General features: G+C 32.6%; 205 protein-coding genes, 4 pseudogenes and 3 riboswitches (2 of these 212 cut by a window edge). Of the genes and pseudogenes, 78 read left to right on the top strand and 131 right to left on the bottom strand.

Going from position 1 to position 230,686, the window contains the following annotated elements:
- Positions 1-69, bottom strand: the beginning of a protein-coding gene (locus KA873_RS01615; protein WP_107504761.1) for an MMPL family transporter. Its footprint begins 2,469 nt before the window's first position; 69 of the gene's 2,538 nt are visible here — the first part of the coding sequence; it begins with the start codon at positions 67-69; its stop codon lies off the left edge, out of view.
- A 148-nt stretch (positions 70-217) separates the two neighbouring features.
- Here KA873_RS01615 and KA873_RS01610 point away from each other — a divergent pair, with 148 nt between their 5' ends.
- Positions 218-772: a TetR/AcrR family transcriptional regulator gene (locus KA873_RS01610; protein ID WP_107384328.1), complete on the top strand. Its 555-nt coding sequence runs from the start codon at positions 218-220 to the stop codon at positions 770-772.
- A gap of 248 nt (positions 773-1,020) precedes the next feature.
- Here KA873_RS01610 and pruA read toward each other — a convergent pair whose 3' ends face one another.
- Positions 1,021-2,565, bottom strand: a complete 1,545-nt coding sequence (gene pruA / locus KA873_RS01605; RefSeq protein WP_019470000.1) for an L-glutamate gamma-semialdehyde dehydrogenase — start codon at positions 2,563-2,565, stop codon at positions 1,021-1,023.
- Between the two features lie 335 nt (positions 2,566-2,900).
- Positions 2,901-3,338 (bottom strand): DUF4064 domain-containing protein, encoded by a 438-nt coding sequence (locus KA873_RS01600; protein WP_107504760.1) that lies wholly within the window; start codon positions 3,336-3,338, stop codon positions 2,901-2,903.
- 172 nt (positions 3,339-3,510) lie between these two features.
- Between KA873_RS01600 and KA873_RS01595 the strand changes: the two genes are divergently transcribed.
- Both KA873_RS01595 and KA873_RS01590 read left to right on the top strand, forming a co-directional pair.
- Positions 3,511-5,202: a BCCT family transporter gene (locus KA873_RS01595; protein WP_107384330.1), complete on the top strand. Its 1,692-nt coding sequence runs from the start codon at positions 3,511-3,513 to the stop codon at positions 5,200-5,202.
- Positions 5,203-5,427: 225 nt separating this feature from the next.
- Entirely contained in the window at positions 5,428-6,213 is a 786-nt protein-coding gene (locus tag KA873_RS01590; RefSeq protein WP_107384331.1) for a putative hydro-lyase, read from the top strand.
- Positions 6,214-6,405: 192 nt separating this feature from the next.
- On the opposite strand, the gene KA873_RS01585 is transcribed toward KA873_RS01590, so the two are convergent.
- From KA873_RS01585 to KA873_RS01575, 3 genes are all read right to left on the bottom strand, one after another.
- Positions 6,406-7,422: a PTS sugar transporter subunit IIC gene (locus KA873_RS01585; protein WP_019469996.1), complete on the bottom strand. Its 1,017-nt coding sequence runs from the start codon at positions 7,420-7,422 to the stop codon at positions 6,406-6,408.
- A gap of 390 nt (positions 7,423-7,812) precedes the next feature.
- A complete protein-coding gene (locus tag KA873_RS01580; RefSeq protein ID WP_107504759.1) occupies positions 7,813-8,376 on the bottom strand; it encodes a sugar O-acetyltransferase in 564 nt (187 codons plus the stop codon).
- An 83-nt stretch (positions 8,377-8,459) separates the two neighbouring features.
- Positions 8,460-9,656: a DUF819 family protein gene (locus tag KA873_RS01575; protein WP_107521304.1), complete on the bottom strand. Its 1,197-nt coding sequence runs from the start codon at positions 9,654-9,656 to the stop codon at positions 8,460-8,462.
- A gap of 153 nt (positions 9,657-9,809) precedes the next feature.
- On the opposite strand from KA873_RS01575, the gene KA873_RS01570 reads away from it, so the two are divergent.
- Together KA873_RS01570 and KA873_RS01565 are read left to right on the top strand one after the other, a co-directional pair.
- Positions 9,810-11,231: an SLC13 family permease gene (locus tag KA873_RS01570; protein WP_107386269.1), complete on the top strand. Its 1,422-nt coding sequence runs from the start codon at positions 9,810-9,812 to the stop codon at positions 11,229-11,231.
- A gap of 139 nt (positions 11,232-11,370) precedes the next feature.
- On the top strand, positions 11,371-11,577 hold the full coding sequence (locus tag KA873_RS01565) for a hypothetical protein (protein ID WP_019469992.1): 207 nt from the start codon (positions 11,371-11,373) through the stop codon (positions 11,575-11,577).
- Between the two features lie 479 nt (positions 11,578-12,056).
- On the opposite strand, the gene KA873_RS01560 is transcribed toward KA873_RS01565, so the two are convergent.
- From KA873_RS01560 to KA873_RS01550, 3 genes are all read right to left on the bottom strand, one after another.
- Entirely contained in the window at positions 12,057-12,926 is an 870-nt protein-coding gene (locus tag KA873_RS01560) for an SDR family oxidoreductase (RefSeq protein WP_107384334.1), read from the bottom strand.
- A gap of 153 nt (positions 12,927-13,079) precedes the next feature.
- Positions 13,080-14,966, bottom strand: a complete 1,887-nt coding sequence (locus KA873_RS01555) for an FtsX-like permease family protein (RefSeq protein WP_107504757.1) — start codon at positions 14,964-14,966, stop codon at positions 13,080-13,082.
- Entirely contained in the window at positions 14,956-15,717 is a 762-nt protein-coding gene (locus tag KA873_RS01550; RefSeq protein ID WP_107384336.1) for an ABC transporter ATP-binding protein, read from the bottom strand. The genes KA873_RS01555 and KA873_RS01550 overlap by 11 nt, the downstream gene beginning before the upstream one ends.
- Positions 15,718-15,951: 234 nt before the next feature.
- On the opposite strand from KA873_RS01550, the gene KA873_RS01545 reads away from it, so the two are divergent.
- The 3 genes from KA873_RS01545 to copZ all read left to right on the top strand — a co-directional run bounded on the left by KA873_RS01545 (position 15,952) and on the right by copZ (position 20,224).
- Positions 15,952-17,403, top strand: coding sequence for a SulP family inorganic anion transporter (locus tag KA873_RS01545; protein WP_107504756.1), 1,452 nt, complete (start codon positions 15,952-15,954; stop codon positions 17,401-17,403).
- 176 nt (positions 17,404-17,579) lie between these two features.
- Positions 17,580-19,964, top strand: coding sequence for a heavy metal translocating P-type ATPase (locus tag KA873_RS01540; protein ID WP_107504755.1), 2,385 nt, complete (start codon positions 17,580-17,582; stop codon positions 19,962-19,964).
- 53 nt (positions 19,965-20,017) lie between these two features.
- Entirely contained in the window at positions 20,018-20,224 is a 207-nt protein-coding gene (gene copZ, locus KA873_RS01535; RefSeq protein WP_107384339.1) for a copper chaperone CopZ, read from the top strand.
- Positions 20,225-20,292: 68 nt separating this feature from the next.
- On the opposite strand, the gene KA873_RS01530 is transcribed toward copZ, so the two are convergent.
- From KA873_RS01530 to KA873_RS01510, 5 genes are all read right to left on the bottom strand, one after another.
- Positions 20,293-21,291 carry a D-lactate dehydrogenase gene (locus KA873_RS01530; RefSeq protein WP_107504754.1) on the bottom strand — a complete coding sequence of 333 codons (999 nt, stop codon included), beginning with the start codon at positions 21,289-21,291 and terminating at the stop codon, positions 20,293-20,295.
- Positions 21,292-21,305: 14 nt separating this feature from the next.
- Positions 21,306-22,469, bottom strand: coding sequence for an aminotransferase class I/II-fold pyridoxal phosphate-dependent enzyme (locus tag KA873_RS01525; RefSeq protein WP_107386264.1), 1,164 nt, complete (start codon positions 22,467-22,469; stop codon positions 21,306-21,308).
- Positions 22,470-22,531: 62 nt separating this feature from the next.
- Positions 22,532-22,644, bottom strand: a riboswitch (SAM riboswitch).
- A gap of 126 nt (positions 22,645-22,770) precedes the next feature.
- The gene (locus KA873_RS01520) at positions 22,771-23,511 is read right to left on the bottom strand and encodes an aggregation-promoting factor C-terminal-like domain-containing protein (protein WP_107386263.1); all 741 of its coding nucleotides are present in this window, start codon (positions 23,509-23,511) and stop codon (positions 22,771-22,773) included.
- Between the two features lie 512 nt (positions 23,512-24,023).
- A complete protein-coding gene (locus KA873_RS01515) occupies positions 24,024-25,067 on the bottom strand; it encodes a PTS sugar transporter subunit IIC (protein ID WP_107504753.1) in 1,044 nt (347 codons plus the stop codon).
- Between the two features lie 307 nt (positions 25,068-25,374).
- Complete coding sequence (locus tag KA873_RS01510; RefSeq protein ID WP_107385313.1) at positions 25,375-25,806, bottom strand: 6-carboxytetrahydropterin synthase; 432 nt, start codon at positions 25,804-25,806, stop codon at positions 25,375-25,377.
- A gap of 131 nt (positions 25,807-25,937) precedes the next feature.
- Between KA873_RS01510 and KA873_RS01505 the strand changes: the two genes are divergently transcribed.
- The gene (locus tag KA873_RS01505; protein ID WP_107385312.1) at positions 25,938-26,291 is read left to right on the top strand and encodes a DUF488 domain-containing protein; all 354 of its coding nucleotides are present in this window, start codon (positions 25,938-25,940) and stop codon (positions 26,289-26,291) included.
- 12 nt (positions 26,292-26,303) lie between these two features.
- Positions 26,304-26,969 carry a DNA-3-methyladenine glycosylase family protein gene (locus KA873_RS01500; protein ID WP_107504752.1) on the top strand — a complete coding sequence of 222 codons (666 nt, stop codon included), beginning with the start codon at positions 26,304-26,306 and terminating at the stop codon, positions 26,967-26,969.
- Positions 26,970-27,089: 120 nt separating this feature from the next.
- Here KA873_RS01500 and KA873_RS01495 read toward each other — a convergent pair whose 3' ends face one another.
- The gene (locus tag KA873_RS01495; protein WP_107504751.1) at positions 27,090-27,665 is read right to left on the bottom strand and encodes a M23 family metallopeptidase; all 576 of its coding nucleotides are present in this window, start codon (positions 27,663-27,665) and stop codon (positions 27,090-27,092) included.
- A 373-nt stretch (positions 27,666-28,038) separates the two neighbouring features.
- Positions 28,039-28,977 (bottom strand): nucleoside hydrolase, encoded by a 939-nt coding sequence (locus tag KA873_RS01490; protein ID WP_107504477.1) that lies wholly within the window; start codon positions 28,975-28,977, stop codon positions 28,039-28,041.
- A 309-nt stretch (positions 28,978-29,286) separates the two neighbouring features.
- On the opposite strand from KA873_RS01490, the gene KA873_RS01485 reads away from it, so the two are divergent.
- Both KA873_RS01485 and KA873_RS01480 read left to right on the top strand, forming a co-directional pair.
- Entirely contained in the window at positions 29,287-30,255 is a 969-nt protein-coding gene (locus KA873_RS01485; protein WP_107504478.1) for a DMT family transporter, read from the top strand.
- A gap of 88 nt (positions 30,256-30,343) precedes the next feature.
- Entirely contained in the window at positions 30,344-30,913 is a 570-nt protein-coding gene (locus KA873_RS01480; protein WP_107385748.1) for a TetR/AcrR family transcriptional regulator, read from the top strand.
- 122 nt (positions 30,914-31,035) lie between these two features.
- On the opposite strand, the gene KA873_RS01475 is transcribed toward KA873_RS01480, so the two are convergent.
- Positions 31,036-31,803: a trypsin-like serine peptidase gene (locus tag KA873_RS01475; protein WP_107385747.1), complete on the bottom strand. Its 768-nt coding sequence runs from the start codon at positions 31,801-31,803 to the stop codon at positions 31,036-31,038.
- A 246-nt stretch (positions 31,804-32,049) separates the two neighbouring features.
- On the opposite strand from KA873_RS01475, the gene KA873_RS01470 reads away from it, so the two are divergent.
- A complete protein-coding gene (locus KA873_RS01470) occupies positions 32,050-33,021 on the top strand; it encodes an LLM class oxidoreductase (RefSeq protein ID WP_107504479.1) in 972 nt (323 codons plus the stop codon).
- Positions 33,005-33,238, top strand: a complete 234-nt coding sequence (locus KA873_RS01465; RefSeq protein ID WP_107385029.1) for a DUF896 domain-containing protein — start codon at positions 33,005-33,007, stop codon at positions 33,236-33,238. Before KA873_RS01470 ends, KA873_RS01465 begins: the two co-directional genes overlap by 17 nt.
- Before the next feature lie 208 nt (positions 33,239-33,446).
- Here KA873_RS01465 and KA873_RS01460 read toward each other — a convergent pair whose 3' ends face one another.
- Positions 33,447-34,304 carry a fructosamine kinase family protein gene (locus KA873_RS01460; RefSeq protein WP_107504480.1) on the bottom strand — a complete coding sequence of 286 codons (858 nt, stop codon included), beginning with the start codon at positions 34,302-34,304 and terminating at the stop codon, positions 33,447-33,449.
- Positions 34,305-34,508: 204 nt separating this feature from the next.
- On the opposite strand from KA873_RS01460, the gene KA873_RS01455 reads away from it, so the two are divergent.
- Both KA873_RS01455 and KA873_RS01450 read left to right on the top strand, forming a co-directional pair.
- Positions 34,509-35,573, top strand: coding sequence for a quinone-dependent dihydroorotate dehydrogenase (locus KA873_RS01455; RefSeq protein ID WP_107504481.1), 1,065 nt, complete (start codon positions 34,509-34,511; stop codon positions 35,571-35,573).
- Positions 35,574-35,679: 106 nt separating this feature from the next.
- Positions 35,680-36,102, top strand: a complete 423-nt coding sequence (locus KA873_RS01450) for a universal stress protein (protein WP_107385026.1) — start codon at positions 35,680-35,682, stop codon at positions 36,100-36,102.
- A gap of 60 nt (positions 36,103-36,162) precedes the next feature.
- Here KA873_RS01450 and KA873_RS01445 read toward each other — a convergent pair whose 3' ends face one another.
- The 10 genes from KA873_RS01445 to yut all read right to left on the bottom strand — a co-directional run bounded on the left by KA873_RS01445 (position 36,163) and on the right by yut (position 45,185).
- Positions 36,163-36,984: a Cof-type HAD-IIB family hydrolase gene (locus tag KA873_RS01445; protein WP_107504482.1), complete on the bottom strand. Its 822-nt coding sequence runs from the start codon at positions 36,982-36,984 to the stop codon at positions 36,163-36,165.
- A gap of 57 nt (positions 36,985-37,041) precedes the next feature.
- Positions 37,042-37,422: a VOC family protein gene (locus KA873_RS01440; RefSeq protein WP_107504483.1), complete on the bottom strand. Its 381-nt coding sequence runs from the start codon at positions 37,420-37,422 to the stop codon at positions 37,042-37,044.
- 148 nt (positions 37,423-37,570) lie between these two features.
- Positions 37,571-37,984, bottom strand: a complete 414-nt coding sequence (locus KA873_RS01435; RefSeq protein ID WP_107504484.1) for a MarR family winged helix-turn-helix transcriptional regulator — start codon at positions 37,982-37,984, stop codon at positions 37,571-37,573.
- Between the two features lie 417 nt (positions 37,985-38,401).
- On the bottom strand, positions 38,402-39,316 hold the full coding sequence (locus KA873_RS01430; RefSeq protein WP_107385739.1) for an ABC transporter substrate-binding protein: 915 nt from the start codon (positions 39,314-39,316) through the stop codon (positions 38,402-38,404).
- A gap of 119 nt (positions 39,317-39,435) precedes the next feature.
- The gene (locus KA873_RS01425; RefSeq protein ID WP_107504485.1) at positions 39,436-40,128 is read right to left on the bottom strand and encodes an ABC transporter ATP-binding protein; all 693 of its coding nucleotides are present in this window, start codon (positions 40,126-40,128) and stop codon (positions 39,436-39,438) included.
- A complete protein-coding gene (locus KA873_RS01420) occupies positions 40,121-40,906 on the bottom strand; it encodes an ATP-binding cassette domain-containing protein (protein ID WP_107504486.1) in 786 nt (261 codons plus the stop codon). The genes KA873_RS01425 and KA873_RS01420 overlap by 8 nt, the downstream gene beginning before the upstream one ends.
- Entirely contained in the window at positions 40,899-41,720 is an 822-nt protein-coding gene (gene nikC / locus KA873_RS01415) for a nickel transporter permease (RefSeq protein ID WP_107504487.1), read from the bottom strand. The genes KA873_RS01420 and nikC overlap by 8 nt, the downstream gene beginning before the upstream one ends.
- Positions 41,717-42,697 carry a nickel ABC transporter permease gene (gene nikB, locus KA873_RS01410; protein WP_107504488.1) on the bottom strand — a complete coding sequence of 327 codons (981 nt, stop codon included), beginning with the start codon at positions 42,695-42,697 and terminating at the stop codon, positions 41,717-41,719. The genes nikC and nikB overlap by 4 nt, the downstream gene beginning before the upstream one ends.
- Positions 42,694-44,178: a nickel ABC transporter substrate-binding protein gene (gene nikA, locus KA873_RS01405; protein WP_438829990.1), complete on the bottom strand. Its 1,485-nt coding sequence runs from the start codon at positions 44,176-44,178 to the stop codon at positions 42,694-42,696. The genes nikB and nikA overlap by 4 nt, the downstream gene beginning before the upstream one ends.
- A gap of 107 nt (positions 44,179-44,285) precedes the next feature.
- Complete coding sequence (gene yut, locus KA873_RS01400; RefSeq protein ID WP_107383563.1) at positions 44,286-45,185, bottom strand: urea transporter; 900 nt, start codon at positions 45,183-45,185, stop codon at positions 44,286-44,288.
- Positions 45,186-45,396: 211 nt separating this feature from the next.
- Here yut and KA873_RS01395 point away from each other — a divergent pair, with 211 nt between their 5' ends.
- The 7 genes from KA873_RS01395 to KA873_RS01365 are packed head-to-tail and all read left to right on the top strand — an operon-like array spanning position 45,397 to position 50,454.
- The gene (locus KA873_RS01395; protein WP_019469957.1) at positions 45,397-45,699 is read left to right on the top strand and encodes an urease subunit gamma; all 303 of its coding nucleotides are present in this window, start codon (positions 45,397-45,399) and stop codon (positions 45,697-45,699) included.
- A gap of 13 nt (positions 45,700-45,712) precedes the next feature.
- A complete protein-coding gene (locus tag KA873_RS01390) occupies positions 45,713-46,126 on the top strand; it encodes an urease subunit beta (RefSeq protein WP_107383562.1) in 414 nt (137 codons plus the stop codon).
- Complete coding sequence (gene ureC / locus KA873_RS01385) at positions 46,123-47,838, top strand: urease subunit alpha (RefSeq protein WP_119535418.1); 1,716 nt, start codon at positions 46,123-46,125, stop codon at positions 47,836-47,838. The genes KA873_RS01390 and ureC overlap by 4 nt, the downstream gene beginning before the upstream one ends.
- Before the next feature lie 11 nt (positions 47,839-47,849).
- Positions 47,850-48,302 carry an urease accessory protein UreE gene (ureE, locus tag KA873_RS01380; protein WP_107385732.1) on the top strand — a complete coding sequence of 151 codons (453 nt, stop codon included), beginning with the start codon at positions 47,850-47,852 and terminating at the stop codon, positions 48,300-48,302.
- Positions 48,295-48,984: an urease accessory protein UreF gene (locus tag KA873_RS01375; protein WP_107383559.1), complete on the top strand. Its 690-nt coding sequence runs from the start codon at positions 48,295-48,297 to the stop codon at positions 48,982-48,984. The genes ureE and KA873_RS01375 overlap by 8 nt, the downstream gene beginning before the upstream one ends.
- Before the next feature lie 13 nt (positions 48,985-48,997).
- Positions 48,998-49,612, top strand: a complete 615-nt coding sequence (gene ureG / locus KA873_RS01370; RefSeq protein ID WP_107385730.1) for an urease accessory protein UreG — start codon at positions 48,998-49,000, stop codon at positions 49,610-49,612.
- A complete protein-coding gene (locus tag KA873_RS01365) occupies positions 49,612-50,454 on the top strand; it encodes an urease accessory protein UreD (protein ID WP_107383557.1) in 843 nt (280 codons plus the stop codon). The genes ureG and KA873_RS01365 overlap by 1 nt, the downstream gene beginning before the upstream one ends.
- A gap of 383 nt (positions 50,455-50,837) precedes the next feature.
- Here KA873_RS01365 and KA873_RS01360 read toward each other — a convergent pair whose 3' ends face one another.
- The gene (locus KA873_RS01360) at positions 50,838-51,044 is read right to left on the bottom strand and encodes a hypothetical protein (protein ID WP_019469950.1); all 207 of its coding nucleotides are present in this window, start codon (positions 51,042-51,044) and stop codon (positions 50,838-50,840) included.
- A gap of 103 nt (positions 51,045-51,147) precedes the next feature.
- Entirely contained in the window at positions 51,148-52,239 is a 1,092-nt protein-coding gene (locus KA873_RS01355) for a YkvI family membrane protein (RefSeq protein ID WP_107504491.1), read from the bottom strand.
- A gap of 453 nt (positions 52,240-52,692) precedes the next feature.
- On the opposite strand from KA873_RS01355, the gene KA873_RS01350 reads away from it, so the two are divergent.
- Entirely contained in the window at positions 52,693-53,163 is a 471-nt protein-coding gene (locus KA873_RS01350; RefSeq protein ID WP_107383555.1) for a thioesterase family protein, read from the top strand.
- Positions 53,164-53,238: 75 nt separating this feature from the next.
- Here the strand turns inward: KA873_RS01350 and KA873_RS01345 are convergent, their stop codons facing one another.
- From KA873_RS01345 to KA873_RS01335, 3 genes are read right to left on the bottom strand one after another with little or no spacing between them, the layout of a single operon-like run.
- Positions 53,239-53,889 (bottom strand): TetR/AcrR family transcriptional regulator, encoded by a 651-nt coding sequence (locus KA873_RS01345; RefSeq protein WP_107504492.1) that lies wholly within the window; start codon positions 53,887-53,889, stop codon positions 53,239-53,241.
- An 18-nt stretch (positions 53,890-53,907) separates the two neighbouring features.
- Positions 53,908-55,041 (bottom strand): ABC transporter permease, encoded by a 1,134-nt coding sequence (locus tag KA873_RS01340; RefSeq protein ID WP_107504493.1) that lies wholly within the window; start codon positions 55,039-55,041, stop codon positions 53,908-53,910.
- 2 nt (positions 55,042-55,043) lie between these two features.
- A complete protein-coding gene (locus KA873_RS01335; protein WP_107385725.1) occupies positions 55,044-55,748 on the bottom strand; it encodes an ABC transporter ATP-binding protein in 705 nt (234 codons plus the stop codon).
- 167 nt (positions 55,749-55,915) lie between these two features.
- On the opposite strand from KA873_RS01335, the gene KA873_RS01325 reads away from it, so the two are divergent.
- The 4 genes from KA873_RS01325 to KA873_RS01310 all read left to right on the top strand — a co-directional run bounded on the left by KA873_RS01325 (position 55,916) and on the right by KA873_RS01310 (position 59,685).
- Positions 55,916-56,344: a hypothetical protein gene (locus KA873_RS01325; protein ID WP_233422645.1), complete on the top strand. Its 429-nt coding sequence runs from the start codon at positions 55,916-55,918 to the stop codon at positions 56,342-56,344.
- 357 nt (positions 56,345-56,701) lie between these two features.
- Positions 56,702-57,982: a homocysteine synthase gene (locus tag KA873_RS01320; protein WP_107504494.1), complete on the top strand. Its 1,281-nt coding sequence runs from the start codon at positions 56,702-56,704 to the stop codon at positions 57,980-57,982.
- A gap of 480 nt (positions 57,983-58,462) precedes the next feature.
- A complete protein-coding gene (locus KA873_RS01315) occupies positions 58,463-59,215 on the top strand; it encodes a threonine/serine exporter family protein (protein WP_107383552.1) in 753 nt (250 codons plus the stop codon).
- Positions 59,216-59,226: 11 nt separating this feature from the next.
- The gene (locus KA873_RS01310) at positions 59,227-59,685 is read left to right on the top strand and encodes a threonine/serine exporter family protein (RefSeq protein WP_046206676.1); all 459 of its coding nucleotides are present in this window, start codon (positions 59,227-59,229) and stop codon (positions 59,683-59,685) included.
- A gap of 99 nt (positions 59,686-59,784) precedes the next feature.
- Here the strand turns inward: KA873_RS01310 and KA873_RS01305 are convergent, their stop codons facing one another.
- The 7 genes and pseudogenes from KA873_RS01305 to KA873_RS01275 form a co-directional block, all read right to left on the bottom strand.
- Positions 59,785-60,681, bottom strand: coding sequence for an ROK family protein (locus tag KA873_RS01305; RefSeq protein WP_107504495.1), 897 nt, complete (start codon positions 60,679-60,681; stop codon positions 59,785-59,787).
- Between the two features lie 106 nt (positions 60,682-60,787).
- Positions 60,788-61,723, bottom strand: a complete 936-nt coding sequence (manA, locus tag KA873_RS01300; protein ID WP_210140146.1) for a mannose-6-phosphate isomerase, class I — start codon at positions 61,721-61,723, stop codon at positions 60,788-60,790.
- Positions 61,724-61,739: 16 nt separating this feature from the next.
- Positions 61,740-63,689 carry a PTS fructose transporter subunit IIABC gene (locus KA873_RS01295; protein WP_107504497.1) on the bottom strand — a complete coding sequence of 650 codons (1,950 nt, stop codon included), beginning with the start codon at positions 63,687-63,689 and terminating at the stop codon, positions 61,740-61,742.
- 69 nt (positions 63,690-63,758) lie between these two features.
- Complete coding sequence (locus KA873_RS01290) at positions 63,759-65,621, bottom strand: BglG family transcription antiterminator (RefSeq protein WP_107504498.1); 1,863 nt, start codon at positions 65,619-65,621, stop codon at positions 63,759-63,761.
- Between the two features lie 443 nt (positions 65,622-66,064).
- Positions 66,065-66,997, bottom strand: a complete 933-nt coding sequence (locus KA873_RS01285) for a lactate/malate family dehydrogenase (protein WP_210140145.1) — start codon at positions 66,995-66,997, stop codon at positions 66,065-66,067.
- A gap of 53 nt (positions 66,998-67,050) precedes the next feature.
- Positions 67,051-67,866 carry a MetQ/NlpA family ABC transporter substrate-binding protein gene (locus KA873_RS01280; protein ID WP_107385717.1) on the bottom strand — a complete coding sequence of 272 codons (816 nt, stop codon included), beginning with the start codon at positions 67,864-67,866 and terminating at the stop codon, positions 67,051-67,053.
- Between the two features lie 93 nt (positions 67,867-67,959).
- Positions 67,960-68,069: riboswitch (SAM riboswitch) on the bottom strand.
- Between the two features lie 308 nt (positions 68,070-68,377).
- Positions 68,378-69,522 (bottom strand): annotated as a pseudogene (locus KA873_RS01275) (globin domain-containing protein).
- 175 nt (positions 69,523-69,697) lie between these two features.
- Here KA873_RS01275 and KA873_RS01270 point away from each other — a divergent pair.
- Entirely contained in the window at positions 69,698-69,862 is a 165-nt protein-coding gene (locus KA873_RS01270; RefSeq protein ID WP_157948086.1) for a DUF488 family protein, read from the top strand.
- Positions 69,863-69,973: 111 nt separating this feature from the next.
- Here the strand turns inward: KA873_RS01270 and KA873_RS01265 are convergent, their stop codons facing one another.
- From KA873_RS01265 to folE, 6 genes are all read right to left on the bottom strand, one after another.
- Positions 69,974-70,333: a 4-fold beta flower protein gene (locus tag KA873_RS01265; protein ID WP_107383545.1), complete on the bottom strand. Its 360-nt coding sequence runs from the start codon at positions 70,331-70,333 to the stop codon at positions 69,974-69,976.
- Between the two features lie 121 nt (positions 70,334-70,454).
- Positions 70,455-71,102 carry an SDR family NAD(P)-dependent oxidoreductase gene (locus tag KA873_RS01260; protein ID WP_157948087.1) on the bottom strand — a complete coding sequence of 216 codons (648 nt, stop codon included), beginning with the start codon at positions 71,100-71,102 and terminating at the stop codon, positions 70,455-70,457.
- Positions 71,103-71,218: 116 nt separating this feature from the next.
- Entirely contained in the window at positions 71,219-71,659 is a 441-nt protein-coding gene (locus KA873_RS01255) for a carboxymuconolactone decarboxylase family protein (protein ID WP_107504502.1), read from the bottom strand.
- 12 nt (positions 71,660-71,671) lie between these two features.
- Positions 71,672-72,184, bottom strand: coding sequence for a GAF domain-containing protein (locus KA873_RS01250; protein ID WP_107504503.1), 513 nt, complete (start codon positions 72,182-72,184; stop codon positions 71,672-71,674).
- Positions 72,185-72,566: 382 nt separating this feature from the next.
- Positions 72,567-73,337, bottom strand: a complete 771-nt coding sequence (locus KA873_RS01245; RefSeq protein WP_107504504.1) for an SDR family oxidoreductase — start codon at positions 73,335-73,337, stop codon at positions 72,567-72,569.
- Positions 73,338-73,357: 20 nt separating this feature from the next.
- On the bottom strand, positions 73,358-73,990 hold the full coding sequence (folE, locus tag KA873_RS01240; protein WP_107383540.1) for a GTP cyclohydrolase I FolE: 633 nt from the start codon (positions 73,988-73,990) through the stop codon (positions 73,358-73,360).
- Positions 73,991-74,216: 226 nt separating this feature from the next.
- Here folE and KA873_RS01235 point away from each other — a divergent pair, with 226 nt between their 5' ends.
- Positions 74,217-74,912: an aspartate/glutamate racemase family protein gene (locus KA873_RS01235; protein WP_107504505.1), complete on the top strand. Its 696-nt coding sequence runs from the start codon at positions 74,217-74,219 to the stop codon at positions 74,910-74,912.
- Entirely contained in the window at positions 74,909-75,034 is a 126-nt protein-coding gene (locus KA873_RS13685) for a hypothetical protein (RefSeq protein ID WP_258230511.1), read from the top strand. Before KA873_RS01235 ends, KA873_RS13685 begins: the two co-directional genes overlap by 4 nt.
- A 544-nt stretch (positions 75,035-75,578) precedes the next feature.
- On the opposite strand, the gene msr(A) is transcribed toward KA873_RS13685, so the two are convergent.
- The 4 genes from msr(A) to KA873_RS01215 all read right to left on the bottom strand — a co-directional run bounded on the left by msr(A) (position 75,579) and on the right by KA873_RS01215 (position 79,979).
- Complete coding sequence (msr(A), locus tag KA873_RS01230) at positions 75,579-77,045, bottom strand: ABC-F type ribosomal protection protein Msr(A) (RefSeq protein WP_107504506.1); 1,467 nt, start codon at positions 77,043-77,045, stop codon at positions 75,579-75,581.
- A gap of 459 nt (positions 77,046-77,504) precedes the next feature.
- Positions 77,505-78,056, bottom strand: coding sequence for a hypothetical protein (locus KA873_RS01225; protein ID WP_107383537.1), 552 nt, complete (start codon positions 78,054-78,056; stop codon positions 77,505-77,507).
- A 13-nt stretch (positions 78,057-78,069) separates the two neighbouring features.
- Complete coding sequence (locus tag KA873_RS01220) at positions 78,070-78,651, bottom strand: TetR/AcrR family transcriptional regulator (protein ID WP_107504507.1); 582 nt, start codon at positions 78,649-78,651, stop codon at positions 78,070-78,072.
- Positions 78,652-79,127: 476 nt separating this feature from the next.
- On the bottom strand, positions 79,128-79,979 hold the full coding sequence (locus KA873_RS01215) for an NAD-dependent epimerase/dehydratase family protein (RefSeq protein ID WP_107504508.1): 852 nt from the start codon (positions 79,977-79,979) through the stop codon (positions 79,128-79,130).
- Positions 79,980-80,403: 424 nt separating this feature from the next.
- Here KA873_RS01215 and panE point away from each other — a divergent pair, with 424 nt between their 5' ends.
- Complete coding sequence (gene panE, locus KA873_RS01210; protein WP_107504509.1) at positions 80,404-81,321, top strand: 2-dehydropantoate 2-reductase; 918 nt, start codon at positions 80,404-80,406, stop codon at positions 81,319-81,321.
- Between the two features lie 40 nt (positions 81,322-81,361).
- Positions 81,362-82,180, top strand: coding sequence for an acyl-CoA thioesterase (locus tag KA873_RS01205; RefSeq protein ID WP_107383533.1), 819 nt, complete (start codon positions 81,362-81,364; stop codon positions 82,178-82,180).
- 54 nt (positions 82,181-82,234) lie between these two features.
- Here KA873_RS01205 and KA873_RS01200 read toward each other — a convergent pair whose 3' ends face one another.
- The 5 genes from KA873_RS01200 to KA873_RS01180 all read right to left on the bottom strand — a co-directional run bounded on the left by KA873_RS01200 (position 82,235) and on the right by KA873_RS01180 (position 87,571).
- Complete coding sequence (locus KA873_RS01200) at positions 82,235-83,593, bottom strand: PTS ascorbate transporter subunit IIC (protein WP_210140144.1); 1,359 nt, start codon at positions 83,591-83,593, stop codon at positions 82,235-82,237.
- A gap of 22 nt (positions 83,594-83,615) precedes the next feature.
- Positions 83,616-83,900, bottom strand: a complete 285-nt coding sequence (locus tag KA873_RS01195) for a PTS sugar transporter subunit IIB (protein ID WP_019469010.1) — start codon at positions 83,898-83,900, stop codon at positions 83,616-83,618.
- A 5-nt stretch (positions 83,901-83,905) separates the two neighbouring features.
- A complete protein-coding gene (locus KA873_RS01190) occupies positions 83,906-84,346 on the bottom strand; it encodes a PTS sugar transporter subunit IIA (protein ID WP_107504511.1) in 441 nt (146 codons plus the stop codon).
- Positions 84,347-84,357: 11 nt separating this feature from the next.
- Entirely contained in the window at positions 84,358-86,298 is a 1,941-nt protein-coding gene (locus KA873_RS01185; protein ID WP_107504512.1) for a BglG family transcription antiterminator, read from the bottom strand.
- Between the two features lie 376 nt (positions 86,299-86,674).
- Positions 86,675-87,571: a DUF7916 family protein gene (locus KA873_RS01180; RefSeq protein ID WP_107504513.1), complete on the bottom strand. Its 897-nt coding sequence runs from the start codon at positions 87,569-87,571 to the stop codon at positions 86,675-86,677.
- 283 nt (positions 87,572-87,854) lie between these two features.
- Between KA873_RS01180 and KA873_RS01175 the strand changes: the two genes are divergently transcribed.
- The 6 genes from KA873_RS01175 to KA873_RS01150 all read left to right on the top strand — a co-directional run bounded on the left by KA873_RS01175 (position 87,855) and on the right by KA873_RS01150 (position 94,895).
- Complete coding sequence (locus KA873_RS01175) at positions 87,855-88,679, top strand: zinc ribbon domain-containing protein (RefSeq protein WP_107504514.1); 825 nt, start codon at positions 87,855-87,857, stop codon at positions 88,677-88,679.
- A 14-nt stretch (positions 88,680-88,693) separates the two neighbouring features.
- Positions 88,694-89,989, top strand: a complete 1,296-nt coding sequence (locus tag KA873_RS01170; protein WP_145372890.1) for a TcaA second domain-containing protein — start codon at positions 88,694-88,696, stop codon at positions 89,987-89,989.
- A gap of 320 nt (positions 89,990-90,309) precedes the next feature.
- Positions 90,310-91,128, top strand: coding sequence for a hypothetical protein (locus KA873_RS01165; RefSeq protein WP_107504516.1), 819 nt, complete (start codon positions 90,310-90,312; stop codon positions 91,126-91,128).
- Between the two features lie 538 nt (positions 91,129-91,666).
- Entirely contained in the window at positions 91,667-92,776 is a 1,110-nt protein-coding gene (locus KA873_RS01160) for a carbohydrate kinase (protein ID WP_107505238.1), read from the top strand.
- Entirely contained in the window at positions 92,760-93,671 is a 912-nt protein-coding gene (locus KA873_RS01155) for a pseudouridine-5'-phosphate glycosidase (RefSeq protein WP_107505239.1), read from the top strand. Before KA873_RS01160 ends, KA873_RS01155 begins: the two co-directional genes overlap by 17 nt.
- 9 nt (positions 93,672-93,680) lie before the next feature.
- Positions 93,681-94,895, top strand: coding sequence for a NupC/NupG family nucleoside CNT transporter (locus tag KA873_RS01150; RefSeq protein WP_107505240.1), 1,215 nt, complete (start codon positions 93,681-93,683; stop codon positions 94,893-94,895).
- Between the two features lie 122 nt (positions 94,896-95,017).
- Here the strand turns inward: KA873_RS01150 and KA873_RS01145 are convergent, their stop codons facing one another.
- The 5 genes from KA873_RS01145 to KA873_RS01125 form a co-directional block, all read right to left on the bottom strand.
- The gene (locus KA873_RS01145; protein ID WP_019469020.1) at positions 95,018-95,149 is read right to left on the bottom strand and encodes a beta-class phenol-soluble modulin; all 132 of its coding nucleotides are present in this window, start codon (positions 95,147-95,149) and stop codon (positions 95,018-95,020) included.
- 401 nt (positions 95,150-95,550) lie between these two features.
- On the bottom strand, positions 95,551-96,318 hold the full coding sequence (gene nagB, locus KA873_RS01140) for a glucosamine-6-phosphate deaminase (protein WP_107505241.1): 768 nt from the start codon (positions 96,316-96,318) through the stop codon (positions 95,551-95,553).
- Positions 96,319-96,380: 62 nt separating this feature from the next.
- On the bottom strand, positions 96,381-97,919 hold the full coding sequence (locus KA873_RS01135) for a PTS transporter subunit EIIC (RefSeq protein ID WP_107505242.1): 1,539 nt from the start codon (positions 97,917-97,919) through the stop codon (positions 96,381-96,383).
- A gap of 178 nt (positions 97,920-98,097) precedes the next feature.
- The gene (gene argF, locus KA873_RS01130; protein ID WP_181187390.1) at positions 98,098-99,129 is read right to left on the bottom strand and encodes an ornithine carbamoyltransferase; all 1,032 of its coding nucleotides are present in this window, start codon (positions 99,127-99,129) and stop codon (positions 98,098-98,100) included.
- Between the two features lie 583 nt (positions 99,130-99,712).
- The gene (locus tag KA873_RS01125) at positions 99,713-100,969 is read right to left on the bottom strand and encodes an MFS transporter (RefSeq protein ID WP_210140143.1); all 1,257 of its coding nucleotides are present in this window, start codon (positions 100,967-100,969) and stop codon (positions 99,713-99,715) included.
- A gap of 360 nt (positions 100,970-101,329) precedes the next feature.
- Between KA873_RS01125 and KA873_RS01120 the strand changes: the two genes are divergently transcribed.
- Entirely contained in the window at positions 101,330-102,919 is a 1,590-nt protein-coding gene (locus tag KA873_RS01120) for an L-lactate permease (protein ID WP_107505419.1), read from the top strand.
- A gap of 494 nt (positions 102,920-103,413) precedes the next feature.
- Entirely contained in the window at positions 103,414-104,073 is a 660-nt protein-coding gene (locus KA873_RS01115; RefSeq protein ID WP_107504476.1) for a hypothetical protein, read from the top strand.
- A gap of 127 nt (positions 104,074-104,200) precedes the next feature.
- Here the strand turns inward: KA873_RS01115 and ssuE are convergent, their stop codons facing one another.
- Entirely contained in the window at positions 104,201-104,740 is a 540-nt protein-coding gene (gene ssuE / locus KA873_RS01110) for an NADPH-dependent FMN reductase (RefSeq protein WP_019469028.1), read from the bottom strand.
- A 593-nt stretch (positions 104,741-105,333) separates the two neighbouring features.
- Between ssuE and KA873_RS01105 the strand changes: the two genes are divergently transcribed.
- Positions 105,334-106,566, top strand: coding sequence for an ArgE/DapE family deacylase (locus KA873_RS01105; RefSeq protein ID WP_107504475.1), 1,233 nt, complete (start codon positions 105,334-105,336; stop codon positions 106,564-106,566).
- Positions 106,567-106,752: 186 nt separating this feature from the next.
- Here KA873_RS01105 and argB read toward each other — a convergent pair whose 3' ends face one another.
- The 10 genes from argB to KA873_RS01055 form a co-directional block, all read right to left on the bottom strand.
- Positions 106,753-107,514 (bottom strand): acetylglutamate kinase, encoded by a 762-nt coding sequence (gene argB / locus KA873_RS01100; RefSeq protein ID WP_107504474.1) that lies wholly within the window; start codon positions 107,512-107,514, stop codon positions 106,753-106,755.
- A gap of 12 nt (positions 107,515-107,526) precedes the next feature.
- A complete protein-coding gene (gene argJ / locus KA873_RS01095) occupies positions 107,527-108,765 on the bottom strand; it encodes a bifunctional glutamate N-acetyltransferase/amino-acid acetyltransferase ArgJ (protein WP_107504473.1) in 1,239 nt (412 codons plus the stop codon).
- 23 nt (positions 108,766-108,788) lie between these two features.
- Entirely contained in the window at positions 108,789-109,820 is a 1,032-nt protein-coding gene (gene argC, locus KA873_RS01090; protein WP_107504472.1) for an N-acetyl-gamma-glutamyl-phosphate reductase, read from the bottom strand.
- A 45-nt stretch (positions 109,821-109,865) separates the two neighbouring features.
- Positions 109,866-111,053 (bottom strand): ornithine--oxo-acid transaminase, encoded by a 1,188-nt coding sequence (rocD, locus tag KA873_RS01085; protein ID WP_107504471.1) that lies wholly within the window; start codon positions 111,051-111,053, stop codon positions 109,866-109,868.
- Positions 111,054-111,427: 374 nt separating this feature from the next.
- Positions 111,428-112,765 carry a gluconate:H+ symporter gene (locus tag KA873_RS01080; RefSeq protein WP_107504470.1) on the bottom strand — a complete coding sequence of 446 codons (1,338 nt, stop codon included), beginning with the start codon at positions 112,763-112,765 and terminating at the stop codon, positions 111,428-111,430.
- Positions 112,766-112,967: 202 nt separating this feature from the next.
- Positions 112,968-113,633 carry an ABC transporter ATP-binding protein gene (locus tag KA873_RS01075; protein ID WP_107504469.1) on the bottom strand — a complete coding sequence of 222 codons (666 nt, stop codon included), beginning with the start codon at positions 113,631-113,633 and terminating at the stop codon, positions 112,968-112,970.
- A gap of 10 nt (positions 113,634-113,643) precedes the next feature.
- Positions 113,644-114,567: an ABC transporter permease gene (locus KA873_RS01070; protein WP_107504468.1), complete on the bottom strand. Its 924-nt coding sequence runs from the start codon at positions 114,565-114,567 to the stop codon at positions 113,644-113,646.
- Positions 114,564-115,730 carry an ABC transporter permease gene (locus KA873_RS01065; RefSeq protein WP_107504467.1) on the bottom strand — a complete coding sequence of 389 codons (1,167 nt, stop codon included), beginning with the start codon at positions 115,728-115,730 and terminating at the stop codon, positions 114,564-114,566. Before KA873_RS01065 ends, KA873_RS01070 begins: the two co-directional genes overlap by 4 nt.
- A gap of 19 nt (positions 115,731-115,749) precedes the next feature.
- Positions 115,750-117,246, bottom strand: coding sequence for a flagellar basal body-associated FliL family protein (locus KA873_RS01060; RefSeq protein ID WP_107504466.1), 1,497 nt, complete (start codon positions 117,244-117,246; stop codon positions 115,750-115,752).
- A 346-nt stretch (positions 117,247-117,592) separates the two neighbouring features.
- Positions 117,593-119,005, bottom strand: a complete 1,413-nt coding sequence (locus KA873_RS01055; RefSeq protein ID WP_103211395.1) for an MFS transporter — start codon at positions 119,003-119,005, stop codon at positions 117,593-117,595.
- A gap of 212 nt (positions 119,006-119,217) precedes the next feature.
- Between KA873_RS01055 and KA873_RS01050 the strand changes: the two genes are divergently transcribed.
- Positions 119,218-120,156, top strand: a complete 939-nt coding sequence (locus KA873_RS01050; protein WP_107504465.1) for a nucleoside hydrolase — start codon at positions 119,218-119,220, stop codon at positions 120,154-120,156.
- 32 nt (positions 120,157-120,188) lie between these two features.
- On the opposite strand, the gene KA873_RS01045 is transcribed toward KA873_RS01050, so the two are convergent.
- Positions 120,189-121,328, bottom strand: coding sequence for a CapA family protein (locus KA873_RS01045; RefSeq protein ID WP_210140142.1), 1,140 nt, complete (start codon positions 121,326-121,328; stop codon positions 120,189-120,191).
- A gap of 380 nt (positions 121,329-121,708) precedes the next feature.
- Positions 121,709-122,335 carry a nitroreductase family protein gene (locus tag KA873_RS01040; RefSeq protein WP_107385389.1) on the bottom strand — a complete coding sequence of 209 codons (627 nt, stop codon included), beginning with the start codon at positions 122,333-122,335 and terminating at the stop codon, positions 121,709-121,711.
- A 391-nt stretch (positions 122,336-122,726) separates the two neighbouring features.
- Here KA873_RS01040 and KA873_RS01035 point away from each other — a divergent pair, with 391 nt between their 5' ends.
- Both KA873_RS01035 and KA873_RS01030 read left to right on the top strand, forming a co-directional pair.
- Positions 122,727-124,883 (top strand): bifunctional glycosyltransferase family 2 protein/CDP-glycerol:glycerophosphate glycerophosphotransferase, encoded by a 2,157-nt coding sequence (locus KA873_RS01035; protein ID WP_107504463.1) that lies wholly within the window; start codon positions 122,727-122,729, stop codon positions 124,881-124,883.
- A 25-nt stretch (positions 124,884-124,908) separates the two neighbouring features.
- A complete protein-coding gene (locus tag KA873_RS01030; protein ID WP_154409510.1) occupies positions 124,909-125,055 on the top strand; it encodes a hypothetical protein in 147 nt (48 codons plus the stop codon).
- 164 nt (positions 125,056-125,219) lie between these two features.
- Here KA873_RS01030 and betA read toward each other — a convergent pair whose 3' ends face one another.
- Together betA and betB are read right to left on the bottom strand one after the other, a co-directional pair.
- The gene (betA, locus tag KA873_RS01025; RefSeq protein ID WP_107383834.1) at positions 125,220-126,902 is read right to left on the bottom strand and encodes a choline dehydrogenase; all 1,683 of its coding nucleotides are present in this window, start codon (positions 126,900-126,902) and stop codon (positions 125,220-125,222) included.
- Positions 126,903-126,959: 57 nt separating this feature from the next.
- A complete protein-coding gene (gene betB / locus KA873_RS01020) occupies positions 126,960-128,453 on the bottom strand; it encodes a betaine-aldehyde dehydrogenase (protein WP_107385780.1) in 1,494 nt (497 codons plus the stop codon).
- Positions 128,454-128,657: 204 nt separating this feature from the next.
- Here betB and cudC point away from each other — a divergent pair, with 204 nt between their 5' ends.
- A complete protein-coding gene (gene cudC, locus KA873_RS01015) occupies positions 128,658-129,209 on the top strand; it encodes a choline uptake/conversion transcriptional regulator CudC (RefSeq protein ID WP_107383832.1) in 552 nt (183 codons plus the stop codon).
- 201 nt (positions 129,210-129,410) lie between these two features.
- Here cudC and KA873_RS01010 read toward each other — a convergent pair whose 3' ends face one another.
- Positions 129,411-131,033 (bottom strand): BCCT family transporter, encoded by a 1,623-nt coding sequence (locus tag KA873_RS01010; protein WP_107383831.1) that lies wholly within the window; start codon positions 131,031-131,033, stop codon positions 129,411-129,413.
- A gap of 424 nt (positions 131,034-131,457) precedes the next feature.
- On the opposite strand from KA873_RS01010, the gene KA873_RS01005 reads away from it, so the two are divergent.
- From KA873_RS01005 to KA873_RS00990, 4 genes are all read left to right on the top strand, one after another.
- Positions 131,458-131,913, top strand: coding sequence for a DUF805 domain-containing protein (locus KA873_RS01005; protein WP_107504462.1), 456 nt, complete (start codon positions 131,458-131,460; stop codon positions 131,911-131,913).
- A gap of 157 nt (positions 131,914-132,070) precedes the next feature.
- Positions 132,071-132,787 carry a class I SAM-dependent methyltransferase gene (locus tag KA873_RS01000; RefSeq protein WP_210140141.1) on the top strand — a complete coding sequence of 239 codons (717 nt, stop codon included), beginning with the start codon at positions 132,071-132,073 and terminating at the stop codon, positions 132,785-132,787.
- Positions 132,788-132,923: 136 nt separating this feature from the next.
- Positions 132,924-133,814, top strand: coding sequence for a fructose bisphosphate aldolase (locus KA873_RS00995; RefSeq protein WP_107383828.1), 891 nt, complete (start codon positions 132,924-132,926; stop codon positions 133,812-133,814).
- 385 nt (positions 133,815-134,199) lie between these two features.
- Positions 134,200-135,207 (top strand): PTS sugar transporter subunit IIC, encoded by a 1,008-nt coding sequence (locus KA873_RS00990; RefSeq protein WP_107383827.1) that lies wholly within the window; start codon positions 134,200-134,202, stop codon positions 135,205-135,207.
- Between the two features lie 173 nt (positions 135,208-135,380).
- On the opposite strand, the pseudogene KA873_RS00985 reads toward KA873_RS00990, so the two are convergent.
- From KA873_RS00985 to KA873_RS00960, 6 genes and pseudogenes are all read right to left on the bottom strand, one after another.
- A pseudogene (locus KA873_RS00985) lies at positions 135,381-136,765 on the bottom strand (APC family permease).
- Positions 136,766-136,907: 142 nt separating this feature from the next.
- Positions 136,908-138,287, bottom strand: a complete 1,380-nt coding sequence (locus tag KA873_RS00980; RefSeq protein WP_150821863.1) for an NAD-dependent succinate-semialdehyde dehydrogenase — start codon at positions 138,285-138,287, stop codon at positions 136,908-136,910.
- 74 nt (positions 138,288-138,361) lie between these two features.
- Positions 138,362-139,684, bottom strand: a complete 1,323-nt coding sequence (gabT, locus tag KA873_RS00975; RefSeq protein ID WP_210140140.1) for a 4-aminobutyrate--2-oxoglutarate transaminase — start codon at positions 139,682-139,684, stop codon at positions 138,362-138,364.
- Positions 139,685-139,791: 107 nt separating this feature from the next.
- A complete protein-coding gene (gene gabR, locus KA873_RS00970) occupies positions 139,792-141,177 on the bottom strand; it encodes a MocR-like transcriptional regulator GabR (protein ID WP_107383824.1) in 1,386 nt (461 codons plus the stop codon).
- A gap of 239 nt (positions 141,178-141,416) precedes the next feature.
- Positions 141,417-142,901 carry a cardiolipin synthase gene (cls, locus tag KA873_RS00965; protein ID WP_210140139.1) on the bottom strand — a complete coding sequence of 495 codons (1,485 nt, stop codon included), beginning with the start codon at positions 142,899-142,901 and terminating at the stop codon, positions 141,417-141,419.
- A gap of 157 nt (positions 142,902-143,058) precedes the next feature.
- Positions 143,059-144,243: a CynX/NimT family MFS transporter gene (locus tag KA873_RS00960; protein WP_107383822.1), complete on the bottom strand. Its 1,185-nt coding sequence runs from the start codon at positions 144,241-144,243 to the stop codon at positions 143,059-143,061.
- 86 nt (positions 144,244-144,329) lie between these two features.
- Here KA873_RS00960 and KA873_RS00955 point away from each other — a divergent pair, with 86 nt between their 5' ends.
- Positions 144,330-144,881, top strand: a complete 552-nt coding sequence (locus KA873_RS00955) for a helix-turn-helix domain-containing protein (RefSeq protein ID WP_107383821.1) — start codon at positions 144,330-144,332, stop codon at positions 144,879-144,881.
- Between the two features lie 571 nt (positions 144,882-145,452).
- On the opposite strand, the gene KA873_RS00950 is transcribed toward KA873_RS00955, so the two are convergent.
- The 4 genes from KA873_RS00950 to KA873_RS00935 form a co-directional block, all read right to left on the bottom strand.
- Positions 145,453-145,866, bottom strand: coding sequence for a VOC family protein (locus KA873_RS00950; protein ID WP_210140138.1), 414 nt, complete (start codon positions 145,864-145,866; stop codon positions 145,453-145,455).
- A 119-nt stretch (positions 145,867-145,985) separates the two neighbouring features.
- Positions 145,986-146,801, bottom strand: a complete 816-nt coding sequence (locus tag KA873_RS00945; protein WP_107383819.1) for a pyruvate, water dikinase regulatory protein — start codon at positions 146,799-146,801, stop codon at positions 145,986-145,988.
- Positions 146,791-149,427, bottom strand: a complete 2,637-nt coding sequence (ppdK, locus tag KA873_RS00940) for a pyruvate, phosphate dikinase (RefSeq protein WP_107383818.1) — start codon at positions 149,425-149,427, stop codon at positions 146,791-146,793. Before ppdK ends, KA873_RS00945 begins: the two co-directional genes overlap by 11 nt.
- A gap of 311 nt (positions 149,428-149,738) precedes the next feature.
- Positions 149,739-150,818: a CdaR family transcriptional regulator gene (locus KA873_RS00935; protein ID WP_210140137.1), complete on the bottom strand. Its 1,080-nt coding sequence runs from the start codon at positions 150,816-150,818 to the stop codon at positions 149,739-149,741.
- Positions 150,819-150,956: 138 nt separating this feature from the next.
- Between KA873_RS00935 and KA873_RS00930 the strand changes: the two genes are divergently transcribed.
- The 6 genes and pseudogenes from KA873_RS00930 (at position 150,957) to larC (ending at position 157,367) form a co-directional block, all read left to right on the top strand.
- The gene (locus KA873_RS00930; RefSeq protein ID WP_071560220.1) at positions 150,957-152,087 is read left to right on the top strand and encodes a glycerate kinase; all 1,131 of its coding nucleotides are present in this window, start codon (positions 150,957-150,959) and stop codon (positions 152,085-152,087) included.
- A 21-nt stretch (positions 152,088-152,108) separates the two neighbouring features.
- Positions 152,109-153,272 (top strand): annotated as a pseudogene (locus KA873_RS00925) (2-keto-3-deoxygluconate permease).
- Positions 153,269-154,531 (top strand): nickel-dependent lactate racemase, encoded by a 1,263-nt coding sequence (gene larA / locus KA873_RS00920; RefSeq protein WP_107385766.1) that lies wholly within the window; start codon positions 153,269-153,271, stop codon positions 154,529-154,531. The pseudogene KA873_RS00925 and the gene larA overlap by 4 nt, the downstream one beginning before the upstream one ends.
- A gap of 42 nt (positions 154,532-154,573) precedes the next feature.
- The gene (gene larE, locus KA873_RS00915; protein ID WP_154409512.1) at positions 154,574-155,383 is read left to right on the top strand and encodes an ATP-dependent sacrificial sulfur transferase LarE; all 810 of its coding nucleotides are present in this window, start codon (positions 154,574-154,576) and stop codon (positions 155,381-155,383) included.
- Positions 155,384-155,415: 32 nt separating this feature from the next.
- A complete protein-coding gene (gene larB, locus KA873_RS00910) occupies positions 155,416-156,186 on the top strand; it encodes a nickel pincer cofactor biosynthesis protein LarB (RefSeq protein WP_107385765.1) in 771 nt (256 codons plus the stop codon).
- A 5-nt stretch (positions 156,187-156,191) separates the two neighbouring features.
- Complete coding sequence (larC, locus tag KA873_RS00905; RefSeq protein ID WP_107383813.1) at positions 156,192-157,367, top strand: nickel pincer cofactor biosynthesis protein LarC; 1,176 nt, start codon at positions 156,192-156,194, stop codon at positions 157,365-157,367.
- A 104-nt stretch (positions 157,368-157,471) separates the two neighbouring features.
- On the opposite strand, the gene KA873_RS00900 is transcribed toward larC, so the two are convergent.
- From KA873_RS00900 to KA873_RS00870, 7 genes are all read right to left on the bottom strand, one after another.
- A complete protein-coding gene (locus KA873_RS00900) occupies positions 157,472-158,692 on the bottom strand; it encodes a putative glycoside hydrolase (protein ID WP_210140136.1) in 1,221 nt (406 codons plus the stop codon).
- A 223-nt stretch (positions 158,693-158,915) separates the two neighbouring features.
- Entirely contained in the window at positions 158,916-159,905 is a 990-nt protein-coding gene (locus tag KA873_RS00895) for a Gfo/Idh/MocA family protein (RefSeq protein ID WP_150821847.1), read from the bottom strand.
- Between the two features lie 319 nt (positions 159,906-160,224).
- Complete coding sequence (lplA, locus tag KA873_RS00890) at positions 160,225-161,247, bottom strand: lipoate--protein ligase (protein ID WP_103211410.1); 1,023 nt, start codon at positions 161,245-161,247, stop codon at positions 160,225-160,227.
- Between the two features lie 9 nt (positions 161,248-161,256).
- Complete coding sequence (locus KA873_RS00885; protein WP_107385762.1) at positions 161,257-162,141, bottom strand: SIR2 family NAD-dependent protein deacylase; 885 nt, start codon at positions 162,139-162,141, stop codon at positions 161,257-161,259.
- Positions 162,134-162,922, bottom strand: a complete 789-nt coding sequence (locus KA873_RS00880) for a protein-ADP-ribose hydrolase (protein WP_071560224.1) — start codon at positions 162,920-162,922, stop codon at positions 162,134-162,136. Before KA873_RS00880 ends, KA873_RS00885 begins: the two co-directional genes overlap by 8 nt.
- Before the next feature lie 3 nt (positions 162,923-162,925).
- Positions 162,926-163,258 (bottom strand): glycine cleavage system H family protein, encoded by a 333-nt coding sequence (locus tag KA873_RS00875; protein ID WP_019469141.1) that lies wholly within the window; start codon positions 163,256-163,258, stop codon positions 162,926-162,928.
- A 26-nt stretch (positions 163,259-163,284) separates the two neighbouring features.
- Positions 163,285-164,289: an LLM class flavin-dependent oxidoreductase gene (locus tag KA873_RS00870; protein ID WP_103211412.1), complete on the bottom strand. Its 1,005-nt coding sequence runs from the start codon at positions 164,287-164,289 to the stop codon at positions 163,285-163,287.
- Positions 164,290-164,593: 304 nt separating this feature from the next.
- Between KA873_RS00870 and KA873_RS00865 the strand changes: the two genes are divergently transcribed.
- A complete protein-coding gene (locus KA873_RS00865) occupies positions 164,594-165,823 on the top strand; it encodes an NADH-dependent flavin oxidoreductase (RefSeq protein WP_103211413.1) in 1,230 nt (409 codons plus the stop codon).
- Positions 165,824-166,059: 236 nt separating this feature from the next.
- Here KA873_RS00865 and KA873_RS00860 read toward each other — a convergent pair whose 3' ends face one another.
- The 8 genes from KA873_RS00860 to KA873_RS00825 form a co-directional block, all read right to left on the bottom strand.
- The gene (locus KA873_RS00860) at positions 166,060-167,547 is read right to left on the bottom strand and encodes an aldehyde dehydrogenase family protein (RefSeq protein WP_210140135.1); all 1,488 of its coding nucleotides are present in this window, start codon (positions 167,545-167,547) and stop codon (positions 166,060-166,062) included.
- A gap of 118 nt (positions 167,548-167,665) precedes the next feature.
- Entirely contained in the window at positions 167,666-169,309 is a 1,644-nt protein-coding gene (locus KA873_RS00855) for an alpha-keto acid decarboxylase family protein (RefSeq protein ID WP_019469145.1), read from the bottom strand.
- Positions 169,310-169,517: 208 nt separating this feature from the next.
- A complete protein-coding gene (locus KA873_RS00850) occupies positions 169,518-169,970 on the bottom strand; it encodes a MarR family winged helix-turn-helix transcriptional regulator (RefSeq protein WP_019469146.1) in 453 nt (150 codons plus the stop codon).
- A gap of 47 nt (positions 169,971-170,017) precedes the next feature.
- Complete coding sequence (locus KA873_RS00845; protein ID WP_150821844.1) at positions 170,018-171,202, bottom strand: MalY/PatB family protein; 1,185 nt, start codon at positions 171,200-171,202, stop codon at positions 170,018-170,020.
- An 18-nt stretch (positions 171,203-171,220) separates the two neighbouring features.
- On the bottom strand, positions 171,221-172,168 hold the full coding sequence (locus KA873_RS00840) for an SLAC1 family transporter (RefSeq protein ID WP_150821843.1): 948 nt from the start codon (positions 172,166-172,168) through the stop codon (positions 171,221-171,223).
- A 181-nt stretch (positions 172,169-172,349) separates the two neighbouring features.
- The gene (gene arr, locus KA873_RS00835; RefSeq protein WP_019469149.1) at positions 172,350-172,778 is read right to left on the bottom strand and encodes an NAD(+)--rifampin ADP-ribosyltransferase; all 429 of its coding nucleotides are present in this window, start codon (positions 172,776-172,778) and stop codon (positions 172,350-172,352) included.
- A gap of 289 nt (positions 172,779-173,067) precedes the next feature.
- Complete coding sequence (locus KA873_RS00830; protein WP_019469150.1) at positions 173,068-173,823, bottom strand: glycerophosphoryl diester phosphodiesterase; 756 nt, start codon at positions 173,821-173,823, stop codon at positions 173,068-173,070.
- Between the two features lie 173 nt (positions 173,824-173,996).
- On the bottom strand, positions 173,997-175,097 hold the full coding sequence (locus tag KA873_RS00825; protein WP_210140134.1) for a M23 family metallopeptidase: 1,101 nt from the start codon (positions 175,095-175,097) through the stop codon (positions 173,997-173,999).
- 365 nt (positions 175,098-175,462) lie between these two features.
- On the opposite strand from KA873_RS00825, the gene KA873_RS00820 reads away from it, so the two are divergent.
- Entirely contained in the window at positions 175,463-176,653 is a 1,191-nt protein-coding gene (locus KA873_RS00820; protein WP_019469153.1) for an MFS transporter, read from the top strand.
- A gap of 55 nt (positions 176,654-176,708) precedes the next feature.
- On the opposite strand, the gene KA873_RS00815 is transcribed toward KA873_RS00820, so the two are convergent.
- The gene (locus KA873_RS00815; RefSeq protein WP_019469154.1) at positions 176,709-177,686 is read right to left on the bottom strand and encodes a tRNA dihydrouridine synthase; all 978 of its coding nucleotides are present in this window, start codon (positions 177,684-177,686) and stop codon (positions 176,709-176,711) included.
- Between the two features lie 281 nt (positions 177,687-177,967).
- A complete protein-coding gene (locus KA873_RS00810; RefSeq protein WP_107385014.1) occupies positions 177,968-179,137 on the bottom strand; it encodes a YbfB/YjiJ family MFS transporter in 1,170 nt (389 codons plus the stop codon).
- A 177-nt stretch (positions 179,138-179,314) separates the two neighbouring features.
- Between KA873_RS00810 and KA873_RS00805 the strand changes: the two genes are divergently transcribed.
- Both KA873_RS00805 and KA873_RS00800 read left to right on the top strand, forming a co-directional pair.
- Positions 179,315-180,121: a DUF3100 domain-containing protein gene (locus tag KA873_RS00805; RefSeq protein ID WP_210140133.1), complete on the top strand. Its 807-nt coding sequence runs from the start codon at positions 179,315-179,317 to the stop codon at positions 180,119-180,121.
- 2 nt (positions 180,122-180,123) lie between these two features.
- A complete protein-coding gene (locus KA873_RS00800; RefSeq protein WP_107385012.1) occupies positions 180,124-180,576 on the top strand; it encodes a hypothetical protein in 453 nt (150 codons plus the stop codon).
- Positions 180,577-180,652: 76 nt separating this feature from the next.
- Here the strand turns inward: KA873_RS00800 and KA873_RS00795 are convergent, their stop codons facing one another.
- Together KA873_RS00795 and KA873_RS00790 are read right to left on the bottom strand one after the other, a co-directional pair.
- Positions 180,653-180,994, bottom strand: coding sequence for a DoxX family protein (locus KA873_RS00795; protein ID WP_210140132.1), 342 nt, complete (start codon positions 180,992-180,994; stop codon positions 180,653-180,655).
- Positions 180,995-181,020: 26 nt separating this feature from the next.
- On the bottom strand, positions 181,021-181,581 hold the full coding sequence (locus tag KA873_RS00790) for a TetR family transcriptional regulator (protein ID WP_107385010.1): 561 nt from the start codon (positions 181,579-181,581) through the stop codon (positions 181,021-181,023).
- 150 nt (positions 181,582-181,731) lie between these two features.
- On the opposite strand from KA873_RS00790, the gene KA873_RS00785 reads away from it, so the two are divergent.
- The gene (locus KA873_RS00785) at positions 181,732-182,661 is read left to right on the top strand and encodes a DsbA family protein (protein WP_210140131.1); all 930 of its coding nucleotides are present in this window, start codon (positions 181,732-181,734) and stop codon (positions 182,659-182,661) included.
- A 137-nt stretch (positions 182,662-182,798) separates the two neighbouring features.
- Here KA873_RS00785 and KA873_RS00780 read toward each other — a convergent pair whose 3' ends face one another.
- Positions 182,799-183,125 (bottom strand): hypothetical protein, encoded by a 327-nt coding sequence (locus tag KA873_RS00780; protein ID WP_070704587.1) that lies wholly within the window; start codon positions 183,123-183,125, stop codon positions 182,799-182,801.
- Between the two features lie 223 nt (positions 183,126-183,348).
- On the opposite strand from KA873_RS00780, the gene KA873_RS00775 reads away from it, so the two are divergent.
- Positions 183,349-183,762, top strand: coding sequence for a DUF2871 domain-containing protein (locus KA873_RS00775; protein WP_107383459.1), 414 nt, complete (start codon positions 183,349-183,351; stop codon positions 183,760-183,762).
- 64 nt (positions 183,763-183,826) lie between these two features.
- Here the strand turns inward: KA873_RS00775 and KA873_RS00770 are convergent, their stop codons facing one another.
- The gene (locus tag KA873_RS00770) at positions 183,827-184,567 is read right to left on the bottom strand and encodes a sulfite exporter TauE/SafE family protein (protein ID WP_107386620.1); all 741 of its coding nucleotides are present in this window, start codon (positions 184,565-184,567) and stop codon (positions 183,827-183,829) included.
- 355 nt (positions 184,568-184,922) lie between these two features.
- On the opposite strand from KA873_RS00770, the gene KA873_RS00765 reads away from it, so the two are divergent.
- From KA873_RS00765 to KA873_RS00755, 3 genes and pseudogenes are all read left to right on the top strand, one after another.
- Positions 184,923-185,849: a VOC family protein gene (locus KA873_RS00765; protein WP_210140130.1), complete on the top strand. Its 927-nt coding sequence runs from the start codon at positions 184,923-184,925 to the stop codon at positions 185,847-185,849.
- Positions 185,850-185,861: 12 nt separating this feature from the next.
- Complete coding sequence (locus KA873_RS00760; protein WP_210140129.1) at positions 185,862-186,914, top strand: LLM class flavin-dependent oxidoreductase; 1,053 nt, start codon at positions 185,862-185,864, stop codon at positions 186,912-186,914.
- Positions 186,915-186,934: 20 nt separating this feature from the next.
- A pseudogene (locus KA873_RS00755) lies at positions 186,935-187,348 on the top strand (NADPH-dependent FMN reductase); the annotation flags it as partial.
- On the opposite strand, the gene KA873_RS00750 reads toward KA873_RS00755, so the two are convergent.
- From KA873_RS00750 to KA873_RS00695, 12 genes are all read right to left on the bottom strand, one after another.
- A complete protein-coding gene (locus tag KA873_RS00750; protein ID WP_481906408.1) occupies positions 187,348-190,230 on the bottom strand; it encodes a GA-like domain-containing protein in 2,883 nt (960 codons plus the stop codon). The pseudogene KA873_RS00755 and the gene KA873_RS00750 overlap by 1 nt on opposite strands.
- A 17-nt stretch (positions 190,231-190,247) precedes the next feature.
- Entirely contained in the window at positions 190,248-193,988 is a 3,741-nt protein-coding gene (locus KA873_RS00745) for a GA-like domain-containing protein (RefSeq protein ID WP_210140126.1), read from the bottom strand.
- A 291-nt stretch (positions 193,989-194,279) separates the two neighbouring features.
- Positions 194,280-195,266, bottom strand: a complete 987-nt coding sequence (locus tag KA873_RS00740) for a choloylglycine hydrolase family protein (protein ID WP_019469156.1) — start codon at positions 195,264-195,266, stop codon at positions 194,280-194,282.
- A 127-nt stretch (positions 195,267-195,393) separates the two neighbouring features.
- The gene (nrdG, locus tag KA873_RS00735) at positions 195,394-195,927 is read right to left on the bottom strand and encodes an anaerobic ribonucleoside-triphosphate reductase activating protein (protein ID WP_019469157.1); all 534 of its coding nucleotides are present in this window, start codon (positions 195,925-195,927) and stop codon (positions 195,394-195,396) included.
- Complete coding sequence (gene nrdD / locus KA873_RS00730; RefSeq protein WP_107386324.1) at positions 195,924-197,774, bottom strand: anaerobic ribonucleoside-triphosphate reductase; 1,851 nt, start codon at positions 197,772-197,774, stop codon at positions 195,924-195,926. The genes nrdG and nrdD overlap by 4 nt, the downstream gene beginning before the upstream one ends.
- A gap of 165 nt (positions 197,775-197,939) precedes the next feature.
- Positions 197,940-198,938 (bottom strand): HesA/MoeB/ThiF family protein, encoded by a 999-nt coding sequence (locus KA873_RS00725; protein WP_026034789.1) that lies wholly within the window; start codon positions 198,936-198,938, stop codon positions 197,940-197,942.
- Entirely contained in the window at positions 198,938-199,705 is a 768-nt protein-coding gene (locus KA873_RS00720; RefSeq protein WP_107383468.1) for a thiazole synthase, read from the bottom strand. The genes KA873_RS00725 and KA873_RS00720 overlap by 1 nt, the downstream gene beginning before the upstream one ends.
- 1 nt (position 199,706) lies before the next feature.
- Entirely contained in the window at positions 199,707-199,907 is a 201-nt protein-coding gene (gene thiS, locus KA873_RS00715; RefSeq protein ID WP_019469161.1) for a sulfur carrier protein ThiS, read from the bottom strand.
- Positions 199,908-199,952: 45 nt separating this feature from the next.
- Entirely contained in the window at positions 199,953-200,540 is a 588-nt protein-coding gene (locus tag KA873_RS00710; protein ID WP_107383469.1) for a thiamine phosphate synthase, read from the bottom strand.
- A gap of 75 nt (positions 200,541-200,615) precedes the next feature.
- Positions 200,616-200,729: riboswitch (TPP riboswitch) on the bottom strand.
- A 151-nt stretch (positions 200,730-200,880) separates the two neighbouring features.
- Positions 200,881-202,368 (bottom strand): xylulokinase, encoded by a 1,488-nt coding sequence (xylB, locus tag KA873_RS00705; protein WP_107505252.1) that lies wholly within the window; start codon positions 202,366-202,368, stop codon positions 200,881-200,883.
- A gap of 333 nt (positions 202,369-202,701) precedes the next feature.
- Positions 202,702-203,625, bottom strand: coding sequence for an AEC family transporter (locus KA873_RS00700; protein WP_107383471.1), 924 nt, complete (start codon positions 203,623-203,625; stop codon positions 202,702-202,704).
- 287 nt (positions 203,626-203,912) lie between these two features.
- A complete protein-coding gene (locus KA873_RS00695) occupies positions 203,913-204,083 on the bottom strand; it encodes a hypothetical protein (protein WP_157947983.1) in 171 nt (56 codons plus the stop codon).
- A gap of 642 nt (positions 204,084-204,725) precedes the next feature.
- On the opposite strand from KA873_RS00695, the gene KA873_RS13540 reads away from it, so the two are divergent.
- A complete protein-coding gene (locus KA873_RS13540; protein WP_245337673.1) occupies positions 204,726-205,139 on the top strand; it encodes a hypothetical protein in 414 nt (137 codons plus the stop codon).
- Positions 205,140-205,547 carry a helix-turn-helix domain-containing protein gene (locus KA873_RS13535; RefSeq protein ID WP_245337672.1) on the top strand — a complete coding sequence of 136 codons (408 nt, stop codon included), beginning with the start codon at positions 205,140-205,142 and terminating at the stop codon, positions 205,545-205,547.
- A 49-nt stretch (positions 205,548-205,596) separates the two neighbouring features.
- On the opposite strand, the gene KA873_RS00685 is transcribed toward KA873_RS13535, so the two are convergent.
- From KA873_RS00685 to KA873_RS00675, 3 genes are all read right to left on the bottom strand, one after another.
- Positions 205,597-206,163 carry a DUF4064 domain-containing protein gene (locus tag KA873_RS00685; protein WP_019469167.1) on the bottom strand — a complete coding sequence of 189 codons (567 nt, stop codon included), beginning with the start codon at positions 206,161-206,163 and terminating at the stop codon, positions 205,597-205,599.
- 122 nt (positions 206,164-206,285) lie between these two features.
- Positions 206,286-206,738 carry a MarR family winged helix-turn-helix transcriptional regulator gene (locus tag KA873_RS00680; protein WP_107383473.1) on the bottom strand — a complete coding sequence of 151 codons (453 nt, stop codon included), beginning with the start codon at positions 206,736-206,738 and terminating at the stop codon, positions 206,286-206,288.
- Between the two features lie 21 nt (positions 206,739-206,759).
- A complete protein-coding gene (locus tag KA873_RS00675; RefSeq protein ID WP_107505263.1) occupies positions 206,760-208,193 on the bottom strand; it encodes a YhgE/Pip domain-containing protein in 1,434 nt (477 codons plus the stop codon).
- A 308-nt stretch (positions 208,194-208,501) separates the two neighbouring features.
- Here KA873_RS00675 and KA873_RS00670 point away from each other — a divergent pair, with 308 nt between their 5' ends.
- A complete protein-coding gene (locus KA873_RS00670) occupies positions 208,502-209,680 on the top strand; it encodes a hypothetical protein (RefSeq protein ID WP_107383475.1) in 1,179 nt (392 codons plus the stop codon).
- Between the two features lie 12 nt (positions 209,681-209,692).
- Positions 209,693-210,910, top strand: a complete 1,218-nt coding sequence (locus KA873_RS00665; RefSeq protein ID WP_019469171.1) for a metal-dependent hydrolase family protein — start codon at positions 209,693-209,695, stop codon at positions 210,908-210,910.
- A 100-nt stretch (positions 210,911-211,010) separates the two neighbouring features.
- On the opposite strand, the gene KA873_RS00660 is transcribed toward KA873_RS00665, so the two are convergent.
- Complete coding sequence (locus tag KA873_RS00660; RefSeq protein WP_019469172.1) at positions 211,011-211,481, bottom strand: peptide-methionine (S)-S-oxide reductase; 471 nt, start codon at positions 211,479-211,481, stop codon at positions 211,011-211,013.
- A 135-nt stretch (positions 211,482-211,616) separates the two neighbouring features.
- Here KA873_RS00660 and KA873_RS00655 point away from each other — a divergent pair, with 135 nt between their 5' ends.
- Positions 211,617-211,835, top strand: coding sequence for a hypothetical protein (locus KA873_RS00655; RefSeq protein WP_040030347.1), 219 nt, complete (start codon positions 211,617-211,619; stop codon positions 211,833-211,835).
- Between the two features lie 297 nt (positions 211,836-212,132).
- On the top strand, positions 212,133-213,080 hold the full coding sequence (gene trhO / locus KA873_RS00650) for an oxygen-dependent tRNA uridine(34) hydroxylase TrhO (protein WP_107383478.1): 948 nt from the start codon (positions 212,133-212,135) through the stop codon (positions 213,078-213,080).
- 350 nt (positions 213,081-213,430) lie between these two features.
- On the opposite strand, the gene KA873_RS00645 is transcribed toward trhO, so the two are convergent.
- Together KA873_RS00645 and KA873_RS00640 are read right to left on the bottom strand one after the other, a co-directional pair.
- Positions 213,431-214,270: a YitT family protein gene (locus tag KA873_RS00645; protein ID WP_019469175.1), complete on the bottom strand. Its 840-nt coding sequence runs from the start codon at positions 214,268-214,270 to the stop codon at positions 213,431-213,433.
- A 366-nt stretch (positions 214,271-214,636) separates the two neighbouring features.
- Positions 214,637-215,353, bottom strand: coding sequence for a transglycosylase family protein (locus KA873_RS00640; protein ID WP_210140125.1), 717 nt, complete (start codon positions 215,351-215,353; stop codon positions 214,637-214,639).
- Between the two features lie 438 nt (positions 215,354-215,791).
- Between KA873_RS00640 and KA873_RS00635 the strand changes: the two genes are divergently transcribed.
- The gene (locus tag KA873_RS00635; protein WP_107383481.1) at positions 215,792-216,460 is read left to right on the top strand and encodes an RluA family pseudouridine synthase; all 669 of its coding nucleotides are present in this window, start codon (positions 215,792-215,794) and stop codon (positions 216,458-216,460) included.
- Between the two features lie 136 nt (positions 216,461-216,596).
- Here KA873_RS00635 and KA873_RS00630 read toward each other — a convergent pair whose 3' ends face one another.
- Together KA873_RS00630 and KA873_RS00625 are read right to left on the bottom strand one after the other, a co-directional pair.
- Positions 216,597-217,265: a transglycosylase family protein gene (locus KA873_RS00630; protein ID WP_107383482.1), complete on the bottom strand. Its 669-nt coding sequence runs from the start codon at positions 217,263-217,265 to the stop codon at positions 216,597-216,599.
- A 389-nt stretch (positions 217,266-217,654) separates the two neighbouring features.
- Positions 217,655-218,161, bottom strand: a complete 507-nt coding sequence (locus tag KA873_RS00625) for a YfiT family bacillithiol transferase (protein ID WP_107383483.1) — start codon at positions 218,159-218,161, stop codon at positions 217,655-217,657.
- 300 nt (positions 218,162-218,461) lie between these two features.
- Here KA873_RS00625 and KA873_RS00620 point away from each other — a divergent pair, with 300 nt between their 5' ends.
- Positions 218,462-219,988, top strand: coding sequence for an SLC13 family permease (locus KA873_RS00620; protein WP_107383484.1), 1,527 nt, complete (start codon positions 218,462-218,464; stop codon positions 219,986-219,988).
- Positions 219,989-220,140: 152 nt separating this feature from the next.
- Here the strand turns inward: KA873_RS00620 and fadH are convergent, their stop codons facing one another.
- A complete protein-coding gene (fadH, locus tag KA873_RS00615; RefSeq protein WP_107383485.1) occupies positions 220,141-220,905 on the bottom strand; it encodes a 2,4-dienoyl-CoA reductase in 765 nt (254 codons plus the stop codon).
- 504 nt (positions 220,906-221,409) lie between these two features.
- Between fadH and lqo the strand changes: the two genes are divergently transcribed.
- The 4 genes from lqo (at position 221,410) to KA873_RS00595 (ending at position 224,384) form a co-directional block, all read left to right on the top strand.
- Entirely contained in the window at positions 221,410-222,900 is a 1,491-nt protein-coding gene (lqo, locus tag KA873_RS00610) for an L-lactate dehydrogenase (quinone) (protein ID WP_107383486.1), read from the top strand.
- Between the two features lie 226 nt (positions 222,901-223,126).
- Positions 223,127-223,228, top strand: a complete 102-nt coding sequence (locus KA873_RS00605) for an SE2200 family small protein (protein WP_019469251.1) — start codon at positions 223,127-223,129, stop codon at positions 223,226-223,228.
- Positions 223,229-223,517: 289 nt separating this feature from the next.
- Complete coding sequence (locus KA873_RS00600) at positions 223,518-224,162, top strand: DUF2975 domain-containing protein (RefSeq protein WP_107383487.1); 645 nt, start codon at positions 223,518-223,520, stop codon at positions 224,160-224,162.
- A gap of 12 nt (positions 224,163-224,174) precedes the next feature.
- Positions 224,175-224,384, top strand: a complete 210-nt coding sequence (locus KA873_RS00595; protein WP_019469249.1) for a helix-turn-helix domain-containing protein — start codon at positions 224,175-224,177, stop codon at positions 224,382-224,384.
- Between the two features lie 178 nt (positions 224,385-224,562).
- Here the strand turns inward: KA873_RS00595 and KA873_RS00590 are convergent, their stop codons facing one another.
- From KA873_RS00590 to melB, 3 genes are all read right to left on the bottom strand, one after another.
- Complete coding sequence (locus tag KA873_RS00590; protein WP_210140124.1) at positions 224,563-226,272, bottom strand: ABC-ATPase domain-containing protein; 1,710 nt, start codon at positions 226,270-226,272, stop codon at positions 224,563-224,565.
- A gap of 255 nt (positions 226,273-226,527) precedes the next feature.
- Positions 226,528-229,521, bottom strand: a complete 2,994-nt coding sequence (locus KA873_RS00585; protein ID WP_210140123.1) for a glycoside hydrolase family 2 TIM barrel-domain containing protein — start codon at positions 229,519-229,521, stop codon at positions 226,528-226,530.
- 13 nt (positions 229,522-229,534) lie between these two features.
- Positions 229,535-230,686, bottom strand: partial view of a melibiose:sodium transporter MelB gene (gene melB, locus KA873_RS00580; protein ID WP_107383490.1) — the 3' portion only. 240 nt of this gene lie beyond the right edge of the window; 1,152 of the gene's 1,392 nt are visible here — the last part of the coding sequence; the start codon falls outside the window, past its right edge; the stop codon is at positions 229,535-229,537.

Here is a 230,686-nt window from a genome sequence, read left to right as displayed (position 1 = left end):
CCAAGCAACTACACTCCACCATTTGTGCTTTGCAACAAATGAACCTAATTTGTATAAAAATTTTGCCAAACTATTGCCTCCTTAATTAAACAACGTTATAGTTTATACATATACTGTAGATTATTTCTATTGACATCTTATAATGATTTACCCTATTTAAAAAAGAACTAAATATGCAATTCCGTATACTTAAACTACAGATTAGGAGAATTGTAGAATGAATGAAAAAGATTTGCGTGTAATCAAAACAAAGCGGGCACTATCTCAAAGCTTATATGCATTATTAGAAAAATATGCATTTTCAACTATTTCAGTAAATCAAATTTGCAATGAAGCGTTGGTTCATCGCACAACTTTTTATAAGCATTTTTATGATAAATATGATTTACTTATTTATTTAATGACCTACTTAACCAAAGATTACTTTTCAACAGATATTAAAGAACGTATCAACAACCCTTTTACTAGCTTGGATCAATCCGTCACACACATTGACGATTTTAGTAAAATAAAGCATAAACAAGAAGATGATAAAGAATTTGAACGTACGGTTCAGAATCATTTTATTCGTATACTACAAAATGATATTAAAGCAAACGAACATCGGATAACGGTTGACCAAAGCGTTCCAATAGATTTAGTATTTTATGTTTACGGTGCTACTTTATATGGTTTTATGGAATGGATGCGTGAACATAGTAACAATATGTCACCTCAAGCCATTGATGCACTTTTTCATAAAATGATTAATATTCAAGTTAATGATGAATAAAAAATTAGCACATCAATAATTTTGACGAATTGCATCAACGTTAATTTAATTTTTAGTAAGTATTTAATACAATAGTATGAAAAGTGAGTATTACAAAGTAATTCTAAGCAAACTAAACTTGCTTACCGTGCAGTTCCTTAAATATGGTAAGTAGGCAATATGATATATAAAAAGCCCGTAAATGAATTTCAGAAAATTCATTTACGGGCTTTTTGATACTAGGATGATTTCCTAGTCATTTTTTATAATTAAAACATTTCTGAAACAACTTTTTGTTCTAAGAAGTGCAATAGATAGTCTGGGCTACCTGTTTTTGCATCTGTACCAGACATTTTAAAGCCACCGAAAGGATGGTAGCCAACGACTGCTGCAGTACAACCACGATTTAGATATAAGTTACCAACGTCATATTCTTTAACAGCTTCAATCCAGTTTTCACGGTTATTCGTAATAACTGCGCCTGTTAATCCATAATCTGTGTCATTAGCAATTTCTAATAACTCATTAAAATCTTTTCCTTTTACAAAACCAACAACAGGTCCAAATATTTCTTCTTGCATGATTTGATCGCTTGATTTAAGACCAGAGAAAATTGTAGGTTCAACAAAGTAACCTGTAGCACCATCAGTACCACCACCTTGTTCTAACTTACCTTCTTTTTTACCAATTTCGATATAATTTTTAATTTTATCAAATTGTTTTTGATTTATAACTGGTCCCATGTATGTGTTGTTTTCTGTATTTCCTAAAGTTAAATCTTGTGTAAGTTTAACAGCTTTTTCTAAAACTTCATCATATACATCTTTATGGACGATTGCGCGTGAACAAGCAGAACATTTTTGACCTGAGAAGCCAAACGCTGATGAAACAATCGATTCAGCTGCCAAGTCTGTATCTATATCTTTATCAACTACAATCGCATCTTTACCGCCCATCTCAGCGATAACACGTTTTAAAAATTGTTGTCCTTCTTGAACTTTTGCAGCTCTTTCAAAGATGCGTGTACCTGTCGCACGTGAACCTGTAAACGTCACAAAGTGCGTGTGCACACTATCAACAAGATAGTCGCCAATTTCTTTTGGATCACCAGGAACAAAGTTCACAACACCTTTTGGTAAACCTGCTTCTTCTAATACTTCCATTAATTTATACGCTGTTAACGGCGTATCTTCTGCAGGTTTTAAAAGAACTGTATTACCAGCAACAACTGGTGCTAAAGTAGTACCCGCCATAATTGCAAATGGGAAGTTCCATGGTGGGATTGTTACCCCAGTACCAATTGGTTTATAAAAATATTGATTGTGTTCTCCTTCTCTATCTAATACTGGTTTACCATCTGCGAGTTCCATCATTGATCTAGCATAATATTCGATGAAATCAATACCTTCAGCTGCGTCACCAACTGCTTCGTCCCATGGTTTACCAGCTTCATACACCATCACTGCCGATATTTCTTCTTTGCGTCGTCTAATAATTGCTGCAACTCTAATTAAAAATTCAGCACGATCTCTGTGTGTCCATCGTTTCCAAGATTTATAAGCTTCATTAGCCGCATCAAAAGCTTTATCTACTTCTTTTGTTGTAGCTTTTGATACTTCAGCAATAACTTCAGAAGTGTTTGCAGGATTGATAGATTGAAATGTATCCTTAGTAAAAATTTTCTCCCCATTAATCACTAACGGAAGTTTTTGATTTAATTCACCTTTAACTTTCTTTAATGCTTCTTTGAATGATTCGACATTGCTATTATCAGTAAAGTCAATGCCTGGTTCATTTGTATAGTTGACAACCATTTTTTCTACCCCCATGTAAGTTTGTAAATAGAAAACTAAAATGGAAAACTTCCATTCTTATTTTTATTGTATAGGTATCACACAACAAATGCAATCGCTTACAAAAACTTTTGTAAAAATAAATCGCATTTTATATCTATCTTTTTAACGATTTTACTTCTCTTTTTTCAATATTGCTCAAATTACTTTAAAAGAACACTTTCTTTAACTTCTTTATACATATAATTATGAACTTAAAGAAAGTGTATGATTCATATGATGACGATTTAAAATTGTTTCTAAGTTCATCTAATTCATTGTTAAATGACCATTTTTATCATGACAACGAACAATATTTAATTTTTATGTACTTTTTTTCTTTTATTATGTTTATGTGGTTTTTTAACTAACAGTATAATACCTGCAATTAACCATAACAAAGCCGTAATAATATTTAATGTAAACACACTGACAATAGCAAGTAATATAAATATCACACCTACTGTTTTTGGTATTTTATTAATTAATAATACAAAAATTAATGCTAAGATTGTCGTAACAATAACTAAACCTAAAGCAACAATAAATAATTGGCTTATATGATCTAACAATTGTGAAGTTTCTGTTTGAGTTAAATTATTGCTAATAGCTTCTTGATTTTCAAAAGAGTCCATTAATGAACGCTTAAAACTTCGATCATTTAAAAATGGTGCAGCAATAGCCATTAAAAAAATTAGTACAAATTGTATGAAAATTCCTAGCCAAACTAGTACTTTTTCTAAAGTACGTTTCATATGCAACCTCCTTAGCAATTTATAAATTTTTATATTTTCTATACCCATAAAAATATGAATCATGCAACTTAATCAATATAATAATTTTTATCAGAATTTTCAATGAATAGTGTCATTGCATTAGGGTAATTTCTTAATATAAATTAAAACAAAGGGATGATTTAATACTATTATGAATGACAAGAATGCACACGCCAGAAAGAAAAAACATAGAAATCTTGTTTATATGATATCTGTTGCAATTATTGTACTTATCACATTAATAGCAGGTATTTTCCCTAAAAATTTTGGGAGTCATGCACAACAAGTCTACGATTATATAGCAAATAGTTTTGGGTGGCTATTTTTAGTAATTATTTTTATTTTAGATATATTTTTAATTGCTTTAGCCATTTCACGTTACGGTCGTTTTAAATTGGGTGACGATAATGAAGAGCCTGAATTTTCTATGATGTCTTGGATTGGAATGCTCTTTTCTGCAGGTTTGGGTGTCGGCATTGTATTTTGGGGTGTAGCAGAACCATTAACCCATTATTTACATTCGCCATTTCCTGGTAAAACGCCTGACGCCTCTGCAGAATCCGCTCGTGTTGCTATGGGCTATACTTTTTTCCATTGGGGTATTTCTCAATGGTCTATTTTCGCAATTGCCGGTTTAACAGTGGCGTACTTCCAATTTAGAAAAAAACGTGATGGTCTTATTTCAACCGCAATGGAACCTGTATTTGGTGAATCTTATAAACGACCATATAGAAATATAATAGATGTATTAGCAATCATAGCTACAGTAATGGGGATAGCCACATCTATTGGCTTAGGTATTATGCAAATTAGTGGAGGTCTTCAACATGTCTTTAATGTCCCTAACAATAATGTCACTAAAATATCAATCACTATTTTAATGGTAGGTATCTTTTTAACGTCAGCAATTACTGGCTTAAATAGAGGGGTAAAATGGTTAAGTAATATCAATATTGGCTTAGGTGCAATATTACTTATCTTCATGTTTATTTTTGGTGATTTTAAATTTATTTTAGAATCTTATACATTAGCAATAGGTGATTATTTACGTCATTTTATTGAATATAGTTTACGTATCAGCCCTTATACTGGCGATAATAGCTGGATACAACAATGGACTGTTTTCTATTGGGCATGGGTTATTTCATGGTCGCCATTTATAGGAGGTTTCGTAGCTCGGGTATCTCGTGGAAGAACGATTAGAGAATTCGTCGTTGGTGTATTAATTATACCACCTTTAATTTCGTTTACTTGGATAGCTGGATTTGGTGGTACAGCAGTGAAAATAGCATTAAATGGTAACGACAACATTGCAAACATTGTCGACAAGGATTATACTGTTGCACTTTTTGAATTATTATCCAAGTTTCCTATCGCTGACATCACAAGTGCATTAGCAATTGCACTCATCTTTATATTTATCATCACGAGCGCTGATTCTACCACACATATTGTTGCAGGTATGGCAACTGGTGGGATCGCCAACCCTAAAATCAAACATAAAATTATTTGGGGGATATTAATTGGTGCTATATCTGTTTCTATGACAATTGCAGGCGGTTTGACAAGTTTACAAACTGCATCTGTTGTTACAGGTCTACCATTCTCAATTATTTTATTACTCATGATTTTTTCTTTAATGCGCGCATTAAGAAGAGAACCAACTGAACACTTTAAAATGACTTACATCAATGATGATAAAGATTATTCTATACCGTTAGAAGAACGTGAAACAAATGATTTAGAAACTGATGCTGATGCTTCAGTAGAAGAAAATGAATCAAATCACAATGCTGCGAAAAATAAAAATCATGATGCAGATACCAAAGACAAAGATGATTAATTGACCATGTTGTTCGAAATTATCAAACTAGCTCAATCATTAATGTTTATACGTGTTTAAAAAATCTCAACTGGATAGCGGCGTAGTATTGAAATTAACGATATTTCGATTTCAATACTACGTCTGTTTTTATTTTTTCTAAATATTCCGAACAATTTGTACTACTTATATGTTGATTTTTGCTAAAATATATCTAAGAAGCTAATTTAAGGGGATGAACACATAATGAATTTACAAAACCAACACCCGAGTACTTTAAGAAAAATGATAAGTAAAGGTGAACTCACTGGTCATACAAGTGGAATGGCTAAAGGTTATGTCCAAGCCAATGTAGTCATATTACCCTCTGCCTATGCATATGATTTTTTAAAATTCTGTTTTAGAAATCCTAAGACATGTCCGCTTTTAGATGTATCAGAAATAGGATCAACTTCTTTTCCTACTTATGGTAAAGATGCTAACATCACAAATGAAGTAGCACAATATAAAGTATACCGTTATGGAGAATTAGTGGAGTCTCCTACTGACATAGCTCATTTATTTAATGATGACATGGTGAGTTTTTTGATTGGCTGCAGTTTTACTTTTGAGCATGCTTTGTTGGATGCTGGTTTACCAATTCGTCACATTGAAGAAGAGCACAATGTTCCAATGTATATAACAAATATTCCAGCCGCATCAAGTGGTCATTTCTCAGGAAATATCACTGTAAGTATGAGGCCGATGACCATGCAACAAGCTATAAAAGCAACAGAAATTACAACCCATTTTAAAAATGTTCACGGTACGCCAATTCATATAGGTAATCCATCAGAAATTGGCATCGAAAACATAACAAACCCTGATTTTGGCGAGCCTGTCACGATTAAAGAAAATGAAGTCCCTGTATTTTGGGGCTGTGGAGTTACTCCACAATCTGTTGCGTTAGATGCTAAGCCAGAATTGATGATTACACATGCACCTGGACATATGTTTATCACTGATGTCCCAGATAGTCAGCTAAGTAATTAATATAAACTTGAACTTGTTTAAACACATATTTTTAATGTTATAAAAATAAAAACACAGCAAAATGGCATCCATTTAATATTGATGGATGCCATTTTGCTACTTTTTCATTTATATAATTGACTTTATGTTAAGTGTAAAATACATACGATGGTTTTAAATTGATCTTTCATATCGTTTATCTATTACTCAGTATTATCGTGCTTCTATCTCTTCTTTCGAAACGACTGGATAATTTTTAAACCAAACAGAACAAACATAACCTACGATTAAACCTATAATACCTACAATAGCACCATATATAATGATTTTTATCGGGTTATTGAAACCGAACATAACAAGGAAACCTGCGAGCGGTGTAGCTGTACCAGTAGCATCATTAATCATACCAGATGTTGCTATAACCGCACCTGCTAAAGCTCCCCCAATAAAGTTGGCAGTATAAACGGGCACTGGATTTGCAGATACAACATCTGCTTGTGATAATGGTTCAATACAAACCGCAATTCTAGATTTGCGATCTCCAAGTTTTAGTTTATTAAACATCGTACCATTAATGAAAGATGACGCAAATGAAACCATTGCCGCAATTGCCATTGGCATTCCGGTTAAACCTAATAATGCAGTCAACGCCATGGAACTTAATGGTGCTGTCCCAACTACTGTAATGACGCCACCAAGTATAAGCCCCATAATAATCGGGTTAATTTCTGTGGAACTTTGGATAATGTCTCCAATTTTCAATAATGAATTATTTACTAATGGCGTGATTACAGTAGCTACTAACCTTGCTAGTGGCGCTATAATCAAAATGCCTACTATTAAATCTATGCCGTCTGGCACTTTATGTTCTGCAAACTTCATTAAATAACCAATTGCATAACCAGCAACAAACCCTGGTATTAAATCTAAACCACCACAAGCCGCTGCAATAACCAAAGCATAAACAGGTGAAACACCTATTGCTAAAGCAACTAAACCAGCAGCTGCCACGCCGCCTAGTCCACCAGCAGCATCACCAAGATCTCCTAAAAATTTAATGCCAAATAGATCTCCGCCAACATATTTATGAAAAGCTTCTACTAAAAATGTTGCTATCGCTGCATTGGCTAATGCTCCCATCGCACGCATGCCATTAGGAGCACGATATGTAAATAATGTAAATAACACTAAAACAACGATTAAAAACAAGGTTCCTATTAAAATGTCCATGAATAATTCTCCTCTTTCTTTGAACTACTCACTCTTTAAACTTGTGAAATAAATAGTTCAATCCTTTCTATATATGGATGCTAAAGCTACTTGCAACAAATAAATATTAAATTATTTGTAATTAACAAAATATAAACTTTTCAATTTCCATATTTATACATTCTAACACAAATTTTTATTATATTCCGAACAATTTTATTATTTTCTATTTAAGCTCCGCGGAACATTTTTTAAAACAAATTTAATTTGTTTTAAAATTTCACACAATAGTATTTTATTTATCTTGTAGCAAATAAAAAGGAGCAGTAACATCATCCGTTGCAAACGTTGATTCATGTTACTAACTCCTATTAAAAAAGTTCAATATATAATTTAAGCTCATAAAGTCGCTTAGTTGTTATCAATCGTTTTTATTGGTTTTGCCGGTGAACCTATTGCAACTACATTCTCTGGAATATCTTTAGATACAATACTTCCAGCGCCAATAACTGTGCCATTACCAATTGTAACTCCAGGTAAAACTATAACATTTGCGCCAATCCAAACATTATCTCCTATATGTATTGGTAGCGCTTGTTCCAATCCTTGGTTTCTAACGTGATAGTCTAAGGGATGTATCGCAGTGTAAAAACCACATTTCGGTCCAATAAATACATGATTGCCCACGAAGATTTTACCACCATCCATGAAATAACAGTCATGATTAATAAACACCTGCTCACCTAAAAAAAGGTTATAACCATAATCAACATAAAATGGACTTAATAATTCTAAGTGATGTGGTTCAGCATGTAACAATGCTTTCAAAATTGTTTGGCGTCTCTCTTTATTACTGGGTTTAGTTTGGTTTAATTCAAAGCATAAATCTTTTGCTATATTTCTTTCTTTGTCCAAATTTGCATCATAGTTTGCATCATACCATTGTCCAGCTAACATTTTTTCTTTTTCACTCAAATTTCATCCCTCACTCGTCTTCACTAATTTATCAGATTAACTATATCATCTCGTCGTGATATTTCTAAATAAATGCCTTTTCACTAAGCGATATAAGAAAGCCATTGGTACATTAACGTTCCAGCATAATTACCAATCACATAACCTAATGTGCCTACAATTAATATAGGTCCGACTAAATCAGTCCAACCTTTACCTATCGCTAATGCTGCTGCAGTAGTGGGCCCTCCAGCGGTTGCATTACTTGCTAATAATATCTCTTCTATATTGAATTTTAACAACTTGCCTAACAACAAGCTTATCCCTAAGTTAAATATTAAAATAATCATTACAAAGATAAATAACAGCGGTGCCGTTTTAACAATCGTAACAAATGAAGCCGGTGTACCTATGACAACAAAGAAAATATAAATTAAAAATGTTCCAATTTCAGAAGCACCTGCTAATTTTTCAAAGAAATCTCCCCAAATGGCAACAATGACAAGCGTTAAAGTTGTAAGCAAAAGATAGAAATCTCCAAAAAATGACACAAGTATAGTTAAGACCAAATTACTTTGAGGTACGACTTGTTGTATGAATTCAGAAAGTTTAAAACTGATTGCAACAATTGCGATCGCTGCAGCGCTTGAAAATGCAATATCTAATAATTGAATTTTTTTAGGTTGCCAAAATGATGCTTGCGATGCTGGTGAATGATCACTTTTATAATGTGTATTAAAGTGTTTTTTAATAAACGGTATCGATGGAATCGCAATTAATAGCAGAAAATATAATGCCATTACACTATTATCTGCGACAACTGTGGATGAAACCATTTCTCCAGGTGTTTTTAATTTGGAACTCAAAGCAGCAAAATTTACGCCACCACCAATGTAGCTTCCAGTCATCATTGCACCTATTTTAGATAAATAAGGTACTGAATGATTTAATATGATAAAAGCTACAGTTGTTCCAATCATGGTCCCTACTGATGCAATTAAAAAAATAAACAACAATCGTCGACTTTCTTTCCAAATTTTTAATATATTCGCACTAAAAAGTAGTAATGGTATAGATAAAGGAACAATATAATCCCACACCGTATCATAAACTGGCGCACTCGTCGGTATAACTTTAAAGTTAGAAAGTATCATAGCGCCTACCAGTGCAATAATCGCCCCTGATATCGTACTTGCCCATTGATAGCGTTGTTCTAAAAAGATACTTACTGTTGCCCACACTATAATAATTGCCCACAATACCCATGTATCATCTTTACCTACCAGTGTACCCAATATCATAAAATCACTCCCTTTATATCTCAAATGCACAAGTTTAAACTTATTCTAACAATAAACCACTCTTTTTTTACAATTTTCTGAAAAATAAATTGTCATTACTTTTCCAAATTGATATTCTAACTAATGCAAGGGTACAAACAAGGGGGATTTTTTATGAAACAAAAAATTGGTTTGATCCTAGGACCGTTGCTTTTCTTGATATTTTATTTTATTCCTGGACTTACTGGTCTAGATGACGCTCCTAGGGCTGTACTTGCTGTAACACTATTTGTTGCCACATGGTGGATTACAGAAGCGATTCCTATTCCAGCAACGTCGCTCATTCCACTCATTCTATTACCTTTAAGTGGTGGAACAGATGAGCAAGTGGCTGCAAGCGCTTATGCTGATCCGATAGTCTTTATGTATATGGGTGGTTTCATCATTGCTTTGGCAATTGAAAAATGGGACTTACATAAACGTATTGCAATGACAATTATCGCTATGATGGGATCTAATAGCAATCGTATTATTTTAGGTACCATGATTGCAACAGCATTTATATCGATGTGGATTTCTAATGCTGCAACAGCTTTAATGATGCTACCTATTGCATTAGCTTTAATACATGAAATTCAAAGCGCACAATTTTTAAAACCAGAGTCAGCACATAAATTCAGTAAAGCATTATTACTTACAGTCGCTTATTCCGCTTCTATTGGTGGTCTCGCAACTTTAATTGGTTCAGTACCAAATGCAGTGTTTGCAGCAATCGCTGCTTCAAGCTTAAATAGAACAGTTTCTTTTGCACAATGGATGATTTTTGCTTTACCTTTAACAATTATATTGCTTATCATATTATACTTGTTAATGACAAAATGGCTCTTTAAAATTGAAGATGCAGATAAAATTTCTTCTGACTTTGCCAAAAAAGCATTACGTGATTTAGGACCCATGAGTTTAGAAGAAAAATTAACCGGTGTTGTATTTCTATTTGTCAGTGTCTTATGGATCAGTGGTAGTCTTCTTCCAGCTAGTCTCCACTTATCTGATACCATTATTTCAATGACAGGCGCAGTGCTCTTATTTTTAATTCCTGCTAAGTCTCACAAAGGTGGATTACTTATTTGGGATGATATGAGCAAGCTCCCTTGGGGGATTTTACTATTGTTTGGTGGAGGGCTTTCATTAGCTGCTGCTTTTGAAGACTCTGGTCTAACAAAATGGTTTGGAGGTATGCTGGGTGTTGTAAAACCTTTACCCCTCATTTTAATTGTTATCGTGCTTACAACTGGGATCTTATTCCTTACTGAAGTGATGTCTAATACGGCTGTATCAAATATGTTAATGCCAATCAGTATTGGTTTTGCTGCAGCTATCAGCCAAGACCCTTTCATAATTATGGGTATCGTTGCAGTATCTTCGACTTGCGCTTTCATGTTGCCCATTTCAACACCACCAAATGCAGCTGTATTCAGTTCTGATGAATTAGAAATGAAAGATATGGTAAAAGCTGGATTTATATTAAATTTATTCACTATTATTGTCATATCATTATTTGTTTATTTCTGGTTACCGATTGCTTTTGGTCTCTAATTACAGTCGATGATTATATATTTTCATAAGTACGTCGTATACAACTAAGGTACGATGATATATAAATACTATGGACGCATGTCACATTCTGAATTTTCATATATAATATATGTATCATCATTAAAAGGAGTCATTACTTATGAAAACAATCATCAAAGGTGCAATAGCTGTCCTCTTGATATTAGGTGTTGTAAAAACATTTCAAGATCACGATATCGTAGCAGAAACTACAAATTATTATCAACAATTTAAAGAAGGAGAAATACTACAAAATATTGAAAATGTTAACTTTGACTCTTTGAAAAATATAAATGTCGATGACTTCATTCCTTCAGATTTCTTTTAGCAGTTTAGAACGTATGCATCAAACTTGATACCTTAGTTATAAATAATAGGAATGCCTTTTAGATTTATCTGCTCATGTAGTCTATCATTTTTCAAAACATGGCTAGATCAAAACATTCTATGTTAAATATAATATGAACAATACACGCTCAACTAAAAGACTTTACACACATTGCAAAACTACTTTCATTTTTCATATAGTTTTACAATTACTATAAAATATAACGAAACACTTTCATTAAATTCATGTTATTAAATGAATTTATATGAAAGTGTTTTTTTAAAATAACTAGAAGGCACTATCAAGGTGTATATCTTTATGGAATATCAAATGATAATGCCTAATTACATATTTTCAAGATTGTTAAAAGAGAAAACGTCAGACATGCATCACTAATTTAATGGTGTAAGCTTTGCAATCAATGTTATAGAAAAATATATTATTACGTTAAACCATCATAGCTAAGATGCCAACTATGCTTAAGAAGTAATATAATCACCACCATTTACATGAATGACTTGTCCTGTAATGTAAGAACTATCTGCATAAGATGCTAAAAATACATATGACGGTGCAAGTTCTGCAGGTTGTCCACGACGACCCATAGGTGTTTCTCCACCTTGATGTGCTACTTTTTCATCTGAAAATGTAGCAGGTATTAAAGGTGTATATATAGGGCCAGGTGCAACAGCATTTACGCGTACGCCTTGTTCTATCAGACTCGTCGCTAATGATCTCGTAAACGCAACGATTGCCCCTTTAGTTGCTGAATAATCTATGAGATGCGCTGATCCTCTATAAGCGGTAACACTAGTAGTATTGATAATGGCATCACCGTTTTTTAAATGAGGCGCTGCTGCTTGAGATAAAAACATCATGCCAAAAATATTAGTTTCAAACGTTTCTTTCACTTGCTCTGGCGTAATTTCTTGAAAACTATCTTGCGGAAATTGAACACCACCATTATTCACTAAAATATTTAAGCCATCAAAATCTTTAACCACTTGATCAATTAATTTTTGAGATTCTGATACTACCTTTAAATCATGTGCATAAGCTTTAGCTTTCACGCCTATCTTTCTCAAATCATCCACTACTTTTTGAGCATCCTCATGTTCATCATAGTAACCAATGGCAACGTTCGCCCCTTCTTTTGCAAATAACATCGCTACAGAACGTCCAATACCAGAATCACCACCAGTAATTAGAGCAACTTTACCTGTTAATTTGCCACCACTTTTATATCCTTCCATTTCCGTTATAGGTTGTGGATCCATATCTTTTTGGATACCTGGTTGTTTATTTTGTGTATATCCTTTAATTTGCTTATGAAATTCTAATAAATTCATCATTATACCCCCATGTGTAATAATTCTATCGTGTACTACATACCACAAATAGACAACAACAAACATATTTAAAAAATGCTGTGAATAACGTCATATGTTCATAACTTAATCCACAGCATTTTATTTAAGATGATTTATTAAATTTTATATTGTTTAAATTGAGTGTTTTACTATTCGACTTGAATGTATAAAAGACATAATTGCAAATATACAATACACAATTGAATATACAATCATGACAATATAAACAGGTGTCATACTCGTTGCATTATAGAGTCCCATAAAAGCTTTTGCTGCAAAATATGCATGCATCAGTGATACAACTAAAGGTAAGCCAAAGTTGAAAATAACTTTTAAGCCTAGTCCTTTCAACATATCTTGATGCGTATAACCAATTTTTCTTAAAATACGAAAACTCGGTATTTCATCTTCAGTTTCGTCCATTTGTTTAATATAGATGATACATCCTGCTGCCACTAAAAATGCTAAACCTAAAAATGAAGTTACAAATAATAAAATACCGACACTCTCGTTCATTTCTTGTTTTATCATACCTTGTGATTGGATGCTTGGTTCAATCGATTGTGCAATTTTCGTTGCTTTAGTCAAATCCGTATGATGTTTCAAATCATAACCATATTGCTTATTTGTCTCATTACTGCCCTGTTTAATTTCCTCATATTTGTCAGAGCTCACGAGTAATACGGGACCGCCATAACTTATTTCACTCATAAATGTCGCTTTGCTACTATCACCAATTACCTTAAATGTTTCTTTATCGCTATTCTTCAACTGAATCTCTTTATTTAAGTCATATTTTACTATTCCATTACCGGCTGCTAAATTAATCAATTTCGCTTTATTTCCAGTCACTGCTTTATCGTTAAAGTATTGGTTACTCGTTACAAATAAGCTATCCATGCGCCCCATATTGGATTTTTGAAATACTTGATCTTTTAATATGTCACCACGCACTACTTCTTTATAATCTTTTGTCACATCTATATCTGCTTGTTTTAATTTACTTTCAAATTGTTTTGCTTGTTTACTATCTGTAAAATTTAAATCATGGGGTGCCATTAACTCTGTATTTTCATCCATCGTTGATTTACTAATCGCACCAAAGCATAATACTGTTACGGTTACTGCTGAAATAGTTGCAATAATAGTTAATGATAAGGCATTTTTCTTCATTCTATGCATGATAGATGATGTAAACACTACATCAGTGATTGACACGTTACCTCTTTTTGAACGTTTTAACGTTTTAAATATAAGTGAAACAGAACTGCGGAAAAATAAATATGCACCTAATACCGTTAACAATAAAATGATAAATGGCGAATAGACGATCATATTGATGAACTTCCCAAACATTTCTGTAGAGATATAATAGCCAACACCAATCATCACAATACCTAATACACCAAAAATAATTTCCATCACAGTAATTTGAGACTTGGTTGCTTCCGTGCGTGCATTGTCATTCATCATCATTAAAATACTGCGTTTACGTAAAAATATAAAACTTTGTATTAGTATGAGTATAAATGACACAACAATAAGCATCAATGTTTGCATTACAGCTGGCAATTGAAACGCTAATGATACGCTCATATTAATGTCTAATACTTTGAGCACAATCATCAACAGTAATTTCGAACCAAATATACCTATAAGCATGCCAATCACACTCGTTAATAACAGCATCATCGCTTGCTCAATGACTAACATTCTCATGATGTTATTTCTTGTTAAACCAATCAATTGATACAGTGCAAATTCACTTGTTCTACGTTTAATAAAAAGTTGATTCGCATACATTAAAAATATAACAATAATAAAGAATAAAAATACTGCCCCAATTTCTGAACCTTTTTGAATTGTCTTTAATGATTGTTCATTATTAATACTGTCAGTGTATTTTAAAGTTACAAAACTAAAGTATAAAACGATACTGACAATTAAGGAAAATAAATACATGGCATAATGTCTAATATTTTTCCTTAAATTCTTGATGACGATTTGATTAAAATTCATTTGTCACACCACCTAAGGCAGTTTGCATGTGAATGATATTTTTATAAAATGCTTGATTGCTATCCTCACCTTGGTATATTTCAGAATGTATATCCCCATCTTTCAGCATGATGACACGATTTGAATAACTTGCTGCAACGGGATCGTGTGTGACCATAACGATAGTAGCATTTGTTTTTTGGTTTAACTCTTCCAAACGGTTCAATAGATCTTGTGCACTTTTTGAATCTAACGCACCTGTTGGTTCATCCGCAAAAATAATAGCTGGTTTATGTACTGAAGCTCTTGCTGCAGCAGTACGTTGTTGTTGTCCTCCAGATATTTCATTTGGATATTTATGACCCAATTCACTAATACCTAATGCTTGAGTAACTTCGTCATAATTTTGTTCTTTTTCTTGTTTAGATAATTTTTGAATAGATAGTGGTAACATAATATTTTCTTTAACAGTTAATGTATTAAGTACACTATAATTTTGGAAAATAAAACCTATTTCTTTTTTACGGAAGTCTGCTAATGCTTTATTACTCATTTTATTAATTTGATGACCATTAATTTCCACTGTACCACTCGTTATATAATCAATGGAACTGATCACATTAAGTAATGTCGTTTTACCAGAACCTGATGGTCCCATGATTGTTACAAATTCACCTTTTTCAATTGTAAAATCTATACCTTTTAGTACTTCTTGCTTTCTATGTTTATTGCCATAATTTTTCGTTAATCCTTCAACTTTTAGAATAGACATGTATTACACTCCTTCAATCACTTTACTTTTATTTATATTTTTATCATAGCGAATTTATTTAATTTCCTCGTTTGATTTTACTAACAAATACATAATTTCAAATAACAAAACTGTCACATTTTTATTTCGTAATAAATTATAATTTTTGAATTTTTTTGTCATAAAGTACTATAAACTTTTTTTATGCTATGTGCTATACTATTAAAATTGACTTTTAATAAAGGAGCACAAATTATGCTAAATAAATTAAAGAGAGAATGGCTCACCGCACCAGGAACAAATATATTAGCAGGCATTGTTGTGGCACTTGCATTAATTCCTGAAGCAATTTCATTCTCTATTATTGCAGGGGTAGATCCAATGGTCGGTTTATATGCATCATTTATCATCGCTGTCGTCATTTCATTTGTTGGAGGTAGACCCGCAATGATATCCGCCGCTACAGGTGCTGTCGCTTTAGTCATTGTGCCATTAGTACGCGATCATGGTATACAATATTTACTTGCTGCAACCATTTTAATGGGCATCATTCAAATCATCTTTGGTCTATTAAAAATAGGTAGACTGATGAAATTCATTCCAAACTCTGTGATGATTGGGTTTGTGAATGCACTAGCTATAATGATATTTATGACACAACTTAAACATATCTTTGGTATTTCATTACCTACATATTTATTTGTAATCATCACATTATTAATTATTTATTTATTACCTCGTGTGTTCAATCGTATACCTGCACCATTAATTGCTATCGTCGTATTAACGATCGTCTATTTAGTTACTGGTGTAGATGTTAAAACAGTTGGAGATTTAGGCGAAATCAAAAAAAGTTTACCGCATTTATTAATCTCCGATGTACCATTTAACATGGAAACTTTTAAAATTATATTTCCATATTCCATATCAATGGCAATTGTAGGTCTTGTAGAAAGTTTATTAACGTCACGCATCGTCGATCAAGCGACTGATAGTTATAGTAACAAAAACCAAGAAGCTCGTGGACAAGGTATCGCAAACTTTATCACAGGCTTTTTCGGTGCAATGGGTGGTTGTGCTATGATTGGGCAATCGGTTATTAATGTGCGTTCAGGTGCAACCACACGTCTTTCCACATTTACAGCGGGTGTGTTTTTAATCATCTTGATTATGGTCTTTGGTGACTGGGTTGTTGAAATTCCAATGCCAATTTTGGCCGGCATTATGGTGATGGTTTCTGTAGGTACATTTAATTGGCAATCGTTTAAATTTATACAAAAAGCCCCACGTTCTGATGCATTTGTGATGATGCTAACGGTAGTTATCGTATTGTTCACAAGTAACCTAGCGCTCGGCGTCATCGTTGGCGTTATTGTCAGTGCATTATGTTTTGCTACAAAGATATCCAACGTCTCTGTTCAATATGAGGAACGCGATCATCACATCTATTATAAAATTGAAGGTCAAATTTTCTTTGTATCTATCGATTCCTTAATGAACCAATTAGATTTAGAAATAAGCGATAAAACAATTTATCTCGATTTTAGCCAAGCACATTTATGGGATGATTCAGCTGTTAATGCAGTAGATACCTTGATAGAAAATTATAAAAAGAAAAACAATATGATTTATGTACAACATCTTAATAAAGACAGCCGTAAAATTGTTTCTGAACTCAGCAAAGTTAATCAGCAGCATCTAATATAACTTTGATTTAAATCATAAGCTAACATCACTTGTTACATACATACTGATGTTAGCTTATTTTATTCCAAACAAACACATTGACTTTTATACCTACAGGGGGTATATTAAATTTAACAGATGACATACAAATAACGATTCATTATAAATCTATGAAGCAAAAGGAGGCATTCACTGAGATGGATAACAACAAAAAAACGACATTAGGTATTACAGGTATGACTTGTGCTGCATGTGCGAACCGCATCGAAAAGAATTTAAATAAAATGGAAGATGTCAAAGCAAATGTCAATGTTACAACTGAGAAAGCAACGATTGAATATAATTCAGATAATACTTCACTAGATGCTTTAACTCAAAAAATTAAAGATACAGGTTATGATGTTGTCACTGAAAAAGCTGATTTAGATGTCATGGGTATGACTTGCGCCGCATGTTCAAATCGTATTGAAAAAGTACTTAACCGCACTGACGGTGTTGAACAAGCAAACGTCAACCTCACAACCGAAAATGCAACGATTAATTATAATCCAGAAGTTACATCTATAGATGAATTGATAAAAAAAATACAAAACATCGGCTATGATGCAAAAACCAAAGCAGCTCCTTCAGAAAAAAATTCACGAAAAGCACAAGAGTTAAAAGGAAAGCGAAACAAATTAATTGTTTCAGCCATACTTTCTTTACCTTTACTATTGACGATGTTTATCCATTTATTCGGACTACCATTACCTAGTTTCTTAATGAATCCCTGGTTTCAATTCATATTAGCTACACCTGTTCAATTTATTATTGGTTGGCAGTTCTATGTAGGTGCTTATAAAAATCTGCGAAATGGTTCAGCCAATATGGATGTATTAGTCGCGTTAGGTACGAGTGCCGCATTCTTTTATAGTATTTATGAAATGATAAAATGGTTGAACCATACAAATGATACACCTCATCTGTATTTTGAAACGAGTGCTGTATTAATAACACTTATCTTGTTCGGTAAATATTTAGAAAGCCGTGCCAAAACACAAACTACAAATGCTTTAAGCGAATTGTTAAGTTTACAAGCAAAAGAAGCACGTATAATCAGAAATGGCAAAGAACAAATGGTGCCACTAAGTGAAGTTGTTGTCGGAGATTATATCCAAGTAAAACCAGGAGAAAAAATACCAGTAGACGGACAAGTAATCAAAGGTATGACTTCGATAGACGAATCTATGTTAACTGGTGAATCTATCCCTGTCGAAAAAACATTAAACGATAATGTGATAGGATCAACAATGAATAAAAATGGTACCATTACAATAGAAGCAACGAAAGTAGGAAAAGACACTGCTTTATCTTCTATTATTAAAGTTGTTGAAAATGCTCAAGGTTCAAAAGCACCTATACAGCGTTTAGCTGATACGATTTCTGGCTACTTTGTCCCTATTGTCGTAGGTATTGCTATACTCACATTTATCATTTGGATTGCTTTTGTCCAAACTGGTCAATTCGAACCTGCACTTGTAGCAGCAATCGCTGTATTAGTGATAGCTTGTCCATGTGCATTGGGTCTCGCAACACCTACTTCAATTATGGTGGGTACTGGCAAGGCTGCTGAAAATGGTATTTTATTTAAAGGTGGCGAGCACATAGAACGTACACACCAAATTAATACAGTCGTTCTTGATAAAACAGGAACTATCACAAACGGTAAACCAATTGTGACGGACTTTGATGGTAATGATGAAACACTACAACTTTTAGCTAGTGCAGAAAAAGATTCTGAACATCCACTAGCTGAAGCAATCGTCAGTTATGCAAAGGATAAAGGCATCGATTTATTAGAAACAGCATCTTTCGAAGCAGTGCCAGGACACGGTATTCAAGCAATGATTCATAACCAAGACGTATTAGTCGGCACACGTAAATTCATGAAAGATGCTCATATTGATGTTTCAAAGTATGAAGATAATTTAGTCAAATATGAATACGAAGGTAAAACAGCAATGCTCATTGCTATTAATCAAACACTACAAGGTGTGATTGCCGTCGCCGATACAGTCAAAGATTCTGCCAATGAAGCGATTCAACAATTGCACGAATTAGGTATTTCCGTAACAATGCTTACAGGAGATAACGCGCGAACAGCACAAGCAATTGCTAAACAAGTAGGTATAGACGCTGTAATTGCAGAAGTATTACCAGAAGAAAAAGCTTCAAAAATCAAAGAACTTCAAGATAATGATAAAATTGTTGCTATGGTTGGAGATGGCGTTAATGACGCACCAGCACTAGTTCAAGCAGATATCGGTATTGCTATTGGAACAGGTACAGAAGTAGCAATAGAGGCAGCTGATGTTACAATTTTAGGCGGAGAATTATTATTAATTCCTAAAGCAATCAAAGCCAGTAATTCAACGATAAGTAATATCAGACAAAACTTATTTTGGGCATTTGGCTATAACGTTGCTGGTATTCCTATCGCAGCTTTAGGTTTACTTGCACCTTGGGTAGCTGGCGCAGCAATGGCATTAAGCTCAGTAAGTGTGGTAACAAATTCACTCAGATTAAAACGAATGAAATTATAACGCAACTTTGTAATAATAATAATAAACATCCTTGATTTAAGGAGGTGATTCCTATGGCAACAGAAACAATTAAAGTTGATGGCATGAGCTGTGATCATTGTAAACAGGCAGTAGAATCTGCACTTACAAATCTAGATGGCGTATCAACGGCTGATGTGAACCTTGATGCTGGTAATGTTGAAGTTGATTTTGACGATAATAAAGTTACAATGACAAGCATGAAAGATGCTATCGAAGATCAAGGCTATGATGCTAAATAACCTGCACATTCAAAAAATGAGGGCTGAGACGAAATCAAACGTCTTAGCCCTATTTTTATATTACATATTTAATTAACACGAAGCTTACTATCACCAGTATATATTACCTCTAATGTTGCATCTAGCGCATCTACAATAAGATTTTTTACAGCTGCATCTGTATAAAAAGCAATATGTGGAGATAGAATGACATCTTGTCGTTCTATCAATTCAATTAATATTGCATCATCTAATTGTGTATTGCGTTGATCACTTGGGAATAGCCCTTTCTCACCTTCATAAGTATCTAATGCTGCACCTATTATTTTCCCACTATTTAATGCATCTATAAGGGCTTTTGTATCAACAATCGTACCGCGCGCACAATTAATAAACACGGCACCTGTTTTCATTTCTGTAAATACTGCCTCATTAAACAAATATGTATTTTCCTTTGTCGCTGGAATATGTACAGTTACAATATCTGCATCTTTAATCGCCTCACGCATACTTTCTTTATATGTTAAATACGCTTCACATGAGACTTGAGGTTCAATATCATATGCTACTACTTCTGAACCAAAACCTTCTGCAAAAATCTTACCTACAATAGAACCAATACGACCTGTACCAATAACTGCAACTTTTAAATCTTTTATAGAACGTGACAAAATACTCGGTTGCCATCTAAAATCATATGCTGCAGTTTTATTTTGTATATCATTAAAATTTCTAATTAAATTTAATGCTTGAGACACAGTATATTCAGCGATAGAATGCGGAGAATAAGAAGGTACATTGGTTATAACTAGTTCATATTGCTTAGCTAACTCAAGATTATAACTATCAAAGCCAGCACTTCTCTGAGCAATTTGCTTAATACCATAATCATGTAATTTCTGATACACTACTTCATCTAATTCAATTTGTTGTGACAACGATACCCCATCAAAACCTTTAACACGATCTACTGTTTCCAAAGATAATATGTCACTATCTAAATCTACTTTCACCTGATGTTTTTCTGACCATTCATTAATAAAAGGGATATCTTCTTCTCTGACACCAAAAAGTTTAATGCTTTTCATTGATCATTTCACTCCTATTCTGCTTCATATAAATGTTTTAATGATTGAATGCGTTCTGCCGCTTCCATTAAGCTATCATCATCCACTGCTAATGAAATACGTACATAGTTCTGCCCATGTTCACCAAATGGAATACCTGGCGCAACTAAAATGGACTTTTCTTTTAATAAATATGTTTCAAACGTTTCACCATCATAATGTTTAGGTGTTTTTAACCATAAAAATATGCCACCATTCATCGGTTCAAAAGGGATACCTGCTTCATTCAATTTAGCTGTAAACTTATCTCTTCGGACTTTAAATATTTCATTTTGGCTCACAAGGAAATCATCATAATAATTTAAAGCAAATGTAGCCGCATCTTGCAGTGCACCAAACATACCAGCATGCGTATGTGTTTGATATTTTTTCAATGCTTGTATCATATCTTTATTCCCTACAGCAAAACCAACTCTAAAACCTGACATATTATATCCTTTTGATAAAGAAAACACTTCTATTGCTAAGTCTTTAGCACCCTTTGATTGTAAAATACTTGGATTTTTATAATCAAAGCCAAATGCACTGTAGGCAAAATCATGAACAATTTTAGTTTTTGTGCCTTGAAATTGTGCAATTGCTTTATCAAATACATCTTTTGTAGCAACTGAACCTGTAGGGTTATTTGGATAAGTTAGATAAACTAAGCGTGTATTCAATAAGACGTCTTTATCTATCATATGCCATTGTGGTAAATAATAAGGTGGCTTTAACACAAGTGGTTGTGGTTTAGCATCTGCCAACAATACACCTGCTAAATAATCTGTATAACCTGGATCGGGAAGCAGCACATTTTCACCCGGATTAACGATACATGTAGGCAAAGCGACTAAGCCGTTTTTCGTACCATATAGAATACAGACTTCTTCATCCTTATCTAATTCAACATCATATTGTCTTTTATAAAAATCGACGATTGCTTGTTTGAATGTTTCTTTCCCATGAAAAGCGACATATTTTTGATTTTCAGGTTTATAAATGGCTTCTGCGTAGCAATCAAGGATACCTTTAGGCGTTGCGCCATCAGGTATACCTACGGCCATATTAATCAACGGTAATGGCCCGGGCTCTATTTTACGTCCCATCGTTTTACCAAAGTAACTATCCGGAATTTGTGATAACCGATCTGATATTACCATTAAAAGTCCTCCTTAAAATAAAAAACTATATGCCTCATAAGTGACATATAGCTCTCACATGACACTTATCTATCAAGTATTCCACTTGTTGAATGTAGCACAGTACTTATGATAATAGATAAGTCTGTTGCTGAAGTTTCAACGGGTCAAGTCCCTCCACTTCTCTGGATAAGTCACTTTATAATTAAATTAATATTAATTTTATCAGAATATTCTAACATGTCAATATAAAAAAAAGAGTGACTCAAGCGAGTCACTCTTATCTATATCACCAAACACAACACGTTCAGTGCTATAGATTTTACCACCAACCGTGGTTTTTACGGAATTCTAACGCTGCTGCTTCAGAACCGTAACGTTGTTTAGCGTAGTTTAACATACCTTTAGTTTGATCAGCTACTGAACCAGTACCCCATGATTCCTTAGTTTGACCTAAGCCTCTATATCCTGCTGGGTTAACCGCATTTGGATTACCACTTGATTCAGGCATTACAATTGAATTCCACATAGCTTCTGATCCACCAGCAGCTAAGAATTGTGCTTTAACTGATCCACCAGTTGAAGCCGCAGATGCTTGAGCTGTTTTATATGTTTGCGTAGCTGCACTTGTTTGTGCTGTTTTAACATTTGTAGTTGCTGAAGCTTTTGGTGCTTCTACTGCTGCTGGAGCAGTATATGATTGTTGTGAACGTACTTCACTTGCTGATTTTTCATTTGTGTTGACACTTACTTCTGAACTTACATCTTGTGTAGTATTAGGTGTTGAAGCTTGCGCACCAACTGCATGGTATTCCCATGACCATGTGTTACCGTCAGATGTAAAAGTAAACTCGTTACCACCTAGTACAAAATTGTAGTTATATGCACCAGCGTGTAATGGTTTTTGATCTAATTCAGCTGAACCATTTAATGCTAATTCTGCTAAATGTGCTTTGTCGATGTTTTGTTCTGAAGCGTGAGCTTGATTGTTGTCAGATGCTGCTGCATATCCTGTTACGCCTAATGCTACTGCTAATGATGAAGCTAAAATTGATTTTTTCATAATAAAATAAATCCTCCAAATTTAATTTTTAATAAAATATATTTTCGATAATTTTTTTGTCGTATTTGCTAAAATTCTTTAAATTTTATGTTTTGTTTTTTGACCATAGTTAATATACCATATATTTTTATCAATCATATTACACTTACATAACAAAACTTTACAAAAATTGTTCTTATTTGTAACATTGCAATCTTTTGTAATTGCTTTATACAACATTCTCAAATAATCAATTTTGCTTTTATTATTTATAATTATTGATATAAAAGAATGCTATCTCTTGATTTGCTTCATTTTTTATATAGTCTGAAAAATTACAAACAACCTTATTGTTACATAACTGTAACAATATATTTCGATACATTTTTTATATATTGGGATCATACTTGCAAATTATTTTGTGCAAAATTAAAAAGGCCTTTGATTTGAGGCCTTTTTAATCTTTTTACTTATATATTGATAATGCGCATTTTTAATATATTACAATAAGCAAATCTATATCTTCACTTATTTTATGCTAGGAACTTAAATACTTCTTTATCATATAATTTCAAAACTTTCATATAGAATATATGAATTAAGAAACCTATCATAAACGGAACGACAAAAAATGCGATAAATACATATAATAGATTAAGTAGTAATGGGTCTTCCATATGTTTAAATGCGCTGATGGGACCTACCAACCCAATAATACCAAAACCAGCAGATTCTTTGGTACCAGCAATACCTAACAACGCGCCAAAAAATCCAGTGATAATCGCATTGGTGAAGATGGGTAATAAAATAATAGGGTGTCGAACCATATTGGGAATCATCATTTTAACACCACCCAAAAATATTGTAATAGGTACGCCTGATCTGTTTATTTTCATCGTACCTGCGACGAGAACACCTTCACATGCTACAATGCCTAATGAGGCTGAACCTGCTGCTAAACCACTAATACCAATGGCTAGTGCTGTCGCCACGGTAGAAATTGGTGAAATAATTATAAAACTAAAGACAAGTGCAATAAGCATTGACATAATTATGGGTTGTAATTCTGTAAATGTATTAACTAAGTTACCAATACCAGTCGTAATTAATTGTATGTATGGCAATAACGTCAAACCAATCAAACCTGAAATAACACCAACGATTGTCGGTAAAATAATCAATGTCAGACTACCAAAGCGTTCACCGATTACCAATATTAAAAATACCGCAACTGCTGCTGTTATCATTGTATTAATCAAATCTCCCACGCCGACAAGTACCCACACGCCATCTTTAAATTGTGCAACACCACTTCCGACAAAAGCCGAACTAGCAACTACAGCTGTCGCTAAAGGCGTTAAACTAAAGCGCATTGCAATCAAAGCTCCTACCAATAGCGGAACTGTAAATTGAATACCTAAAACAACCTGTAGTAAAGATTCAAAAACGGCATATTTCGGCGCTAAAAGTTTAAATACCTCACCTAAAATAGCATTAGGTATGAGCCCAGCAACAATTGCAATTGCTACGCCAGATAATACATTATTAATAAATTGTTTCGGACTTACTTTGATCATTGTGTGCCTCCTATGTTGTGATAAATAAAATATACCATATTATCGCAATTTTCAGAATATTTATTTTTGTACATTCTATATAAAAATACAGTTAATCATATCATTACAATTTCCAATTCATTCCTTATGTTCACTAAACACAAAAATTGCACAAAAAAAACGGATAGACGTCCATTGCTTTTTAATGAACTTGTCTATCCGTAGAATGTCATTGCTTTTTAAAATAATATTTAGCGCTAATGTCGAAAGTAATTGTTATGTTCCAATACACACGTCGTGTTTGCTAAATCATATTGTTAAAAACATTTTATTTTGCTTCCATTAATTCACGCGTCAATACGAGACCTTGCGTTGCATTCTCAAAAAATTCTAGTTTTTGAAGTGTGTTTTCTTCTGGCAAGTGTTGCTCAAATTGCTCCCATATCCAAAAGGCAATATTTTCGGCTGTTGTATTCATAGATGGTAATGTTTCATTAACGAGTTGACCATCCAAATAAGTTGCGATTTGTTTATTATATATTTTATCGACTTCATTAAAATCTAATGCCAATCCAGTATCGTTTATTTTAGATAAAATTTCAATATTGAACTTATAGTGTTGATTGGCTAAATCTTTGTGCGCTGTTTGACTAAAATATATTCGATTATCACAAGTAAATTCATAATAATTTTTAATAAGTACTGCATTACTGCGATATTTAAATTGTTCAGGTGGTTGAACTTGATCAAAATTTGTCATATTAAAATCTCCTTTTCAACATTATATTTATCTATACCCTTTCAGTTAAAATATATGAGTTCCAATGTTTTTAATATTACGTTTTAGGCTATAGAAAAATAATTGAATTATTAAGAGTAAAGGAGCTTTTTATGACTATTCAAATACAACGTATTTATGAAAAACCACTTAAAGAAGGCGTACGCATACTTGTAGACCGCGTTTGGCCACGAGGAATCTCAAAAGATCAAGCTAATTTAGATCATTGGCTAAAAAACATTGCACCAACATCCGAATTAAGAAAATGGTTTAATCACGATCCTCAACTTTACGCTGCATTTAAAGAAAAATACGAGAAAGAATTGCGTGAAAATAACGATCAAAAAGAAGCTTTTAATGAATTACAAGATATTGTTGCTAACAGTAAACAAGATGTCATTTTGCTTTATGGTGCAAAAGATGAAAAACATAATCAAGCGGTTGTGCTACAACAATTATTACAATAAGGTGTGAATATGATGGCTCAATGGCATATCGACATAAATGATTCACCTGTCCAGACACTCATGCTCCAAGACGAGACCCTTGCAAAACTTATAAGACAAATTGGCAATGTAGAAATAACACTGCGCCCTAATCCGCTAAAATCGTTAATTCGTTCTATCATTGGACAGCAAATTACAAATACTGCCGCTTCAGCAATTTTCCAAAGATTTTCGGAAGCAATCCACAATCAATGGACTGTTGCATCAGTGTTAAATTTATCTGAAGTACAAATGAAACACATAGGTCTTTCTAAAACTAAAATAAACTACATTCAAAATTTGCTAGTGCATATAGAACAAAATAAACTCGATTTTACTAATTTACATGAATTAGATGATGAAACTGTAAAACAAGTTTTAACACAGGTCAAAGGTATTGGTCGTTGGACATCAGAAATATTTTTAATATTTACATTAAAGCGTGACAATATACTGCCTATTTTTGATGTGGGGTTACAGAGAGCTGCTCAATGGCTTTATCAAACTTCAAACGCTGAAAGAAAAAAACAACTCTCTCTATGTGCAAAACGATGGCATCCATATGCTTCATATGGGGCGTTTTATTTATGGGAAGCAATTCATCAAAATTTATTAAATTACGACTCTATTGACTCACTTTTAGACGAATCATCTTCGTAATACGTTGAGCTTAATATTTTAATTATAACTAAAATCATTCTATATTACGTTACGCTATCACTACGGTAACATCGCATTATTAGGATAAAGCGTGGATGGTATAATACATTTTCTCAACAATTATTTCTTATACAGACTCTCTTCACCATTAGGTAACGATTCTATAAATTTTCTAGGGTTTTCCGCATACTCATTTCCAACACCACCTTCCATTCTTTGAAAATGTAGATGCGGCCCTGAAGTTTGAGAACCAGTATTACCAGAAAGTGCAATGATTTTTCCAGCTTTAACTTTTTCACCAGGTTCCACTTTAAATTCATTTAAATGCATATACCATTGATGATGTACACCATCTTCTTCCATAATCTGCACTACTTTGCCACCTAAATCATTTTCAAAAGTTCTGGTTACTTTACCATCTGTCGCTGCAGTTACTGGCGTGTTTTTAGCTATGCCATAATCAATGCCATAGTGTTTACCGTCGAAGTCATTATATTTATAATCACCAAAAGATTCAGTCTCTCTACTTATATTAAAAATGCTTCTATCTGTCTTTCCACTATCTTTATTTCCATCATTTTGTTGTACTAAATTTTCTCTTACATATCGTTGTACAGTATCTATATTTGTTAATAATAGTATTAACGGCACTAATACAATAACTAATAATAATATCGTTTTAAATGTATTTTTCACTATCCGATTCACCTTTTAAATTATGATATTAATATCATAATAAATGCTTTTATCTGTATTTTGCTAATTATTCAACTTAAAATCATCTCATACTTTCGTATTAAATAACTGTAATGAAAATATTAAAACAACTTTTGCAATATAGATTTACTCAAGTCAAACACGAAAATTTTATATCATTAACATAAAGAAAACGTCAATTTCTATATTGCTGCGCTAGAAATTGACGTTTATTTTTAGTGACAAATACTTATATCCCATACTTTTCTTTATCGTATTAACAGAATTCAAAAAAACTTATCCCTAAGCTCTTACAAATGTTACAAATCAATATTTTCAAAATTTAGAGAATAATGGCTATCCATAATTCAGCTTACACGTTATAACTTTTTAACATATGTTCCATCAAAGTCCAAACACGTTCAACATCTACAGCCGTAGCAAAATATGCATTTTTTTCTTTGTTTGTGACATTATTTAAGTCGACTGACATTGTACCGTATGTGAGCGAACTTTGATGTTCTATGTCGATGTGTGTCTGCTGCATAGTAAATAAGTCAGGTTGCAATAAGTATAAAATTGTACACGCATCATGAATAGGACCCCCATCCATATTAAAATGTGTTTTATAAGTAGATTTGAAAAATTCTAGTAGTTCAACAACAAATTTAGATATTTTATTATCAATGCTACTAAATCTTTGAATTACTTCATCTGTTGCTAAGACCTGATGAGTCACATCTAACCCAAAAACATTTATGTTAATACCACTTTCAAATACTCGTTTAGCAGCTTCTGCATCCACCCAAATATTAAATTCAGCGGTAGGCGTCCAATTTCCGAAAGTGCCACCTCCCATAATTGTAATAGAATCAATTGATTGAGCAATACTAGGGTCTTTGATTAATGCAGTCGCAACATTTGTAAGTGGACCTGTTGCAACAATTGTTACAGGATCAGCGCTTTGTTTTAATGTCTTAATAATTACATCTGCAGCGTGATATTGAGTTGGTTTCAACGATGGCACTTCAGGTAATTTAGGTCCATCTAATCCCGAATCGCCGTGAATTTCCGAAGCGAAGGAAGCAGGTTTTATGAGTGGACGCGAAGCACCTACAGATACTTCAATATCTCGTCTTCCCATAACTTCTAATACATTAAGTGCATTTTTGGTGTTTTTTTCAACTGCTTGGTTTCCTGCTACAGTGGTCACGGCCAATATATCAAGTGTACTATATTTCGCACCTGCTAGAATTAAAGCTATCGCATCATCATGACCTGGATCACAATCCATGATTATCTTTTTAGTCATTTAACACACTCCAATCGTCTTATGTATATTAAATATGAATAAAATCAATTTTATCTAAGTATTATTTTGTAATAAATATTTTATCATTTAGCATCACTACTCTAATTACAACGGCATTGTTTCATTTATTAAGCTTTCTTTTTTTACTACTGTTAAACCTATCATACTACTTTTCTAGTGGTTTCGCTTTTTATTTTCCGAAAATTCACATAATTTTATAGAAATATCACATTTTTTGTATGAATTATGTTTGCTGCATTTAAAAAAACTGGTAAGTTAGTATCATTACACAACTTGAGGTGGTCTTTAATGCGAGCAATTTTAATTGGTATATTAGCTGCTTTCTTTTTTTCTATTACATTCATACTAAATCATGCAATGTCTAGCAAAGGTGGCAGTTGGCTTTTTAGTGCGTCACTACGCTTTATTTTTATGTTCCCTTTTTTGTTAATGATGGTTATTTGGAACCGTAAAGGGCGTCATCATATTATTTTATTGCATATTAAGCAAAATTTTTTCAGGTGGTTATTGTGGAGTTCACTTGGTTTTGTCTTTTTTTATGTACCCATAACTTTTGTATCAAATTATAGCCCAGGTTGGCTTATTTCTGCGACATGGCAATTAACCATTATTTCCGGTCTTTTTACAGCTCCATTTTTCTACACATATATACAACAAGGACAATCCACAATCAAAATGAGAGAACGTATCCCGTGGCGTTCACTTGCTACATCTAGCATTATGATATTAGGTGTTATCATTGTACAAATTCCGCACATTTCGAATATAGAATTACATATTTTCCTATTATCTGTCATACCGTTGATGATTGCAGCATTTTGTTACCCTTTAGGCAATCGTAAAATGATGGTGGTTGTTGGCAACGATTTAAATACGATCGAACGGATATATGGCATGACCTTAGTCACCTTACCATTATGGTTGATTATTTTTCTGATTGGAGTAGCTACTCAAGGGCTACCCTCTTCAAATCAAATCACGCAAACTTTTTTAGTTGCGATTTTCTCTGGTATCATAGCAACAACATTATTCTTCTATGCAACGAATATAGTGAAACATAACCAAACTAAGTTAGCTGCTGTTGAAGCGACACAAGCGATGGAAATCGTTTTTACATTAATTGGCGAAATGTTACTTTTAGGCTTAGCGTTACCAAATATGTTAAGTATTGTCGGTATTATTATCATCACATTAGGTATCATTATTTATTGTTTTTTAAATAGTAAAATAAATGATCGTAAAATAGGATTGAAATAAAATCAAAGCTAGTTATGTTAATTGACAACTTGTTCGTAAAGCAAGATAATTTGTCTAATGATAATAACAAATATAGAGGTGTAATTAATTGACTCATACTCATATAGATCCCCGTATTATAAGAACTAAAAAATTATTAATGGACGCTTTTCGTGAAATTGCAAAAGAAAAAAAGTTAGTATCAATTACGGTTAAAGATATTACCGAACGTGCCACTGTCAATCGCGCTACCTTTTATGCTCATTTTTACGATAAATATGACATCATGGAATATACACTGTCTGAAACAATCTTAAAAAATTTAAATCAATCGCTCAATATGGTTACAGAATTAAATGAAAAAGCACTGTGCCAATGTTTTATTACAATTACTAGTTATATCCAAGATACTCATGAAGAGTGCCGTCTAAATAGTGAAGCATATGGGGAAATTGTCGAGAAAAGAATTAAAGAAGAATTAGAAGATATTTTTTTAAAATTAATGTCTGATGAACACAAAGATATAGATAGAGAGACACTTGCTACAAGTGCACGTTTTCTATCATGGGGATTATACGGCATCGCTAAACATTGGTTCCATTCGAGTAATTTACCTGCTGAATCATACATCAACAAGTCATTACCCTTCATTACATCCCAACTTTCAAATCAAAAATAATTCGCACAATGCGTTTGGACAATGAAAATAGTTATGCTTTAATCATTCATATAGCCCCTCGTTAAATAAGTTATCGTAACTTATTTAACGAGGGGCTTAATTTATTTAAGTAAAATAAATGTTTAAACATTGTGATCATTGATAAATTCCAATACTTCACCTGTAATCGCTACTGCATTATTGCTTTCTCCTTCTATACCACCGTAATGTAGACCAATTAATTCATTATTTGCATTAAAGACAGGCGAGCCTGAGTTTCCCCCAAATGTGCTGGCACTATATGTTAATATACTGTCATTATTACTTATGACTTTACCCGAACTTTCCCACATCGTTGCTAAAGGTTTGTCACCTGGATAACCTGTAACTGTTATTGGATCATTACTAGACACAGTACTAGTTTCACCAATTGTGGCAGGTGTCACAACATCTCCAACTGACTGCCCTTCACCATTTTTATTAAAATGAACTAGTACTAAGTCAGCATCTCCAGGATAGGCTACCACTTCTTTTTCTGTAAATGTACCATACGGAAAACTATTTTCATTTTCAGCAGCAGGTGCAAATGATAGCTTTCCATTACCGTTATTTACTACATGCTTATTCGTCAATACTGTATTTTTACCAACAACCACACCAGTAGCGATTGTTTCTCCTTTTTCTATGTAGCCAATGGATTGGTAATGACCAGATTGAGTATTTTCAATTTGATGTCTATTTTCACCTGGTAGCATGACTCTTGGTGTGGCAGTACCTATTTGATTCCTCTCATTAGTCTGTTGCGAACTTTTCATAGTATCATTTTGATTTTGTGCTTGTGCCTCAGCATTGATAGTGCTTGATAAAAATAATAATGTGCCTATAATGATGCCGACTAATATGTTTTTCAACAAGACCTACCTCCTATTAAAAAATATTACTTTTTAAATTTACAGAATTTTAAGATTTTAATCAATTATTACTTAGTACATTAATTATGTGATTTAAACAACATATTGCTCACTTTGTCGCTTATACAATGAATTTATAAACATGTTGTTTGCATTATAATAAATCATGCCATATAATCTATCTAAACAACAAGTGTTACTTAGTTTACAGTCGTTGTTTAATTTAATTGAAGAGGAGGGATAGACGTGACAACAATTCAAACACACAATGGTTTTCAAAGAACTTTTCAACAGGAACATTTAACCTTAGGATTAATGTTACCCTTTGATGATCCTGAAAATATCGCATTGCCAATTGATCAACAAATAGCATTAGTTCAATATGCTGAAAAACTTGGATTCACAAGCTTATTTGTGCGAGATAATCCTTTATATAGTCCGCACCTTGGTAATGTAACGACAAACTACGATCCGTTTGTGTTTTTAACTTTCATCGCTGCCAACACATCCAAAATCGCTCTCGGAACATCTAGTATTGTTGCAACATTACGTCATCCTGTGCATATTGCTAAAGCATCTGCCTCTCTTGATTTAATATCAAACGAGCGATTGTTATTAGGGATTGCTACTGGAGATCGTCAATTTGAATTTCCAACTTTTAAAATCAATCCAAACGATCTAAGTCAACATTTTCAATCAGCTGTGTCATCTTTAAAAGAATTATGGCAATCATCATCACCACAAACGTCAAATACTTTATTTGAACTGTACGAAGATTCTGGCTTACAAGTATTACCAAAGCATAAGCATATTCCTATGTTCGCAACAGGATACGCCAAACAACATATTGATTGGTTAAAAACACATGTGGATGGTTGGTTATTTTATCCTCAACCTTTCCAACAACAAAAAGCTTTATTACAGCAATGGCATCAAAACGATACATTCAAACCCTTTATGCATCCTTTGGTAATTGATTTATCAGTTAATCCGAATGAACTTGTAAAGCCGATTAAAGGTGGTTATCGCCTAGGAAGAAACACTTTGTTAAACATCCTAAAAGCGTATGAACGTATCGGAACCAATCATATAATGTTGCAGTTTATAGCCAACGACAGAACTTATAAAGAAATATTAACAGAGGTCGGTAATGAAATTATTCCACACTTTCCACCTCGACATTTACAGGAGGACAAAATTTATGAAACTACTAGATAGAATTAACCAATTAGCAAACAAAGAAAAAGTGCAAACTTTGAGTGTAGAAGAAAAACAAGAGCAACACGTGTTAAGACAAGAATATCTTCAAATGATTCGCGGCCAAGTCGTTAACACATTTTCTACTTTAAAAGTTGTAGATCCTTTAGGTGAAGATGTTACACCTGATAAAGTTTATAAATTGCGTGAAGAAATGGGCACACTAAATTTAGATTAATAAAAAACCCGTCAAGTAAATGATACTTGACGGGTTTTCTATATAACCATTAAATTGAAACGTTTTAATGAGTTTGTTTATCATATTTTATACTTATCTTTTCATTTTAAAGGGTTGATGCTTTCTAACACATTTTAAGCTGAAATATTTGTAATGAAAGCAATGTGTAACATAGCTATATAACAACAATGAAGCATTTTTTCTACGTTTAATTATTTAATATGTTTTCCATGGATCGATCTACACTGCCCGCATACATACTTCCAAATTTCAGTAAATGTACCATTAATAAATACAAACGATAAAATTCTAGTCGTTCATTGGCACCTTTACTTAAAGGATAATGCTTATTATAGGAATCATAAAAAGTTTGAGTAAAGCCACCAAACACAGTAGTTATACCTAAATCAAATTCTCTATCACCATATAGTGGTGCCGGATCAAACAATGCAGGTTGACCATTTTCTAAGAACATATAATTACCACCCCACAAATCACCGTGCAATAATGAGGGTTTACTTGTATGGTCACTTAACGCAGTTACAATTACTTCCCGCACTTTATGATAAGTTTGTACATCTTCCTCTATCCATAAACCTTGATCTACCAATCTATCTTTTAAATGATCTAAACGACGTTCAACAAATATGGTCGTCCAACTATCAGACCAATCATTGTCGAATGATACATCACCGCCTTCATAAGGTAAATCAAAACCAAACTTGCCATCTGGCTGCTGTTGTTGATGTATTTTAGCTACCAATTCTCCAAGTTCAGCTTGGCTACCTTGGTTTCCTTCATTTAAAAAACTTAGCAAAAGATAGGCATCTCCATCGATTTCACCACTATCAATGACTATTGGCGCAGTAATTCCAGCTTTTTCAAACAAATTGAGACCAGCAACTTCTGCATCAAAAAAGGCTTTACTTCTCTGACGTTGTACTAATAAAAAATATGGCTTTTGAGATGTTTCTACGCGATAGGCTTCGTTAACGTCTCCACCGCTTACTGGTGCAATAGACTGTATATTATCTAATGGTAATTGTGATTGCCATTGTTTTTTCATAAAAATATCCCTCCATTATTCCATCACATCATTGTACTATTACCGTTTTATTTAAAATTTAATCAAAATCAGGGTCTTCTCTAATAATTTGAAGTTATATTAATATTTCTTATTTATACTAGGCATATGAATACTAAAATGCTAGTCTATTAAAGACATATATTTTCATCTACTACTAATTTAAACAAATGGAGCGATTACAACATGTATAAGTTAATTAAACCTATTTTATTTCAATTAGACCCTGAAAAAGCACACGGTATGACGATTAATGCCCTTAAAATCCCTCAAAAGTACACTAAATTGCTGCCAATACTCGAAAAATTATTTCATTATAGGAACCCTATATTATCTCAAAGCATCAAAGGTATACATTTTGAAAATCCAATCGGATTAGCTGCGGGATTTGATAAATCTTGTGAAGTTCCAAAAGCACTAGATAAAGTAGGATTTGGATCGTTAGAATTAGGCGGCGTAACACCTAAACCACAGCCTGGCAATCCTAAACCACGCATGTATCGATTAATAGAAGACCACGCGCTAATCAATCGTATGGGATTTAATAATTTAGGTATGAACAAGGCGTTGAGTAATCTAAGAAAATATAGTTACCATACGCCTATTGGCTTAAATGTTGGGGTAAATAAAGCAACGCCATATGAAGCACGTTACCAAGATTATATAAAAGTCATAGACACATTTAAAAATGACGTCACATTCTTCACCGTTAATATCAGTTCTCCTAACACGGAAAACCTACAAAGTTTTCATGATAAAAATGAATTTTCTCAATTATGTGCTGCTATACAAAATTATAAAACACAACATGATCTTAACGTACCTATTTTTATAAAATTAACATCTGACCTTAGTACAGAAAGTTTGTCTCGAATGCTCAAACCTATAACACAAACGTTTGATGGCATCATTTTAGCGAATACTACGCAAAAACGTGAACAATTACATTCCGTTAATCAAAAAGAAACTGGCGGGTTAAGTGGAAAACCTTTATTTAAGCGGAATTTAAAACTGATTGCACATGCCTATAAAGAAACGCAAGGTCAGTTTTTAATCATTGGTACTGGTGGCATTTTCGAAGTGAATGACGTCATCAAAATGTTACGTCATGGTGCATCGCTGGTTCAAATTTATAGTTCACTCGTATTTGAAGGGCCTGGATTAACTAAAACTATGAACAAACAGCTTGCACAATATTTACTAAGAAATGGATACAAACATATCGATGATATCATAGGATTAGATGCGTAAAATATTTTAGTTTTTCTTATCGAATTATTTATTATAAAATATTAATTGTGAAATTATGATGATTTTTTATTATATAGGGTAAACAATTACCGAAGGGGGCGCTACAATGTATAAAAATATATTATTAGCATATGATTTTGATAATTCTTTTAATAACGTTCCTAAAGAATTACAAAATTTAACTACCGGCGTTGACAATGCAAAAATCACTATTTTCAACGTTATACCTGAAGGTGATTTACAAACTTCGGTTCGCTATGGTGGCAAACATTTTGAAGAATTAGCTGAAGAAAAAGGCAATGAAATATCACCTTTTGTTGAAAAATTAGAATCACTCGGCTTAAAAATTCAAGTGAAGTTTCGTTCTGGCTACATTAAACAAGAAATATTAAGTGAAATCGAAGAAAATAGCTATGATATCATCGTTATGAGTAATAAACGGGCCAAACCAGACATAAAAAATGTACTGGGAAATGTTACTCATAAAATCGCTAATAGCGCAAATATTCCTGTACTTATTATAAAATAATTTAACATCATTAATAAAACTCATTATTCTATTAAGGAATAATGAGTTTTTGTCGTTATTTTAGTTTGTAATATCGTTATCTTGTTTTAAATATCGCTCGATGACTTGTAACACACCTGATTCATCATTGGAAGGCGCTTTGTAATTTGCGACATCAGCCACTTCAGGACTACATTCAGCCATTGCATAACTATTTGGAGTCAAAGCTAACATTTCTATATCATTATTTGCATCTCCAAAAGCTAGCAATTCTTGTGGTTGTATATCCCATTTATCTAAAAGTGTTTTAATCGCTACACCTTTATTCACTTTAGGTAATATTAAATCCAAACTATCATTTCCACTTGTAACTGGCTTTATTTCTTCACCATATTGTGCTTTCAAACCTTTCATTACTTCATCTAAAAGTAATGGATCTTTAATTCTAAGCGCAATCTTAACAAATTCATCTTGCTCAATAGTTTTAAAGTCAGAAACTTTCGTTATATTAAAATAATATTTATATAAAAATGATAAAAAGTCATTACCCACATCTTCTAATACATAAGCACTTTTAACTCCGCTTAACACAATATCTTCAATATGATAATGATTAATAATCAAATTTAAAACGTCAAATACCAATTGTTGATCAAAATATTCAGCTGCTTCTAATTTGTTATTTTGATACGTAACTGCACCATTTTCAGCTATATACGTTATCTGATGATCCTTACCTGAAAAAAATGAACGTAATTGTGCATATTGGTTACCACTTGCAATGATAAATTTTATATCTCTTTCCATCATGCTTTCAAAAATTTTATTGAAATAAGCTTCATCATAGGTATTATCCGATTTAAAAAAGGTACCGTCTTTATCTACTGCTATTGCTTTTATCAAATGTTACACCTTCCATTCCTGTACAAATCATTAAAAGATGGGTTATATAATAAGTCATTACATCACAATGACATTGAACAAATGACCATCTATATCACTAAATAAGGCCCCGTAATACCCCTCATGTTCCGTGCCTGTTTCTAGTACTTTTCCGCCTGCTTGTTCAACCAAGGAAACTAACGTATCAACTTCTGGTTTTGTTGAAACTGAAAGTGATACTAATGCTTCATTGTTACCTATAGATGAAAGTCTAGAAACTTTTTCAAATTGCTTTTTTTCTATCAGCATAATGATTTGGCCATCTTTCGTTTGAATACCTCGCATTTTATTCATCATGTCTTTATGTTTTTTGATTGTAAATCCTATCGTATCATAAAATTTTTCACTTGCTTCCAAATCTTGTACTGGTAAATTGAGCCATGCAGCATTAATTTCCATTAGCCATCCTCTCCCTTTTCAAATTTTTCAATGTATTACACACTTATAGTAAAACATAAATCACTTTTAAAAACATGACATTATCATTTTCTATTTCAATAGCACAAAGCTTCAAAATATTTATTTTAGCTTTCAATTACGGTAGACTCTAACCATTCTCATCCATGTTTGTCAAAGCGCTGATACACTTTAAATTAACTTGTTTTAATAATTGATCGTAAGTATTTAGTGCTGTCTGAGTTACTTTTTCTCCACAACCAGTTAGATAAATGTACATGGCGCGTTGGTCTTCTACACATTCTTGTCTATATACAAGTGGCGTCTCTGTATTTTCCATTCTTACAATAAGTCTAGACATCGCACTTTGACTTAAGTCAACCACTTTAATCAAATCATTGATTTTGTATTTTTTATTCTCTGACTTATAAATTTCATATAATACATAAAATTCTTTAATACTTAGATGATATTGTTCTTTCAATTTTCTTTCAATCATCGCTTCAATATAATGTATATATTTAGTCATTTTAATCCAATTATCCACTTTTTGTTCTTTTTTCATTGTATATCTCCCCACTAATCATACGTTTGAAAGTTTCTTTAGGTCATTTATTAATTAATTCTGAAATGATGTTGTACAAAAAACATTATTTCCAAGTGTTGCACTTTTTTCATATGACTACCTATATAAATACGTTGCTTTTATAAACTATATTATTCAATATTCTATAAGTTTCGGTATCTACTTTTTAGTTTAAAGGATAAAAATGTCGAACTAAAGACGTGATACTCCCAATTTCCACTTTTTTTATACATCAACAACATATAATTATAATATTGTTTATCTTGAGCATAATACAAAAAACCATTTTAGTGTACTAACAATTAATACTAATAAAATAAGTTCAATTCTATTAGTGTTTCAACTGTTAATAGTGACTAAAATGGTTTTAATTTGTTAAATTAACACGATTTATGCTTATTGCTTTTTCAATAATTGCTCTTTCAAATCTTTACGTTCATATTCTAAAGAGTAAGGATCATTTAACCAATAAATGCCCTCATCCACTTTAATTGTATGTCCATTTTTGACAGCCTCAGTACTTTTCCATAAATCTTTATTTTCAAAAGATAATTGAGTTCCTTTAGCGACTGGTGTAACGACATAATCACCTGCCATATCTGGAATTTCTTCTTCAGATATATCAGCTAAATCATTTTTCTCAGTAGCTTTTTCAACATTTTCTGGCATTTTCAAGCCAAATGCATCATACAATACTTCACTACCATGACCGTATGTCTTACCGAGTGCATATACTTTTTTATCAAAATCTTTGATAATTGAAACAGTTGTGTCTTCACCAATAGCCTCTTTTATTGTTTCACCGTCATTTTTTGTCTTTTTCTCCCATTCATCAATCCAGGCATTTGCTTGTTTTTCTTTACCTATTATTTTTCCTAGCTCTTGATGTTGCTCTTTGTAATCATGTTTCAAATAATCAAAAGCAATTGTGGGAGCAATTTTATTTAATTTTTTTAAATTTTTATCAGTATTATAAGTAATAATTAAATCTGGTTTTAACTTTGCGACACTTTCCACATTCTCTGCGTCTACTTTTTTAACGTCTTTAAATTTATCCTTTAATACTTTGCTATCATCCACGATGTTAGCTACACCTACTATATTCCCATCAAGTTGTTTTAAACCACCTGCATAAGTTGCACCAAGTACGACAATACGTTTTGGCTTTTTAGGTATTTTTACTTTATCTCCTGAATCTTGAACATACGTCTTTGTTTCTTTCTTGCTTTTTGATGACTCATTATCAGATTGATTACCACATGCTGCTAATACCAAAATAAGTGCAAGTAATGGTAATAATAATTTTTTCATTCCTAAATATCCCCTTTTCATATGTTTACAATTTAAACTGAGCTTAATTATATATTATACTTCATTTATATTGAACGAACCACAAATAATTGTTGATTGTGCATGAATGATGACTCAACTTAATATATAGAAAGTAGCGCTTTGGTATAATGGTGGCGTTCTTCAGAAAATAAATACGCAATCGGAAAATCATCGACAATTTCTCCATCTTTCATAACAACAATTCGCTCAACAAATTGATTTAAAAAAGCAATATCATGAGAAATCATAATGATTCCTTTGTTTGTTTGATCATGGTAGTCTTTCAAAACTTTTATCATTCTTTGTTCAGCTATCACATCTAAACTAGCAGTTATTTCATCGCAGATTAACATATCCGGTGCTAGCATTAATGTACGTATTGTGTTAAATCGTTGTAACTGTCCACCACTTAACTCGTCTGGAAACTTTTGTAATAATGATTCTTCTAAATGCATATATGACATTAAATATTTAAGACTTGCGCGAATATCTGCTGTTGATTGTGAACCTTTATAATATCGTATTGGTTCTTCTAGTGCGGTTTGTATTTTGAATTTGGGATTAAAACTATCGTATGCATGTTGAAATATCGGAAGCATACTTAGTCCTTGTGTTGAATATTGACCTTGATAATTGGTTAATAATCCTAACATTACATGAGCCAACGTCGTTTTACCAGAACCACTTTCACCAACAATGCCAACTTTTTCATTTGAAGCTATCGTTAAATTAATATTTTTTAAAATAGGAGCATTTTTATAAGCAAAGTTTATATGTTGCAACTTAATCATTTATGTCATCCTTCCTTAACTGACTACGCGCATCAAACAATTTAAGACTGTATGGTTTTACATTTCCATCCTTAAATGCTTGAACATGATTAAAGTCTATGACTTTGCCATGTTGAATGACGCTAATCCAATCACTAAAATCAAGCACGTGAGATAAATTATGCGTAATCATCAATAAGGTCACTTTATGAACTTCTGCTAAGTGCTTGATTAAATTCATCACATTATAACCTGTGATTGCATCTAATGATGCTGTAGGTTCATCGGCAATAATAACGCTTGGATTTAACATTAAAACACTGGCGATTTGCACCCTTGCAAGCTGACCACCTGATAAATTAAATCTATAACGTGTCATCACTGCTTCTGAATCTAAATCTACCCATTTAAGTGCTTGCTTTACAAATTTATTAGCTGCAGTTTTATCTACCTTATAATGCATTTTATAAATACCTATCAATTGCTTACCTAATTTTGTGTGATCATTAAAACTATGTGTATAATCCTGAGATATAAAACCAATTTCTTTTCCTAGTAAATTGCTTACACCAGTGATTGATTGTCCTTTGTAAACTAATGAATCAAAATGTGTCGTCAACATACTAGAAACTTGTTGTACGAGTGCTTTTGCAGTTAAACTTTTGCCAGAACCACTTTCACCTACCAAAACATTCACTTTACTTTTTCGTAATGTTAAATCAAGATGGTCTACGAGTCTTTGACCATTGATATCTGTGATGGTTAAGTTTGTAATTTCTAAAAGGTTATTATTAGCCATCAGCATCACGCTTTCTTTTTAAAAGTCTATCTCTCAATGCATCACCAGTTAAATTAAATAATAAAATAGTTAATGTGATTAAAAATGCGGGTACAATTAATAACAATGGGTATGAACTGATATAATCTCTACCTGCATTTAACATTGCTCCCCACTCTGGAGAAGGTGGCTGTGCACCTAAACCTAAGAATGATAACGAAGAAATATAAAGTATAATTTTCCCAAAATCTACGGTCATTAAAACAATCACAGAAGGCATCACTTGTGGGAAAAAATGTTTTAAAATAATGCGATGTGTTGGTACATTAAATAGCTTAGCCATTTGAATATATGGTTTACTTATTTCACTACTTACAATTGAACGTGTGAGTCGTGTGTAAGTCATCCATTTGATAATAGTAATTGCTATCACTAAATTCCATATACTCGGTTTAAAGAAGCTTGCCATAGCAATCATTAACACAAATTCTGGAATACTTAATCCTATGTCGATAACACGCATAATAATCGTATCAACAAGACCTTTTTTATAACCTGCTAAAAGTCCCAGTGGCACACCAATTATTACGGTAATCAACAAAGTGATTAAACTGATGATCAATGTATATCTTGCACCGACAATCACTCTTGCTAGTAAATCTCGGCCATAATCATCCGTACCTAGCCAATGTGTGCTACTAGGAAGCTCTAGTGTATGATTCAAATGTACCTCTAATGCACTATCTGTTGAAATAAAAAATTGGGCTACGATGAGTAACAATACATAAATACCAAACATATAAAAAATAAAATTCCCTTTATTCTTATGTCTCATTCAATATCACCATCCTGGCCCTGACGTTTTAATGTATCATTTATTTTGTTAAAACGACGTTTAGGATCAATACATAAAAGTAACAAATCACTAATCGTATTGGCCAACACCACAAAGAATCCAATCATGATAACAGCACCTTGTACTACTGGATAGTCCCTCGCTCTAATACTATCTACAAGAAAGTGACCAAGACCTGGTATCCCAAATAAATTTTCAATCACTACCGTACCACCAATCAAACTACCAACAGACATACCTAATACAGTAATCACGGGGACAATAGCTGGCTTAAACAAGTCTTTCCATAAGATGTAGTGCTCTGACATTCCTCTCAGTCTAGCCGCTTCTACTTCTTTAGATTGATATAGTTCAACTAAAGTCGAACGCATTAACCTTACATAATATGCACTCATGCCAATACTTAATGCGATTACAGGCAATATATAACCGGCGATAGAGTCTAAACCTGATGAAGGCAGTATATTTAGTTGTTGTGCAAATATATAAATTAATATCGTTCCTAAAAAGAAGGAAGGCACACTCACCGTAAATGAAGTCAATATTCTTATCCAAGTATCTATCCATGTATGATATCGTTTTGCTGCTAATATCCCCAAAGGAATAGCAACTAGAAATACGATAACAATCGTTAATACTGCAATAATTAACGTTGGAGGTGTGTAAAAAATCAATTCTTTAATCACAGGCTCTCCAGTTTGATAACTTGTACCGAAGTTTAACTGTATTATCTGACCTAACCATTGAAAATATTGCACTACCGGGGATTGATTGAGTCCTAATCGTTCTTTGGTAGCTTCAATTTGTTCACTTGAAACATTCGCTACATCTAAGTGCAAAACTTTATCAACAGGGTCTCCAGGCGTGAGTTTCATTAATATAAAAGTGATAGTAGAAAGGACAAACAATACAATGATCATTTGTCCAATTCTAGAAAGTATATGTTTTAATATCATTCTTTTTTATCAACCTTATAGTCAATAAGATAAATACCTTCTGGTGTTGAAGTTAAATTCTCTACATCCTTATTCATTCCAACGATATTATCGTTATAAGAAATATAACTGTTTGCGATGTCATCACTTGTAATATCAATGATTTGATTAGTAATGTTATTACGTTCTTCTTTGTTCACTGTTTTATTTAACTCATCTATTAATGCTGTGACCTTATGATTATCATAGCCACCTGCATTAATTGCGCCTTTTGGTTTGTAAGCTTGGTTAAAGAAATAACCCGTATCCCCTCTAGGAATTGTACCAAAACTGTAAAGTGAGGCATCCCACTGATCTTTATCTTTTAAATAACCCTGTATGTCATCCACATTACGTAATTGGATATCAATATTAGCTTTTTTAGCATCTGACTGAATTACTTGTGCAATTTTAGGTAATTCTGGACGTCCATTATACGTAGATATCGTCAGTTTTAATGGATGTGCTTCACTGTAACCTGCATCTTCCATTATTTTTTTAGCTTGAGCAATATCTTGTTTTTGCACATCTTTATTTTTTATAAAGTCCAGTTTTTTATTAAATGGTCCAGTTGCAGGTGTTGCATAGCCTTTTGAAACGTTATCTGCAATACGCTTACGATCAATGACTTTATCTAATGCTTCACGAACCTGCTTTGTCATTTTATCACTTGTATGATTGTATAATAATAATCCAGTTCTGAAACCAGAGACAGATGAAATTTTCGTCTTATCACTCTCTTTTAATGATTTAACTTTTTCAACAGGTACATCCGTAATAACATCTGCTTTTCCAGAATCTAAATCACTCGTGCGGGCATTGCCGTCTTCTTGATATGTAACATTGATGTGGTCTAGTTTTGGTTTGCCTTGCCAATAATCTTTATTTCGGTCCAATTGAATTTTCTGTGATTGCTTATAATCTTTAATTTGATATGGACCAGTGCCTACAGGGGTTTTATTTATATCTCCTTTAGCTTCAGTATCATAAATAGCTGAGAATGGACTAGCTAATTCTGAAATGAGTTCAGGATATGCAGTTTTAGTTGTGATTTGCAATTTTTGTCCATCCACTTTGATATCTTTGATTGGCAATGAACCTTTGACTAAATCACTTTTTTGAATGCTTTTCTCCAAGCTGGCTTTAACTGCTTCACCTGTCACTTTTTTTCCGTTTTGGAATTTAATATTATCTTTTAATGTTAAATCTAATTGAGTCGGTGATGTTTGTTCGTAAGATTTAACTAGCAACTTTTGAACTTTACCATCTGCTGTCGCTTTAAATAATGATTCTGCAGCACCTACCTTCACAGGTACATCTGTTTCATATGGTGCGATAGATGTCGTTTTCAAAGGTAATTCTATATCTAAAGTTTTTCCTTTAGACTGGCTGCTAGAGCCACTACAACCAGCCAAAATTACTGCTGTAGAAGCTAATACTGTGATGATTTTTTTCATAAACATACCTCTTTCCAACAATTTTTATTGAATAATAATCTATCCACAAAGCACACCCTCTTTTATTATACTTAGTTTGTACATTTAATTAAACTTCATGCTTCAGAGGTTACTTATTTTTGTACACGCATACTATTTCCTGCGAATAACATAATCCATGTAGCAATAATAAACGGTAAGGTAAAGACAGGTAAGCCAAATGGTGTTAGCAATGTAATCATTCCTGCGTGTATAACTACCGTGAGTAAGACACCAAGCACAATACTCATATATCGCGGAATTCTAGTTTTAAATGCCACTCCTAACGCTAAAACTGTAAGAATGACATTATAACCAAATAAACCATCATTAATCTGATCATGATTTGCACCGAGCACTGTAACAGCTGCAAAGCCAATGACGTTAGCAATCATTGCGTAGAGTCCTGCTTTTCTTGAAGCAATAAATATCCCAGTCAAAATGAAAATACCTGCTAAAACACTTTTTAATAAAAATACTTCACTAAAACCTGATAAAAAGGCACTAATAAAATCGATATGATGTCCGGAATATGTAATTTCTTTGACTGTATTAGGCAATATTTTTACATCTGCATTTACAAACTTGAATTGAAAAGACATTAATAAAACAACCCAGCTTACAAATACATATGGCATCGTTAACATAGGTACACCAAAAGGTTTGAAAAACTCTCTAAATGCAGATCCTAACGGCATCGTTATAATTATTGCAACGATGACTATCAATAAGCTATACCATTCAGGTACTAAAAATAACGTTAATGCAATTGCTGTCAATACTGGATTAAAACCTGCTAAACCACTATTAATCTCTTCGTCCGAGTAATTTGTATATTTAGCTAATAATAGTGATGTTAAACTAGCGATGAGGGCCATTAAACCGACTTTCCAACTACCTATAAATAGACCTATTAAGATAAATAAACCTGTCCATGCATTGTTCAACAATAAAACCTGTGCGATATTTTTTAATAATATTTGAATCGCATTCACAATGTCACCTGATTTCTATAAAATTTACGTTATTCATCTTATATCATACAACCTATAATTAAAAGCCTTTCAAATTTTACTAAATTCGCTATTTCCACACCTTTCCTTAATGTGTAATTCTTGTAGTTAGCCTAGCAACCCTTTATTATTAAAATGTAGACACATACACATTGGTATTGGTTTTAACAGTTTTGGAAAAGGAGTGAACAACGTGCATTTTACACAACGTGAGCAAGATAAGTTAATGTTAGTCATTGCATCCGATTTAGCACGTAGACGTCAACAAAGAGGATTAAAATTAAACTATCCTGAAGCAGCCGCTATCATCAGTTTTGAATTGTTAGAAGGGGCGCGCGATGGGAAATCAGTAGCAGAACTTATGAGTTATGGAAAACAAATATTAAGCGCAGATGATGTCATGGAAGGTGTTGCAGATATGTTAACTGATTTAGAAATTGAAGCAACATTCCCTGATGGTACAAAATTAATTACTGTCCATCATCCGATAGTCTAAAGGAGGATACATGATGAAACCAGGTGAAATTATTGTTAAACGTACAGAAATCGATGTTAACAAAGGGCTTCATGCCACAGTCATCACTGTAAAAAACACAGGCGATCGGCCTATACAAGTTGGTTCTCACTTTCACTTTTTCGAAGTGAATCCTGCATTAGATTTTAATCGTGAACACGCTTATGGCAAACGTTTAGATATACCCGCAGGTGCTGCAGTTCGTTTTGAACCAGGTGATGAAAAAGAAATTCAATTAGTAGAATATAAAGGAAATCGTAATATTTTTGGTTTCCACGGAAAAATAAATGGTCCTATAGACGACACACGTGTATTTAAACCAGATGATTACACTAAAGAATCAGAAATTATCGATGAGTCCAATTTATCAGAAGATAATGCTAATAAAGAAAGTGGGTATAAAAGATGAGTTTCAAAATGACGCAATCTCAATACACGAGTCTTTATGGACCAACAATTGGTGATTCAGTAAGACTCGGTGATACAAACCTATTCGCTAAAGTCGAAAAAGATTTCGCTACATATGGTGACGAAGCTACTTTCGGTGGCGGTAAATCCATCCGAGACGGTATGGCTCAAAACCCTAACGTAACAAGAGACGACAAAAAAGTTGCAGATTTAGTTATTACTAATGCGCTAATCCTTGATTATGACAAAGTAATCAAAGCAGATATTGGTGTGAAAAATGGCTATATTATGAAAATTGGTAAAGCGGGTAACCCAGACATTATGGATAATGTTGATATCGTTATTGGTGCAACGACTGATGTCATTGCTGCAGAAGGTAAAATTATAACTGCTGGTGCCATTGATACACATGTCCACTTTATCAACCCAGAGCAATCACTCGTTGCATTAGAAAGTGGCACAACTACATTAATCGGTGGTGGTACTGGAGCTTCTGAAGGCTCAAAAGCAACAACTGTTACGCCTGGACCTTGGTATATTCATCGCATGTTGGAAGCAGCAGAACAAATTCCATTAAACATTGGTTTTACTGGGAAAGGACAAGCTGTTAACCACACTGCCCTCGTCGAACAAATTCATGCAGGCGTCATTGGTCTTAAAGTCCATGAAGACTGGGGTGCAACACCATCTGCTTTAGATCACGCTTTACAAGTCGCAGATGACTACGATATTCAAGTTGCCTTACACGCAGATACTTTAAACGAAGCTGGATTTATGGAAGAAACAATGGCAGCAGTTAAAGACCGTGTATTACACATGTACCATACTGAAGGTGCTGGTGGCGGGCACGCACCCGACTTAATTAAGTCAGCCTCTTACTCAAACATTTTGCCATCATCCACTAACCCTACTTTGCCATACACACACAATACAATAGATGAACATTTAGATATGGTTATGATCACACATCACCTTAACGCTTCTATCCCTGAAGATGTTGCTTTTGCTGACTCTCGTATTCGTAAAGAAACAATTGCTGCAGAAGACGTATTACAAGATTTAGGGGTATTTAGTATGGTAAGTTCCGACTCTCAAGCTATGGGTCGTGTTGGTGAGGTAATCACACGTACATGGCAAGTGGCTCATCGTATGAAAGAACAACGTGGTGCACTTGAAGGAGACGGTGAATATAACGATAATAACCGTATCAAACGTTATATTGCGAAGTACACAATCAATCCTGCAATCACACATGGTATTTCAGAATATGTTGGATCTATTGATGAAGGTAAACTTGCAGACATTGTAATGTGGGACCCAGCGTTCTTTGGCGTTAAGCCTGAGATAGTGCTTAAAGGTGGCATGATCAGTACAGCAATCAACGGCGATGCTAACGGCTCTATTCCAATTTCTGAACCACTCAAGTATCGTAATATGTATGGACAATTAGGTGGTAATATGCAAAGTACTGCTATCACTTTTGTTTCATCCACTGCTTATGAAAATGATATTGGCAGAAGTTTAGGCTTAAAACGTAAATTAAGACCAGTTAAAAATATTCGTAATTTAACTAAAGCAGATATGAAAAATAATAGCGCTACACCTAAACTAGATGTAGACCCGCAAACTTATGAAGTATTTGTCGATGGTGAGAAAATAACAAGTGAACCAGCTACTGAGTTACCACTAACGCAACGTTATTTCTTATTCTAGGAGGATAAAGTATGATCATCGAAGAAATTAAAGGTAATATTGCAAATCTTGCGCAAAATGAAAAAAACAAACATGTTGAAAAAGTTTACCTTGAAAATTCTGACTTAGTGAAACGTATTCAACGTGTTACAACAGATCATGGTAATGAAATTGGCATTCGTTTAAAACAGCCAATCGATTTACAATATGGTGATATTCTATATCAAGACGATACAAATATGATTATTGTAGACGTCAATTCAGAAGATTTATTAGTTATCAAGCCACGTACATTACAAGAAATGGGTGACATTGCTCATCAGTTGGGCAATCGACACTTGCCAGCACAATTCACAGAAACAGAGATGCTTGTACAATATGACTATCTCGTAGAAGATTTATTGAAAGACTTAGGCATACCCTACAGCCACGAAGATAGAAAAGTAAACCAAGCATTTAGACATATAGGTCATTCACATGATTGATCACGCACATTTACGCTTATTCCAATTCTGTGATTCTCAATTTCCGACTGGCGCTTTCAGTCACTCATTCGGTCTTGAAACATATATCCAAAGAGATATTGTCCATGATGAAGCATCTTTTAAACAATGGCTTGAATTATTCTTAAATGAACAACTTTCATTTGCTGACGGCTTAACGATGCGCTTAGTCTACGATGCACTAAATCATCATAACACTGAAAAAATATTGTATTTAGATCGCATACTTTTTGTACAAAACCTGCCTAAAGAAACCAGACAAGGTTCAAAACAAATGGGTAATCGCATGGTCAAACTAGCAGCAGAACTTTACGATAGTGAATGGATAAAGTGGTATCAAACGCAAAACAAAAATAAAAAAGCAAAATTGCATCCGGCGATTTGTTTTACAATGCTTGGTCATTATTTAGGTGTCGATATTGAAATGATTATCGATTACTATTTATATCAAAATGTATCGAGTTTAACACAAAACGCAGTTCGTGCGATTCCTTTAGGACAAACTGCTGGTCAAAGAATCGTCCATGAAATGATTCCCTTTATGAAAGAAACAAGAAATCATATTATGACATTAGAGGAGTCACAATTAGGTATCACTGCACCCGGATTAGAAATCAACCAGATGGAACATGAGAACGTAAATGTAAGAATATTCATATCTTAGGAGGGCATTTTCAATGACAGAGACAGTTAAAATAGGTGTCGGTGGCCCTGTAGGTGCAGGGAAAACACAACTTATTGAAAAATTAGTGAAACAATTATCTAAAGAATTTAGCATAGGTGTCATCACCAACGATATTTATACAAAAGAAGATGAAAAGATTTTAGTTAATTCAGGCGTGTTACCTGCAGATCGCATTATCGGTGTTGAAACAGGTGGCTGCCCACATACAGCAATTCGTGAAGATGCTTCAATGAACTTTGCTGCTATCGATGAATTAAAAGAACGCAATGAAGATATCGATTTAATCTTTATCGAATCTGGTGGCGACAACCTTGCTGCGACTTTCAGTCCAGAGTTAGTCGATTTTTCTATATATATTATCGACGTTGCTCAAGGGGAAAAAATCCCTCGCAAAGGCGGACAAGGCATGATTAAATCTGATTTCTTTGTAATTAACAAGACTGATTTGGCTCCGTATGTCGGCGCTTCATTAGAACGTATGGCTGAAGATACTGAAACATTCCGAGGCAAAAGACCATTTGCATTTACTAATCTTAAAACAGATGAAGGCTTAGATAAGGTTATCGAATGGATAGATCAGGATGTCTTTCTTAAAGGTTTAGCTTAATGGCAAATGCACAGCAAAAATGGACTGGCGTATTAGATTTAACTGTTTTTAATAATGGTAGAAAATCTGTTGCGCGTGATATCTTTTTTGAGAAGGCATTAAAAGTCATACGCCCAGTCTACTTAAACGGCTCAGATATACCTACATTTTATATTGTAAATGTAGGTGGTGGTTATTTAGATGGTGACCGTTACAAAATGGATTTCACAGCAGAAGAAAATGCAAATGTGACTTTAACTTCACAAGGTGCGACAAAAATCTATAAAACATTAAATGATCATGTCGAACAATATCAAAGTTTTAAAATTAAAGACAATGCTTATATTGAATATGTCGGCGATCCTATTATTGCCTTTGAAAACGCTAAGTTTTTCCAACATAATACGTTTAATTTGAGTGCTAGCGGTTCACTATTCTATACAGATATACTGACACCCGGTTATTCAAAAGAAGATAAAGCCTTCACATATACGTATATGCATCTACTTAATGAAATTTATGTTGAAAATGAACTCGTAACATTTGATAATTTGTTACTTGATCCAACTAAAAATAAAGTTGATGGCCTAGGATATATGGAAGACTATACACATTTAGGTTCATGCTATTTCATACATCCTGAAGTCAATCAAACTTTTATAGATGACGTTTATGATTACATCAAGCATTATCATAAACTATATAATTGTCGTTTTGGTATTACGCAATTACCAACGCATGGTTTCAGCATTCGAATCTTATCAAATAAAACACAAATTATCGAGCGCATTTTAAATGCTGTTCAAACGTACGTTGCACAGCATATCTTTGACAGAGAAGTCAATTTCTTAAGAAAATATTAACCTTAATCATGTCGTATATTATGAAATAGTAATTCCAACCTCAAAGAGCATGAAACATACAATTTATACTCAATAAAAAGAACTTAGACAAACCCTGTGCAAATTAATGCGTAGGGTTTGTTTATTTTTATTTATATAGTTGTTTTTCAAATAGCAGTGGTCTTTCAGACCATTACCAACACTATTTAATTTATATATAATGTTCTTCGTATAATATTGGCAATTATTTAGGCCGAGTCCTGCGGTAAGCGCACTAGCCGAAGACTACAGGCTAAGGCAGTGCCCGTGGAAAGCGTGCACAAAAAAACTGCCAACAAAGTCGGAGACTTTGTCGACAGTCTGAAAAAACTTATAATGTTATAACAACTTTCATACCATTTACTTTAAATAATATTTAGCAACCATACGATACTAATGACTAACAATAAAATTGTCGCGATATAAATCGCTAACTTTTGCCCTTTTTTTAATGATTTTTCTTCATGCGTAAATAAGCTAAATAATGATCCATCTTTTCCCATTAGTAATGCAATAGAATAAATCAGTAATATAATCGCTATAATTAATACGATTAATGCAACATAAACCATGCGATTGGCTCCTTTCGGATTTCAATAGTTATTATTTCTTATCCGTACATTTTATCTTAATATTTACGCTACAAAAAATATATAGTTATTTCTAAATGATGTTTTACAAATCTTGTAATGATTTACCTTGTTTTTTTATTCTTCTCACCTTAAATGGTGCATAAATTAATACGATTATAATAATGATACCCATATAACCTATTACCGGATAGAAAAATGTCATTAAATCTGTAAAACCTGCAAAACTAATTGCAAAACCGATTAAAGTAAATATCGTATAAAATATTTTGAATTGTTTCGTCTCTATTTCAGTGAAACGTGTAGCTAATGAATAAAACATACCTAAACATGTATTAAAAATCATTAAATAAATAACAATTGACATAAACACGCCTAAAATAGGTGAAATATCATTGACTAGTCCTAACATTGGTAACGGTAAGTGGCCAACTGTTTCAATCTTAGAAAAAATTGCCAAATGGCTAATCATAATCATTAACCCTAAGACAATACCACCGGCTAAACCACCCCATGCAGCAACTTTACTATTTTTCTCATTACCTCCCATAACAATTGACATTGATGCACCTAATCCTACATTAAGCGAAACATAATTTACACCTGCGATAAACCAATGCGGAACAGCAGATGTATGACTTTTAGCCAATGCATCTAATTCGCTAAACGAACCTGACATCGTAAACAAACAATATATAGCAACAATAACAATACAGATAATCAATAAAGGTGTAATATTACCGATTACTTTAACAACGTTATCCACACGTAACATACCAAATACGAGTACTAATATAACCATAAGTGCAGTACCGTACACAGCAGGTATGCCAAATTGTTGTTCAAAATTTGAACCTCCACCTGCAAGCATAACAACACCAAATCCAAATAATGCAATAATGAGCACAATGTCTACTAACCAAGCAATGACTTTGCCAAACATTGTACCACCAGTCAATTTATGTATCACGTCGTTATGCCCTTCAGCTTTAAATATACTGCCTAACCATACTAGCATCATACCTACATAAGCAAATAACACGGTAGAAACAATACCCGCGAGTATGCCCACCGTTCCAAAGCTAGTAAAATACTGTAGTATTTCTTGCCCTGAAGCAAAACCTGCACCCACGATAATACCGATGAATGCACTACCTATTAAAAATATCCTTTTCATATAAATCCCCTTCGCTAAAGTTACATTGAATTTCATTTATAAGCATTCGCAAACGCCTATAATATCACTTCACTCGCATGCATCTTTGATATTGGCAAAGGATGCGCAAGTTTCAAATATGTTTGTGAATTTAACATACTATTTTCACAGGACCCTAATCCTGTACCCTTTTATCCTTACCATCCAAACCTTAGTACGATACTGAAATTTGTTTGAATTCAAAATTTCTGTACCTTTTATTTTAAATTTATAAATAAAGATATAAACTCAAAACATTCGAAATGCAAGCGTTTACATTTTTATGATAACTTACTTGAATTTGTTTATCAATTCCACATTTTCAATAAGTAATATTGAATTATGTACAGATTCAATCAAATTACTAACTTAAAATGTTTAATGTTGTTACAATAATATAGGCTACTATTAAATTTATACTTTAGGAGTGATTTTGTGGCAGAGGAATACATTTATAAAAACACCGTGCAACCATCTTGGATAGATAACAATAACCATATGCATGATGCACAATATTATTCAATTTTCAGTGATGTCGTCGTTGGATTTTTCGAATCAGTCGACTTATATGTTTCTTATCGACAAACACATGAAATTACTATTTTTAGTTTGGAAGCGCATATTTCCTTTTTAAAAGAACTCGTATTAGAAGATGACTTTTATGTTAAAGTACATATTTATGATTATGATGCGAAAAGAGTACATTTATTCCTGACAATGTACAACAATAATGATGAGCGTATTGCTACATATGAAGTGATCATGATAGGCGTTAGTAAAGTTACACGTCGTAGCATGGCATTCCCACAGCCTATTCTAGAGAAAATACAAGCAGCTTTTAATATGCAAAAGCCATTTAACGCGCCATCACAACTAGGTCATGTTATTGGCATACCTAGAAAATAGAAAAAAAATAAAAGTAGAACGGAAATCCAACTTTCATTTCTGTTCTACTTTCATTATTTTAACTAACCCTTTTTGCTATTTTGCTGTAAACATGTAGTAAAGACTTTCCTTTGTAAATAATAAATGGTTTTCATACACATCGTCATGTTTATAATTCAAATCAATTAAATAACCAATATTTAAATTGATCGTTTGAGCAATTAAACTACGTACAAAAAACTCCGATTCAACATGCCGCATTTCATTGCAACTTATCATCTTATTGATCATTGGTTTCAAATGAGAGACTAAACGCTTATTAAATACTTCTAATAACACCGACTGAAATGTTTTACTTGTCATCGCTTCATTAAAGAATACTTTTAACAGCATTCTATTTTCATAAATAAATTTAGAACGATTGTCTACAAATGTATTTATAAATGATTCCAAGTTGCTTGCGCGATTCAATTCACTTAAGAACTCCTCTGCTACAATAGGCGCTATGTTATCTTTTATAATTGGCACCAGACCTGCATAGAGTAATGATTCTTTATTTTTAAACTGTTTATATACTGTACCTTCAGCAACACCTGCCCGCTTAGCAATATCACTTGTACTTGTTTGTTTATAACCTTTTTCACTAAAAAGTATAAGGGCACTTTCAATCACTAAACGTTGCTTTTCAGTTAAATGCTCTAATTTAGGTACAATTTCTTCCACGATATCTTTAATATTCCGATTCATGTATGATACCACCTATATTTAAACTTTTCTATAACGCTTCATTCCTAAAATATTCAATATTAGTAATACTACAAAAATACCAAATAATACACCCAAGTTGATATAAATATCCTGCACACCAAATCCTTTTATCATTACATCTTGCATAGCTTGTCCGGTATAAAATAATGGCATCAAATGTGCAAAGTATTGTAAGCCTATATTCATCGATGATATTGGTATTAAACCTGCAAATAATACTTGCGGTACGATTACAAGTGGTATAAATTGAATCATTTGAAATTCTGAAGATGCAAAAGTAGACAACAGTATGCCAAACGTTAAAGCTACGAGTGCTGTTAATACTGTTGTAGCTAGAACTAACCAAATCGACCCCTCAACAGCTATATTTAATACATATATGGCATAAATAACTACTACAAACGTTTGAATAACACTAAAAATACCATATCCCATAATATAGCCATAAATAATATGGCTTCGCTTAATAGGAGAAGATAATAATCGTTCTAGCGTTCCTGAGGTTCTCTCTTTTAATAAACCGATGCCAGAAATTAAAAATGTGAAGAAGAAGACGAAAAATCCTATTAAAATTGGATTAATCGTATCAAAATATGTAGCATCTTTATCCCCATATAAATAATGTGTATTAATTTTTATCGGTTCACGATTCTCGGTCATACTTTGACCTGTATTAGCATTGTCAGGTATTTGCGATTGAACTTGCTCTAATGCTTTTTTTAATGATTTCGTATTTTCTTTCATTTGACTCATATTATGATTGGTTAACCACTTTTGGTTTGTAGAAGCCATAACTCCCTTATCTGTTGGATTATCATTAGCAAAAGTGACTTCTAACTCATGATTTTGCATGTGTATAAACCCAGTCAATTTATCTTCTTTTATCTTGTCATCTATATTGTTATGATTTTTAAAATTTTCAATCGTGATGTCTTGTGATTGTAATTCTTGTTTCAGTGATTCAGGAATATCATGAACACCTACCTTCACCCCATTTGAGTTGTCTGAAACTGTAAATATATAATACAGTAGCGTTAATATTAACAACGGTGCTACTAGCAATAACATCAACGTACGTATGTCTCTGATTGTTTGTTTGAAAATTCGTTTAGTAATATAAAATGCATTCATATTTAGTCCTCCATTTTCAAAAACACTTCTTCAATTGATTCAGCTTGATACTGGGTTTTAATATCTTGCGGTGAGCCCATTGCAATAATTTCACCATGGTTCATAAGTAATAGTCTGTCACAGCGTGTAGCTTCATCTAACACATGTGTTGTGACAAGAATACTTTTTCCTTCTGATTTTGCCGCATCCAAATCTTTCCATACCGCTTGTCTAAGTTTAGGATCAATACCAACCGTAGGTTCATCTAGTATTAATATTTTAGGATCTTGTAAAAAACTAATAGCCAATGACAACCTGCGTTTCATGCCTCCAGAATATGTCGATACCTTTTTATCTAATGCCTCTTGAAGTTTCACCATATTACTACATATTTCCACACGTTTCTTGATGTCTTTTCTTTTTTTTATGTATATACTGCCAAAAAATTCTAAGTTTTCTCTCCCCGTCAAGTCAGTATAAAGTGCATCACTTTGAGCCATATATCCAATATCACCTAAAATTTTTCTATTGGGCATTTCAACGTCATCTATCGTTACCCAACCTACATCAATACGCTCCATACCTAACATACATTGAATTAATGTTGTTTTACCAGTTCCAGATGGGCCAATTAAACCGACGATTTCACCTTTTTCAAAAGCAACATTTATATCTTTTAATACTTGTTTATCACCAAAAGATTTACTTAAATTATTCACTTCAATCATCTTTACACCTCACCTCACTAATAGTGAGTGAATACTCACTTTATTGTTATATTACACTTTGATATACTAAATGTAAAATCATATTATTTTTATAGCTTTTTGACATTTTGCTATTTAACTGTTAATTCCAAGTAGAACGGTCATTCTATTTAGAAAGTGTGAGACGATTGTCACAAAAGCGACAAGATATATTATCAACTGCTGAACGATTATTTTATGAATATGGGTTTCGTGGTATATCTGGTGCAATTATTGACAAACGGGGGCTTCGTTATGCATTTAATTTAGGTGTTATTGCACTTGCCCTCGCAACAATTGCCCTTGCTTTCACGCCAAAAATTTGGATCATACCATTTATATCAGCTTCATTATTTGGCTTAAGTTATATATTCTTAACTGGTGTGCTTTTAGTTTGGGGAATTAAAATATTTGTTAAAAATGCCTCTTTAGGCATCGGCATTCCCTTTTTAATGTTAGCTATTGGACAAGTTATTGGCTCTTCATTAGCAGGTTTATTCATTGATATGTTCAATTTTATGTATACATTCATTATTTACGGTTTAATTGGTTTCACCCCCCCTATTCATTTATCCTAAAGTCGAAGTTCTAGAAAGCAAACTACCGGATGGAGATTACAGTCAACTTCAACAACAAAACGCTGAAATTTTAACTCATGAAAGTATGAATGACACACACGATCAATATACACATCATCAATATTACTAATATATGGATGAAATTGCCTAGGAAATAATGATCGTAAACAAGAAAAAAAGACTTGGTTTATAAACTTCCCCACTAATTTTGTTATTTGTTAACACTAGTAGGAATACATTATTGCTATACTGTAAACTTAATTCTTACTTTTTTAGTAAGAATACTTGAAAATAAAAAATTGCTCTTGTATAGTGTTAATTATCAGAAAATTCAAATATATATAGGAGGGACAATGTATGTCTCAAAATAATTGGCATTTAGATACTTTATCTATCCATGCCGGTCAAGTAGTAGATGAATTCTCAAAATCACGAGCAGTACCAATTTATCAGACCTCAAGTTACGTATTCGATGATACTGAACATGCAAGAAAACTTTTTTCTTTAGAGGAACCTGGAAACATATATACCAGAATTATGAATCCTACACAAAATGTTTTTGAAGAACGCCTTGCTGCGCTTGAAGGTGGTGTGGGTGCCTTAGCCACATCTTCTGGACAAGCTGCGATTCACTTAGCTTTGTTAAATATTGTTGAAAGTGGCGATGAGATAGTAGCATCTTCAAACCTTTATGGTGGTACCTATAACTTATTTAATGTCACTTTCAAAAAACTAGGTATTAAAGTACACTTTGTTGATCCAAGTGATCCCGAAAATTTCAAAGCAGCCTTAACAGATAAAACCAAAGCAGTTTATGCCGAAACGATTGGTAACCCAAAAATAGATGTCTTGGATATTGAAAAGGTTGCTCATATTGCGCATGAACATGAGATACCTTTAATTGTTGATAATACTTTCCCAACTCCTTATTTATTGCGTCCATTTGAATATGGTGCTGATATTGTAATACACTCAGCTACAAAATTTATAGGCGGACATGGTACTTCCATCGGTGGTATCATTGTCGATAGTGGTAAATTTAATTGGAATAATGGAAAGTTCCCTGGTTTAGTCGAACCAGATCCAAGTTATCATGGCGTTTCATACGCAAATGATGTAGGTGAAGCTGCTTATATTACAAAAGCACGCGTGCAATTATTACGCGATCTTGGTTCTGCTGTGTCACCATTTAATGTACATGAATTTTTAATTGGTTTAGAAACATTACATCTTCGTTTAGAACGTCATTCAGAAAATGCACTTAAAGTTGCCCAATATCTAGAGAAACATCCTAAAATTTCCTGGGTGAATTATCCCGGCTTAGAAAGTAATGCATATCATGATCTAGCCGAAAAATATTTACCTAATGGCCAAGGTGCAATTTTAACTTTTGGTGTAGATGGTTCAGTTGAAGATATTGCAAAATTTGTTGAATCTTTAAATTTATTCTCACATTTAGCAAACGTAGGCGATTCAAAATCGTTAGTTATTCATCCTGCTAGTACGACTCATTTACAACTGTCACCTGAAGAACAAAAAGCATCTGGAGTTTTACCAGAATTAGTAAGATTATCGATTGGTACTGAAAACATTGAAGATATCATTACAGATCTTGATCAGGGATTACAAGTATTATAAAAATAAATACATTGCTTTTAGTGCAGAAAACAGAAATCTAAATCATTTAAAACGATTATGTCGACTCCGTTAATAAGGTAGATTAGTGAATATTCATTTGAACTAAAGCTTATGCAAAGTCCCATTAACTCAAATAACATGAGCAGTGGGGCTTTAATTGCCAATTAAATGTTTAAAGAAGTTGAGACAGTTGGTTTTCTTCAACAGCATAATGTCTATTTGTATGAGCATACAAATTCAATATGTTTTTATGTACTTACTTCACTTACTTCACTTACTTAACTCCTATAAATCTTTGTACTTCAATTTGCTAAACATCCATCTTTCAGACACCTCGCAAGGGTAACCTCAGACAACCCGAAGACTAACTTTAGCTATACACATTGTTTTAACTTCTGTAAATTTAATAAATTCTCTTTGAAATTACATATTAATATTGGGATAATAATGATAATTATTTATCAAGTCGGAGGTACGCTTTTGGATAACTACAAAGATAAAGTAACGATGAATGTGATACTGCTTGCTGGTAAAATTTTATTATCATCTGGCGCAGAAGTTTCTCGTGTTGAAGATACAATGAGACGAATAGCCATTTGTATGGGCTATTATAATAGTCAGGGGTATGTCATTAATGTATTTATCAATTTTTCATTAAGTGAAGAGCATGATACTCGAATTTTGCGCATTGATAAAAACAGTACAAATTTACTTAAAATATTTCAAGTAAACAACATTTCACGTAAACTCACAGGAAATCAGCTTTCTATAGAAGAAGCTTTTGAAGCGTTGAAAAATATTGATAGATCCAATTTAAGTATTCCATTATGGAAAAAAGTAATTGCTGCAGGTATTATTTCGTTAAGTTTTTTATACTTACAAGGCGGCACTTGGTCTGATGCAATTACTACGATTATTGCTGGTGCCATAGGGTTTTTAATCGTTGAGTATATGCAAAGTAAATCACTAACTATGTTTATACCTGAGTTTGTAGGTTCATTTATTTTAGGTGCTATCGTTATATTTGGATCAGAATTGTTTCAAGTCAATAAATCTTTTGGGCCAGCTATGATTGCATCCGTTATGCCAATTGTACCTGGTGTACTGATAACGACTGCGATACAAGACTTGTTTAGTAGGCATATGTTAATGTTCACAGCAAAATTTTTAGAAGCACTCGTTATTGCCTTTGCAATTGGTTCAGGTATTGCGATTGCTTACTTAATTTTTTAGGAGGTCACATGATGACAATTTTATTTACTTTTTTATGTAGCTTTAGCGCATCATACTTTTTTAATGTGATATACGATGCCCCTAAAAAATTATTTTTTCCAGCTGGATTTGCAGGTTCAATGGGCTATTTTGTCAGCTACATTTTAGAACAATCCTTTGAAATGGATAGTATATATTCCAGTTTGCTTGGCAGCTTAACTTTAGGTTTACTTGCACATATCATGAGTCGTATTTTCAAAGCGCCCGTTGTACTTTTTATGATTCCTGGCATCATTCCACTTGTCCCAGGGAGTATCGCTTTTAGAGCGACACAGCAATTGGTTACTTTAAATTTCACAGATGCTACCAATACCTTTATACGAGCGATTTTAATTGCTGGTTCTATTGCTTTAGGGCTATTGCTTTCTGATCAATTATCTAAAACATTAAACATACGAAAATATATTTTAATTAAACGCAACAGACTATAAATCCACTTCATCATTTTAGTCATCAAAAAATAGCGAGCATCTGAAACTTCCATTAAATCACTTCAGGTACTCGCTATTTTTATAAATCAGCAAACTTTTTTATTGTTCATTTACATAATAAAGACCAGTTAGCACATTTGATGCCAAATCACTTACTTTAATATGAAATGGTTTATTTTGGATTAAATGATGCCTTTGTGCATATGCTTCAATGTTTTCTTTATACGGTAATGCACTTTGTGTAACACCACCACCAAGAATAATATGATATACATTAAATATATTAAATAAATTCGTACACAGTTGTTGTGTTAGTAACACTACTTCATCCATCATATTATTGATATTTTCATTTTCTTTACTCATATAGATGTCGATTGCTTCTCTAGTACTTACTGTTCTTTGTAAAATATCGCTCGCTTTACGACTGATTGCTAATCCTGACAGTTCATTTTCAACACATCCAAACTGATGGCACACTGGACATTGATAATCGCTATTATTTTTAATAATAGTATGACCAATTTCTCCAAAATTACCATCGACGCCTGTAACGAGTTGACCATTTCTTATATATGCCATGCCTATACCTGTGCTAATTGTTAAGTATATGACATCTTCTGCATCTGTTTTTAAATATTGATATTCCGCTAATATTGCTGCATCAGTATCATTTACGAAACGTGGTTGAAATGCACTATGCTGCTTTATGTAATCACCAGCGTTAAAACCAATATATTTTTGTAGATTAGGCGGATTCAAAAACAATCCTTCTGTATAATCACAAGGTCCTGGCATCGCAATGTTTAACGTGCTTTGTGCTATATCATTATATTTTTTGCTAAATTCATTCGCTATATTAATAATTCTTGTAAATTCTACCTCTGGATGATTGACATCTGTCTCGAATTTTTGACTATCTATCACTGATAAATCTTGGTCTATAAGCCCTACAATGGTTTTCGTACCACCTATATCTGCACATATTTTCAACATATCCATACACTCCATCACTCATATTATTGCTTCGATTATAGATAAAAGAGGTGTAGATTAAATTAATTTGCTTTGGCACAAATCAATTCATCTCACCTCTTAAACATTATACATAACTTATGATTATTGTCATATTACCATTAAATGCTATGTCATGATCTTCTGTCGTTAATATAAAATGTGTTCCTTTTTGTAGTTTATACACTTCATCATTCGTTTCTACATTACCATTACCTTCAACAATGGATACAAGACAATACGTGCTTGATTTTTCATAATTTAACACACCATCGATCATCCAACGTTCAACCGTGAAGAAATCATTTGAAACAAATTGCGTATATGTTTGCTCTTGTACTATTTCTTGTTTGGGTGTTGTATTAGGTGAAGTAGCAGCAAGGTTGATCACTGCTTTACTTTGTTCTAAGTGTAACTCACGTTGGTTCCCATTGTTGTCTGTACGCTCATAATCATAAATTCTGTATGTTGTATCAGAAGATTGTTGTGTTTCTAGTATTAAAATACCTTCACCGATAGCATGTACTGTACCTGCAGGCACATAAAAAAAATCTCTGGCTTTCACTTTAACTTTATGAAATAACTCATCAAATTGTTGTTGGTCTATCATATCATTTAGTTCAGTTTGATTTTTAGCGTTAACACCGTAAATAATTTCAGCATCTTCTTGTGCGTCTAATATATACCAACACTCTGTTTTACCGTATTCACCTTCATATTTTTGGGCATAGGTATTATCTGGATGAACTTGTACTGATAATTTATCATTTGCATCTAAAATTTTAGTTAACAATGGAAATTTAGCATTCCCTGTGACACCAAAAAGTGCTTTATCCTCATTCCACACTTCTTCTAATGTCTTACCTTGATGCCTTCCATTTTCTATTATATTTGTACCATTTGGATGCGCCGAAATTGCCCAACATTCTCCTGTATACGCACTTGGAATATGATAATTAAATCTTTTTAGAGCTGTCCCACCCCATATACGTTCTTGAAACACAGGTTTTAAAAATAATGGCATTGTATGATACCTCCACTTAAATATCTTTTAATATATTATAAATCTGTTTACTATTTGTTGCATTTATTAAATTTTGTCTGGTCTCATCATCCATCAAAGTTCTTGATAATCTTTGTAATAATTTAAGATGTGTGTCACTGCTATCACTTGGTACAGTAATTAAAAATATCAATTGAGGTAATGTTCCATCTAAACTATCCCATTTCACGCCTTGCTTATTATTCATAACTGCAACAATTGGTGTTTTAACCGCATCTGATTTTGCATGAGGGATGGCTACGTTCATTCCAATAGCTGTTGTTGATTCCATCTCCCTCTTTAAGACATCAGATTTTAATTGTGATTGGTCTGTAATATAACCTTGTTCATTTAAATTTTCTATTAATTGATCTATCGCTTCATCCCTGGATAAAGTTTGTTCTGAAATATGAATGACTTTTTCACTAAATACACTTTGTTCTTCTAATGCTTGATTATCCGTCTTAGATGCACTATTTTTTGCTGTTTCATCTTTATTTTCTGATTGATCCATGCCAATTTCAATATTGTTCGTATCAACTGCAAGTGATGGTGTTTGTCTTCTTAAGATTAAAACAACACTCATTGTAACGATACTACCAATGATTACTGCTATAAAGAACCACAATATTTGATCAATACCGCCCAGCACTGCAACAATTGGACCACCGTGCGCAACTCTGTCACCTACACCGCCAATTGCAGCAATTACAGCAGCTACCATCGCACCAATCATATTAGATGGTATAATTCTTAACGGATCTTGTGCGGCAAATGGTATAGCACCTTCCGTAATACCGAACAATCCCATGGTAAATGATGCTTTACCCATTTCAATTTCACCTTTATTAAACTTACGCTTATTAATAAATGTAGCCAATCCTAAACCAATAGGGGGTGTACATACCGCAACTGCAACCATCCCCATAACAGCATAGTTACCTTCTGCGATTAATGCTGAACCAAATAAAAATGCTACTTTATTTACTGGGCCACCCATATCAAAAGCAATCATTGCACCAACAATTAATGCTAAAATAACAATATTTGTCCCTTGCATACTCTTTAACCAAGTTGTTAAACCTTCGAAAATGCTCGCAATTGGTGCGCCAATCAAGAATATAAAAATTAATCCTACAATCAATGAAGAGATGATTGGAATAATAATAATTGGCATAATAGGTGCCATCGCTTTAGGTACCTTAACATTCTTTATCCATTTTGCAATATAGCCTGCAATAAATCCTGCAACAATACCACCTAAAAAGCCAGCGCCTGCATCACTGCCATAAAAGCTACCGTCTGCTGCAATTGCACCACCGATCATACCAGGTACTAAACCAGGTTTGTCTGCAATGCTAACTGCGATATAGCCAGCTAATATTGGAACCATAAAACTAAATGCTAGAGAACCAATATTTTCAATAGATTTCCAAAAAGAATCATCTGGTATAACTAAACCTTTTGATGAAGCTTCACCACCTAAAGTTAAGGCAATGGCCATCAATAAACCACCAACTACAATGAAAGGTACCATAAATGATACACCATTCATTAAATGTTGATAGACCATTTGCATCCCGCTTTTTTGCTCTTGTTCATCATCTTTTTGATTCGTATCCCCGTTACGATCATGATGAATATGTCCATCTTTATCAATAATACGTTGAATTAATTCTTTCGGTTTATGAATACCTTCACGAACGCTTTCATTTATGATTAATTTCCCATCAAAACGTGACAAATCTACTTGTCTATCTGCTGCAATGATAATGCCATCCGCTTCCCTAATTTCTTTTGATGTTAAAACATTTTCTGCTCCAACACCACCTTGAGTTTCTACTTTTATATCTACGCCCATTTCTTGAGCTGCTTGTTCTAACTTTTCTTGTGCCATATAAGTATGCGCTATACCATTTGGGCACGATGTAATCGCTAATATTTTCATCCTCCTCATATTCAATTGTAAACGCTTTCTAAAATAGATAAAAAGAATAATTGCCGTTGCTAGTGGCAATTATTCTTTGATTAAATTTATAATGTATTGTTTTAGATGCTGCGTTTCCATAGTCATAAGATAATCGACATCATACTCATTTAAATCAGCGATCACATGTATTATTTTCTTCATTGCTGAAATTTCAGAATTAGCAATTGCTAAAAAGAATACTAATTTAACTTTATTTTGTTTCCATAGTAACCCATGAGGGCATTTAAATATAATGACCTGTGAACGCAACACCTTTTCAGGGTCACCATGTGGCATACTAATGCCATTCCCTATATATGTTGAAGCATATTTTTCACGTTCCAATGCACTCTTCATATAACTTTCCGTAATGGCATGTTGTTTCATTAAAAGCGATTGTGCTTTTTCAAAAATATGGGTTACAGTGACGTCATCTGTCATCTTTTGAACATCAAATTGAATTGCAGATATTTCATCCTGTTTTAGCACAGGATTTCTTTTACTATTAATAAATGATTTAATTTGTTTTATGTCATTATCTGAAAGCAAAGGGGATACCTCTATCACGTGTAATGTATCTGGTAAATCCTTGGTATTAATGGGATGCGTAGTAATCAGCATATCAATATTTGAAAAGTTGTAATGAGACATCCGCTCTAATTTTAAAGTATCAACAATATTTATATGATCATCTAAATTCGCAATTTTAACTTCCAACAAATTAGATATTCCTAAACCATAATAACAAGTTATCACAATATTAATTTCATCTTTTTTATTACGGTCAATGGACGATTGAAAATGTAATGCTAAAAAGGCAATCTCATCTTCTACTAGGTTTAGATTTGAATCTTTCTCCAGGTATTTTACAGTTTCATACAATGCATTAAAAACAAAAGGATAATATTTTTTAATCTCATCAGTTAATGGATTATTGATATATACATTTTTAGCAATACGCAAATACGCTCTACTAAAGTGTGCTTGAATATTTTCGCGTAAAATATTGTCTTGGGTAAAATTGATACCAACTATTTTTTCCATGTGCTTTATCATGCGTGCTACATAGCTTTCGACAAAGAGTGTTTCTATTCCCAAATCATATTTATTAAAATAATAGCTAATAAAAAAAGAAAATAACTTAGCAGTATCTTTAAATAAACCATAAGCTAATTTATGATTGATATCCTCTATACATTGCATTGCTATTTCTTCTGCCTCTTTATTTACCACCCATGAATCTTCGCTTGTTTTTTTCCTTTTTATAATAATAATCAAATGAATAAGTAATTGTTGAATACGCATATCAGAAGTAAACAGATGATGTTGTTCTAATCTGTTTTTAATAATATAACAGATAGATTTAATGTGCGCTTGAGGTATTTCATTAAGTATAAAAGCTTCTACTGTCTTTTCTTTATTAGATAATTGATTTAAATGTAATATCGCATTTCTGATATTCATTTCATTACCTATTATGGTAATACCTTTTTTCTTAATGACATCAACATCAATATCAAAAGACGCACACCAAGCTTTTATTCTATTTATATAATCATAAGCTTCCGTTTTTGTTATCACATATTCTGATTCTATTTGATCAATTGTATTTGGTTTTTGATACATTAATAATTCGTAACCGAGTTTCATTAATTTTTCATTTTCTTTCGTTAAAAACGAATGTACCAATGTCTCTAATTCAGCCTCATCATAATGGTCACCATTGAGTTTATACCCTTTACCTTTAACACTTGTAATCAAATGATTTATAATTTCGTTATTAATGTATTTAATATCATTTCTCACTGTTCTATTTGAAACATTTAAATAACTTGCTATTTCATCTGCGCTTAGATAATGATTACTGTTATTTAGCAATAACCTAATGAGTTTAGCATGTCTTACCAACATGATTGCACTGCGCTTTCTAATCGTTTGAATTTTTATTAAATTCAATATTAATATTTAAATACATTGTAGCCATACCCTCACATTAAAGCAAGAAGTCACACTAAGATACCTTTGATAAAATGATGTATAAATCATTTCGATTACATTTAATTATCATGTTTCACAAAAAGCAATATTTAATATGTTTTGTATATGAACACCTAAAATCTGTGTTTGATATATTTAAAGCTTGTTTGCACAATTACTAATTATTGGTTTTGAACGCTCATAAGTTTGAAAATTGGATAGCGTCTGAATGTTATTAAATATTAAAATAATACTAACCCAATAAAACAAAAATATGAATACCAAATAAAAAATGGCAATTTCTAGATAAAATCTAGAAATTGCCATCTTTTATTTGCTACGAGATACTTATGTTTCTATCTCTATACTAAAGGAAATTATTTTTGTGCTATATTAATTGTTTGTCTGATATATTGATATGCTTCAATTAGCTGTTGTTCTTCCTGCTCATCCAATGCTATAGGATACCTTTGGACAATGCCATATTGGTCAACTAATGTCGGTAAACTATACGCCCCATCATCTAGCCCATATTCCTGACTGATTGATGTTAATGGCATAATTGTACGCTGATTTAAAGCAATCGCTTGTATCAAAGCAGTCGTCACCTTGGAAATAGCTGCATTGGTCCACCCTTTTTGATAAAAAACATCCATTGAAACTTCATTTATAATAGACGTTATATGTGCCTTATCAATCGCTGGCGCTTGAATTAAAGCTTCATACTCTGATAATTCCATACCGTGAATACGTACTTTGCTCCATACAGGCACTGCATACTGACCATGTTCACCAATAACAAAAGCTTCAACATTTTTAGGATCAATTTGGTAATGCTGAGCGACAATAGTTTTGAATCTTGAACTTTCTAATGCTGTACCCGTCCCAATTATTTTATGCGATGGATAATTGACTTGATTGGCAAAATATACCATCGAATCTACTGGATTAGAAATTAAAATAATAATTGCTTCTTGCGTAACTTCAGCAATTTGCTTCATCACATTTTTTATAATGTCATGGTTATCTTGTGACAATAATGTTCGGTCGCCATCGTTTTTATCTGTTTGTATACTTGCGGCAATAACTATAAAATCTGCGTCAGCTAAATCTTGGTACGCGCCTGCTTTAATTCTCACATGACTGGTATTAAACAGTCCTTGTGAATGATTATGATCAAGCGCTTCACCACTAGCAATTTCTTCTTTGCTATCAATCAATACAATTTCTGAAAATAAATTCAAATACTGAACGTCTGTCAATACTTGACTGCCTACTCTACCAAGTCCAACAATTCCTAACTTAGACATGTCTAACCATACCTCCTCTGTTTGTTAAAATTTATATTAATAAATCAATGTTTTTATTTTTCATACGGTATAACATCTTCATTATATTCTTTTTTAATAAACTTTTTCATATCTTCAGATTGTAAAACTTTTAGTAATGTTTGATACTTTTTATCATCTTTATGACCTTTTTGAACTGCAACAATATTGGCAAATGGTGATGATTTACCTTCTATTGCAATAGCGTCTTTGTGTGGCGTTAAACCATTATCAATCGCGTAATTAGAATTCATGATGACAGCTGCGCCTTCTTTACTTTTATAAGTTTTAGGTAAAAATTCTGCCCCTTGTTTATTGTTAAACTTGAGATTCTTTTTGTTTTCTACAATATCTTCAAATTTGGCATCTTCAATTTTGACACCTTTTTTAATTTTTATTAACCCTTTATCTACGAAAAATGATAAGAAACGTCCTTCTTCAGCTGGATTATTAGAAACATAAATTGTAGAACCATTCGGGATGTCTTTGATATCTTTATATTTTTTACTGTATACACCCATTGGTGTCGTAAATACTTTCCCTACTTCTTCAATATTATAATTATGGTCTTCTCTTTCAGCCTTTAAATAAGGTACATGTTGAAAGAAGTTTGCATCCACGTCACCTTTATCTAAAAGTTTATTGGGTACTTTATAATCATTAACAACTTTAATTTCTAAATCATACCCTTTTTTCTTCATTTCCTCTTTCGCATGTTTCAGAACTTCACCATGAGGTGCTGGTGATGTAGCAATTGTGATCTTCTTATTCTCTTTATCTTTGGACGAACCACAAGCTACAAGTATTACAGCAAAACATACTAAAACAGTTAAACTAATGACCTTTTTCATAACATCTCTCCTTAACTTTATCTAAAAATAAAATTCACTCATTATGTAAAAAAATACTTTCTCTTAATAAAATAAAGAGAAAGTATGCACCTTCTCTTATCTTCGAAAGTAATCATTGTTACTTTCTGTGAATTAGCACCATTTCGTTAAACGATGGTTGCTGGGCTTCATCGGGCACGTCCCTCCGCCTCTCTAAATAAGAGTCAATCATATGTATTTGAGTTGTATTAATCCTAGCATTCCACTCATGTTTAGTCAATGAAATTTTAGAAAATTCTAATTTATTAATGATTAATCTAATATTAATAAAATTGTTCCATGTGAAACGAATACATTTACACTAAAAGTAGTGAACATTTAGTAACTCAGCTACTTAAACTAAGTAGATTTTTAAAATTACTAAACATAATAAAAAAACGTCAATCCCATTAGAAATTGACGTTTTTTGCATACATTTTTTATAATCTTTTCTAATCATTATCAAATATGATTTTCAAAAAATATTATATTTTTATACAGAAAAACTTAATCTTGGAACAAATGTTTCAAAATGAATACGTTCTTCTGGAATTTCAAGCGCTTGTAGATTTAACATCATTGAATTTAAGAATGAACTTCCACCACAAATATAAATTTCTGTTTCATCATCAAGATATGCCTCTAAATCTTTTTTTTCTATATAACCATCCTCATCACGTAAATGAGCATGAAATATACTTTTCTCTGATTTTGCGTTAATTGATTTAATTGTATCTTCAAAAGCAATATTATCGCTATCTGAAGTTACCTGAATAAATGTAGCAGATAAATTAGCTTCAACAGCTTCTCTATACATTGAAACAAGTGGTGTTACACCTACGCCAGAACCTAAGAATAATTGTTTTTTATCTTTATTTACTAAACCAAAACCACCTACTGGTGCAGATAACTCTAATGTATCTCCAATTTTAACTTCGTCATGTAAAATCGTTGAAACTTCACCTTCATGTTCTTCTGTAAAATCTTTTCTTACACCAAATGTTAAATAATCACGATTTCCATCTACAATGGAATAATGTCTTTTAGCCTGATAAGGTAATTTCTTATTTGAAATATTTACAGTAATATACTGACCTGGTGTGAATTGACTTAAATCAATATCCTCTGATTGAATCGTAAATGATTTAATGATTTCTGTTTCTTTTTGAATATCAGTGACTTCAAACGGTTTAAATCCTTCCCAAGCCATTTGGCTATAAACTTCTTTTTCTAAGCCAATAAATGCGTCTGCGATTGCTTGATAAGCTTTAATCCATGTTTGAATAATTTCACTATCATCAGTCAATCCAGTTACTTCTTGAATCGCCCAAATTAAATTTTCACCTACAATCGGATAATGCTCAGGTTGACTTGTAATGCACAATGTTTGTAGACCACTGGCATGATAACCGGAACAATTGGAGATAAATCATCAATATTATCAGCTGCAGCTAAGACAGCCATAGCAAGTGCTGAAGATTGTAAACCTTTTTTCTGGTTCGTTTGGTTAAATACGTTTTTTAATTCTGGATGCTCTTCAAATAACCTTTTATAAAAAATAGAGGTAATATTTTGTCCTTCGTCTTTTAGAAGTGGCACTGTTTCTTTAATTATCTTGATTTCTTCATTCGTTAACATATAATCTCTCCTTAATAGTAATTTAAGATAGATTAAGACAAAATAATTATATTAAATCACCTTATTCAAATAAATTACTAACATTTTTATTATCGTTTTAAGATATTAATGAAAACCTATCTTTAGCATACTATTTAAAATTTTTTTGTAAAATCAAGTGTTTGGAAAAAATGTTATGACTATAAAATTAGAGCGTATTTGCGGTTCTAGTATTTGTATATTAACAGATAGCATTGGGCCTAATGGTATTTCTAAAGAAGAAACTAATTTAGATTGTTGGATATATGATATTGCCCTTCAAAAAAATTATGATAAAAAAAGGTCTAAAAAGATACTTTAAAAATTAAAAAATAGCACAAAATAACAGTACTATGACCTAGTTATTTTGTGCTAAAAATGAATAACATATGCAAGCAGTTGTTTTAAAAGGATGGCTTAAAACAGTCATTTTTCAAACACCTTGTAATAAAAAATCTATGCCACTTAAGTGTGACCAAGCTAAGTGATAGATATTTTTAATTTTAACTTGTTTTCTATTCTTTTTAATTGGCATATCTTCTTTTATATTTTTTCTAGGAGCCTTGTTTTTTATAGGTTTTATTGGGCCACCAGATGCTTTCGAGCTAAACATTACACATTTACCCTTTAAATCTCTTATCCATCCATTTTCAAACCAACCTAAATGACTCCCATTAAAACCATATACTTTATTACATTGAAAATAAACGACTGCTCTACCATTAAAAAGATAAATATGGATATTATCTTCGGTATAGGCTGTAGCATCACCATTTTTGTCGTAAAAGTTCATTTTAAACCTTCTTTAATGCTTATTTTTATAGTTAAAAATATATTTTACAATTGAAAAATTCATTACAGTTAAAGCTATAATAATACTGTGAGTATTTGAAAGTTAAATTTAAAAACATTTTTTATTTTAAGTGTAATCCACCACTCACGGGGAAGTAATGTCCTGTGTAAAAACCATCATCGTCATTCACAAAAAAGTTAACTGCACGAACAACATCTTCTGGTTTAGCTATTCTTTTAGCGGGTGTTATTTCGGCAATACTTTTAATAATCTTAGTTTGTGATTTAGTTCGGTCTGTTTCTATCATACCTGGACCAACAACATTCGAAGTGATACCATATTCACTCATTTCAAGTGCTACATATTTTGAAAAAGTACTTATTGCAGCTCTAGAACTACCATGATGAGCTACATTATTTGACGGTTTTTCACTAGATAATGATCCTATATAAATAATACGACCATAATGATTTTGTTTCATAGTGCCTAAAACAGCTTTTGTCATATTAAAGGCTGCGCCCATATCTTCATTTAAATTTTTAGACATGTCTTCCCAAGTCATGTCTTCAATTGACATTGGTCTAAATAATGGACCAGCATTGTTTACCAAAATATCAACAGTACCGAATGATTTTAATGCTTCATTAACTACTCTCTGCGAGCCATCAATGGTTGTGACGTCAGCTTGCACAATAATGGCGTTGGAACCTAAATCTTTAATTTTTTCTTGGACACCTTCAACACTTTTTTCATCATTTAAGTAATTCAATACAATATTGACACCTTTTCTGCTAAATTTATAGCAATAGCAGCACCTAGACCTCTACCGGATCCTGTAACAATCGCAACTTGATTATTTATAGACATATTTTGTACTCCTTTGATTTAAATATTGTATTCATTTCCCATAGATATAGATATTCTATTCCATGTATTAATTTGTGCAATTGTAAATATTAAATCGGCATATTCCTCTTCGTTATAATTTTCACGAACGCGATTATAGAGCGCATCCGGAACTTTATGATTAGAAATTAACGTAACATGTTCAGCTAATTCTAGTGCCAATTTTTCAGCGTCGCTGTATATATTAGTATCTTCCCAAGCATTTAATAAATAAATTTTCTTTTCGTCTATACCTCGTTTTCTAGCATCTGTAGTGTGCATGTTTAAACAAAATGCACAACCATTCAATTGAGAAACTCTTATTTTTATTAATTCTTGCAATTTGTTGTCGATTGTATTTTTTTTCAATAATTTTTCCATTTCATACATTAATTCAATATTATCTGAGGCAATTTCTTCATAATTCATTCGTAAACTCATCTTATACACTCCTTATTTTTTAATGTAATTGATAGATACGTCTGTCATGATACTTAAATCTATTTCTGTTAATTTTTGCTCTATAAGCTCTACTATATTTTGTAAATTTGCTTCATCATTTTTATTAAAACGATGAATCGTTGGTGCATCTATATCTAACACGCCAATTATCATATTATCTACAAATATAGGTAATACAATTTCTGATTTACTGTTTGAATCACAAAATATATGATTTGGATATTCGTAAACGTCTTCTACATTTATTAAATTACGCTGTGTTACAGCATCTCCGCATACACCAGATTCCAATTTTAAATGTGAACAAGCTGGTTGTCCTTGAAAAGGACCTAATAATAATTCTTCATTTTTTATAAAATAAAAGCCTAGCCAATTTACATTTGGTAAATTTGAATAAAGTAAAGATGAGATATTAGAAAAAATGGTAATAGGTTCTACTTCATCTTCTATTAAAGCTACTAATTGCTTAGCTAAACTGCCATAGTTTGTGGAATTATTAGTCATTATGACTACTCCTAATTTTATTCTTTATTTTTTATAAGATAATCTTGTACTTCTTTTTTTATTCTTATAATCATTAGTGAAAAACACAGCCTGTGGTTTATCTAATTGATCATAATATGTGATTGAAAATGTTGGTATTTAAGACAATTTCTATATGATTATCAGCAAAAAATTCTCTTTTTCTAATAAAGGTATAGAAGTATTTTCATTATCTTGCATCCACACTTTCGTCAAAGGGGGATTATCATATGGCAATCGTTCCTCACTTTGAACAATTTTAATGCCACCTTGATACCCTTTTTATTTAATTTCTTTACTGCAAATATACTTACTATAGACCCACCTACAATTACAACATTATCATCCATATTAAAGTACTTCTTTATAAATTATATTTGTTGATAACGTCATGATTACCTGTCACAGAGATTGTTGCACCAGTTATATAACTTGATTTTTCTTCACAAAGAAAATTAATGACACGAGAAATATCTTCACCATATTCTTTTCTTTGAATCTCAAAATGAGATAATTCATTTCCTTTATGCTCAGCTATATTTTTTTCTTTATCATCACCTAAAATATCACCTGGACAAATTGTATTAAATGTTATTCCAAAACGCGCTTCTTCTTTTGATAAAGTTTGTGTTAATGATATGACACCTGTTTTTGCAGCGGCATATGCGCCTCGATATATCCAACCTGGTATATTTTGGCTTTGATCAAAACCAAATGTTATAACTCTCCCCCACTTATTCTTCCTCATAATAGGAATAACTTCTTTAACTAAAATGAAAAAACTTTTTAAATTACCGTCAACCATAGCATTCCATTCTTCATAAGTAGTATCGACAATGGTTTTCTTCCCCTTAATAAATGGTCCTGCATTATGAATTAAAATATCTAAGCGCCCCATAGTAGACATAATTGTTTGAATCATATTTTTTACATCATTTATTTTGGATACGTCTGCTTGGATTGCTATAACATTCACACCAAATTTATGCTTGATTTCATCAACTAATTTTTGTGCTTCTTCCTTACTTTTTCGATAATTAATAACTATATCAATTTCATTAGCAGCTAAATCAAGCGCTGTTTTCTTACCTAAACCTTTTGCACTACCAGTAATTAAGGCTACTCTTCTACACATAATTACACACCTTATTCTAATTATTTATTGATTAAAGTTAAAAATTCATTTCTTGTATTATAATTTTTATGAAATAACCCATGTACAGCTGAAGTGATTGTAGAAGATTGTTCTTTCTTGATACCTCGGCTACACATACACATATGTTTAGCTTCAATCACTACCATGACACCTCTAGGTTCTAACACCTCATTGATTGCTTGTGCAATTTGAGTTGTTAATCTTTCTTGTACTTGAAATCTTCTCGCATATCCTTCGACTACTCTAGCAATTTTTGATAATCCAGTTACCTTTTCATTAGGTATATAACCAACATGAACAACACCATAAAATGGAGCAAAGTGATGTTCACACATTGAATAGAATTCTATATCCTTGACCAAAACCATGTCGTCTTGTTTAACATCAAACGTTTTTGCTAAATGCGTTTTAGGATCTTCATTATACCCTTCTGTATATTCTAAAAAAGCTTTAATAAAACGATAAGGGGTATCGATGAGACCATCTCTATCAGGATCATCTCCACATAATTCTATGATGTTTCTCACACTTTCCATTGCAAGATTCATCTGTCTTTTTTTCTCTTCAACATTATTGACAAAATTACTTGAGATAAGATCATTTACTTTTTCTTCCAAATCTATATCTTCCATATCTACACCACTTTTTAATTATTATTTATGATCACAAATTGCTTGCTTAAGCTTGCCTTTATTATTTATCTAAATAATAGCAAAAACAAACGTTCTGCTTAATAAAATATAGATTTTCAAATAATTGATTAACATTGAAATTAAATTATTCGGGTAATAATTTAATAACTGATTAATATATAACATCGTTTAAATTTATTTTTTGACGGTTATTGGAGGAATTAAGATGAAAAATGTAGGCATTATTGGGGGCCTCGGACCTGAATCAACAGTGGACTATTACCAATCTTTCATTCATAAGTACCAAGACAGAAAAAACAGTAAAAAAACACTTCCTGAGTTATTTATTAATAGCATTAATATGTATAATATTTTTGAATATATTAATAACAATCAATTTGAAGAATTAGCAAACTATGTAGGAAATGCAGCAAAAAAATTAGAAGATATTGGTGCAGATTTTATAATTATAGCTGCAAACACGCCACATATAGCATTTAATGAAATTGAAAAAATGGTAAATGTACCAATGATCAGTATCGTAGATGCAACATATGAATGCGCAGATGAAGAAAACTTACAATCATTAGGTCTTTTAGGAACTAAATTTACAATGGAACATGATTTTTTCAAAAAACAATTCACCAAAAATAATAAGCATGTTGTCGTACCTAATGAGAATGAACAACAACTAATACACCAAAAAATTGTTGATGAATTGGAAAATGGTATTGTAAATCAAGAAACTAAAGAAGACTTTCTAAAAATCATCAGTCGAATGACAAAAGAAGACAATATTGATGGTTTAATTTTAGGATGTACAGAATTACAAATGCTTTTTGATAAAAATGATTTTAATATTCCAATTTTAGAAACAATGGATATTCATGTAAATAAAATGGTTGAGGAGGTTTTTAAATGAGAGAATTAATTGGTCAATGTGAAAATTGCCATAAAGATGTTTTTTGTTTAAATGGTTTTTTAAATGGCGTGCATAAAAATAATCATTTGTATTGTTTTGAATGTATTGATACTGTCAAATAATTATTTAATTAAACACTTTTTCAAATACTTGTGATGTCAATAAAACATGATTAAATATGATTAATAACAAAGTATATTCATCGCATCAATTTGATAAATTAAAACGTGAAATGGCTAACTTCTCCAGAATTCTTAAAAGTATTGCACCTAACGATTCATAGCGTTAATAATTTAGACTACTATCAATAATAAGTTGAAATCTCGATAATTAAGAATAGTATTAAATCTTTTCAATTAGCATAATATTAGACTTTAAAATTAATAAGCGACTTCTGAATAATAAGAAGTCGCTTTTAACATGTCGCATGATAACCTTATGAATTTTTATAGAACCGTAATTTCTATTGTAATAATAACGTTTACTTTACTGTTATGCATTTTTCAGTTAGTTGAGTTACTGATTTTATATTCATTGCTGTTAAGACAAAATCAACTTCTTGTTCAACTTGACTTATTACTCAAACATGACCTCTAGGTGGTGCTCAAATAATTTTCATAAAATCCCAGAAACTAAATCTATATTATTTTTCTTTGACTTTAGTTTTTATGTTATATCATAAATAAATTGTTCTGTTAGCTCCCATTTTTTATCTGCCACATGTTCAACAAATCTTGTATCATGTGAGGTAAATAAGATAATTCCTGGGTATTTATTCATAAACACTTCTAATGCTTCTAAAGTTTTAATGTCTAAAAAATTAGTTGGTTCATCTAAAATTAACATATTCGCTTTCGTTGAAAATAATACTGCTAACGATAATTTTGTTCTTTCCCCACCACTCAAAACAATACAAGAACGCTCAAGTGCTTCATTTAAACCCAAGTTATTTAAAATAGCTCTACTGAATGATTCTGATGAATCCGTTTCATCCATTAAATATTGCAACAATGAAACGTCACGCATGTCTTCATAAGCAAGTTGACGATAGTATGCCATTTGCACTTTAGGAGAACAATCGATCCCCTCTTTTTGGTGGTAAATAGCTTCAAGCAAAGTTGTCTTACCTACACCATTTGCACCTACGAGTGCTATATTTTTGCCATATGGTATTTGGAAACGTACTTGTGTTAGCAGTTTTTGACTTCCTTTAATCAATGTTAGATTTTGTGCAATGATTGGATAATTATTATAGATATCATAAATTTTTTTTTGTGGAAAATTGAATTCATGATAACTTTGTGGTTTTTCAACTTCTTCCAAATGTTCCATTCTTTTTTCAATATGCTTAGCTTGTTTTTGAGCAGCCTTCTCAACCGTGCCTTTTTGTTTTGATGCACTTAAACGATCTGGTGCTATACTTTTATTTTTTTGTTTTGATGATGCTTGTCCCATTTGTTGCGCTTGATTTCGTTTAGCTTTACTGGCTTGGGACAATCTTTGTTTTTCACTTATATACTGTTCATATTGACGTTGGTGTTCTAACTGTTCTTGTTCATATTGATTTTGATACTGTGTGTAATTACCTTTAAACACTCTTATTGTGCCATCTTCTTGTATATCCCAAATTGTGTCAGCAATTTGGTCTATAAGTGCTCTATCATGACTTACTATAATTAAAGTACCATAATAATATTTTAAAATATTATTCAGATAATCTTTACCAATTTTATCCAAGTGATTTGTAGGTTCATCTAAAAGTAATATCGGACTATAATTTGATATGACATTAGCCAATTTATATTTTGCTTTTTCACCACCACTCATACTGTCGGTTGTATGCATAGGGATATGGAGTTCACTCATTAAACTACCGTCTAATGTGTTAAAATCATTTTCCACATCCATGTTAAGCTGTTCAAAATATTGAATTTCGCCATCCGTTTCAACCGTTCCAGATTCTGGTTTTGTTTTTTGAGCAATCATATTTAGTAATGTGGTTTTGCCAGTACCATTACCTCCAATAAGTGCTATTTTTTCAAATTGATAAGCATAAAGATTTTCAATATTAAGGGATCGAAAATCTGTCAGCTTATGTTTAATTTGGTTAAATTTAATTGTGTATTTTTCCATTTTTATACACTCCTTGTATATTTAAAGGACGTGTACGCAAAAAAATGAGACAGGCTACTCCCGTCTCATTCACATCACACTTTCAAATATCTAAAGTTTATTACTGAAGTTTTAGTATTTAAAAGTGCTTATTATTCCTATCAAAGGATAAAAAATGACATACGTCACCCTATGAGTGTGTATTGCGGACAAGCCTTTTTGAATTAATTTAATTTTGTATTCAAAAAGGGTTATCTCAGTCTCATAGAAGCAGTCATTTTAATCCTCCTCGCTTAATAAAGTACTATCAAGATAACATTTCATTACTCTTTTTACAATATCTAACTAAGAATAAGGCTCATGAACAATCATCAATACGATTAAACATACTGTCCAGTCGATTACAGAAACTGGCATGCTATTAAGGTGATAAATATTATATATTATAAGGACATTGCTGTGATGCCGTTTTCTCTTTTCTTATTCATTATGATTTTTTTCTTTTCTAGGCGGCCACACAAAATATGAAATACTAATAATTAAGTCTATAATAATGACAATTGTCCAAATATGAATAACACCATCCATGGCTTCTGTACGACTTTTATCATTAATTAAATAAACAAGTAAATGTAAAATTCCTGTACCTATAATATAAGAAAGTAAATGTTTCAACCAACTTTTAAAATATTTTTTAGAATATGCTAAACCATCGAGTTTATAAGGTTTGGGACCTTGTTTCATTACATAATATCTAAATCTATCATCAGCCCAATTTATCATACTCTTCCCAAATACAAGAGATACTGAAATATAAACTGCAGCTATAGCATGCGGCATTTCAGCTGTTGCACCATTCATGAGATCTACTACTGTTGTTATAAGCAATATTAAATCTATAACAGGTGTAAGTGCTAGGAAGAAAAAACCTAGTTTTTGTTGTTTTAAGATATATCTTGTTACCAAACCAAGTAATATTACAACCCAAAAGGCAATTTCACAAAAAATTATAAGCCACACGATAAAATTCATGGGCTGTCCTCCTTCATTGCGTTAATCTAACTATTTCTTCATCTACAATTGTTTGAATATCATCGTTTGAAATTCCGTTTGGGTTAAGTAATTTATGCAACGCCAAACCGTCAATTAATGCGTGTAATTTCATAGAGTTAAGATGAATATTCAAATTATCCTTCAACAAATGTTCGTTTTTTAATAATGTCAGAACACTATTACATAATTGATCTATCCCATCATCAAGTGTACTTTGGCCATATTCATGTATGTCATATCGAAATGCCATCCATACTTCCATATCAGCTAATCTCTCTTGATCTAATGGTAATACCGATAATAAACTTGCTTTTGCTTTGTCTATTGTATTAAGGTTTTCGGACGTAAATATTATTTCAATTCTCCTCCTCACTTTTAATTCCACTGTAGACATTACAGCATTTAATAACTCTGAATGATTTGGAAAATAATATCTAATCTGTCCAGGTGTCATTTCAGCTAATTTCGCAATTTGTCTTACAGTAGATCCCTTAACCCCATTTTCTACAATTGAGTCGAAAGCGTATTGAATAATTTGTACTTTCTTCTTTTCGTGATTTATTATTTTTGGCATGTTCTCAGTCTAACATATTTTAATACAAGTGTGTTAAATAAAATCAACACCATCAAAACAGACAAATGTCACTTTATTTCCTTATTGAGAAGTCCATCACTATAAAGAAATAGGGCTTATTGTATAATTTTATCTACAACTTGTGATACCTAAAGTTCTTTACCATACATATCAAAATAATTGGTATCTTCCATAATAATTAAATCTTTTGAATCTAATGCGCATTTATTGGCGTTTTCGTTTTATTATTCAGATTTATAAATAATAAACAACATTATTGTTTTGATTTTAATGAAACCTTTTAGCTCTCCCTAATAGACACCTTAACGCTATGTTTTATTCAATGTTGTGTAATTAATTAAGAAATAGAAAAAGCCTTAACCATATCAGTGTTAAGACTTTTACAATAAAAATATACATTAATAGTATCTCATACCAATGTTTAGTTTATGCCACATTCTAAAAAATATCTAAATCTAGTTTATTGGATTCATTCCAACTTTCCATGTTTTATATATTAATTTCCCACCTTGCATTTTAAACTTTTCATTGCTCACACCGCGTTCAAAAGGTGCTGCAGTTTCTATATTAATATTAGGTGTTACGTTTAATAAGTTAGCATACCAGTCAGCCCAAACATTGCCTTTTACAGGATCATCATCTGCTACATTATAAATACCCGAATCAAAGTTTAAGGCCTGTATCGCGGTTTCAATCGCATCATCTATATGAATAAATGATTGAACCCCATCTGTGATTGAAATTTCATTATTCATAAATTGCTTATAAATCATGCCATCTTTGCCATACCAAGTACCTGGACCATATAATAATCCATAACGTAAAATGACGTAATTTTTTATTCGAGCGGTTTCTTTTTCTAATCCATCAACACCGTCTACTGTAATTTTACGATCACCTTTAGACTCGTAATCTAAAGGTGTATCCTCAGTTGCTAACCCATGACCACTTTCATATGCGAAGGCAATGCTTTGTGATTGGATATGTTCAACACCATGCAGAATTGCTGCATCAACAAGATTTTTTGTACCTTCTATTCTAACTTTTGTGTTGGCTGACATATCAACTTGTTTTAAATCAGTAATTTCATTCATAATAATGTCTGGTTTGAAATCACCAATACTATTTTCTATCGTTTCATATTCTAAAACATTACCAATATATGCTTTAATACCTGCATTAACTAGTTTTTCTTCACCCTTTTTAGACGTTGTTAATCCAGCTACTTCATAACCTTCTTCTAATAATCGTTTGGTCAATTTCGTACCAATAAGCCCTGTAGCACCAGTTACAAATACTTTTGTCATCATAATCCACCTTTGTTAATCACAATTTATAGTTATTTTTATGTTTCTTGACTGCATTTTATATACCTTTCAAGGTGACGATACACGTGACCTTGAAAAAATTATGAAACATCTAAAAGTCATGTTCATTATAAATATCAAATTGATGATATGTGCATTGTTCTATATTTCAAAAATTTGGTATATAACAATCATCACTTTCACTCAATGATTCATTTATTAAATATACCCACAGAGCGTTTAACAATAAACAATGAACTACGTTGAATATCGCTTATTTTGCAACTAACCAGACAATCCATTAAATGATCATCAAAAATTTAATGCCCTTAATTTTTCCATTCATTTCCGATGCGTAACTTTGAACTTTTAGTGGTATATAAATAACAATATGAATCATTACATAGATTAAGGAGTGTTTAAGATGCGTATTTTAGTCTTAGGAGCAGGTGGAATTGGTGGCTACTTTGGTGGTCGTTTAGCAGAGAACCATAAAAATGTTACTTTTTTAGTAAGGCCGAAAAGAAAATCTTATTTGGAAAGGAATGGCTTAGTCATCCATAGCCACAATGGTGATTATAGTTTCACCCCACAATTGATTACTAGAGAAAATCATGCTGAACCATTTGATGTGATTTTACTATCTTCAAAATCATATCATCTTGAGCAAGCAATCGATGACTTAAAACCATTTGTTGGGGATCATACAGTGATTATTCCGCTGTTAAACGGCGTTGCACATATTCCAAAATTACAAGCTGTTTTTGGTAAAAATAAAATTATGGGTGGTTATTGCATCATTGAAACTTCATTAAATGCCACTGGTGAAGTCATACAAACAAGTGATTTTGATAAACTTTTCTTTGGAGAATTAGATGGCACAAATAGTGAAAGAGCTAAATTGATAGAGGATACTTTCGCTAATACAAAATCTGAATTTATTTTAACTTCAGATATCGAGCGTGGTATGTGGCAAAAATATCTAATGATTACAGTATTATCAAGTGTAACTACAATGATGCATGCGCCAATCGGACCAATACGTGATAGTGAAGGTGGCACTGATTTTATCAAATCATTATATGAAGAAGTTTCGTCCATTATGAGAAGCCACCAAGTCCCGATTGATAAAACAATCGTCGATAAATATATGAAAGGACTTTCTAAGCTATCTTACCATTTCAAAACATCCATGCAGCGTGATATGGAAAAAGGCTTAAATATTGAAGCCGATCACTTACAAGGCTATTTGCTGAATTTAGCCGAAGAACATCAATTAGATGCACCACTGCTTTATGCTTCATATCAAAATCATAAAGTTTATAAAGAAATGCTTCAATAAAATCTTAAACGTAAGCTAAAAATTATATGGAGGCATACAAATGACATTAAATACGTACGCACATCCTTTTGATATCGCAACAAACTTAAAACCACAAGAAACTGGCGTTTATCATGGACATACTTCTTCTGATTATGCCAATATGGTTGGCCCTTTTGGTGGTGTGATTGCATCAACATTATTACGAGCAGTTATAGAACATTCCGATTGTCTTGGTAACCCAGTTTCATTTACTGTTAATTACGCAGCACCTGTCAAAGATGGATCATTTACCATAAATGCAAATCCAGTAAGAACCAATCGCTCTACACAACATTGGTATGTCGAACTGCGCCAACATCATAATATAGTCATTACAGCGACTGCAGTTACCGCAAAGAAAAGAGATACATGGTCTTCAACCGAATTAAACATGCCAGAAGTACCAAATGCAGAAAATGTAGACAGTTTATCATTAACAGAAGTTCCACCCTGGGTGAATCATTATGATATTAAAATAATAAAAGGTGTACCTAGAGCTTACACTAAGTCAAATCATGCAGATTCAGTTACATTACAATGGATGAAAGACAAACCAAATAGACCGTTAGATTATTTATCTCTTGCCTCAATGTGTGATGCTTTTTTTCCAAGAATATATGTCCGTCGTGAAAAAGTTGTACCAATAGGTACAGTCTCTCTTACTGTGTACTTTCATTCGGACACGGTAGCATTAGCACAGCACAGCAATAATCACGTATTAGGACATACGCGAGCACATAATTTTAATGATGGTTTTTATGACCAAACTGGCGAAATTTGGAGTTCTGATGGAGAATTATTAGCTACGACAACTCAACTTGTTTATTATAAAGAATAAGACAATACAAAAAACCTAGGCCTATGATTTTGCATAGCCTAGGTTTTTTTATGATTACTGTTCTTTCATCGCTTTTTGATTCGAACGTTTTTGTAGTAAAATTGACACCACACCGACAACAACAATTAAACCAACAATACCAATGATGCCCATATATTTCGCTACATTACCAAGCACGACACCCACTACTAAGAAATCTGTGTCTGAGAATGTAGTAGCAGCACCGCCTAATTCACCTAAGAATGGCAAGAATAATAATGGTAAGAACGTGATTAATAATCCATTTAATGCAGATCCAGCAATCGCACCTCTAATACCTCCGCGTGCGTTACCAAAGACGCCTGCTGTAGCACCTAAGAAGAAGTGTGCCACCACACCTGGAAGTATCACGACACCACCAAATAAGAATAAGATGAACATCCCAATCACACCTACAATAAAGCTGACAAAGAAGCCAATTAACACAGCGTTTTGTGCATAAGGGAAGACTATCGGACAGTCTAACGCAGGTTTCGTATTTGGAACTAACTTTTCAGATATACCTTTAAATGCAGGTACGTTTTCTGCAAGAATTAAGCGAACACCCGTTAAGATAATGAACACACCAGCTGCAAACGTAACACCTTGAATAAGTGAAAACACAATGAAGTTTTGTCCATCGCTGATTTCTGAGTGCACGAAAGTAGGTGTAGCAAACAATGATGCTACAAAGTAAAGCAATGTCATTGTTAAAGAAATACTAATCGTACTTTCTCTTAAAAAGCTTAACCCCTTAGGAAAATTGATATCTTCAGTCGATTTTGATTTACTTTTAAATAATTTACCTATTTCTCCAGCAGCCCAATAACTCAATGTACCAAAATGACCCAAAGCAACTTGGTCATTTCCAGTTATTTTTTTCATTGTAGGCTGTGCTAGTGCAGGTAGTATTGCCATAATTAAACCTAAAATAACCGCTCCAATAATCACCGTTAATGTACCTGTCACATGACCAACTGACAATAATATTGCTAAAAATGCGGCCATATAAAATGTATGATGACCAGTTAAGAAAATATATTTCAAGTTAGTAATGCGCGCAATAATGATATTCACAATCATCCCAAACACCATGATTAATGCTGCAGTCGTACCATATTGTTCCAAAGCGATTGATATAATCGCTTCATTATTAGGCACAACACCCTGCACACCAAATGCATGTTGGAAAATCTTGCCAAATGGTTCTAATGATTGTGTTACTACATTAGCACCCGCACTTAAAACTAAAAATCCTAGAATCGTCTTTATCGTACCTGATGTGATATCAGTTGCCGACTTTTTCTGGACAATTAATCCAATAAATGCAATTAAGGCAACTAATATCGCAGGTTGACTTAAAATATCGACGATAAAATCAAGAATTGGCTTCATAATCTTACCTCCTTATTAATGATTAAAGTATATTTAAATCTTTTAATTTTTCATCTAGTTTTTGCTGTAATTCTTCTTTATCTAATATATTATCTAATACAATGACATCACCTAATTTTTTTGTGTTTTCTTCTAAATCTCTCCCACAAATAAATAAGTCTGCCATATCAGGACTCGCACTCATAACATCACTATGTTCAACTTTTATATCTGATGGTGCATTTAAATTTTTCAGTGCTTCTTGTGCATTCATTTCAACCATAAAACTGCTTCCTAATCCGTGCCCACATACTACTAAAATTTTCATTGTCATCATTCTCCTTTAAATATATTTATAATTTCACTTGATGTTTGTGCATTCAATAAATTATTCACTGTCTGTTGATTGCCTAATGTCGTAGCTAAACTTCTCAATACTTCTAAGTGTCCTTCATTGTCAATAGCACTTAATACAAAAACCAATGAAGCATAGTGCCCCTCTTCTGAAAAGTTAATATGTTGATTTAGCTTTAACAAACTCAAACCTATCTTTTTCACATTATTATTCGGTCGAGCATGTGCAATTGCTATTTCTGGAGCAATCACTATATAAGGACCTAATTTTTCTACACTATGAATCATGTCATCAATATACGCTTGTTGAAAATAACCTTGTTCTTGTAAAGGACTTGCAGCTATATTAATTGCCTCACGCCAACTTTCAACTTGTTCAAGTACTTGCACTTTATCTGATGATAAAATTTCTAAAGTCATTTTTTCCCTCCTTATCGTTGACTCACTTCATTTATACAGTGCATAATTGCTTCAATATTTCCTGAAAGTAATATCTTTCTAGTTTTGTTATCCATAATCAGCTCACTAAGTTGTCTCAGGGCATTTAAATGAATTTGTGGTTGAGCGGTTGCTAATGTAACAATGATATAAACAGGATCATATTGTTCATGCCCAAAATAAATACCATTTTGATAGTGTGTGATACTAAAACCCACTGTCCCTTTAACGTGCGTTGGTTGCGCATGAATTAAAGCAATATGTGGACTTATAACCATATAAGGTCCAAATGCATCTAATTGTTCAATAATTTCATCGGCATAAATACAATCAACAATTTGAGCATCAACCAAAGTTTCAATACTTTGCCTAATGGCATCATTTCTATAAAGTGAAGGTTGTTGTGTTAAAATTCTATTTTCTGGTAAGACTTCTTTCAAAGTAGGCCCCAAACCTTTGATATCATGCACATATTGTTCTCTTGAATTATTGATGATTGTGTTAATTTGTTGTCGATCATCTTTATCTAAAAATGGAGAAACATTAAGAATAGGTATCGACGCATGTTCAAATGGTACTGTTGATATGATATAGTCAACGCCTTCATGTTTTAATAATGTTTCATCAATTTCGTAGATTGAATAAGCATCTACAATTTCAAGTTCAGGATAAATATGGCGCATTCTACTTCTCAATAATTGTGAAGTACCAATACCAGAACCGCAAAGTAGCACTACTTTTATAGCATTTGTAGTAATTGCAGAAATACGTTCAATCGCTGAAGCAAAGTGTAACGTAATGTATGCAAGCTCATCTTTGTTAAAGCAAATATGATAATTCTCTTCAACGCCCCAAATATGATTGCGTAATCTTTCTACGATGTGATGATATTGTTGTAAGATTTCTTCTGCTAGAGGATTGTTATGCGTCATATCAAATTTTAATCGGTGAATAGCTGGTCTCAGATGAACAATTAAACCATTTAATAATTTAGTATCGTTAATTAAATCTATACCTAAGTCACCACTCATACGTTCTATCAATTGTTCGGTTAGAATTTCTAAGTCATCGATTGTTTCGTGCTTTTGATTCATCTCTGAAGTTTTAGCACCTAACAAATGTAAGGTAATAAAACCTGCTTCACTTTTAGGGAATTGTATATCTAGCTTTTCTTCCAAAGATGCTTTTATGAGTAATGCCACACGAAAATGGTCCGTTTCTGCCAATTTGTTATATTCCATTTCAGGTATTTCAAAAACAAATTTTTCTTTAGTTCGATGTATTGCAATTAAAATATGATAAATTAATCCATCAATTGCACTTTGTACTAACTGATAATCCGCTTCAAATAATACCGACACTACCGTCAATCGAATCGTTTCTAAAGCTTTGTTCGAAAATAGCTTGTGCCCTATTTGATGTGTATGATTTTGAAAATATTCATGTACACGTGTCGCATATGCTTTGCGGTAATTTGTTTCCTCACCTTGTATGATAAATCCTTTATTTTTAATATATTCTAACTTTAAATCATAAGAAGATAACCAAGTTTGTACATTTTTTAGATCTTCAACGATTGTTCTACGTGTAACGGATACCATATCGGCCAACGTTTTAGAAGATGTTGGCGTATTAGATTCAAACAACTTTAATATGATATAACGTATTCTTTCTTCTTTAGAATAATGTATTGAAGTCGCCATATATTTTGGAACAATATCATTCAAGGGCATTTTAGATTTAATCATTATACCTGCATTTTTATTTCTAGAAATAGTTAAATCCAAGCGTTGTGCCATACTTTCTATATATTCTAAATCGTACTGTATCGTCCTTTCTGAAACATTGAATTGGATAGCTAAATGATGAATGGTTATGAACGTTTCACGTTCAAGTAAGAATGTTAATATATGATGCTGTCTCTTGCTTAACACATGAGCAACCTCCTTACATATTTATTGTAACCGCTTACTCGTACTTTTAGATGTGTAATCTCTTTCGTCTCATAATCCGAAAAGTTGCACATCTAACATAAACGATCACTTTTTCAAATTATAATTTATTGAATAATCATTTTATATAAAAAATATCGATTAAATATAAAAAAAGAGAATCCAACGTTAATGTGTTGCATTCTCTCCTCTATATCTTCACTTTTTTGATGTCCAATAATTTATAAGTATTTACTTCAAATGAGTTATTATTGCTAAACCGTTCTAAACCACAAGAAAAATACTTTTTGATATATTTAATTAATCTAAAATAAACCAATTAATATTTGAAAACTGAAATTTATATATTGTAGTTTTATTAGCGATTAATAGAACGTGCAATCATTGACAACGTGTGTCTTTCTCCACGCAATGCCTTACTTAATTCAAATATATTTTCCACAGGTGCTAAACCACAGAAACTACCATCACCAATATGTTGAATATCCACACCACATATTTTATTTCGAATGGCAAAATCTCTAATAGTACTTGGATCAGCGCTTTCTTGACTCGTACCAATTGCTGACATGACAAGTCCCCCTTCACGATGAACTTCTTTGACAATGTCTTTAAGTTGCGCTTCATCGAAACCTGGCACTGTACCCACTGCAGGTACTAGTATAATATCAGCACCCGCTTCAAGAAATTCCCTTACATATTCTCTTGTAATCACAGGTTCATCTACACCTGAACTATGCATTTTTCCAGCGATAATCAAACCAGAAAAATGATTTCTTGTATTTTGTATTGCTTCAACTATTTTCTTATTAGATACGCCAGTTGCAGGGTTTCCTGTCATACATATAAAGTTCACCCCTAATGCTTCAAGTACTTGAACCGTTTCAGGACTTGCTTGACGTCCTTCTGCAATTTCTAAGTGTTGATCATACATATTTGTTCCGTCATCAACAGGTTCTAAGTTCACGCCAATGGGTCTACCAACGAATTGTTTTAATGTTTCTATAACCTGTTCATGTTCTTCTATATTTTTCACTTTTGGATGAAACGCATCAAAGCCATTTAGTAAAATCAAATCGGCACCAAACGCACGCGCTATTTCAGCATTGGTAATATCTGGCACGACAGGCGTTTCTGTTACTATATTTTCAGATAAAACCACCCGTCCAGCACTAGCTTTAATACTCTGTTTCAATTCTTCACCTGTCATTGCTAGTAGTTCTGAAGCATTGTTACTTAATAATCGCTTAACCATTTGGATTCCACTCCTTAATATATACTTTAGTTGCCATTTTATTTATTATAACTACATTATATAATAATGATGTTCTTTTCCTTCGTAATAACTACACAGGATTACTCTACATTTCATTATACACACCCTCTACTTATTATTATTCTTTTTTAAATAAAAAACTACTTCTATATACATTTACAATCTTTTGAATTTTAATTTAGTTAAATTTCAAAACAGTAGTGTATCGTAAATATAAATGTGATATTATATTTTAATATACATATTACAAGGGGGAATCTTTATGCAGTGTCCAAAATGTGGAAATCCTATTGAAGCATCAGATTTATTTTGTGGAGAGTGTGGTACAAAATTATCTCATCAAACGAATACAACGAACGAAACTAAAAACAAACCGAACTACACATCTGAACAAGATTCAACGCAATCTAACGCAACACAAACATCAACACAATATTCAACACAGTCTAATCCTAAAACCGAGCAGTTTTCAAAGCATTCTTCAGACATTTTCAATGAAGCTAAAACATTCTTTTCAACCGCTTTTAGACATCCGGATAAAGAACTTGTGAGTCCCCACTTTTTTTCTTACAAAACACTTTTCAGTATAATTGTAGCGGGATTACTTTTATCCATCATATTACTAACAATACTGATACCTGCAGAAGTAGCATATTTCATGTCAAGTAAAGCAAGTGTTGTGTTTAACATTTCACTTTTCTTATTAATTGCAATTGCAGTACTATTTGGAATCACTTATGCACTAATCAAAATATTAAATATTAATTCGACGTTACATAAAGTATTTTCAGATTTCGTTTTAGTTAACACCCTATCTGTCATTGCACTTTTACTTGGTTTACTATTTTTAGCAATTCATGTTCCAAGTTTTGCAATATTCCTTATCATTATTGCTATATTATTCACTTTAATTGCACCAATATATTTAATTACGAAATATAGTCACAACCAACTTATACGTATGCCTGTCATTTATTCTATATTCATCTATATCATCATTTTGGGAATCATTTTACGTATTATAGTGGAAAGTACTGTTTCTAATACATTAAGTGATTTAAGTTCATTTTTTAATACAGGTTATTAAGGAGGATGTTTCAAATGAAGTATTGTAGTAATTGTGGTGCTGAAATTAAACCTGGTCAACGCGTCTGTACCCAATGTGGGACGCCTATTCAACAAAGAGCAACTAATCAATCACCTAACCATAAATCAAAATGGCCTCTATTTATTATTATTGCAGTGATATTAGTCATTATTATCGCTTTGTTTGTGGCTTATAAAATAATAGACGCGCAACTATCACCTACAAAACAAGCAGAAACCATTGCTAAAGATTTAAAAAACAAAGATACAGATCGTCTAGCTAGCCATTTAAAATCAAATGGTGAAGCTATTTCTAAAGATGAAGCTAAGGCTATTTATAAATATATTGACGAAACTGATAGCGTAGATCGTGTTGCTGACGAACTACAAAGTAGTGCAAAAAATATCAAAGAAAACAAATTAAACGAACAAACTGTCACTGTTGGCGATACTTCTCTAATCAATATCACCGAAGATGGGAAAAAATGGGGTATATTTAAAAATTACATTTTTAATGTTAATGAGGAACCTGTTTCTATTACTTCAGAAGAAGACACGACACTATCTTACAAACTTAATGACAAAACAACGCAAGTTAAGTTAAAACAAGGTAAGACGAAAACACTTGATGATTTTCCAATCGGCATATATGACTTAAAAGCAACGCAAAAGGTTGATAACAAAAAATTCGATGGTGTCATTCATATCGATATGTCAGAAAGTAATAGTGCAGATCTGCAATTCAAACAAAAACGTTTTACAGTTAGTATCGATTCATCTTTTGCAGATTCCGATTCACTTAAACTTTATATAAATGGTAATGAACAATCAGATTTTGATGAATATGAATCTGTCACTTACGGCCCTTATGCACCTGATGAAAAAGTCGAAGTTTATGCTACCACTGAAGTTGAGGGTAAACAATTCAAATCTAGTGTAGAAAATGTTTCAAGTCCAAATGATGATGAAGATGAAATTGACGTAGCTTTAACATTTGACGATGATGCAATAAGCGATTATGAAGATAAAATGATTGAAAAAGAAGCAGATTCTGATGACGACGATGATAGTACTTCCAATTCTGATGAAAAAGTAACACGTGATAATGTTATTGATAAAGTTGAATCTTATGAAGGGAGTACTTTGGATACAGATAATTATACTTATAAAGAACCCGAAAAAACTGGAGACGGTTGGGGATTCTCCTTCACAGATAAAGACGGAGAGTTAGCAGGTTCTTATAAAATTGATGAGGATGGTTACGTTACTGAATATGACGAAGACGGTGAAGAAGTCGATTCAGGATATTAACAAACCACAAATAGTAATCCAACTTGTTACTTGAAACGTGGCCATTACATTGCATAATTACTTAAACACACTATTTAAAGGAGTGGGATTGAAATCTAATTTTATTAAAAAGATTTCTGTCCCACTCCTTAATTTATATCTTTGTTAAAGTAAAACAAAATATCACCAAATGCATCACCTCAGTCTAAATGATGATGTTATATTTTAAAAAATTAAGTAATATATATGAAAGACTATTAAAACAAGCAATGTTTATACTACTAGAGTTGGGTAATTTAAAAGTAAGCAATTAATATCTAAATATATTTGAAGGTGAAAAAATGGCTAATAATAACTCTTTCAATGATTATCCTAAAATTTTAAAAATTGAAGATGATGGAAAAATTATTGCGTTAGACAAATATGGGAACGTTAATACGGATTTAAATATTCATACTGTGAATGACCAGCAACAACAAGATACCTTCGGAACGATCTTATACAATCCCTATCGTCGTACTGAAAAAAATAGCGAATCTTATAATGACAATAAGTACAATGATTACAAGTCAGAAACAAGCTACAATCAACGAGATCGCGAACGTGAGTTGCAGTTATTAGAAGAAAATAAAAAATCAAAACGCAAACAATTTTGGCTAGGTTTAGGTATGGTGGTTTTATTAGTTATCATTGTCATCTTTGCAGTTAGTACTTTTATGAATGGTGGCAATGATGATCAACAAACTGCAAATGAATCAAGTGAACAATCCACCGCCAATCAAAATCAATCGAATGATACTCAAGGCGATAATGTCAATTTCGAACGTCAGAACAATCAAGTTAAAGATGATATACAATCATTAAAAACAGATATTTCAAACTCTAATGAAGTAACAGATTCTAAATTACAAGCATTACAAGATAAGATTGATAGTTTAAAACAAGAAGCTGATTCTAATAAAACAAATCATTTAGCTGATAAATATCAAACTACGATAGATGATTTAAAACAGGCAAAAACCGAAAAAGATAATGGTAATACTGATAAAATGCAAGAAGAATTGGATAAAGTAAATAGTAAGCTAGATGATATAAAATCTAAATTTTCTTCTTTGTTTAATAAAGATGAAGAAGCAAATAATGATAACGCTGAAAGTTAGCATGTAAAATTAATATATGTTTTCAAAAAATATAAAATATAGATGATACTCTCAAAATAAAAACTGTCGACTAAGGTCTCACCTTGTCGACAGTTTTTTATTTATGTTCACCTACTGTCTGACATGTCTATCTGTTACCTTAATCTCTCGTTTCCCTAGCTTTTTATTAGTTATAAAACTATTAAATATATATCTTTTTATAAACACCCTCATTTCTATTTAACTTTATTAACGTTTGAAAATATACTTTCCACAATTCAAACATAAAATTATTGAAGTTCGATTATTAATTGAAAAAAATTTTCATTCAAACTAATTTAATAAATTACACGAATTATAAAAAGCCATAAAACTCCTGATTTCCAGCAATATGTAGCATATTCAAATTGATATTTCGCAGTTATATAGATATTACAATTTTACGAACTATTATATGTAAGCGTATACAATTCAGAATATTCATGCTATTATCTTATCAACTTAAACAAATGTTTAATTTGTAAACTTAAGTTTAATTTTGCATAAAGGAGGTTGCCATATGAATAAAAATGAACAAGCAGTTTTAAATCGTATTCAGGAGAATCCATTCATTTCACAACAAGAATTAGCACAGTCCATTGGATTATCTAGGCCAGCAGTTGCAAATATTATATCCGGACTTATTCGTAAAGAATATGTTTTAGGAAAAGCATATGTTTTAAATGAAGATTATCCAATTGTGTGCATTGGTGCTGCGAACTTAGACAGAAAATTTTATGTTCATAGCGACTTACAATTAGAAACGTCTAATCCTGTTACCTCAACGAGATCTATAGGTGGTGTTGCGCGCAACATTGCTGAGAATCTAGGCCGTATGGGAGAAACAGTCGCATTTTTATCTGTGAGTGGCAATGATAGTGAGTGGGATATGATTCACAAATTATCAACCCCATTCATGAATTTAGACCACGTTCAACAAATTGAAAATGCAAACACTGGTTCCTATACTGCATTAATCAATAGCGACGGTAATATGGAATATGGCTTAGCAGATATGGAGGTCTATGATTATATCACTCCAGAATTTTTAATTAAGCGTACACACTTATTAATAAAAGCAAAATGTATCATCGCAGACCTCAATATTTCAAAAAGTGCAATGGATTTTTTATGTGCCTATTCAGAAAAACATAGTATTAAATTAATAGTGATTCCAGTTTCATCCCCAAAAATGAAAAACATGCCTGATTCGTTACATGCTATCGATTGGCTCATTATCAATAGAGATGAAACAGAAACTTATTTAAATATGAACATACAAGACACTGATGATTTGCGTAAAGCTGCACAGAAATGGAATCAGTTGGGTGTTTCAAATGTCGTTATTACAAACGGTGTAAAAGAACTTATTTTTAGAAATAATGACGAAGAAGTAATTAAACCTGTCATACCTTCTAAGCATGTCGTTGACGTAACAGGTGCTGGTGACGCTTTCTCTAGTGCAGTCATTTTCAGTTGGTTAAATGATCTAGATACCGAAAGCATACTGACAGCAGGCATGATTAATTCTCGTAAAACAATTGAAACAGAATATACAGTGAGGCAAAACTTAGATAAAAAACAATTATTTAGAGATTTGGAGGACTATAAAAATGAAGCAATATATTGAATTTTCCACAGAAGTAGCACAAGCTAAAGCAGACAAGAAGCCCATCGTAGCCTTAGAATCAACAATTATTTCACATGGTATGCCATACCCGCAAAATGTAAAAATGGCTACGACTGTTGAAAATATCATACGTGAATATGGCGCTATTCCAGCAACAATTGCATTAATTGATGGAAAGATTAAAATTGGACTGGAAAATGATGAACTAGAATTACTTGCTAAAAGTGATAATGTCGCAAAAGTTTCACGTCGTGATTTTGCAGAAGTACTCGCTACTAAACAGATTGGCGCAACTACTGTTGCATCAACAATGATGAGTGCAGAATTAGCAGAAATTCAATTCTTTGTAACTGGTGGTATTGGTGGTGTACATAGGGGCGTTGAAAACACTATGGATATCTCAGCAGACTTAGAAGAATTAGGTAAAACAAATGTAACAGTAATATGTGCAGGTGCTAAATCTATTCTAGATTTACCAAAAACAATGGAATATCTTGAAACAAAAGGTGTACCAGTAATTGGTTACCAAACAGATGAATTACCAGCGTTCTTCACAAGACAAAGTGGTATTAAATTAAACAGTTCTTCTGAAAACCCAGACAACATCGCACATATTTGTAAAATTAAAAATGATTTAAATATTGAAGGCGGTATTGTCATCGCTAATCCAGTTCCGAAAGAAAATGAACTACCAAAATCATATATTGACGGCATTATTGAAGAAGCAGTTAAAGAAGCAGAAACGCAAGGTATTAGTGGTAAAGATTCTACGCCATTTTTACTCAGTAAAATTGTCGAAAAGTCTGAAGGCAAGAGTTTAAATACAAATATCAAACTAGTTGAAAACAATGCGGTACTTGGAGCTAAAATTGCAGTTGCTTTCAATAAATTGTAGGTGATACTTATGTCAATCATATTTGCCATTACTGGTATACTTTTTGCGTTATTCATCGCTTTTTTATTTAGCTATAACAGAAAGGCGATTGATTTCAAAAAACCAGTAATTATGTTAATCGTTCAAATCGTCATTGTATTATTCATGATGAATACGACTATTGGTTTAACGATATTAACAACACTAGGTTCATTTTTTGAAGAATTAATCAATATTAGTAAAGCTGGTATCGAGTTTGTCTTCGGCGGTTTACAAAACAAAGGTGCTTCAACTTTCTTTATTACAGTGTTACTACCTTTAGTATTTATTTCAGTACTAATCGGTGTATTAAACTATTTTAAAATTCTTCCGTTTATCATTAAATATGTTGGTATTATTATCAATAAAATCACACGTATGGGCCGTCTCGAAAGTTACTTTGCAATCTCAACGTCGATGTTAGGACAGCCAGAAGTTTATTTAACTATTAAAGAAATGATTCCTAAATTATCTAAAGAGAAATTATATACAATTACCACTTCTGGTATGAGTGCAGTCAGTATGGCTATGTTAGGTTCATATATGCAAATGATTGAACCTAAATATGTTGTTACTGCCGTTATGCTCAATATTTTCAGTGCATTAATTATCGCAAGTGTCATCAATCCATATCAATCAGATGATAGTGATGTTGAGATTTCCAACTCATCCACAGTTAAAAGCAATTCAAATAGTGATGAAACAAAGCCGAAAAAGGTTCCATTTTTCCAAATGATTGGTGATAGTGCTACGGATGGTTTTAAAATTGCCGTAAGTGTTGCTATTATGTTACTTGCATTTATCTCTTTGATGGAAGCAGTCACAGTGTTATTTAATTTTGTTGGTTTAGATTTCAAACAATTAATCGGCTTTATTTTTGCACCGATTGCTTTTATTATAGGTGTACCTTGGAACGAAGCAGTTCAAGCTGGATCACTGATGGCAACTAAATTAATCACTAATGAATTTGTTGCTATGTTAGACTTCCAAAAATTAGCTGGAGATTTAACACAACGTACACAAGGTATCATTTCTGTCTATCTTGTTAGTTTTGCTAATTTTGGTACTGTGGGCATTATCGTTGGTGCTATCAAAGGATTTAGTGATACACAAGGTAATAAGGTGGCTTCGTTTGCCCTACGCTTGCTGCTAGGTTCTACACTTGCTTCAATTATTTCAGCATCAATAGTTGGTTTAGTATTATAGTATTTTTTAAAAAAGTATGTACAGAAATCAAATTCACTTAAAATGATTTCGTCGTCCATTCCAGTAATTAAATAATAAAAGGCTGAGACAATTAAATTTGTCTCAGCCTCTTTCAATATTTATTAGTTAAAGAAACCTAAGATGAAGTCAGCGCCTTTAGCTAATGCGTCCGCAATGCTAGTTCCCATTGTCACCCAGTCAGCACTTAAACCTGCTTTTACAGCTTCACTGATTGCGTTTACGAAATCAGACATTTAACACACCTCATTCCTCGATATATTATTTGTTAAAGGTTGATTACCTTTAACTAAATTATAATAAAAAATATTAATATTGTTGTAAATATTTCTTAATTTGTAGTTTTTTATACCTAAGTGTTATTACAATACTTAATTTTTACAATTAATGTTTCCTAGTTGTCATTCAGTGATAAAGTTTTATATTATTTTTATAACGACAGAAATGATGAGTCTGAGACATAAATCCTAGAAAAATAGCACTCAGATGATTTAATTCAATTCATCTGAGGGCTTCTTTTTTTATTCAATACTTCGTATTGTTGGCTCTCTTTCTTAAGGGACAGTTTCAGTCTATAGTCTTCAGCTTGCCCTGTTACCTCAAGCGTCTCGCCAAAACACAACGTATTCAAATATCTTTATGACAAATGCCTTTCTAATCGCTGAACTTGATCTTGATCTAAAGCTTCGAATACTTCATTATCTACAATTACATCAACATGAGGGTGTTGATGTAATATAGACGCTGGTAATGCTTCAGATATATCCCCCTCTATTAATTGTGAAATGGCTTCTTTTTTATTTCTGCCCATCGCTAACAAAATAATACGTTTCGCACGCATAATGGATGCCAGTCCCATAGAAATTGCTTGCTTAGGAACATCTTCTATTGAATCAAAATAACGACTATTTGCATTAATCGTTGAAGAAGATAAATCTACAACTCTTGTGACACTTTCAAACGACGAACCAGGCTCATTAAATCCTATATGGCCGTTTTCACCTATACCTAAAATTTGTATATCTGCAGGGCCTTTATCTTTTAAATATTGTTCATACATTAAGCATTCTTGTTCTAAATTATCGGTATCTCCTTGTGGTATAAATATATTTTCTTTATGCCACGTTTGATGATGTTTAAATAACTGTTGGTACATATATGCGTGATAACTTTGTTCATTGTCTGCGCTTAAACCCACATATTCATCCAAATTGAATGTCACTATTTGATCTAGTTGCAAATTATTATTATTGATTAATGTTTTTAAATACTTGTAAACATCTGTCATAGTATTTCCTGTAGCAAGCCCCAATACTGAATCCGGTTTTAATTTCATTTGTTTTAACAGTTCAATCGCAACATATTGACTTGCAAGTTGTCGATTCTCCAAATTTAAAATATACATATACTCACCAATCACTTTCTACATATTACTTTTGTTTAATGATAAATTGAATATTTTATAAATTACACTTGCTCGCTTTCTAGCAATTCTTCTACTTCATTTTTTATCGTTGTAACATGTGGCCCATAAACAATTTGTACACCATTACCTTTCTGAATAATACCTCTAGCTTCGGTAGAATTAAGCACTTGTTTATTGACAGGTTCATCCGACTTTAACGTCACTCTTAGTCTTGTAGCACAACAATCGACAATATCTATATTTTCTTTACCGCCTAAACCCTTGATGATTGTTTTAGCACGTTCTGTCGTTTCAACGGTTTCTGTAGTTGCTTCCGCTTCTCTACCAGGTGTTTTAAAATTGAATTTTTTAATTAAAAAGCTAAAAATAACATAATATAAAATAAACCAAAGGATGCCAATTGGTATCACCCATAAAAAATTCGTCTTAGCATTACCTTGCAAAACGCCGAATAATAAAAAGTCTATAAATCCACCACTGAATGTTTGACCTATCGTAATATTAAATATGTCCGCCATCATAAAAGCTAAACCATCTAAAAATGCATGTATCACATATAAAACAGGTGCAACAAATAAAAAGCTGAACTCTAGCGGTTCTGTAATACCTGTTAAAAATGAAGTTAAAGCAGCCGATAACATTAAACCGCCAACGACTTTTTTATGTTGCGGTTTAGCAGTATGATAAATTGCTAAAGCTGCACCACATAGGCCAAACATCATTGTAATAAATCGCCCTGACATATAACGCGAAACACCTGAATAGTATTTCGTTACATCTGGATCACCTAGTTGAGCAAAGAAAATATTTTGAGTACCTTGAACAAGATGACCTTTGACTTCTAATGAGCCACCTAATGCAGTTTGCCAAAACGGTAAATAGAAAATGTGATGTAAACCAAATGGTCCCAACAGTCTTAATATAAATCCAAAGAAAAAAGTACCAATGACACCCGTTTTATCTACGATACCTCCAACGCCAAATATCCATCCTTGCACTGTAGGCCAAACAAAGAACATGATAACCCCGAGTATGATTGCAGAGATTGCTGTAATAATTGGCACAAAACGAGATCCTCCAAAGAATCCTAAATACGACGGAAGTGATATCTTGTGATATTTATTATGTAAGAGCGCTGTCATAACACCTGTTATAATTCCCCCAAACACGCCCGTTTCTACTGTTTGAATTCCAAGAACCATAATTTGTCCTTCTTCTGCCAAATTGCCTTTTGCTAACGTATCTGTAATGATCAACAACCCATTCATCGAAGCGTTCATAATCAGGAATCCTAGCATTGCTGCTAATCCTGCAGTACCTTTATCACTTCTAGCTAATCCTATAGCAACACCTATAGCAAAAATTACTGGTAAATTTTGAAATACAATATTACCTGCAGATGACATAAGGACAAATATATTCTGTAATAAAGTAATATCCAACACAGGATATGCTTTAATTGTATTCGGATTACTTAATGCGCCACCGATTCCCAACAATAATCCAGCTGCTGGTAATATAGCGATAGGCAACATAAATGATTTACCAAATTGTTGCGCCTTTTCAAACAACTTACTCATAGTCATCAACCTCCTAATTACCATAAATATACAATCAAAGAAAATATTAATCAATATAAATTACCATTATGAAAAACTTTTTCATAAAATAGATAACTATTTTTATTTTAAATACAAAAAACCTCACAAAGTCACTTTACTTTGTGAGGTTCTATATTTATTCAATTATGATATGACGCTAAAAAATATCTCCTAATGTTCCAGCCATAATTGCTTTGATTGAATGTAATCTATTTTCCGCTTGTTCAAATATAACAGCATGTTCACCTTTAAATACATCATCTGTTATCTCCATTTCAGTTAATCCATGGGTCTTATAAATTTGTTGTCCCACTTTTGTATGCACATCATGAAAAGCTGGCAAACAATGTAATACAATAACATCCGGATTCATTGTATTGACAAGCATAGCTTCATTAATTTGATATGGAAGTAATTTTTCAATACGCTGTGTTTGAACTGATTCATCTTCTCCCATTGAAAACCAAACATCTGTATATATTGCATCTGTTTTATAAACTGCTTGTTGAATATTATCAGTAATTAAAATATTACTATGAGATTGTGTTGCATAATTTTTAGCGAGTTGCTGAATATCTTGATCAGGCTGTAGCGATTGAGGGGCTGCAATATGGATATTCATACCTAATATTGCACCGGTAACTAATAAATCATGCGCCACATTATTTCTTGCATCACCGACATAAGTCAGTGTCTTACCTTGTAATGTACCTAGGTGTTCTTTTAATGTATAAAAGTCTGCAATCATTTGAGTAGGATGCCATTCGTTTGTTAAACCATTCCATACTGGAACTTTGGCATGTTGCGCTATACTTTCTACATCTTTTTGATAAAAACCTCTAAATTCAATACCATCATACATACTACCTAATACTTTTGCCGTATCCTCTGTTGATTCTTTGACACCTAAGTGAATTTCACCTTGACCAAAATAATCTGGAAATGCACCTAAATCATTAGCTGCTACGCTAAATGCTGAACGTGTTCTTGTAGATGGTTTTTCAAATAATAAAGCAATATTCTTACCTTTAAGATAAGGGTGTGGAATACCACGCTTTTTCTTTTCTTTTAATTCTCCGGTAAAGTCAATCAATGTTACTAGTTCATCTGCAGTAAAGTCACTCGTTTTCAAAAAGCTCTTACCTTTTAACAATGCTAGTTTTTTTAAATCTGTTGTGTACGCCCCAATTTCATCACTCCAATATTTTTATAAGATTTATATACATATTAAACTTAAATAGAGTTATTTTCAAGTATAAATATACCTTTTTTTGTATATTTTTAAATATTTTATAAAATCAACAACGTGTAAGCTACTTTGAAAACATATTTATATACAATCACGACCTTATTTGCAACGGTTAAGCAAGCAAAATTTCTGACAATAAACAACGTGGCAATCATTTAACTAAGTTGTGCTTTCTTACACTATATTTTAATGATATATAGTAAATTAATGATGTAATCGCTAGCTCATTGGAGGTGAATATATATGTTAGATTTACTATTTGCCACTATTAAGCAAATTGCTGCTCATTTTGTTTCTGGTGGTTTCCAAGAAAAATAATTCCCTTTATCCCACATCATCTCAAAATCATTGCATAATCATCCTTTAAAAATGAATAAAAATAGGCATACAATATCAAAATCCATCATTTTGAAACTGTATGCCCGTTTTTTATTATTTACTAATTTCAAATTCATACTATTAGGTATATCATGCACTAAACCAAGTACTTACTTTTTCATAGCTTCTATATAGATTATTTACGCTATGATGCAAAATTTTCAGTTTTCCTACGTTCTCTTTCTTCTGGGGTTTTTAAAAAACGTGTCATGATTGCACTAGCAACATATAATCCAAAAATTAAGTACATCATGCCTTTCACACCAATACTGTCATAAAACAATGCCACTAATCCTGGTCCTGCAAATACACAAAGTCCAGCTCCTAAATTTAAAATTGCCATTGCAGGCCCTTTATCTCCATCATGAACTAATGAAGGAACAAGCGCAGAAATAGGGACAAAGCCTGCTAAACACATTCCCCATAAAAATCCTACAGCACCGACAATAAAGACATTACCTGTAAATAATTCAGGGACAAAATACAACCCTAACGTAAATATCGCGCATCCCACACCACCAATATAGGAAATTGTATTTTTCCAGCCAATTTTATCACTCAACGCACCAAAAATTAGATTGAAAGTAATATTAGCAATAAAAATTGTCCCCCAAATATTTAACCAAGTTGTAGTTGCAATACCTTTGGAAGCTAAATAAATCGGCAAGAATAATGGAAAAGCATACTGCGCTGCTTGGTTAATGACTCTAACAACACATGCCACTGCAACACGCGGTTCTCTTTTTAGTATCGTTATACCTGCAAGCACCTCACTAAAGTGTTCTTTAAAGCTGTGGCCTTTTTCTTCAATAATAAACTGATCTCTATTTACAAACACTGCTAAAAATGTTCCTATTAACACCCAAATGATCGCAGTCCATAATGTAAAGAAATGTCCAAATAACTGAATCGCAAATGAAGAATAAAATGATCCTAGAACACTAAGCCCTCCTGTAAACACAAACCAAAACCATCCTACTGCAGCTCCTAAACGTTTTTGCGGAGAGCGATAAGCAACCCAAACCAAAAAAGAATAAGCAAATAACGGATAGCCAAAACCTCTTATTGCATAAGAAGGAATCATGATATTGTAATTCATCGTTGGAATTGCCAAACCAACGAATATTGCATGACCTATGATATATAACCCAGTTCCTAACAGCATTACTTTTCTTGGACCAATAATTTCTACCAAGACACCTGATAACCAAGAACCAATGGCTATCGTCACACCATAGCACGTTGTCAAAATCGCTGTTTGTTGTACGGACAGACCATGATCATGTAAATAAGGACTAATCCATGCTAACTCCAGACCATCCCCCATCATAAATATTAATACACCAACATATCCCCAAAATAACGTTGGAGGCATGCCCATTTTAGTTAATTTATCACTCATATTACGCACTCCTTATAAATCAATCGTTAATATTAGAATTGATTTAAATATTTTCTTCCAATTTTTGTGACTATCGTTTTGTAAACGCTTTCAAATATTATCATTATATTATTATATTTTTTCTAATAACGCAAATTTATTTTCGTTTATTTTCGTTTTAAGACATAAATGAATAAAATCAATAAATATAGGCTGTTAAAGTTAAAGAAAGAATATTTGCATAACACTTAATTTTTTAAAATTAAAAATATATTTTTTATACATGATTGAAAATTTATTTGTAAACGTTTACAATGAAAGTTATTTAAACATCATATGACTAGATGATTATTAAATTTTTATGAGGGAGTTTTATATAAAATGATGTTATTAGTTGCTTTCAGTGCAGTAATCGTACCTTTTTTATTTCTCGTACTCTTACGTATGTCTGCTTTAAAAGGAATGATTATTAGCGCTATCGTTGTTACAATCTTAGGGATATTTGTATGGGGGATGCAAGGTAATGTCGTTATTGCTTCAATACTTCAAGGTACACATAAAACATTAACGATACTTTACATTTTATTCGGGGCACTCGTTTTACTTAATACATTACGTCAGACAGGTGCCGTAAACCGTATAAATGCAGGATTCAAAAAAATTTCACCAGATATGCGTGTCCAAGTAATTATTGTCGCTTTCTTATTTGGTTCACTTATTGAAGGTGCTTCAGGTTTTGGTACACCAGCAATGGTTACGGCACCTTTAATGGTTGCTTTAGGTTTTAGACCTATGATTGCTGTTGTTACAGCTTTAATTGCCGACAGTATTGCCGTGTCTTTCGGAGCTGTAGGTACACCAGTTATTGTTGGATTGAGTACTTTAAAAGAAGCAAATCAATCTTTTTTCCAGTCTACAGCTGAACAAATAACTGTATTAGATTTATTAAGTGGTATTTTCATACCTATTATCGTAATCGCTACAATGGTGATTTTCTTTGGAAAAAACAAGAAACTAAAATCTATTATTGAAATTTTACCGTGGCTAGCTTTAATAGGTATTGTATATGCCGTGTCTGCCTTTGTATATGCACATGTATTCGGTGCAGAATTTGTCGCTATATTAGGATCATTAACTGGACTTGTAGTAGCAGTCTTAACTGCAAGTAAGGGGTGGCTATTACCTAAAACAGTGTGGAGAGATGGCTTAGATGACACATACGAAGCAGATAGTACGGAACATTCTATGAGTTTACTAACTGCTTGGGCACCTTATGTAATGGTTGTTATCTTACTTCTATTAACGAGAACCGTGCCAAGTATTGAATACTTCACAACACATGTCCTTGATTTTTCTTGGAATAATATTTTGAATTTCTCTGAAATATCATCTGAATGGCAATTTCTTTATTCACCTGGGACGATTTTATTATTATCTGCAGTTTTCGCAATTATAGTTCAAAGAAAATCTATTAAGGATTTTGGTAATGCAAGTTTAACGTCTCTATCCACAATAAAAATCACTGGTATTACACTTATTGCTACGCTCGCTATGGTGCATGTTTTTATTAACTCTGGTATGAATGCACATGATTTAATTAGTATGCCAGAATACATCGCCAAAAATATGGCCAACACTTTAGGTCCTATTTGGCTATTTGTTGCACCATTCTTAGGTGCTTTAGGCTCATTTATTACAGGTAGTGCAACTGTTTCAACGTTGACCTTCTCGCCTATTCAATTAAATATCGCCAACTCTATTGGTGGAGATCCATTTATTGTATTAGCTGCACAAATCATTGGCGCAGCTGCTGGTAATATGATTTGTGTGCACAATGTAGTAGCAGTGTGTGCAGTGGTTAATATGCCAGGCAAAGAAGGTAGTGTCATAAGAAAAACATTAGGCCCTGCACTTCTGTATTGTATTTTAGTTGGTATTAGTGCTTATATTATCTCATTATTATTCACTTAGTATAAGCAAGTCTGATATACAAACATCTTGAACTAACAAATCGGAGTGAAATATTGAAATCTAATTGATTTAAAACCATTTTGTCATCCTACTCTGACAAAAAGGCTGAGACAAGTTGAATTGTCTCAGCCTTTTCTTTTTATGAAATTTTATCAATCGCTATATTACTATATACACATATCAAATACCATTTCTAGTTTAACTTTATTTAGTTTGCAGCTCTTAAAGTGTTAATAATAAGAAAATGTTTATAATCGTAGACAAATCCTATAACGAACATAAGCGAAATATGTACTGCAGTATATATTTTAAAAAATTTAAGTTGTAGTAGATAGCGTTAAATGGCTTCTGAAAATAGGCTTTATTGTTACTTAAAGCGTATTATTTCATATAAAATTCTTATTATTATCATATTGATTATTATTTTGATAAAGTACAAGTAAATTATTTCTTATATTTATATGTTAAACATGAGGATTGGGTGGGGTTCGTTTATGAAAATTGAAAACATTAAATTATTCACTTCAGAGTTTGAAGAGACATTCCAATTTTATGAAGAAATTTTAGAATGTCCTGTTCGTATGATTAGTCGGGAAGCTTTTACAGTTGAAATTGGAGAGACTCATTTGTGTTTTCAACAAACAGACGATGATGTCCAACCATTTTACCACTTTGCAATTGACATTCCATACAACCATTTTTATGACATGAAACAGCATTATCAAAATATATTATTTTTATTGATGGAAGATGGTAAACATACGACTTATTTCGAATCTTTTGTTGCACATTCATTTTACTTTCAAGATCCATCTGGGAATGTCGTTGAACTCATTGCACGCATTTCTAATATTACGGATGACCCTGAATTTTCAAGAATTAGTGAGATTGGGTTCGTTTGTAATGAAACGACGGAAGTCTTTGAAGCATTATCAAAGTATCATTTAAATACATATGAAAATCAAACATTTGTACCAGATGATTTAAATTTTATCGGCGATCATTATGATGACAGTTTTATTTTACTGACGCCGGAAGATAATAAATGGCTATTCTCTGATCAATTTTCTGAAGCCCATCCCATGTGCATTCAAACAAATGAATTTAAGTTAACCTTAGATAACCAAGCTCAGTGGCATTTAAATGAACTATAAAAAATAATAAGCACACAATATCAATTTACAAGTTTTGATACTGTGTGCTTATTTTTTTATTACTGTTATATTATGGTTGATACTACGTTTATCGTAACTTTTGATATAATCCGTATTCCAAATACATTTATTCTTTAACTTGTGATTTGTCGCTGACAAATTTCTTTAAAGTTTTATTTAAGCCATCTTTCGCTTCTTGATCATAACCATAGCTACCATCTTCGTTTTGTGTGATGTGCTTATCTAATATAAATCTACCTTTATGAATTGTATCTGCACCTAGTTCTTTGATCACTGGATCAAGACTGTATTGGATTGCCAATACATGCGCAAATGTGCCACCTAAAGCTAATGGTAGTACTGTTTTACCAGTAAATGCTCCACGTGGTAATAAGTCTAAATATGTTTTTACGATACCTGAGTAAGCTGCTTTAAATACTGGAGATACTATAATAATACCATCTGCATCTTCTATCGTTTTATGCGTAGTATTTATTGATTCATTAGAGAAATCTGCAGTAATTAAAGCCTCAGCATCTAATTGATGTACATGAATGACATTTGTTTCGATGCCCTCAGCATTCAAATATGATTCCGCATAATCTATAATACCTGTGAGTCTTGATTTAAGTTTATTGCCGCCAGCAATAATTGCTACTTTTGCCAATATGATTATCCCCTTTCTATATAAAATTTTCATATATATAACTGTCATTTTCATTCTTAACTATTTAAAAAATATATGAAAAAACAAAATAATTTGGAACCAAATTCCACTTCTTTAGCGTATCATCAAATACGGGTAAAATCATAGGAAATGATTTGAAATATTACAATAATTATTTTGCATTCCTTTCGGTTTATATTCAATAATACATTCATTAATGCCACAATAAATGTATACATTTAATTTATAACATTGATTATGCATTTCCATGGAAATACTGATGTTTTATTCAAAGCTATATGTTGAATTACCTAAATCCATTTATAAATTACCACTTCTACCATTGCTTCACAAATTGTTATGACATTTAACTTTCCAATTGATGTATTACTTATATTCCTAACACATACTTAATTTTCAATATCACACGTCGAAATGTGTAATCGTACAATTACAGTTTATTTTGTTTTCATTATTAAAGATTTTACAATATAAATAATTTTGTTATATTCTTTTTTTAAAAATCGTTTCGCTTTAAAAATCATTTTTTCTAGATGTATACTTAATTTAGTCATACAAAGGAGTGATACACAATGAGTACATTTTCTAATAAAGAAAAAGTACAAATCCTATCAGATATTGTTGCAATTGAAACAGTAAATGATAACGAGATTGAAGTTTGTAATTATTTAGAGCAATTATTTTCGAATTATGGGATTGAATCAAAAATCCAAAAAATTGATGAACGACGTGCTAATCTTATTGCTGAAATAGGTGAAGGAAATCCAGTAATTGGTATCTCAGGTCACATGGACGTGGTTTCTGCGGGTAATAAATCTCAATGGACATACGATCCATTTTCACTTACTGAGGATGATGGATTTTTATATGGCCGTGGTGCAGCAGATATGAAATCTGGACTTGCTGCGTTAGCAATTGCACTTATTGATATTAAACAATCTCAAGCACTGCAAAATGGTCGTATTAGATTTTTAGCAACTAGTGGTGAAGAAATGGAACAACTTGGTTCCCAGACTTTATATGAACATGGCTATATGGACGACGTTGATGCATTACTTATAGCAGAACCTTGCCAAGATATCATGGTATACGCACATAAAGGTTCTATGGACTATCGTATAACTTCCTATGGTAAATCAGCACACAGCTCTATGCCGGTAATGGGCATAAATGCGATAAAACCATTGATTTCATTTATACAAGATATCGATGACGCTTATGCTAGAATTTCCAAAGAAGTACAAGGAAAAGCGTTAGATTTCACAAAATTTATTGATAGAATTAAACCTTCATTGCCTGCAACAACAGCACTTGAAGATGTAGAATCTGCACTGCAAGGTTTAGTTATAAGTAATACTTTAATTAAAGGTGGGGTACAAGTTAACTCTGTCCCTGAAGAGGCTGATGCAGATTTTAATATTCGTACAATTCCAGAATATGATAACGCACAAGTAAAAGCATTATTCTCAAACACAATTAAAAGTCATAATGATAAAGGCGCAAATTTATCAAGCAACTTATATTTAGACCTAGATCCAGTACTTACTACTGGTGATAATAGCTTAATTAATACCGCTCAGACTATAGCTAAATCTCTATTTGATAAGGACTTTATTGCCTCTCCAATCGGTGGCGTTACAGATGCTTCAAACTTATTAAAAAATAAAGATGAAAGTTTCCCATTCTTAGTATTTGGCCCTGGTATTAAACCACATCAAATTGATGAATGTGTAGAAAAAGATATGTATTTAAAATTCATTGATTTTTACAGTGAACTTTTAACAACTTATGCTAAAAATCTTTAGTTTTGATTTAATTAAATAATCTTTAGCTATATAAAAAAGCTCAGAACATAGTAAATGTCTGGGCTTTTTTATATATAGGGCACGAGATGACAGATCTGTAAACTTACTTTTAAAACTTCATCCTTGTCTGAGTGAGACAAAAGCTTCACTTTTAAAAAATTGTGTATATGCCACTCATGGTAAATATTATTTACGGATTGTAGTGCCTACATTATGGCCATGTTGCAGTTTTTGAATAATATGTGCTTCATTCCCTGCAGCAATAACCACTTTTTGGCATCCCATTTCTATTGCTTTTACAGCTTCTTGTACTTTAGGTATCATTCCACCATATATTAATTTTTGTTCAATATATGTTTCGATGTTTTTCGCATTCAGTGACGGTTGTACTTTTTCGTTGATTAAAACGCCCGGAATATCGCTCAATAAATAAATTGGTGCCTGTAAAGCTTGCGCAAGTTTGTATGCCAATGTATCGGCGTTAACATTATATACTTGAGACGTCGTCTGATTAGCACCTATAGATGCGATGACTGGTAGAAAAGATTGAGTTAAAGTTGCGATAACACTTGTATCTATATGAATAGGTTCGCCAACAAAACCATATTTTAGATCTAACGGTTTAATATCAAATAATTGAGCATCTATGCCATTCATACCAATACTTTGAACACCAAATTGATTGATTTTATTGACTAAACTAGGATTCACTTGTCCAATTAATGTTTGAGTCGTAACAGAAAGCACATCGTCAGTAGTAACTCTCAAACCATTTTTAAATTTTGATTCTACTTTTTGTAATTCCAAAGATTGATTTATAAAAGGGCCTCCTCCATGGACGATTATTGGATTATAACCTTGATTTTTTAATGCAACAATATCTTCAATTGTAGAATCATGCATATCCGTCAAAGTGCTTCCACCTATTTTAATTACAATGTAATCCATATCAAACACCTCTTAAGTTCTATACGACGCATTTATGCGCACGTATTCATATGATAAGTCACAACCATAAGCGGTAGCTTCTCCTTCTCCATCACCTACAGTAGCCTCTATAACGATGTTATCTGCTTCCAATTGTTGTTTTAAATAAGCTTCATCAAATGCCACCGACATGCCTTGTTTAACCACAGAAACTTGGCATAATTTCACATTGGTTGCATTAGGGTCTATATATTTTGATGCGTAGCCCATCGCTGTTACAATTCTTCCAAAATTTGCATCTTCACCATGAATTGCTGTTTTAACTAAGTTAGATGAAACAATGCTTTTCGCCATTTTTCTAGCCTCATGAATATCTATTGCACCTTTAACCTTAGCTGTCACCAATTTTGTAGCGCCTTCACCATCTTTTGCAATCGACTGAGCCAAATAACGTGCAACATAATTGATAGCATAAACAAATTTTTGCCACTCAGGATGATTTTCATCTAACGAATGATGATTAGCTTGACCATTTGCCATACATAAGACCATGTCATTCGTACTAGAATCACCATCAACGGTTATCATATTAAAAGAGTGATCTGTAGTTTGACTTAAACATTGATTCAATGCTTTACTATCAACTTTTGCATCTGTCGTTATAAAACCTAGCATAGTCGCCATGTTAGGATGTATCATTCCAGATCCTTTTGCAGTGCCACCAATTGTCACTGTTTGATTATCTATGTCTACTTTTACAGACAAATGTTTCGTGGTCGTATCTGTCGTTAAAATCGATTGATTAAAATATTCACTCTGATTAAACGAATCTTGTAAAACATGATCGACGCCATGTTTTATTTTATCCATAGGTAAAAACGAACCAATAACCCCTGTCGAAGCAATACCAACATGATGTGGTTCTATGTTTAATCGTTCAGCTACCCAACTTTGCGTATCTTTCGCATCTTGTATACCTCTATCTCCAGTGCATGAATTCGCATTTGCTGAATTAACTACAACTGCCTGCAATGTTTGATTGATGCTGATACTATCTTCAGTTACTTTAAGAGGTGCCGCTTTGAAACGATTAAGGGTATATACACCTGCTGCAGTTGCTGCTGTCGTAGAATAAATCCAACCAAAATCTTTTTTCTTTCTTCTTAAACCAGCATGAAAACCACCAGCTATAAAGCCCAATGGTGATCCTACGTCACCATTAATATCTACAGTAATTTGATTGAGTGTATCTATTGTTTCAATATCTTTCATCTCATCTCTCCTTTCGCATTTTGTTAAGGATAAATTGGTAACTGATTCAAACCAGTTGCCTCATCTAAACCATAAAGTAGATTTAAATTTTGGATTGCTTGACCACTAGCGCCTTTAACTAAATTATCTATCACTGAAACGATGACAGCTCTTTGATTTTTTTCATCTACATATAGACCTATATCGCAAAAATTACTACCATACACTTCTTTTGTTTTAGGGTATTCTCCTAAGTCTCTAATTCTTATAAATGGTTTATGCTCATAATCATTTTTATAAATAGCATGTAAATGCTCAGCTGTCGTATATTCGTTTAACTTCACATAAATTGTAGATAAAATACCTCTTGTCATCGGTACTAAATGCGGCGTAAACATCACATTACACTTCGTTCCTGCAATTTTAGATATATACTGTTCTATCTCTGGTTTATGTTTGTGGTTTCCAATTGCATAAGCACTAAAATTTTCATTCATTTCAGCGTAATGCACATGTTGTGCTAATGAACGGCCTGCTCCTGAGACACCCGTTTTTGAATCAATAATAATTGATTGAATATCGATTACATTTTGAGCAATCAGAGGATGTAAAGCTAATAAAATAGAAGTAGGAAAACAACCAGGATTTGCTATCAAATTTGTGCGTTGTGGATCTATTTCACTCCACTCTGCAATACTATAAAGCGCCTTATCTAAAAGTGCTTGTTCTGCAGCTGCTTCACCATAAAATGTTTGATATAGATTTCTATCCGTCAGCCTAAAATCCCCTGACAAATCAATCACTTTAATACCTTTATTAATTAAATTTGGTGCTAAATGTTTGCTGACATTGGAAGGTGTTGCAAAAAATATGACATCACAAGACGTCGCTTGTTCATTTAATTCAGTATAATTAAGTGCGATATGGTTTAAATGTGGAAATGTTTTACTAATTGGTTCATCAATCTTAGAATGTGAAAATACATATTTAATTATGACGTTAGGATGATGTTGTAATAAACGTATAAGTTCTACCGCACCATAACCGCTTCCGCCTACTATTCCAACTGTTATCATCTGTTTCATACCTTTCTGAATATTCGGAATTTTTAATGTGCTATTTTATTTTTTTTCAAGCACTTCTTTAATCACTTCAGCAATTTGGTTAATCTCATCTTCATTAATAACTAACGGTGGTGCAATTCTAATAACATTGCCTTGTGTTTCTTTACACAAAACACCTTTTTCTATCATTTCCAAGCAATAGGGCTGCGCTTGTTCTGTTAATTCAATACCGATAAATAACCCTCTCCCTCTGACATCATCAATGATTGGACTATCAATAAGTTGTAAATGGTTCAGCAATGTTTGGCCTAATTCAGCGGAACGTTCAATTAAGTTTTCGTCTAGCAAAACATCTATGGCTGCCATCGATACTGCGCATGCAAGTGGATTACCGCCAAATGTTGAACCATGTGTACCGGGTGTTAAGACATTCATGATTGTTTCATTTGCTAAGATAGCTGAAATAGGATAAAGTCCGCCGCCCAATGATTTACCGAGTAAATAAATATCAGGCTCTACACCTTCCCATTCCATAGCAAACATCTTGCCTGTCCTACCTAGTCCAACCTGTATTTCATCGGCAATGAATAAAATATTATGTTGATTACATAAATTACGCACTTCTTGAATAAAATAGTTTGGAGGAATATTCACGCCACCTTCACCTTGAATCGGTTCTAAAATAATGGCCGATGTATTATCATTAATCAATACTTTTAAATGTTCAATATCTCCAAAATCTATATAATTAATATTATCTAGCAATGGGCCAAACCCTTCTTTGTAATTATCTTGGGCAGATAAAGATAAAGACCCTAATGTACGACCATGAAAGTTACCTTTCATAGCAATGATTTCACTTTCATTTTCTTTAATACCTTTGACATCTGAACCCCATTTTCGTGCAATTTTAATTGCTGTTTCCACAGCTTCAGTCCCAGTATTCATAGGTAGTACTTTGTCTTTGTTTGCTAACTTGCAAATTTTTTCTTCCCATTGTCCTAAGTTATCACTATATAATGCACGTGATACCATAGTTATTTCCTCGCTTTGTGCTTGAAATGCTTCAATAATTTTCGGATGACAATGTCCTTGATTTACTACTGAAAATCCTGCTATACAATCAATATATCGCTTACCTTCAACATCCCATACTTGCGCACCTTTACCTTTGGCTAATGCTAATTTCAAAGGACTATAATTATTTGAACTATATTGATCTGCTAATTCGAATAACGCATTCATTAAATACACCAACCTTATTATTATTCTAATATTTGTATTAATATTCATGAATATTACACTTTTAAATATAATAAGTCAAAGGTTTATTTAAATAATTTTTTATAAAAATATATTTAAAGGCTTTAAAACAAGCAAAAAAGCATCTATCAAAATTATAAAATTTCAATAGATGCACATAAATCATTGTATACAATTTGCATATCATCATTTGATGTTTAAGATAATATTCGTACCTATCATTCAAATTATACATTCAGTCGTTTTAACAATTGCGGTAAAGGATATATTTAAGTGAAATGCCACATTAAATAACTAACAAAGGGGTATAGAGCGGAAAAATCACCATTTTTTATTCCGCTCATACTATTGTTACTTTACATAAACAAATCCATGATTAATACAATGACCAAACCAACAATAGAAGATGTAAATAATAAAAGCCCCCAAGTTTTAAATGTATCTTTAATCGTTATATTAAAATATTCTTTAAATAACCAAAATGATGCATCATTCACATGCGTAATCGTGTTACTACCAGCAGCAGTTGCTAAAACCATCAATACTGGATTAACATTAAATGTAGGAATTAATGGCCCTACAATTCCAGCTGCAGTTATTGCCGACACCACGCCTTGTCCTGTAGCAATACGAATAAGTGCTGTAATTAACCACGCCATGATAAGTGGTGAAATATTTGTATTTTGCATTATTCCCGCAATATAATCACCTACATTTGCTTTTAAAATGATTTCTTTAAATGCACCACCAGCACCAACAATAAATATAATCGTTGCTACACCTTTCAACCCACTTTCAAAAGATTTCATCAATTCATCCATCTTTTTACCTTTTCTTAATCCAAAGACAACAATTGATGTAAGAATTGCGATTATAAGACTAATTTCTGCACTCCCAAAAAATGATACAATTTCATGCCATAAAGTGTCTTTAGTTATAAACATACTTAATATTGTTGAAAGTGAAATTAAAATAGCAGGAATTAATGGTATTAATAAACTCATTCCAAAACTAGGCATTTCACTTTCACTAAATTCTTTATTTTTCTGTAACAATGGTGGCACAGGATAATTTAAATTTTTCATCATTTTTGGCAAAAGAATACCTGCAATTATCACGCCAGGAATAAAGACAATCATTCCTAAAATGTATACCATTCCCATATCAGCATGATAAGCATCTACCAATGCAGTTGGACCTGCTTGAGGTGGAAATAAACTATGAGAAAGTGTCGTTGCGGCAACCATAGTAATAGCTAATTTCATAAATGGTATTTTAGCTTCAACCGCAATACTGATCACTAAAGGGGCTAAAATCATAAAGGCTACTTCATAAAATACAGAAATACCAAAGACAGCGCCAATAATAATCAATGCCCAATGTACATGCTTTGCAAAAAATTTATTAATTAACGTAGTAGCTATTCGCTGAGCCGCGCCTGAGTCGACCATTAACTTACCTAAAATTGCACCAAATCCAATAATAAGCGCGAGACTACCTAACGTTGAACCTAATCCTTCTTTAATTGTATCTAATATTACCATCGGCTTCATACCGTTCAATAAGCCAACAGCAATAGCTGCAAAAATCAAAGAAAAAATACTGTTAACCTTTAATTTAATATTTAAGAATAATAATAACGCTACGCCAATAATAAGTGATATTATCGGTAAATGCTCACTCACAAATGACAATTTAAGTCCCCCAGTCAAACCAATTTTATGAAAACGTATTCATAAACATATATTATACACCTTTTATTTTAAAATAACAACGTTGTTATTTTAAGGGTTTAAGCTTCATAAAAATTAAGAAGCACTTGCAAAGCAAATGGTTGAAATTTACCTTGCGCGTGCTTTTTTAGGAGTGAATGGTCAAATTATCTTGAAACTAAAGTTAATTCTGATAACTTTCAAATTGCCATTGTTTATCTGATAATACTTTTTTATAAAAAGGATCGACACCTATGACTTTAATACAATCAGCCAGTGCCTCTACCTCATCTAAATGATGTGTTGTTAATATAATCAAACAATTTCGCTTCATTTGATTGAGTAAATTATGAATATCAAACCTTGATTTCAAATCTATACCTACCGTAGGTTCGTCTAATATGAGAACTTGTGGGTTGTTCAATAAACCAATTAATACATTTACTTTACGTTTCGTTCCTCCAGATAGACGAGAAACAGTAATGTCCAAATCATCAATATTTAATTGTTCCATATATTTTGTAATTAGCGCGTCCGATATTGCGTTTTTACATAAAGCTTTAAAACAATTGATGTTTTCTGCGACAGTCATATGCTCAAATAACGCAATATCTTGTGGTACATATCCAATCATTGCTTGTAATTGTTTTTTAGATAACTTTTTCCCAAAGTACGTAATTTCACCTTGATCGGGTTTTTCTAACCCCGAAAGCATTCTTAATAATGTCGATTTGCCAGCACCATTTTCACCTAATAGCACAGTTAATTGTTGATTTTCTAACTTCATATTTAGAGATTGAAAAATTGTTTTATTATGATATTTCTTCTGCACATGTTTTAATGCTATCATCCCATCACTCCTAAATTTGTATAAAGACATAAATCACACTCATGACAAGCGCATATATAAACGTCATAAATAACCTATGACTCAGTGTGTTAATTTTAAATAATAGATACGCAACACCTGCTTCAAATAATACAATGATGAAAAGTGATTTTAAATAAAATATCCATGATAGTGACTGATGAAACAATAATGCGCTTATAATTAATATCATTAGCAACAAAATTGCATGTATAAGTATGTATGTAACATACAATCTTAACTGACTAAATTGTACTAAAAAAATTCTAATCAACGGACCGTTCTGTTTTAATCTTTGGTGCAAAATAATTTGCACACTACTGATACACAACAATATCGCAAAAATAACACTCAATGATATAGAAGTTTCTGAATGTGACTTCACAAAATAATGTGCAATTTGCGATTGAGGTGTCTTGTCATCCAATATTTTATTCACTCTAGTCAAGGATGTACGATCACCATTATCATCTAGATGACTTTTAACGATGTTAGGTATCTGTTGTTCATATAATGACATACTTATAATTTCTAAAGTAATATCACCAATAAAATCATCTCTTCCATACAATAAAATGGTTTCTTTCAAACGATTGTCATGTAACTGTTGACTGTAATTTTTCGGTATTTGTAAACTTACAATCGCTTCTTTTCTTTCTATATATTCATCCAAATATGTTTCTTCTGCTGGCACTTCGATTTTAGTAATGTATTCGTTACTTGTGATGCTTTTGATTAAGCTTTTTGAAGCTTCTGATTGATCTAAATCTTGAACTGCCACAGGAATTTGAAATGATTTATTTAGCGTTTTATATACACCCCATATAGCAATTAAAGAGATTAATAAGATACAGATAAAGGCTAAATGTTGTTTCCACTGTTTTTTAACAACTATGAAGAAATAGGGTTGAATCATGAGCGATACCTCCCAATCACTATCAAGACTAAGATAAAAATTGATATAAATAGACTACTATAAAAAGTTATTGGTACATCTAAAATATAATTATTCAATACAATTTCTAGCATTTGATTTGTTACAAAACTAAACGGTAAGTAATCAACCATACCCAAAATAGAATGTTTAAAATAAATTGTTGGTATCGTCATCCCTGATAATACAATAATCAATGTACTCAATATAATTTTTAGTGCATAGTTCATCCATTTAAAAGCAATTAAATCAATAATGGTTAACCAAATAATAATCATCAAGACATAGTAACTAAGTTGAATTACAATCGTTAACCAATTATAACTTTCAAATTGATTAGGTATGGATTTAATCAACCAAAGCGCACCGAAAAATGTCCATAATCCTGTATAAAATAGCGTGAATATACTTCTAATCAACGTTAATTTTTCAAAAGAAAAATGATGCATGCTTAACCTTGACCACAACGCCGTCGTTTGGTTCATTTTTAAAATGGTAAATAATGACAAAGCGAAAATATAAATAGACGCTAAATAAGTCGTGATTACATAATAACTTACACTGTCATATATATGTATAGGTTCATAATCAAATGCACCAGTACGGTTTAGTCCCGTAAACAATAGATCTGTTAATAACATCAATGTATGATCTTTATCATTATGTGATGACAATGTTGTATAACTTAGACCGCCACCCATCGATAGCATGAGTCTTTGATATACTGAATCTGTTAACTGATTAATAACTAGACTTTTTGTAGATTGTTTATCATATGTATGTACTGAAATGGGCAAACTTCCATTTTTATAAAAATCATGTGTCATACCTTTTTCAAAAACATAATAACCCTCTAAAGTTTTATTTTCTAACTTTTTTTCAGCTACTTTTTGATTATACTTTTTTATGCTAATATCCTTCCCCAAATTGGCACCGTCACCTAGTGATTTCAATATGATTTGCGTTTCTGGAGACTGATCTTTATCAACAACACCAATTCTAAATTTCTCATTATCTTGATTTAATTGTTGAATCACTATTAAAGTAGCAAATAACCCTACAACTATAATTAATAAGTATAGTAGTAAATGCCATTTTTTTAATAAAAAAGAGTGGTAAATGCGAAACAATTGTAATGTTTTCATTTTACCACTCTCCTTTTAGTTATTTTTTAAAATCTTTTGCTAAATCTTTAACGATACCTTCTGTTTTTTTAGAAATTTCCTTTTGTAATTTTTTTAAATCACTATCGGACAATTCATTTAAATCTTTAGCACCTGATTTTTCAAATTTAATATCGTCTTTAAGTTTTGTCTCACCTTTGATATTAAATGTTACTGGTTGATATTGAACGTCTGTAGTTAATTTGAAATCTTGTTTTTGCGTATTATTTTTCACGTCGGTTTCTAAATTATTATGATATTCAAATTCAGTTTTGCGATAATTTGCATCGACGCTCACTTTACCTTTATCTGTACGTTTGTCACCATCTTGAGTTTCATTGTTTGATAGTTTTATCGTAGATTTCTTGTAACTTTCATTAGCTCCAATAGTATAATTATCTTTATATTTATCATCGTCTTTTGTTGATTTACCTTTCAATGATAGCTCAGTATCATCTGCAGTAATTTTATAATTCATAGCTAATTTGTCATCATCAATTTGATTCGTTCCTGCTAATTTTACCTCTGAATCATTTTTATCTTTAGCAGTTAATTCACGTTTTAAAATCAGATTATCTTCTTCCCAAATCACAGATTTAATACTTGGAAAATCATTTTTATCTTGATCTTTCACTTCTTGTATAGCTTCATCAATTTTATCTTCATAATCTTCTGTTTTGAATTGATCTTCTGCAATTTTTTTAATATCTTTATCTTTCTTAGCTTTTTCCAAAACTGATTTCACGATTGCTTTTGTTTCACCTTTGCTAAGTTTCAAAGTTACTTTCTTAACATCTTTTTCATCACCATCTACATCAATCGTAGCATTTTCTTTTTCAAAGTTATCTTTGTCTAATTTATCTATGACAACATCTGTATATTTACTACTTATTTTTTCTATATCTTTTTGTGAAATTTGAGACCCTGATAATAATGAGTTTAAGTTTAATGTATCATTTGTCAATACACTCTCTTTACCTGTTGTGCTTGATGTATCTCCAGTTATTTTTTCATAAACGTCTACAAGTTCGTCATTTTTAGCTTTGTAAATATCATTAAACAATGGTGATGCATAATATTGATTATCTTTGTCTGCTGCCCATTGAAACTTCCCAATTTCATTGTCAGCTATCGTTGGATTTAAAGCTAAAACTGATTTTTCTTTTTTAGGATCGTGTCCCACTGTCAATCCTATTTCAGAAGCATCCGCGACAGATTTAGGAATACCTGATGATTCTAATAAACTTTTTGGAACATCAGCATTTGCTTTTAAATCGATTAAATATGATTCATCTTTCATTTTATCTTGAAATTTAAATTCATTTTCAAATCGATCCTTAGCATATTCTTGAAATTGGTTAGCTGTTTCCTTTTCGCTCAATAAATATGTGTTTTTAGGTGTATTTTTGGTAATAAAGTAATAAGCGGCGCCCCCAATACCGGCAATTAAAAGCACACCAATTACAACTGAGATAATAATTTTTACTGTTTTAGACATACCCTTCAACCTCCCATTAACTTTGATTGTTTTAATAATACCACAAAAGGCTTAATAATAATTTATTTATTTGATTTTTCTTTTATTTTTTACTTGCGCTTTAAATTAATTACTAAACATTTTTAATAAATGTAATATATCATTACATCCAATCAATTGTGCACACAATACATATATAATTGATATTTTTACATCTTCTCTTAATTTGTAATATATTCATAACCAACGAATTACAATATGAGAATAAAATGAGCCTCAAAGATTACTTTCATCAGCAATCTTTGAGGCTCAATCTTAAGCTCTAAATTTTAAAATGTATAATTGAAAAACTGTGATTTCAGTCACTCTATGTTGTGCTATTTTTTTCATGTTTAACTTCTTTTTCCCACCATAATGCATCTTTTGGATTTTGAATCACGTCTTCGTAATCTTCCTGTGATTCTACATTAGGATATGATCCTCTTAAAGATTTATTAGATGTTGATTTGAACATTGTTACAAAGATAATTAGTCCAACTATATTTATAAACATTAAATAGTAGGAAGGTGCAATTTGTTGGCCGGTTGTTTCTACTAGTGTAGAAAGGATAAATGGTGTTAGACCACCAAAAATAGCAGCACCTATATTATATACAAGCGACAGTGTACGCAATCTAACTTTAGTATGGAACATACTTGGTAACACTGAAGGCATAACACCTTCAAATGTTGACATAAATAGTGCAATAATAAATAAACCTAAGACTACTAAAGGCAACATTGGGATACTCATTAACCAAAAAGCTAACACTGAGAATAAACTAAAGCCTACTAAACCAAATATAATCGTCCGTTTATTTCCAATTTTATCACTATACCATCCGAAGAAAAATACGGCTGGTATCATGAGTAACATGGTAATCGTACTTAATATTGAGCCCATCGTTCCACCTAAATTAATCGTCGTATTCAAGAACGAAGGCATATATGACAATACCATGTAATTAGCTACATTTAAGAAAGCTACACCAGTAAAACAAACAACAACATCTTTCCAGTAATATTTAAAGATATCTAAATATGAATATTCTAATTCTTTTTGTTCTTCTAGTGTAGACTCATAGGCTGGACTTTCGTCAAGACTTGAACGAAGTATAATACCTACAATACCTAATGGTGCTGCTATGATAAATGGAATTCTCCATCCCCATTCAGCCATCTGTTGGTCATTCAACAAACTATACATTGTACCAGCAAGTATTGCAGCTAATATATTCCCTGCAAGTGTTCCTACTTCAAGTCCGCTACCTAATTTACCTCTTGTTTTATCTGGAGATGTTTCAGCAATATAAGTCATTGCTCCTGCATATTCACCACCAGTGGAGAATGATTGAATCATTCGAACTACTAATAAGAGTATTGGTGCCCAAATTCCAATTTGTTCTTGCGTTGGTAACAAACCTAGCATTAATGTAGAGGCAGCCATCAATAAAATGGTTGTAGATAAAACGATTTTTCTACCATATTTATCTCCCAAATGACTAAAAAATATTCCTCCAATTGGTCTTACAATAAATGCAAAAGCAAAGACGGCAAAGGTTGACACAATTTGCATTTCTTGTGGTAAATTACCAAAGAAATTCGCACTGATAACTACTGCCAATTGTGCATACAATCCAAAATCAAACCATTCGATTGCGTTACCTATCCCCGTTGCTACTACACCTTTTTTAGCTTGATTAGAATCTACATGATTCACTTTTTCTTTTTTAAACTTCACAAATAAAAACACCCCTTATTTATTTCCATAGATATAACATAACCTTTACGCGTATATATAAACACTTTCATTCTCTATTTTCAGAATTTTCCTACTCAATGACTATTAATATAGCGTTCTTAAGATTTATGAACTTTTGTTGAATGAACTATTTCTAATAACTGAGTTTGGTATAATGATTAAAAATCATTAAATTCGGAGGATTACATTTTATGAAAAAAGTTTATTTTAACCATGACGGTGGTGTAGATGATTTAGTCTCACTTTTTTTATTAATTCAAATGGAAGAAATTGATTTGATTGGTGTCAGTGCAATTGGCGCTGATAGCTATGTAGAACCAGCTGTGAGTGCTTCACGAAAAATTATAAATCGTTTTTCATCAACGCCTATCCATGTAGCAGCATCGAAAGAACGCGGCAAAAATCCATTTCCTAAAGATTGGCGTATGCATGCATTCTTTATGGATGCTTTACCTATACTGAATGAACCTACTTCGCAACACTCCAAATTGCTAAAACACGCAGCATATGAAGATATTATAGAAAAAGTGAGCGCAAGCGATGAAAAAGTCACTTTATTATTTACTGGACCGCTTACGGATTTAGCTAAAGCTATCACTATCGAACCAAAACTCGTAAATAACATTGAACGCTTAGTATGGATGGGAGGCACATTTTTAGATAAAGGTAATGTTGAAGAACCCGAACATGACGGTACAGCTGAATGGAATGCATTTTGGGATCCTGAAGCAGTTAAAACTATTTTTGATTCAACGCTAAAAATTGATATGGTCGCTTTAGAAAGTACAAATCAAGTACCTATGACTTGGGATATCAGACAAATGTGGGCAAACGAACGTGCGTATACCGGTGTTGATTTTTTAGGTGTAAGTTATGCTGCAGTGCCTCCGCTCACACATTTCCAAACAAATTCTACATATTTCTTATGGGATGTTTTAACAACTGCTTACATAGGCAAACCAGACTTAGTAAAACAACATGACGTTAAAACTTCTGTGCATGTTGATGGCCCTAGTCAAGGAAGTACATATATCGATGAAGAAAATGGCCGATTAGTTTCTGTGGTACATCATGTTGAACATGATAGTTTCTTTAATTACATCACAAATTTAGCTAAGCAAGTAAAATAAATATATGCTTTAATTTTATAAGCAGTTAATAATCAGAAACTTTCTTCTGTTAAAAATGCAGGATCAATATGTGCTTTAGTGATTTCCTCTAAACGTTGTACGTTAACGTCACCTTGCTTTGTTTGATTTAACCCATGCCTATGAGCTAATTCATTATTATATTGATTCAATGGATACATTTTAAAATTTTGTTTCTTATTTTTATACAACGTAGGTTCTAGCTCATAATGTGTTACCAGTGATTTCCATTTGACCTGATTAATTTTAGTTTGTTTCGGAGACTTTTCAATATTGAACGTTAAATTGCCTCCCAGTACATTGTTTTCATCACCTGTTGCCTGACCATTCAAAAAATTTCCCAGGGAATAAGCCACTAGTGTTTTATGATTTTTTTTACCTTTAACCCACTTCACAGGTTGAATGACATGGGGGTGTGTCCCAATCACTACATCTACCCCAGCATCCGCAAACACTTTCGCATATTTCTTTTGTGTTTTATTTGGGTTATGTTTGCCTTCATTACCCCAATGCGCTGAAACAATAACAACATCACTTTGTTTTTTGGCCTTAGCTACATCTTTTTTAATTTGTTTTTCATCAAAATAATTAATGAAATATGGTTTATCAGATTGAATATCATTCGTGCCATATGTATAACTCAATAAAGCTATATTAATATCGTTTTTATTCATGATTTGAATTTCATCTCTATTATTTTGCGAATTGTATGTCCCAAAATATTCAATATCATCAAATTGTTTCCAAAGCGCAATTTCATTCATAAGTCCGCTCATCCCTTGATCTAATGCATGATTATTAGCACCGTTCACTAAATTGAACCCTGTATCAGATAAATCTTTTGCTATAGCTTCTGGCGTATTAAATCGCTTAAATCCGGACAAACCTTTACTATCTCCACCAATGGGAGATTCTTGATTTATATAAGCTATATCTGAAGCTTCAATATCTTTTTTTAAATGACTATACATTGGTTTAAAATCAAAATTTCCATTGTTCACCGAAGCATCATTATATACTTCTGGATGAATTAAATTATCTCCCACTGCATAAAATGAAACATTATGGTTCAAATGCTTAATATTTAATAAACAGCAGGCACTAACTACGATAAAACATAAAAACAATAAAGGAAGTAAAACTTTATATCTCATCACCTAAAACCCCTTCAATACAACATAAATTGTTGAAATGTTTTTCAAATTATAAATTCAATCGCTTCATATATTTATAAACTATTTATAGCATAACAAACTTTAAAAAGTTAAGCTTTTATTACATATATTCAAATGAATTTTATATTGTGTAATAAGTACTTTAAAAATAAACACGCGAACCCAAATAGGGTTCGCGTGCTTATTTTTGAGTATCAAATTTTTCGTCTAAACTCTTATCGTCTTTATTAATTTATAATTTTAATCCTTTTAAAAATGCAAATTCATATTTAGACAACGTTACTTACTTATCAATAATGACTTGTCTATTATCTAAATTATAACTAATAATTAGACGAATTTTATCAAAACTATATTTATTAAACATATTTTGTAACAGTTTCTGCTGACAATCTGTATGAGTCATGTCCAGGATTTTTAGCCTTTCCAATTGCAACAATCATTACTGGTTCAAAGCGTTCTGGGTCTAAATCGAATGCTTCAGCAATTTGATCTTTTTCAAAACCACCAATTGGATTTGTGTCATAACCATAAGATCTAGCGACGAGCATAAATTGCATTGCTGCTAAACTACTATCAATTTTAATAATATCATTCATTTCTGAACGATTTAAACTTTTATATAAGGGCAATATTTTTCCTAACATTTCAACCTTTACTTCTTCAGGCATATAACCATTTAAAACTGCATTATGATAAATATCTTCTCCATATTCATAATTTTGCATGTCGCCAAATATAATAACCATAGCTGCGGATGTATCATTTTGGCGTGTATTAAAACGAACAAGTGGTTTCAATTTTTCTTTCCCTGCTTCACTTTCAACCACTAAAAATCTCCACGGTTGCATATTCACAGATGATGGCGCTTTTGTTGCTTTTTGTATCATCTCATCCATTTCTGATCTAGGAATTTTAACTTGCTCATCAAACACTTTTACAGATTTTCTATTTAGTACAACATCTTCAAAATCATTATTTTTCATTTCAAAATTCTCCTTAGTCTTTTTTACAAAATCAAATTATACGCAATTTGTTATATTTTACAAATCATCTGTTTAAAAATTTAATGATTTTTAAACTTCGAGATCAACATTATTTTGACTCATGAATTTCCTATAATGAAGTTTTTGATTTATCAAAACAATGAATAAACTAAGAAAAACATTTTTCTCAATAAGTCTTATAAAGTATAATTAGAATTAACAATAGTTGATGTTTTGAATATATATTTATATTGTAGTAAAATAAATAAATCCGTTTTAACTCACAAACGGTGAAATTGCTTTTAAAAAAACACCCTATTATATTGAACATTAGCAGACGACGTGTGCTGTTCAAATAATAAATAGAGTTAATGGAAAAAGAGGTAAAATAATGAAATCTGTATCTGTTATTGTAACTTATTATAACTCAGAAGATTATATTGAAAAATGCTTAAACAGCTTAAAAAATCAAAGGTTCCAAGATTTTGAATTAATATTAGTTAACGATGGTTCAACTGATAGTTCAAAATCTATTGCAACTGAAACAATCAAAGATTGGAACATCTCAATTAAAGAAATTGATTTAACTCAAAACTCCGGGCATGCTTACGCGAGAAATATCGCGTTAGAAGCAGTAACATCACCTTATTTTATATTTATAGATTCTGATGATTATCTTGCATCATACGCGCTCGCTTTTTATATGAAACATTTAAATCAATACGATGCTTTAATTGCACCTATTCATTCTTTCACTTTAGATGTACCACAATACGTTGACCAAAATTTAGTGAAAGTGCAATATTTAAACACTAAAACAAAATCAAATCAGTTTCTGCGTAAACATTCTGTTTGTAACATCGTTTTTAAAACAGCCATCATACGTGGACATAATATTAAATTCAATGAAGATTTAGATATCTTTATCGATTGGTCTTTCGTCTTAGAATTCATTAAATATTCTAATGGCTTTGTAAGAATCAGTAGATTCCCTTTCTATATTAAAGGAGAAATCTATGATCCTTTCGAAAAACCGACTTTATCAACTCAAGATTTCAATATTATTTTTAATGACTATGTATATAGCTTTTCAGACGCTGTAAAACGTGCGCCTTTAAAAGAAAATAAAAAATTCATAAAAACTAAAATGAAGAATTTATATAGAGATTCTTTTGAACCATCATTAAGAAAAACACCAGAAAGATATGAATCAAATAGCGAACTTTTACCAAAAGTCACTAGGCAGTTAATGACTACAATATTCAAGAGTGAAAAACCCTTATTTATTTTAGAATCATTAATGCTTATGTTTAATAAGAAAACACCAGCATTTAAAGTTAATAGATTTAGAAAGCGTGCTCGCTTAGCCAAAAATGTTGTTTTACGTCGAAAAAATAAAAATCGTTCATTATATCAACTTACAGATAATGAAAACAAAGTTAAGCCGAATACAATCATTTTTGAAGCTTTTGGTGGTAAAAATTATAGTGACAGTCCAAAATATATCTATGAGTATATGATGAAGTACCATCCAAACTATGAATTTATTTGGGTCTTCAGAAAACCTGATCAAGTATATTTACCAGGACCTGCTAAAAAAGTTAAAAAAGGTTCACAAGCATATTATGAAGCATATGCTAGCGCTAAATACTGGGTAACAAATGCAAGACTGCCTTTATACTTGAATAAAAAAGCTAATCAAGTTTATATTCAAACTTGGCATGGAACACCTTTAAAACGTTTAGCAAATGATATGAAAGTCATCCGTATGCCTGGAACAACAACTGATAACTATAAACGTAATTTCAAGGAAGAAACAAGCAGATGGGATTATCTTATCTCTCCAAACGCTTATTCATCTAAGATATTTGAAACAGCTTTTTGGATGCCGCCAGAAAAAATACTTGAAATTGGTTATCCTAGAAATGATGTCTTAGTTAATCGTGCAAATGATCAAGCTTACATTCAAGAAATTAAAGAAAACTTAAACTTGCCTGAAGATAAAAAAGTAATTATGTACGCACCAACTTGGCGTGATGATGAATTTGTCAAAAAAGGAAAATATTTATTCGACTTAAAAATCGATTTAAATAACTTGCAAGAAAAAATTGGTGATGACTATGTTATTCTATTAAGAATGCATTACCTTATCGCTAACGCATTAGATTTAAGAGGTTATGAAGATTTTGCAATTGATGTATCAAATTATAGTGATATCTCGGAATTATATCTAATTTCTGACTGCTTAATTACAGATTATTCTTCAGTAATGTTTGATTATGGTGTGCTAAAAAGACCTCAAATCTTCTTTGCTTATGACCTAGATAAATATGCCAAAGACTTGAGAGGCTTCTATTTAGATTATCACAAAGATTTACCGGGACCTATTTATCAAGATGCTCATAAACTAGCAGAGGACCTACAACACTTAGATCAAATTGAAAATGACTATAAAGTTGAAATTAATAAGTTTTATAACGATTTTTGTTCAATTGAAAATGGTAATGCTTCTAAAGCAATCGCTGATTTAATTACCAAAAATCAATAAATATTGAATGAATGATGCAAAGCGCATGGATATACATGCTTATGCTCAAAATAAGAGCGCTAATCCATTATGGATTAGCGCTCTATTATTTTTAAAATCTTATACTTTTGAACGAGCATACGCTACTTGGGCAGAAGTACATTTCAAAATCACTGTAACTGATGCGCTATAGTATAAAGTAAACACATTTTTGTCTAAGCGTATTAAGCTTCATATATTAAAGAGAACACTATTTTACAACAGTTGGCCTCGATTCAACATATTAAACATAAACATCCCTTTCTCATTCACAATGAATGAAAAAGGGATGTGCTATATAGTCTCTTAACTTATAAATTATTTTACTGTTCCTGCATCTTTATCATGTACACCATGACGATAATAATCAATATGTTCAGGTTCTAATAGTTTTTTACCTCTGATTACATCAGCAGCTCTTTCAGCTATCATTAATACTGGAGAATGGATATTACCGTTTGTCGTGCGTGGCATAACTGAAGCATCTACAACACGTAAATTTTCCATACCATGTACTTTAAATGTATCAGGATCTACTACTGACATTTCATCAGATTTTGGTCCCATTCTACAACTACAAGATGGATGTAATGCTGTTTCTCCATCACGTTTTACCCATTCGATAATTTCTTCATCTGTTTGAACTTCAGGTCCTGGTGAAATTTCTCCACCATTGAAAGGATCTAAAGCTTTTTGAGACAAGATATTTCTAGCGACCTTAATTGCTTCTACCCATTCACGTTTATCTTCTTCAGTAGATAAGTAATTAAAGACAAAATCAGGTTTTTCAAATGGATCTTTAGATTTGATCTTCAAGTGACCGCGTGAATTAGAGTACATTGGACCAACATGCACTTGGTAACCATGTGCTGTTGGCGCTTTAGTGCCATCATATCTTACTGCAATTGGTAAGAAGTGGAACATTAGATTTGGGTAATCTACTTCATTGTTAGAACGCACAAAGCCGCCACCTTCAAAATGATTGGATGCAGCAGCACCTTTACGACCTAATATCCATTGCAAACCAATAAATGGCATTTTCAATTTATTCAAACTTGGTTGCATTGATACAGGTTGTTTACATGCATGTTGTACATATACTTCTAAATGATCTTCAAAGTTTTCCCCAACACCTGGTAAATGTAAACGAGGTTCGATACCTACAGAACGTAAATGTTCTGAATCACCAATACCTGATAATTGTAATAATTGTGGTGAATTAATTGCACCACCTGATAAAATAACTTCTTTAGCATTAACTGTATGTTCTTTACCATTTTTCTTGAATGTAACACCAGTTACTTTATTTCCATCAAAATTTAATTTAGTAACAAAAGCACGTGTTTGTACGTCTAAATTTTTACGTTTCATAGCTGGATGTAAATAAGCTCTTGAAGCTGAAACACGGCGACCATTATGAACTTGGCTATCAAAAGGACCAAATCCTTCTTGTCGGAAACCATTAACATCTGGTGTTTTATTATAGCCCGCTTCTACACCTGCATTGAAAAATGCTTGGAATAGTGGATTTGTTGCTGGACCTCTTCTTAACTTAATCGGACCATGATGGCCACGATATGGGTCATCTTTACTTGAACCAAATGTTGTTTCTAAACGCTTAAAGTATGGTAAACAATGTGCAAAATCCCAATTCTCCATGCCTTCAGGTTTTGCCCATTTTTCATAGTCCATTGGGTTACCTCTTTGATAAATCATGCCGTTAATAGAACTTGAACCGCCAAGCACTTTACCACGGGCGTGACCTACTTTTCTACCATCCATATGTGGTTCTTCGTTAGTTTCATAAATCCAGTCATAAAGCTTATTGCCTGCTGGATACATTAAAGCAGCTGGCATTTGGATTAATAAATCCCAAGGGTAATCGCTACGTCCTGCTTCAAGTACAAGTACATTATTAGATACATCTTCACTAATTCTCGCACCTAATACTGATCCGGCACTGCCGCCTCCAATAATAATATAATCATACGCTTCTCTCATTTTTATAGCCTCCTGATATATATTTCTAAGATTCATAGTTAATTTTAGTGATTAACGTTACGCTTTACCGAACCAATTCACAGGCTCTGGATTTGTGTTACGAAGGATATGTTTCTCAACTTGATACTCTGCTAGACCTTCTTTTCCAAGTTCTCTACCAATACCTGATTGCTTATATCCGCCCCATGGTGCTTGCGCAAAATATGGATGGAAATCGTTAATCCAAACTGTACCCATTCTTAATTGATTAACGACACGTTCTGCTTTACCAACATCGTTAGTAAATACACCACCAGCTAGTCCATATATAGAATCGTTAGCTAATGTGATTGCCTGTTCTTCTGTATCAAAACCTTCGATTGTTACAACAGGGCCAAACACTTCTTCTTGAACGATACGCATTGAAGTATCACAATCAGTAATCACTGTTGGTTCAAAGAATAAGCCATCTTGTAAGTCTTCACGTTCTGGTCGTTTACCACCTATTGCAATAGTGGCATTTTCTGATTTAGCTACTTCCATATATTTCTCTATTTTTTCTCTATGTTCTACAGAGATTACTGGACCCATTTCAGTTTCTGGGTTAAAACCGTCGCCTAATTTAATGTTTTTGATTCTTTCAATTAATGCTTGTTCAAATTGGTTTTTAATTTTGTTATCTACTAAAATTCTGGCACCAGCTGAACAAACTTGTCCTGCATGGAAAAAGCCACCATTTAGCGCTTGATCAACTGCAAGCTCAAAGTCTGCATCACCGAATATAATATTAGGATTTTTACCACCTAGTTCTAAAGCAACATTCGTTACATGATCTGCCGCTTGTTTCATAATGTGTTTACCTGTCTGAATACCACCTGTAAATGATACTAAATCGACATCTTTATGTGCTGATAGTGGTTCTCCTACTTCAGAACCCTTACCTAATACTAGATTAATAACGCCTTTAGGGAAGCCAACTTCTTCCATCAATTCAAACACACGGATTGTTGTTAATGGTGTAATTTCACTTGGTTTCATTACTAAAGAACAACCAGTCGCTAATGCTGGCGCAATTTTCCAAGATGCTTGAAGTAAAGGATAATTCCAAGGTGTGATTTGTGTTACTACACCTACTGGTTCTTTAACGACTTTACTTTCTGTATTTGGGATTGGAGAATCAATAATTTCTCCTCCATCTTTATCTGCTAACCCAGCGAAAAAGTTAAATACATTTGCAATATCGTCCATATCAGCATAAGATTCTTCTAATGTCTTACCTGTATCTAACGTTTCAAGTTTCGCTAATTCTTCACGATGTGTTTCGATTAAATTAGCTATTGCTCTAACTTTCTTACCTCTATTTTCACTTGTTTCATTAGCCCATGTTCCTTCTTCAAAAGCACGTCTTGCTGCTAAAATTGCACGTTCACTATCTTCTGCAGTTCCTTCTGCTACTTCAAGAATAACTGCTTGATTATATGGATTAATAATCTCTCTCGTTTGCTTATTTGAGCTTTCCACCCATTCTCCATCTATATATTGAAGACGAGATAAATGATCTACAAGTTCCATTAAAATTACCTCCGTTAAGTTTGTTAAATTTTTATTTAACGAATTTTATGAACTTTATGTTATCATAGTAGTTGAAAAAGTGTCAAATGTGTTTAAATATGATAGGGGTTTATACATGCATCTTTTGAGTATGGAATGTAAACTATAGGAACTCACTATTTATTTTTCACTTAACTATATATGGACTTGAACGGAGGTGGACAATTGGTACATTCGACCAACCCTGATTATCAATTAGAAGAAGCTAAGGATATCGTTATTAATGCTATAGGCGAAACCATGGATCTATATGGCATCAATAGAAGTGTAGGAAACTTATTTGGAACAATGCTTTTTGAAGACAGTATGACACTTGATGAAATGAGAGAACAGTTACAAATGAGCAAACCCAGCATGAGTGCTGGTGTTAAAAGACTTCAAGAATTTGATATTGTTAAGCAACAATTCACACGTGGAAGTAGAAAACAACATTTTGTCGCTGAAAAGGATTTCTTTAATTTCTTTAGTAATTTCTTTTCTCGCAAATGGCGTCGGGAGATTGTTATTAATTCAGAAGGCGTTCACGATGCAGTAGCTATACTTGATAAGATTATTGATAACAGCAAAGCAGACGAAGCTACAAAATCGGAAGCAGAAGAAGTTAAACAACAATTACTTGATACTTTGCCTTATTATGAATGGCTAGACAATTTAAGTAATGCATTAGAATCTGGTGAAATATTTAAATATTTCCCAATTCCAGAAAAAAAAGACTAACAAAAATGTTACAAGCTTATTTTTAACATTTTTGAATAAAAGCTGAGACAGTTCATTATGTCTCAGCTTTAAGTATGTGTTCATACGTATTGAAATATCGCGAATACACTCACTTTACAAAGTTTGTCTAATCGCAGTTATTATAAAAAAGCGCACTAAAATCTTACGGTAAAATAAGATTTTGGTGCGCTTGTTACTTTTTTATTCATCATTTTCTCTACGTTCTCTTACTTGTGTTATGCGTAACGAACGTCTTTCTACTTCTCTATATTTTTCTGCTCTATCTTCAAGTTTCAATCTATCTTCGGACAATGTTCTTAAGAATGAAATCATCATCATGACAAATATAGCCAACAGAGGGACACTTGCCAATAAAGAAGCTGTCTTTAAGACTTCTAAAGCTTGTTCCCCACCTACTAACATCAATCCAAATGGTAATAGACATAGAGCAAAAGCCCAGTATAATCTATTTGCTTTTAATGGCTCGCCTATGACTTTCTTTTGAGAAGCCGCAGCCAATATATAAGAACCTGAATCAAATGTTGTTGCTAAGAATAAGAATGCAGATAACAAGAATAGCACAATGATTAAATTAGGGAACGGCAATTGATGCATAACTTCTATAATAGTAGCCTCTGTGCCATGCGTATTTAAGAAATGTATCACATCGAATGAACCAGTGATTTGTAAATAAACTGCATAGTTACCAAAGATACCAAAGAACAGTGCACATCCTAATGTTCCATAAATGATTGTCCCAAGCACAATTTCTTTAAGTGTACGCCCTTTAGAAATACGTGCAATAAACAATCCTATAAATGGCGCATATACAATCCACCATGACCAATAGAAAATCGTCCATTGTTGTGGGAAATTCGTTTCTTTACGACCACCTATACCACCAAATGGTTCAATCCATGTAGCCATTTGGAAGAAGTTTTTAATCATGTTACCCATGCCTGTAATAGAGGTTTCCATGATGAATACCGTTGGTCCAACAATAAATACAAAGCCTAATAATACAAAAGATAAAATAACATTTGCATCACTTAAAACTTTAATTCCCTTTTTCAAACCAGAGTAAGAACTATATGCAAAGACAGCTGTAATTGTGAATAGAATAATACTACGCATCAACATACTGTCTCCTATACCTGTTAATTTTTCTATACCTGCAGAAATCATTGGTACACCAAGTGCTAGTGAAGTAGCTGCGCCACCAAGTAGACCAAAGATAAATAGAATATCAACTATTTTTCCTATAATGCCATCTGTCTGACCTCTTAAGATCGGACGCATTGTTTGACTGATTTTGTAAACTGGTTTTTTCTTGATAAAAACAAGATAACCAATTGCTAATGCTGGCAGTACAAATGTAGCCCAAGCAATTGGGCCCCAATGGAACATGCCATACATAGTAGCGTAATTCAATGCACTATCCGTCATTCCTTTACCGCCATGTGGTGGATCTTGATAATAGAATGCCCATTCAATAACGCCCCAGTATAAGATATCTGAAGCAATTCCGGCACAAAACAGCATAGCTGCCCAACTAAAATTATTAAATTCTGGCTTATCTGTCGCTTTACCAAGCGTTACATTGCCATATTTACCAAATGCGATGTAGAGTACAAATATTAACGTTGCAAGTCCAATCAATAAATATACTGAGCCGAGTGTACTCGACACGACATCATTTAAATGCGTTATTATGTCCTGACTGGCCTTAGGAAAAACCATCATCGGAATAACTGCAATAAGTAATATCAGTGAAGACCCTATAAAGGTCGTCCAATCCATTACTTTTACTCTTTCTTTTTTCACAATAGACACCCCTTATTGTTAGTAAAATATGTAAAAAATTTGCTAATTAGTATAATTTTTTAGCAAAACCATTTATTAAATTACAAACATGAGCCTAACGAACTTTTAATAATAATGCAAATTACATTCAAAAATCACAAACTCAAAAGATGAATAAATATATAATTTTTATAATATCCACAGTCTTGAAATTCGTTCTAATCACAGTGTTAAGTTTAAATTTAACGAAATTAACAAATGGAACAAACTTTCTTTTTGTATCATTATTCATAAATAATGTATTAATATTAGTTTTATATTTTTTCAAAAAGTTGTTATTTTCTTTTTGATATCACAAATTTAATACGTTTTTAAGTTGCGATAGATTTTAATTTTGTTAGAATAATATTGTTTGTTATCAATATTTGACAAGGGAGTTTATATCATGTGGCATTATTATAAATTGTATTGGCAAAATGCGTTTAATTTTAAAGGGCGTGCCAGAAGAAAAGAACTGTGGTTCCCATTTTTGGTCAATGTGTTAATCTCTATCCTATTGGCTATACTATTAGATCATATTTTCAAAATACCTATGTCGATGAGTGACGCAATTAGCGCTTTATTTACAATTATTATCTTTATTCCAGATTTTTCAGTAGCTACAAGACGCATGCATGATATTGGCCGAACAATGACTTTTCCAATTATATTTAGTATCTTTTTCGTATTATTTTTTATTGGTTCATATACCACATACGGCGAAGGCATATTTTTCAATATCTTAGAAGGCTTTTTAGGCATTGGCAGTATTATTTTCTTCATTTTAAATATCGTCGCATTCTTTTACATGATTACTGACAGTGACAAAGCAGGTAATCAATTCGGTCTACCACGTAAGTAATTAGAATAGACGCACATAAAGAACGGGACAGAAATCATGCTTTACAAGCAATTCCTGTCCCGTTTTTCTTTTTACAAAAAATATTAAGCCCATACTTTTCAGCTAAAATAGCTTATAATCCATATATAGTGTATTTATAATAAATGAGGTATTTATCATGAACAAAAATAAAATAATTAATTATTGGAATAAGCGTGCGTCATCCTTCAGTCAAGATAAACAAGCAGAACTAAAAAGTGTGCACGCAGAAAGATGGTTAGCTGAGATAAATCAGATTATAACAATTAGACCTGGTATGAAAATCTTAGACATTGGCACAGGTGCAGGTTTTTTGGCAATACTATGCCAGCAACAAGGCGCACAAGTTACTGGCATTGATCTTTCCCCTGAAATGATTCAATCTGCAAAGCAAAATGATTTACGTTTTAATATGAATGTCAACTTTCAAGTCATGGATGCTGAGCATTTACACTTTGACGACGCATGTTTTGACCTAGTCATTTCTAGAAATGTCACTTGGTTATTGCCAGATACAAAAGCTGCCTACCAAGAATGGTTACGGGTTTTAAAACCAAATGCTACACTCATTAATATCGATGGAGATTATGGAAAAGTTGCTTTTACCGATTATAGTAATTTACCAAATCACCACGCACATCATGCTTTAGAAGACACGATGTTAGCGGAGAGCGAAAATATAAAGCAAAGTATTTCAATTAATCACTACAGCCGCCCTCAATACGATTTAAATATCCTTAAGCAAATAAATACGAAGTCCATTCATGTAGATACGACTATTTATCAACGTATTTATCAAACACAAGATGAATTTTATAATCCAACACCTATATTTTTAATAGCACTAACGAAATAATATGTGCCAATGAACAATAAAACATCGCTTATCCTATTAAAATATGAATAATTCGTTTCACTTAGAGCCTACAACTTGCGTTGGCATCTATTTTTTATCATACTATATATGAATAAAAGTAAAAGGAGTGGTAAGAATGAATAAAGAACAATTTGATAAAGTAAAAAATGGCAAAGGTTTCATTGCTGCGTTAGACCAAAGTGGTGGAAGTACCCCTAAAGCATTAAGTGACTATGGTGTAACTGAAGACCAATATAACAGTGAAGATGAAATGTTTAAACTTGTGCATGATATGCGTACACGAATTGTTTCATCACCTTCGTTCAGTTCTGATAAAATCATCGGTGCAATTCTTTTCGAACAAACAATGGATCGTGAAGTAGATGGTAAACATACTGGTGACTATTTAGCTGATAAAGGTGTCGTTCCTTTCTTAAAAGTAGATAAAGGTTTAGCTGAAGAACAAAACGGCGTACAGTTAATGAAGCCAATTCCAGACTTAGATAAATTATTAAGCCGTGCAAATGACCATAAAATTTTTGGTACAAAAATGCGTTCAAATATTTTAGAATTTAATAAAACTGGTATTGATCAAGTCGTACAACAACAATTCGAAATCGGAAAACAAATCATCTCTGCCGGTTTGGTACCAATTATCGAACCAGAAGTGAATATCAATGCTGATAACAAAGCAGAGATTGAATCATATTTAGCAAGTGCAATCTTAGCAGAGTTAAATAAATTAAATGACGATGAACTCGTAATGCTAAAATTAACAATCCCAACTAAAGCAAACCAATATCAAGAATTAATCGCACACCCTAATGTGGTTCGTGTCGTTGCTTTATCTGGTGGTTATAGCAGAGAGCATGCTAACGAAGTTTTAAAACAAAACAAAGACTTAATTGCTAGTTTCTCTCGTGCATTAATCAATGACTTAAATGTCAATCAATCAGATGAAGAATTTGATAAAATTTTAGCAGATACAATCGACTCTATCTATGATGCATCAGTAAACAAAGCTTAATGATTAATCAGTAATACCTTTATATTTCCCAGGAAAAGTAGCAAACATAAAAAACATTTAAAACACACACTGACCTTTAAAAGTTAGTGTGTGTTTTTATATAGTAATGTTTAAATGCAGTTCTATCAACGATTTACAAATTCAACCTATATTTATTGTCCTCTGTACGCAATCTAACGTACACATATGTCATTTATCAAAATAGTGAGTACTTTATTAAAAAATGTTTGCACCCCGAATCTATACCTTATTTCATCAATACTTTCTTAGTAAGTAAAATCAATGTAACTTTATGAGAAATCGATAAATAGTCTAGCCATAAATAACAACAAACTATATAATTATATTAATTTGCTAATTACCAATGATTTTAAGGGGAGGAAATATGAAAAATTATTTACATAGATGGATCATTGAAGCGCTAAGTTATATGGCTTTAGGTTTATTTGGCTCTTTGATTATCGGCTTAATTTTAGAAACGCTTGGAGAACAAACATTACTACCACAATTAAATCTGACATTTCTATCAGAAATCGGTAAAGTAGCAATGTCCATGACGGGTGCTGCCATCGGTGTGGCGATTGCTTACGGTTTAGGCGCAAAACCACTTGTTACATTTTCTTGTGTTATTGTAGGTACCTTAGGTTATACGACTTTTGATGGGGGTCCAGTAGGCGCTTATATTGCTACAGTTATCGTTGTTGAACTGAGTAGATTATATGCTGGAAAAACTAAAATCGATATTATTTTATCTCCACTACTAACGATATTAATAGGTGGGTTTATCGCAAAAGCTTTCGGACCAGCATTAAATCAATTTATGACAGGCTTAGGTAAAATTATTATTGCATCTACGGAGCAACAACCTTTCATCATGGGCATCTTAGTTGCTGTTATCTTTGGTTTAGCTTTAACTGCACCGATATCTAGCGCAGCATTAGCGTTGATGTTAGACTTAAATGGTCTCGCTGCAGGGGCGGCAACAATCGGATGCGCTTCACAAATGATTGGTTTTGCAGTCACTGGTTATAAAGATAATGGTTGGGGTGGTGTGCTTTCAGTAGGTATTGGTACAAGTATGCTGCAAGTCCCTAATATCATTAAGCATCCAATGATTTTACTACCACCTACTGTTACCAGTGCGATTGTCGCACCTATTATGACAACGTTCTTTCCTATGACGAATAACGCTGCAGGTGCTGGTATGGGGACGAGTGGACTCATCGGTCAAATTATGACGATCAATACAATGGGTGGTTCTATACAGACTTGGTGCTTAATCATTACTTTCCATATTTTATTGCCAGCCATCATTAGTTTCCTTCTTTATAAACTTTGTTTAAAAAAACAATGGATAAGTCCTGGCGACCAACTAATTCACATTGCAAAGTAGAAATGATATTTAAAATAAGACAAAGCCTGAGACGCATAAATGTCTCAGGCTTTGCTTTATTTTGATTAATTTAATTATGCTTAAATTTCACTCATCATTTTCATGCGTAAGCTTTGCCAAAATCAACATAACTATTTTCAACAATAACGTTGTGATCATAGCTTTATTTCATTCTACTCTTTATCCACATGTGCATTTACAGGCACATTCGTAGTAGATTTTCTTGTTTGTGTTATATATAAAATCGCTGCTATAACATACCAAGCCAATACGATAAGCCATTCAGAAGGCCATGCCAACGATGATGGCATGCCTGGCAAATAGATGACTATAAACAAAACACTTAAAATAATAGCTATACTACCAACGAGTTTGCCATTTTTTATACGATAAGGTCTAGCTAAATCAGGTTGCACTTTGCGTAATTTCATAAATGAAATCGCTACGAGTAAATAGCCTAATACCACGCCAATACCGCCAGCATTAACAATCCATACAAGTGCTGCTCTACCTAAAAGTGGTGCAACGAACGCTAATACACCAAGAAATAAAATACCGTGTGTAGGTGTTTTATACTTAGGATGAATAAATGCAAACCATTTAGGAATCATGTGATTTTTTGCCATAGCATACAAAATTCTACTACCGCCAATGATAAAAGCATTCCAACTTGTAATTATGCCAGCTACACCGCCTAATACAAGTAAGACACCAAATCCACTATGGCCAAATAAGTTGGCCATTGCATCTGCTGTTGCCAAATTACTGTTGCTTAAAGCTTTAGGTGATAAGCCTGTTGCCACACCAAATACAATGAGCAAATAAAAAATTACAGAGGCGATAATAGATAATATTAAAATACCGCCGATTTTTTCGCAGGTGCTTTAACTTCTTCTGCGATTTGCGGAATGACATCAAAACCAACAAATAGAAATGGAATCATCATTAAGACAGACATTGTTCCACTAACGCCATTTTCAAATGGTTGTAAATTGTTGAAATTACCATTAAAGCCCGCTCCAAATACAAGCAATAAACCAACACCTACAATAAAAATTGTAAAAACAGTTTGCATAATTGCTGCAGGTTTGACACCAAAATAATTAAGTGAAGTTAAAATGACACTTCCAATCGAGCCAATGATAACCCATGTGAAATATACATCCCAACTTGCGATATTCCACATCAATCCTTGATGTTGAAATGGAATGACGTAGTCGATCACGGTAGGCAATGCAACCGCTTCAAATGTAATTACAGAGACATAGCCAAATAATACGGACCAACCTGATATAAAGGCAATTCCCGGAGTGAAGGCTTTTTTAACAAATACAAAGCCTCCACCAGTTTCTGGAATTGCAGCAGCTAATTCTGCATATGTAAGTCCGATAACAATGACTAAAAATCCACCGAGTAAAAATGCCACAATACTTCCTATAAAACCTGCTGTTAATACCCATTCTCCTGACAATACGACCCAGCCCCATCCAAGCATTGCGCCAATTGCCAAAAATAAGACATCAGTAATATTCATCGTCTTATTAAATTGAGATTTCATTTTACATACCCCATAACATTCATTGAATTAAAAGTGAATGAGTTTAAATTTCCAATATTGGTTTCAATCTAATCATCACTTTCTTGTTCGTTTAGATTCAAAGTTTTGCTTTATTTACGACTAGTACTTCTTCGCTTGCACTTTAAATACCTATGGATAAATATTTCGTTTCTAAATATGGCTCTATACCTTCAATGCCACCTTCTCTACCATAGCCACTTTCTTTCAAGCCACCAAATGGCGCATGGGCAGCTGAAGGACCACCATCATTCCATCCAACAACACCATATTCTAATTCATTATAAAGTTTTAGTCCTGTACGATAATCATTTGTAAAGAAATAAGAAGCTAAACCAAATTCTGTATCGTTTGCCATTTTTATTGCTTCATCTAAATCTTCATAAACCATAACTGGTGCAACAGGACCGAAAGTTTCTTCATGCATTACTTTCATATCTAAATTCACATTAGAGATAACAACTGGTTTTAGGAAATTTCCTTTTAATGCTTGTATATCATCCACTGTCCGTGATAATTTCCCACCTTTAGCTTGTGCATCTGTGATATGTGTCATTACTTTTTCAACTGCAGCCTTATCAATTAGCGGTCCAATTTTAACGTCCTCTTGAAAACCGTCACCGACAGCTAGTTCGTTAACTTTCTCAATCAAGCGCGTTGTATATTGATCAGCAATATCTTGATGTACGAAGATACGATTTGCACAGATACATGTTTGACCAGCATTTCTAAATTTAGAGGCAATGGTGCCATCTACGGCCGCTTCAACATCAGCATCTTTATGCACAATTAAAGGTGCTAAACCACCTAGCTCCATCGTTACATTTTTTACACTTTGCGCAGATTGTTCAATCAGTGATTTTCCTACAGCAGTTGATCCAGTAAATGTCACTTTATTAATCAGTTTATGAGAGGTGAAGATATCACCTGCATCTTTACCAGACGCAATAATATAAGATATCGCACCTTCAGGTATGCCTGCTTCATGTGCTAGCGCAACAAGTTTAATGGTTGTTAATGGTGTTTTGACAGCAGGTTTACAAATAATCGTACATCCAGCTGCCAATGCAGGCGCCATTTTACGCGTTATCATCGCTGCCGGGAAATTCCAGGGTGTAATTGCACCTACGACACCTACTGGAAATTTATCAATCATTATTTTTTTAGATGGCGTGTTTGCTGGTATCGTACGTCCATATACTCGCTTAGCTTCTTCGGCATACCACTTAACATAAGCATTAGCATAGATGACCTCCCCTTTGGCTTCTGCTAGTGGTTTTCCACCCTCAAGTGTAATCAGTTTCGCAAGTTCATCCTGATGTTCATCAATGAGATTCGCCCATTCATACAATTTTGCTGAACGTTCGTGTGCATCCACTAATTTCCATTCTTCAAATGCTTTATGTGCACGTTCAATTTTCGAATTAATTTCATCATGGCTCGTGTAATTCAAACGTTCTATAACTTCATTTGTAGAAGGGTTATAAACTTCTAATTGACCCATTTTTATTCTCTCCCTTACATTTATTTTTGTTATGAGGTATGACTTATCTATACCCTCTATTTAAAAATAAAATTTTAAGCGTTTGTATGTGCTTCTGTTATGTCCACATTTTTAAAAGTCTCAGATAATATTTCTAATCCTTGTTGTAATTCATCGTCTGAAATAACGAGTGGTGTTAAGAAACGTAAAACATTACCTTTAATACCAGCAGATAATAATAACAAACCATTTTCATTTGCCGTTTGAATAATTTTTCCAGTTAATGCTTTATTGGGTTCGCCAGTTTGATCATCGATGATTTCGCAGGCTACCATAGCGCCAAGTCTACGAATATTCGTGATAAATGAATGTTGTTCTGCGTTGTGATATAAGAAATCTTCAAGTTGCTTTCCAATTTTTTCTGCTTTATTGTTTAAATCTTCCTCTTCAATGATTTCAATGACTTTTAAAGCAGCTTCACACGCTAAAGGATTACCAGCATATGTGCCACCTAGTTCCCCTGGAGATGCACTATCTATGATTTCCGTTTTGCCAACCACACCACTTAAAGGAAATCCTGCAGCTAATGATTTAGACACAGTTATTAAATCAGGTTCTATATCAAAATATTCAATCGCAAATGTTTTTCCTGTTCGAGCAAAACCTGTTTGAATTTCATCCGCCACAAAAATAATGTCGTGATCTTCACATATTTTTTTAACTGCTTTCACGAATTTTTTGTCCGGAATAATAAACCCACCTTCTCCTTGAACAGGTTCCATCACGATACAAGCTACTTCACTAGGATCTACTGTTTCAACAAAGAAATCATGTAACTTATTAATCATTTGATCAATATAAGCTGTTTCGGATAAAGATTCGGATTTTTCTGAAATATTAGGATATGGTGCTTGGTAAACTTCTGGTGCAAAAGGACCAAACCCAAGTTTATAAGGTCTCACTTTACTTGTCATAGACATTGTTAAATTTGTACGGCCATGAAAGCCTCTTACAAAAGATACAACTGATTGCCTTCCAGTGTGTTTTCTAGCAATTTTTACAGCATTCTCTACAGCTTCTGCACCTGAATTAAGTAAAATCACTTTTTTATCAAAATCACCAGGCGTAATTTCAGTTAATTTTTGTGCTAAGTTGAGATAACTTTTATACATGATGACATTGAAACCAGGATGTATAAACTTGTCCAATTGTTCTTTTAAATGTTTGGTTATCTTAGGATGTGTGTGTCCAACATTTAATGTACCAATAGCTCCCGCGAAATCAATGAAACGTTCACCGTCTACATCTGTGACCGTAGCACCTTGTGCATAATCTGCCACATGCAGATTGCCGTTTCCAACACCACGTGCTACATATTTATCACGTTGTTTTTTATAGCTTTCGAATTGATTTGTCATCAATAACCCCTCCTCTTTGTCCCCACGTAAGACGCATGGTTTTCTAAAATTTAAGGGATTATTGGTATAGTGTAAAGTACCAGTTATGATAATTTAATGGAACCAGATCATTCCCAAACGACTTCCTTTAATCTCTGAACTGCCTGGGGAATCTGGTCTTGCTTGATTTTTGAAAAACCTATGATAAGCGTTTTATATGCATTATTTTTTTCAAGCGCTTTCACGGAAAATCGATTTAACGTATAAAGCTCAAGTTTCTTTTCTTTAGCACGCGATTCAATTTCTTGGTAAGAAAATGGTGTGTTCACTTCTATAATAAAATGCAAACCAGCTTGTGTATCTTTAATTCGAATGTCATTTTCAAAGCTATTTGATAAGTGTGTGATGAGTGCTTCTCGTTTTTTTCCATATATCTGATGCATCTTTTTCACATATTTTTCATAATAACCTTCTTTGATCATTAAATTTAGTGTAAGTGCATGAATCGTTGAAAAATCAGGAATCATATTTAAATTAAGGCAATCAAATTTCTTCACTAAATTTATAGGCAAAATCATATAACTCATGCGTAAACCTGGCATCAAAGTTTTTGAAAAAGTACCTAGGTAAATCACGCGTTCATTTTTATCAAAACTAAACAGTGAAGGTATATTATCTGTTTCATATTTGAATTCACTATCATAATCATCTTCTATGATATAACTTTGCGTTTGACTTGCCCAATTCAGAAGGTCAATTCGACGCGATACAGGCATGATTATCCCCATTGGAAATTGGTGTGAAGGTGTCACTATCGTGGCATCAGGTTGAGCTTGTTTAATATCTTCAATAGATATCCCCTTACGGTCTAAAGCAATCGGTTTTAACTGCGCAGATGTTTGATTGATTAATGTTCTAAACCTTGAGTATCCAGGGTTTTCCACTGCTATTGTGATTTCATCTGGTAATAATTGAATTAATTTGGTTAACAGTGTATTAGTTCCAGAACCAATGACAATTTGTTCCGGATGACATTGGATGCCTCTTTGATAAGACACTAATTTAGCAATCGATTGTCTTAACTCTATTGGACCTTTAATTTGAGGTATCGAAGACAATTCATAATCATAATTTTGAAATACACGTTTAACGAGTTTGGTCCATATTTCTACAGGAAATGCTGAAATATCGGTACTCATATGTGAAAATGAATAATCGTATGTAGCTTCAATATGATGTTCTTGCACATCCAGAGATATTTGCGCATTTGGATCGATAATCAATTTTTCTAAAGGCTCAATAAAATAGCCCTTTCGCTCTTCAGTATAAATATAGCCTTCAGCTAATAACTGTTCATATGCTGCTTTTACACTATTCACACTAATATTTAAATGTTGAGCCATATCCCTTTTTGAAGGCAACTTTTCATGACTCTCATATTTGAATGCGAGAATATCCTCTTTTAATTGTCTATATAATTGACGATAAATAAATTGACCGCTTTCTTGTTGCATCCAATCTCCCCCCATTTCACTTCATCCATTCTTCTGTTATTTCATATCACTCATTATAATGAAAACGAGGACGGTATTGAAATCAAAGCGTAAATTTGATTTCATATTCCGCCCTCGTCAGACTAATCTTATGATTTAAAAACAACAATATGCTATTGAAACTTCAGTGGCACAATCGATTGCTACATTGATAAATACATGCAATCGTATGCACTGTCACTTCAATGTTCTCTATATTTTTATAGAATTGGTGACGCTAATTTAGCAATCGCTTGTTTGAATTTAATCCAATTTGATCGCTGTTCATAGCGTTCTTCTGTCAATTCCTTAGATACTTTCATATCTTCTATAAAAGCAGCTTTAAGCTCTTTGACAATGTTTTCATCATACATAAATGCATTAATTTCAAAATTCAATTCAAAACTACGTATGTCCATGTTTGATGAACCTACACTTGCGACTTCATCATCAATAATCATCATTTTCGAATGGATAAATCCATTTTCATACGTATAAACTTTGACACCATCTCTAATCAATTGTGCGACACTTGTAATTGTGGCCCAGTAAACAAAAATATGATCTGGTTTATTAGGAATAATTAACCTCACATCTACTCCAACTTTTGCAGCTATACGCAATGCATTGATATAACCTTTATCTGGTATAAAATACGGGCTGTGCATATAAATAGATTTTTTGGCGTTCATGATCATTTTCATATAGCCAAATTCTATCTGATGCCAATTATCACTTGGGGCACTAAGCGCAATTTGCATCGGCACATCTCCACCTTGCTTTGCATTATCTGGGAAATACTTATCGTTAAACTCTAATTGTTCACGGTGTGATTGAGAATTCCAATCGTGGATAAAACTGAGCTGTAACGCGTCAACACCATCACCTTTAACCCTTAAATGTGTATCTCGCCAATAGCCAAAGTTTTCATCTAAACCTAAATATTCATCACCAATATTAAATCCGCCCACATAACCAGTCATACCATCAATCACTAAAATTTTACGGTGATTTCTATTGTTTAATCTAAAATTTACTAATGGAATTTTAGCTTGGAAGAAAGCCTCAACTTGTCCACCAGCTTCTTGGAATTTTTTAAATTTTGATTTATGTACCGTTTTAGACCCTACTGCATCATAAAGTATTTTAACTTCTAATCCTTCTTCAGCTTTTTGTTGCAAAATATCGACAATTTCAGAACCCAACTTATCTAATTTCAACACATAATACTCTAAATGAATATACGATTTTGCATTGCGTAAATCTTCTTTCATTTGGTCAAATAACGCATGCCCATCAGTATAAATATCAACATTATTATCGTAACTTAAAAATGTTGGTTCTTTCGTTAGCAATGTATTAACAATATCTGCATGTTTTTTAACTAATCGGTAATCTGAATGATTAATCTTGTTGGTAGCATCTGATAACTGCGTCTTCATTCGTTCCTTCATGTCATCTATCTGATTATGATGAAAACCTTGTTCACGTTTTTTTCGCACTGCTCGTCCAAAGAATATATAAATAACAAATCCTAAAATAGGTACTACAAATAGTAAAAATAACCAAGCCCAAGTCGCTGTTGCATCTCTATGATCCCTGTCTAAAAATACAATAATAAACGCAAGCGCTATATTAATAACAAAGAAAAATGCAAGTATACCTCTATAAATCGGGCTTACACTTGGATCAAAAATAAGTTGCATAATGACACCTCATCGTTTTTTATTAGATTTTAATGAAACTATATTCCTCATTTAATTGACGAAGATATAGTTCAACTTATCAAATCCAATTATTTTAAAAGCTCATTGAAAAACAAAACATGTTGTAAAATATCGTACAATATTTGCATTATACTGTCTATTGTTCTATTGTTTTTTCTATTGTGCGATTACGACCTGCTTGTGAGCCGAATAATGTGATTAATAGCGCAGTGATTAATAAAATACTTAATGAACCTATCCATTGACCTGTGACATCATGTAGTATACCAAACAGTAAAGGTCCTATTGCTGCAAAAAGGTATCCTACAGATTGGGCCATGCCAGATAACTTCGCCGACGTTTGACTATGTTCCGTTCTTAAACTAAAGAATGTATTCACAAGTCCAAACGCTAAACCACTTGCAACACCAACTAAAATCGTAGCAATTAAAGCAAGTTGCGGTGAAAATAACATTATTGAAACACCCACCACAAAACATAAACCAGTCATAAAAGTTAATAAAAATTGTGATTTCATTTTAGTAGCAAATATAGGGGTAATAAACGTTAACGGTATAATAGCGATTTGCATAATTGATAAATACATCCCCGCTTCACTGATAGTCATGCCACTTTGAGATAAATATGCTGGTAGCCAATTAATCAGAGAATAAAAAATAAGTGACTGTCCGCCCATAAGTATTGTTATTTGCCATGATAATGGCGACTTCCAAACATTGACACTCTCTTGAGGTAATGATGCCGTTGTTTCTTCTTTATTTTTCAATTGAAATGCCCATATAATAATTGTAATCAATGTAATGACACCAATCGCACTAATGGCAATATTATAATTAAACGCTTTGACAAACGGTGCCGTTCCATATGAAGATAATCCTCCAAATACGTTCATAACGACAGTATAATAACCTGTCATCACACCTATATGTAATGGGAACTTCGCTTTGATTACTGCAGGTGCAAGTACATTACCAAAACCAATACCAACGCCTATAAGGATGGTACCTATATATAACCATGAAACACCTGTGATAGAACGTACGATTACGCCAATCAGTATTAGCCATAAAGCTACAAAAATCGTTCGTTCTAATCCAAACCGATAACTTGTTTTTGCTGCAAATAGTGAAATGATTGCGAATGCGATTAATGGGACGACTGTAATTACACTAACAGCACTGTTAGACATCGCCAAATCATTTTTTATATCAGGTAGCGCAACTCCGATTGAAGTAATTGGCGCCCTTAAATTTGCACCCACTAACAAAATACCTATAAATAATAGCCAATTAAATGGTTTTACTTTTCTATAATTTTCCATTTTGCTCACCTTACATCATAAATTTTTCTAAACAACATTATATATGGTACAATATGTACGTTATAATGTAAATAGGAGCGATTCACATGTATCATATTCAAAATATTATTGCCAAAAATTTAGCAACTTATCGTAGTAAACACCAACTTAGTTTAGATAAAATGGCCAATCTGACTGGCGTTAGCAAAAACATGTTAAGCCAAATTGAAAAAGGCACATCTAATCCAACAATTACAACATTATGGAAAATTGCTAACGGGCTTCATTTACCCCTGTCACAACTGACATCAACAATACACGAGCCTGTAGATTTTGTAGATGAATCTGATATTATTCCTATTGTTGAAGATAAAGTTAAGATCTTTCCATACTTTCCTTACAATGAAAGAAAGCATTTCGAAATGTTTAAAATGGAAATTCAACCAGGTGGTAAAATGGTTTCTGATCCACATCATATACAATCTGAAGAGTTTATCATCGTTAACTCAGGTACTTTAAAAATTGAAGTTGGTCAAACTTCTTATACAATTACCAGTAACCAAGCTTTTCGTTTTAATAGTGATGTAGCACATCGTTACTATAATCCAACTGATGAAGTTGTTATACTCACCGCCACTATTCACTATCAAGCACAATAGCAATCAAATTAAAATCTTATCCAACATTAGATACTATCAATGCTACATACACAGTGGAAAATAAAAATATATCAAAAAAGCATGTAACGGCAGTATCATATTTGCGCTTGTTATGTTTACAACGTTCAACATCAATAATTATCTTATTCCATTTGTCATGCACCAAGAACTTCCTGAAATCACAGCGTTAAGTGCCCAATTACCTATGACTACAATCATTGCAATAATTACAGGATTGATCATATATATGATAGCCAAATCCAAAATCATTCGTACATATATAAAATGATGATTTAATTTTGAAAGCAGTGTAAAAAACTCAGCTGCTTTTAAATATTTCGTCGCTTCAATGAATCAGCTTACGTACCATTTCAAATAAAAAATGCAAATCTATTCTAAAGTAAAGCCCCTCAGTTGATAGCATTAAATAGCTATGCAACTTAAGGGGCTCTCTTCAAAAATGAAAATGCATTTTTTATTATATGAAGTTATACTTTAATAAACATCTCTTTACATTTAATCAGATTAAGATGCATGTCCGTGAATATTTATATTCGAATTGCAACTTTAGTTATTGTGGAAATGTGTAACTTAAATCCCAACCGATATCGTATTTATTAACCAACTTGGCATATTTCGCTCCCCAAAACATAGTGTCTAACTCCATTTGAACATCGCCTTCGTCTTTCAATTGTTCATACACTTCTTCGATTGCTGTTTCACTATCAAATTCCAAAACAATATAAACATTTCTATCTTGTAACATTGTGTCATCGTCTTTGGGTATATCTGACAACATGAATAAGTTTCCATCAACGTCTAACTGCGCATGAATGACACGATTAGGATCATCTGCAACACTTTCATTCGCTTCACCATACGTCATTGTAGCTTTAATTTCCCCGTTCAGCGCCTTACTATAAAATGCCAAAGCGTCTTTACATTGACCGTTAAAAAACAAATACGGCACTGTCGATTTCAACATAATGTCCCTTCTTTTTAAATATTATTTTCTAATATCAAACATACCCTTTAAACATAAATTTAGACAACTGAAGTTTTAATAATACCTTTGAATTCCATACTTAATTATAATTTTCATTCTTATAAAAACTTTTCAATATAAAATGCTGACTCTTCAATTGATTTGAACTCCGTATTAATGACTGTAGCATTTAATTTAGCAAATATTTCTTCGGCATACATCAACTCTTCTTTAATTCTATCGACACTATTATAATCTGTAGGTCCATGTAAACCTAAAACTTTCACACGTTCCGTACGAATATTTAAGATATAAGTAGGACTCGCTGTCAGACCAAATACTTTTAAATTTTTATTTCTAAAGACCTCATCTGGAATATCAACTTCTGGAACTAAAGGAATATTAGCTATTTTATAACCTTTATTCGCTAAATACATACTTAAAGGCGTCTTTGACGTACGAGAAACACCTAAAATTAAAGCGTCAGCTTCTCCTATATCCGTGAAATGTTTACCATCATCATATTTAACAGAATATTCCATTGCCTCAATTCTTTTAAAATAGTTGTCATCCAACTTGCGCAAAGCACCACTTTCTAAAATAGGTGAACAATTCGTATGTTCTTGAATAATGTTAATTAAATCAGACATATAGTCAACATACGGAATTTGTTGTTCTTGAGCATATGCCTGCCCCTTTTTATTAAATTCTGGATTAACTAAAGTCGTTATAACAACTGCACCACGCGCTTTAGCCAATGAAAGTACATTGAGTAGTTCATCTTGATTTTTTATAAAAGGAAATTTTTTAATTTCTATACGCGTGACATCTGGAAATTGTGTTAATGTCGCATGAATCATTCGCTGTGCTGTTTCACCTATAGAGTCAGATACAACGAATAGCGTTAGCTGTTTTTTTTCATTATCATTTAACACGCAATCTACCGCCTTCGACTTCACTTTGAGCAGTTGATAATAAGGCACCTGGCACTCTAAATGGAGAACATGATACATAATCCAAATCTAGTTGATTAAAGAATTGAATTGATTTGTGGTCACCGCCTAATTCTCCACATACGCCAATTTTTATCGTTGGATTTGCCGCTTTTGCTTGTTCTGTTGTTTGTTTAATTAACTGTCCAACGCCATCTATATCGAGTGTTTGGAATGGATCTATCGTTAATATGCCTTGTTCTGAATAGGCATTAATAAATTTACCAGCATCATCACGTGAGAAGCCAAACGTTAATTGTGTTAAATCATTTGTCCCAAAACTAAAGAAGTCACATTCTCGTGCTAAATCGCCAGCAATCAGACATGCTCTTGGCGTTTCAATCATCGTTCCAATCATGTAATGAACGCTTGCTCCCATTTCAGATTGTAAAGCTTCAATGCGTTCAACAACTTGCGACTTTAACGTTGTAAATTCTGAAACAGTAGATACAAGCGGAATCATAATCTCAGGTTGACAATGAATGCCCTGTTGTTTAAGTTTCAATGCACTTTCCATAATAGCTTCTGCTTGCATAATATAAAGTTCAGGGTAAGTAATCGCCAAGCGACATCCACGATGCCCTAGCATAGGATTAACTTCATTTAAACTTTCAATATAATGTTCTAACTCTGAAACAGTGACATTGAGTTGACTTGCCACACTATTTTTTTCTTCAGTTGATTTAGGTAAAAATTCATGTAAAGGCGGATCAAGCAAACGAATAATTGTTGGACGTTCTCCAGATAACTTCAAGATAGTTTCAAAATCTTCTTTTTGATATTCCTTAATTTTATTTAAAGCATTAATTCTTTTATCCTGTGTATCAGATAAAATGAAACGTCTCATTTCAATTAAACGTTCAGGACCAAAAAACATATGCTCGGTACGAACTAAACCAATGCCCTTCGCACCAAATTGGTAACCTGCTTGAATATCTTGTGGTGTTTCGGCATTCATGCGTACATCTAATCTTGCTATTGCTTCTGACCATTGCATAAATTGTTCAAAAGCTTTACTTCTTTCAGCTTTAATCGTTTCAACTTCACCTAAATAAATATCACCTTTAGCACCATCAACTGAGATAATATCTCCTTCATTTAATGTTCCATTAGGATATGTTACTTTTTTATCTATAACATTAATTTCAACGTCTGAACATCCAGTCACACAACATTTACCCATTCCTCTGGCAACAACTGCCGCATGAGAAGTCATACCGCCATGTGTTGTAACTATCGCTTCACTTGCGACCATACCTTCTATATCTTCAGGCGAAGTTTCAGGTCTCATCAATATCACTTTATCCCCTTGCTCTGCTTTCAATTTTGCAGTTTCCGCAGAAAATACGATTTCACCACTCGCAGCACCAGGGCTAGCAGGAAGTCCCATTTTCGAAACAGCTGTAGCTTTCTCAAGGGCATTATCATCAAAATTAGGATGCAATAATTGGTCAATTGATTTTACTTCAACATTCATAACTGCTTCATTTTTAGAAATTATACCTTCTTCCACTAAATCTACTGCAATATGAATCGCTGCATTAGCAGTTCTTTTACCACTTCGCGTTTGTAAAACATATAATTGCTCGTTTTCAATAGTAAATTCAATATCTTGCATATCTTTATAGTGTTTTTCTAATTGTTGGGAAACTTCTATAAATTGTTGATGGACTTGAGGCATTTGTGCTTTCAATGTACTGATATCTTTTGGCGTTCTAATACCAGCAACAACATCTTCCCCTTGGGCATTTAACAAGTATTCACCAAATAATTTTGCTTCACCAGTCACTGGATTACGCGTAAATGCAACACCTGTACCACTTTGTGCACCACTATTACCAAAGACCATCTCTTGGATATTAACTGCTGTGCCAATATCGTGTGGTATTTCATTTAATTGGCGATATACACGTGCGCGATCATTATCCCATGATTTAAAAACTGCTTCAATTGCTTCTGTTAATTGCACAATCGGCTCTTGTGGGAATGGTTTATATACTTCTTCCAAATAAACACCTTTAAAATAATCACATATTTCTTCTAAACCTTCAGCTGGGATATCTGCATCATTTTGATAATGGTGTTGTTCTTTATATTGATTAAAATATGTATCAAATGACGTCATCGGTATGCCGTATACTACTTCGCCAAACATTTGTAACAGTCTACGGTAACAGTCATATGCAAAACGTGCATCATTTGTCTTTTCTGCTAAAGTTTTAACATTAATATCATTCAGCCCTAAGTTTAAAATAGTATCCATCATTCCAGGCATGGAAATTTTTGCACCACTTCTTACAGACACTAATAAAAGTGATTCTTTAGAAGAAAATGATTTTTGTGTACGTTGAGAAAATGCTTCTAATTGCTCATGTAATTGTCCAATTAATTCATCTGAAAGATGAGCGCCTTGCTTTAAATACTCAATACACGCTTCAGTAATAAGGGTGAAACCATCCGGTACAGGTAACCCTAAACGTTTCATTTCAGCTAAATTAGCCCCTTTACCTCCCAATAAATCTTTCATAGCTTTGTTACCTTCATCAAATGCATAAATATATTTCGTCATACAGATTCACCTCAAATTTTTAATATGTCATACTAATTATTATTGAGTATGTCATATTACTTTATAAAAAACAACCAAATTTTTACGATTACTTTTATCGTTCACTTTCTTTAATCTGTTCAGTTAAATTAAATCCATATAAAAAAGCCCTAAGCAATACGATTTTACGGTATGCTTAGGACTTTTAATTTTTAATGTATGACATAATTAAAATAAAGATACATTTAACTTTAATTACTAAAAATATTTTTAATTTTGTTCCAATCATTTTTGTTAAACTTTTTTATAAAACACTCCGATTGTTTTCGTTATTAACACCATATTGCAATCTGTAATTTGACAGCATCAGAGTACTTTTTAGGATTTAACCCTGTTTCTTTTTCACATTTTTCTAACCTATACAATAAAGTATTTCTATGGATGTACAATTTTTTAGAAGTTTGCGTTATATTTAAATCATTTTGAAAGAAAGCTTTTAGTGTATCTATACTCTGCTGATCCACATTACTTAATATCCTTTTTTTAAATCGTTCTCTTATATTTTTATCAATTTGATATAAAAGTGTTTTTTCTTCCACATCTTTAAATGAAGTCACGGTCTTTCCATTTTCAGCTAACATAAACACCAACTCACACTCTTCATATGCATTTCTAAAGTCTTTTAATCTTTTAAACATAAGACTTGAGGCAATTTGGACTTTCAGCTCTAATTTTTGAAATATTTGGTATATATTATTGATTTTATTATCTAAAGCTTGCATCGAATGAGCAGTAGCAAGAATAACGATGCGGTTATAATTCGTAAATGCAATTGTAAATGAACTAGCATCTATCCTGCTCGTTAATGAACGAACAATACTATTTCTAGAAAATATCTGTTTTTCGATATCGATAATGATACATTTTCTATAAGTTAATAAATCAATATTAAGTTGTTTCATTAAATATTGAATAAAGGATTTTGATGATTCACTTTTTAATAACTCCTCTATAAATAATTCTTGACTTCGTATTTGTCCCTCCAATTCGTACGTAAAATAATTTTGATAAAGTAACAATTCTGTAGACATTTTAACTAAGTCTGCTACATGTGTTATTTGATTAGGATTACCTGTAATACCAATAACACCAACGATATTATCTTGGAAAATTATGGGTAAGTTTATACCTGCCTGAGTACCTTTAAAATGCAAACTATCTTCCTGGTTGATTACCACTGTTTTTTCTTGTTTCAACACTTCAATAGCACCTTCGTGAAGCGTACCGATACGACTTTTATCGAAAGATGCAATAATTACTCCATTAAAATTCATAATATTAATATTAGTTTTGGTTCTTTTAGCTGTTTCTTTAACGATTAGCGTTGCCATTTCTTCAGTCAATATATCCATTTATCTCACCACTTGTTATTTATATACAAATTCAAAGTATTATTTTTGTATAGTTTAACCCTTTTTTCAATATAATAAAATCGTTAAACTTAAAACAACACATTTTAGAAAGCGCTTTCTTAAAAGGAGAAATTCACAATGGAAATCATATTAGCACCTGATTCATTTAAGGGAAGTATGAAGGCAAGCGAAGTAACAAAGTATATGAAAGATAGCATACTGGAAATTTTCCCTGAATCTACCATTCATGATTTACCAATCGGTGATGGTGGTGAGGGCACAATGGAAGCATTAGTAAATGCAACAAATGGGACGTTTACTACGGTCAGTGTAACCGGACCTCTTGGTGACAAAGTAACAGCTCAATACGGGGTTCTAGATAATCATACTTGTGTCATAGAAATGGCAGAAGCTTCAGGATTAAAGCATTTGGCCCAAGAGGCATTAAATCCTTTATCTACAACAACATATGGTACAGGTGAATTAATTTTACACGCTTTGAATCAAGGATATAAAAATTTCATACTGGCGATTGGTGGTTCAGCTACAAATGATGCTGGCGCTGGCATGTTACAAGCTTTAGGGGCAGAGTTAAAAGATAATCAAAATCACTCAATAAATTTTGGGGGTGGCGAACTACAAAGTTTAGCTCAAATTAACTTATCAAATTTTGATCCTCGAATAAATCATTGCAATTTTATTATAGCAACTGATGTTCAAAATCCATTAGTAGGACCTAATGGTGCATCATTTATTTTTGGGAAACAAAAAGGTGCATCTGCACAAAATATGCAACAACTTGATGATAATCTCACGCATTGGGCTAATCTAGTTGAACATACCACAGGCGTTAGACTACACGATTTACCTGGTGCTGGTGCAGCAGGTGGTTTAGGAGGTGCATTCAAAGCGTTTTTCCCAAGTTACTTTAAAGAAGGTATTCAGGTAGTTATGGAATATATACAATTCGAAAAATACTTAAAACAAGCAGACTTAATTCTTACTGGAGAAGGAAAAATTGATAAACAATCTTTTTATGGAAAAGCACCAATCGGCATTGCACAATGTGCCAAAAAATATGATATTCCAGTTATTTTTATAGGAGGATCAGTAGAAGTTGATGCAAAAGACCTAAAAGACAGTGGAATTCTCAGCGCTTTTAGTTTAAGTAACGGACCTATGTCATTAGAAGAAACATTTTCAAAATCGGAAAAATTGATAAAACAAACAACCAAGAATATTGTAAAAACATTTTTCCATAACCAATAACATATTAAGGGGATGTTAGTTATGAGAATTAAAGATACAATAGAAAAAATTCCTGGAGGATTGATGGTAGTCCCATTACTTTTAGGCGCTACTATAAACACCGTTGATCAATTACATTTAAGCCCTATAATGAATCTACTTAAGTCACTCGGTGCACCCAAAACTGAACAAGGCTATTACGAAATGCTTCAAATCGGGGGATTTTCACAAGAACTATTCAAAGATAGTGCACTTGTCTTAATTGCACTTTTTATCTTTTGTGTAGGAAGTCAAATGAATTTAAAAATTGGCGGTAAAGCCTTAAAAAAAGGTATGCTATTAACAACAACAAAATATTTTTCTGGGTTAGCGGTAGGACTCTTATTAGGCTCAATATTTGATCCTTGGAGTGGATTATTCGGTTTGTCTACAATAGCTGTAATTGCAGCAATGACAAATAGCAATAGTGGTATGTATGCTGCTCTAACCAGTACTTATGGGAATCGTTCAGATGTAGGTGGTCTGTCCATACTTGCTATTAATGATGGACCATTGTTAACTTTGATTTCATTGGGATTTATTGGTACAACCTTTCCAATCATTTCATTTATTTCTGTACTTTTACCTTTAAGTATAGGTATGATATTAGGAAATCTTGACCCTAAAATATCAGAATTTTTACGTCCTGGTTAAACCATACTCATCCCCTTTTTCGCCTTTTCTTTAGGTGCTGGTATGAATTTAGCTGAATTCTTTAATTTTTCCGTATTATCAGGTGGCTTAACGTTAGCACTATTGACCTTTATTTGTACCGCATTTACTGGTATCATTGCCTTTAAAATATTTAAAGAAAAGAGTGTAATTGCACCAATTTCTGAATCATCTACAGCAGGTAACGCTGTATCTACACCTGCTGCAGTAGTTGCTGCTGCTTCTACAGCGCTCGCAAATGGTAATCTGAGTCAAAGTGAGTTTGCTATGATTGAGAAAGTAGCACCTATCGCGACAGCACAAATTTCAATTTCAGCTATTACTACAGCAATATTGTGCCCAATAGCAGTCATATTGGTCGATAGGTATCAAAAAAGTAAAGGAATATATGGAACAAAGGAATATGTTGCTCACTCGGCCAAAACACATTCTAATGCGCAAATAAACACACGCTTTTATAAAAGCGCTTCATATAAGGAGGAAGATCGACCTTGAATACAGAGATATTATATGGAAAGTCAAACCTTAATATAGAATTACCTGAAAATAGCGTCTTAATAGAGCCAAAACCTATACCTGCACTCGATAATGATATACAAGCCATACGCGATGCATTAAGGAATCCTATCGATTCGGATCCGCTTGAAGATTTAGTACAATCCAATCAAACAGTTTCAATCGTTATTAGTGACATCACTCGCCCTACGCCAAATCATATACTTGTACCACTTATTGTAGAGTCCCTTGCACATGTACCTTTAGAAAATATTGTCATCATCAACGGCACTGGTACACATCGAGATCAAACCGAAGATGAATTAATACAAATGCTAGGTGAAGATATCGTAAACAACATTAGAATTGTACATAATCATTGCAATGATAAACAAACTTTAAAAAAAGTTGGTCATAGTAAATACGGATGTGATGTTTACTTAAACAAAGATTATGTAGATTCTGATTTCAAAATTGTAACTGGCTTTATAGAACCACATTTCTTTGCTGGATTTTCAGGAGGTCCAAAAGGAATTATGCCTGGTATTGCAGGTATAGAAACAATCATGACATTTCACAATGCTAAAATGATCGGTGATATTCGTTCTACTTGGGGGAATATGACAGATAATCCAGTGCAAGATATGACTCGAGAAATTAATGCCATGTGCAAACCTGACTTCATGCTCAATGTAACATTGAACAAAGAAAAAGAAATTACAGAAGTCTTTGCTGGAGAACTGTATAAAGCACATGATTTGGGATGTGCTTATGCTAAAAAACACGCTATGTTCAAATGTGACCATCGTTTTGATGTCGTTATCGCATCTAATTCTGGTTATCCACTTGATCAAAATTTATATCAAACAGTCAAGGGAATGAGTGCTGCTCATAAAGTGGTTAAAGAAGGAGGCAGTATTATCATGTTATCTGAATGCAGCGATGGTTTCCCAAATCATGGTAATTATGCAGAAATACTGAAGATGGCAGACACCCCAGAAGCACTTGTCAAAATGATTAATGACCCAAACTTCGCCATGCTAGACCAGTGGCAAGTACAAAAACAGGCTGTGATTCAGACTTTTGCAGATGTGTATTTATATTCCAAATTAACTGATCAACAAGCAAAAGATGCTATGTTACATCCTGTTTCAAATATTGAAGCAACATTAAAATCTTTAGAACAACAATATGGAAAAGACATGAGTATTGGAGTTATGCCACTAGGTCCCCTTACTATACCGTATGTAGAATCATAATTTTCAATGAGTCCAAAAATATTCAAGGAGGAAATTTAAATGATGACTAAATTACAAGATAAAGAAGTTAAACTTGAAATGATTTTAAAAGAAATGGAAACAGTCGTTATTGCTTTTTCAGGTGGTGTTGATAGTAGCTTAGTCCTAAAAAAAGCAATTGATGTACTAGGTATCAATAATGTAAAAGCAGTGATAGTTAAATCAGAATTATTTAGAAACGAAGAATTTAATCAAGCTATTCAACTCGGTAACACGTTAAATGCAGATATCTTAGAGACTGAAATCGAAGAATTAAAAGAACCACACATCATTAAAAACACACCCGACAGTTGGTATTACAGCAAATGTTTATTATACGCAAAACTAGAAGATTTAAGAAAAACATTTGGATTCAATTATGTGTTAGACGGCATGATTATGGACGATATTTCAGATTTCAGACCTGGTCTTAAAGCGAGATCTGAATATGGTGTGAGAAGCATTTTACAAGAAGTTGAACTTTATAAAGAAGAAGTGCGAGAACTTAGTAAATCAAATGGCTTACCTGTTTGGAATAAGCCAGCACTCTGTAGCTTAGCTTCTCGCATTCCATATGGTGAACCACTTAGTTTCAACAAAGTTAATAAAGTTAATGAAGCGGAAAAATTTATTTTGAGTTTAGATATTAATAACGTTAGAGTACGTTATCATGACAACATTGCGCGTATCGAAGTTGATGAAACGGATATTGTTCCAATTATTCAACATAGAAACCAAATTTCACTACGCCTTAAAGAACTGGGTTTTGACTATGTCACAATTGACTTAGAAGGCTATCGTACAGGTAGTATGAATGAGGTCATACAATCTTAATTTTAACGCTATAATATAAAGGTGGTTTAACTATGACAGGTAAATATGATTCCATTGAATCATTATTGCAAGCTGTAAAAACAGATCAACTATCAATATCTGAGGCTAAAGTAGAATTAAATCAATATGATGAATTAGGTTTTGCAAAAATTGACCTGCATCGTAGAAAGCGCCAAGGATTTCCAGAAGTAATATTTGGCGAAGGTAAAACTGAACAACAATTAGTGAAAATCATCCACTCATTAATATTACACGAAGAAACAATATTAATTACTCGTGTCAATAATGAAAAAGCCAATTTTATTTGTGAAACATATCCTCAATTGGTATATCATGCAACAGCACAAATCGTTTGTACATCATTAGAGCATATTACCAAAACACAACGTCAAGCTGCCATCATTTGCGCTGGCACGTCTGATCTTCCTGTAGCGGAAGAGGCTGCTATAACAGCAGAAGTAATGGGGATATCCGTAAAAAGGTTTTACGATGTTGGGGTCTCTGGTATCCACCGACTTTTCGCTCATATTGATGATATTCGCAACTGCAACGTATCTGTAGTAATAGCTGGCATGGAAGGTGCGTTAGCAAGCGTAGTTGCTGGCTTAGTTGACCACCCTGTCTATGCCGTACCGACTAGTGTTGGTTATGGTGCGAATCTAAATGGTGTCACAACATTGTTATCAATGATTAATTCATGTGCACCTGGTTCTAGTGTACTTAATATTGATAATGGCTTCGGTGGTGGTTATAATGCTGCTATGATTGTCAATATGTTGGAACAACATTCAGGGATGGAGTGAATGATATGACAAATACAATATATTTAGATTGTCACGCTGGTATTGCAGGTGATATGTTGCTATCTTCTCTAGTAGATTTAGGTGCAAATATAGCTTACATTGAATCTCATTTACAAAAGTTGCCACTTAATGATTTTAAGCTGCGCTTTTCTAATCAAAACAAGCAAGGTATTCAAGCTAAGCATCTAAACATTGATTTTAGTGAAACGACACATCATAGAACAGCTGCTGATATTACAAATATGATACAGGATAGCGATTTACCTGAAAGAGTTAAAGTACGAAGCCAAAAAGTCTTTGATACGATTGCTCATGCAGAAGCTAAAATTCATGGGATGTCCGTCGAAGAGGTGCACTTTCATGAAGTAGGCGCAATGGATTCCATTATCGATATTATCGGGGGCTGCCTTGCTTTAGAAAATTTGAAAATTGATGAATTACACGCTTCTCCAATTCCAACAGGTGGAGGTAAAGTAAATATCGCTCATGGATTATATCCTGTTCCTGCACCTGCAACGGCAGAAATTTTAAAAGGCATACCGCTCGTTTCTTTTGATATTAATAGCGAATTAACGACACCAACCGGAGCAGCTTTCATTAAAGCATTAACATCTAAAATTGGCCCTTTACCTTCTGTCACAATAGAGCAGATTGGTTATGGATGTGGCACCAAAGACTTTGATTTCCCAAACATATTGAGAGCAATTCAATTCAAAACTAAAGATAATACACCAACGCAAGTCCAAGTAATAGAGAGTCAGATTGATGATATGTCTGCTGAAATGCTAAGTTACTTTCTTGAACAAGTTTTAGAAGATGGTGCATTAGATGCATACTTCACACCTATCACTATGAAAAAAAGTAGGCCAGCCACTCAAATCACAGTCATTTGTAAGATAGAAAATGCGCAATTTTTCGAAGACTATGTTTTAAAAAATACATCGACATTAGGTATTAGAAGTTACACGGTTAATCGTAAAGTACTCCATAGACAATTCGAAACAATTCATACAAATTATGGAGCGATTTTAGTAAAAACAGCAATGTTAAACGGCAAAATAATTAAGGCAAAACCAGAATTTGAAGATGTGCGAAACGCCGCAATTCAAGCCAACAAACCATTCTTACATGTATATAATCATATTAATCAAGAGATTCAAAAACATATACAGATTGATTGAACTACTTAAAAAGTTATGACACATAAATCCTAATATAATAAGCCTATAACTGAGATTCTGTAAAATTCAGTTATAGGCTTATTTCATTTTAGCATTTAATATGATTAATTATTTTTTGTGTTTTCTGGCTTTTGAGCATCCGGATTGGTGTATTTTGACGGATTGTAATCGGCACCTTTCGTATAATCAGCAGAAGCATCCCATAATAAAAATTCATTTATATCATGATCTTTTAACGCTTGTACTTGTGCAGTTACTTCTGTTTTGTCATAGACTTTATACTGCCCTTCTCCTAAATAAGATGCTGTAAAATCTTGAAGCCATGGACGAGATTTAACCTTTTTATGATCGATACCTTTGAGTGCTTCTTTTTCCTTATCAAGATAACGATCCACTGTTTTATAAGGTTCTGTATCTGGAGCTTCTAATCCAAAATCACCTGGACTCCAATGAGAAGGATAAATCATCGATGAAATGACATCTACATTCTTTGCGATTTTAGGGAAACTTTGCCCAATACCTGGTGTTTCTTTAACAGTAGCTGCGTAACCAAAAACATCAGCGGATGTTTGAACATCGTATGATTTCAAATCTTTACGTGCTGTTTTTAAAAAATTAGTAATCGTATCCACACGTTGCTCAACATGATTTAAATCACTATTTTTATATTTTCCATTTGAATACTGCAGTGATTTATCCTTATTTTCAAATCCCTCAGGAAATCGAACATAGTCGAATTGTACTTCTTTAAATCCTGCTTTAGCCGCTTCTTTTGCAACTGCAATATTATAATTCCTTACTTTATCATTAAAAGGATTTGAAAAACTATCTCCACCTTCATTTTCCCAAACATTACCATCAGACGTTTTAAATGACCAATCCGGTTTTTTTTGAGATAATCTAGAATCTTTAAATGTAACAATACGTGCAATTGGATAAATATTGTTTTTTTCCATCGCTTTCATGATTTTTTTCACATCAACACTATTCACTGTATTACTGCTAATCAATTTATTGTCACTTTTAAAGTCCATCGTTATATTTCCTTCATCATCTTTAACATCAATTACCATGGCATTTAATTCTGTTTCATTTATAAATTGAATGAGCTCTTCAAAGTTTTTACCATTTGCTGAATTAGGTGTGACATAGATACCTTTCACACCGTCTTTTGGATAGTCAATATCACTATATGTATGCTTATTCGATTTGCTTGTGCTTTCTTTTCCTCCATTTGTTTCTTTTTCATTGTTAGAACCACTGTTACAAGCTGACATCATTAATACAGCCACAAGTAGCATCACTATAAATTTCCAAACCCTCATTAAATTATCTCCCTTCCCCTTAATCATTTCAACGACAAAAACATTTCAATGACAAATAAGTATTACGCTACACATATTATAGTATTTTAATATTTTAAACAACGTAATTTCAAAACTTTTATTTACAAAAAAGACAGAAATAGTGATCAACTGACGTATTGACGACTTATTTCTGTCTTTTAGCTGTTATTTTTAATATTATGAAATCAACTGTGTTCAAATTTTATTTAATTGAAGGTCCTATGCTTAAATTTGCACTCGTTAATGCTTGCTCTAAGACATCTAGTACATGAATACTGTGTTCTAATTGTCTTGTTGCAAATATAGTATTTTGTTCCCGAATCACTTTTTCGATTTTCACAAATTCTTCATACATTCGATGCTTGTGTGCATTTACTTGATAATACTGTGTACCACCAGTGTGATATTTTAATTCGAATGCATTCAACTCGTTTGTAGGACCTTTAAGATTAATTGTAGCTTTGTCTCCTTGAATATAAGATTGATTATCAGAACTAGAATCTTTAGCTCCGATACAAACCACTTTCATATCTTCATATTCTAATTGTAAGATTCCAGAAGTATCGATATTTTTTTCAATATTTGCAAAGTATGTCACTTTATTAGGTTTACCAAATAAGCCTACTGCTAAATGGATATTGTAAACATTTATATCCATTAATGCGCCTCCGCCCTTACTTGGGTCAAATGCTGGTTGAATAATGTCATTTTTAAAATCATCAAATCTTGAAGAATACTGAGAATAGTTAAACTGAGCAATTTTGCAATTCCCAATTTCTGGTATGCTTTGCTTTAGTACGTCATAATTACTTAAATACAAATTTGTAATAGCTTCAATTATAATCACATTTTGTTGCTCGGCTAAATCTTTTAGTGTGATGAGCTCTTCTGCAGTTAATGTAAATGGTTTTTCACAAATCACATGCTTATTTTGCGCTATTGCTTTACGTGCGTATTCAAAGTGAAGATGATTGGGAACAGCCAAATAAACAGTATCTATCTTTTCATCTTCTATAAACGCTTGATAATCTTCATAGACTTGTTTAATATCAAATTGCTTTTGCAATTGAGCTACATTCTCAGGATTACGTCCAGTAGTCACTATGCTTTGTATATGAATTTCAGGTACCTCTGACATCACTGGCAATGCTTCTTTTACAATTTTTCCGGCTCCAACTATACCTATATTCATAAATTTCCCCTTTTTTATCATAAAAATTTATTGTCTATATTGAAATAACTATGACTTTTTCGAATCAAAAATCAAATCATCCATTACGATCATAAAGGCTGTAATATTTATCTGTTCAGCCTTATAATGCATAATACGTCATAGTTTGTTTGTCCATTTTATCATCTGTATATAATTATATTTGAATGTTTCAGGACAATTTTAAATGTTGAGTTAATATCACTTTATTACGTGGTCTTGTACTATTTCCCAAGAAATAACTGCTTGTGTACAAATCATTTACCACTACATTGATTTTAGCAAATGTTCACTCTTGTTATTAACTTAAAATTAATTCAACGAGTTCTTCTGCTGACGTTTTACCGAAATAGTAAGGAATATCAATTTCACTTAAAGCATCAAGCAAATCTGCTTTAACAACTCGAACACCAATAAGTTGCTGTTCAACTTCTTTAATCTCACCTTGTCCGAAAAAATCACCATAAATACGACATGCAACAATACGACCTTGTTCAACGGCTAGTGTGATATCAATGGTGCCTGCAGCTAATTTCGCATCTCTATTATATTCATAACGTGGAGAACGTCCATAGTTCCATTCCCAATTCTTGTATTTTTTTGCCACCATTTCATCTATTACATGCCAGTCTGCTTCACTTAATTCGTAACGTTTAACGTCATTGATATCGTCTAAGCCCAATAATTGTTTAATCATTAAGTCTTTAAACTCATGTATAGTAATATTTTGATATTCAATTGCTAAATTGTCACGAATACTTCCAACTCTCGACCTAACAGATTTAATTCCTTTAGATTCAATTTTTTTACGGTTCGGTTTCAACACTTTAATCATTGCTTCGTAATCAACATCTAATAAGAGTGAGTAACCACCATAGATACGTCCATTGATCAAAGTCATTGCAGCACCAGAAATTTTCTTTCCATTAATCTCTAAATCATTACGCCCACTTTGAACGACTTCAGTAGCACCTAAATTATGTAACGCCTTAATTGCTGGCTCATAAAACTTTTGAAAATCACCATATATCGAATTATCATTTTGTAAAAGACAGCACATATTCACAGCACCACGATCTACATAAACTGCGCCACCTCCAGTTTCACGACGCATCACTTGTATACCGTGTTCATCTATATAATCTTGATTAATCTCTACTGCTGTATTTTGAAAACGACCTATTTCTACTTTTGGATCGCAATAATAAGGTAATAAAATATCATCATCTAAAAAAATATTTTGACTTACATAGACTTGCATTGCAGTATTAACTGCACCGTCTGTTATATATTCACCATTTCGAATCGGTTCAATTAAATACATAGTTTTCTCCTACTTTGCTAATTTATTATTTGCTTCTAAAACTAATGTCGAAATGTCATCCGTTAAATGTATTGTTCGTTCACGTATATTTTGAGGTATCCTATATGCTTTTTTATTTAATGTCATAAATAATGCATCAGAATTCTGTCTTGTCATACGTTGAAAAGGATGTTTCACAAACTGAGGTGTAGTATAACCAATACCGATTTCTAAATATAGGACTTTTCCTTCCTTATGATTTTCAAGAAACTGATTGTAACGAGATAATTGTGCCTCAAAATCTGCATCTTCTACCATACCGACTTGTGCTTTTCGCTTATTAATTTCCATAGGTGCATCACATTTGGGACAATGTGGTACAAGTTCGCGCGGCACTTCCATATTTGATTGCTCTTGGATCATTTGACGGATTGCCTCATCGTCTCTATAGGTTTGTGGATGACAATGTTGACTACACTGCCATAGAATATATTCACCTTGGATATGAAATACTTTGTCCAAATCATAACCAGCAACTGCAAATGCATTATCTGCATTAGTGGTAATAATATGATGCGCTTTGTTTTTTAGTATTTCTTTCAGCGCAACATAGGATGCACCTACTGGTTGATCTAAATAATTCAATGCAACAAATCTACTTTGAAATGCCCAGTATTCTTGCCAACTTTCAAATGTATGAAGACTTGCTTGCAACATATCAAAAAATCCATATTTTTCTATAAAATCCGGAAAATTTTGGGTAAATCTTTTTCCTATATACGTAAACCCATCTGAAGCAGACATACCTGCTCCTATGCCTACAACTACTGCATCTGCTTCATCTATAGCTTGTGCTAATACATCAGATTGACTACTTTGATTTGTTGACATAACACGCCATGTTGTTTCAGTCATAACGTTTTAGCTCCTCCTTATATAATTGTGCATCTGTATCAGTGAACACGTTAAAAATAATCTTCGTATCATCCATATGATGCTCTTTTTTATAATCCAATACAGTGTTAATGGCTATCTTTGCAGCTTCTGCTTGAGGAAAGCCAAACACACCTGTAGAAATACAGCAAAACGCTATACTTTTTAGCGAATGTTGTTTTGCAATTTCTAAACAACTTCGATATGCGCGTGCCAACAAATCTTTATTCATATCAGATACAGGTAATTTGCGAACTTGTGGCCCTACTGTATGAATTACATATTGGGCTGGCAAATTATATGCTGATGTTATTTTAGCTTTTCCTATACCTTCTTTTTTCCCTTGTGCTTCCATAATTTCATGACATGCCAAACGTAACTGTACCCCAGCTTTAGTATGAATGATGTTATCAATACAATTATGATTAGCTTCAAAACAACCTAATAATTGACTGTTTGCTGCATTCACTATCCCATCTACTTTGAGTTGAGTGATATCTCCTTGCCATAAAAATACATCATCACCAATCATTGGCGACAATGTATCAATATGAGTAACATGTTGACGATTCATCGTTTGTAAAAATGCATCTTGTACATCTAAATAAGTGTCAGCAATAGGTCGAGGTAATCTTACATTGGCGAGCCCTCTATACATTTCCCAACGTGATGTTTCATCTTCCGGTAAATTTAAAGTTGTTTCACCATGTGCTTCACGCCATAAATATTCAATTAAATAAGATAAGCGCTCTTGTTGTTGCATATATTATGCCTCTGGTAGTGCGTTAAATGCTGCTTCATCAACATTTTCTAATTTAACTAACCAATTCTCTTCTGGTTTTTCTGAATTCAAAATTGTTGGTTCATCTTCTGCTTTTGTATTTCGTTCTACAATCGTACCAGCTAATGGAGATTGAACATCTAACACTGTCTTAGAAGCCTCAATACTTACTATTTCGTCATCTACTTTCACTTCATCGTTACCTATAAATTCTACGTACCCAACTGTACCTATATCGTCTTGTAACTCTGGCGTCATACTATAAACATATTGTGCGCCTACTTTTTCTACCCATAAATAATTCGCTAATTTTTTCATAATAAATACTTCCCTTCATAAATAATTTATAAATATATTTCTGCAAGCAATTCAATAGCTCGACAACGTGCTTCAATACTCGGTATCAAAGGCACTACCATGATTTCATCTGCATTAAAATCTTGTATCATGCGATCTATTTGTGGCTTCGCACTTTCTTTGGTGCCCACAATGATGCGTGCACGACTTTGAGCTATTTGTCGCTCATCTTTCTCTGTACAATGATAAGATTGTGCTGTTTCAGGCGAGGGCATACGTTCAAATTCAGCAAACTGTTCCTTACCTAATAACCATATATCTAGACTTCGGCCCAAAGTTTCCGCTTCTTCTACTGTATCAGCTAATGCAATAAAAACAGTAATCATCACAGATGGCGCCATATTTAATGACGATGGTTGAAATGCGTCTCTATACATTTTCACACTATCTTTTGCTTTAGCTATTGCTTTAGCATTAGGTAATAGAAAAGTACCTAATGTATAACCTATACCTTGTGCCCCCGCCTTTTTAGCCGATGCTACACTGGTGCTCAGCAACCACATGCTGGGCATGAATTTCGTACTTGGTTGTGCTACAACGCGATGATGTCGCTGCTGCGTCTGTTGTTCTGTTAAATAATGTCTCACATCTTCAATAGACTGCCCGTAGTCTAAAAAGTGTGATTTTGTTTCATTCATCGCCGATTTCACTTGAGCAGTACCTGCATTATTGCCAATACCTAAATCGACACGTCCAGGATGAAGTGCTTCTAACATACGGAAGTTTTCAGCAACTTTATATGGGCTGTAATGAGGTAACATCACCCCACCTGACCCCAGAGAAATGTTTTTTGTTTTATTTAAAATTTGCATCATTAATAATTCAGGACTACTACATGCAAATGCTGGTACATTATGATGTTCTGTTAACCAAAAACGTTTATAGCCGAGTTTGTCAGCTAACTGTGCTAATCGAACAGTATCTTGTAAAGCTTCTTCGGCAGATTTGCCTTCGTCAATCACAGCATAATCTAACACATTAAATTGAACCACTTGAATTACCACCTCCACCAATCATACATTATACAATACGCTTTGTTAACGATTGTTCTTAAAGCAAGTATATTTGAGTATCTTATGACTTTCAGTTAAGATAAATGCAACGTAACATCACTATACACTCTACTTAATACAACATGCGTCCACTTTAAATTGTCTACACCTTATAGGATAACGGATATAGAGAATTTTTGTTAGATTTTGCTTAAAAAATTTCTACTTTTTAATCGTTTTGACCCTTTTATATTTAAGTGTTACTTTAAAATTATTAATAACAACGAAGATAGAGGTTATAATTATGAATATGAATTACAATGCATTATTAAAGCCACTAACATTGCCAAATGGTATTGTCTTAAACAACCGTTTTGTTTTATCTCCAATGACAACTAATTCTTCTACACAAGACGGACATGTCACAGAAGCAGATATTAATTATGCACGACGTCGTGCACACTCAGCACCACTTCAAGTTACTGGCGCCGCTTATATTGAACCTTATGGACAATTATTTGAATATGGTTTTAGCATTACTGATGATAGTTGTATTCCTGGCTTAACAACTTTAGCTAATGCTATGAAACAAAACGGCAACAAAGCAATACTACAACTTACGCATGCTGGTCGTTTTTCAAATCAAGCTATTTTAAACTTTGGTCAAGTATATGGTCCAAGTGCGATGACCTTAAATTCTCCAATTAAGCATGAAGTTTTATCTATGACTACAGACAAAATCAAATCCGTTATACAACAATACGCAGATGCAACATCACGTGCAATTAAAGCAGGGTTTGATGGTGTTGAAATTTCAGCTGCACAACGTTTATTAATCCAAACTTTTTTCTCGACTTTCTCTAATTTAAGGACCGATGAATATGGTAGCCAAAATTTAGAGAATAGATCACGCTTTGAATTAGAAATATTAAAAGCTGTTCAAAATGTTATTGATCGAGAAGCACCTTCACAGTTTATTTTAGGTTATCGTGCCACACCCGAAGAAACACGTGGTAGTGATGTAGGTTACACTGTTGATGAGTTTAACCGTCACTTAGACTGGGTGTTAGAAACTGCCGACATTCAATATTTAGCGATTGCAAGTTGGGGACGTCAAATCTATCAAAATAAAGTACGTTCTGAAGGAAAATATAACGGAGAATATGTCAATGCGGTCGTTTATAAATATCTCAACGGACGCATTCCACTCATAGCTAGCGGAGGTATTAATTCTCCTGATAGTGCTTTGGATGCCTTACAAAATGCGGATATGGTGGGCATGTCATCACCATTCGTCACTGAACCAGACTTCGTTACTAAATTAAAAGAACAAAGACCAAATGACATTGATTTACATGTAACTCTGGAAGATATAGATGAATTAGCTATCCCTTATGCTGCTTTTAAAGATATTGTAAAAATGATGGATTATGGTGAAGGATTAAAGAAAGAAACTCGAGATGAATTGCGTAAACTTGAAACAAATTATGATGAAGTAAATTATAAAGAAGTAGATCATAAAAATGGGACATAAGACTTCCACGATATAAAAATTATGATTCTAAAAGCACACACGATGAAAATCATCATACATGTATTCAACAAATTCAATACTTAATAACTAGTTACAAAATGCACTAAGATGCGCTTTGATATTTGTTTTAATCATATTTTGTTAAACATTTTTTAAATAAGCAGGCTCGAAAATTAATGTTCAAATTTCCGAGCCTGCTTTTTAATACTATTTTCACAAAGTGTATTGGCAAATGTTTAATATAAACCTTTTAATTCATTACTTGTGTCAATAAATATATTTTTAACTTGTTGATAGTTACTCAATGCTGCTTTATACGTTTCACGACCAATACCTGATTTTTTATAACCACCAAATGGTGCGCCTTCAGGCACTTGGTTATACGTATTTATCCAAATTCTGCCTGTTCTAACTGCTTTAGCAATATTCAATGCGCGAGTAATATCTTGTGAGAATACCCCACCTGCTAAACCATAGTCAGAATCATTAGCAATTTTAATCGCTTCTTGATCGTCTTTCACTTTAATTACTGTTAAAACTGGACCAAAGATTTCTTCTTGCGCTAATTTATTTTGGTTATCACTAACTGCAATCAGCGTTGGTTCTATAAAGTATCCTTTATCTAATCCATTTTCAACAATACGTTTGCCTCCAGTTAACACCTCAGCATTTGACTGTTCAGCATAATCGATATAAGACAATATTTTATTCATCTGTTCATCACTCGTTTGGCTGCCCATTTGAGTATCTTCATCTAATGGATCACCAACCTTAATATTTGAAAATGCCTCTTTTAATCTAGAAATTAACGTGTCGTATATACCTTCTTGAACCAATAAACGTGAGCCTGCACTACATACTTCACCTTGATTAAATAATATACCGAGTTGGATACCTTCAACAGCTAAATCTAAATTTGCATCATCCAAAATAATATTGGCACTTTTACCACCAAGTTCTAATGTGGCAGGGACAATACGTTTTGCACCTGCATCGGCAACTTGATAGCCGACATCTGTTGAACCTGTAAATGATAATTTATCTACACCTTCATGATTAAAAATAGCATTACCTGATTCTGAACCTTTACCAGTTACAATATTAACCACACCTTGTGGCAATACTTCTTGAAAAATCTTTCCTGCTTCTAATAAACTTAAAGGCGTTGAGGAAGATGGCTGAATAACAATTGTATTCCCTGCAGCAATGGCTGGTGCAATTTTCCATGCTGCTAAGAGCATTGGGAAATTCCAAGCTACTACAGCACCAACAACGCCAATAGGTTCATGACGTACGATACTCATAGTATCTTTATCAATATCATTAACCGAACCTTCATGTGTTTCAATAACACTTACAAAATAGTTAAAATGTCTTGCAGCGTATGGTATATCAATCGTTGAAGTTTCACGAATCGGTTTACCATTATTCAAGGTTTCCACTGTTGCAAGTTTATCTTTATTTGCCATCAATTTTTCACTGATTTTTCTTAATAAATTCGCACGCTCTGTTTTAGAAGTTAAACTCCATGATTCAAAGGCGCTTTGGGCTGATGATACAGCTTTGTCGATATCCGTTTCGTCAGCTTTGGAAATATTTGATAGTATCTCCCCTGTAGCTGGATTAACAACTTCTAATGTTTCTCCACTATTACTTTTTACAAATTCACCATCAATTAACAATCCATAATTCTCATCAACATAATCTTTTATATTTACTGTCATGACAATCTCTCCTTTGTTTTGGTGTTATTGATAATAACTTTATTTAAACCTATAGTTAACCTAACGTCACAATTCCATTGTAAACGAATATGTGCTGTTTTTAAAAAATTTCCAATTATCACCCGTTTTGTTGGGCAAAAGCTTTACCTATCGCATCTAATTTTTCTGGTGCATCATGTACATCCATGTGCACTTCTACAAAATGCATCATGTTAGGAGTTTGATTGATTTCATTTAATGCTGTTGCTAACGCATTACTTGTTGTAACATCATGTATCTTAACTTCCGTATCTTTCATACCAAACACGAACGGTAACTGTTTGTAGTCCCACATTTTGATATCGTTGTATGGTGCGCTTTCACCATGAATTTTACGTTCCACTGTATAACCATCGTTATTTATTACAAAAATAACTGGTTTTAAATCCTCACGTATGATTGTTGATAATGCTTGAACAGTTAACTGTAGTGAACCATCACCAATCAACAGCACATTTCTACGTTGTTTGTCTGCAATTTGTGTTCCTAAAGTCGCAGGTAAAGTATAACCGATTGAGCCCCATAATGGTTGTCCTATAAATGTATTATCTTTAGAGAAAAGTAAGTCATAAGCACCAAAGAATGATGTTCCTTGTTCAGCAAGTATAACGTCCTTGGGTTGAATAAATTGTTGCATTAATTTGAAATATGTTGACTGTTTTAATGGCTCATCACTTAATTCAACTGTTTCGTTGGTTAATTGATAACGCGGATAGCTTACGTCAGCCGTATAATCAATTTCCAATAAACTATCTAGTAAATCTGCAAGTCTTACTTCTTCATCGCGTAATTCATCTACTTTGAAATGATGATGATTAATCATGATTACATTTTCTAAATTGAATTTATAAGAAAATCCAGCTGTAGCAGAATCCGTAAGTTTTGCTCCAATATTCAAAATTACATCACTATGATCTACATAAGCTTTAATTTGTTCATCTGCGATCTTTCCATCATAAATACCCATATAATATTGATTTTCTTCATTGAAAGCCCCTTTACCTAAGGACAATTGAGCAACTGGTATATGCGTTTGGTTAACAAATTGTTCTAGTTTATCATGCAGCCCAAAACTATTGATTTCATGACCAGTAATAATTAAAGGCTGCTTCGCATTTTTCAATTTGTTTTCTATTATGTCTATATAACTGTCAACATCTTGTTTGACTGGCGCCGTATATTGATACGGTGTTTGTACTTCAATATTTACAGCAGCTACATCGATAGGTAAGTGTATATGCACGGGACGTTTTTCATTAATTGCTGCATTGATTAATCTTGGAATTTCAGTTTGTGCATTTTCTGGAGTAATATATCCTTGTGCTGTCGTGATAGGTTTATACATTTTTCGATAATCATCAAATGTGCCTTCACCTAATGAATGGTGAACATATTTACCAGCACGTTCAACTTCACGAGTTGGTGCTCCTGTGATTGCTATGACTGGTACACGTTCTGCATAAGCACCTGCTATACCGTTAACCGCACTTAGCTCTCCCACACCAAATGTTGTTACCATAGCACTAATGCCTTTGATTCTTGCATAGCCGTCTGCTGCATAACTAGCGTTAAGTTCATTTGTGTTACCAATCCATTCCATATCATCTCGATTGATAATATCATCTAAAAATGTAAGATTAAAATCACCAGGCACGCCAAATACTTTATCAACACCAACTGAGCGAATTGCATCCATCAAATATTGTCCTACTCTTTTTTGCATACATCATTTCTCCTTTAATGTGTTTCATTTTCATTACACATTAAATATAACTTGTTAAATAAATTAGGTCAAGTTTGTTGACTTATTTATACCTCCAAACAAAATAAAGAGACTTGCTTTCTAAAATCTAGAAAACAAACCTCTGATATAAATAATTGTATTCAGTAAATGTAACTTCGCTATACTATTGACAAAAATACTTAAAAAATTATTCTTGGTCGCCTTTCAAATATTTTACTGATTGAAATCCTTCTCTATACGAAGCAAATTCTTCCATAATTGCATACCAATCATTGCCTACTTTTTCTTGAATTTCTTTAAACATATCATTTTGCGCTTTATTTAATTTACGAACTAAGTTCCGGCCTTTTTCTGTTGGATACAACGTTTTAATACGCTTGTCCTCTGGCGCTTGTTTTTCTACAATGAATGCCTCATCTCTTAGTTTTTTTAAAGTTGCATGGCTACCTTGTTTTGAAATTTCTAGATTTTTCAATAAATCTTTAATCGAGATACCAGGGACTTTTTCAATAAAAAATAAAAATCTATGGTGTTGGCGATTCAAACCATAATCTTTAATGATTTCATCCGCTGTCGTAATAAATGTTTTATATGCAAAGTAAAATAGCAAATTTTCATAGTCATTATTTTTTATTTCCATAAGTCACAATCCTTTTTAAATATGTCTTAAAATTTTGGGAGGTAAATTTATTTCAACGCTTTAATAAAACGTTCAACGCCGTCTTTAGCAGTTTGGGGTGCGCAAGCCACATTCATTCTTAAAAACCCTCTGCCTTCTTCACCATACTTTGTCCCAGGTTCAAGCGCGACTTTACCTTTTTCTAGTAATTTTGTCATTATTTCTTCTTCAGTCAAGCCAGTTTCTCTATAATCAATCCATAACAAATAGGTTGCTTGAGGCTTTTTAATCTTTATTTGTGGTATAGCTTTGGTAATTTCTGAAATAACATAATCCATATTTGAAGAAACAATATTTATGAGCTCATTAAGCCAATCTTCTCCATGGTTGTAAGCAGATTCTAGTGCAGCTGCTCCAAATGGACTAATACGGTTAACACCTAAACCATGTGCCGTAAAATTAGCCGCTAATGCTTGTCTAACATCTTTATCAGGCGAAATAATCAGAGCAGCATGAATACCTGCTAGATTAAATGTTTTTGTAGGTGCAGTGCATGTAATGATTTTTTGTGCTTCTTTATCAGATGCTAATTTATCAAGAGGAATATGTTGATAACCTGGAAATACCAAATCGGCGTGGATTTCATCTGATAATATTAACACGTCATATTTAACACAAAGTTCAATCACTTTTTTTAAAGTGTCTTTAGACCAAACAATCCCGCCTGGATTATGCGGGTTGCATAAGATAAACATTTTTACGCCTTGCTTCAACTTTTCTTCAAAGTCTTCAAAGTCAATCGAGTAATTTCTATCATCTTCTATCAAAGCACACGTAATTAATTGTCGATTCATACCTGAAGGTAAATTGGAAAAAGGTGGGTAAACTGGAGGCGTGATTAAAACACTATCTTTTGGAGCCGTAAATGTCTCAATAATTGACGCTATCGCAGGAACTACGCCAGAATGCGCAAGAATCCAATCTTTCCCAATATGCCACTCATGACGTTTGTTAAACCAAGATTGAATTGCATTTTTACAGTGTTCATCTAAATAAGAATAGCCAAACACGCCGTGATCGACACAATTTTTCAATGCATCAATTACTGGTTGAGGTGCCTTAAAATCCATATCTGCAATCCACATTGGCAGTATGTCTGAAGCATCATCAATATGATACACATCCTCCATCGTATCCCATTTAACTGATCTCGTCTGTTTTCTATTAACAACTTCATTAAAATTATAAGTCATTACAACCACTCCTTTATCTTAAATCACTTTACTGTTGATTCTTTTTCTCAAAAAAACAATATAACCCAAAATGACATATACCACGGCCAATGACACAAAAATAATTTCACATATCAACATGAATTGTAATAAGGTATGTATTGGGCTCGGAAAACGCATATGATACATAAAATTAAAATAAGCAGTCGCTGTTGTTACCCATGGAAACGTTAAAGCAGCAAATGAAAATTTAAAATTGATAGCCATTAACTTAGGAATAAACGTTAATGAAACTACAAAAAGTAATTGGGATATGATAAAGCCAAATATCGTCAATATGAAGTCATCAAATTTTGCACTAATTAAAAAGCCATTAAAACAAAGTGCTGCTGGAGCCGCTATGATGACTGCCATTGGAAATTGGTTTTCGTTATATAAGCGCCAAGTTTTTTTGATTAAAATAATCGCTATTAATATTATAAAGCAAAAAGTTGCTATATATACCGTGAATTCCCCTAAAACTGGATTAAATTCTTTTGCAGTTTCAGATATTACACCTATTCCTACAAATGTGACAAACCAACTCGTATTCGGCAAAACAGTACCTTTGTTAGGTAATATTAGATGATAGTAAATGAAACCTACGATAATGATGAATTGGATGATAATCGTTAACCACCATAACCATATTAGTATACCTAGATTGACGTTTAAGTGATGCTTTATGATGTAAATGATTGTCATTAGAGCCATTGGAAAAGTTGGGAAAGTAGCACAGATATTACGATCGCTCAATTCATCCCGTACTGTATTGGGATATAATATGCATTTTTGTATAAATAACAATAAAATGATACAACTCAATATAAAAAATAACACCGCTAAGCCATGCCAAGTCATATTAAACAGCAAATTACTAAGCGACGCGATCCCTAATGCTAATCCACAAATAGCTGTTGGTAATACTTTTATCAATTTATAAAACATAATTTTTAATCCTTTTATATTATATAGTTATATGATTACTATACTATGTCCATACTATTTATGTGTAAAATAAGATTATTATTTCATAACCGTTTTTTCATTTGACTTAATTTACTATGCCTTTATCTGTACATTGATTCAATTGGTACGCATAGTTGAATGTCTCATTCATATCAGTATATTAATCTTCAATAACGTCTAGTCCTTTGTCTCGCAATTCCTTTATGCTTTTGAGCATTTGATTAATTTCGCCATCCGAATGTCTTTCCCATGCGCTTAATTCCGCGACAATTTTCAGTGGTTCACTAGAGCGATAAGAAAGCGTTGGATTGCCAGGAAATTTTTTATCTGTGACATTCGGATCGTCTTCGAACTCTCCTAATGGTTCAACAACATAAATATGCTCTTCTGCTATATCTTTAGACAAAGCAACTGCAAGTTCAGCTCCCCATTTTGCTGCTTCTAATGTACCAGTGAAATATATATGATTCATAATTCGGTCCTGATAATTAGATTTATACAAAGGATATAATAAATCACCAATCTCCAATTTAGCTTTCGTCCCATGTAAATATAAATTTTGCCCAAACTGCGCTTTTGTACTGTTCATCGTGTAGCCCCCTCATAATCATTAAGCTGTTAAATTATTATATGCAATATCTATTGGAAAATACAGACTATAATATCTGAAATTCTCATAGTATAATTAAAGCAAAGGACATTTTAAATTTTTATAACTTTATATCATTTTTGAACAATTGCTAATTATAAAAAATAATGAATAACATAGCGGTATTTAAAAAACTTCTCCTTTTTTTATATCTAAATAAAAGCGGGGCTACTAAACTTCAATTCGTTTAGATAGCCCCGTTTTATATACGATAATGATATTTAACTTACTAAGCATTAAACCCACTATTTAAATGGACTAACTCATCTGCTTTATCTGTAAAGACGCCGTCTACGCCCCAATTTGACAATTGATTTGCCCTCATTTTACTATTTACAGTCCATACATTTAACTCATAACCTGCATTTTTAATTGAACGCACGCGTGCTTGACTCAGTTTTGCATCTTCTATATTTACAATCGTTGATCCACAATAATCTAAAAGTGTTCTCCAATCACCTGTAAAAGCTGCTGCTTTAAAAAGAACTGCCCGCTTATATTGTGGCATTAATTGCTGTGATAATTTCAATAAAACAATATTAAAACTAGATAATAAAACGTCCGAGCTTGAATTTAATGCTTTTAATTTTTCTGCAATTTGTTTAACCATACTTTCTGATAAAGCACTGCCATTTCCACCAGTTACACCCTTTAATTCTATATTTAAATTCATTTTATATTTATTAGCAAATGCAATCACATCATCAAAAGTCGGTAATTTTTCTTCTGCATACTTTGCATTAAACCAATTACCAGCAGATACATCTTTGATTGCATCATAATTTAATTGTGTAATTTCACCTATCATATCTGTTGTTCGATCTAAAAAATCGTCATGAATAATGACCAGCTGTTCATCTTTTGTAATTGCAACATCAAGCTCAATCCATTTTAATCCAGTCACATTTGCTGCTGCTTCAAATGCTGCCAACGTATTTTCAGGAGCTTTACTTGATAATCCTCTATGAGCATAAACTGTAAACATATCATCTTCCCTTTCAATGTGATTTCAGTGTAATTATGATATGTCATGAACCATAATTCAAATTATCTAAGTTATTATCGACAAAAAATCATAGTTTACAGTCGAAAATCAAACAAAAAGTCGCCTTCTACATCCTTAAAAGGATTTCAAAGGCGACCAATATGTGTCGTATATTATGATTTTGAATTTACATATGAAGTTGGATCAACAGAATATCCATTACCCACGCCACCTGACATACGTTGGAAATGTAGATGAGGTGCAGTAGAATTTCCTGTGCTTCCTGATAAACCAATTTGTTGTCCTTCTTTAACTTCTTGGCCAGATTTAACATTTAAAGAATTCATATGCATATACCATTGATAGTTATCACTGTTTTTCTCTTGGATTGTAACTTGGTTACCACCACCATAATTACTCCAACCACTTTGAATTACAGTACCATCTGCTAGTGAATAAACAGGTGTATTTTCATCCATAGCATAGTCAACGCCATAGTGTGCACCACCACCATGGTAGCTACCATAAGGTTGTAATTGACGGTTTTTAGTTAACCAATTGGATGAATGCGTACTATTATTACTACTACTGTTTGACGCTGCTTCTGATTGTGTATTGTTTTGTTGTGGTGCAGCTTGTTGTTGTGGTGTTGAATCATTACTTGATGTAGCGTTTTGTTGTACATCATTAGTACCATTATTTTGTGTGTAATTCGTTTCATAATTGTTATTTGTTGATGCGTTATTTTGTGTATTATTTTGTACATTATTTGCTGTATTGTTTACGTTATTAGAATTACTTTGTGCTGTTTGTTCAGATTCAGTGCTTTGGTTCGTTGTTGCACTATTATCAACATCATTGTTTTGTGATGGTTGGTTAATGTCATAACCTTCTGATTGTACTTCTTCATGACTTTGGTCATCAGTGTAGTTATTATCATCTGAAGCATTTACATTTTCAACGTTTGAAGTGTTAGCACTTTGATTATTCATTGGGAAATAATAGTAATGATAATTCCCTTCATTATCTATTAAATAGAAATAATATTGTTGTTGATCAAACATAGATTGATCCCAGTTTCCATCTAATGTGTGATGATAGTTCCCATTATCATCTTGATCGATATAACCATAGTTAAAAATATCACTATTCGCGTGATTGCTTGTATATTGTGTATTTGATTGATTGTTTTCTGAAGCGTGTGCTTCTCCCTGTGCGACACCAATTGCACCTAAAGATAACGTAGCAATTGTTGCTGTAACCATTTTTTTCATAATTAATAAGTCCTCCCAAAATTTTTACATACATAATAGTATCAGAGAAACTGTATAAAGAGAATAGCAGAAACTGTTTTTTAATTTGTTAGTAATTTGTTTGTGATGTAACGTAAATTTTTTGAAAATTCCTTCTAGATAAGCAGATAGCGTTTCCATTACTTTTAATTGAACCCTATACATCTATATTACAGTTGTTGTAAATCAACTATAACAGTTAACTTTTTACACTTAACCTCCTAATTTCATATCCATTTTTTCTTAAATATTACAAATTACTTTATCAAAAATTAAAAACAGTGTCTTTTTGGTATGCTATATTACGTGCTAACATAGAACTATTAATTAAAAGTGAGGGATTCAACATGTATGAAGTTCATAATAATTATGCAGTAAAAGGATCAAAGACATATATTAAAGTAATTGTGGCTCTTTTTATTTCTGGATTCACCATATTTTCAATACTTTATAGTGTTCAACCATTAATCCCTCATTTCACAAAATCTTTTAATGTGAGCGAAACAAAGGCAAGTTTAGCTTTATCATCAGCAACTTTAACACTTGCCTTTGCCATGCTATTTTTCGGAGCCATATCTGAAGTGTTAGGCCGTAAACCTATAATGATTTTTTCCGTTCTTTCTGTATCCTTACTCGCCTTAATCCAACCATTTTTAACAGATTTCAATACCTTTTTAATTGTACGATTGATACAAGGCATATGTTTAGCTGGTTTACCATCAATCGCAATGGCATATATTGGTGAAGAAATTTCTTCGCACAATCTACCTGAAGCGATGGGTATTTATATTAGTGGAAACGCTTTTGGTGGTGCCTTTGGAAGAATATTCACCGGCTTTATTTCAAGTATTTATGGATACCAAACTGGCCTAATTTGCATAGGTGTTATCAGTGTCATTGCAGCCATTTTATTTACATTTTTACTACCATCATCTAAACATTTTGATAAGCAGCGTTTTTCTGTCAAAGCATTATTAATTAGTTATTATAAACATCTAACAAATATTCGATTACTCAAACCTTTTATGATTGGCTTTCTGCTACTTGGTTGTAACATAGCTGCCTTTAACTATATTGGTTTCGTGTTATCAGAAAAGCCATACAATTTACATGATAGTATCATTAGTTTTATATATTTATTGTTTTTAATAGGTATGATTTCCTCAATACTAAATGCAAAATTACGTACTAAATTAGGTACTTTAAATGCTTTAAAATTTAGTGTTTTATTGTTAATTTTTGGTATTAACATCACTTTATTACCACCGCTAACATTCAAAATTATTGGCTTAGCCTTTAGTGTTTATGCTTTTTTTAGTGGTCATGCAATCGCAAGTGCAGTAGTTACCAGTCGTGCGGAAGATCATAAAGCACAGGCTTCTAGCCTCTACTTATTGTTTTATTATATGGGGTCTTCTGTAGGAGGTACTTTAGCCGGTGTGTTTTATAACTATATTCAATGGCCAGGTGTCGTTTTAATGATTACTAGTTTTATGATTATTGCATTCGTTATTTCGCTTACCATTAAGCAAAAATAGGCTTGAAAATCTAAAATTTTAGATTTTCAAGCCTTTTTATATATTCAAACTTTTACTATTGTATTGTTGTTTCCATATTAGATTCAAATTCATCTAATAGTTCACGTGCTTCGTCAGTCGTATTTGTGCTCATCAGTTGATGTCTTAACTCACTTGCACCCCTGATACCACGCACATATATTTTAAAGAATCTGCGCAACGGTTTAAACAAGCGTGTTTCTTCTTGTGAATATTTGTCGAACAAATCAAGATGAAGTCTTAACAAGTCTAAAAGTTCTGCACTCGTATGTTCTCTTGGTTCTTTTTCAAAGGCATAAGGATTATGGAAAATTCCTCGACCAATCATAATGCCATCAATACCATGCTTTTCTGCCAGTTCAAGTCCTGTTTTTCTATCTGGAATGTCACCATTTATCGTTAATAATGTGTCTGGTGCAATTTCATCACGCAGTTGTTTTATTTCGCCGATTAATTCCCAGTGTGCGTCTACCTTACTCATCTCTCTACGTGTACGAAGGTGGATGGATAGATTCGCAATATCTTGTTTGAAAACATGTTTCAACCATTCTCTCCACTCATCAATTTCAGAATAACCTAATCGCGTTTTAACACTTACAGGTAGTCCTCCTGCTTTAGATGCTTGAATAATTTCAGCTGCTGTTTCTGGGCGTAGTATTAAACCTGAACCCTTACCTTTTGTTGCAACATTCGCAACTGGACAACCCATATTCAAATCAATACCTTTAAAACCCATCTCTGCCATACCAATACTCATTTCACGAAAATGTTCAGGTTTATCTCCCCAAATGTGTGCAACGATGGGTTGTTCGTCTTCTGTAAACGTTAAACGGCCACGTACACTGTGTACACCTTCAGGGTGACAAAAGCTTTCCGTATTTGTAAACTCAGTGAAAAAGACATCAGGTCTTCCCGCTTCACTGACCACATGACGAAAGACTACATCTGTTACGTCTTCCATAGGCGCCAAAACAAAAAATGGACGCGGTAATTCACGCCAAAAATTTTCTTTCATATATTTTTTAACCTTCTTATCTATTATTATCTCGAATTTTTATTCATGACGATATTACCACAAAAATAAGACTTATACAAAAAGATTTAAACACTCCAAAAAGCAACTCCCAACTAAGACTCATTACTTAAATAATTGAAACGTCACACACAATCACTAAAAAGTCTATTGTACGCTTGAAAGACTCAGAAAGCAGTTCAAGATATACACATGGAAACAATCTATACTATTATTTCTTCATATCTTTAGCAAAAATATCAAAGTTATAAGACAAATTTCATTTAATTCCTAGTCCGATAACTATACATACTACTAAATAAACCTACACATAAAATAACAGCAGCAAAAATCAATGCTGCATTGAAGTTCCCTTCGTTTCCAATTAATAACCCAGATAATGCAGGTGCAATCATTTGTCCCAAACTGTATATAACAGTCAATATCGCAACTAAGTTCAATCTACTATTATTCTGATACATTAAAGCTTGTGCTTTGGACATAAATAATGTAGTAAGCCCTAAAAACGTTGAACCAAATAATAATGAACTTAATATTAAACTCAACATACTTTCTGATAATATCGGTAAAATAACACTTATTATTTGTAAAATAAAAGCTAAATACGTTGCCTTACCATGACCTAAAACATCGGCCAACATAGACCAAAGAATAGTTGATGGTATTGCACCTAATCCAACAAACATCCAACTTAATGCCGCATAATCTGACAACGAGGGTATTGATTTAATAATAGCCACTAAAAAAGTGCCCGTAATAATATATCCGGCTCCTTCACAAAAATACGCAATGGAAAAGCCCCAAATAAATTTTTTCTTCAATTTATTAGATACATCAGCTTGATTTTCGTTTGTTTTATGACTTTCGTATTCAGCAACATCATTTTCACGCATACCAAATATAATAAAAATCGCCATGATTAATGAAAAAATACCGAGCAAAACCCAAGTCGATTTCCATGTATTAACTGAAGTAAATAAAAAAATAAAGATACTACTTGTAAAAATGCCTAACCCTACACCACTATATAGCAAACCAGAAATACGTTCTTTTCGAACCATTTTTAATGCTTCTAACGCAACATTCGATGCCAATACAAAAACAGTACCACTAGAAACACCAGCAACAAATCTAAAAATTGCCCATGAGATATAACTATCAAAAACACCCATGAATAGTGTTGAAATTATATTGATAATTAAATATATTTTAAGATCCACTACCTTATTAAATACAATAATCCAAATTGGAATCATTGCTCCAATAAGATAACCTAAGTAATTATATGTAGCTAACATACCAGCACTTGGATTATCCATATCGCTATTAAGCTGCATAAAAGGCATAATGGGGGTATATGCAAAACGTCCAATTGCCATAACAATAAACAAACACAACATACCTAAAACAAGTTGCTTATACGCTCGTCTCATACTTTACACACCTTTCAACAAATCAATTACATTATACACTTTTTATGATATTTACATATCCCTTTTATTAATAATTAATAATATTATCTTTAACCCCCTTTTAATTTTGAATTAGTAAGTATAAAATAGGCTTTATTATTATTTTGAATTTTCAGACTTTTTGTTAGGAGGATTGTTATGAAACAACAAAACATTCTTTGGAAAGATTGGAGATTACATGGCATTGTTTTAATCATTATGATCATTTCTGAAGTAATCGGCGCACATAAAATACCATTAGGCATAACATCAATCCTTTTATTACCAGTAGTTTATGCAGTATTACTCGGTTTGGGCGTGTATTTCACACCCATTATCAGTAAAAGACAAGCTAAGAACTCTGAACCAATGGTCTTTATTTCTGTAGCATTACTCATAGCAAAATTCGGGGTAGAGGCTGGACCTGCACTTCCTAAAATCATTGCTGCTGGACCCGCTTTAATACTTCAAGAAGCCGGTAATTTAGCTACTATTATTATTTCATTACCGCTGGCTATACTTTTAGGTTTACGCAGAGAATCTATAGGCATGACACATTCAATAGGAAGAGAGCCTAACTTAGCACTTATCACTGAAAAATATGGTATCACTTCTCCTGAATGGCGAGGCGTCATGTCCATGTATATATTCGGAACAATATTTGGGGCAATATTTTTTAGTGTTTTCTCCGGTATTCTAATCTCTGTTTTACCATTTAGCCCATTAGCATTTGCAATGGCGACAGGCGTAGGAAGTGGTGTTATGACTGCTGCTGCACTAGGCCCCTTAGTTGAAATGAACCCTGACCAAGCTAGTACAATCACAGCATTTTCTGGTGTGAGTAATTTACTTACATCTGTCACAGGGCTTTATGTAGGGATATTAATTGCTCTACCATTAACTCGAAAATACTACAGCTTTATTATGCATATCAAATCAAAATTCACAAAAGATAAGGAGCAATGATCATGAATTCGAAAGTTACAAACTGGATACTCACATTATGTGTGGTAGGCATTATTTCACTCTTTAGTAATTGGATTGGTTATAGTGTAATGCCCATAGTAGCTTTACCTGGCATCCTTACGTTAATGGGTATTGCATTAATAGGTTTAATCTTACGTGATATTGTTCCTCTCAACATACCTAGTATTGCTTATATTGGTATAATTGGGCTCATCATTACAATACCTGGCATACCTGGGTCATCACATATTGTTGAATGGACTGAAAAAGTAGATTTGTTGTCATTAGCTACACCAGTTGTTGCATATGCAGGCGTTTCTATAGGAAATTCGTGGGCCGATTTTGCTAAGTTAGGTTGGAAAACAATTGTCGTCGGTATCGTAATCTTACTCAGTACATACGTAGGTTCTGCCCTTGTAGCAGAAATTGTTTTAAGAATTCAAGGTTTAGCATAATTTACACATAATAATATCCCCATACAAACAATTCAACCTGTTGTTTATACGGGGATATTTAAAATTAATCATTCTTTTAAATATAATAAATAAACACTATAAAGTTCAATAAAAAGAGTACAATAGCTGGAATTGCTTTTTTAATTGGGTCCTTGCCTAAGAAAATCAATGAGATTGCACCAACAAACATCGTTGCACCTAATAATATACTTGATAATAATGCAATCACGCTATACAACACACCTATCAACATGCCCAAGCCACCTACAAATTCAAAAATTCCTGTAATTTGATTAAAAATAGGTGGGTAGTCAAGACGCGCAAAATCTTGTTTCATTGCACCAGATAAAATTTTAGACCCTGTCATGATAAAAACTATTCCCAAAATGATTTGCAATATAATGATAATAATACTCATTTTAACGACCCCTTTTCATTTTTATCTTAGTCACGCGCTACCAAACCAGAAATCATATAAGGCGTGATGCGTTTAATATAATCTTCAGGTAACATTTCATTATTCTTTTGATACCATGTTTCAGCAGCTTTATAGATACTTGCACTTATCATATTTGCAGCCAATTGTCGTGTGCTATCATCTTCAAAATCAATATCAGCCAACAATTTATACAATACATTTGCAATATGTTCTTGAACAATATGATCTATCGTCTCTGGATAACTTCTATGACATCTTCTATTTAAAGACAATTGAAACTCTGCCACTACTTTAAAGATATCGACAATTGTTCTTTCATTCCATGGATTATCTTTAAAATATTCATAATTTAAATTAATTAATAGTTCTTCAGCAAGCGCTTTTTCTAACAAATCATAGATATCACTAAAATGATAATAGAACGTAGCTCTATTGATAAGTGCCTCTTGTGTAATATCTTTCACAGTTATACTTTTAAAATCTTTATCACTAGACAATTGGATAAAAGCTTGCATAATAGATTTTCTCGTTTTAATGACGCGCAAGTCTGATTTTGATTGTACCATTCGACTCCCTCATTTTCTCCCAACATTAGATACTAAATGTTGAATATTCAACATTTCCTACAATTTGTTGGTACTTATTATTCATATTACTACTTATCATAAGAGTATATCAATTTAATTAAACTACGGAGGTACAATTATGAAAAAAATATGGTGTGTGATATTTATTCGGGTGTTTGCAAACCGAGTGGAGAAAAAGAAATAGAAGATATTAACTTAAATAACCAAAGTCCTAATTTAACTTTATATTATGTAACTGATCCTATGTGTTCACATTGTTGGGCTTTCGAACCAATTTCAAATAAACTATTAGTACAATACGGTCATTTGTTTAATTTTCAAATGATTATGGGCGGCCTTTTAGAAGCTTGGGGGGATGGACCTATTGACCCTGCAAATGGCATTTATAAACCAGCTGATGTGACACCACATTGGCAAGAAGTAGGTCAATATTCACGCATGCCTATCGATGGTACGATTATGGAAATAGATCCTGTGCAATCTTCATACCCAGCATCTCGGTTGTATAAAGCGATTCAGCAATTAGATTCTCCAGCTACTGCTATTGAATTTATTAGATTAGTTAGGGAAGCTGTTTTCGTCTTTAACCAAAATATTTCTGATGACAAAATACTTAAATCAATTGTACAAACTTTATATAAAAATAATAAATCAATTAATATTGAAACTATTTTTGATTTAGCAAATAGTACGCAAGGTCAGCAATTACTATCAAACGATTTTAACTTGGTACGTGAATTAGGTGTTCGAGGTTTCCCTACAGTTGTCATAGTAAATAACGATAACCAAGGTGCTAAAATTGTAGGCGCTAGAGATTTAAATGTTTATATAGATACACTTAAAAAACTTAGCAGCAATGAAAAAACCGTTTCAAAACCTTTGCCAGATTTAGAATTATATTTAAAAAAACAACATCGCTTATTTTCTAAAGAAATTGAAGTTATGTATGACATTAAACAAGACGAAGTACCAAATTTTGTTAAACAAAATTTAAATCCTTCAGTTTACATAGCTAAAAATATACTTGGTGAAAATTATTATGAATTTATTTTATCGTAATATGTCACAACCTTACTGACGTTGTGAACGAAACAGTTGACGGTCATAGAACACTATATGTACATGCACAATTAAAATGTGAGTAATTCATAAAAAACGTTAATTTAAAGTGTCAATTACGCAATTATATCGCCTTTTTAGTTTTTCAAATATTCATTGTAATTAAAAGTTTCTATACTATTAGTTACAATGATATTTTTATTTAGCTGCGTTTCTAAGTATCTACTCACTTCACAAACTGCATTTATTTCTAATGATTCTATGTCATTCATTTCAATTACTACAAAGTCTAACTCTTTAACACTGTGATTCGTTTGAGAAAGTATACTATAAATATGTTGTAGCAATTCTTCATTATATTTGTCTTTCGAAATTGCTACTACTTTTGAATTAATTGGTTCTTGATTTTTATTACGTAAATAAAACAATGTATTACCTTTACTATATTGAACAATAATATACATACAATAACCCCGTTTTATTATTTAATAACCTGTAATTACTATATACACATTACGTACAATTAATAAACAATTTTTAATAAATCACACTCTATTTATTACAGATTTCATTTGAATAATAATCAACATATGCTCTTTTGATTTTCAAAAACACTTAATCGTTCATATAGAGTTCATAATCTTACCTTATATTAAAATTAAACATTCATTACAGGAGGTCGTTAAAATGAAAAAATTAATGTTCAGTTCAGCATTTTATACTTTATTAGGCATGCTCAGTGGTCTATTTTATAGAGAGATGTCAAAAGCAGAAAATTTTAGTGGTTATTCGCAATTAAATGTAACGCATACACATCTACTCGTATTAGGTACAATCATGTTTTTAATATTTATGATGATAGAACACCAATTAAAACTTACTCAGCATCATACTTTATTTAATTATTTCTTTTATGTTTATCATATCGGGGTATTATTAACGGTTGCTATGCAATTTGTTAATGGTATAGCAACTATGAAAGGTTTTGAAGTGAGCCCTGCTATTGCTGGCATTTCGGGATTAGGTCATATTGCTATTTCCATTGCTTTCATTTTATTCTTCGTATTATTGAATAAAAGTATTAATGTCAATTCCAAATAATAGTAAATATAGTTAAAGGTCGAATCACGTTTCTAAAAATAGAACGCAATTCGACCTTTTGATTTTATATTAACAATAGTAAAAATCCTAAAATTGTAATAAATAAGTATATCCATTTTTCAAAATTATGATAAGTCGTGTGATTTATTAGATACTTTCCAATAATGACTGAAATAATCAAACAAGGTATGCTCAACAAAAATAAGGATACCGTTTGGCCAGTCCATATCCCTCCAGATGCTTGTCCAATCACTACAAATATCGCTGTAATTAAAAAATGTGCTTGTACCGTACTTCTAAAATCTTTAATATGCCAAGGTGACATTGTGCCATAAATTACAACTGGTACACCGTGTGAATTATACAAACTTCCTAATATACCTGAAATCATACCTGTTAGGCTCGCCCAAATGTTAGATTTCAATATGATATTATATCTATTTTTAAAAAAGGTAATTTTTCCAAACGCATATACACCATAAAGTATTAAAAATAGTCCTAGCATCAATTGTATATAAGAGGTTGTAATATGCTGTAAAATCAATATGCCAATTGGAACACCTAATAAGCTCCCTAACAACATCAATAATAATACTTTAATTTTTATATTCCTATAATCTAAAAATATATTTAAACTTGCTACCATTAGTCCAGCTAAGCCTACCAGTGAAATAGATGTATGTAAGTTTAGCCCTATCAATGTTAAAAGTGGCATGCTCACGAGTGCTTCCCCAAAACCAAAATATGTTCTGACTAAGCCACCTAAAAATATAGCAATTAAAATGTAAACTAAAAATAAATCCATACTTTAACTCCTGATTTAGTTCGTCATCAATACATGTCATATTTCTTCCACAATGTTATTTATTAATATTTTTAATTAATGCTTAATGATAATAAAATTTCAGACACTATTAAAATAATTATACCAAACTTTAATTCAGATATTTAAAAATCAGACCATTCTTCATAGTTCTATCATTCATAAACTTTCAAACTTGCTTTTTTTGTAAAAAGGAAATATATTATACAAAACTAGTATATTTTTTATACCAAAGGTGTTTAATTTATACGATAGTGGTTATGAGTATTGAGAAGTTTTATTACTATTATACTGATAACACGAGCAACTGAAAAGTTTATTACGAGGAGGTATATATATGAATATCGTTGGTCACCATCACATTTCAATGTATACAAAAAACGCTCAAAAAAATAAAGACTTTTATACTCAAGTATTAGGACTAAGGTTGGTTGAAAAATCAGTTAACCAAGATAATCCTAAAATGTATCATTTATTCTTTGGAGATGAAATTGGTTCTGCTGGCACGTTATTAATTTTTTTTGAAATACCACTTTTAGGGAAAAATCGTCCTGGAACTGATTCTATCTATCGCTTATCATTACTTGTTCCTGATGAAAATGCTTTGAATTTTTTTAAAGAAAGACTAAATCAATTCAAAATTACATGGACATCATTAGATTATTTAAATCAGCCTGCTATTACTTTTAATGATATAGATGGTTTGGAGATTATTTTATTAGTTAATGGCAATTATCATACACCGAATGCTTGGAGAAAAAATCCGTATAGTGAGATTCCCGAGCAATACCAAATTTTAGGTATGGGCCCTGTAGAACTAAGAGTTAAAAATGCTCAAGCCACGCTCGATTTCTTAAAAAATAGCTTGTCATATACACTTAGAGAAGATGTAAACGAAACTGTTATGACTTTAGATCAAAATGGATTATATACTGATTTTGTTATTGTAGAACAACAAGGTGAACGTGCTAGACCTGGTCAAGGTTATGTGCATCATATTGCTGTTAATACACCAAAAGATAGTGATTTAAATTCAATTCATAAAATAATAGAGCAACAACCTGAAAATAATTCAGGAATTATAGACAGATACTTTTTCAAATCTTTATATTATAGACAAAATCGTATTTTATACGAATTTGCTACGAATGAACCTGGATTTACGGTAGACACAAAAATAGAAGATTTGGGTAAACATTTAAATTTACCAGACTTTATGGAAGCACAACGAACAGAAATTGAAAATAATCTACATGAATTATAGAAAGGTGATTATATGGCACATTTAAAAATGAATGAAAATACTCCATTGGAATTTGGGCTCTACTCATTAGGTGATCATTTATTAAATCCGCATAATGGAGAAAAAGTGAGTTATGAGCAAAGAATTAATGAACTTATAGAAGCTAGTCAATTAGCTGAACAGGCTGGTATTGATGTATTTGGTGTCGGTGAAAGCCACCAAGAACATTTTACAACACAAGCACACACAGTAGTTTTAGGTGCCATAGCGCAAGCCACTAAAACAATAAAAATTTCCAGTTCTTCCAGTATTATAAGTGCTGCAGATCCTGTAAGAGTATTTGAAGATTTTGCTACTTTAGACTTAATTTCACATGGCCGAGCTGAAATTGTAGCAGGTCGCGCTTCACGTACAGGTATATTTGATTTATTTGGATTAGACTTGAATAATTATGACGAACTTTATGAAGAAAAACTTAATTTATTAATGGAATTAAATAAAACCGATAAAATTACTTGGTCAGGCAAATTTAGACCTGATTTAAATAACATGAAGATCTTCCCACGTCCAATTGATGACACATTACCTATTTGGCGCGCAGTTGGAGGCCCTCCCGCAAGTGCTATCAAAGCAGGTAGGCAAGGTATACCAATGATGATTACAACACTCGGCGGTCCAGCAATGACCTTTAAAGATTCCATTGAACAGTACAGACTCACTGCACAAGAAAATGGTTTTAATCATTCACCGGAATCTTTACCAGTATCCACAGCAAGTTTATTTTATACTGCTAACACAACTCAAGATGCTTTGAAAGAGTTCTACCCACATCTAAATGTTGGAATGTCATTTATTAGAGGTACAGGTTATCCAAAACAACAATTTGCAAAAGCTCCTGATTATAGAGATGCTTTAATGGTTGGTAGTCCACAACAAATCATCGAAAAAATTCTGTATCAACATGAATTATACAATCACCAACGATTTATGGCTCAAATTGATTTTGGCGGTGTTCCGTTTAATAAAATTATGAAGAATATAGAACTTATAGGTAATGAAATTATTCCAGCTGTAAAAAACATTTAAGAAAGTAGGTCAATGATACTATGAATATTGTATTACTATCTGGCTCTAGCGTTGGTTCAAAAACACGTACTGCCATTACTTATTTGAATCAAGCACTTAATAATCAAGATGATACGCATCATGTTAATTTTATAGATTTAAAAGAGTTAGAATTGGTGTTTAGTGATGGAAGAAATTATTTAGATTACAGTGGCGATACGTTATATCTTACTCAAACTTTGATGAATGCTGATGTCATTTTCATCGGATTTCCTATCTTCCAAGCTTCCATTCCAGGTACATTGAAAAATGTATTTGACTTACTACCAGTTAATGCATTTAAAGATAAAATCGTAAGTATAGTTGCAACTGCTGGATCACCAAAACATTATCTCATCCCTGAAACACAACCCAAAGTGCTTATAAATTCAATGAAACTTTTTAAGTTTCAAACTTAATGTTCTGTGTTTTTATCACTTGTTAAATATCTTCTATAAACGATCATTAATCCTAAAATTCCAAATAGAATTTCGAATGCATAAGGGTTCTTTTTGTCTAATCCAGTATACGGTAAATTCATATTGAAGTTATTTTCTTTATTTGGATTTTCAAATGATTTTTTATTTAATACTTCAAGGTTGTGACGATTATTTTGAACATTAAATTGACTTAAATTTATGCCTAGCGATTTGCTATTTATAGTCGCTTGTTCGTCATTATCAAAATGACTTGTATTATGCTTATCTTTTACTTGCTCCGTGTCCAATGCCTGTTTCTTACCTAATATACTATTATTATCTTTATCATTTACTTTTGTTACTGATGTGATGTTATCTAATTTAGTCTGTAATCCATCAATATTTGCTGTACCGCTTGGTAAGTTACTTATTTTTTCTTTTGCAATTCGTCTTATTGAATCCAATTTTTCTATGAGTTTGTCTAAATCAGCTTGCTCACTAGGAGTAATCAGACCATCTTTTCTAATCTCTTTTATCTTATTAATGATTTTTGTTTGTGCTGCTTTAGCGTCTGCAATTGCTTTTTTGGCCTCTGAAACTTGTTTTGTATCTAAGACACCATTACTATCTGCGTCGTTCACTTTTGGTGATGTTACAGATGTAATTTGTTCTAGTTTTCTTTGTAACTCTGCTTTTCCTGCTGTGCCATTCGGTACTTGGGCTAGATTACTTTTCGCTGCTTGTTTTTCTTTATCTAATTTTTGAATCAACTTATCGATTTCTGCTTTCTCTTTTGGATTTACTAAGCCATCTGATGTAATATCGGCCAGTTTATTATCTACTGCTGCTTTTGTTGATTCTACTGCTTTGATTGCTTTGCTTATTTTTGAGACTTGTTTTGTATCTTGTACACCATTACTATCTGCGTCGTTCACTTCTGGCGATGTTACAGATACGATTTCGTCTAATCTTCTTTGTAATTCTGCTTTATCTGCTGTGCCATTCGGTACTTGGGCTAGCTTATCTTTCGCTGCTTGTTTTTCTTTATCTAATTTTTGAATCAACTTATCGATTTCTGCCTTTTCTTTTGGATTTACTAAGCCATCTGATGTAATTTCGGCCAACTTAGTATCCACTGCTGTTTTTGCTGATTCTGCTGCTTTGATTGCTTTATTTACCTCTGAGACTTGTTTTGTATCTTGTACACCATTACTATCTGCGTCGTTCACTTTTGGTGATGTTACAGATGTAATTTGGTCTAGTTTTCTTTGTAACTCTGCTTTTCCTGCTGTGCCGTTCGGTACTTGGGCTAGCTTATCTTTCGCTGCTTGTTTTTCTTTATCTAATTTTTGAATCAACTTATCGATTTCTGCCTTTTCTTTTGGATTTACTAAGCCATCTGATGTAATTTCGGCCAACTTAGTATCCACTGCTGCTTTTGTTGATTCGGCTGCTTTGATTACTTTTTCTGCCTCTGATAATTGTTGTGTATCTAACACACCGTTACTATCTACATCGTTCACTTCTGGCGATGTTACAGATGTAATTTGATTCAATCTTGCTTGTAACTCTGCTTTACCTGCTATGATATTCGGTACACTATCTAGTTTCTCTTTCGCTGTTTGTTTTGCAGTTTCTAATGATTGAACTAACGCGTCTACTTCAGCTTTTTCATCAGGAGTCACTAGGCCATCTGATGTTACATCTGCTAATTTATTGTCCACTACGGTTTTTGCTTGTTCTGCACTCGTCACTGCTTGCTCTGCTTCTGATAATTGGTTTGTATCTAGCACACCATTACTATCCGCATCATTTACTTCTGGTGATATTACGGATGAGATGCTATCTAGTCTTGTTTGTAAAGTAGCTTTTCCTTCAGTGCCATCCGGTACACTATCTAATTTTTCTTTCGCTGTTTGTTTTGCAGTCTCTAAAGTTTGAATTAACGCATCTACTGCTGCTTTTTCATCCGGTGTTACCAAACCATCAGCTGTAACCTCGGCCAACTTAGTATCTATCGCTGCTTTTGCTTGTTCCGCATCCTCTATTGCCTTGCCTGTTTCTGAAATTTGTTGGCTATCTACATTACCGTCACTATCTACATCATTCACTTCTGGTGATACTACGGATGCAATTTGATCTAATCTATTTTGTAACTCTATTTTACCTGCTGTGCTATTCGGTACACTATCTAATTTCTCTTTCGCTTCTTGTTTCGCTGTTTCTAATGCTTGGATTAATTGATCTACTGCGGATTTTTCTTCTAGTGTTACTAAACCATCGGATGTTACATCTGTCACTTTTGTATCCACTGCCGTTTTTGCCTGTTCGGCATTCACTACTGCTCGCATTGCTTCGGACAGTTGATCAATATCTAAGACACCGTTACTATCTGCGTCTGTTACTGTTAGTGAAACTGCTGATGTGATTTGATTCAACCTTGTTTGTAATGCATCTTTTCCAGTTGTACTATTCGGCACACTATCTAGCTTGTCTTTTGCTATTTCTTTCGCAGTTTCTAATGTTTGAATTAACGCATCTATTTCGGCTTTTTCATCCGGTGTTACCAAACCATCTGCTGTGATCTCAGTCAATTTAGTATCTACTGCTGCTTTTGCTTGTTCAGCATCCTCTATTGCCTTGCCTGTTTCTGAAATTTGTTGGCTATCTATGTTACCGTCACTATCTACATCATTCACTTCTGGTGATACTACGGATGGGATTTGATTCAATCTATTTTGTAACTCTGCTTTACCTTCTGTGTTGTTCGGTACACTATCTAGTTTCTCTTGCGCTGTTTGTTTCGCAGTTTCTAATGTTTGAATTAACGCATCTACGTCTGCTTTTTCTTCTGGTGTCACTAGACTGTCTGATGTGATTTCAGTCAGCTTCGTATCTACTGTTGTTTTTGTTTGTTCAGCATTGTCACTGCTTGGTCTGCCTCGGACAATTGGTCTATATCCAAGACTCCGTTACTATCTGCATCATTTACTTCTGGTGATGTTACAGATGCGATGTTATCCAATCTTGTTTGTAAGTCAGTCTTGTCTGCTGTGCCGTTTGGTACACTATCTAACTTTTCTTGCGCTGTTTGTTTTGCGCTTTCTAATGTTTGGATTAACGCGTCTACTTCAGCTTTTTCTTCTGGAGTTACTAATCCGTCCGATGTTACATCTGCTAATTTACTATCTACTGAAGCTTTCGCTTGTTCTGCATTCATCACAGCTTGAGTTGCTCCAGACAATTGATCAGTATCTAATACACCATTACTATCTGCATCATTTACTTTTGGAGATGTTACAGATGTGATATTATCTAATCTTGTTTGTAGATCGTCTTTTCCTGCGGTACCATTCGGGACATTATTGAGTTTCTCTTGTGCTGTTTGTTTCGCACTTTCTAATGTTTGAATCAATGCATCTACTTCGGATTTTTCATTTGGAGTTACTAGACCATCTGCTGTAATCTCAGTTAATTTCGTATCTACTGTTGTTTTTGCTTGTTCTGCATTCACTACTGCTTGCGATGCTTCTGATAATTGTTCTTCATCTAAAATTCCGTTACTATCTGCATCATTCACTTCTGGTGATGTTGCAGATGTGATATTATCTAATCTTGTTTGTAGATCGTCTTTTCCTGCGATACCATTCGGGACATTATTGAGTTTCTCTTGTGCTGCTTGTTTTGTATCTTCTAATGTTTGAAGTATTTGATCTACTGATGCCTTTTCGTCTGGAGTTACTAAGCCGTCTGATGTTACATCTGCTAATTTATTGTCCACTGCGGTTTTTGCTTGTTCCGCACTCGTCATTGCTTGCTCTGCCTCGGACAATTGCTCGGTATCTAACACACCGTTACTATCCGCGTCGTTCACTTCTGGTGATGTTACAGATGTAATATTATCTAGTCTCGTTTGTAACTCTGTCTTGCCTGCTGTACCGTTTGGTACACTATCTAACTTCTCTTTTGCCCATCGTTTCGCAGCTTCTAATGTTTGAATTAACGCGTCTACCGCTGCTTTTTCATCCGGTGTCACTAAACCATCCGCTGTAATTTCTGTCACTTTTGTATCAACTGCTGTTTTTGCTTGTTCAGCGTTCGACACTGCTGCAGATGCTTCTGACAATTGATCAGCATCTAACACACCATTACTATCTGCATCATTCACTTCTGGCGATGTTACGGATGTGATGTTATTTAATCTTGTTTGTAGCTCATCTTTTCCTGCGGTACTAGACGGTACACTATCTAACTTCTCTTTTGCTGTTTGTTTCGCAGTTTCTAAAGTTTGAATTAACGCATCTACTGCTGTTTTTTCATCTGGAGTAACTAAGCCATCCGCTGTAATTTCTGTCACTTTTGTATCAACTGCTGTTTTTGCTTGTTCAGCGTTCGACACTGCTGCAGATGCTTCTGACAATTGTTCTGTATCTAACACACCGTTACTATCCACGTCGTTCACTTCTGGTGACGTTACAGATGTAATATTATTTAACCTTGTTTGTAAATCAGTCTTACCTGCTATAATATCTGCTACATTATCTAATTTTTCTTTCGCTGTTTGTTTCGCAGCTTCTAATGTTTGAATCAACTTATCTACTGCTGCTTTTTCGTTCGGTGTCACTAAACTGTCTGAATTAACCTCAGTAAGTTTTGTATCAACTGCAGCTTGGGCTTGCTCGGCATTCGCTACTGCTTGAGATGCTTCTGATAATTGTTCTGCATCTAAGACTCCGTTACTATCTGCATCGTTCACTTCTGGTGATGTTACTGGTGTAATATCATTTATTCTTTTCCGTAATACATCTTTATTTATGATTCCGTCCGGTAGAGCGTTTAACATTTGCATTGCTGATGATTTGGCTTTTTCAATATCTACATTCATTTTATCAATCTCAGCTTTTTCAGTTGGTGTCACTAATTGATCTCGAGTTACCTCGACTAGTTTTGTTTCAGCTTGTTGTTTTAATTGTGTTGCTGCTTCTATAGCATCTTCTACTTTTCTTATTTTTGCTTTTTTTAAAGCTTCATTTATTGTATCTGCTACTTCTTGAATATTAACAGCTTTGTTAGTAATATTTACGCCCCTTAACACATTTGGATCTAAAGTATCACTTAGAATATAACCAAATAATTTGTCTTTATTTACATCAATATATTGGTTGGCATCAAATGAAATGTAAAATTTAACTGTGCCTCCTGAACCGCCACCTCTATCTGGATCTCCATTTCTACCACTGTCTGGACGTGTATATGAATAATAACCTAAATGATCTTGTTGCAGAATAATTCTTTGTCTGCCTTCATAAACTGCTATAACTTTTTTTATTTTTTTATTGAGACTATCATTAGGTCTTATTGCATAATTTTCAAATCTGTATGTCCCTCTACCTTTTTCTTTTGACAATTCCATTGTTGCAATTAACGCGTCGCCATCATGTAACACTTCGTCTTTTACGATACCAAAATCATTTTTAGTTACATCATTTTGATTTGTAAACGTATAAATACCTTGATAATTCGGATTATCACGATTAACAGTTAAGTTTTTCATTTTATATAGTAGTTCGTTTATATTTTTAGCTTGGTTCGCTGTAAGTTTTCTATTTCCAGCTACAGAATAATCTCTATTAAAAATTCTGTCATAAGCAGATTTATTATTTTTTAATGAAGTTTGTCTAATAATATTTCTCAGAAATAGTTTTCTTTCTTCTTCGGTTAATTCTGTTCTATTTTTTTCTACTTCATTAAATGCTGTTGTAATATTATCTCCCGCTCTTAGAGAATTATAAGATAATCTAGGCCCAAAATAATGATAATTATTGTGTGTTCCATTATAGTATCGATTTCTATCGATACTTCTGACTACTCTAGTTTTTGGAATATATTGCTTTTCTGGTTGTCTGTCATTTTTGAGATTTTTTTCATTCGTACTCAAACTTTTTTCTGCTTCGTTTTTCTCTATATTATTGTTTAACTCTTCAACTTTCACTTCAGTAACTCTATTTTCCATAGAAGTCAAATTTTGATTGATTTGTCTTTCGTTTTCGTTTAATTTTGATTCACTTTTTATTGCAGTATCCGTTTTTCTGAGCTTTTCGGTACCCGTTGGTATTATATCTGTATCTGTTTTTTCAGTATCTAATGATTTTATTTCTTCATCATTTTTAATAGTTTCAGGTGTTTTTTCTTGTTTATCTTTTTGTTTATCTGATTCTTTTACATCTGAATGCTTTGGTTGTTCTTTATTTTCAACAATAGCATTGGCATTGGATTCTGATTGTTGCTGAGTTATATTAGTGCTATCCTGAATTAATTTTGTATCTTTCGAAATACTTTCTTTTTCTATTTCTTTATTTTCAATTTCAGCTTGAGTTGGTTGCTGTATCGTGTCATTATTTTTTTCTTTTTCTAGTATATTATCAAAATTTGAATCATTTTTTGTATTCTCTATATCTACTTTAGGAGGTATTTCTTTTACTTCTTGTTGTTCTTTTTGTAAAGTATCAGCTTGGGCTTCTTCGCTGTGGTTAAAAACTAAAAAACTACCTAAAAGCACTGAAGCAGTTCCAACCGTAAATTTACGTATGGAATATCGATTTTTTTTCCTAGCCATATACTCTTTAAATATCCTCATTGTTATCTAACTCTCCTTTTCGATAGTAAAATCACTTTTTGATATTATTAAATTTAATGCAATTTATCCTTCTTTAATCATTATAATTTTAAATTTAATACCCAACACTACTTATAATGCGTCAGTAAAAAATTTGAATTTTTAAGTAAAATAGTGAGATTAATACGTTTTACCATCAAAAATGATTGTTAATAAACATAAAAAAGACACATAAAAACAGCAGTTTTTATGTGTCTTTTATTAGTTATTTATTATTTAAAGTTCATTCGATACATGTACTCGGTTTGAATTTTAATTCAAACGAGTTATTGCTAATCCTTCAGTTGGCTCAAAAATCGTCATTTCTTTTTTATTTAGTAAGTCTTCTGATAAATGTAATTCAGTAATTTTATTAGAATTATACCATTTAATATAAAATGTGCGTGTCGTTAAATTTAATACGGTTTGATACAAGGTATAATGTAACTCATTTTCTTCATCTCTAACTGCACCTTTAGGTATACTCATGATTTCCAATAATTTAAATGCATTAAGTATGTCTTGTTCTGGACTATTTGTTGCTTCTTCTAAATAATTTTTCAAGTAAGCAATGCGAATAAATCTCTCTGCTGAAGTATATCCACCTGGTAAGCCATACGTGCCGCCTTCATTTCCCAACGATTTCAAATTAATATTAGCAAACTTTTTTTCTTTTGGCTTTTGGGGTGTAATGTTTATGTAATTCTTTAAATTTTCATAATGCCAATTTAAATCAGGGTTGTTAGTCAAAACGGCAACTGGATTGTCATTAACCACTATTTGACCTTTATTAAAAGTAAGCTCTACTGTTCTACCCGTATCATCAGAAATATGATAATGTAACGGTGGAACTTCAGAGAGGTCATTCAGAGTATGCGCCACAACATTGACAGATTGTGCATTTTTTATTAAATCAGCTATGTTTTTGTTATAACCTAGTATCCAATTTATCACTTCATTTTGAGCAATATTCATATAGCCTGCTTTAGTTTCATTTGCGTAAGAAGCGTAGCCTCTGAAATATTGTACTGAAACGCCAATGCCATGCTCATTAACACCGTCCCCAAATAAAAAACCTTCCATATCACTGCCTGAACCTACGAAACCATATAATGTTTCACCTTTATACTCTACACGTGATTCCCAGTAATAGTGACGTGGTTGAACTGCTGGGTTGCCTTTTAATTGATAAACAAAATCCATTGTTCGACCTAATATAGCTTGATGATTCTCAGACATAAATGAAAAACCTGTACACATTGCTTATACGCTCCTTTAATAGCACTTTACTAAATCTATTTTTGTCTTCATTATGATTGTAATTAACTTTATATCATAATAATAGCAATTCGCTTAAATTTCAGGAAATAGTTATGGAATCACAACATTAAATTATATATTCATGAATTCTACCACTAGCTAGTGATTTTTGCACATCGATGACACGCTGATTTAATGAACCTTTATAAGGTAAATTGGGTTTGTATAAGTGATGAATGAAAGGACCGTCCACGAGTACATCTATATTTTTTAATAATTCATTTCTTTGATATTGATCATTCCTTAAGTATTCAAATAAAAATCCTGTCCATACCCATAAAGTTTTTTCATGACCAAAACGTTGTCTAAATGCATGAGCACATTTGAGTGTTATGTCTAAGTTGCAAAATGGCTCCCCACCTAAAATGCTTAAACCTTCTATATAATCCGGTTCACAATTTTCTATTATTTCTTTCAAAATTTCATCATTAAATTTTTCACCATATTTAAAATTTTGTGCTGCTTTATTATAGCAATTTAAACATGCAAATGGACATCCTGAAACATATAAACTACATCTCACACCTTCGCCATCTACGAAACTTTGTGACTCTATTTTGGCAATATAACCTTGTCCATTTATGATATTTAATATTGTCATATCGATTGATCTTTCATATGTTTTACTCTTGCACAAATTTCTTTATGTCTACCTTCGATTGTAGGACGTTGCACTGGATTTCCTAAATAACCACATGTCCGTTTTACTACATCTACGGTTTTAGGATCACTATTTCCACATTCCGGACACTGATATCCTGTTGGGGTTGTTTTAAAATCACCTTTAAAATCACATAAACGACAATGATCTATAGGGATATTTGTTCCTAGATAACTGATTTTGTCATATGAATAATCCCAAACCGCTTCTAATGCTTTAATATTATGATCTAATTTTGGATATTCACAATAATGTATGTAACCACCGCTAGCATAAAATGGATAATCTTTTTCAAAATCTATCTTTTCAAACGGTGTAATATCTTTTCGCACATCGTAGTGGAACGAATTTTGATAATATCCCTTGCTCGTAATATCTAATATATCTCCGAACTTTTCTTTATCTAATCTGCAAAAACGATCTGTTAAAGACTCACTTGGTGTACTATAGATACTAAACCAAATATCGTAGCGTTCTGTCCATTCCAATTGATAAACTTTCATAGCTTTTAATATTTGAAGCGTAAATGCTTTACCTCTTGCTGTTTTTTCCCATTCAGGGCCATAAAACACTGTAGCTGCCTCATACAAACCTATATAACCGATCGACAGCGTGGCACGTTTATTTTTAAATAGTGACATTACACTATCTTCATCACTTAAATAATGTTTAAAAGCACCATTTTTATATAAAATAGGGGCGTTATCAGGCGTAGCTTGTTCCATACGTTTAATGCGATAAACTAATGCATCGTGCATAATTTGCATTCTCTCATGAAATATTTCCCAGAACTTTTCCATATCACCATTTGATTCTATAGCTATCCTAGGTACATTAAGCGTAACTACCCCTAAATTACATCTTCCATTATTTTCTGCTTCACCTTGCTTATTTTTCCATTCTGGTAAAAAAGAACGACAACCCATTGGCGCTTTAAAATCACCTAAAATTTCTACTGTTTTATCATAATTTAATATATCTGGGTACATTCTTTTTGTAGAACACTCTAACGCTAATTTTTTAATATCATAATTAGGGTCATCTTGACTAAAATTCACCCCTTTTTTAATGGAAAAAACGAGTTTAGGAAAGATGGCTGTAATACGATCTTTTCCGAGTCCTTTTATTCGTGTTTTCAATATAGCTTGTTGAATTTTTCTACTATATTCATCTATACCTAGGCCAAAACCAAGAGTGACAAATGGCGTTTGTCCATTTGAAGTATAAAGTGTATTTATTTCATATTCTAGACTTTCAATTGCGTCATTAATGTCTTGTGTAATTTGATGATCAACATAAGCATCAATATGTGTATCTTCAACAAATTGTTGCGCTAATTTTCGATGTTTTGCTTCATTATATTTTACGTAGTCACTTAATAATTCATCTACTCTATCAATGGTACAACCCCCATACTGACTACTAGAAACGTTAGCGATAATTTGAACTAGCTGAGCTGAAGCTGTTTGAATTGATTTTGGAGATGTTACAGATGCATTGCCAATTCGAAAGCCATGTTTCAACATATTTTTAGCATCGATCAAACAACAGTTAGTGAGTGGTTGGAAAGGGTGATAATCTAAATCATGGAAATGTATATCACCACTTTTATGTGCCTCTGCTATATGTTTAGGCAATAAGTAATCTAAAGCATATGATTTAGATACAACACCTGCTGTTAAATCTCTCATCGTAGAAAAAGTGGCACTATCTTTATTCGCATTTTCGTTAATAACTGTAGGATCTTTTGTAATAAGTTTCGTCAAATCTTGTTCTAATTTATTCATTTTACCCCTTCTTTTCTATATATTGTATATAAACATAATTTATACCACAATATATAGTGTTTCAATGTTAAGAAGGGCTGTTAACAAATATGTCATAAACTTGTTACGATTTAAGAAACATTAATTTTTATTCTAAAATTTTTGCTTTTGAGAAATGTAAACGTCCTATTTTATGCTTTTAGCAAAATGCGTATATAATGCATGCGCTTGTGCTTCATCTTCTAATCCATAAACATTCATACGGCCATCTTTAAATAAAGTAATATCGGTGTCGTTATAAGAAAGTAATTTAGCAAAACTATTTGCTTTTTTAATTTTTGCAGGTAGATAATGCGCATATTCAAACATTTTTTCATCGAAACGAAGCAAAAATGTATCGCCACATTGAGACTCTACGTTTGTAGGCTGAGGTTGATTAAGTAAATCATATTGCTGATGTACACAAATACTACAATTGCTATTTTTAAGTTGGTTGATATTCACTGTATGATACTGAATTGAAAAAGTATCTATCGTTATTAATTTTTGAGAGAATCCAGCTGATGTTAGCCAACGCAATAATTCTGAGACTTCCATGCTAGCTACTTGGTATATGACTGTAGGCAACACACCATTAATAGAACAACTTTCTGCAGATTCAGGTATTTTATCGAGCACACATTTTAAACATGGTCCTTTATAATCAATGCCATAAATGGTGCCTTGACTTCCAATTGCAGCCCCATAAATCCAAGGTATCGAAAATTTGTGGCATGCTTCGTTAATCAAGTACCTAATTTTAAAATGATCCATTCCATCCATGACGATAGCAGGATTAGAGTTTCTTAAAATGTGTTCAATGTTGGTGCAAGTTATTTCTTGGTATAATGCGTTGATTTTAATATTAGAATTTATATCTAATAAATGCTTTTTTAATGCTTCTACTTTAGGTACCATCATTTGTGCATCATTTTCAGTATAAGTGGCTTGCCTATGTAAATTTGATATTTCTACAATATCCATATCAATTATTGTAAGTTCGCCAACTCCCATACGTGATAATATTTCTGCACAATGACTTCCTAATGCTCCGGCTCCTACGATCATCACGTGTGTTTGTTCTAGTTTACGCTGACCATTTCTTCCAAAATTTTTATAACGTATTTGACGAGAATACCTTTCCATCATAAAAATCCGATTCCTTCTGTTGGACTTGAAGCTTGAGCTGTATACTTAACTGGTATTCTTCCTGCCTGATAACTCATTCTTCCTGCTTGAATGCCCAACTTCATAGCTTCTGCCATCTTCCCTGGATCTTTCGCACTTGAAATTGCTGTGTTTAATAGAATGGCATCTGCACCTAATTCCATAGCATGGCATGCATCTTTTGGTGATCCTACACCTGCATCGACTATTACAGGTACATTGGCGCGTTCAATAATATAACGTAGATTTAAAGGATTATTTATTCCTCTTCCAGTACCAATAGGTGAAGCTAGTGGCATAATTGCATGCACACCTAATTCTTCTAGACGTTTGGCAAGTACAACATCATTTGAAATGTAAGGACACACTGTATAACCTTTTTCTAGCAAAACTTTGCATGCCTCATATGTTTCTAAAGGATCGGGTAGTAAGGTTTCCTGATCACCTATCACTTCTACTTTAATCATGTCACAAAGATTGGCGTGGTTAGCAATTTCTGCAATTCTTATCGCTTCCTCAGCTGATGTTGCACCAGCAGTATTAGGAAAAGTAACAAAGTTTGATAAGTCAACTTTTGCTAAAGGATTAGGTAATTTCTCATCATATAAGTTCATTCGACGCACTGCAAAAGTTAAAACCTCTGTTTCAGACGCGTTTATAGCTTCCTTTTGAATGGCTTCTGTTTCAAATTTACCAGTACCTAATAACAATCTTGAATTAAATTCAAATTTACCTATTTTAAACATCCTATCCGCCTCCTACAAATTCTAGTAATTCTAAACAATCTTTATCATTAACGATATAATCTTGAAATTGGTTTTGTTTAATTAATTTTTTATTATGTTCAACAATCACTCTCTTTTCGTCTAACCCGAGTGTTTGCAATATTTCTTGTATATTCAAAGGGTTTTCAAATGTGAAATTATCACCATTAATAACACAATGCATCACGATTCATTCCTTTCTCACTTATTGATAAGTAAATAATTAATCTTAGGTTGCTTCATAATTTAACCATGCTCTGTGTAAGGCTTGTACTGTTTTTATCGAGTGATTAAATATTGATATACCTGCGATACCTTGAAATCCCTTAGGTAAATGAGACATCGTTTTTAAATTAATACCACCTAATGCGACTACAGGAATATCACTTTTCAATGCATCATTAACCTCAGTTAATGATTTAGGTGCTAACCCTTTTTTAGACTTTGTTTCAAATACGTGCCCATAAAGTACAAAATCCAAATTTAAATCCTCTGCATATTGGATCGCCTGGCGACTGTGTGTAGACATACTTATTTTTATGTTTGAACAATGTTGTTTTAAAGCACGGATTTGCTCATCATTTTCTCTAAAATGTATACGTGACAAGTCGCAAGATTGGAGTACATGATAATCACTGTGAATAATAATTTTATCTTTCGGAAAATGCCGTTGCTTTAGTTGGTTTATCCATTCTATCGTCTCAGAAGTACACATCGGTGATCTGACGATTAGGTAATCTATATAAGGTTCAATTTCGCAATAATTAATGCTATCTTGCTTGGTTAATTTATGATAACTGGTAATCGCAATAATCACTATAATCACTCCTAAAATAAAAAAAACGTTATTTTTCCAAATAGGAAAAATAACGTTAATGTGAACGGACAAATATGGTTTATAACGCCACTTTTCCTACGCCAGTACAAACTGGATCAGGTTCAAGGAATTCTAGCGTATCACGCTAGTCTCAGCCTTTTTATCATAAAGGCACTTCCAGTGGTTAAACTTAGCTCTATTTAATTAATGTGAATTTTACAATTAATTCATGTTTAATTTAACGTAAAAACTGTATTTTTTCAACCTTATATATTTTCAGCTTATTATTTTCTAGGAAATATCATGACCAATCATGCATGATTGTTGCTATAACATAATTTTAGTGAGAGATTTTTAATAATTCCTTTGTTATTTCTTTAGTCTCATCGTAAATTTTTTGGTATATTGCAAAATATTTCATATATTGCATATGATGTTCTACACTGGGTTCAAATACTTTATCATATCGAATAAATTGTTGAACCATCTCAGCGACATCATTAAACCACCCTACACCTTTTGCTGCTATCATTGCTGCACCCATACTTGGTCCTTCTTCATGCTTTAATTTATATACTTTAGCGTTAAAGATATCTGCTTGTAACTGAAGCCAAAAATCACTTTTAGCCCCACCACCGATAGAAATCATTTCTTTAATTTTTTTATCATTTTTACGTAAATAATAGATAGATTCATATAATGCAAAAGTGATGCCTTCAATCACAGCACGAGCCATATCTTTATTATTATGCATATGACTTAAGCCAATAAAACTTCCTCTAATTTGACTATCACCATGGGGTGTACGTTCCCCTGATAAATATGGTGCATATATTAAACCATTACTCCCTAGAGAAGATTGTTTTGCTTCATCCAAAATTTGGCTATAAGTTAAGCTTGGCGTAATGTTTTTTTGAAACCATTTTAAACTATCACCTGCAGCTAATATGACACCCATTGCATAAGATTTTTGAGGGAGCACATGATTAAAGTGATGTATATTGTGACCATAAGTCGCTGTATTCTCAGAATCACACGCTAATATGACACCCGAAGTACCAATACTACATAGTGTGTCGCCCTCACTAATAACGCCTGCTCCTAATGCGCCACAGGCATTGTCTCCGCCCCCAGCATATACTGCGACATCTTTATCTAAACCTAATTCTTCTGCAATTGAAGTATTAAGGTACCCTACAAAATCTTGGGATTCAATTAAATTTGGACAAAGTTGGTAAACACCATAATAGTCACAAATATTTTTATTCCAGCACTTATTTGTTATATCCATTAACAATGTGCTTGATCCATCAGAATATTCCATATTTATCGTATCTGTGAATTTAAATCTCACATAATCTTTAGGCAGTAAAAAGACATTTGCTTTGGACCAAATCAACGGTTCATTTTCTTTAACCCATAACAACTTCGTTAATGTAAAACCTTCTAAAACAGGATTATCCATTACATATTCACCAAATTGCTGTTTTATTTGTTCACACTGAAAAGTGGATCTTGTATCATTCCATAAAATGGCATTTCTAAGTGGTTGAAATTGATGGTCAAGTAACACTAAACTATGCATTTGACCAGAGAATGATATACCTTTAACCTTCATACCTGCTAACTTTTTCGAATTCAATAAGTACCTTATACAATCTTTAGAGGCTTCGTACCAATCTTCTGGATTTTGTTCACTAAAACCTGTTTGTTGATTAATAACATGAATTGGTTCACTAGTAACATCTAAAACGTCACCTTTTTTATTAATAGCAATGGCTTTAACAGAACTTGTACCGATATCTATGCCTAATACAATCTCTTTCACATATACCATCCTTTGATTTATAGTTATTTTTAAACTATTTATTTTCAATGTCATTCACGTTATATTTATAGCACAATATATTTGAAAATAAAAATTGTTTTTATAAAGAAAATATTTTCAATTCAATTTTTATACATCAAACAAGTAACAACAGTGAATGATATAACATTTTATGTTAAGAAATGTAATGATACTGTTTTCAATGTTTTAAAATACATTAGCTATTTTTAAGTTCATTCAAATTTATTAAAACTAAAACAAAAAAGCACTGAGATATTTTTTCTCAGTGCATAAAAGTATAAGTAATGATAATGCATGTAACTTTTTAAGTATCTAAAATAGTAATTTAGAAGCGTAAATAACAACCACCACAGTAATTGAACTTAATAAAGTAGATAAAAAGACAAGCTCTGCTGCAAGTTCTGGGTGATTGTCATACTCCTGAGCAATCACAGAACTATTTACTGACGTCGGCATTGCTGAAGCGATAAACAATGTTTGCGCAATCACGCCTTCAATACCCATGATTTTTATAATTATTAATGCGATGACTGGTCCAATCACTAAGCGTACAAATATAAAAATATATGATAATGACCACTTAAAAGTAAAGTTTATATTGGCAATTTGTGCGCCTAACATAATTAAAGCAATTGCAATCATCGCATCCGCTACATAGTTAGCTGGCGTCCAAATAAATTCTGGTATAGGGATATCAGCATAATTTAAAATAATTGCAAACAGCAAAGCGTATAATACTGGCATTTTAAAATACCCTAACATCGCTTTCAATTTTCCAATTTGTGCAGACTGTATTGCGAAAATACCATATGAAAAAGTGAAAATATTTTGTAATGATAAAACGATTACTTGTACTGACATTGCTAGTGGATCACCCTTGAACACTAGGTCATTGACTGGCACACCATAGTTTCCAGAATTAAAAAATAATACACTATTGGTTAGCGTTGTAGCCTCGCCCTTATCCCTCTTGTTTATTATAGTTAAAACTTTCCCTACTATATATAAAAAAATGATGTATATTATGAAAAACACTACAATATACAATAATAAACGCAGTTCAAAATTTGTTTTATAAAATTTTACAAAAATAAATCCTGGAACAAACACATAGATATTTAATTTAGCTAAAGTCTTTAAATCTAGAGTGAACTTTTTCTGTAAGATAAATCCCAATGCTATCATTATAAAAATAGGTAATAACACACTCTGTAATATATAAGCCATTTCACTCATCCTAGAACACTCCCTCGTATGAAACTATAACACTAGACATATTCATTTGTATTTAAGCTAAATTTAGATATCTGATTTTTAAAACTATGTTGTTTGTATACTTTAAAAATATAAAAATTAGGAGTGAAATAAAAATTGATAAATTAGAAATCAATTTCATATTTCAACTCCTATATCGTATCAATAAAAATTCTAAGCTTTACTAAGATTACACTATTTTAATTTGTACATCATTTAATGGATTTGCTTTATTATTTAAAAGGGATTTATAACAATAAGATAATATATCATTCGTCTTTTCGGTTATCTTCATCGCTATTAGTAGTATTATTAATCTGCTTTTGTTCATCGCTATTATTTTCTTGCTTTCTTTTGTTTCGTTTTTTTTCTTCCAAAATTGACATAACTATAAAACCAACAACTAATAACGGTGTAAGTATACCAATCATCATCATCATTTAGCTCACCTCATTCGTTCATTTCAATTTAATGTCTAAATTAACCTTTACTATCAATTTACATGTTTTTGTTACCTTCCTCAATAGAACAGCCTATTTTATTATATTTTAATAATTATCTCTATTCATTTTTCACTTGATATTACACCAATTCGTGTTCGACATTCTACTTTTTGCTCGCTTATCTGTCAGAAATGTTACTTTAGTTGCTCACATTGCATCTTTTATAAAAGCTAATAGTCTTAGATATATTGCTAAATCATAACGATAATTACCAAAATAATTGTCATAATGAAAAGCTGAACATATTTTCAATTATTTAACACTTCAATATTATTCACGAATTGTTCGGATTTATTACTATTTTGGTGCACCATCATAGAATATATTATAAACAGATGCAAAAATTATCCATTTTTTTAGTTTTAGAATTTTATTTTATTATAATTACGCAACATTAATTGACTTATTAAATTTAAAAAGAGTACTATTTAAATAAATGAAATTAAATTTAAGTATATCTACATTTCCTGAACGAATTTATTGTGTATGCTCTCAAACCTTAATACTTAATCTGATTCTCATTTTACTATAAATCATTGCCAATTTTACTAGCTAACATTTAAGGAAAGGAGGGGTTTAATGAATTATAACCAAATCATTTATGATGAAGGCGATAAATTAGAACATTTAAATACACCTAACTTTTCCAATATATATTTAGTCATTTTAGGTATGATTCATTTCCAAAAAGTAAAATCAAATTTTATATTTCATCGAGGAGATGTATTTGTAGTATATGATTTTGAAGAAAACCTCATTATTCATCGAGAAGGTATGCTTGCTTGTATTTCAGTAAATAATTTAAGTTATCATCGGTTCACCTTAATAAATCAGGAAAACCTTCTAGAAAAATATAAATTAAGTAAATTGATTACTGAAACCTATATTACAACTTTAAAAAATATTTTAGAAAACAATTCATTTAATGGAGATATCGGAGTTATTAAATTAATCAATTACCTCAATTCATCTCAAGCAAATATATATGGATAGTTGACTTACTCAAATAAATTAATTAAAAATGTTGTAGAATATATTAACCAACATTACAAACAACCATTAACGCTGAATTTAATTGCCAAAAATTTTTACGTAAACAGTAGCTATTTGTCTAGAGAATTTTCAAAAAAAATGAATATTTCATTAATCAAATACATTAAAAAAGTTAAAATCTATAGTTTATCTAGAGAGTTATTAACAAATGGCAATAGTGAATCAATTTGGGTAGACTATGGGTTCCGTTCATACAATACTTATTTGAGAGATTTCAAAAATGTGATGCAAATGACACCTAAAGATTTTATAAAACAACATTATTCTAAAAGTACAAATACAAAGATAGAACCACATCAATTATATAACCAGCTCCAATTAATTTTGGATACGATTAAATCTGAATAAAATACAAAAAATCCAAGTTTACCTATCAAAGGCAAACTTGGATTACGAATTAATATTTATATTTATTATCCTCATCATCATCGGAATAATTTTCTTTGATTTTTTGTTGTTCGTTCTCTTTTTGATCTTCGGATAATACAAATGAGTTATTATGTTCATTTACTTGTGATCCATCTTTGATATAGGGATTTGCATCATCTTCTTCATCTCTACTATAAATTGCTTTTTGTGGCTTTCTCACAAGTAACATAATACCTGCTACTAACCACAATATTGCGGTAATCCAATTACCAATTAATGAAATAACACCAACAATGATTAATAGAATACCAGCAGCTTTTGCTTTTTTACCAATTAACACTGCACCGATGATTGCTACTATAAGTAGCACAATAGACAATATAAGACCTGCAGTTACCAATCCACTTAACATATTAATAACCGCTTCTCCATTTTCATATGTGATCGAACTATCGTCTTCCATCATTGCTTGTATCATTGCATTTTTATTATCACCATTTCCAACTAATGGTAAGAATATCGCAAGTACAATTACACCTAGTAGTTGTATACCAATACCAATCCAGGCAAGTATACGTTCAGCTGTTCTTTTCATTATGTTTCACCCCTAATCAAAAATTTATGTTTTTTAGTTAATATCTGTTTAGAATTATATCATTTAGTATACGCATCCTGTTGCTACAAGTCCATGTATAACACATTTAATTTCCTAGGTAATTATTTACTTTTTCTAAAAGCTTCATCTATTCGCTCCAATTGATTTACAAAATCTTCTATTTCTTCAAGTGAAAATTGGTCACCTAAGCGATTTTTTACTGATTCTGTCATTGCAGAAGTCGCTTGCTTTAAAAATGTTTCACCTTCTAAGCTTAATTGAACTAATTTTATTCTTTTATTATTTGAGTATGCTCTTTGCACATAGCCCATTTCTTCAAGTTTACCTATTCTTTTTGAAGCAGCTGTTTTAAATATATTTTGCAGCCCAGCCAACTCATTAATCGTAACTTGACCTTTTGTTTGAATAATTCTCATCGCTTCAATTTGTTCTCTTGAAAGTAAGTTTGTGAGAGACGATTCGTTCACCATTTCAATAATTTCTTTGTTTAAATACAACATCACTATTTGAAATTTGGTTATCGCTTTTTCAATCGATGCATCTACATCATTCATAATCTTATCCCCCTTTATAAATTACTTAAATTCGATAGAAAGTGGTAACTTATCGCGCTTATTGAACCATAGTAGAACTAAATATTGTAAAATCATCATTACGACTATGATACCGATAAGTAACGCTACAACAAATCCAAAGTCAAAGTGACCTGCATTAGTAAATATCGCTTCTCTGTATCCTTGAATAGCGTAAGACATTGGTGAAAATGGATGTATCCATCTATAGAACGTTGCAGAAAGTTCTATTGGGAACATACCTTCACTTGCACTTAATTGTAAGATTAAAAGAATCATTGATACAAATAGTCCTATTCTGTCTAAGAATAATGTTAGGAACGATGTAATTGTAATTGCTGCAATAGCCCATAATAAACCTACTAATATAAATTTCCATACATTACCAACTGACATGTTAAACACAAATAATACCCAACTACTCATAAATAACGCAGACAACGCACCTTGAACAATATATAATGCAAATTTTCCTAAAGCTTGTCTCACTGAAGTTGTAGATTTATCAATAGTTTTTCTCAATGGATAAATAGCACTAAACGATAGCGCACCAACAAATAAACTAACACTTGCCATATAAGGAACAATCGTTGCACCGTATTCATCAGCATTCGTTGGATTATTTTCTTTTACTTTTGTAACATCATTGAGTGCTTTTTCATTTTCGGATTCAAATGAAACATTATTTTGTTGACTAACTGCATCATCAATTTTTGATTTTAATTCGTCATTATTTGCTTGAAGTTCTTTCAGCCCATCTGTTACCTGTTGATTTCCCGATAATAATTTTTGAGCTGGTTGACCTACCATTGGTGCCATTTGTTGAATACCATCTGTTACTTGTTGATTACCATCAATGAGTTCTGTTTCTGCATCAGACATTTGTCCTAATGCTTCTGATGTATCTTGATAACCTGATTGTGATTTTTTAGCACTAGCGAATAATTCACTCAAATAGTTAGATCTTATATTATCTTTTATAGATTCAGTCACTGTATTAATAGCTGAATTTGCAGATTGACTTCCTGTATAACTAGAACCAGGATTTACCTTAGTTTCTAGATTTATTTTTTTAGGGTTTTCATCTAAAATTGTCGTTGCATTTGATGAGGCATTTTTGGGAACAATAATAGTTCCTACACTTTCACCTCTATTCAATTGTTTATTCGCTTCTTTTTCAGAAACGACTTGAAAATCAAACTTATCATTATCTTTTAATTTATCTACTAAATCATCGCCAATAGTAATATCTTTATTATTAAGCGTTGCTTTTTCATCGTGGTTTACAACAGATATTTTTAGATTTTCTGTCTTATCGTATGGATCCCACATTGAACCAACGAACAAAGCTACGTATAGCAACGAAATAAGTGATATTGCAATTAAAGATACCACTAACATTTTATTTTTAAATATAAATTTAAATTCATTCAACATTTTTCCAACTACCTTCCTTTAATTGTACATCCCATGTACTATAAGTTAAAAAAAGACTAAAACAAAAATATTTGCCTTAGCTTAACACGCATGACCAGCTATTTATAAGGGTGAAATCACTTCAGTACACCCCGTGTACTTTTTATATATTACGCTTCTTAAATTTAAATGTCAAACCTATTTTCCAAAAAATTTCATGGTGATTTTGAACAAAAATATATTCTGAAAATTCTGTATTTACTGTTAATTTTATTCTTTATTAATGCTATGATACTTACTATCACTTTAAATTAGGGAGGGAAATTATCATGTGGAGTGAACCTATTATTTCAGCAACTGCTTTATTTGCTTTAATTGCTTTGGGGGAAGTTATTTCAACATTGACAAAAGCACGAGTACCAATGCTTTTGACTGCAATGGTCAGTTTTTTATTACTTAAATGGGCAGGTATATTTCCTGAAAATATTCTTGATTTAGCTATTTTACCTTCACTAGGTGCACTAGCTATAGCACCTGCCATTATGCATATGGGAACGATGATGCCTTTATCAACGCTAAAAACACAGTGGAAGGCAGTGATTATTTCACTTTTCGGCATTATAGGTTCAACGACTATGATTTTAATCATCGTATCTTTAGTTTATGATTTTCGTATCGCCGCTTCTGGTGTTGGTCCTATCTCAGGTGGTATTGTTGCATTACTAATTACAATTGATAAGTTAAAGGAATTAGATTTAAGTTATTTAATTGTTTTACCAGCACTTGTGCAAGGTCTACAAGGTGTTATCGGGTTACCATTAAGTTCAGTAATCATGAAACGTTACGGTAAACACTTTTTGCAACAAGAATCTAATAATTTACAAACTGATACCCGTGAAGAAGCATCAACGACTCGAACATCAACAACACATACTTTACATGATAAATATCCTATTTTACAAAATAATACTTTAAGACTATTTATTATGTTTGTATTAGCTAGTTTAGCTTTTTTAATTGGAGAAGTGACCCCAATTCATTTTACACTTATCAGTTTATTCTTTGGGATTGTCGGGCTAAAACTAGGATTATTTGAACAAGCAGAATTAGAAAAAAACAAGTCGTTCACTTTAATTCTTGTTATTATCATGCTGATTGTCATCGGTTCTATGGGAGATATCACACCACAAGATTTATGGCATCACCTACCAGCTATCTTACTTATTTTATTAATAGGTACGATAGGTATTTTAATCGGAGGAGCAGTTGCTGCAAAATTGATTGGTTGGCGTTATACAAAGGCACTTCCAGTTGCGTTAACTGCATTGTATGGTTTCCCTGGAGATTACATGCTATGTGAAGAAGTGAGTCGTAGTTTAACCAAAAACAAAAAAGAACATGATGCACTTTTCAAAGAATTACTTAGTCCTATGTTGATAGGTGGATTTACTTCCGTTACGGTAGCTTCCGTGATTTTAACAGGTATTATTATGAATTTTATTAATTAGGAGGAATTTTAAATGCTTATAAAAAATATAAACCTTATAGATGGTACTGGTAGCGCTATACAACAAAACGTTGATGTGATTATTCAAGATCATCGCTTTAAGACTATTGGACAGAATTTAAACCATGAAAATCATGAAATCATCGATGGTACCGATAAATATTTATTACCGGGCATGATAGATAGCCATGTTCATATCATGGAAGAAATGAGACCATTGACAGATAAATTAGCTACGCCATTTTCTTATACATTCTATCGCGCTATAGATCATCTTAAACGTACAGTAAATTGCGGTATCACTACCGTGCGTGATGCACTTGGTGCTGACCAAGGGATTAAAGAAGCTGTACAAAATGGTTTGATACTCGGACCACGCATGCAAATTAGTGTCAATGCATTAACGATTACTGGTGGCCATGGTGATAAATTAACGAAATCTGGTATAACTATGCCAAGTTTTATTGAAGATTATCCAGGTTTACCTACAGGAATTTGTGATGGCGTTGAAGAAGTACGTAAAAAAGTAAGAGAGATGTTACGTGCTGGTGCAGATGTAATCAAAGTTCATGCAACTGGAGGTGTAACAAGTCCAACAGATCATCCAGACTTCACACAATTTTCTATTGAAGAACTTAAAGTTATGGTTGAAGAAGCACAATTCAGAGGTAATAGAAAAGTTATGGCACATGCACAAGGTCTACAAGGCGTTAAAAATTGTATCGCAGCAGGCATTCATTCTATAGAGCATGGCATTTACCTAGATGATGAAGCAATAGAAAAAATGAAGGCACAAGGTACCTTTCTCGTACCGACTTTACTAGCACCTGTTTCAGTTATTGAATTTGCAGATGAACTTGGTATGTCTGAAGGTTCTGTTGAAAAGTCAAAAGAAGTTTTAGAGGCACATACAACAAGTTTTACTAAAGCTGTAAACGCAGGTGTAAAAATCGCCATGGGTACAGATGCTGGTGTCTTTAAACACGGTACCAACTTACGTGAATTAGAGTTAATGGTTGAACATGGTATGACACCAATGCAAGCTATAGTAGCATCCACTAAAACTGCAGCAGAATGTCTAGGTTATGACAATGAAATAGGCACAATTGAAACAGACAAAAAAGCTGACTTTATTATCGTAGATGATAATCCATTAGATCGTATTGGGATATTAAAAAACCCTGATAATATTAAAATTGTAGGTATTGATGGTGAAATTGTGAAAAGATAATGCTATCTACCATTTATAAAAACAAAGCCTCATTGTATATCTACAGAATGATTGAAGATATACAACGAGGTTTTAATTTTGAATTCACTTTGCTTTATCATTATTTATATTTATTAACCAGTGCTTTAGGTAAATGACAGTAATCATTTGGAAATCTTGATAATCTGTCTTGATGTGTTTCTGCGCTTTTAACATAATTAGTCAATGGTAATACCTCTGTGGCAATAAGGTGATGGTCTTCAATTGCATCTATGTATGCTTGTGCTTCTTTTAAATGTTTTACGTCTTCACTATATAATCCTGTTCTATATTTCAAACCAATATCTTGGCCCTGTTGGTTTACACTATAAGGGTCAATAATTTCAAAAAGATACCCCATTAAATCAGTAACAGACACTTTTTCAGGATCAAAAGTTGTTTTAATTACTTCTACATAGCCGTCGTATTCTCCATCAAGGGTATGCGTAATACCATTTGCCCTACCACCTTCTGTTTGAATGACACCTGGTAATGTCTTAACAAATGCCTGAACACCCCAGAGACAACCTCCTGCTAAATATACAGTTTCCATTCTATCCCCTCCTGATTTAATACATTATTTAATAAAAGTATAGACACCACAACCATATGATGCAAATGCTCATATATTTATGATTTATTTTTTGTTAATAGGGAAAATTTATATTAGAGAATAAGGAGGTATTATATGCCTAAAGTTAAAGAAAGATTATTAGAAGATATTGAAGAAAAGCCTTCAAGAACCGACAGTGATTTTAATTCTGAGAAAGAAATGCAACAAAATGCTTTTGAACGATTAGGCAAAGATGTAGTGATTATAGAAACACTTTCGATCATGAATATTGTCTTTGCAATCAGTACAATTAGTTTAGTAGTTGCACTTATCTTTACAAATAAAAATAAATAAATTTATATACATGCTCTTTTCATTGATAATAACAAACTTGAAAAGAGCATGTTTTTTATTAATAACCTAATATTCTTCAAAAAATTTTTGACAATATTTAGTTTTACAAAATTTTTAAATTGAATATTGTACCTTTTTTGTTACAATATAGTGAGGAGAATTTCGTCCTTTTATAAAAGCATATAACAAATATACATTCATCATATCATTATGGATTGTAGCCGCACGATACTATCAAACTATTAATTTTATATAAAACTATTATAAACAGAAAAAAATTTAGAGGAGAATTGAATTATGGATTACAGAGTACTATTGTATTATAAATATACAAATATTGAAGACCCCGAAACATTTGCTACAGAACACTTAGATTTTTGTAAAGATTTAGAGCTTAAAGGACGTATCTTAGTATCAACTGAAGGTATTAATGGTACTGTTTCCGGAACAGTTGAAGCAACAGACAAATATATGAATGCATTACAATCAGATGAAAGGTTCAAAGGAATTACTTTCAAAATTGATGAAGCAGATGGTCACGCATTTAAAAAAATGCACGTTCGTCCTAGAAAAGAAATTGTGGCATTAGATTTAGAACAAGATGTTAATCCTAAAGAACTTACTGGTAATTATTTATCACCTAAAGAGTTTAAAGAAGCATTATTTGACGACGACACAATTGTTATCGATGCGCGTAATGATTATGAATATGATTTAGGACATTTCCGTGGTGCTATACGACCTAATATTACTCGCTTTAGAGATTTACCAGACTGGATTAAAGAAAATAAAGATCAATTTATGGACAAAAAAATCGTTACTTATTGTACTGGTGGTATTCGCTGTGAGAAATTCTCCGGTTATCTATTAAGAGAAGGTTTTGAAGACGTAAGCCAGCTTGAAGGTGGTATCGCCACTTATGGAAAAGATCCAGAAACAAAAGGTCAGTATTGGGACGGTAAAATGTATGTATTTGACGAACGTATCAGTGTAGACGTCAATCAAGTTGAAAAAACAGTTGTAGGTAAAGAATGGTTTGACGGTACGCCTTGTGAACGTTACATCAACTGTTCAAACCCTGAATGTAACCGTCAAATTTTAGTATCTGAAGAAAATGAAGCACGTTATTTAGGTGCTTGTTGTCATGAATGTGCTGAACATGAAAGTAATCGTTATGTTAAAAAACATGACATTAGTGATGAAGAAAAGGCAAAACGCCTTGAAAATTTTAAACAACTTGTATAATACAAATATGCGTTGAAATTATGTGTAAATATTTTATAATTTTAATATGTATCAAGCTAACTAAAAAATGGCAATTTCTAAATAAAATTAGAAATTGCCATTTTTCTTTTATTAGGTGCACAACTTACCAGAATTACGCGCAAAAATTGTGTTATTTTCTACATTGTTCATTGTTTTCACAGTGGCCATTGTCATCTTTTTATCCCGCATCTTATTTTAAAATTTGATAATAGAAACACATTTTCCCTATAACAAACTAGAATAAAAAAATACCAGCCTCTTATTTGTAAATGAATGACTATTATTACCAAACTTTTGTAGTTAATTTGCATTTATTTTCTTATTTATGCTTATTGTAATTTCATAAATCCATTTCCCAGGACATCTCGCACATCATGGATAACTAAAAAGGCATTTTCATCATGACGGTTTACAATCTTTTTAATCCTAGCTAACTGATTTTGAGGGACGACGACGTAAAGTACATTAGTTTCTTTTTGTTGATATCCTCCTACACCATTTAACAGTGTAGAACCACGCCCCGTTTCTTCATTAATTTGTTTACTAATGTTCGCGTTAAAATCTGAAATAATAGTAATTGCTTTTTTAGGATTAAATCCTTCTATTACAAAAGACATACTTTTTTCAACGATAAATAACATAACAATTGTATAAAGTACATTTTGAATAGGTAAGACAAGTAAGAAAGATAAAACAATCAATGAATCAAGAATAAATAATGCTTGTGACGTTTTAATTTCACTATATTTGTTTATGATTTTTGCAATAACTGATGTACCACCCAACGTACTACGGGCAGATATAACAAAGCCTGTACCAATACCAATTAACACTCCTGAAAAAATAGTATTGATAAAATCTGACTCTAAATTCAAATTAAAAGATTCAGTAATTCCCAAGAAAAATGAACTCGCAACCACAGTAATCAACGTATAAAGTGCAGTTGTTTTACTTAAATATTTCCATCCTACACCAATTAATATGATATTAATAATAAGCGTCGTCAATGCTGGAGAAAGGCCTAAAGTATATTTCAGATTTAAGGAAACACCGACTGTGCCGCCTTCTCCTAAATTTGAAGCTAAAACGAATGAATTAACACCTATTGCAATTAAAAAAGTACCTATAAGACAAAAACAAATATTTTTTAGATGAATTTTATATTCCATTAAACTCACACCCTCTCTATAAATGATTTAAATTTTTGAACACCATTTTCTTAACTATACTTCGTTCATTTTCTTTCAACACAAAAAGAAACTTCTTAGCAATGCTAAAAAGTTTCAGAATTACAATTTTAAACTATAATTTTTTTAATACAGAAGACATAATAATAAAAATACTTAAGTTTTTCAACGTAGGCGGGTTATGATTATTTATTGATATATAATATTTACTTCAATTTATCAAAAGTTATTTTATATTATGTCCTTATTTAATCATTACACATATTTTTTAAAAAATTAAAATCCCTAGATTCTATAAAAGAACCTAGGGATTGATGATTCAATATTTTAAAATTGAATATTATCTTATTACGCAGTAACCCATTGTGAAGCACCTTCAGATTCATATAAATCCATTGCTGCTTGGTCTTGTACTGATTCTGGTGCTTCTGTTGGAGATACACCTTTATATTCAGCTGGTGCTACTGAATCCCAAGTGCTTTGTAGGAATTGGTATTTACCTGCTGCACCTGATGATGGGTTAACAGCGTTAAGGTCACCACCTGATTCACGTTGCGCGATTTGTTTCAAGTGATCATTTACATCTACAGATGAACCACTTGATCCTTCACTTGAACTATCTGTTGATTGTTGTGATGAAGCTGATTCTTGTTGTGGTTGTTGTGTTTGCTCAGTTTGTGGTGCTTGTTCTTGTGCTGGTTGTTCTGATGAAGCTTGTTGTGGTTGTGTTTGTTCTTGAGTTTGTGGTGCTTGTTCTTGTTGTCCTGCATCACTTGTTGATTGTGCTGATGCTTCATTTGATCCGTTTGAACCTTCACCATAGCTCCATGACCAATTTGTGCCATCAGATTCAAAGTTATAATTTAAATTATCTTGATTAAAGTTATAGTTATAAGCACCTTCATGTATTGGCTCAGCATTCAATTGTTGCGGATTGTTTTGTGCTTGTTGAGCTAATTGTGCTTGATCGATACCTTGTTCAGACGCATCTGCTGAATTTCCTGCTGCGATTCCTGTTACGCCAAGTCCTACTGCTAATGTTGAAGCTAATACTGTTTTTTTCATTATTAATAAATCCTCCTAAGAGATTATACTTTTAAATATTTAAATTTGTGTTTTCTGTTTTGCAAAATTACTTTTATCAAATTTGCTAATCCCTACTGTAACATCTTAAAAAAGCTTGTGGGTTACAGTGAAGTTAAAAAATATCTAGAATTTTTACGCCCTAATTACATTAAATACTTAATTCAATTCCATTCAAAAAACCATCACGTCAACCATGAAATATAATATTGCTTTTACAAATATGTAATAATTATGTAATTAGTGTGAAAATAATATTCACTTATATCATTATAACTGGTTACATTTTATGACTTTTAAATATAAGAAATATTGAATTTATATCTAACTGCTGATAATATCTTAATTTGGTTTAATTTTAATAATTTTATTTTAAAATTTATGAAAACCTATCAATATATAAAATGTTGGAGGAATTAAATGTTCGACAATATTCTTTATGAAGATAACCATTTATTAATGGTAGAGAAACCAATTAATGTTCCTGTACAAGAAGATAACTCAAGAGATCAAGATTTATTGTCCATTTTAAAAAATTACATAAAAGTCCAATACAATAAACCAGGTAATGTATACCTTGGACTCGTACATCGTCTTGATCGGCCCGTTGGAGGCACAATTGTTTTCGCTAAAACATCCAAAGCAGCCTCTAGGTTATCTAATGAACTTAGAAAACAAAAATTATATAGAACATATCTAGCAATTATCCATGGTATACCTTCAAAAAAAGAAGGTGAACTTCGCGACTATTTATGGAAAGATAGAAATAAAAATATTGTTTATGCAGTTGATTCCAAGAAAAAAGATGCTAAAGAGGCAATTTTGAATTATAAAGTTATCAAAACAATTAACAATAAAACCTTGGTTCAAATCCAATTGAAAACAGGTCGTTCACATCAAATTAGAGTACAATTCGCAAATCAAAACTTACCATTATATGGTGATCAAAAATATGGCCAGAAATTTAATAATCCCGGACAACAAATTGCACTTTGGGCATCAAAACTCAGCGTCAAACACCCCACTAAAGATGAAATCATTTCTGTAACTTCTACTCCAAATAAAGGTATTTGGAATGACTTTATATAACATACTTCTTAAATAACCGTAAATTCATCCAATATATTAATATAAAAAAGCTATGAAAGAATCTCTACTAAAAGATTCCTTCATAGCTTTTATTAGTGTTTTATACTTATATTTTTAATTAAAATTATACTTCAGATTATGCAGTAACCCATTGTGAAGCGCCAACTTCGTTATAAAGTTTTACAGCTGCAGCATCTTGTACTGATTCTGGTGCTTCTGTTGGAGATACACCTTTATATTCAGCTGGTGCTACTGAGTCCCAAGTACTTTGTAAGAATTGATATTTACCTGCTGCACCTGATGATGGGTTAACAGCTTTTAAGTCGCCGCCTGATTCACGTTGAGCGATTGCTTGTAAATGTGAATTAACATTTACTGAAGAACCACTTGAAGCTTCATTTGAGCTTGATGATTGAGTTGAAGCTTTTGTAGTTGCTTCTTGTTGTGGTTGTTGTGTTTGTTCAGTTTGTGGTGCAGTTTGTTGAGCTGGTTGCTCAGTTTGAGTTTGTGCTTGTTGTGGTTGTTCAACTGTTGAAGTGTTAGCGCTTGAACCTTCACCATAACTCCAAGACCAAGTTTGTCCATTTGATTCAAAGTTATAGTTTAAACCATTATAATTAAAGTTATAACTATATGAACCTTCTTGTACTGGTGCTGCATTTAATTGTTCTGGGTTAGATTGTGCTAAATTTGCTAATTCTGCTTTATCTACACCTTGTTCTGCTGCGTCAGCTGAGTTACCTGCTGCGAATCCTGTTACACCTAATCCTACTGCTAATGTTGAAGCTAATACTGTTTTTTTCATTTTTGATTAAATCCTCCTACAAGTTTGTTTTTTATATTTTTAAGATTTATTTTTACTGTGATATTGAAACCAACTATTTTTTGTAAAATTCAATGCTGTTTCAACCAATTTCCAGTAAATACTATAACATCCATAAAAACCTTGTAGGTTACAGCGAAATTAAAAAACCCCCGTGCATTTTACATAATAATTACATAAAATTGAATGAAAATTAAAAGATATTTTGTAAAAAACCTATTGCTAAAGTGAATAAAGTGCTTTTTAAACTTATTTTTTCTGTAACATAATTGTAATTAGTGTGACAATTATTCTAGTTAGTCAATTTGCTATTTTATATATTTAAAAAACCGTTCAATGATTAAAATTGAACGGCCTCGCCATTATATTCATTATGATAATGCTATTTTAATATGCGCTAAATGATGTTCTTCGTGCCAAGCTAATTTAGCAACTTTAGTTGCAACAGATATTTCTCCGCTTCCTCTTAATGTAAATGTACGATTCAAATCACTTTCTGTTAAATGATTGCCAATAGCTATAATACGTTCATTTATACCCTCTAACATTTTAAGGGAACTTTCTATAGGCAGTTGACTATCAGCAAGTTTTGCCCACTCATCTTGAATAAAAGGATCAACAACTGGATTCGTATCTGTTAGCGCTAATTTTAAGCGTTGAAACATATTTAATTGGGAATCTGCTATATGATGAACGAGTTGTCGCACAGTCCAACTTTTGTCTCGATATTGCTTGTTTAATGCTTCATCATTTAAATGAGCTACAGTTTGCCTCAGTCTATATGCATACGACTCAATTTCACTAAGCCATTTTTGGATATCTTCTAATGTTACTTTATTTGGCACTTCTAATTCACCAATTGGAAATCTAACATCCATATTAATCACCTTTTTTATTTATTAAATGTTTAATAGCATCTTTAATTTTTCCATTAGTAATGCTATTGCCTATTTATGACTATTTAAACTTTCATACTATTTATTGTAGAAGTTAGGAATGCATCTACTCATATTCATAACAAAAGTATTCTCCCTAGTTATTACCATAAAATTTATAAAATTAATGATATGACAAATACATAATTAGTAAATTTTTATGAACTTTCCTAAATTATAATGATACAACTTAATAAAATTTGTAATATTATTGTGAAGGATTTAACAAGGGAGTGGAAATTTATGAGTAAAGATTCATCTACCAAGTCTACATCTAATTTCAAGCCATTTTGGTTAATCACAAGTATGATTATCTTAATCACGATTTTGTTATTACCTACACCAGAAAGTTTACCACTTATGGCTAAAAGCGCATTAGCAATATTGCTATTTGCAGTCATATTATGGGTAACTGAAGCAGTGACTTATCCAGTTTCTGCGGTCATGATTGTTGGACTCATTATTCTATTAATAGGTTTCAGTCCGGTACAAAATTTATCTGAATCGCTAGGCTATCCTCAGTCAAATGGTGAAATATTGAAGGGAGATTCACTTTTCGGAACAGGTAATGCTTTAAAACTTGCTTTTAGTGGGTTTTCTACCAGTGCATTAGCTTTAGTTGCAGCTGCTCTTTTTTTAGCAACAGCTATGCAAATTACACAACTTCATAAAAGACTTGCACTAATTGTACTTTCCGTAGCAGGCAATAAGACAAATCGTATCGTTATTGGAACGATATTAGTGGCAATATTTTTAGCATTTTTCGTTCCCTCTGCTACTGCACGAGCAGGTGCTGTTATTCCTATATTATTAGGAATGATAACAGCATTCGGCGTTGCTAAACAAAGTAAATTAGCTGGACTTTTAGTTATCACAGCTGTACAAGCAGTTTCTATATGGAATATTGGTATTAAAACTGCAGCTGCACAAAACATTGTCGCAATTAACTTTATCAATGATCAGTTAAATGCTGATATATCGTGGGGACAGTGGTTCTTATATGCTGGGCCATGGTCCATGTTAATGTCAATTGCGCTTTATTTTATCATGCTTAAAGTCATGCCCCCAGAAGAAAAAGAACTTTCGGGAGGCAAATCATTAATTCAGCAACAGTTAAAAGCTATGGGACCTATAACTTCTAAAGAATGGCGTTTAATTAGCATATCCATCATTTTATTAATACTTTGGTCTACCGAAAAGATATTACATCCTATTGATTCATCTTCAATCATTTTATTAGCATTGGCTATTATGTTAACTCCTAAAATTGGTGTCATGTCCTGGAAAGAAGCTGAAAGTCGTATACCTTGGGGAACAATTATTGTATTTGGCGTCGGCATATCTTTAGGAAATGTACTATTAAAAACTACAGCCGCCCAATGGTTGAGTGATCAAACCTTTGGTGTCATGGGTTTAAATCACTATCCCCTTTTAGTAACAATTGCATTAATTGCACTATTCAATATTTTAATACATTTAGGTTTTGCAAGTGCAACAAGCTTAGCATCAGCGCTAATACCTGTATTTATTTCACTAACTACTACGTTAGATTTAGGAAATCAGTCTATTGGATTTGTACTCATACAGCAATTCGTTATCAGCTTTGGTTTCTTATTACCCGTAAGCTCACCACAATCAATGTTGGCCTATGGTACAGAAACATTTACTGTTAAAGATTTTTTAAAAACAGGGATACCTATAACCGTTATTGGCTATTTACTTATTATTTTATTTAGTGCCACTTATTGGCATTGGCTCGGATTAATTTAATGTAAAAAATTATTCTCTATAATAAACTCGACATTGCTAACATTAGCGAGTGATTGAACCATTATAATGAATAACAGGCTGGGACGATTAATTTGTCACAGCCTGTTAATATTAATGAAAGCTATATAAAATGTTACAAACACTCTATTATGTTAAAACGCGTTTTGATTAAGCCATTGACCGCCGTCCATTGTCATACAAGCACCATTAATGTAATTCGCTTCTTCCGAAAATAAAAACTTAGCTAATCCTGCAATTTCTTCTGGCTGACCCATGCGGCCTAATGGTACACTATCCAATGTTTGTTGGCGTGCGTCTTCTGATAAACTAAGTTTTCCAGAGCCTCCTGTATTATCTATAGGACCTGGAGCAATAGCATTTACGGTAATGCCATACTTTGAACCCCACTCTACAGCGAGCGTTCTTGTCATAGCTAACACACCCGCTTTTGCACTAGCAGAATGTACAACACCCGGCCCTGAACGCCATGCATATGTTGCCACCATATTGATAATACGTCCATGATACCCTTGTTCAATCCATTTTTTTCCAACAGCCTGTGTGCAATGCCAAGTTCCATTTAACACAATATCTACGACAGAATTCCAACCATTCGTCGATAGTTCTTCCGCAGCACATATAAAGTTGCCAGCTGCGTTATTCACCAAACCATCTATCTTTCCAAAAGTATTAATGGCTTCATCCACTGTATACTGCACGCGTTCAACATCACGAACATCCATATCAATACATAAAATCTGTCCTTCTCGGTGTTCGATTTCTTTTTTAGTTGCTTCTAAACGTTCTAACGATCTACCTGTTATAATAACGTTCGCACCTTCTTCAGCAAAACGTTTCGCCATTGCTTTCCCCATACCACTACTTCCACCTGTCACCATTATCACTTTATCTTTCATTATAGAGTCTCCTTTATCAAACAAATTAGTAAGCGCTTACATTTTATTGATAAGTATAACAAAGTTTCACTGATTTTTCTTATAAAATGATAAAGACCTATGATTGATAAACATGATTTTATATCTATGTTTCATATGAAACATTTTACTGATTAAATAATTGAAATGTTAAAAGTAAGTGCAAAAACACAAATTAAGACCTCTAATTTTTATTTCTAATCTATTTATATTTTATTAAGGCATATTTGATTGAAATTTATAGAAATTATAATGTAATATTACTATATAACAATTATTATCACTTACTTTTAATGATTTATACTTGAAATATAGGGTAAATTATTAAAAGTATGCTCACATATTCCAAATAGGAATGTGTTATATGATTAATATGTATTTTTACATGTGAGAGTCGCGTAATATAATAGTAAATAAAGACATAAGATGAGTGACAATGTATGACAAATTGTTACTGATGTTATTAAGAATGAAAGGTGAGGAACTATGGCTAAAACTGAGTCAAAAGACGTCATTCTTATTGGCGCCGGTGTATTAAGTACTACTTTTGGTTCTATGCTTAATGAGCTTGAACCAAATTGGAACATTAAACTGTACGAACGTTTAGATCGTCCTGGTGACGAAAGTTCAAACGAACGTCATAACGCAGGTACAGGACATGCTGCACTTTGCGAATTGAACTATACAGTTCAGCAACCTGATGGTTCAATTGATATTGAAAAAGCAAAAGAGATTAATGAACAATTTGAAATCTCTAAACAATTCTGGGGCTATTTAGTTAAAAATAACTATATCGAAAACCCTAGAGAATTCATTCATCCATTACCACACATTAGTTTTGTAAGAGGTAAAAATAACGTTAAATTTTTAAAAGACCGTTATGAAGCAATGAAAAACTTCCCTATGTTTGATGATATCGAATATACCGAAGACATTGAAGAAATGAGAAAATGGATTCCATTAATGATGCAAGGTCATAGCGCAAGCGATATTATGGCTGCCAGCAAAATTAATGAAGGTACTGACGTAAACTTTGGTGAATTAACTCGTAAAATGGCGAGAAACCTTGAAAAAAATCCAAAAGTAGAAGTTCAATACCATCATGAAGTACTTGATTTCAATAGACGTAACGATGGTAAATGGGAAGTTCAAATCCGTAACGCAAATACTGGCGAAACACAAACACAGTTAGCTGATTATGTATTTATCGGTGCTGGTGGTGCTGCTATCCCATTACTACAAAAAACAGGTATCCCTGAAAGTAAAAACTTAGGCGGATTCCCTATCACAGGTCAATTCTTAACATGTACAAATCCAAATGTGATTGAAGAACATGGTGCCAAAGTGTATGGTAAAGAACCACCAGGCACACCACCAATGACTGTGCCACATTTAGACACACGTTTCATTAATGGCCAAAAAACATTATTATTTGGACCGTTCGCAAGTATTGGTCCTAAATTCTTAAAATATGGTTCAAACTTAGATTTATTTAAATCTGTTAAACCAAGTAACATCACAACATTATTAGCAGCGGCAGCGAAAAACTTACCGCTACTTAAATATTCATTTGACCAAATTTTAATGACAAAAGAAGGTTGCATGAACCACTTACGTACTTTCTATCCAGAAGCACGCGATGAAGATTGGCAATTATATACTGCTGGTAAACGTGTTCAAGTGATTAAAGATACTGAAGAATATGGTAAAGGCTTCATCCAATTCGGAACAGAAGTTGTAAACTCTGAAGATCATTCCGTAATTGCATTACTTGGTGAATCACCAGGAGCATCAACTTCTGTATCTGTTGCATTAGAAGTATTAGAGAAAAACTTCTCTGAATATAAAAATGATTGGGAACCTAAGATCAAAAAAATGATTCCTTCTTATGGTAAATCATTAATTGAAGATGTTGATTTAATGAGAAAAACACGTCAACAAACTTCAAAAGATCTTGAATTAAATTATTACGAATAAACTTTTGATTGCTTAAGTGTAAAAACTAAAATGAACTGAGATTAAGATGGCGTTAAACACCTATTTATGAACCTACAATAACAGTTTATTTTCAAAACACATCTTGAAAGATGTGTTTTGAAAAATTTTATCATCACTAAATGTTTATTGGTTCTTTAATCTTTGTTTCATTGGTATTTTTTAGAAATACTTTGTTATCATTGATTCACTTAAAGGAGCGAAATGTATGAAAAAATTATTAATTGTTGTGGCTGTAGGCGCTTTAGCATTTGCAGGTCTTAAACGCTACCAACAACATGTAAACAAAGCACCAAATATTGAATATTAATAAATCATGTAAGCCATCATAGGTAAAAGTTACCTATGATGGCTTTTTTGTTATTGTTATATAAAAAATACGATTATAAATGTTTTTGATTATTTTCCGCGTTATATATTCCCTTTGTTAAACCCACTTCTACACATTTTCACAATCACATTACTATATTTCCCTTTTGTAATATCTAACGATCCAATTCGATTTCCACCTATTAATTTTATCGTTAATCGATAAAAAAATATTGGTTTTCGATATATTTTAGTTATAATGAAGTTAACAAATTAAAAGGAGCGCCAATATGTCTACAATTAAAAGCAAACATTTTAGTATTTTAGTCAAAACGTTAACTATTTTAGCAACTATCGCTTTGGTCTTAACATCTCTTAGTATGTTACCAATTATTATCGCAATTATAGCGCTATTAATCATTCCTTCCTCGTTTATTAACTCACAATTAGATAAAGCAAATAAACCTTTTTGGGTAGATTCATTAGGACTAAATTCACATGAAATTACAAAACATGACCTAAATAGTATTACTTTTCCCAAACCATCTGTTATATTAATGCTATTATTAATAATTGTATTAATTGCAATCTATATTCTGGTGATTACATATGTCAGAAAATGGCTTAAAAATGTTAGCAGAGGACAAATTTTTACAGATAAAAATGCAAACATCATTATTTTAATTTCTTATTGTTTTATTGTATTAGGTGTATTTGAGGCATTTATTGAATTGGCAAGTAATTTTATGGTTTATAATTTTTTAGGGCAAAATGCTAAATTGTATGCACTGATAGATAAAGATATCGAAACCTTTGCAGATTTCTTTTTTAATTTTAATTTCACACTTATTTTAGCGGGTATCGTTATTTGGATTATAGGAAATGTTTTTAAATATGGTGCATTCTTACAAGATGAGTTTGATTATACCGTTTAGGAGATAAGATAAATGATTGTAGTTAGATTAGATCGAATATTAGCCGATAGAAAAAAGAAACTCAGTGAATTAGCAAATGAAATTGATATTACTGTAGCAAATTTATCGAATTTGAAAACAGGCAAAGCAAAAGCAATACGTTTTTCAACATTAGATGCCATATGTAAAGCGCTCGATTGCCAGCCTGCAGACATTATAGAATACACAGAGTCTGAGGAGTAAACCAAAATTTATTTAAATTCACAAGTCATCTTATATTTATCACAGTTAAACCTTTGGCTTAATCCACATAGCAGTTAGGCTCCCGCTTGTATTAGTTCAGACTAACCGGGTGTCTAAGATTATATTGAAACAGAAAACAGGAGTGGAACATACTTATTACTTGTTCCACCCCTGTTTTTTAATGTGTTTTAATATTTAATCCTCTATAGCGATTGAGTGCACCACAGAATTCTTGTTTTCTCGGCAATGCTAAATTACCAGGATGTCCTTGATGCGGTGAAATGATATCTAACCCTTTTTCACTAATCAAATCAAAAATTTTATCAGCTGCTTGAGATATCGTATCTTGTTCATTCAACAAATTACTTTGATAATAATCTATCATGGTTGCTATGCAATTCGTTTGGCTAGCATCGATAAGTTGTTCTAATCCTGAAATATTAATTCGTTCTTTACCATATAAAATCGTATGCATACCTTTTACTTTAAAACGTCGATCTTTACCTTTATTTGAAAAACTAGATTTCAGTGGTATTCTTTGCGAAGTTTGTCCGAATTGGCATAGTGACGCTTCATCTTTTGAGTGACTATCTTCGCTAGCAATTGCTTTAGCTTTACGAGTAACGTCTTTTAATACATATTCATCCATCATTAATACTTGATCAGCCACATCGAAGTAATCGCCAGAACCTCCTACAATTAGAATTGTTGAAACATGATAATCATGGTATAGAGATTTTACTTTCATAGCGAAAGGCGTGATGGGCTCTTTTTCAGGTGCGATTAATTTTTGCATTCTGCTATCTCTAATCATAAAATTTGTTGCAGACGTATCTTCATCTATTAATAATAACGAAGTTTGAGATTCTAAGGCTTCTATAACATTTGCTGCTTGTGATGTACTACCGCTCGCATTTTCAGTAGAAAATTGAGTAGTATCTTTTTTACCTGGTAAATTATTTATAAAAGGCTCAATATTTACTTTTTCGATACTTCTTCCATCTTCAGCACGGATTTTCATCGCATCGTTACACGTAATAATGAGTTCACGTCCATCACCTGGAATATGGTGATATACACCACGCTCTAAAGCTTCTAGTAGTGTTGATTTACCATGAAATCCACCACCAACAATGAGTGTAATGCCTTTAGGTATGCCCATACCGCTAACTGTCTTTCCACTAGGTAAATTCAATTGAATTTCAAATTCTTGTGGACTTTGGAATTTTACAGCACCGGGTAAAGGTGTGTCAGACACGCCACTTTTCCTGGGTAATATAGAATCATTCGCTACAAATGCAACTAAATTCTGTCGTGACAGTGCATCGCGTATAAATACTTGATCTATCATCGTAGTCACTTGATCATTTAATGCAGCACGATTGATATGTTTATACAATAATGCTTTTTCTACTATTTCAGGTAGTAAATCTATGAAAATATGATGGGCAACTTTTCCTAAAATTTTTCTTCCTGCTGCTGGTAACCCTACTTCAAAACGAACTTCAATTTCGCTATGAGTAATGACTACAGAAGTACGTTGTAATATTTCTTGGCCACAGTGATCTATAAAAATATCCGGTCTCTTTTTAGAGACTTGATCAGATTTAAGCACTTTGCTAATACTTTTGCTAAACGCCCTTGTTAAAAAATCAGATACAGCAATTTTTTTATTTTCTGTATCTAATAATTCATCAGGGATATTGGCAATATGACGCTGCATTTTGGCACGTACTTTAGATGGTGGTGCGTAAGGATCTGCTTGTATATGATCTATAATTAAATGGAATTTATCAAAAGCATATTCACCTTTAAGTCGTTTATATGCACCATATTTTTGTCCATCTAATGATTTTAATAACTTTCCGAATTCCAATGTATTTTTCAAAAGGAACACTCCTTCAACATAGGTTAATACTCTTTTATTTCATACCCAGACTACCGAAGCAGTGAAACTAACACTAGTAATAAATGTTATTTTTCTTTTCTTAATAAAAGGAATACTTTTTAAATTAAAGCCACTCGTTTTTTCCTTTTCACCATCTTGTGTATCGTCATTAATATTAATTTTCATGAAAAATGCCCACAAAAAGTTAGCTTTTTATTACTACTTTTTGCGGGCATTTTTAAACATATAATCTACTTATTCAAATTTTAACTTAAATTGAAACTGGATACGTTTGTCGTTTAATCGGTACATTTCACTTAATTCTGGTCCACAACTATTGGAGCCTATTCCGCTTTGCGCATAATCAATATATATATAAGTATTTTCTTCTACTAATTGATCTTTATGCATCGTGTGTGTGAGTTGCTCCAATGAGTAATGTGTTGCATTAAAACTGAATGGTTGATCGCTCGTTACAATAATTTGATGTTCATTATTAGAAATTTTCGCGAATGTGGTACCATTATGACTGCCTGATTCTTGTGGTTTGATATGATTACTACCATTTTGTGTTACTGTTGTATCGAAGTAATCTAAATACGTTGCTACACCTTTATCGGAATAACTACTAAATGGCCCATTGCCGTAGTATTTCACCGCTTCAAATGTATGTGGTAATGTTATCTCCAAGCCAAATCTAGGTAGGAATGGGCCTGCAATATCTTTCACCAAATCATATGTTATATCTATTGAACCATTGCTTTGAATGGTCCATACCATTTCCCCTTGTAGAATAGGAGGAACCACATCATGAACAATCACTATTTCGAAATTAATACTAACTGCATTATTATTTTCTTCGATTTTATAATTTCGTACACGTGTGTAAGCTTCCGCATAGCCCATATATTCCCAATCTTTTCTAACATTAATATCATTATCTGTAGGCGCACGCCAAATCTTATTTTCTGTCGGATGATTGACTATGATATTACCTTCATAAACAACAGAAATTAAACTGCCATTTGATTTATTAAAAGTATAAGTATAACCGTTTGCTAACACTGTTATAGAATGACTATTTTCTTTATAACTAACTGGTACTTCTTGTACGTCTAATTTGTTTTGTAATATTTTGTTTTTATTAGTGGATTGACGTTTATAGACGATTTGATCTTTTCCTAATTCAAAATGATCGTGGCGTAAAGGCTCTTCACCTTTTAGTTTATAACGTAATAATACATCACTTAATTCAGTTGTTTTAATATAATCGTTTAAATCTATATCTTGTGTACTATGTGGTTCAAAGTTATCAACCTTAATATCAAACAATGCTTTGTCACCATTTAAATATGTTGCTGTAGCTTCGATAGTTAAATAATTTTCCACACGACTAAAATCTAGTTGATTACGTAATTTTAATATACCATTCGCTTCTTCTATTACTCTAACTGGTCTATGTTCATGTTTAAATTCATAGTAACCTTCATGCGGTGTACGATCTGGGAAAACTATGCCATCCACACAGAAATTTCCATCATGAAGTTGCTCTCCAAAGTCCCCACCATACCTAAAAATAGGCTTACCGTTTTGTTGACCAACTTGAATACCATGGTCACACCATTCCCATACAAAACCACCAATAAAACTATCATATTCTTCCACTAGCTTTTGATATGCATGTAAGTCACCTGGCGAATTACCCATGGCATGTGCATATTCACAAAGGATAAATGGTTTATCTAAATCAGGGTCTGTAAGATATTTTTGCTCAACTTCTTCAGGCGAAGCATACATTCTACTAATCATTTCCACATTGGATAAATCATATGATTTTGATTTATCTCTATGGAATGTCCCCTCATAATGAATGGGACGTGTGGCATCTATTGCTTTTGCGCGTGACATAGCTGTAACCATATTCACACCAAAACCTGATTCATTTCCCATAGACCAGGCAACAATAGAACTGTAATTTTTAAATGGGACGATAGATGCTTCAATACGTTCTACAATTGGTTTTTCATATTGTGGATCATCTGTAATAAGATTAAAATAATCTGTATTTTCTTCCCCATAAAGCCTCACTACACCATGCGTTTCTAAATCAGCTTCACTCATTACATAAAATCCATATTGATCAGCAAGTTCATAAAACAAAGGTGATTTAGGATAATGCGCTGTACGAATGGCATTAAAGTTACCTTGCTTCATTAGCGTCAAATCTCGCATAAATTGTGTTTCATTCATTACATATCCTGTTTGAGGATCGCTATCATGATAATTGGTCCCACGAAATTTAATTGATTGACCATTGATATAAAACTGATTATCTTGTATTCGTATTTCTCTAATTCCTACTTTTTGCGTAATCACCTCTGATTTAGTAGAAAGCGTAATAATATAAAGTGTTGGTTTTTCTGTTGACCACAATTGCGGTGTTTCAATTAAGAAACTATGGTCGTTGGAAATTTCCGCTTCTTGCAAAAGGTCACCATCGGGACCATATAATCGTATTTGAACTCCATCCAAATTTTGTTTATCCTCTAATTTCACGTTGATTATCCCTTGGCTTTGCACTTCATTAACACGTGGTTCAATTTTAAAATCATTAATTCGTGATTTCGCACGTTTTAAAATATAAATATCTCTGAAAATACCTGAATGGCGAAACATATCTTGATCTTCAAAATATGTGCCATCAGAGTATTTTAAAACAAGTACTTGAATCGTATTAGTGCCAGAATGTATATAGCTAGAAATATCAAACTCAGAAATTGAATGCGATATCTGACTGTAACCTATAAACTGATCATTTATCCATAGATAAAATGCATTATCGACACCTTCAAAATTCAAATGATAATCACTTTGTTCGTCGTATTCAGTGACTTCAAATGAACGAGTATAACATCCACAAGGATTAGATTTAGGTACATATGGTGGTTCAAATGGTATTGGATATTGTGTATTTAGATATTGTATTTGATCATATCCATATAAATTCCAAACTGATGGTACTGGCATGGTCTGTGACATATCCATATCATGTTTATTTAAGTAATCTTCTATTGAATTAAAATATTTAAAATACCAGTTTCCATTTAATAATGTGACATTATTAGTCTGATATCGTGTTTCCAGGCGGTAAGCAGATTCCTCTGGTTGATAAGGAATATAAAATGCACGTCGTGGCAAGGTGTTTACATGTTGAATATCTATATTTTCATGAAATTGTTGCTCTAACATAAAAAGTTCCCCCTTATTTACTCATACGTTCTCTATGCTCTCTTTGACGTTTGTATTGTAATGTTTTTTCAATATCTGTTAAGAAATCACCTTTTAAATGAAAGGCTTTGTGATATAAAAATGCCGCTAAGATGACGAAAATAATTGGCAACACAATAATAAGTATGCGTAATCCATTGATGGTTAGTGCTGTTTGTTCTTCATTTGGTGTGTAGCCAAATATTGATAAACCTACACCTACAATTAATGCAGCTACTGCTTGTGAAGTTTTCGTTAAAAATGTGTTCGTAGAAGTAATGACACTTTCGTTACGTTGGCCAAATTTTACTTCTCCATAATCAATAACATCTGCCAAAGATACTGTTGTAATACCAATCATAAATCCAGAACCAATGCGTAATAACCCTGCACCCACAATAACGGTAATGACACTTTGTGGTACGATAAAACCTGAAATTAAAATAAATAGTAAACCAATAATTATAAGTGAAATTGCTGTATTAAAAGCTTTTGTTCTACCTACCCATTTAATAAAGCGTGGCAAAGTAAGTAAACCAATCATCTCGCAAAGAATCATTGCATTAAAAATAGCAAATAAATGTTCCGCATTAACTACATATTTAAAGTAATAAATGATGGATCCATTCAGCGTTTGTAAGCAAAGGTTAAATGTAAGCAATACTCCCATAATTGCTAAAAGCTCTTTATTTTTAAATAAAATTCTACCAATATCTTTAAATTGTACTTTAATACCTGTTTGTTGTTCCATTTCTTTATCTTCAGGTACTTTCCATACAGTGACACCTATTGTAAAAATAAAAACCATACTGCAAATAATCGCAAAAACAAAAATACCTACTGAATCACTACCTTCACCAAAAATACCCCCTAGTTTATGTATAAAAAATAAACCAAATGTACCTACTGTAAAGGCAGCTAAACTTGCGAAAAATCTCGGTATTACTGATACTTCCTCACGTTCTCTTGGATTATGTGTCAAATTAGGCAACCAAGACCAATACGGAATATCCATCATTGTATAAGTCATACCCCAAGCAATATAGATAATCGACACATAGATATACATTGCCGTTTGTGGTAAATCAAAATTTGTGAATAATAAAATCGTTACAATAGCATTTATTATTGTCCCAATCACTAACCA

Origin of the sequence: Staphylococcus sp. GDY8P45P (assembly GCF_017892745.1) — a bacterium.
GTDB classification, from domain to species: domain Bacteria; phylum Bacillota; class Bacilli; order Staphylococcales; family Staphylococcaceae; genus Staphylococcus; species Staphylococcus cohnii.
Note: the sequence above shows the minus strand (reverse complement) of the source record. Positions and strands in the feature narration are given on the sequence as shown.

What these genes read in the sequence shown, in the direction of transcription:
- KA873_RS00845 (WP_150821844.1), bottom strand. Translation starts at nt 171,202, where the DNA reads ATGACTTATAATTTTAATGAAGTTGTTAATAGAAAACAGACGAGATCA.
- KA873_RS01490 (WP_107504477.1), bottom strand. Translation starts at nt 28,977, where the DNA reads ATGACTAAAAAGATAATCATGGATTGTGATCCAGGTCATGATGATGCG.
- KA873_RS01365 (WP_107383557.1), top strand. Translation starts at nt 49,612, where the DNA reads ATGGCAAATGCACAGCAAAAATGGACTGGCGTATTAGATTTAACTGTT.
- KA873_RS00660 (WP_019469172.1), bottom strand. Translation starts at nt 211,481, where the DNA reads ATGGAAACTGTATATTTAGCAGGAGGTTGTCTCTGGGGTGTTCAGGCA.
- KA873_RS01555 (WP_107504757.1), bottom strand. Translation starts at nt 14,966, where the DNA reads ATGAATTTTAATCAAATCGTCATCAAGAATTTAAGGAAAAATATTAGA.
- KA873_RS01135 (WP_107505242.1), bottom strand. Translation starts at nt 97,919, where the DNA reads ATGAGTAAGTTGTTTGAAAAGGCGCAACAATTTGGTAAATCATTTATG.
- KA873_RS00950 (WP_210140138.1), bottom strand. Translation starts at nt 145,866, where the DNA reads ATGTTGAAATCGACAGTGCCGTATTTGTTTTTTAACGGTCAATGTAAA.
- KA873_RS00685 (WP_019469167.1), bottom strand. Translation starts at nt 206,163, where the DNA reads ATGAAAAGAACAGCTGAACGTATACTTGCCTGGATTGGTATTGGTATA.
- KA873_RS13685 (WP_258230511.1), top strand. Translation starts at nt 74,909, where the DNA reads ATGAGAGAATTAATTGGTCAATGTGAAAATTGCCATAAAGATGTTTTT.
- KA873_RS00955 (WP_107383821.1), top strand. Translation starts at nt 144,330, where the DNA reads ATGTATCATATTCAAAATATTATTGCCAAAAATTTAGCAACTTATCGT.
- KA873_RS01575 (WP_107521304.1), bottom strand. Translation starts at nt 9,656, where the DNA reads ATGATATTGGGTACACTGGTAGGTAAAGATGATACATGGGTATTGTGG.
- ureC (WP_119535418.1), top strand. Translation starts at nt 46,123, where the DNA reads ATGAGTTTCAAAATGACGCAATCTCAATACACGAGTCTTTATGGACCA.
- ureG (WP_107385730.1), top strand. Translation starts at nt 48,998, where the DNA reads ATGACAGAGACAGTTAAAATAGGTGTCGGTGGCCCTGTAGGTGCAGGG.
- KA873_RS01425 (WP_107504485.1), bottom strand. Translation starts at nt 40,128, where the DNA reads ATGATTAAGTTGCAACATATAAACTTTGCTTATAAAAATGCTCCTATT.
- KA873_RS01345 (WP_107504492.1), bottom strand. Translation starts at nt 53,889, where the DNA reads ATGAATCGGAATATTAAAGATATCGTGGAAGAAATTGTACCTAAATTA.
- KA873_RS01220 (WP_107504507.1), bottom strand. Translation starts at nt 78,651, where the DNA reads ATGCCAAAAATAATAAATCACGAAAAGAAGAAAGTACAAATTATTCAA.
- KA873_RS01205 (WP_107383533.1), top strand. Translation starts at nt 81,362, where the DNA reads ATGACATTAAATACGTACGCACATCCTTTTGATATCGCAACAAACTTA.
- KA873_RS01570 (WP_107386269.1), top strand. Translation starts at nt 9,810, where the DNA reads ATGAAACAAAAAATTGGTTTGATCCTAGGACCGTTGCTTTTCTTGATA.
- betB (WP_107385780.1), bottom strand. Translation starts at nt 128,453, where the DNA reads ATGGAACTTGTAGATCATTTATCTCGTCTTCAATATATAGATGGAGAA.
- KA873_RS00760 (WP_210140129.1), top strand. Translation starts at nt 185,862, where the DNA reads ATGGCACATTTAAAAATGAATGAAAATACTCCATTGGAATTTGGGCTC.
- KA873_RS01545 (WP_107504756.1), top strand. Translation starts at nt 15,952, where the DNA reads ATGCTAAATAAATTAAAGAGAGAATGGCTCACCGCACCAGGAACAAAT.
- KA873_RS01040 (WP_107385389.1), bottom strand. Translation starts at nt 122,335, where the DNA reads ATGAAAAATAATGATTTTGAAGATGTTGTACTAAATAGAAAATCTGTA.
- KA873_RS00865 (WP_103211413.1), top strand. Translation starts at nt 164,594, where the DNA reads ATGAATATGAATTACAATGCATTATTAAAGCCACTAACATTGCCAAAT.
- KA873_RS00930 (WP_071560220.1), top strand. Translation starts at nt 150,957, where the DNA reads ATGGAAATCATATTAGCACCTGATTCATTTAAGGGAAGTATGAAGGCA.
- ppdK (WP_107383818.1), bottom strand. Translation starts at nt 149,427, where the DNA reads ATGACGAAATATATTTATGCATTTGATGAAGGTAACAAAGCTATGAAA.
- KA873_RS01160 (WP_107505238.1), top strand. Translation starts at nt 91,667, where the DNA reads ATGAATAAAAATGAACAAGCAGTTTTAAATCGTATTCAGGAGAATCCA.
- KA873_RS01225 (WP_107383537.1), bottom strand. Translation starts at nt 78,056, where the DNA reads ATGAATTTTATCGTGTGGCTTATAATTTTTTGTGAAATTGCCTTTTGG.
- KA873_RS01045 (WP_210140142.1), bottom strand. Translation starts at nt 121,328, where the DNA reads ATGAGATATAAAGTTTTACTTCCTTTATTGTTTTTATGTTTTATCGTA.
- KA873_RS01285 (WP_210140145.1), bottom strand. Translation starts at nt 66,997, where the DNA reads ATGTCTAAGTTAGGAATTGTTGGACTTGGTAGAGTAGGCAGTCAAGTA.
- gabT (WP_210140140.1), bottom strand. Translation starts at nt 139,684, where the DNA reads ATGACAAATCAATTCGAAAGCTATAAAAAACAACGTGATAAATATGTA.
- KA873_RS00825 (WP_210140134.1), bottom strand. Translation starts at nt 175,097, where the DNA reads ATGAAAAAAATGGTTACAGCAACAATTGCTACGTTATCTTTAGGTGCA.
- nagB (WP_107505241.1), bottom strand. Translation starts at nt 96,318, where the DNA reads ATGTATATTTTAAATTTGGAGAATCGACAACTTGCAAGTCAATATGTT.
- KA873_RS01295 (WP_107504497.1), bottom strand. Translation starts at nt 63,689, where the DNA reads ATGAAAATATTAGCGATTACATCGTGCCCAAATGGTATAGCGCATACT.
- folE (WP_107383540.1), bottom strand. Translation starts at nt 73,990, where the DNA reads ATGGAAGATATAGATTTGGAAGAAAAAGTAAATGATCTTATCTCAAGT.
- KA873_RS00785 (WP_210140131.1), top strand. Translation starts at nt 181,732, where the DNA reads ATGGTGTGTGATATTTATTCGGGTGTTTGCAAACCGAGTGGAGAAAAA.
- larC (WP_107383813.1), top strand. Translation starts at nt 156,192, where the DNA reads ATGACAAATACAATATATTTAGATTGTCACGCTGGTATTGCAGGTGAT.
- KA873_RS01375 (WP_107383559.1), top strand. Translation starts at nt 48,295, where the DNA reads ATGATTGATCACGCACATTTACGCTTATTCCAATTCTGTGATTCTCAA.
- KA873_RS00840 (WP_150821843.1), bottom strand. Translation starts at nt 172,168, where the DNA reads ATGTTTTATAAATTGATAAAAGTATTACCAACAGCTATTTGTGGATTA.
- KA873_RS00620 (WP_107383484.1), top strand. Translation starts at nt 218,462, where the DNA reads ATGAGTAAAGATTCATCTACCAAGTCTACATCTAATTTCAAGCCATTT.
- KA873_RS01120 (WP_107505419.1), top strand. Translation starts at nt 101,330, where the DNA reads ATGATGTTATTAGTTGCTTTCAGTGCAGTAATCGTACCTTTTTTATTT.
- KA873_RS01115 (WP_107504476.1), top strand. Translation starts at nt 103,414, where the DNA reads ATGAAAATTGAAAACATTAAATTATTCACTTCAGAGTTTGAAGAGACA.
- KA873_RS01075 (WP_107504469.1), bottom strand. Translation starts at nt 113,633, where the DNA reads ATGATAGCATTAAAACATGTGCAGAAGAAATATCATAATAAAACAATT.
- KA873_RS01510 (WP_107385313.1), bottom strand. Translation starts at nt 25,806, where the DNA reads ATGACAAATTTTGATCAAGTTCAACCACCTGAACAATTTAAATATCGC.
- KA873_RS01420 (WP_107504486.1), bottom strand. Translation starts at nt 40,906, where the DNA reads ATGGCTAATAATAACCTTTTAGAAATTACAAACTTAACCATCACAGAT.
- KA873_RS01520 (WP_107386263.1), bottom strand. Translation starts at nt 23,511, where the DNA reads ATGAAAAAATCAATTTTAGCTTCATCATTAGCAGTAGCATTAGGCGTA.
- KA873_RS01190 (WP_107504511.1), bottom strand. Translation starts at nt 84,346, where the DNA reads ATGACTTTAGAAATTTTATCATCAGATAAAGTGCAAGTACTTGAACAA.
- KA873_RS00790 (WP_107385010.1), bottom strand. Translation starts at nt 181,581, where the DNA reads ATGGTACAATCAAAATCAGACTTGCGCGTCATTAAAACGAGAAAATCT.
- KA873_RS01500 (WP_107504752.1), top strand. Translation starts at nt 26,304, where the DNA reads ATGGCTCAATGGCATATCGACATAAATGATTCACCTGTCCAGACACTC.
- KA873_RS01460 (WP_107504480.1), bottom strand. Translation starts at nt 34,304, where the DNA reads ATGAAAAAACAATGGCAATCACAATTACCATTAGATAATATACAGTCT.
- KA873_RS01435 (WP_107504484.1), bottom strand. Translation starts at nt 37,984, where the DNA reads ATGAAAAAAGAACAAAAAGTGGATAATTGGATTAAAATGACTAAATAT.
- KA873_RS01560 (WP_107384334.1), bottom strand. Translation starts at nt 12,926, where the DNA reads ATGAATTTATTAGAATTTCATAAGCAAATTAAAGGATATACACAAAAT.
- KA873_RS01050 (WP_107504465.1), top strand. Translation starts at nt 119,218, where the DNA reads ATGAAAAAAGTTTATTTTAACCATGACGGTGGTGTAGATGATTTAGTC.
- KA873_RS00885 (WP_107385762.1), bottom strand. Translation starts at nt 162,141, where the DNA reads ATGACTGAAACAACATGGCGTGTTATGTCAACAAATCAAAGTAGTCAA.
- KA873_RS01150 (WP_107505240.1), top strand. Translation starts at nt 93,681, where the DNA reads ATGTCAATCATATTTGCCATTACTGGTATACTTTTTGCGTTATTCATC.
- KA873_RS01060 (WP_107504466.1), bottom strand. Translation starts at nt 117,246, where the DNA reads ATGTCTAAAACAGTAAAAATTATTATCTCAGTTGTAATTGGTGTGCTT.
- KA873_RS01320 (WP_107504494.1), top strand. Translation starts at nt 56,702, where the DNA reads ATGTCTCAAAATAATTGGCATTTAGATACTTTATCTATCCATGCCGGT.
- KA873_RS01590 (WP_107384331.1), top strand. Translation starts at nt 5,428, where the DNA reads ATGAATTTACAAAACCAACACCCGAGTACTTTAAGAAAAATGATAAGT.
- KA873_RS13540 (WP_245337673.1), top strand. Translation starts at nt 204,726, where the DNA reads ATGAATTATAACCAAATCATTTATGATGAAGGCGATAAATTAGAACAT.
- KA873_RS00960 (WP_107383822.1), bottom strand. Translation starts at nt 144,243, where the DNA reads ATGGAAAATTATAGAAAAGTAAAACCATTTAATTGGCTATTATTTATA.
- KA873_RS01000 (WP_210140141.1), top strand. Translation starts at nt 132,071, where the DNA reads ATGAACAAAAATAAAATAATTAATTATTGGAATAAGCGTGCGTCATCC.
- KA873_RS01215 (WP_107504508.1), bottom strand. Translation starts at nt 79,979, where the DNA reads ATGACAAAAGTATTTGTAACTGGTGCTACAGGGCTTATTGGTACGAAA.
- panE (WP_107504509.1), top strand. Translation starts at nt 80,404, where the DNA reads ATGCGTATTTTAGTCTTAGGAGCAGGTGGAATTGGTGGCTACTTTGGT.
- KA873_RS01455 (WP_107504481.1), top strand. Translation starts at nt 34,509, where the DNA reads ATGTATAAGTTAATTAAACCTATTTTATTTCAATTAGACCCTGAAAAA.
- KA873_RS00800 (WP_107385012.1), top strand. Translation starts at nt 180,124, where the DNA reads ATGAATTCGAAAGTTACAAACTGGATACTCACATTATGTGTGGTAGGC.
- fadH (WP_107383485.1), bottom strand. Translation starts at nt 220,905, where the DNA reads ATGAAAGATAAAGTGATAATGGTGACAGGTGGAAGTAGTGGTATGGGG.
- KA873_RS01105 (WP_107504475.1), top strand. Translation starts at nt 105,334, where the DNA reads ATGAGTACATTTTCTAATAAAGAAAAAGTACAAATCCTATCAGATATT.
- KA873_RS00680 (WP_107383473.1), bottom strand. Translation starts at nt 206,738, where the DNA reads ATGAATGATGTAGATGCATCGATTGAAAAAGCGATAACCAAATTTCAA.
- KA873_RS01035 (WP_107504463.1), top strand. Translation starts at nt 122,727, where the DNA reads ATGAAATCTGTATCTGTTATTGTAACTTATTATAACTCAGAAGATTAT.
- arr (WP_019469149.1), bottom strand. Translation starts at nt 172,778, where the DNA reads ATGAACAGTACAAAAGCGCAGTTTGGGCAAAATTTATATTTACATGGG.
- KA873_RS00765 (WP_210140130.1), top strand. Translation starts at nt 184,923, where the DNA reads ATGAATATCGTTGGTCACCATCACATTTCAATGTATACAAAAAACGCT.
- KA873_RS01465 (WP_107385029.1), top strand. Translation starts at nt 33,005, where the DNA reads ATGAAACTACTAGATAGAATTAACCAATTAGCAAACAAAGAAAAAGTG.
- KA873_RS01305 (WP_107504495.1), bottom strand. Translation starts at nt 60,681, where the DNA reads ATGTTGAAAATATGTGCAGATATAGGTGGTACGAAAACCATTGTAGGG.
- KA873_RS00875 (WP_019469141.1), bottom strand. Translation starts at nt 163,258, where the DNA reads ATGAAAAAATTAGCGAATTATTTATGGGTAGAAAAAGTAGGCGCACAA.
- gabR (WP_107383824.1), bottom strand. Translation starts at nt 141,177, where the DNA reads ATGCAACAAGAAAGCGGTCAATTTATTTATCGTCAATTATATAGACAA.
- KA873_RS00895 (WP_150821847.1), bottom strand. Translation starts at nt 159,905, where the DNA reads ATGAATATAGGTATAGTTGGAGCCGGAAAAATTGTAAAAGAAGCATTG.
- KA873_RS01005 (WP_107504462.1), top strand. Translation starts at nt 131,458, where the DNA reads ATGTGGCATTATTATAAATTGTATTGGCAAAATGCGTTTAATTTTAAA.
- KA873_RS01170 (WP_145372890.1), top strand. Translation starts at nt 88,694, where the DNA reads ATGAAGTATTGTAGTAATTGTGGTGCTGAAATTAAACCTGGTCAACGC.
- KA873_RS00630 (WP_107383482.1), bottom strand. Translation starts at nt 217,265, where the DNA reads ATGAAAAAAACAGTATTAGCTTCAACATTAGCAGTAGGATTAGGTGTA.
- ureE (WP_107385732.1), top strand. Translation starts at nt 47,850, where the DNA reads ATGATCATCGAAGAAATTAAAGGTAATATTGCAAATCTTGCGCAAAAT.
- cls (WP_210140139.1), bottom strand. Translation starts at nt 142,901, where the DNA reads ATGCAACTTATTTTTGATCCAAGTGTAAGCCCGATTTATAGAGGTATA.
- KA873_RS01125 (WP_210140143.1), bottom strand. Translation starts at nt 100,969, where the DNA reads ATGAGTGATAAATTAACTAAAATGGGCATGCCTCCAACGTTATTTTGG.
- KA873_RS01530 (WP_107504754.1), bottom strand. Translation starts at nt 21,291, where the DNA reads ATGAAAAGCATTAAACTTTTTGGTGTCAGAGAAGAAGATATCCCTTTT.
- KA873_RS01175 (WP_107504514.1), top strand. Translation starts at nt 87,855, where the DNA reads ATGCAGTGTCCAAAATGTGGAAATCCTATTGAAGCATCAGATTTATTT.
- KA873_RS01165 (WP_107504516.1), top strand. Translation starts at nt 90,310, where the DNA reads ATGGCTAATAATAACTCTTTCAATGATTATCCTAAAATTTTAAAAATT.
- KA873_RS01610 (WP_107384328.1), top strand. Translation starts at nt 218, where the DNA reads ATGAATGAAAAAGATTTGCGTGTAATCAAAACAAAGCGGGCACTATCT.
- KA873_RS01525 (WP_107386264.1), bottom strand. Translation starts at nt 22,469, where the DNA reads ATGGTAATATCAGATCGGTTATCACAAATTCCGGATAGTTACTTTGGT.
- KA873_RS01585 (WP_019469996.1), bottom strand. Translation starts at nt 7,422, where the DNA reads ATGGACATTTTAATAGGAACCTTGTTTTTAATCGTTGTTTTAGTGTTA.
- larE (WP_154409512.1), top strand. Translation starts at nt 154,574, where the DNA reads ATGACTAAATTACAAGATAAAGAAGTTAAACTTGAAATGATTTTAAAA.
- nikC (WP_107504487.1), bottom strand. Translation starts at nt 41,720, where the DNA reads ATGAGACATAAGAATAAAGGGAATTTTATTTTTTATATGTTTGGTATT.
- KA873_RS01250 (WP_107504503.1), bottom strand. Translation starts at nt 72,184, where the DNA reads ATGACTAATAATTCCACAAACTATGGCAGTTTAGCTAAGCAATTAGTA.
- KA873_RS01255 (WP_107504502.1), bottom strand. Translation starts at nt 71,659, where the DNA reads ATGAGTTTACGAATGAATTATGAAGAAATTGCCTCAGATAATATTGAA.
- KA873_RS01430 (WP_107385739.1), bottom strand. Translation starts at nt 39,316, where the DNA reads ATGAAAAAATTATTATTACCATTACTTGCACTTATTTTGGTATTAGCA.
- rocD (WP_107504471.1), bottom strand. Translation starts at nt 111,053, where the DNA reads ATGAATGCGTTATTCGAATTAGCAGATCAATATAGTTCAAATAATTAT.
- KA873_RS00830 (WP_019469150.1), bottom strand. Translation starts at nt 173,823, where the DNA reads ATGTTTACAGTTTATGCTCATAGAGGATTATCAAGTAAAGCTCCTGAA.
- KA873_RS01030 (WP_154409510.1), top strand. Translation starts at nt 124,909, where the DNA reads ATGGATATACATGCTTATGCTCAAAATAAGAGCGCTAATCCATTATGG.
- KA873_RS01290 (WP_107504498.1), bottom strand. Translation starts at nt 65,621, where the DNA reads ATGTTGGTAAGACATGCTAAACTCATTAGGTTATTGCTAAATAACAGT.
- pruA (WP_019470000.1), bottom strand. Translation starts at nt 2,565, where the DNA reads ATGGTTGTCAACTATACAAATGAACCAGGCATTGACTTTACTGATAAT.
- nikA (WP_438829990.1), bottom strand. Translation starts at nt 44,178, where the DNA reads ATGTTTATGAAAAAAATCATCACAGTATTAGCTTCTACAGCAGTAATT.
- argC (WP_107504472.1), bottom strand. Translation starts at nt 109,820, where the DNA reads ATGATAACAGTTGGAATAGTAGGCGGAAGCGGTTATGGTGCGGTAGAA.
- KA873_RS01390 (WP_107383562.1), top strand. Translation starts at nt 45,713, where the DNA reads ATGAAACCAGGTGAAATTATTGTTAAACGTACAGAAATCGATGTTAAC.
- KA873_RS00740 (WP_019469156.1), bottom strand. Translation starts at nt 195,266, where the DNA reads ATGTGTACAGGTTTTTCATTTATGTCTGAGAATCATCAAGCTATATTA.
- lplA (WP_103211410.1), bottom strand. Translation starts at nt 161,247, where the DNA reads ATGTATTTAATTGAACCGATTCGAAATGGTGAATATATAACAGACGGT.
- KA873_RS00670 (WP_107383475.1), top strand. Translation starts at nt 208,502, where the DNA reads ATGTGGAGTGAACCTATTATTTCAGCAACTGCTTTATTTGCTTTAATT.
- KA873_RS00900 (WP_210140136.1), bottom strand. Translation starts at nt 158,692, where the DNA reads ATGAGGGTTTGGAAATTTATAGTGATGCTACTTGTGGCTGTATTAATG.
- nrdG (WP_019469157.1), bottom strand. Translation starts at nt 195,927, where the DNA reads ATGACAATATTAAATATCATAAATGGACAAGGTTATATTGCCAAAATA.
- KA873_RS01235 (WP_107504505.1), top strand. Translation starts at nt 74,217, where the DNA reads ATGAAAAATGTAGGCATTATTGGGGGCCTCGGACCTGAATCAACAGTG.
- KA873_RS00990 (WP_107383827.1), top strand. Translation starts at nt 134,200, where the DNA reads ATGAAAAATTATTTACATAGATGGATCATTGAAGCGCTAAGTTATATG.
- KA873_RS00980 (WP_150821863.1), bottom strand. Translation starts at nt 138,287, where the DNA reads ATGGGTCAATTAGAAGTTTATAACCCTTCTACAAATGAAGTTATAGAA.
- KA873_RS00645 (WP_019469175.1), bottom strand. Translation starts at nt 214,270, where the DNA reads ATGGAATATAAAATTCATCTAAAAAATATTTGTTTTTGTCTTATAGGT.
- KA873_RS01550 (WP_107384336.1), bottom strand. Translation starts at nt 15,717, where the DNA reads ATGTCTATTCTAAAAGTTGAAGGATTAACGAAAAATTATGGCAATAAA.
- KA873_RS01200 (WP_210140144.1), bottom strand. Translation starts at nt 83,593, where the DNA reads ATGAAGCCAATTCTTGATTTTATCGTCGATATTTTAAGTCAACCTGCG.
- KA873_RS00640 (WP_210140125.1), bottom strand. Translation starts at nt 215,353, where the DNA reads ATGAAAAAAACAGTATTAGCTTCAACATTAGCAGTAGGACTTGGCGTA.
- KA873_RS01310 (WP_046206676.1), top strand. Translation starts at nt 59,227, where the DNA reads ATGACAATTTTATTTACTTTTTTATGTAGCTTTAGCGCATCATACTTT.
- KA873_RS01180 (WP_107504513.1), bottom strand. Translation starts at nt 87,571, where the DNA reads ATGGTTAAGCGATTATTAAGTAACAATGCTTCAGAACTACTAGCAATG.
- KA873_RS01450 (WP_107385026.1), top strand. Translation starts at nt 35,680, where the DNA reads ATGTATAAAAATATATTATTAGCATATGATTTTGATAATTCTTTTAAT.
- thiS (WP_019469161.1), bottom strand. Translation starts at nt 199,907, where the DNA reads ATGCATTGTGTTATTAATGGTGATAATTTCACATTTGAAAACCCTTTG.
- nrdD (WP_107386324.1), bottom strand. Translation starts at nt 197,774, where the DNA reads ATGAATAAATTAGAACAAGATTTGACGAAACTTATTACAAAAGATCCT.
- KA873_RS01145 (WP_019469020.1), bottom strand. Translation starts at nt 95,149, where the DNA reads ATGTCTGATTTCGTAAACGCAATCAGTGAAGCTGTAAAAGCAGGTTTA.
- KA873_RS01485 (WP_107504478.1), top strand. Translation starts at nt 29,287, where the DNA reads ATGCGAGCAATTTTAATTGGTATATTAGCTGCTTTCTTTTTTTCTATT.
- KA873_RS00880 (WP_071560224.1), bottom strand. Translation starts at nt 162,922, where the DNA reads ATGCAACAACAAGAGCGCTTATCTTATTTAATTGAATATTTATGGCGT.
- KA873_RS00935 (WP_210140137.1), bottom strand. Translation starts at nt 150,818, where the DNA reads ATGGATATATTGACTGAAGAAATGGCAACGCTAATCGTTAAAGAAACA.
- KA873_RS01515 (WP_107504753.1), bottom strand. Translation starts at nt 25,067, where the DNA reads ATGATCAAAGTAAGTCCGAAACAATTTATTAATAATGTATTATCTGGC.
- KA873_RS00745 (WP_210140126.1), bottom strand. Translation starts at nt 193,988, where the DNA reads ATGAGGATATTTAAAGAGTATATGGCTAGGAAAAAAAATCGATATTCC.
- KA873_RS01360 (WP_019469950.1), bottom strand. Translation starts at nt 51,044, where the DNA reads ATGGTTTATGTTGCATTAATCGTATTAATTATAGCGATTATATTACTG.
- KA873_RS01355 (WP_107504491.1), bottom strand. Translation starts at nt 52,239, where the DNA reads ATGAAAAGGATATTTTTAATAGGTAGTGCATTCATCGGTATTATCGTG.
- KA873_RS01505 (WP_107385312.1), top strand. Translation starts at nt 25,938, where the DNA reads ATGACTATTCAAATACAACGTATTTATGAAAAACCACTTAAAGAAGGC.
- KA873_RS00725 (WP_026034789.1), bottom strand. Translation starts at nt 198,938, where the DNA reads ATGGAAAGGTATTCTCGTCAAATACGTTATAAAAATTTTGGAAGAAAT.
- argB (WP_107504474.1), bottom strand. Translation starts at nt 107,514, where the DNA reads ATGGATTACATTGTAATTAAAATAGGTGGAAGCACTTTGACGGATATG.
- KA873_RS01265 (WP_107383545.1), bottom strand. Translation starts at nt 70,333, where the DNA reads ATGAACTTTTACGACAAAAATGGTGATGCTACAGCCTATACCGAAGAT.
- manA (WP_210140146.1), bottom strand. Translation starts at nt 61,723, where the DNA reads ATGCCATTATTTTTAAAACCTGTGTTTCAAGAACGTATATGGGGTGGG.
- KA873_RS00860 (WP_210140135.1), bottom strand. Translation starts at nt 167,547, where the DNA reads ATGACAGTAAATATAAAAGATTATGTTGATGAGAATTATGGATTGTTA.
- KA873_RS01335 (WP_107385725.1), bottom strand. Translation starts at nt 55,748, where the DNA reads ATGATTGAAGTGAATAATTTAAGTAAATCTTTTGGTGATAAACAAGTA.
- KA873_RS00855 (WP_019469145.1), bottom strand. Translation starts at nt 169,309, where the DNA reads ATGCAAAAAAGAGTAGGACAATATTTGATGGATGCAATTCGCTCAGTT.
- copZ (WP_107384339.1), top strand. Translation starts at nt 20,018, where the DNA reads ATGGCAACAGAAACAATTAAAGTTGATGGCATGAGCTGTGATCATTGT.
- KA873_RS00770 (WP_107386620.1), bottom strand. Translation starts at nt 184,567, where the DNA reads ATGGATTTATTTTTAGTTTACATTTTAATTGCTATATTTTTAGGTGGC.
- KA873_RS01440 (WP_107504483.1), bottom strand. Translation starts at nt 37,422, where the DNA reads ATGGAAATTAATGCTGCATGGCTCAATTTACCAGTACAAGATTTGGAA.
- KA873_RS00780 (WP_070704587.1), bottom strand. Translation starts at nt 183,125, where the DNA reads ATGTATATTATTGTTCAATATAGTAAAGGTAATACATTGTTTTATTTA.
- KA873_RS01270 (WP_157948086.1), top strand. Translation starts at nt 69,698, where the DNA reads ATGACTATAAAATTAGAGCGTATTTGCGGTTCTAGTATTTGTATATTA.
- KA873_RS00695 (WP_157947983.1), bottom strand. Translation starts at nt 204,083, where the DNA reads ATGATGATGATGATTGGTATACTTACACCGTTATTAGTTGTTGGTTTT.
- lqo (WP_107383486.1), top strand. Translation starts at nt 221,410, where the DNA reads ATGGCTAAAACTGAGTCAAAAGACGTCATTCTTATTGGCGCCGGTGTA.
- KA873_RS01195 (WP_019469010.1), bottom strand. Translation starts at nt 83,900, where the DNA reads ATGAAAATTTTAGTAGTATGTGGGCACGGATTAGGAAGCAGTTTTATG.
- KA873_RS00675 (WP_107505263.1), bottom strand. Translation starts at nt 208,193, where the DNA reads ATGTTGAATGAATTTAAATTTATATTTAAAAATAAAATGTTAGTGGTA.
- KA873_RS00795 (WP_210140132.1), bottom strand. Translation starts at nt 180,994, where the DNA reads ATGAGTATTATTATCATTATATTGCAAATCATTTTGGGAATAGTTTTT.
- KA873_RS00665 (WP_019469171.1), top strand. Translation starts at nt 209,693, where the DNA reads ATGCTTATAAAAAATATAAACCTTATAGATGGTACTGGTAGCGCTATA.
- KA873_RS00810 (WP_107385014.1), bottom strand. Translation starts at nt 179,137, where the DNA reads ATGAGACGAGCGTATAAGCAACTTGTTTTAGGTATGTTGTGTTTGTTT.
- KA873_RS00775 (WP_107383459.1), top strand. Translation starts at nt 183,349, where the DNA reads ATGAAAAAATTAATGTTCAGTTCAGCATTTTATACTTTATTAGGCATG.
- KA873_RS00605 (WP_019469251.1), top strand. Translation starts at nt 223,127, where the DNA reads ATGAAAAAATTATTAATTGTTGTGGCTGTAGGCGCTTTAGCATTTGCA.
- betA (WP_107383834.1), bottom strand. Translation starts at nt 126,902, where the DNA reads ATGAGAGAAGCGTATGATTATATTATTATTGGAGGCGGCAGTGCCGGA.
- KA873_RS01280 (WP_107385717.1), bottom strand. Translation starts at nt 67,866, where the DNA reads ATGAAAAAGGTCATTAGTTTAACTGTTTTAGTATGTTTTGCTGTAATA.
- KA873_RS00655 (WP_040030347.1), top strand. Translation starts at nt 211,617, where the DNA reads ATGCCTAAAGTTAAAGAAAGATTATTAGAAGATATTGAAGAAAAGCCT.
- KA873_RS01600 (WP_107504760.1), bottom strand. Translation starts at nt 3,338, where the DNA reads ATGAAACGTACTTTAGAAAAAGTACTAGTTTGGCTAGGAATTTTCATA.
- KA873_RS00600 (WP_107383487.1), top strand. Translation starts at nt 223,518, where the DNA reads ATGTCTACAATTAAAAGCAAACATTTTAGTATTTTAGTCAAAACGTTA.
- KA873_RS01155 (WP_107505239.1), top strand. Translation starts at nt 92,760, where the DNA reads ATGAAGCAATATATTGAATTTTCCACAGAAGTAGCACAAGCTAAAGCA.
- KA873_RS01065 (WP_107504467.1), bottom strand. Translation starts at nt 115,730, where the DNA reads ATGAAAACATTACAATTGTTTCGCATTTACCACTCTTTTTTATTAAAA.
- KA873_RS00850 (WP_019469146.1), bottom strand. Translation starts at nt 169,970, where the DNA reads ATGGAAATAAAAAATAATGACTATGAAAATTTGCTATTTTACTTTGCA.
- KA873_RS00820 (WP_019469153.1), top strand. Translation starts at nt 175,463, where the DNA reads ATGTATGAAGTTCATAATAATTATGCAGTAAAAGGATCAAAGACATAT.
- argJ (WP_107504473.1), bottom strand. Translation starts at nt 108,765, where the DNA reads ATGAAAGATATTGAAACAATAGATACACTCAATCAAATTACTGTAGAT.
- KA873_RS01070 (WP_107504468.1), bottom strand. Translation starts at nt 114,567, where the DNA reads ATGATTCAACCCTATTTCTTCATAGTTGTTAAAAAACAGTGGAAACAA.
- trhO (WP_107383478.1), top strand. Translation starts at nt 212,133, where the DNA reads ATGGATTACAGAGTACTATTGTATTATAAATATACAAATATTGAAGAC.
- KA873_RS00995 (WP_107383828.1), top strand. Translation starts at nt 132,924, where the DNA reads ATGAATAAAGAACAATTTGATAAAGTAAAAAATGGCAAAGGTTTCATT.
- KA873_RS01540 (WP_107504755.1), top strand. Translation starts at nt 17,580, where the DNA reads ATGGATAACAACAAAAAAACGACATTAGGTATTACAGGTATGACTTGT.
- KA873_RS01595 (WP_107384330.1), top strand. Translation starts at nt 3,511, where the DNA reads ATGAATGACAAGAATGCACACGCCAGAAAGAAAAAACATAGAAATCTT.
- KA873_RS00595 (WP_019469249.1), top strand. Translation starts at nt 224,175, where the DNA reads ATGATTGTAGTTAGATTAGATCGAATATTAGCCGATAGAAAAAAGAAA.
- KA873_RS00805 (WP_210140133.1), top strand. Translation starts at nt 179,315, where the DNA reads ATGAAACAACAAAACATTCTTTGGAAAGATTGGAGATTACATGGCATT.
- KA873_RS01565 (WP_019469992.1), top strand. Translation starts at nt 11,371, where the DNA reads ATGAAAACAATCATCAAAGGTGCAATAGCTGTCCTCTTGATATTAGGT.
- nikB (WP_107504488.1), bottom strand. Translation starts at nt 42,697, where the DNA reads ATGATATTAAAACATATACTTTCTAGAATTGGACAAATGATCATTGTA.
- KA873_RS00815 (WP_019469154.1), bottom strand. Translation starts at nt 177,686, where the DNA reads ATGAAAGAAAATTTTTGGCGTGAATTACCGCGTCCATTTTTTGTTTTG.
- KA873_RS00635 (WP_107383481.1), top strand. Translation starts at nt 215,792, where the DNA reads ATGTTCGACAATATTCTTTATGAAGATAACCATTTATTAATGGTAGAG.
- KA873_RS00720 (WP_107383468.1), bottom strand. Translation starts at nt 199,705, where the DNA reads ATGTTTAAAATAGGTAAATTTGAATTTAATTCAAGATTGTTATTAGGT.
- KA873_RS00700 (WP_107383471.1), bottom strand. Translation starts at nt 203,625, where the DNA reads ATGAGTGAAATGGCTTATATATTACAGAGTGTGTTATTACCTATTTTT.
- larB (WP_107385765.1), top strand. Translation starts at nt 155,416, where the DNA reads ATGACAGGTAAATATGATTCCATTGAATCATTATTGCAAGCTGTAAAA.
- KA873_RS01340 (WP_107504493.1), bottom strand. Translation starts at nt 55,041, where the DNA reads ATGAATGCATTTTATATTACTAAACGAATTTTCAAACAAACAATCAGA.
- KA873_RS01245 (WP_107504504.1), bottom strand. Translation starts at nt 73,337, where the DNA reads ATGTGTAGAAGAGTAGCCTTAATTACTGGTAGTGCAAAAGGTTTAGGT.
- KA873_RS00625 (WP_107383483.1), bottom strand. Translation starts at nt 218,161, where the DNA reads ATGGATGTTAGATTTCCAATTGGTGAATTAGAAGTGCCAAATAAAGTA.
- KA873_RS00585 (WP_210140123.1), bottom strand. Translation starts at nt 229,521, where the DNA reads ATGTTAGAGCAACAATTTCATGAAAATATAGATATTCAACATGTAAAC.